The sequence below is a fragment of the Bradyrhizobium sp. S3.12.5 genome, assembly GCF_040548225.1.
GTDB classification, from domain to species: domain Bacteria; phylum Pseudomonadota; class Alphaproteobacteria; order Rhizobiales; family Xanthobacteraceae; genus Bradyrhizobium; species Bradyrhizobium cytisi.
On sequence record NZ_JBEPRF010000005.1, the window covers coordinates 1 to 217,417 of the forward strand.

224 protein-coding genes, 2 pseudogenes and 1 riboswitch (1 of these 227 cut by a window edge) are annotated in these 217,417 nt (G+C 64.4%); of the genes and pseudogenes, 129 read left to right on the top strand and 97 right to left on the bottom strand.

Annotated elements, in window-relative coordinates; translation table 11 throughout:
- Window positions 1-117: 117 nt before the first annotated feature.
- From ABIC09_RS07885 to ABIC09_RS07895, 3 genes are all read right to left on the bottom strand, one after another.
- Complete coding sequence (locus tag ABIC09_RS07885) at window positions 118-1,737, bottom strand: alkaline phosphatase family protein (RefSeq protein WP_354108937.1); 1,620 nt, start codon at window positions 1,735-1,737, stop codon at window positions 118-120.
- A gap of 222 nt (window positions 1,738-1,959) precedes the next feature.
- The gene (locus tag ABIC09_RS07890; protein ID WP_354037633.1) at window positions 1,960-3,912 is read right to left on the bottom strand and encodes an SGNH/GDSL hydrolase family protein; all 1,953 of its coding nucleotides are present in this window, start codon (window positions 3,910-3,912) and stop codon (window positions 1,960-1,962) included.
- Between the two features lie 113 nt (window positions 3,913-4,025).
- Window positions 4,026-5,108 (bottom strand): lysylphosphatidylglycerol synthase transmembrane domain-containing protein, encoded by a 1,083-nt coding sequence (locus tag ABIC09_RS07895; protein WP_354083963.1) that lies wholly within the window; start codon window positions 5,106-5,108, stop codon window positions 4,026-4,028.
- A 425-nt stretch (window positions 5,109-5,533) separates the two neighbouring features.
- Here ABIC09_RS07895 and ABIC09_RS07900 point away from each other — a divergent pair, with 425 nt between their 5' ends.
- The 3 genes from ABIC09_RS07900 to ABIC09_RS07910 all read left to right on the top strand — a co-directional run bounded on the left by ABIC09_RS07900 (window position 5,534) and on the right by ABIC09_RS07910 (window position 10,096).
- Window positions 5,534-6,040, top strand: a complete 507-nt coding sequence (locus ABIC09_RS07900; RefSeq protein WP_148751321.1) for a YciE/YciF ferroxidase family protein — start codon at window positions 5,534-5,536, stop codon at window positions 6,038-6,040.
- 135 nt (window positions 6,041-6,175) lie between these two features.
- Window positions 6,176-7,591 carry an MFS transporter gene (locus tag ABIC09_RS07905; RefSeq protein WP_354108938.1) on the top strand — a complete coding sequence of 472 codons (1,416 nt, stop codon included), beginning with the start codon at window positions 6,176-6,178 and terminating at the stop codon, window positions 7,589-7,591.
- A gap of 105 nt (window positions 7,592-7,696) precedes the next feature.
- On the top strand, window positions 7,697-10,096 hold the full coding sequence (locus tag ABIC09_RS07910; protein ID WP_354108939.1) for a bifunctional diguanylate cyclase/phosphodiesterase: 2,400 nt from the start codon (window positions 7,697-7,699) through the stop codon (window positions 10,094-10,096).
- A gap of 6 nt (window positions 10,097-10,102) precedes the next feature.
- Here the strand turns inward: ABIC09_RS07910 and ABIC09_RS07915 are convergent, their stop codons facing one another.
- Window positions 10,103-10,537, bottom strand: a complete 435-nt coding sequence (locus ABIC09_RS07915; protein ID WP_148751324.1) for a hypothetical protein — start codon at window positions 10,535-10,537, stop codon at window positions 10,103-10,105.
- Between the two features lie 60 nt (window positions 10,538-10,597).
- Here ABIC09_RS07915 and ABIC09_RS07920 point away from each other — a divergent pair, with 60 nt between their 5' ends.
- Window positions 10,598-11,185, top strand: coding sequence for a hypothetical protein (locus ABIC09_RS07920; RefSeq protein WP_354108940.1), 588 nt, complete (start codon window positions 10,598-10,600; stop codon window positions 11,183-11,185).
- A 65-nt stretch (window positions 11,186-11,250) separates the two neighbouring features.
- Entirely contained in the window at window positions 11,251-11,850 is a 600-nt protein-coding gene (locus tag ABIC09_RS07925) for a YdcF family protein (protein ID WP_354108941.1), read from the top strand.
- Window positions 11,851-11,861: 11 nt separating this feature from the next.
- Here ABIC09_RS07925 and ABIC09_RS07930 read toward each other — a convergent pair whose 3' ends face one another.
- Window positions 11,862-13,205, bottom strand: a complete 1,344-nt coding sequence (locus ABIC09_RS07930) for an aminotransferase-like domain-containing protein (protein WP_354108942.1) — start codon at window positions 13,203-13,205, stop codon at window positions 11,862-11,864.
- 184 nt (window positions 13,206-13,389) lie between these two features.
- Between ABIC09_RS07930 and ABIC09_RS07935 the strand changes: the two genes are divergently transcribed.
- Window positions 13,390-13,626: a DUF1127 domain-containing protein gene (locus ABIC09_RS07935; protein WP_148751328.1), complete on the top strand. Its 237-nt coding sequence runs from the start codon at window positions 13,390-13,392 to the stop codon at window positions 13,624-13,626.
- Between the two features lie 396 nt (window positions 13,627-14,022).
- On the opposite strand, the gene ABIC09_RS07940 is transcribed toward ABIC09_RS07935, so the two are convergent.
- From ABIC09_RS07940 to ABIC09_RS07950, 3 genes are all read right to left on the bottom strand, one after another.
- Complete coding sequence (locus ABIC09_RS07940) at window positions 14,023-14,481, bottom strand: hypothetical protein (protein ID WP_354108943.1); 459 nt, start codon at window positions 14,479-14,481, stop codon at window positions 14,023-14,025.
- 3 nt (window positions 14,482-14,484) lie between these two features.
- Window positions 14,485-14,910: a universal stress protein gene (locus ABIC09_RS07945; protein WP_148751331.1), complete on the bottom strand. Its 426-nt coding sequence runs from the start codon at window positions 14,908-14,910 to the stop codon at window positions 14,485-14,487.
- Window positions 14,911-14,984: 74 nt separating this feature from the next.
- Entirely contained in the window at window positions 14,985-15,521 is a 537-nt protein-coding gene (locus ABIC09_RS07950; RefSeq protein ID WP_354083956.1) for a SixA phosphatase family protein, read from the bottom strand.
- A gap of 124 nt (window positions 15,522-15,645) precedes the next feature.
- On the opposite strand from ABIC09_RS07950, the gene ABIC09_RS07955 reads away from it, so the two are divergent.
- From ABIC09_RS07955 to ABIC09_RS07995, 9 genes are all read left to right on the top strand, one after another.
- The gene (locus tag ABIC09_RS07955; protein ID WP_354083955.1) at window positions 15,646-17,106 is read left to right on the top strand and encodes an NAD(P)/FAD-dependent oxidoreductase; all 1,461 of its coding nucleotides are present in this window, start codon (window positions 15,646-15,648) and stop codon (window positions 17,104-17,106) included.
- A gap of 86 nt (window positions 17,107-17,192) precedes the next feature.
- Window positions 17,193-17,693, top strand: coding sequence for a peptide-methionine (R)-S-oxide reductase MsrB (gene msrB, locus ABIC09_RS07960; protein WP_354083954.1), 501 nt, complete (start codon window positions 17,193-17,195; stop codon window positions 17,691-17,693).
- Between the two features lie 190 nt (window positions 17,694-17,883).
- Window positions 17,884-19,710, top strand: a complete 1,827-nt coding sequence (locus tag ABIC09_RS07965; RefSeq protein WP_354083953.1) for a flagellar hook protein FlgE — start codon at window positions 17,884-17,886, stop codon at window positions 19,708-19,710.
- Between the two features lie 43 nt (window positions 19,711-19,753).
- Window positions 19,754-21,637, top strand: coding sequence for a flagellar hook-associated protein FlgK (gene flgK, locus ABIC09_RS07970; protein WP_354108944.1), 1,884 nt, complete (start codon window positions 19,754-19,756; stop codon window positions 21,635-21,637).
- A 31-nt stretch (window positions 21,638-21,668) separates the two neighbouring features.
- Window positions 21,669-23,552, top strand: coding sequence for a flagellar protein (locus ABIC09_RS07975; protein WP_354083952.1), 1,884 nt, complete (start codon window positions 21,669-21,671; stop codon window positions 23,550-23,552).
- Window positions 23,553-23,626: 74 nt separating this feature from the next.
- A complete protein-coding gene (locus ABIC09_RS07980) occupies window positions 23,627-23,755 on the top strand; it encodes a hypothetical protein (RefSeq protein WP_283812727.1) in 129 nt (42 codons plus the stop codon).
- A 10-nt stretch (window positions 23,756-23,765) separates the two neighbouring features.
- The gene (locus ABIC09_RS07985; RefSeq protein ID WP_354108945.1) at window positions 23,766-25,370 is read left to right on the top strand and encodes a hypothetical protein; all 1,605 of its coding nucleotides are present in this window, start codon (window positions 23,766-23,768) and stop codon (window positions 25,368-25,370) included.
- Window positions 25,371-25,386: 16 nt separating this feature from the next.
- The gene (locus ABIC09_RS07990) at window positions 25,387-26,622 is read left to right on the top strand and encodes an ATP-grasp domain-containing protein (protein ID WP_354108946.1); all 1,236 of its coding nucleotides are present in this window, start codon (window positions 25,387-25,389) and stop codon (window positions 26,620-26,622) included.
- The gene (locus ABIC09_RS07995; protein WP_354108947.1) at window positions 26,619-28,115 is read left to right on the top strand and encodes a pyridoxal phosphate-dependent decarboxylase family protein; all 1,497 of its coding nucleotides are present in this window, start codon (window positions 26,619-26,621) and stop codon (window positions 28,113-28,115) included. Before ABIC09_RS07990 ends, ABIC09_RS07995 begins: the two co-directional genes overlap by 4 nt.
- Before the next feature lie 92 nt (window positions 28,116-28,207).
- Here ABIC09_RS07995 and flbT (ABIC09_RS08000) read toward each other — a convergent pair whose 3' ends face one another.
- Entirely contained in the window at window positions 28,208-28,633 is a 426-nt protein-coding gene (gene flbT / locus ABIC09_RS08000) for a flagellar biosynthesis repressor FlbT (RefSeq protein WP_148751341.1), read from the bottom strand.
- 316 nt (window positions 28,634-28,949) lie between these two features.
- Here flbT (ABIC09_RS08000) and ABIC09_RS08005 point away from each other — a divergent pair, with 316 nt between their 5' ends.
- Window positions 28,950-30,200 (top strand): flagellin N-terminal helical domain-containing protein, encoded by a 1,251-nt coding sequence (locus ABIC09_RS08005; RefSeq protein ID WP_354108948.1) that lies wholly within the window; start codon window positions 28,950-28,952, stop codon window positions 30,198-30,200.
- A gap of 286 nt (window positions 30,201-30,486) precedes the next feature.
- Window positions 30,487-31,737, top strand: a complete 1,251-nt coding sequence (locus tag ABIC09_RS08010; protein WP_354108949.1) for a flagellin N-terminal helical domain-containing protein — start codon at window positions 30,487-30,489, stop codon at window positions 31,735-31,737.
- A gap of 261 nt (window positions 31,738-31,998) precedes the next feature.
- Here the strand turns inward: ABIC09_RS08010 and ABIC09_RS08015 are convergent, their stop codons facing one another.
- Complete coding sequence (locus ABIC09_RS08015) at window positions 31,999-33,255, bottom strand: flagellin N-terminal helical domain-containing protein (protein WP_354083947.1); 1,257 nt, start codon at window positions 33,253-33,255, stop codon at window positions 31,999-32,001.
- Between the two features lie 392 nt (window positions 33,256-33,647).
- On the opposite strand from ABIC09_RS08015, the gene flaF reads away from it, so the two are divergent.
- From flaF to flbT (ABIC09_RS08030), 3 genes are all read left to right on the top strand, one after another.
- Window positions 33,648-34,016, top strand: coding sequence for a flagellar biosynthesis regulator FlaF (gene flaF, locus ABIC09_RS08020; RefSeq protein WP_354083946.1), 369 nt, complete (start codon window positions 33,648-33,650; stop codon window positions 34,014-34,016).
- A 31-nt stretch (window positions 34,017-34,047) separates the two neighbouring features.
- The gene (locus ABIC09_RS08025) at window positions 34,048-34,413 is read left to right on the top strand and encodes a hypothetical protein (protein WP_148751345.1); all 366 of its coding nucleotides are present in this window, start codon (window positions 34,048-34,050) and stop codon (window positions 34,411-34,413) included.
- Between the two features lie 271 nt (window positions 34,414-34,684).
- Complete coding sequence (flbT, locus tag ABIC09_RS08030) at window positions 34,685-35,071, top strand: flagellar biosynthesis repressor FlbT (RefSeq protein WP_148751346.1); 387 nt, start codon at window positions 34,685-34,687, stop codon at window positions 35,069-35,071.
- A gap of 24 nt (window positions 35,072-35,095) precedes the next feature.
- Here the strand turns inward: flbT (ABIC09_RS08030) and ABIC09_RS08035 are convergent, their stop codons facing one another.
- The 4 genes from ABIC09_RS08035 to ABIC09_RS08050 form a co-directional block, all read right to left on the bottom strand.
- The gene (locus tag ABIC09_RS08035) at window positions 35,096-35,455 is read right to left on the bottom strand and encodes a hypothetical protein (protein WP_148751347.1); all 360 of its coding nucleotides are present in this window, start codon (window positions 35,453-35,455) and stop codon (window positions 35,096-35,098) included.
- 160 nt (window positions 35,456-35,615) lie between these two features.
- The gene (locus ABIC09_RS08040) at window positions 35,616-36,113 is read right to left on the bottom strand and encodes a hypothetical protein (protein WP_354108950.1); all 498 of its coding nucleotides are present in this window, start codon (window positions 36,111-36,113) and stop codon (window positions 35,616-35,618) included.
- Window positions 36,114-36,124: 11 nt separating this feature from the next.
- Window positions 36,125-36,508, bottom strand: coding sequence for a flagellar assembly peptidoglycan hydrolase FlgJ (gene flgJ / locus ABIC09_RS08045; RefSeq protein ID WP_187434851.1), 384 nt, complete (start codon window positions 36,506-36,508; stop codon window positions 36,125-36,127).
- Complete coding sequence (locus ABIC09_RS08050) at window positions 36,508-37,632, bottom strand: flagellar basal body P-ring protein FlgI (protein ID WP_148751350.1); 1,125 nt, start codon at window positions 37,630-37,632, stop codon at window positions 36,508-36,510. The genes flgJ and ABIC09_RS08050 overlap by 1 nt, the downstream gene beginning before the upstream one ends.
- Window positions 37,633-37,901: 269 nt before the next feature.
- On the opposite strand from ABIC09_RS08050, the gene ABIC09_RS08055 reads away from it, so the two are divergent.
- Window positions 37,902-38,315, top strand: a complete 414-nt coding sequence (locus ABIC09_RS08055) for a flagellar assembly protein FliX (RefSeq protein WP_354033224.1) — start codon at window positions 37,902-37,904, stop codon at window positions 38,313-38,315.
- Window positions 38,316-38,352: 37 nt separating this feature from the next.
- Here the strand turns inward: ABIC09_RS08055 and ABIC09_RS08060 are convergent, their stop codons facing one another.
- Complete coding sequence (locus ABIC09_RS08060; RefSeq protein ID WP_148751352.1) at window positions 38,353-38,724, bottom strand: winged helix-turn-helix transcriptional regulator; 372 nt, start codon at window positions 38,722-38,724, stop codon at window positions 38,353-38,355.
- Window positions 38,725-38,880: 156 nt separating this feature from the next.
- On the opposite strand from ABIC09_RS08060, the gene ABIC09_RS08065 reads away from it, so the two are divergent.
- From ABIC09_RS08065 to ABIC09_RS08075, 3 genes are all read left to right on the top strand, one after another.
- Window positions 38,881-39,492 carry an NAD(P)-dependent oxidoreductase gene (locus ABIC09_RS08065; protein ID WP_354108951.1) on the top strand — a complete coding sequence of 204 codons (612 nt, stop codon included), beginning with the start codon at window positions 38,881-38,883 and terminating at the stop codon, window positions 39,490-39,492.
- Between the two features lie 219 nt (window positions 39,493-39,711).
- Window positions 39,712-40,077: an RNA polymerase-binding protein DksA gene (dksA, locus tag ABIC09_RS08070; protein ID WP_008142458.1), complete on the top strand. Its 366-nt coding sequence runs from the start codon at window positions 39,712-39,714 to the stop codon at window positions 40,075-40,077.
- Between the two features lie 627 nt (window positions 40,078-40,704).
- Window positions 40,705-41,484, top strand: coding sequence for a 2-keto-4-pentenoate hydratase (locus ABIC09_RS08075; RefSeq protein WP_354033226.1), 780 nt, complete (start codon window positions 40,705-40,707; stop codon window positions 41,482-41,484).
- A 234-nt stretch (window positions 41,485-41,718) separates the two neighbouring features.
- Here the strand turns inward: ABIC09_RS08075 and flgH are convergent, their stop codons facing one another.
- Genes flgH through flgF form a run of 4 tightly spaced genes read right to left on the bottom strand, consistent with a single transcriptional unit; the run spans window position 41,719 to window position 45,221 of the window.
- The gene (gene flgH / locus ABIC09_RS08080) at window positions 41,719-42,486 is read right to left on the bottom strand and encodes a flagellar basal body L-ring protein FlgH (protein WP_148751392.1); all 768 of its coding nucleotides are present in this window, start codon (window positions 42,484-42,486) and stop codon (window positions 41,719-41,721) included.
- 3 nt (window positions 42,487-42,489) lie between these two features.
- Complete coding sequence (gene flgA, locus ABIC09_RS08085; RefSeq protein ID WP_354108952.1) at window positions 42,490-43,644, bottom strand: flagellar basal body P-ring formation chaperone FlgA; 1,155 nt, start codon at window positions 43,642-43,644, stop codon at window positions 42,490-42,492.
- Window positions 43,645-43,654: 10 nt separating this feature from the next.
- Window positions 43,655-44,443: a flagellar basal-body rod protein FlgG gene (gene flgG, locus ABIC09_RS08090; RefSeq protein WP_148751394.1), complete on the bottom strand. Its 789-nt coding sequence runs from the start codon at window positions 44,441-44,443 to the stop codon at window positions 43,655-43,657.
- Window positions 44,444-44,459: 16 nt separating this feature from the next.
- Window positions 44,460-45,221, bottom strand: a complete 762-nt coding sequence (flgF, locus tag ABIC09_RS08095; protein ID WP_148751395.1) for a flagellar basal-body rod protein FlgF — start codon at window positions 45,219-45,221, stop codon at window positions 44,460-44,462.
- A gap of 385 nt (window positions 45,222-45,606) precedes the next feature.
- Here flgF and fliL point away from each other — a divergent pair, with 385 nt between their 5' ends.
- From fliL to ABIC09_RS08125, 6 genes are all read left to right on the top strand, one after another.
- The gene (gene fliL / locus ABIC09_RS08100; RefSeq protein ID WP_148751396.1) at window positions 45,607-46,107 is read left to right on the top strand and encodes a flagellar basal body-associated protein FliL; all 501 of its coding nucleotides are present in this window, start codon (window positions 45,607-45,609) and stop codon (window positions 46,105-46,107) included.
- A gap of 30 nt (window positions 46,108-46,137) precedes the next feature.
- Entirely contained in the window at window positions 46,138-47,340 is a 1,203-nt protein-coding gene (gene fliM / locus ABIC09_RS08105; RefSeq protein WP_148751397.1) for a flagellar motor switch protein FliM, read from the top strand.
- Window positions 47,337-47,798: a DUF6468 domain-containing protein gene (locus ABIC09_RS08110; RefSeq protein WP_148751398.1), complete on the top strand. Its 462-nt coding sequence runs from the start codon at window positions 47,337-47,339 to the stop codon at window positions 47,796-47,798. The genes fliM and ABIC09_RS08110 overlap by 4 nt, the downstream gene beginning before the upstream one ends.
- A gap of 9 nt (window positions 47,799-47,807) precedes the next feature.
- The gene (locus tag ABIC09_RS08115) at window positions 47,808-48,566 is read left to right on the top strand and encodes a MotE family protein (RefSeq protein ID WP_148751399.1); all 759 of its coding nucleotides are present in this window, start codon (window positions 47,808-47,810) and stop codon (window positions 48,564-48,566) included.
- Between the two features lie 556 nt (window positions 48,567-49,122).
- Window positions 49,123-49,323 carry a hypothetical protein gene (locus tag ABIC09_RS08120; protein WP_354033229.1) on the top strand — a complete coding sequence of 67 codons (201 nt, stop codon included), beginning with the start codon at window positions 49,123-49,125 and terminating at the stop codon, window positions 49,321-49,323.
- Window positions 49,324-49,543: 220 nt separating this feature from the next.
- Window positions 49,544-53,323: a tetratricopeptide repeat protein gene (locus tag ABIC09_RS08125; protein WP_354108953.1), complete on the top strand. Its 3,780-nt coding sequence runs from the start codon at window positions 49,544-49,546 to the stop codon at window positions 53,321-53,323.
- A gap of 190 nt (window positions 53,324-53,513) precedes the next feature.
- Here ABIC09_RS08125 and fliP read toward each other — a convergent pair whose 3' ends face one another.
- Together fliP and ABIC09_RS08135 are read right to left on the bottom strand one after the other, a co-directional pair.
- Entirely contained in the window at window positions 53,514-54,290 is a 777-nt protein-coding gene (gene fliP, locus ABIC09_RS08130; RefSeq protein ID WP_354108954.1) for a flagellar type III secretion system pore protein FliP, read from the bottom strand.
- Window positions 54,287-55,264: a flagellar biosynthetic protein FliO gene (locus ABIC09_RS08135; RefSeq protein WP_354108955.1), complete on the bottom strand. Its 978-nt coding sequence runs from the start codon at window positions 55,262-55,264 to the stop codon at window positions 54,287-54,289. The genes fliP and ABIC09_RS08135 overlap by 4 nt, the downstream gene beginning before the upstream one ends.
- A gap of 351 nt (window positions 55,265-55,615) precedes the next feature.
- Between ABIC09_RS08135 and flgB the strand changes: the two genes are divergently transcribed.
- The 10 genes from flgB (at window position 55,616) to ABIC09_RS08185 (ending at window position 64,773) form a co-directional block, all read left to right on the top strand.
- The gene (gene flgB, locus ABIC09_RS08140) at window positions 55,616-56,020 is read left to right on the top strand and encodes a flagellar basal body rod protein FlgB (protein ID WP_148751404.1); all 405 of its coding nucleotides are present in this window, start codon (window positions 55,616-55,618) and stop codon (window positions 56,018-56,020) included.
- A gap of 18 nt (window positions 56,021-56,038) precedes the next feature.
- Entirely contained in the window at window positions 56,039-56,464 is a 426-nt protein-coding gene (flgC, locus tag ABIC09_RS08145) for a flagellar basal body rod protein FlgC (RefSeq protein ID WP_148751405.1), read from the top strand.
- A gap of 17 nt (window positions 56,465-56,481) precedes the next feature.
- Window positions 56,482-56,790: a flagellar hook-basal body complex protein FliE gene (fliE, locus tag ABIC09_RS08150; RefSeq protein WP_148751406.1), complete on the top strand. Its 309-nt coding sequence runs from the start codon at window positions 56,482-56,484 to the stop codon at window positions 56,788-56,790.
- A 156-nt stretch (window positions 56,791-56,946) separates the two neighbouring features.
- A complete protein-coding gene (gene fliQ / locus ABIC09_RS08155) occupies window positions 56,947-57,210 on the top strand; it encodes a flagellar biosynthesis protein FliQ (protein ID WP_027534765.1) in 264 nt (87 codons plus the stop codon).
- A gap of 17 nt (window positions 57,211-57,227) precedes the next feature.
- Window positions 57,228-57,998: a flagellar biosynthetic protein FliR gene (gene fliR / locus ABIC09_RS08160; protein WP_354108956.1), complete on the top strand. Its 771-nt coding sequence runs from the start codon at window positions 57,228-57,230 to the stop codon at window positions 57,996-57,998.
- A gap of 17 nt (window positions 57,999-58,015) precedes the next feature.
- Window positions 58,016-59,095: a flagellar biosynthesis protein FlhB gene (flhB, locus tag ABIC09_RS08165; protein WP_354108957.1), complete on the top strand. Its 1,080-nt coding sequence runs from the start codon at window positions 58,016-58,018 to the stop codon at window positions 59,093-59,095.
- Between the two features lie 153 nt (window positions 59,096-59,248).
- Window positions 59,249-61,822 carry a cell cycle histidine kinase CckA gene (cckA, locus tag ABIC09_RS08170; RefSeq protein WP_354108958.1) on the top strand — a complete coding sequence of 858 codons (2,574 nt, stop codon included), beginning with the start codon at window positions 59,249-59,251 and terminating at the stop codon, window positions 61,820-61,822.
- A gap of 213 nt (window positions 61,823-62,035) precedes the next feature.
- Window positions 62,036-63,040 (top strand): Tim44 domain-containing protein, encoded by a 1,005-nt coding sequence (locus ABIC09_RS08175; RefSeq protein ID WP_354083936.1) that lies wholly within the window; start codon window positions 62,036-62,038, stop codon window positions 63,038-63,040.
- Window positions 63,041-63,185: 145 nt separating this feature from the next.
- Window positions 63,186-63,863: a lectin gene (locus ABIC09_RS08180; protein WP_354108959.1), complete on the top strand. Its 678-nt coding sequence runs from the start codon at window positions 63,186-63,188 to the stop codon at window positions 63,861-63,863.
- A gap of 202 nt (window positions 63,864-64,065) precedes the next feature.
- Window positions 64,066-64,773, top strand: coding sequence for a glutathione S-transferase (locus ABIC09_RS08185; protein WP_354108960.1), 708 nt, complete (start codon window positions 64,066-64,068; stop codon window positions 64,771-64,773).
- Window position 64,774: 1 nt separating this feature from the next.
- On the opposite strand, the gene ABIC09_RS08190 is transcribed toward ABIC09_RS08185, so the two are convergent.
- From ABIC09_RS08190 to ABIC09_RS08200, 3 genes are all read right to left on the bottom strand, one after another.
- The gene (locus tag ABIC09_RS08190; protein WP_354108961.1) at window positions 64,775-65,449 is read right to left on the bottom strand and encodes a methyltransferase family protein; all 675 of its coding nucleotides are present in this window, start codon (window positions 65,447-65,449) and stop codon (window positions 64,775-64,777) included.
- A 211-nt stretch (window positions 65,450-65,660) separates the two neighbouring features.
- The gene (locus tag ABIC09_RS08195) at window positions 65,661-65,834 is read right to left on the bottom strand and encodes a hypothetical protein (protein WP_354108962.1); all 174 of its coding nucleotides are present in this window, start codon (window positions 65,832-65,834) and stop codon (window positions 65,661-65,663) included.
- A gap of 265 nt (window positions 65,835-66,099) precedes the next feature.
- Window positions 66,100-66,579, bottom strand: coding sequence for a hypothetical protein (locus ABIC09_RS08200; protein ID WP_354108963.1), 480 nt, complete (start codon window positions 66,577-66,579; stop codon window positions 66,100-66,102).
- A 247-nt stretch (window positions 66,580-66,826) separates the two neighbouring features.
- On the opposite strand from ABIC09_RS08200, the gene ABIC09_RS08205 reads away from it, so the two are divergent.
- Window positions 66,827-68,482, top strand: coding sequence for a fumarate hydratase (locus ABIC09_RS08205; protein ID WP_354108964.1), 1,656 nt, complete (start codon window positions 66,827-66,829; stop codon window positions 68,480-68,482).
- Window positions 68,483-68,613: 131 nt separating this feature from the next.
- Here the strand turns inward: ABIC09_RS08205 and ABIC09_RS08210 are convergent, their stop codons facing one another.
- From ABIC09_RS08210 to ABIC09_RS08230, 5 genes are all read right to left on the bottom strand, one after another.
- The gene (locus tag ABIC09_RS08210; RefSeq protein ID WP_148751416.1) at window positions 68,614-68,910 is read right to left on the bottom strand and encodes a hypothetical protein; all 297 of its coding nucleotides are present in this window, start codon (window positions 68,908-68,910) and stop codon (window positions 68,614-68,616) included.
- A gap of 119 nt (window positions 68,911-69,029) precedes the next feature.
- Window positions 69,030-69,584: an inner membrane-spanning protein YciB gene (locus tag ABIC09_RS08215; protein WP_354108965.1), complete on the bottom strand. Its 555-nt coding sequence runs from the start codon at window positions 69,582-69,584 to the stop codon at window positions 69,030-69,032.
- A 13-nt stretch (window positions 69,585-69,597) separates the two neighbouring features.
- On the bottom strand, window positions 69,598-70,173 hold the full coding sequence (locus tag ABIC09_RS08220; protein ID WP_354033241.1) for a hypothetical protein: 576 nt from the start codon (window positions 70,171-70,173) through the stop codon (window positions 69,598-69,600).
- Between the two features lie 75 nt (window positions 70,174-70,248).
- On the bottom strand, window positions 70,249-70,731 hold the full coding sequence (locus ABIC09_RS08225; RefSeq protein ID WP_354033242.1) for an MAPEG family protein: 483 nt from the start codon (window positions 70,729-70,731) through the stop codon (window positions 70,249-70,251).
- Between the two features lie 75 nt (window positions 70,732-70,806).
- Window positions 70,807-72,207, bottom strand: coding sequence for a carotenoid oxygenase family protein (locus ABIC09_RS08230; RefSeq protein WP_354108966.1), 1,401 nt, complete (start codon window positions 72,205-72,207; stop codon window positions 70,807-70,809).
- Window positions 72,208-72,313: 106 nt separating this feature from the next.
- On the opposite strand from ABIC09_RS08230, the gene ABIC09_RS08235 reads away from it, so the two are divergent.
- From ABIC09_RS08235 to ABIC09_RS08245, 3 genes are all read left to right on the top strand, one after another.
- On the top strand, window positions 72,314-73,051 hold the full coding sequence (locus ABIC09_RS08235) for a TetR/AcrR family transcriptional regulator (protein ID WP_148751421.1): 738 nt from the start codon (window positions 72,314-72,316) through the stop codon (window positions 73,049-73,051).
- A gap of 271 nt (window positions 73,052-73,322) precedes the next feature.
- The gene (locus ABIC09_RS08240; RefSeq protein ID WP_354108967.1) at window positions 73,323-73,889 is read left to right on the top strand and encodes an SET domain-containing protein; all 567 of its coding nucleotides are present in this window, start codon (window positions 73,323-73,325) and stop codon (window positions 73,887-73,889) included.
- A gap of 252 nt (window positions 73,890-74,141) precedes the next feature.
- A complete protein-coding gene (locus ABIC09_RS08245; RefSeq protein WP_148751423.1) occupies window positions 74,142-74,342 on the top strand; it encodes a hypothetical protein in 201 nt (66 codons plus the stop codon).
- 118 nt (window positions 74,343-74,460) lie between these two features.
- Here the strand turns inward: ABIC09_RS08245 and ABIC09_RS08250 are convergent, their stop codons facing one another.
- Together ABIC09_RS08250 and ABIC09_RS08255 are read right to left on the bottom strand one after the other, a co-directional pair.
- Window positions 74,461-74,862, bottom strand: a complete 402-nt coding sequence (locus tag ABIC09_RS08250; protein WP_354108968.1) for a hypothetical protein — start codon at window positions 74,860-74,862, stop codon at window positions 74,461-74,463.
- Between the two features lie 36 nt (window positions 74,863-74,898).
- Entirely contained in the window at window positions 74,899-75,129 is a 231-nt protein-coding gene (locus ABIC09_RS08255) for a hypothetical protein (protein WP_354033246.1), read from the bottom strand.
- 100 nt (window positions 75,130-75,229) lie between these two features.
- Here ABIC09_RS08255 and ABIC09_RS08260 point away from each other — a divergent pair, with 100 nt between their 5' ends.
- The gene (locus ABIC09_RS08260) at window positions 75,230-76,051 is read left to right on the top strand and encodes a helix-turn-helix domain-containing protein (RefSeq protein ID WP_354083925.1); all 822 of its coding nucleotides are present in this window, start codon (window positions 75,230-75,232) and stop codon (window positions 76,049-76,051) included.
- 66 nt (window positions 76,052-76,117) lie between these two features.
- Window positions 76,118-76,783 carry a DsbA family oxidoreductase gene (locus ABIC09_RS08265; protein WP_354108969.1) on the top strand — a complete coding sequence of 222 codons (666 nt, stop codon included), beginning with the start codon at window positions 76,118-76,120 and terminating at the stop codon, window positions 76,781-76,783.
- 7 nt (window positions 76,784-76,790) lie between these two features.
- On the opposite strand, the gene ABIC09_RS08270 is transcribed toward ABIC09_RS08265, so the two are convergent.
- Window positions 76,791-77,954 (bottom strand): GNAT family N-acetyltransferase, encoded by a 1,164-nt coding sequence (locus tag ABIC09_RS08270; RefSeq protein WP_354108970.1) that lies wholly within the window; start codon window positions 77,952-77,954, stop codon window positions 76,791-76,793.
- Window positions 77,955-78,126: 172 nt separating this feature from the next.
- Between ABIC09_RS08270 and ABIC09_RS08275 the strand changes: the two genes are divergently transcribed.
- Together ABIC09_RS08275 and ABIC09_RS08280 are read left to right on the top strand one after the other, a co-directional pair.
- A complete protein-coding gene (locus ABIC09_RS08275; protein WP_354108971.1) occupies window positions 78,127-78,555 on the top strand; it encodes a YeeE/YedE family protein in 429 nt (142 codons plus the stop codon).
- A gap of 5 nt (window positions 78,556-78,560) precedes the next feature.
- Complete coding sequence (locus ABIC09_RS08280; protein ID WP_354108972.1) at window positions 78,561-79,028, top strand: DUF6691 family protein; 468 nt, start codon at window positions 78,561-78,563, stop codon at window positions 79,026-79,028.
- Window positions 79,029-79,064: 36 nt separating this feature from the next.
- Here the strand turns inward: ABIC09_RS08280 and ABIC09_RS08285 are convergent, their stop codons facing one another.
- Window positions 79,065-79,469: a hypothetical protein gene (locus ABIC09_RS08285; RefSeq protein ID WP_148751431.1), complete on the bottom strand. Its 405-nt coding sequence runs from the start codon at window positions 79,467-79,469 to the stop codon at window positions 79,065-79,067.
- A 152-nt stretch (window positions 79,470-79,621) separates the two neighbouring features.
- On the opposite strand from ABIC09_RS08285, the gene ABIC09_RS08290 reads away from it, so the two are divergent.
- The 3 genes from ABIC09_RS08290 to ABIC09_RS08300 all read left to right on the top strand — a co-directional run bounded on the left by ABIC09_RS08290 (window position 79,622) and on the right by ABIC09_RS08300 (window position 80,694).
- Window positions 79,622-79,855, top strand: coding sequence for a hypothetical protein (locus ABIC09_RS08290; RefSeq protein ID WP_354108973.1), 234 nt, complete (start codon window positions 79,622-79,624; stop codon window positions 79,853-79,855).
- Between the two features lie 13 nt (window positions 79,856-79,868).
- Window positions 79,869-80,144 carry a hypothetical protein gene (locus ABIC09_RS08295; protein ID WP_354108974.1) on the top strand — a complete coding sequence of 92 codons (276 nt, stop codon included), beginning with the start codon at window positions 79,869-79,871 and terminating at the stop codon, window positions 80,142-80,144.
- Window positions 80,145-80,400: 256 nt separating this feature from the next.
- Window positions 80,401-80,694 carry an HdeA/HdeB family chaperone gene (locus tag ABIC09_RS08300; RefSeq protein ID WP_187434860.1) on the top strand — a complete coding sequence of 98 codons (294 nt, stop codon included), beginning with the start codon at window positions 80,401-80,403 and terminating at the stop codon, window positions 80,692-80,694.
- A gap of 122 nt (window positions 80,695-80,816) precedes the next feature.
- On the opposite strand, the gene ABIC09_RS08305 is transcribed toward ABIC09_RS08300, so the two are convergent.
- Entirely contained in the window at window positions 80,817-81,281 is a 465-nt protein-coding gene (locus ABIC09_RS08305; protein WP_354108975.1) for a PaaI family thioesterase, read from the bottom strand.
- A gap of 331 nt (window positions 81,282-81,612) precedes the next feature.
- On the opposite strand from ABIC09_RS08305, the gene ABIC09_RS08310 reads away from it, so the two are divergent.
- A complete protein-coding gene (locus ABIC09_RS08310; RefSeq protein ID WP_148751436.1) occupies window positions 81,613-81,909 on the top strand; it encodes a hypothetical protein in 297 nt (98 codons plus the stop codon).
- 99 nt (window positions 81,910-82,008) lie between these two features.
- A complete protein-coding gene (locus tag ABIC09_RS08315) occupies window positions 82,009-82,263 on the top strand; it encodes a hypothetical protein (protein WP_354033255.1) in 255 nt (84 codons plus the stop codon).
- A 42-nt stretch (window positions 82,264-82,305) separates the two neighbouring features.
- Here the strand turns inward: ABIC09_RS08315 and ABIC09_RS08320 are convergent, their stop codons facing one another.
- From ABIC09_RS08320 to ABIC09_RS08335, 4 genes are all read right to left on the bottom strand, one after another.
- A complete protein-coding gene (locus tag ABIC09_RS08320) occupies window positions 82,306-82,494 on the bottom strand; it encodes a hypothetical protein (protein ID WP_148751438.1) in 189 nt (62 codons plus the stop codon).
- Window positions 82,495-83,217: 723 nt separating this feature from the next.
- A complete protein-coding gene (locus ABIC09_RS08325; protein WP_354083919.1) occupies window positions 83,218-83,385 on the bottom strand; it encodes a hypothetical protein in 168 nt (55 codons plus the stop codon).
- Between the two features lie 400 nt (window positions 83,386-83,785).
- Entirely contained in the window at window positions 83,786-83,953 is a 168-nt protein-coding gene (locus tag ABIC09_RS08330; protein ID WP_187434861.1) for a hypothetical protein, read from the bottom strand.
- 14 nt (window positions 83,954-83,967) lie between these two features.
- Window positions 83,968-84,204, bottom strand: a complete 237-nt coding sequence (locus tag ABIC09_RS08335) for a hypothetical protein (RefSeq protein ID WP_246229880.1) — start codon at window positions 84,202-84,204, stop codon at window positions 83,968-83,970.
- A gap of 243 nt (window positions 84,205-84,447) precedes the next feature.
- Between ABIC09_RS08335 and recA the strand changes: the two genes are divergently transcribed.
- From recA to ABIC09_RS08360, 5 genes are all read left to right on the top strand, one after another.
- The gene (gene recA / locus ABIC09_RS08340) at window positions 84,448-85,536 is read left to right on the top strand and encodes a recombinase RecA (protein WP_026233157.1); all 1,089 of its coding nucleotides are present in this window, start codon (window positions 84,448-84,450) and stop codon (window positions 85,534-85,536) included.
- A gap of 146 nt (window positions 85,537-85,682) precedes the next feature.
- Entirely contained in the window at window positions 85,683-86,624 is a 942-nt protein-coding gene (locus ABIC09_RS08345; protein ID WP_354108976.1) for a hypothetical protein, read from the top strand.
- Window positions 86,625-86,633: 9 nt separating this feature from the next.
- The gene (locus ABIC09_RS08350; protein ID WP_354108977.1) at window positions 86,634-87,482 is read left to right on the top strand and encodes a hypothetical protein; all 849 of its coding nucleotides are present in this window, start codon (window positions 86,634-86,636) and stop codon (window positions 87,480-87,482) included.
- Complete coding sequence (locus tag ABIC09_RS08355) at window positions 87,479-87,628, top strand: hypothetical protein (RefSeq protein WP_354108978.1); 150 nt, start codon at window positions 87,479-87,481, stop codon at window positions 87,626-87,628. Before ABIC09_RS08350 ends, ABIC09_RS08355 begins: the two co-directional genes overlap by 4 nt.
- 55 nt (window positions 87,629-87,683) lie before the next feature.
- Entirely contained in the window at window positions 87,684-88,649 is a 966-nt protein-coding gene (locus ABIC09_RS08360; protein ID WP_354108979.1) for a hypothetical protein, read from the top strand.
- 131 nt (window positions 88,650-88,780) lie between these two features.
- Here the strand turns inward: ABIC09_RS08360 and gcvP are convergent, their stop codons facing one another.
- From gcvP to gcvT, 3 genes are all read right to left on the bottom strand, one after another.
- The gene (gcvP, locus tag ABIC09_RS08365) at window positions 88,781-91,660 is read right to left on the bottom strand and encodes an aminomethyl-transferring glycine dehydrogenase (RefSeq protein WP_354109124.1); all 2,880 of its coding nucleotides are present in this window, start codon (window positions 91,658-91,660) and stop codon (window positions 88,781-88,783) included.
- Window positions 91,661-91,824: 164 nt separating this feature from the next.
- Entirely contained in the window at window positions 91,825-92,193 is a 369-nt protein-coding gene (gene gcvH / locus ABIC09_RS08370) for a glycine cleavage system protein GcvH (RefSeq protein WP_148751443.1), read from the bottom strand.
- A gap of 13 nt (window positions 92,194-92,206) precedes the next feature.
- Window positions 92,207-93,355 carry a glycine cleavage system aminomethyltransferase GcvT gene (gcvT, locus tag ABIC09_RS08375; RefSeq protein WP_354108980.1) on the bottom strand — a complete coding sequence of 383 codons (1,149 nt, stop codon included), beginning with the start codon at window positions 93,353-93,355 and terminating at the stop codon, window positions 92,207-92,209.
- A 146-nt stretch (window positions 93,356-93,501) separates the two neighbouring features.
- Window positions 93,502-93,592, bottom strand: a riboswitch (glycine riboswitch).
- A gap of 244 nt (window positions 93,593-93,836) precedes the next feature.
- Between gcvT and alaS the strand changes: the two genes are divergently transcribed.
- Window positions 93,837-96,518 (top strand): alanine--tRNA ligase, encoded by a 2,682-nt coding sequence (gene alaS / locus ABIC09_RS08380; RefSeq protein ID WP_354108981.1) that lies wholly within the window; start codon window positions 93,837-93,839, stop codon window positions 96,516-96,518.
- Between the two features lie 20 nt (window positions 96,519-96,538).
- Here the strand turns inward: alaS and ABIC09_RS08385 are convergent, their stop codons facing one another.
- On the bottom strand, window positions 96,539-97,039 hold the full coding sequence (locus ABIC09_RS08385) for a DUF3455 domain-containing protein (RefSeq protein WP_354108982.1): 501 nt from the start codon (window positions 97,037-97,039) through the stop codon (window positions 96,539-96,541).
- Between the two features lie 156 nt (window positions 97,040-97,195).
- Complete coding sequence (locus ABIC09_RS08390; protein ID WP_354108983.1) at window positions 97,196-98,410, bottom strand: NADP-dependent isocitrate dehydrogenase; 1,215 nt, start codon at window positions 98,408-98,410, stop codon at window positions 97,196-97,198.
- A 342-nt stretch (window positions 98,411-98,752) separates the two neighbouring features.
- Here ABIC09_RS08390 and ABIC09_RS08395 point away from each other — a divergent pair, with 342 nt between their 5' ends.
- From ABIC09_RS08395 to ABIC09_RS37415, 3 genes are all read left to right on the top strand, one after another.
- Window positions 98,753-99,961, top strand: a complete 1,209-nt coding sequence (locus ABIC09_RS08395; RefSeq protein ID WP_354108984.1) for a TrmJ/YjtD family RNA methyltransferase — start codon at window positions 98,753-98,755, stop codon at window positions 99,959-99,961.
- A gap of 455 nt (window positions 99,962-100,416) precedes the next feature.
- Window positions 100,417-100,725 (top strand): 1-deoxy-D-xylulose-5-phosphate synthase, encoded by a 309-nt coding sequence (locus ABIC09_RS08400; protein ID WP_246229882.1) that lies wholly within the window; start codon window positions 100,417-100,419, stop codon window positions 100,723-100,725.
- Window positions 100,726-101,172, top strand: a complete 447-nt coding sequence (locus ABIC09_RS37415; RefSeq protein ID WP_502917655.1) for a DUF7684 family protein — start codon at window positions 100,726-100,728, stop codon at window positions 101,170-101,172.
- On the opposite strand, the gene ABIC09_RS08410 is transcribed toward ABIC09_RS37415, so the two are convergent.
- A complete protein-coding gene (locus ABIC09_RS08410) occupies window positions 101,099-101,761 on the bottom strand; it encodes a TetR/AcrR family transcriptional regulator (RefSeq protein ID WP_354108986.1) in 663 nt (220 codons plus the stop codon). The two genes, ABIC09_RS37415 and ABIC09_RS08410, sit on opposite strands and share 74 nt — an antisense overlap.
- Before the next feature lie 246 nt (window positions 101,762-102,007).
- Here ABIC09_RS08410 and ABIC09_RS08415 point away from each other — a divergent pair, with 246 nt between their 5' ends.
- Genes ABIC09_RS08415 through ABIC09_RS08425 form a run of 3 tightly spaced genes read left to right on the top strand, consistent with a single transcriptional unit; the run spans window position 102,008 to window position 104,649 of the window.
- Window positions 102,008-102,550 carry an OsmC family protein gene (locus tag ABIC09_RS08415; protein ID WP_354108987.1) on the top strand — a complete coding sequence of 181 codons (543 nt, stop codon included), beginning with the start codon at window positions 102,008-102,010 and terminating at the stop codon, window positions 102,548-102,550.
- 36 nt (window positions 102,551-102,586) lie between these two features.
- The gene (locus ABIC09_RS08420) at window positions 102,587-103,720 is read left to right on the top strand and encodes an acyl-CoA dehydrogenase family protein (RefSeq protein WP_187434863.1); all 1,134 of its coding nucleotides are present in this window, start codon (window positions 102,587-102,589) and stop codon (window positions 103,718-103,720) included.
- Window positions 103,721-103,770: 50 nt separating this feature from the next.
- Window positions 103,771-104,649, top strand: a complete 879-nt coding sequence (locus ABIC09_RS08425) for a sulfurtransferase (protein ID WP_148751454.1) — start codon at window positions 103,771-103,773, stop codon at window positions 104,647-104,649.
- Window positions 104,650-104,948: 299 nt separating this feature from the next.
- Here the strand turns inward: ABIC09_RS08425 and ABIC09_RS08430 are convergent, their stop codons facing one another.
- Complete coding sequence (locus tag ABIC09_RS08430) at window positions 104,949-106,883, bottom strand: sigma 54-interacting transcriptional regulator (protein WP_354108988.1); 1,935 nt, start codon at window positions 106,881-106,883, stop codon at window positions 104,949-104,951.
- Between the two features lie 159 nt (window positions 106,884-107,042).
- On the opposite strand from ABIC09_RS08430, the gene ABIC09_RS08435 reads away from it, so the two are divergent.
- The 4 genes from ABIC09_RS08435 to cynS all read left to right on the top strand — a co-directional run bounded on the left by ABIC09_RS08435 (window position 107,043) and on the right by cynS (window position 110,833).
- Complete coding sequence (locus tag ABIC09_RS08435) at window positions 107,043-108,425, top strand: CmpA/NrtA family ABC transporter substrate-binding protein (protein WP_354108989.1); 1,383 nt, start codon at window positions 107,043-107,045, stop codon at window positions 108,423-108,425.
- 142 nt (window positions 108,426-108,567) lie between these two features.
- A complete protein-coding gene (gene ntrB, locus ABIC09_RS08440; protein ID WP_354108990.1) occupies window positions 108,568-109,410 on the top strand; it encodes a nitrate ABC transporter permease in 843 nt (280 codons plus the stop codon).
- A gap of 4 nt (window positions 109,411-109,414) precedes the next feature.
- The gene (locus ABIC09_RS08445; protein WP_354108991.1) at window positions 109,415-110,335 is read left to right on the top strand and encodes an ABC transporter ATP-binding protein; all 921 of its coding nucleotides are present in this window, start codon (window positions 109,415-109,417) and stop codon (window positions 110,333-110,335) included.
- Between the two features lie 15 nt (window positions 110,336-110,350).
- Window positions 110,351-110,833 carry a cyanase gene (cynS, locus tag ABIC09_RS08450; protein WP_354083903.1) on the top strand — a complete coding sequence of 161 codons (483 nt, stop codon included), beginning with the start codon at window positions 110,351-110,353 and terminating at the stop codon, window positions 110,831-110,833.
- A 66-nt stretch (window positions 110,834-110,899) separates the two neighbouring features.
- Here cynS and purB read toward each other — a convergent pair whose 3' ends face one another.
- Both purB and ABIC09_RS08460 read right to left on the bottom strand, forming a co-directional pair.
- A complete protein-coding gene (gene purB, locus ABIC09_RS08455; RefSeq protein ID WP_502917656.1) occupies window positions 110,900-112,351 on the bottom strand; it encodes an adenylosuccinate lyase in 1,452 nt (483 codons plus the stop codon).
- Between the two features lie 99 nt (window positions 112,352-112,450).
- The gene (locus tag ABIC09_RS08460) at window positions 112,451-112,759 is read right to left on the bottom strand and encodes a DUF1476 domain-containing protein (RefSeq protein ID WP_354108992.1); all 309 of its coding nucleotides are present in this window, start codon (window positions 112,757-112,759) and stop codon (window positions 112,451-112,453) included.
- 320 nt (window positions 112,760-113,079) lie between these two features.
- On the opposite strand from ABIC09_RS08460, the gene purC reads away from it, so the two are divergent.
- Together purC and purS are read left to right on the top strand one after the other, a co-directional pair.
- Entirely contained in the window at window positions 113,080-113,847 is a 768-nt protein-coding gene (purC, locus tag ABIC09_RS08465; RefSeq protein WP_173015815.1) for a phosphoribosylaminoimidazolesuccinocarboxamide synthase, read from the top strand.
- A 12-nt stretch (window positions 113,848-113,859) separates the two neighbouring features.
- Window positions 113,860-114,099 carry a phosphoribosylformylglycinamidine synthase subunit PurS gene (gene purS, locus ABIC09_RS08470; protein ID WP_148773046.1) on the top strand — a complete coding sequence of 80 codons (240 nt, stop codon included), beginning with the start codon at window positions 113,860-113,862 and terminating at the stop codon, window positions 114,097-114,099.
- Window positions 114,100-114,121: 22 nt separating this feature from the next.
- Here the strand turns inward: purS and corA are convergent.
- Window positions 114,122-115,139: pseudogene (corA, locus tag ABIC09_RS08475) on the bottom strand (magnesium/cobalt transporter CorA).
- 167 nt (window positions 115,140-115,306) lie between these two features.
- Between corA and purQ the strand changes: the two are divergent.
- On the top strand, window positions 115,307-116,008 hold the full coding sequence (gene purQ / locus ABIC09_RS08480; RefSeq protein ID WP_354033267.1) for a phosphoribosylformylglycinamidine synthase subunit PurQ: 702 nt from the start codon (window positions 115,307-115,309) through the stop codon (window positions 116,006-116,008).
- Window positions 116,005-116,979, top strand: a complete 975-nt coding sequence (locus ABIC09_RS08485; protein ID WP_148751464.1) for a tripartite tricarboxylate transporter substrate binding protein BugD — start codon at window positions 116,005-116,007, stop codon at window positions 116,977-116,979. Before purQ ends, ABIC09_RS08485 begins: the two co-directional genes overlap by 4 nt.
- 38 nt (window positions 116,980-117,017) lie before the next feature.
- Here ABIC09_RS08485 and ABIC09_RS08490 read toward each other — a convergent pair whose 3' ends face one another.
- Window positions 117,018-117,497, bottom strand: coding sequence for a PaaI family thioesterase (locus tag ABIC09_RS08490; RefSeq protein ID WP_354108993.1), 480 nt, complete (start codon window positions 117,495-117,497; stop codon window positions 117,018-117,020).
- 184 nt (window positions 117,498-117,681) lie between these two features.
- Here ABIC09_RS08490 and purL point away from each other — a divergent pair, with 184 nt between their 5' ends.
- Complete coding sequence (gene purL, locus ABIC09_RS08495; RefSeq protein ID WP_354108994.1) at window positions 117,682-119,892, top strand: phosphoribosylformylglycinamidine synthase subunit PurL; 2,211 nt, start codon at window positions 117,682-117,684, stop codon at window positions 119,890-119,892.
- A 16-nt stretch (window positions 119,893-119,908) separates the two neighbouring features.
- Here purL and ABIC09_RS08500 read toward each other — a convergent pair whose 3' ends face one another.
- Window positions 119,909-121,099, bottom strand: a complete 1,191-nt coding sequence (locus tag ABIC09_RS08500; protein WP_354033270.1) for an acyltransferase family protein — start codon at window positions 121,097-121,099, stop codon at window positions 119,909-119,911.
- Window positions 121,100-121,283: 184 nt separating this feature from the next.
- On the opposite strand from ABIC09_RS08500, the gene ABIC09_RS08505 reads away from it, so the two are divergent.
- Window positions 121,284-121,457: a DUF1328 domain-containing protein gene (locus ABIC09_RS08505; protein ID WP_092228199.1), complete on the top strand. Its 174-nt coding sequence runs from the start codon at window positions 121,284-121,286 to the stop codon at window positions 121,455-121,457.
- Between the two features lie 127 nt (window positions 121,458-121,584).
- On the opposite strand, the gene ABIC09_RS08510 is transcribed toward ABIC09_RS08505, so the two are convergent.
- A complete protein-coding gene (locus tag ABIC09_RS08510; protein WP_148751468.1) occupies window positions 121,585-121,944 on the bottom strand; it encodes a DUF427 domain-containing protein in 360 nt (119 codons plus the stop codon).
- Window positions 121,945-122,154: 210 nt separating this feature from the next.
- Here ABIC09_RS08510 and ABIC09_RS08515 point away from each other — a divergent pair, with 210 nt between their 5' ends.
- Both ABIC09_RS08515 and ABIC09_RS08520 read left to right on the top strand, forming a co-directional pair.
- Window positions 122,155-122,391, top strand: a complete 237-nt coding sequence (locus ABIC09_RS08515) for a BolA/IbaG family iron-sulfur metabolism protein (protein ID WP_148751469.1) — start codon at window positions 122,155-122,157, stop codon at window positions 122,389-122,391.
- A gap of 39 nt (window positions 122,392-122,430) precedes the next feature.
- Entirely contained in the window at window positions 122,431-123,624 is a 1,194-nt protein-coding gene (locus ABIC09_RS08520; protein ID WP_354109126.1) for a low temperature requirement protein A, read from the top strand.
- Window positions 123,625-123,653: 29 nt separating this feature from the next.
- Here ABIC09_RS08520 and egtD read toward each other — a convergent pair whose 3' ends face one another.
- A complete protein-coding gene (gene egtD, locus ABIC09_RS08525) occupies window positions 123,654-124,625 on the bottom strand; it encodes an L-histidine N(alpha)-methyltransferase (RefSeq protein ID WP_354108995.1) in 972 nt (323 codons plus the stop codon).
- Between the two features lie 60 nt (window positions 124,626-124,685).
- Entirely contained in the window at window positions 124,686-125,984 is a 1,299-nt protein-coding gene (gene egtB / locus ABIC09_RS08530) for an ergothioneine biosynthesis protein EgtB (RefSeq protein ID WP_354108996.1), read from the bottom strand.
- Between the two features lie 239 nt (window positions 125,985-126,223).
- On the opposite strand from egtB, the gene grxD reads away from it, so the two are divergent.
- The 4 genes from grxD to ABIC09_RS08550 are packed head-to-tail and all read left to right on the top strand — an operon-like array spanning window position 126,224 to window position 129,702.
- On the top strand, window positions 126,224-126,550 hold the full coding sequence (gene grxD / locus ABIC09_RS08535; RefSeq protein WP_148751473.1) for a Grx4 family monothiol glutaredoxin: 327 nt from the start codon (window positions 126,224-126,226) through the stop codon (window positions 126,548-126,550).
- Between the two features lie 3 nt (window positions 126,551-126,553).
- The gene (locus tag ABIC09_RS08540; protein ID WP_354033273.1) at window positions 126,554-127,105 is read left to right on the top strand and encodes an O-acetyl-ADP-ribose deacetylase; all 552 of its coding nucleotides are present in this window, start codon (window positions 126,554-126,556) and stop codon (window positions 127,103-127,105) included.
- Between the two features lie 46 nt (window positions 127,106-127,151).
- The gene (locus ABIC09_RS08545; RefSeq protein WP_354108997.1) at window positions 127,152-128,438 is read left to right on the top strand and encodes a serine hydrolase domain-containing protein; all 1,287 of its coding nucleotides are present in this window, start codon (window positions 127,152-127,154) and stop codon (window positions 128,436-128,438) included.
- Between the two features lies 1 nt (window position 128,439).
- Entirely contained in the window at window positions 128,440-129,702 is a 1,263-nt protein-coding gene (locus ABIC09_RS08550) for a serine hydrolase domain-containing protein (protein ID WP_354108998.1), read from the top strand.
- Here ABIC09_RS08550 and ABIC09_RS08555 read toward each other — a convergent pair.
- The 7 genes and pseudogenes from ABIC09_RS08555 to murI all read right to left on the bottom strand — a co-directional run bounded on the left by ABIC09_RS08555 (window position 129,699) and on the right by murI (window position 134,549).
- Window positions 129,699-130,766 (bottom strand): threonine aldolase family protein, encoded by a 1,068-nt coding sequence (locus ABIC09_RS08555; RefSeq protein WP_354109127.1) that lies wholly within the window; start codon window positions 130,764-130,766, stop codon window positions 129,699-129,701. The two genes, ABIC09_RS08550 and ABIC09_RS08555, sit on opposite strands and share 4 nt — an antisense overlap.
- 33 nt (window positions 130,767-130,799) lie before the next feature.
- Entirely contained in the window at window positions 130,800-131,015 is a 216-nt protein-coding gene (locus tag ABIC09_RS08560; protein ID WP_148751476.1) for a hypothetical protein, read from the bottom strand.
- Window positions 131,016-131,084: 69 nt separating this feature from the next.
- Window positions 131,085-131,702, bottom strand: a complete 618-nt coding sequence (gene rpsD / locus ABIC09_RS08565) for a 30S ribosomal protein S4 (protein WP_148751477.1) — start codon at window positions 131,700-131,702, stop codon at window positions 131,085-131,087.
- Between the two features lie 198 nt (window positions 131,703-131,900).
- Window positions 131,901-132,668 (bottom strand): acyltransferase, encoded by a 768-nt coding sequence (locus ABIC09_RS08570; RefSeq protein ID WP_354083894.1) that lies wholly within the window; start codon window positions 132,666-132,668, stop codon window positions 131,901-131,903.
- 116 nt (window positions 132,669-132,784) lie between these two features.
- Window positions 132,785-132,880: pseudogene (locus tag ABIC09_RS08575) on the bottom strand (cupin domain-containing protein); the annotation flags it as partial.
- A gap of 38 nt (window positions 132,881-132,918) precedes the next feature.
- Window positions 132,919-133,692 (bottom strand): HpcH/HpaI aldolase family protein, encoded by a 774-nt coding sequence (locus ABIC09_RS08580; protein WP_354033276.1) that lies wholly within the window; start codon window positions 133,690-133,692, stop codon window positions 132,919-132,921.
- A gap of 59 nt (window positions 133,693-133,751) precedes the next feature.
- Window positions 133,752-134,549 carry a glutamate racemase gene (gene murI / locus ABIC09_RS08585; protein WP_354108999.1) on the bottom strand — a complete coding sequence of 266 codons (798 nt, stop codon included), beginning with the start codon at window positions 134,547-134,549 and terminating at the stop codon, window positions 133,752-133,754.
- Window positions 134,550-134,719: 170 nt separating this feature from the next.
- Between murI and ABIC09_RS08590 the strand changes: the two genes are divergently transcribed.
- Window positions 134,720-135,271, top strand: a complete 552-nt coding sequence (locus ABIC09_RS08590) for a cytochrome b (protein WP_354109000.1) — start codon at window positions 134,720-134,722, stop codon at window positions 135,269-135,271.
- A gap of 168 nt (window positions 135,272-135,439) precedes the next feature.
- Complete coding sequence (locus ABIC09_RS08595) at window positions 135,440-136,081, top strand: glutathione S-transferase family protein (protein ID WP_354109001.1); 642 nt, start codon at window positions 135,440-135,442, stop codon at window positions 136,079-136,081.
- Window positions 136,082-136,088: 7 nt separating this feature from the next.
- Here ABIC09_RS08595 and ABIC09_RS08600 read toward each other — a convergent pair whose 3' ends face one another.
- Both ABIC09_RS08600 and ABIC09_RS08605 read right to left on the bottom strand, forming a co-directional pair.
- Window positions 136,089-136,895 carry a Crp/Fnr family transcriptional regulator gene (locus tag ABIC09_RS08600; protein ID WP_187434868.1) on the bottom strand — a complete coding sequence of 269 codons (807 nt, stop codon included), beginning with the start codon at window positions 136,893-136,895 and terminating at the stop codon, window positions 136,089-136,091.
- A gap of 281 nt (window positions 136,896-137,176) precedes the next feature.
- Entirely contained in the window at window positions 137,177-138,271 is a 1,095-nt protein-coding gene (locus ABIC09_RS08605; RefSeq protein WP_354109002.1) for a SecDF P1 head subdomain-containing protein, read from the bottom strand.
- Window positions 138,272-138,518: 247 nt separating this feature from the next.
- On the opposite strand from ABIC09_RS08605, the gene ABIC09_RS08610 reads away from it, so the two are divergent.
- Window positions 138,519-140,426, top strand: a complete 1,908-nt coding sequence (locus ABIC09_RS08610; protein ID WP_354109003.1) for an acyl-CoA synthetase — start codon at window positions 138,519-138,521, stop codon at window positions 140,424-140,426.
- Between the two features lie 48 nt (window positions 140,427-140,474).
- Here ABIC09_RS08610 and ABIC09_RS08615 read toward each other — a convergent pair whose 3' ends face one another.
- Entirely contained in the window at window positions 140,475-141,818 is a 1,344-nt protein-coding gene (locus ABIC09_RS08615) for an ABC transporter substrate-binding protein (RefSeq protein ID WP_354033282.1), read from the bottom strand.
- A 228-nt stretch (window positions 141,819-142,046) separates the two neighbouring features.
- Here ABIC09_RS08615 and ABIC09_RS08620 point away from each other — a divergent pair, with 228 nt between their 5' ends.
- A complete protein-coding gene (locus ABIC09_RS08620; protein WP_502917658.1) occupies window positions 142,047-143,900 on the top strand; it encodes an ATP-binding protein in 1,854 nt (617 codons plus the stop codon).
- 145 nt (window positions 143,901-144,045) lie between these two features.
- Window positions 144,046-145,371 (top strand): LVIVD repeat-containing protein, encoded by a 1,326-nt coding sequence (locus ABIC09_RS08625; protein ID WP_354083887.1) that lies wholly within the window; start codon window positions 144,046-144,048, stop codon window positions 145,369-145,371.
- A 109-nt stretch (window positions 145,372-145,480) separates the two neighbouring features.
- Here the strand turns inward: ABIC09_RS08625 and ABIC09_RS08630 are convergent, their stop codons facing one another.
- Entirely contained in the window at window positions 145,481-146,653 is a 1,173-nt protein-coding gene (locus ABIC09_RS08630) for a M20 aminoacylase family protein (protein WP_354109005.1), read from the bottom strand.
- A gap of 610 nt (window positions 146,654-147,263) precedes the next feature.
- On the opposite strand from ABIC09_RS08630, the gene ABIC09_RS08635 reads away from it, so the two are divergent.
- Window positions 147,264-147,851 carry a TetR/AcrR family transcriptional regulator gene (locus ABIC09_RS08635; protein WP_354033286.1) on the top strand — a complete coding sequence of 196 codons (588 nt, stop codon included), beginning with the start codon at window positions 147,264-147,266 and terminating at the stop codon, window positions 147,849-147,851.
- Between the two features lie 11 nt (window positions 147,852-147,862).
- Here the strand turns inward: ABIC09_RS08635 and ABIC09_RS08640 are convergent, their stop codons facing one another.
- The 3 genes from ABIC09_RS08640 to ABIC09_RS08650 all read right to left on the bottom strand — a co-directional run bounded on the left by ABIC09_RS08640 (window position 147,863) and on the right by ABIC09_RS08650 (window position 150,297).
- Window positions 147,863-148,171, bottom strand: coding sequence for a hypothetical protein (locus ABIC09_RS08640; RefSeq protein WP_354109006.1), 309 nt, complete (start codon window positions 148,169-148,171; stop codon window positions 147,863-147,865).
- Between the two features lie 100 nt (window positions 148,172-148,271).
- Complete coding sequence (locus tag ABIC09_RS08645; protein WP_148751491.1) at window positions 148,272-148,922, bottom strand: response regulator; 651 nt, start codon at window positions 148,920-148,922, stop codon at window positions 148,272-148,274.
- Between the two features lie 7 nt (window positions 148,923-148,929).
- Window positions 148,930-150,297, bottom strand: a complete 1,368-nt coding sequence (locus ABIC09_RS08650) for a sensor histidine kinase (protein ID WP_354109007.1) — start codon at window positions 150,295-150,297, stop codon at window positions 148,930-148,932.
- A 213-nt stretch (window positions 150,298-150,510) separates the two neighbouring features.
- Between ABIC09_RS08650 and ABIC09_RS08655 the strand changes: the two genes are divergently transcribed.
- From ABIC09_RS08655 to ABIC09_RS08675, 5 genes are all read left to right on the top strand, one after another.
- Window positions 150,511-151,281: a MotA/TolQ/ExbB proton channel family protein gene (locus tag ABIC09_RS08655; RefSeq protein ID WP_148751493.1), complete on the top strand. Its 771-nt coding sequence runs from the start codon at window positions 150,511-150,513 to the stop codon at window positions 151,279-151,281.
- Window positions 151,278-151,949, top strand: a complete 672-nt coding sequence (locus ABIC09_RS08660) for a DUF2135 domain-containing protein (protein ID WP_027534510.1) — start codon at window positions 151,278-151,280, stop codon at window positions 151,947-151,949. The genes ABIC09_RS08655 and ABIC09_RS08660 overlap by 4 nt, the downstream gene beginning before the upstream one ends.
- Entirely contained in the window at window positions 151,942-152,547 is a 606-nt protein-coding gene (locus tag ABIC09_RS08665) for a hypothetical protein (RefSeq protein ID WP_354109008.1), read from the top strand. Before ABIC09_RS08660 ends, ABIC09_RS08665 begins: the two co-directional genes overlap by 8 nt.
- A 112-nt stretch (window positions 152,548-152,659) precedes the next feature.
- On the top strand, window positions 152,660-153,400 hold the full coding sequence (locus tag ABIC09_RS08670; RefSeq protein ID WP_354109009.1) for a metallophosphoesterase family protein: 741 nt from the start codon (window positions 152,660-152,662) through the stop codon (window positions 153,398-153,400).
- A gap of 6 nt (window positions 153,401-153,406) precedes the next feature.
- Window positions 153,407-154,840: a serine/threonine protein kinase gene (locus ABIC09_RS08675; RefSeq protein WP_354109010.1), complete on the top strand. Its 1,434-nt coding sequence runs from the start codon at window positions 153,407-153,409 to the stop codon at window positions 154,838-154,840.
- Between the two features lie 6 nt (window positions 154,841-154,846).
- On the opposite strand, the gene ABIC09_RS08680 is transcribed toward ABIC09_RS08675, so the two are convergent.
- The 4 genes from ABIC09_RS08680 to rpe all read right to left on the bottom strand — a co-directional run bounded on the left by ABIC09_RS08680 (window position 154,847) and on the right by rpe (window position 156,238).
- Window positions 154,847-155,038, bottom strand: a complete 192-nt coding sequence (locus ABIC09_RS08680) for a hypothetical protein (protein ID WP_148751497.1) — start codon at window positions 155,036-155,038, stop codon at window positions 154,847-154,849.
- Between the two features lie 22 nt (window positions 155,039-155,060).
- Window positions 155,061-155,240, bottom strand: a complete 180-nt coding sequence (locus tag ABIC09_RS08685) for a hypothetical protein (RefSeq protein ID WP_354109011.1) — start codon at window positions 155,238-155,240, stop codon at window positions 155,061-155,063.
- 4 nt (window positions 155,241-155,244) lie between these two features.
- Window positions 155,245-155,385 carry a hypothetical protein gene (locus ABIC09_RS08690; RefSeq protein ID WP_354109012.1) on the bottom strand — a complete coding sequence of 47 codons (141 nt, stop codon included), beginning with the start codon at window positions 155,383-155,385 and terminating at the stop codon, window positions 155,245-155,247.
- A gap of 151 nt (window positions 155,386-155,536) precedes the next feature.
- Complete coding sequence (gene rpe, locus ABIC09_RS08695; RefSeq protein WP_354109013.1) at window positions 155,537-156,238, bottom strand: ribulose-phosphate 3-epimerase; 702 nt, start codon at window positions 156,236-156,238, stop codon at window positions 155,537-155,539.
- Window positions 156,239-156,491: 253 nt separating this feature from the next.
- Here rpe and ABIC09_RS08700 point away from each other — a divergent pair, with 253 nt between their 5' ends.
- Window positions 156,492-157,313: an EF-hand domain-containing protein gene (locus ABIC09_RS08700; protein ID WP_354109014.1), complete on the top strand. Its 822-nt coding sequence runs from the start codon at window positions 156,492-156,494 to the stop codon at window positions 157,311-157,313.
- Window positions 157,314-157,328: 15 nt separating this feature from the next.
- On the opposite strand, the gene ABIC09_RS08705 is transcribed toward ABIC09_RS08700, so the two are convergent.
- Both ABIC09_RS08705 and ABIC09_RS08710 read right to left on the bottom strand, forming a co-directional pair.
- Window positions 157,329-158,324, bottom strand: coding sequence for a P1 family peptidase (locus ABIC09_RS08705; RefSeq protein WP_148751501.1), 996 nt, complete (start codon window positions 158,322-158,324; stop codon window positions 157,329-157,331).
- 52 nt (window positions 158,325-158,376) lie between these two features.
- Window positions 158,377-161,184, bottom strand: a complete 2,808-nt coding sequence (locus ABIC09_RS08710) for a PAS domain S-box protein (protein ID WP_354109015.1) — start codon at window positions 161,182-161,184, stop codon at window positions 158,377-158,379.
- A gap of 264 nt (window positions 161,185-161,448) precedes the next feature.
- On the opposite strand from ABIC09_RS08710, the gene ABIC09_RS08715 reads away from it, so the two are divergent.
- Complete coding sequence (locus ABIC09_RS08715) at window positions 161,449-161,835, top strand: response regulator (protein WP_148751503.1); 387 nt, start codon at window positions 161,449-161,451, stop codon at window positions 161,833-161,835.
- 74 nt (window positions 161,836-161,909) lie between these two features.
- Here the strand turns inward: ABIC09_RS08715 and ABIC09_RS08720 are convergent, their stop codons facing one another.
- The 5 genes from ABIC09_RS08720 to ABIC09_RS08740 form a co-directional block, all read right to left on the bottom strand.
- Window positions 161,910-163,028, bottom strand: a complete 1,119-nt coding sequence (locus ABIC09_RS08720) for a branched-chain amino acid ABC transporter substrate-binding protein (protein ID WP_148751504.1) — start codon at window positions 163,026-163,028, stop codon at window positions 161,910-161,912.
- Window positions 163,029-163,176: 148 nt separating this feature from the next.
- Window positions 163,177-163,920, bottom strand: coding sequence for an ABC transporter ATP-binding protein (locus ABIC09_RS08725; protein ID WP_354083873.1), 744 nt, complete (start codon window positions 163,918-163,920; stop codon window positions 163,177-163,179).
- Window positions 163,917-164,750 carry an ABC transporter ATP-binding protein gene (locus ABIC09_RS08730; RefSeq protein ID WP_148751506.1) on the bottom strand — a complete coding sequence of 278 codons (834 nt, stop codon included), beginning with the start codon at window positions 164,748-164,750 and terminating at the stop codon, window positions 163,917-163,919. Before ABIC09_RS08730 ends, ABIC09_RS08725 begins: the two co-directional genes overlap by 4 nt.
- Window positions 164,747-166,072, bottom strand: a complete 1,326-nt coding sequence (gene livM / locus ABIC09_RS08735; protein WP_148751507.1) for a high-affinity branched-chain amino acid ABC transporter permease LivM — start codon at window positions 166,070-166,072, stop codon at window positions 164,747-164,749. The genes ABIC09_RS08730 and livM overlap by 4 nt, the downstream gene beginning before the upstream one ends.
- A gap of 13 nt (window positions 166,073-166,085) precedes the next feature.
- On the bottom strand, window positions 166,086-167,003 hold the full coding sequence (locus tag ABIC09_RS08740) for an ABC transporter permease subunit (RefSeq protein WP_148751508.1): 918 nt from the start codon (window positions 167,001-167,003) through the stop codon (window positions 166,086-166,088).
- Between the two features lie 292 nt (window positions 167,004-167,295).
- Here ABIC09_RS08740 and ABIC09_RS08745 point away from each other — a divergent pair, with 292 nt between their 5' ends.
- Together ABIC09_RS08745 and ABIC09_RS08750 are read left to right on the top strand one after the other, a co-directional pair.
- On the top strand, window positions 167,296-167,484 hold the full coding sequence (locus tag ABIC09_RS08745; RefSeq protein WP_354109016.1) for a hypothetical protein: 189 nt from the start codon (window positions 167,296-167,298) through the stop codon (window positions 167,482-167,484).
- A gap of 208 nt (window positions 167,485-167,692) precedes the next feature.
- Entirely contained in the window at window positions 167,693-168,223 is a 531-nt protein-coding gene (locus ABIC09_RS08750) for a hypothetical protein (protein WP_354109017.1), read from the top strand.
- Here the strand turns inward: ABIC09_RS08750 and ABIC09_RS08755 are convergent.
- From ABIC09_RS08755 to ABIC09_RS08765, 3 genes are all read right to left on the bottom strand, one after another.
- Entirely contained in the window at window positions 168,185-168,577 is a 393-nt protein-coding gene (locus ABIC09_RS08755) for a carboxymuconolactone decarboxylase family protein (RefSeq protein ID WP_354109018.1), read from the bottom strand. The two genes, ABIC09_RS08750 and ABIC09_RS08755, sit on opposite strands and share 39 nt — an antisense overlap.
- Window positions 168,578-168,683: 106 nt before the next feature.
- Window positions 168,684-169,466 (bottom strand): 3-oxoadipate enol-lactonase, encoded by a 783-nt coding sequence (gene pcaD / locus ABIC09_RS08760; protein WP_354109019.1) that lies wholly within the window; start codon window positions 169,464-169,466, stop codon window positions 168,684-168,686.
- A 36-nt stretch (window positions 169,467-169,502) separates the two neighbouring features.
- Complete coding sequence (locus ABIC09_RS08765; RefSeq protein WP_354109020.1) at window positions 169,503-170,858, bottom strand: 3-carboxy-cis,cis-muconate cycloisomerase; 1,356 nt, start codon at window positions 170,856-170,858, stop codon at window positions 169,503-169,505.
- Window positions 170,859-171,043: 185 nt separating this feature from the next.
- Here ABIC09_RS08765 and ABIC09_RS08770 point away from each other — a divergent pair, with 185 nt between their 5' ends.
- From ABIC09_RS08770 to ABIC09_RS08810, 9 genes are all read left to right on the top strand, one after another.
- Window positions 171,044-171,490, top strand: a complete 447-nt coding sequence (locus ABIC09_RS08770; protein ID WP_148751513.1) for an SRPBCC family protein — start codon at window positions 171,044-171,046, stop codon at window positions 171,488-171,490.
- A gap of 135 nt (window positions 171,491-171,625) precedes the next feature.
- On the top strand, window positions 171,626-172,111 hold the full coding sequence (locus ABIC09_RS08775) for a (2Fe-2S)-binding protein (RefSeq protein WP_148751514.1): 486 nt from the start codon (window positions 171,626-171,628) through the stop codon (window positions 172,109-172,111).
- 30 nt (window positions 172,112-172,141) lie between these two features.
- Complete coding sequence (locus ABIC09_RS08780) at window positions 172,142-172,948, top strand: FAD binding domain-containing protein (RefSeq protein WP_354109021.1); 807 nt, start codon at window positions 172,142-172,144, stop codon at window positions 172,946-172,948.
- A gap of 63 nt (window positions 172,949-173,011) precedes the next feature.
- On the top strand, window positions 173,012-173,917 hold the full coding sequence (locus ABIC09_RS08785; RefSeq protein WP_148751516.1) for an AAA family ATPase: 906 nt from the start codon (window positions 173,012-173,014) through the stop codon (window positions 173,915-173,917).
- A gap of 125 nt (window positions 173,918-174,042) precedes the next feature.
- Window positions 174,043-175,245: a vWA domain-containing protein gene (locus tag ABIC09_RS08790; RefSeq protein WP_354109022.1), complete on the top strand. Its 1,203-nt coding sequence runs from the start codon at window positions 174,043-174,045 to the stop codon at window positions 175,243-175,245.
- 11 nt (window positions 175,246-175,256) lie between these two features.
- On the top strand, window positions 175,257-175,580 hold the full coding sequence (locus ABIC09_RS08795) for an XdhC family protein (RefSeq protein ID WP_354109023.1): 324 nt from the start codon (window positions 175,257-175,259) through the stop codon (window positions 175,578-175,580).
- Between the two features lie 2 nt (window positions 175,581-175,582).
- Entirely contained in the window at window positions 175,583-176,284 is a 702-nt protein-coding gene (locus ABIC09_RS08800) for an XdhC family protein (protein WP_354109024.1), read from the top strand.
- A complete protein-coding gene (locus ABIC09_RS08805; protein ID WP_354109025.1) occupies window positions 176,281-177,885 on the top strand; it encodes an NTP transferase domain-containing protein in 1,605 nt (534 codons plus the stop codon). Before ABIC09_RS08800 ends, ABIC09_RS08805 begins: the two co-directional genes overlap by 4 nt.
- A gap of 199 nt (window positions 177,886-178,084) precedes the next feature.
- The gene (locus ABIC09_RS08810) at window positions 178,085-178,474 is read left to right on the top strand and encodes a DUF4189 domain-containing protein (protein ID WP_354033309.1); all 390 of its coding nucleotides are present in this window, start codon (window positions 178,085-178,087) and stop codon (window positions 178,472-178,474) included.
- A gap of 27 nt (window positions 178,475-178,501) precedes the next feature.
- Here ABIC09_RS08810 and ABIC09_RS08815 read toward each other — a convergent pair whose 3' ends face one another.
- Complete coding sequence (locus tag ABIC09_RS08815) at window positions 178,502-180,334, bottom strand: CYTH and CHAD domain-containing protein (protein ID WP_354109026.1); 1,833 nt, start codon at window positions 180,332-180,334, stop codon at window positions 178,502-178,504.
- 200 nt (window positions 180,335-180,534) lie between these two features.
- Between ABIC09_RS08815 and ABIC09_RS08820 the strand changes: the two genes are divergently transcribed.
- Window positions 180,535-180,945 carry a DUF2000 family protein gene (locus ABIC09_RS08820; protein ID WP_354083864.1) on the top strand — a complete coding sequence of 137 codons (411 nt, stop codon included), beginning with the start codon at window positions 180,535-180,537 and terminating at the stop codon, window positions 180,943-180,945.
- Between the two features lie 64 nt (window positions 180,946-181,009).
- Here ABIC09_RS08820 and ABIC09_RS08825 read toward each other — a convergent pair whose 3' ends face one another.
- Genes ABIC09_RS08825 through ABIC09_RS08835 form a run of 3 tightly spaced genes read right to left on the bottom strand, consistent with a single transcriptional unit; the run spans window position 181,010 to window position 182,280 of the window.
- Window positions 181,010-181,423 (bottom strand): GFA family protein, encoded by a 414-nt coding sequence (locus ABIC09_RS08825; RefSeq protein WP_354033311.1) that lies wholly within the window; start codon window positions 181,421-181,423, stop codon window positions 181,010-181,012.
- Between the two features lie 24 nt (window positions 181,424-181,447).
- A complete protein-coding gene (locus ABIC09_RS08830; RefSeq protein ID WP_502916411.1) occupies window positions 181,448-181,948 on the bottom strand; it encodes an SRPBCC family protein in 501 nt (166 codons plus the stop codon).
- The gene (locus ABIC09_RS08835) at window positions 181,945-182,280 is read right to left on the bottom strand and encodes an ArsR/SmtB family transcription factor (RefSeq protein WP_354109027.1); all 336 of its coding nucleotides are present in this window, start codon (window positions 182,278-182,280) and stop codon (window positions 181,945-181,947) included. Before ABIC09_RS08835 ends, ABIC09_RS08830 begins: the two co-directional genes overlap by 4 nt.
- A gap of 106 nt (window positions 182,281-182,386) precedes the next feature.
- On the opposite strand from ABIC09_RS08835, the gene ABIC09_RS08840 reads away from it, so the two are divergent.
- The 10 genes from ABIC09_RS08840 (at window position 182,387) to ABIC09_RS08885 (ending at window position 191,680) form a co-directional block, all read left to right on the top strand.
- Window positions 182,387-183,055 (top strand): TetR/AcrR family transcriptional regulator, encoded by a 669-nt coding sequence (locus ABIC09_RS08840; RefSeq protein WP_148751524.1) that lies wholly within the window; start codon window positions 182,387-182,389, stop codon window positions 183,053-183,055.
- Complete coding sequence (locus tag ABIC09_RS08845) at window positions 183,052-183,840, top strand: HlyD family secretion protein (RefSeq protein WP_148751525.1); 789 nt, start codon at window positions 183,052-183,054, stop codon at window positions 183,838-183,840. The genes ABIC09_RS08840 and ABIC09_RS08845 overlap by 4 nt, the downstream gene beginning before the upstream one ends.
- A complete protein-coding gene (locus tag ABIC09_RS08850) occupies window positions 183,837-184,769 on the top strand; it encodes an ABC transporter ATP-binding protein (RefSeq protein ID WP_354109028.1) in 933 nt (310 codons plus the stop codon). Before ABIC09_RS08845 ends, ABIC09_RS08850 begins: the two co-directional genes overlap by 4 nt.
- Entirely contained in the window at window positions 184,766-185,929 is a 1,164-nt protein-coding gene (locus ABIC09_RS08855) for an ABC transporter permease (RefSeq protein ID WP_354033313.1), read from the top strand. Before ABIC09_RS08850 ends, ABIC09_RS08855 begins: the two co-directional genes overlap by 4 nt.
- 30 nt (window positions 185,930-185,959) lie before the next feature.
- Complete coding sequence (locus ABIC09_RS08860; protein WP_354109029.1) at window positions 185,960-187,267, top strand: adenylate/guanylate cyclase domain-containing protein; 1,308 nt, start codon at window positions 185,960-185,962, stop codon at window positions 187,265-187,267.
- Window positions 187,268-187,383: 116 nt separating this feature from the next.
- Window positions 187,384-187,584, top strand: coding sequence for a hypothetical protein (locus tag ABIC09_RS08865; RefSeq protein WP_148751529.1), 201 nt, complete (start codon window positions 187,384-187,386; stop codon window positions 187,582-187,584).
- A 122-nt stretch (window positions 187,585-187,706) separates the two neighbouring features.
- A complete protein-coding gene (locus ABIC09_RS08870; RefSeq protein ID WP_354109030.1) occupies window positions 187,707-188,438 on the top strand; it encodes a GntR family transcriptional regulator in 732 nt (243 codons plus the stop codon).
- Between the two features lie 47 nt (window positions 188,439-188,485).
- Window positions 188,486-189,730: an MFS transporter gene (locus ABIC09_RS08875; protein ID WP_354109031.1), complete on the top strand. Its 1,245-nt coding sequence runs from the start codon at window positions 188,486-188,488 to the stop codon at window positions 189,728-189,730.
- A gap of 21 nt (window positions 189,731-189,751) precedes the next feature.
- A complete protein-coding gene (locus ABIC09_RS08880; protein ID WP_354109032.1) occupies window positions 189,752-190,645 on the top strand; it encodes an amidohydrolase family protein in 894 nt (297 codons plus the stop codon).
- A gap of 120 nt (window positions 190,646-190,765) precedes the next feature.
- Window positions 190,766-191,680, top strand: coding sequence for a PhzF family phenazine biosynthesis protein (locus tag ABIC09_RS08885; RefSeq protein WP_354109033.1), 915 nt, complete (start codon window positions 190,766-190,768; stop codon window positions 191,678-191,680).
- 148 nt (window positions 191,681-191,828) lie between these two features.
- On the opposite strand, the gene ABIC09_RS08890 is transcribed toward ABIC09_RS08885, so the two are convergent.
- Both ABIC09_RS08890 and ABIC09_RS08895 read right to left on the bottom strand, forming a co-directional pair.
- Window positions 191,829-192,290, bottom strand: a complete 462-nt coding sequence (locus ABIC09_RS08890; RefSeq protein WP_354109034.1) for a DUF488 domain-containing protein — start codon at window positions 192,288-192,290, stop codon at window positions 191,829-191,831.
- Between the two features lie 9 nt (window positions 192,291-192,299).
- On the bottom strand, window positions 192,300-193,136 hold the full coding sequence (locus tag ABIC09_RS08895; protein WP_148751535.1) for a DUF72 domain-containing protein: 837 nt from the start codon (window positions 193,134-193,136) through the stop codon (window positions 192,300-192,302).
- Window positions 193,137-193,241: 105 nt separating this feature from the next.
- Here ABIC09_RS08895 and ABIC09_RS08900 point away from each other — a divergent pair, with 105 nt between their 5' ends.
- The 4 genes from ABIC09_RS08900 to ABIC09_RS08915 all read left to right on the top strand — a co-directional run bounded on the left by ABIC09_RS08900 (window position 193,242) and on the right by ABIC09_RS08915 (window position 196,884).
- On the top strand, window positions 193,242-193,622 hold the full coding sequence (locus ABIC09_RS08900) for a hypothetical protein (protein ID WP_354033320.1): 381 nt from the start codon (window positions 193,242-193,244) through the stop codon (window positions 193,620-193,622).
- 154 nt (window positions 193,623-193,776) lie between these two features.
- The gene (locus tag ABIC09_RS08905) at window positions 193,777-193,983 is read left to right on the top strand and encodes a hypothetical protein (protein ID WP_148751537.1); all 207 of its coding nucleotides are present in this window, start codon (window positions 193,777-193,779) and stop codon (window positions 193,981-193,983) included.
- 240 nt (window positions 193,984-194,223) lie between these two features.
- Complete coding sequence (locus tag ABIC09_RS08910; RefSeq protein WP_354033322.1) at window positions 194,224-195,351, top strand: glycosyltransferase; 1,128 nt, start codon at window positions 194,224-194,226, stop codon at window positions 195,349-195,351.
- 27 nt (window positions 195,352-195,378) lie between these two features.
- Window positions 195,379-196,884 (top strand): glycosyltransferase family 39 protein, encoded by a 1,506-nt coding sequence (locus ABIC09_RS08915; RefSeq protein ID WP_354109035.1) that lies wholly within the window; start codon window positions 195,379-195,381, stop codon window positions 196,882-196,884.
- Window positions 196,885-196,905: 21 nt separating this feature from the next.
- Here ABIC09_RS08915 and ABIC09_RS08920 read toward each other — a convergent pair whose 3' ends face one another.
- Entirely contained in the window at window positions 196,906-197,766 is an 861-nt protein-coding gene (locus ABIC09_RS08920; protein WP_148751540.1) for a glycosyltransferase family 25 protein, read from the bottom strand.
- 89 nt (window positions 197,767-197,855) lie between these two features.
- Here ABIC09_RS08920 and ABIC09_RS08925 point away from each other — a divergent pair, with 89 nt between their 5' ends.
- Window positions 197,856-199,856: a glycosyltransferase gene (locus ABIC09_RS08925; protein WP_354109036.1), complete on the top strand. Its 2,001-nt coding sequence runs from the start codon at window positions 197,856-197,858 to the stop codon at window positions 199,854-199,856.
- A gap of 18 nt (window positions 199,857-199,874) precedes the next feature.
- Here the strand turns inward: ABIC09_RS08925 and ABIC09_RS08930 are convergent, their stop codons facing one another.
- On the bottom strand, window positions 199,875-201,761 hold the full coding sequence (locus tag ABIC09_RS08930; RefSeq protein WP_354109037.1) for a CHASE2 domain-containing protein: 1,887 nt from the start codon (window positions 201,759-201,761) through the stop codon (window positions 199,875-199,877).
- Between the two features lie 48 nt (window positions 201,762-201,809).
- Window positions 201,810-202,352: a FecR domain-containing protein gene (locus ABIC09_RS08935; RefSeq protein ID WP_354109038.1), complete on the bottom strand. Its 543-nt coding sequence runs from the start codon at window positions 202,350-202,352 to the stop codon at window positions 201,810-201,812.
- A 610-nt stretch (window positions 202,353-202,962) separates the two neighbouring features.
- On the opposite strand from ABIC09_RS08935, the gene ABIC09_RS08940 reads away from it, so the two are divergent.
- Window positions 202,963-204,039: a DUF2778 domain-containing protein gene (locus ABIC09_RS08940; RefSeq protein WP_354109039.1), complete on the top strand. Its 1,077-nt coding sequence runs from the start codon at window positions 202,963-202,965 to the stop codon at window positions 204,037-204,039.
- A gap of 7 nt (window positions 204,040-204,046) precedes the next feature.
- Here ABIC09_RS08940 and ABIC09_RS08945 read toward each other — a convergent pair whose 3' ends face one another.
- Entirely contained in the window at window positions 204,047-204,676 is a 630-nt protein-coding gene (locus ABIC09_RS08945; RefSeq protein ID WP_354109040.1) for a glutathione binding-like protein, read from the bottom strand.
- A gap of 11 nt (window positions 204,677-204,687) precedes the next feature.
- Window positions 204,688-205,281, bottom strand: coding sequence for a cysteine hydrolase family protein (locus tag ABIC09_RS08950; protein WP_354083846.1), 594 nt, complete (start codon window positions 205,279-205,281; stop codon window positions 204,688-204,690).
- A 129-nt stretch (window positions 205,282-205,410) separates the two neighbouring features.
- On the opposite strand from ABIC09_RS08950, the gene ABIC09_RS08955 reads away from it, so the two are divergent.
- Both ABIC09_RS08955 and lepB read left to right on the top strand, forming a co-directional pair.
- On the top strand, window positions 205,411-206,244 hold the full coding sequence (locus ABIC09_RS08955) for a LysR family transcriptional regulator (protein ID WP_354083845.1): 834 nt from the start codon (window positions 205,411-205,413) through the stop codon (window positions 206,242-206,244).
- A gap of 125 nt (window positions 206,245-206,369) precedes the next feature.
- Window positions 206,370-207,116, top strand: a complete 747-nt coding sequence (gene lepB, locus ABIC09_RS08960; protein WP_354109041.1) for a signal peptidase I — start codon at window positions 206,370-206,372, stop codon at window positions 207,114-207,116.
- Window positions 207,117-207,227: 111 nt separating this feature from the next.
- On the opposite strand, the gene groL is transcribed toward lepB, so the two are convergent.
- A complete protein-coding gene (gene groL, locus ABIC09_RS08965; protein ID WP_148751550.1) occupies window positions 207,228-208,868 on the bottom strand; it encodes a chaperonin GroEL in 1,641 nt (546 codons plus the stop codon).
- A gap of 45 nt (window positions 208,869-208,913) precedes the next feature.
- Window positions 208,914-209,228, bottom strand: coding sequence for a co-chaperone GroES (locus tag ABIC09_RS08970; protein WP_027518760.1), 315 nt, complete (start codon window positions 209,226-209,228; stop codon window positions 208,914-208,916).
- A gap of 389 nt (window positions 209,229-209,617) precedes the next feature.
- On the opposite strand from ABIC09_RS08970, the gene ABIC09_RS08975 reads away from it, so the two are divergent.
- Complete coding sequence (locus tag ABIC09_RS08975; protein ID WP_148751551.1) at window positions 209,618-209,905, top strand: usg protein; 288 nt, start codon at window positions 209,618-209,620, stop codon at window positions 209,903-209,905.
- Between the two features lie 167 nt (window positions 209,906-210,072).
- On the top strand, window positions 210,073-210,648 hold the full coding sequence (locus ABIC09_RS08980; protein ID WP_354083843.1) for a cupin domain-containing protein: 576 nt from the start codon (window positions 210,073-210,075) through the stop codon (window positions 210,646-210,648).
- 115 nt (window positions 210,649-210,763) lie between these two features.
- On the opposite strand, the gene ABIC09_RS08985 is transcribed toward ABIC09_RS08980, so the two are convergent.
- Complete coding sequence (locus tag ABIC09_RS08985; protein ID WP_354109042.1) at window positions 210,764-211,684, bottom strand: LysR substrate-binding domain-containing protein; 921 nt, start codon at window positions 211,682-211,684, stop codon at window positions 210,764-210,766.
- A 153-nt stretch (window positions 211,685-211,837) separates the two neighbouring features.
- On the opposite strand from ABIC09_RS08985, the gene ABIC09_RS08990 reads away from it, so the two are divergent.
- Window positions 211,838-212,758, top strand: coding sequence for an amino acid ABC transporter substrate-binding protein (locus tag ABIC09_RS08990; RefSeq protein WP_354109043.1), 921 nt, complete (start codon window positions 211,838-211,840; stop codon window positions 212,756-212,758).
- 28 nt (window positions 212,759-212,786) lie between these two features.
- Window positions 212,787-213,854 (top strand): threonine aldolase family protein, encoded by a 1,068-nt coding sequence (locus ABIC09_RS08995; RefSeq protein WP_354109044.1) that lies wholly within the window; start codon window positions 212,787-212,789, stop codon window positions 213,852-213,854.
- Between the two features lie 139 nt (window positions 213,855-213,993).
- On the opposite strand, the gene ABIC09_RS09000 is transcribed toward ABIC09_RS08995, so the two are convergent.
- Window positions 213,994-215,244, bottom strand: coding sequence for a NupC/NupG family nucleoside CNT transporter (locus ABIC09_RS09000; RefSeq protein ID WP_354109045.1), 1,251 nt, complete (start codon window positions 215,242-215,244; stop codon window positions 213,994-213,996).
- A gap of 156 nt (window positions 215,245-215,400) precedes the next feature.
- Here ABIC09_RS09000 and ABIC09_RS09005 point away from each other — a divergent pair, with 156 nt between their 5' ends.
- On the top strand, window positions 215,401-216,639 hold the full coding sequence (locus tag ABIC09_RS09005; protein WP_354109046.1) for an MFS transporter: 1,239 nt from the start codon (window positions 215,401-215,403) through the stop codon (window positions 216,637-216,639).
- A 203-nt stretch (window positions 216,640-216,842) separates the two neighbouring features.
- Here ABIC09_RS09005 and ABIC09_RS09010 read toward each other — a convergent pair whose 3' ends face one another.
- Window positions 216,843-217,417, bottom strand: the 3' portion of a protein-coding gene (locus tag ABIC09_RS09010) for an SDR family oxidoreductase (RefSeq protein ID WP_148752841.1). Its footprint extends 184 nt past the window's final position; the window shows 575 of its 759 coding nt (coding positions 185-759); its start codon lies beyond the right edge, outside the window; its stop codon occupies window positions 216,843-216,845.

Below are 217,417 nucleotides of genomic sequence, written 5' to 3' on the forward strand. Positions count from 1 at the left end.
GATGCCCGAGTTCAAGTACTCGGAGTAATGCGCTTCTGACCTCCTAAACGAAGCGGGGGGGGGGGGGGGGGGGGGGGGGGGGGGGGGGGGGGCGGCCCCCCCCCCCCGCCTCGGGGATCAGTCGCGAAGGATCAGTCCTTCAGCCGTACGCCCCGGCAGCAGGCGGGTATGGTCCTCGCCGCGCACCGCCTCGAGCTCGTCCGGCTCCAGGCCGAGCGCCCTCAGGATGGTAGGCGCGACCTGCCTGTTCGCGACGCGCTCATCGACGACCGAGGGACCCAGTTTCGGATTGGAGACGACGAGCAGGACGTGCGTATCGTCCTCGGCGAAGCCGCCGTGCTCGGCGATCTTCTTCTTGCTCGCGCTATAGATCGTGCCGGCGATCGGCTGGATGATGATATCGGGCGTACGGCCGGCCGCGGGATCGCCGAACCGATCTACGAGCTCCTCGCCGGCATAGATCTTCTCGATGTGAGCCCGGTTGCTGGCCTTGCGGTCAGCCTCGAGGATCGCGGCGGCTTTAGCAGCGTCATTCTGGTCCTTGAGCCAGATCAGGGCAACGTCATCGGCGGTTTCCTGGGCCAGTGCAACGCCACCATTCGTCAGCAGGTCAGCCGGATCGGTTACGTCGGCGCGCGTGCCGCCGCCCAGCTTCGGGTTGGTGCTGCCGGTCAGCATGTGAAGCTTGTTCACGTCGATCGGCGACTGGCCATGCTTGGCGCCGACGATGATAAGCGTGTCACGGGCGAGGTGCTGGTCCGCCAGCGCATCCAGCATCTGGCCAAGCGAGGCCTCGACGAAGTCGAGCGACGCCTGTAGTTGCGCACTCGGCGTTGCCGCGGCGTCGAGATAGCCGTCGGAGGTCACCTTCTGGCCGACGCTGACGGCCTGAAAATTCATGCCAAAGATCGCGGGAACGCCGACCTTGGTTGTACCGGTGTGATCGAAGCCCTTGATCCAGTTGAGCACGGCCTTGACCTTGAGCTCGTCATAGGTGCGCGTGAAGCTCGGATCGGTGGTCCAGTCTGCGCCGGGCTGCCCCGGCACCGAGGTCGAGTTGATCTCGGGCGTATAGAGCTCATCGAGTCCCTTGCCGGACGGACCGCTGACGATTTCGTAGGCGGGGTGCTTGTCCGACCAGGCGGTGCGCCGACCCGCCTCGTGGATTACTTCCATAATGGTGTTGAGCCGCTGGAATTGATGCGGATAGACCGGCTCGCATTTGCCGGCCTTCAGGCGCATGGGCAGGTGCGTCGGATCGATATGGTTGGAGCCGGCGGGGCCGCCGCCGTCGAGCTTCGCCAGGTCATAGTCGATCGATTCATCGAAGAGCGTCTCGGTTCCGGGATTGCCCTGGCAGTTGCTGCCGGGTGCGAACAGTGTGCGGTCGTAGGAATCGTCATAGAACACGCCATGGGTTTTCGGCGAACCGCCGGTCATGAACGCAAGGAGGCCCGGGAAGGAGTCCGAGGGCCGGGAGGTATGTGCATCGGTGAAGTGGACCCCATGCGCGAGCAGCCTGGCGAAGCTCGACGCAGGATGGGAACCGACATAATGCTGAAGGTCGACCTCATGCATGCCGTCGACGCTGATCAGCAGGACGTGCTTGACGTTGCTCTTGTCCTTGTCCTTGCCCCTGTCGTCGGCGTGCGCGAATGATGGTGCCAAGAGCGAAAGACTCAGGGTCGAGGCAAAGGCAAGAGCGACGGCCGCATGAGGCCGCTTTTCGATCGTCATTGTTGGACTCCCCAGTGATGTCTGTTGTTGGTTGACGTGCAGTCGCACGAGACCGCGCAGCGGAGAGCCTGGCGCTCCCGTCGCGTGCGTCAATTTGTAGCGTTGGGAAAACTAGGTAGCGGTGATGAACGCTGGATGACACCGCGATTACGTGGGGCGCGAAAATTTGCCCGTGTGCGGCGGCGTCAGCTCCTCAAGTCGGATGAGCCAACGCGGAAACACCTATTGCTGCGCGCGCGGCAGGAGCGGGGCCAGCAGCCCGCGCGTGACGCCTGGCGGCACCGCATCCAGGCCGAGCACTGCGCTCGCAGCCGGCAGTGTGGCGTCCGCCATCGCGGCGTGGCCTTCGGCGCTCGGATGCACGGCGCCGCCATAGACGGCCGAGAGCACGCCCCAGGTCGCGTCGTGGATGTCGGTCGGTTGGCTCGCCGACGGCAACCCTTGCGGATAAGTCATCGCTGCAAAATAGCTGTCATTGGCATCGCGGATCCAGCGCGCGCGCGGCAGGTAGGCGCGATATTCCGAGGCGCCGCGGCCGCACAGCATCGGCTGGCTCGCCGCGCTGACGATATCCGGATTGAAGCTCTGGCCGTTCTCGGCGAAGCAGGTTCGATCGAATTCGGGATCATTGCCGGAATGAGCGCAAAAACCGTGATCGGCGAACGCAGCCTGATGCGTGTCGACGAAGGTCATGCGGTCAGCCTCGGGATCGCGGCACAGCGCGCCGTTCGTGCAGGTGGCGAGCCCCTTCAGTTGTGGCAGGAACTCGGTGTCGACGAAGGTCGAGACGCGGGCGAGACGTTGCGGATCGGCATTGAACGCGGGATGGATGTCGAAGCCGCCACGGCCACCGCGGCAGGGCACGCCGCCGTCGGCCAGCGCCGGATTGCCGTAGGAGACGTAGACCACGTGCGAGAGATCGTCGCCGACCAGCGGCTTCAGCGCCTCGCGCAGCTTGACGAAATTCTGCGGCAGCTCGCGCTGGAGCGCATCGCGGGACTCGTCGACGCTCGCCATCACGCCGGAGCGGCGGAACAGGGCACGCTCGGTTGCGGTATCGACGATGACGTCGGCGACGAGACCGGAGAAGTAGACGTCGTTGGCGCCGATCGAGAGCAGCACCAGATCGAGATTGCGATCCGGCTGGCGTTTCTTGGCCGCGGTGAGCGCCTCGCGCAACTCCGCGACCTGGGCATTCACGCTGGTGTTGCAGACGCCGCTCTTGCCGGGCGGGCATTCGCGGGCGCGCTGCGAGCCGAGCAGCCCGTCGCTGATGCTGGCGCCGGTGCAGGCGAGCGGCAGATAGGTGACGGCGATATGGGTGTAGCGCACCGCGAGCGCGAGCGCGGTGCGGGCCTGGTAGCTGTAGAGCGAGCGGTGGCAAGGTGAGTTGAACCAGAGGGCACCGTAGCGCTGCCAGTTGGCGAGCGTATCCGGCGCCTCGCAGGCGCGACCGCCCTTGAAGCCAGCGCGGCTCGGCCGGTAATACTGTCCGCCGGCGGTGCCGAGATAGGAGCGGAAGCAAAAGCCCTCGTCCGACAGCGCCAGCGGCCGGTCCGGATTGCCTTCGCCGGAGGCGATGCTGTCGCCAAGGCCGGCGATGAAGATGTCGCGGACCTGGATCTCGGTTTGGACGCGCTGGCTCGGATCGGAGCCGGAGGAGACGTCGACGCTCGCGACCGTCTGCTTGCCGTAGCGGACCCGCAGATTGACCGGCTCGGCGCAGTCGAAGGTCGAGGTCTGTGGTCCGTCGCCGTCGTCGAACGACCAGGCGCAGGTGGCGCCGACCGGCACCGCGCCGGTCAAGCGCACGGTAATGGGGTGGTCGATCGGGGTGATGTAGTTCTCTTTGACGTTGTCGCGGGTGCAGGGCTGGTTGACCCGGCCCTGGAGGTCGATGCAGAGCCGGTTGACCATGTTGCGGGCCCAGCCGCGGCCCTCGCTCTGCAGCTCCAGGGACTGTTCGGCGGCGAGGATGCTGCGGTTACGCGCATTCTCGACATGCAGCAGGAAGTCGCGCTCCTCGCGAAACAGGCGGAAGCGGTTGCGGACCTCCCAGTTGATCTGCATGGCGCCGGCATCCTGCGCGACTGCGCGCTGAAGCGGCAAAACGGTAAGGAGCCCGGCCAGCAGCAGGGCGCCCGAGAGAAAACGGCGAAGGGAAACAGGGATCATGGCCCGCGTCTTCAACGGCAAAGTTGAGGCGGAAATAAGAGAGCATAGCTCTCCGCCCCGCAACCTTTGTCTGCCGCCTTTTACGGGCTGCCGGCGTGACCGCTGGCTGGCCGTTATCGTTTGCTGGCCTGGCGCACCAGCCGCTCGCGCTCCATCGGCGCCACCTGCTTGGGCAGGTTGGCTTGCGCGCAGGCTTCCGCCAGCCGTCGCCGCTCCTGCCAGGGCCGGACGACGTTCATCCAGAGCTCGCGGGTGCCCATGATGGAGATGGCGAGGCCGAACGGGATCACGAAATAGAGGATGCGGAAGACGAGCAGGGTCGCCAGCAGCTGCTCGCGGCCGAATTCGGGCAGTGCCACCAGCATGGCGGCGTCGAACACGCCGATCGAGCCCGGCGCATGGCTGGCGAAGCCCAGCAGCGTCGCCAGGATGAACACCACGGCGAGCGACAGGAAGTCGATCGGCGGATTGGCCGGCATCAGCAGGTACATCGCAAGAGCGCAGAAGCCGAGATCGACCACCCCGATCAGGATCTGCACCAGCGTCAACGGCGCGGACGGCAGCACGACCTTCCAGCCCTTTTGGCCGAGCTCGCGGCGTTTGTCGCCCATGCAGAGCCAGACCAGATAGGCGGCAATCGAGGCGAGGCCGCCGAGCGCGATCAGCCGATTGATCGACGACGGCAGCTGATCCATGTAGGAGGCCGCATCCGGATGGATGGTCATGCCGATCGAGAGCACGAAGATGTTACCGAGCCAGAAGGTCAGGCCGGAGAGGAAACAGATCTTGGCGACGTCGATCGCATTCAGCCCGTAGTCCGAGTAAATCCGGAAACGGATCGCACCGCCCGTGAACACGGTGGCGCCGATGTTGTGGCCGATCGAATAGGACGTGAAGCTCGACAGCGCTGCGATGCGGTAGGGCACGTGCTTCTTGCCGATCGTTCGCAGTGCAAAAAAATCGTAGAAGGTCAGCGTACAGAACGCGAAGAACACGCAGATCGCGGCTAGGCCGATATGCCCGCGGGGAATATCGCTCAATGCGGTCAGGATGACGCCGGTATCGATGCCCTTGAGGGTCCGCAGCAGCGTGGTGACCGCGAAGGCGATGATCATCACGCTCGCGGCAATACCGAGCCGTCGCCAGCCGATCCATCTCTTGAGGCCGCGTTTCAGCGCGGGCAGCAGTCCGTGCATTCATCCTCCCGGCGGGGGGCAAAACCGACCGGGCCAGACATTGGCCGGTCGGTTGCGATCAGTGCCCGAAATGAGCGTCGATCGCTAGGCATGATGTAGCTCATTTAAGGCAAAAACAGAGGCTTGTGCAGCCCTTGACAACGATAGGTTCTGCGCCGCACCGGCTGTTTTGTCATAAGTGGTTCACATGGCGCGCGCGTTAAGCATATGAGTCGGGGACCGATTTGCATCATGCACCCCGGACGTTCAGATGGTTTCAAATCCTGCGGTCGCAAGCATTGTTCCAGCGCAACGCTGCGGGCTTTCTTTGGAACGACGGCGCCGTGGACAGGTTAGCGCCCCATCAGCGATCGAACACGGCGAAACAGCGGCTTTGCGTGCAAGCCGATGCCGTCGTGTTCCCGAAACCCAGGAGGATCGGAACGATGGGACTGTTCACAAAAGACATCAAGACCATGAACGACCTGTTCGTGCATCAGCTGCAGGACATCTATTACGCCGAGCAGCAGCTCACCAAGGCGCTGCCGAAAATGGCAAATAAGGCGACCGATCCGCAGCTGAAGCAGGGCTTTTTGACGCACCTTGAAGAAACCAAGCAGCACGTCACGCGGCTCGAGGAAGTGTTCAAGATGCATGGTGCGCAGGTGAAGGCGGTCGACTGTCCCGCAATCGACGGCATCATCGAGGAGGCCGCCGAGACCGCGGGCGAAGTCGCGGACAAGGCGGTGCTCGACGCGGCGCTGATCAACGCTGCGCAGGCCGCCGAGCATTATGAGATCGTCCGCTACGGCAGCCTGATTGCCTGGGCCAAGCAGCTCGGCCGCAGCGACTGCGCGTCCGTGCTCGCGAAAACGCTCGAGGAAGAGAAGGCGACGGACAAGAAGCTGACCTCGCTTGCCGAGAGCAAGGTGAACCTGCGGGCGGCGAGCTAAGGCTTAGCCGCAAGAGCGCCGCGCGGTCATCCGCGCGGCGCTCGCCTGTCGCGCATCCATCATTCGGTCATTGTCGAAACATGACGGCGGGCCGGTGGCGTATATGTCGCATGGGGCTGCAATCGAGGTGGCAGCATGCGAGCCAGCACCATCAAATATGAAACATTCGACGCAGATGGTGCCCCACGCACCGCATCGCACCTTGCAACCTCGCTCACGCTGGCTGCGATGAGTCTCGGCTATGGCGTGGTGCAGCTCGATGTCACCATCGTCAACACCGCGCTCGATGCCATGGGCAAGTCGCTCGGCGGCGGGGTCGCCGAGCTGCAATGGGTGGTCAGCGCCTATACCATTGCCTTTGCCGCCTTCATCCTGACGGCCGGCGCACTTGGTGACCGGATCGGCGCCAAACGCATCTTCATGGCCGGGTTCGCGATCTTCACAGCGGCCTCGCTGGCCTGCGCGCTATCTCCCAACGCCATCGTGCTGATCAGTGCACGGCTGGTTCAGGGGCTGGCGGCGGCGATCCTGGTGCCCAATTCGCTGGCGCTGCTCAATCATGCCTATACGGACGACCGCGCGCGCGGTCGTGCCGTCGCGGTCTGGGCCGCAGGCGCGAGCCTGGCGCTGACAGCCGGTCCCTTCGTCGGCGGCGCGCTGATCACGCTGGTCGGCTGGCGCGCGATCTTCCTCGTCAATCTGCCGATCGGCCTCGCTGGTCTGTGGCTGAGCTGGCGCTTTGCGAGCGAGACCACGCGGGCGCGCTCGCGCGAGATCGATCTGGCTGGCCAACTCGCGGCGATCGGCGCGCTCGGAGCCCTCGCGGGCGCGATCATCGAGGGCGGCGCGCTCGGCTGGCAGCATCCGCTCGTGCTTTCGGCTTTCGCTGCGGCCGCGGTCCTGGCCACGTTGTTTGTCTGGCGCGAGAGCCGCACGGCGCAGCCGATGCTGCCGCTGTCCTTGTTCGGTCACCGGCTGTTTACCCTGACCACGGTCGTCGGCCTCCTCGTCAACGTCGCGATCTACGGCCTGATCTTCGTGCTCAGCCTCTACTTCCAGCGGATCAACGGGCTCTCGGCCTGGTGGACCGGGCTTGCCTTTGTGCCGATGATGGGCGCGGTGTTGCCGGTCAATCTGCTGGCGCCGCGCTTGGCCGAGCGCATCGGCCCGTGCCCGACCATCGTCGTCGGCGCCTGCATCTCGGCGCTTGGTTGTCTTGGTCTGGTCTGGATCGAGGCGGGGACGAGCTATTGGGCAATCTTCGCGCAGATGATCGCGATCAGCGGTGGACTTGGCCTCCTGGTGCCGCCTCTGACCTCGACCTTGCTCGGCAGCGTCGAGAAGGCGCGCTCCGGTATTGCCGCGGGTGTGCTCAATGCGACGCGGCAGACCGGCAGCGTCCTTGGTGTTGCGTTGTTCGGTTCGCTGGTGGCGTCCGACAGCGCATTCATGATCGGCCTTCATCAGTCGCTAATCATATCGGCAGCCGTGCTGCTGCTGGCCGCCGGTGTGATCGGCCTCGGCGCAAAGGCGCACGGGCGAGCAATGTGAGCAGCCGCGCACATTCCCTGTTCACCATTCCGGCAACCGGTGCACAGCCGGTTACCGACTGTCCATCTCTGCCGGTTCTAGTGCCCGATGGAATAGGGGCCGGCAATGTATCAAGTTCTGTTTTGTCTCACGGACCAGCATGATTGGCGTCTGGTCGTCCTTGGCGGGGCGGTATGCCTGCTCGCCAGCGCGGCGGCAATCAGCCTGTTTCATCGCGCGCGTGCGGCGAGCGGGTCGGCTCGCCTGGTTTGGGTTGCGCTCGATGCCGTCGTCGCCGGTTGCGGTATCTGGGCAACCCATTTCATCGCGATGCAGGCCTACGGGCCGGGCGCCGGTGGGGCCTACAACATCCCCGTAACGGTCCTGTCGCTGCTCTTTGCGATCGCAGTCACCTTCATCGGTCTCAGCATCTCGGTTTCGACGACGCACAGGGGTCTGGTCGCGGTCGGCGGCGCCGTCGTTGGCACCGGCGTGGCCGCGATGCATTACACCGGCATGATGGCGTTCGAGATTCCTGCCCATGTCGGCTGGACCGCCGGGACCGTGACGGTGTCGATCTTGCTCGGCATCGTCTTTGGATCGTTCGCCCTGCACGTCGCGGGACGAGGCGATAGCCTGTCCAACGCGCTTGCCGCGACGATCCTGTTGACGGTTGCCATCGTCTCTCACCATTTCACCGCGATGGGCGCGCTGGAATTGACGCCCGATCCGACGCTTGTGATCAGCAGTCTTTCGATCCCGCCGACGTCGTTGTCGATCCTGACCGCCAGCGCGGCCGCTGCCATTCTCGTCATTGCGCTCACGGCGGCGGTGCTCGATCGTCGTGCCAAGGGCGAGATCGGACGCCAGCAGGTCGTGCTCGACACCGCGCTCGAGAACATGTCGCAGGGGCTGTGCATGTTCGATGCCGAAGGCAAGATCATCCTGTTCAACGAACGCTATGCGACGATGCTACGCCGCTCCGACATGCAACTTACCGGCCGCGTCCTGCTCGACGTGGTCCGCGAGGAGGCGGCGAAGGGGCAGTGGAATGGCGAGCCCGAGCAATTCTTCGCACGCCTTGTCGAGGACGCCCGGGAGGGACGTACGACGACGGACGTCGTTCGACGGTTCGACCGCTCGATCCGCGTCGTCAACCAGCCGATGCAGGGCGGCGGCTGGGTCGCCACCTTCGAGGACATCACCGAATGGCTGGAGGCGCAGGCCAAGATCTCGCACATGGCGCGCCATGACGCGCTGACCAATCTGCCGAACCGCGTGCTGTTCCACGAGCAGCTCGAACAGGGGCTGCGCCGGGCTGGTGTGAACGACCAGCTCGCGGTGCTCTGCCTCGACCTCGACCATTTCAAGGACATCAACGACTCGCTCGGCCATCCCATTGGCGACGCGCTGCTGAAGGAAGTCGGGCGCAGGCTGAAGGCCACCGTCGGCGAGCACGACACCGTGGCCCGCCTCGGCGGCGACGAGTTCGCCGTGGTCCAGATCGGTCGCTCGGAGGAAGCCGCGGCGAGGGCGCTCGCCGGCGGCCTCGTCGAGGTGATCTCCGCGCCTTACGAAATCGACGACCATCAGATCGTGATCGGCGTCTCGATCGGCATCTCGCTGTCGCCGCAGGACGGCAGCAATCCCGACGAGCTGCTGAAGAACGCCGACCTCGCGCTGTACCGCGCCAAGGCCGACGGCCGCGGCACCTATCGCTTCTTCGAGACCGGCATGGATGCGCGGGCGCAGGCGCGGCGCTTGCTGGAAATGGATATGCGGGCGGCACTCCAGCGCGACGAGTTCCAGCCGTACTACCAGCCGATCCGCGACGTCGCCAGCGATCGCGTGGTCGCCTTCGAGGCGCTGTTGCGCTGGAATCATCCGCATCGCGGCCTGATCTCGCCCATCAACTTCATTCCGCTTGCCGAGGAGACCGGCCTCATCATCCAGCTCGGTGAGCTCGTGTTGCACGCTGCCTGCGCGGATGCCGCGACCTGGCCCGACGATATCGGCGTCGCCGTGAATCTCTCGCCGGTGCAGTTCAAGAATCCGAACCTGATTGCATCCGTGACCGACGCACTGGAGAGATCGGGCCTCGCGGCGCGCCGGCTTGAGCTCGAGATCACCGAATCCGTGCTGCTCCAGAACAGCGAGGCGACACTGACCACGCTGCACGAGCTGCGCGCCATGGGCGTGCGCATCTCGCTCGACGATTTCGGCACCGGCTATTCCTCGCTGAGCTATCTGCGCAGCTTCCCGTTCGACAAGATCAAGATCGATCGTTCATTCGTGTCCGAGCTCGCCACCCGCGAGGATTCGGTGGCGATCATCCGCGCCGTGACGGGCCTTGGCCGCAGCCTCGGCATCGTCACCACGGCGGAGGGCGTCGAGAACGACGCGCAGCTCGAGCTGCTCCGGCGCGAAGGCTGCACCCAGGCGCAGGGCTATCTGTTCAGCATGCCCAGGCCCGCATCCGAAGTGGCTCTGATGCTGGAACGCCCGCGGCTGCTTGCTTCGGCCTGAAGAGGCTTAGCCGCGGCGCAGCGCGAAATGCGCGCCGCAGAACGCCATCACGGCGCCGAGACACAGCGCCGCGAGGCCCGCCAGCACGCCGGAAATGGTCGGGATCGGGCTCGGCGCCGAGGCCGCTTGCCCGGCGCCAGCGAGCAGGAGCACGCCGACCGCGATCAGGAATTGGCGCATCCGTTGCGGGATCTGGCCGGAGACGGCGCTTTGCATCAAGGACGCGGTGAAATAGCCGCCGGAGAATCCGACGGTCGCAATCAGCCACCAGGCCATCGCCGCGCCCGTCGGCATGAACTCATGCGTGTCCGAACGCCAGAGGCCGCCGAGGTCGAGCCCGTAGCGCGCGCCGAGCATATGCACCGCGAGCGCGAGCAGCACGCCCGAGATCATGGCGGCCCCGAGAATCAGGCGGCGCGGAAAATAGATCGTCTCAGCCATGCCCCGCTTGTAGGATGGGGGAGGGCGATCGCGCAAGCGGATCGCGGACGGGATTGACAGATGCAGGTTTCGGACGGGCAGGGCCGGTCGGTCACGAGCTATGCCTACAAGGCGTCGCTGATCGGCTCGGCGCATCGCTTCGAGCTGACCGATGAGGGATTGTCCTGGCACATCGCCGGCCGCTCGGGTGTCTGGCGCTATGATGAGATCAGTGCTGTCAGGCTGTCGTTCCGTCCGGTCTCGATGCAGCAGCACCGCTTTCGCGCCGATGTCAGCCGTACCAGTGGCGGCCGCATCGCGATCCTGTCGACGAGCTGGCAGACCGCGGCGCTGATGGCGCCGCAGGACAGAGGCTTTCGCGATTTTCTCCTCGAGCTGCACGCGCGGATGGCGAAGGCCGGCAGCCGCGCCACGCTGACCGCCGGCCTCGGTCGCAAGACCTATGCGGCGGTGCTGGCGTTCCTCGCTATGCTGGCCGTGGCGATGGCCGGGTTGTTGATCCGCGCGCTGATGATCGGGGAGTTCGCCGGCGTGCTGTTCATCCTCGGCTTCGCCGCGCTGTTCGCCTGGCAGGTCGGCGGCTTCGTCCGGCGCAACCAGCCGCGCAGCTACAGTTTTGATCGGCTGCCGCCCGGCTTGCTGCCCTAGCACTTGCAATCGGCCGCAATCAAAATTGACTTCGCAGCCGTGCGCCGGTCCCGCATCGTGCCGCGATGACAGTCATGGATCGCAGCACGCGCCTGCCGACGGCGGACGAGATCGCCGAGATCAATCGCACCCATCTGATCGATACGCCGCTCCAACCGGCCGATTTGCTGTTTCTGTTCGGCACCCGTGAGGACGTCGCGCTGCGCGCCGAAACCGCCGCGCGGCTATGGCGTCAGGGCCTTTTCCGCTGGTCGATTGTCAGCGGCGGCGTGACGCGCGGCTCGGAGCAATCCGAGTGCATGATCATCAAGGCGGCGATGGTCGATGCGGGCATTCCGGCGGATCGAATCCTCGAGGAGCATCGCGCGATGAACACCGAAGAGAACGTGATCTTCTCGCTGCCGATCATCGATGTGGCGCTGGGACTGCGCAACATTCGCAGCGTGATCTGCCTCGGCAACACCTGGACCGCGCGGCGCTATCCGATGACATTGCACCGGCACTGGCCCGAGGTGACGAAGCTGCTGCTCACCGTCGACAGTTTTGCGACGCCACGCACGCTCTGGCATACCGACGCCGAATTTCGCCGTCGTGTCCTGCACGAATGGGACAAGATCGAGCCGTACAGGGCGACGGGATTTATCGCGGAATGGCCGGAGCGCTGACCGGCGAGGGGCTACTCCGTCGAGTCGAAATCTTCCTCCTTGGTGCCGAGCAGCGAGACAATCGTGCGCAGGCCGGAATCGAGCTGCTCGAACGAGGGCGGGGCGAGCGCCAGCCGCACCGCATTCGGGGCATGGCCATGCGCGACCGCGAAGGTCGAGGACGGCGTCAGCGCGATGCCGCGCCGGGCCGCCGCGGCAACGAAAGTCTGCGAGCGCCAGTGCGATGGCAGCGTCAGCCAGAGATGATAGGAGCGCGCATCGGCGGCGATCTGGTAACCGGCGAGCAGTCGTGCCGCGGTCTGCTGGCGGCGTGCGGCGTCGATGCGCTTGAGCCGGGTCAGCTCGGCGACGGTGCCGTCGGCCATCAACCGCTGACCGGACGCGAGCGCGTGGCCCGAGGCGATCCAGCCGCCGGTGCGGACCGCGCTCATCACGCTCTCGCGCAAGTGAGGCGGCGCGACGAGGATGCCGAGCGCCAGACCCGGCGCGACTTTCTTTGAGAGGCTGTCGAGCACGATGCAGCGGTCGGGTCCCAGCGCGGCCAGCGGCGTGTCGTCGGCGAGGAAGCCGTAGACGGTGTCCTCGATGATGGTGAGGTCGAGCTTCTCGGCGATGCGCATGATGTCGGCGCGCCGCGTCGCGTTCATGGTGACGCCGAGCGGGTTTTGGATGATGGGCTGAAGATACAGCGCCGACAGATGCGCCTCGCGATGCGCCTTCTGGATCGCGTCAGGCCGCGCGCCAAATTCGTCCATCGGGATCGGCACCAGCGTGATGCCGAGCCGCGCGGCGATGCTCTTGACGTAAGGGTAGGTCAGCGCCTCGACGCCGCAGCGGCCGCCGGTCGGCACCAGTGCGGCGAGCGCGGCCGCGAGCGATTGCTTGCCATTGGCGGTGAACACGATCTGTTCGGCCTGCGGCGTGAAATCCTTGCGCGCGAGATAGGCGGCGGCCGCATTGCGCGCGCTCTTGGTGCCGGTGCTGGTCGAGGCGCGCAGCGCGGATTCGAGCGCGTCGACCCGTTCGAGCCCGGCGAGGCTCTTGGCGATCATCGCCCATTGCTGCGGCAGGAGCGGATAGTTGACCTCGAAATCGATACGCGCATCGCGCGGCTCGGTGATGATCTCGATCTCGCGCCTGATGTCGCCGGAGATGAAGGTGCCGCGGCCGACCTCGCCGACCACGAGCCCGCGGCGCAACAGCTCCGTGTAGACGCGGCTCGCGGTCGAGACCGCAATGCCACGGTCATAGGCAAAATTGCGCTGCGGCGGCAACCGGTCGCCGGCTCTTAACGTGCCGTTAGAGATATCCGCGGCAATGGCATCCGCAAGCTTCACGTACTCAAACTTGGACATATTGCACCGAGAGCAATGTTTTCCTTGCTCCGAGCAATGTACTGGAGCATTTAAGTTCCATCAAGGTCCGCGATTGAGCCGAGGAAAGCGAGAGCAATCCGACGGCAAATGAGGTGCAGGCGCTCAGGCGTTTGCGCCAACGGCATCCGCTTCGCCGCGCAGGACCAAAGGCCGGAGAAGAAACATGACCACGATCTCGCAAACTGCCGGGCGGAGCTTGCGCCCATCCTCGTCGAGCGGATTTTTTGGCACGCTCGCCACCGCTGCCTATGCGCTGTTCGACCGCCTGGAGCGCCGCTCCGCCGTCAAGACGCTGAACGAGCTCGACGACCGCGCCCTGCGCGACATCGGGATCAACCGCAGCCAGATCGAAGACGCCGTCTACGGGCAGTTCAAGGACGAGCTGACGCGGTATCTGTGAGGTTTCTCTGTCGGGACGTCCCGCAAGGCAGGGCGTCCCGATATGCGCAAATGTTTCCTCAGCGTCATTGCGAGCGCAGCGAAGCAATCCAGAGTCCCTCCGCAGATGCAGTCTGGATTGCTTCGTCGCAAGAGCTCCTCGCAATGACGGAGTGCGGGTGATACGGTCGCTCCACCAATCCGCATCGTCATCACAGACACACCTTCGCAGCCTCGCGGCTTAATTCACCCGAGCTTTGCTTCGTCGCCTCACCCTCAATTGAAAGAGGGCGCAGGGAAGACCGGGTGCCGGCTGGCACCCGCGGTCCACTGTGCGATGATTGCGCTATAAAAATCTGCACAGCGGCATACAGGTGAAGCCAAACATCCGGCCTTCCCTGCGCAGTGGGTTTACGGCTTATGTCGTGCTCTCCCCGGGGAGCGATGCACTATTGCCCCCGTCGCCTTGCGGATGATCGATACGCATGTCCGGTTGGACACAACGCATCACCGCAAGCCTTGACGCACAGGCTCCGGGCGCCAGGACCACACGATTTTGCCGTACGCGGATCACACCGGTCGTATGCGCGAGGCCTTCGCTCACGGTTGCCCGCCCTGCAAAACCCTTCGCGCCGATGTGACCCACGCCCACCGCGGCCCGGCCCGCGTTCGTGACGATCGCGATACGCCCCTCTTCCTTGGGCCGGAGTGGGACCACACATACGCCGTTTCCGAATTTCGGTAAAGTGGAATATTTTTTGTGATGCGGATTGACCGAGAGTTCGGGTGTTTTGCCCGTCAGGCAGCACAAGACCTTGTAGAAACTTTCCGCGATGGCAGTCTGGATTGCTTCGCTGCGCTCGCAATGACGGAGCAAGCGTCAGTGTCTCACCACCAGCACGGAGCACTTGGCATAACGCACCACATGCCCGGCATTGGAGCCGAGAAAATAAGTGCGCATCGCAGGCCGGTGCGAGGTCATGACGATCAGATCGGCCTTCATGTGCACGGCTTCCTCCAGGATCTCGTGATAGATGCCGCCCTGGCGCACCACGCTGGAGATGTGAGAGGCGTCGATGCCGGATTCGCGGGCGACGATGGCGAGTGCCTCTTCCGAGGTCTGGCGCTGCTGCTCGTCGAAATCGGCCGGGACGTATTCGGCCAGCATCACCGGCGTCATCGGCAGCACGTTGAGCAGCCGGATCGATCCGCCCCAGTTCTGCGACAGCGTTGCCGCGGTCGCGATCGCCGGTTTTGCGAGATCGGTATCGGCGAGGTCGATGGGTACGAGGATGGACTTGAACATCTGCGCCTCCAAATCTTCCAGTCAAGATCCTGGGACCAAGCTGGATCAACCGGTCGAGACGGTGCCCGCGCGTCTCATCCCAGTCGAAGCAACTTGGGGCTGACGAACAGCACCAGCTTGCCGCGGCGGTAGGCCACGTCACCCCAATCCTTGACGTCAAAGTCGAGGACCGCAAGCCCCGCGGTAGGAAGATTGTCGGCAAGCGCCTTGGCGCCGGCCGGATCGCCGCGACCCATCAGCATCAGGCCGGCCTCGTGCATGCCCGGATTGTGCCCAACCAGCAGCAATTGCCTGGGGTTGGCGGGAATCGTTGCAGTGCGAATGGTTTCGAGAATCTGCGCGGGATCAGCGCCGTAGAGCTCCGGCAGGATCTCGACCTGCGGCGCTGCGACGCGGTCCTTCATCGCCTGCCAGGCGATGTCCCAGGTCTGCCGGGCGCGGACGGCGTGCGACACCAGCACAGTCTCGGGCACGGCTGGGTGGGCGGCGATCCAGTCGCCCATCTCGGCGGCATCCCGCTGGCCGCGGTCGTCGAGCCGGCGGTCCTGGTCGCGGCCGCTCGGCGCGTGGGTCTCGGTCTTGGCGTGACGCAGCAGCATCAAACGGCGCATGGCATTCTCGAATCGTTCCACGTCCAGGATAATCTAAAAGGATAATCTACAGGTGTCGGTTGAGGACAAGGTGACAAGCGCCCGATTGGTCCTTTAAGAAGATTGCTCCGTTAACAAAAATGACATGAGCGAGACTTTCACAAGCGTGTCCCAGGAAGAAGCCGGCTTTCGTGAACGTGCGCGGCTGTCGTTCGATCTCGACGCCGACATTTGCGTGATCGGGGCAGGGCTTGCCGGCCTCTCCATTGCGCTGGAGGCGGCCCGGCTCGGGGCCAGCGTGGCGGTGCTCGAGGGCCGCCATATCGGCTGGAACGCCTCCGGCAACCAGCTCGGCGCCGTGACGCCGGGCTTCGCGCTGCCGCTCACCGAGCTGATCGAGCGCATCGGCTTTGAGGGCGCCAGCGAATTGTGGACGCTCTCGAAGCAGGGCGCCGAGTTCGTCCGGGCCAACGCCACCGAGGAGAACATGCCGGGCATCGGCCTCACAGACGGGGTGCTGGAGGTCTCCAACGTCGATGCCGGCGACCGGCTGATCAGCCGGCTCCAGATGCTGAACGAGGATTTCGACACCGAGGCCGAGGGCTGGCAGGTCGATCGCGTTCGCGCGGCGCTCAAGACCGATCGTTACTTCCACGGCGTCTACTACCCCAAAGCGTTCCAGGTCGACGGCCGCAAATATGTGCACGGCCTGGCCGCGCTGGCGCGGCGCGCCGGCGCCCGCATCTTCGAGGATACGCCGGTCGTCAGCATCGATCATTCCGGCATCCGCAAGCGCATCGTCACGCCGTCGGCGCGGCTGCGCGCGACGCACATCGTGCTCGCCGGCAACATCCATCTCGGCGCGCCGTTGCGGCGGCTGTCGGAGACACTGCTGCCGGTCTGGCGCTACGCCGGAATCACCGCACCGCTCGGCGAGCGGGTGCACGAGATCATCGGCTTCAAGGGATCGGTGATGGATTCCGACGGCGTCGATCATTTTCGTATCGTCGACGGCGACCGCCTGATGTGGGAGAGCCCGGAGACCACCTGGGCCGCGCGGCCGCAGCGCTTTGCAGGTAGCGTGAGGCGGCGGATTCGCACGATCTTCCCCCGGCTCGGCGATGTCGAGATCACCGAGACGTTCGGCGGCGTCATCGGCCAGACCGTGCATGGCATGCCGCAGATCGGCCAGCTGCGGAAAGGCCTGTGGGTGGCGAGCGGGTTCGGCCGCCAGGGCATGAACACGTCCGCGATGGCCGGGCAGCTGATCGCGCGCAGCATCCTGTGGGGCGACGAGCGCTGGAAGCTGTTCTCGCCGTTCGAGCTGGTCTGGGCCGGCGGCACCACCGGGCGGGTCGCGGGCCAATTGGTCGGCATCTGGGGCAGGGCGAGCTCCACGGCCGCGGGGTCGCTCGCCCGCTATCGCGAGCGGGCACGGGTCAAGGACAGGGAACGCGAGGCGCGGCTGGCCGAGGCCAACCGGGCCGCCGGCACCGGCCCGCGCCGTCCGCCGCCCGAGGTTCGGCCGCGCATGGCTCCGGCGCCGCAGCCGGCTGCCGCGGAGGAGGCGGAACCGGTTTCCCACGAGCAGGGCGTCTCGCAATAAGTTGAGAAAAATCCCGCCTGGAAGTGTAACGTCCGCCGTTAGAACCCGTATCTCAGGGCGTGAACTTCCTGCGCACGGAGAAAGACATGTTTGACCGCCGCATCTTGTTGACGACCGTCGCCGGCCTGTTCGGCCTTTCGACCTTCCGCTGGCTGAGAGCAACGCCGGCTCAAGCCGCCGAGAAGTTCGAGATCGAGAAGACCGACGCCGAGTGGCGGGCCCAGCTCACGCCGCAGCAATATGAGATCCTGCGCAAAGAGGGAACCGAACGGCCGGGCACCAGCCCGCTGCTCAAGGAGCATCGCAAAGGCGTCTTCGCCTGCGCCGGTTGCGATCTGCCGCTGTTCGCCTCGGAGACCAAGTTCGAGAGCGGCACGGGTTGGCCGAGCTTCTACCAGCCGATCGAGGGCAATGTCGGCAAGACCGAGGATCGCACCTTCGGCATGGTGCGCACCGAGGTGCATTGCCGGCGCTGCGGCGGCCATCTCGGCCACGTCTTCGATGACGGTCCGAAGCCGACCGGATTGCGCTATTGCATCGACGGTTTCGGGCTGGTCTTTCACCCGGCGTCGCCGTCGGCGACGTGAGCTTTGGGTGACGTTTAATCCCGGCAATTGTTGCCGGCCCGGCAATTGTGCCCCGGTCATGTGACCGGGGCCTTTCTATTCAAGTCATTGATTTCCTGAGAATACCTGCATTGGCATAGGCCTTGCGACGTCTCCTCCGAATGCGGCCATTGGTCTGCCGGCCGCCGAGATCGGATCTGGAGACAAAGTTATGGGTATCTTCGATGCAATGAACACCTCGGTGGGTGGCCTGCAGGCGCAGTCCTACGCGCTTCAGAACATTTCAGGCAACATCGCGAACTCATCCACCACCGCTTACAAGGGCATCGGGACCAGCTTCGAGGATCTCATTCCCGATTCCTCGGTGCCCAACAAGCAGGTCGCCGGCGGCGTCACCGCGCATGCGCAGGCAACGATCACCACGCAGGGCACGATCTCGGGCTCCAGTGTCGCCACCAACATGGCGATCACGGGCGATGGCTTCTTCTCGGTGCAGAAGGCGACCGGCGTCGTCGACAACGTGCCGGTGTTCGACGGCGTCTCCTATTACACCCGTCGCGGCGACTTCCAGGTCAACGCCAACGGCAATTTGATCAACGGCGCCGGCTACTATCTGATGGGTGTCACGGTCGACCCGAAGACGGGCAATCCGACCGGCAGCGTGCCGACGGTGCTGCAATTCCAGAACAACTTCGTCCCGGCGCAGGCGACCACCTCGATCCAGTATGCGGCGAACCTGCCGACAACGCCGAACACGGTGGCGAGCTCGACAGCGGCGAGCCACACGCTGCTGGCCAATGGTGGTCTCGATCCGACTGACTTCCTCCAGTCGAATCCCCTGCCGGTCGGCAGTCCGCCTCCGCGCACGGACGCCACCATCACGAGTGCGGGTGCCAACAACAGTGTGCCCGGTCCGATCACCGGTGCGACGAAATTGTCGGGCACCGCGCCGAGCGACTCGCTGACAACGAGCTTCGCGGCCGGTGACACCATCATCGTCGGTAGTTCCCCTGCGACGACAATCACGATTACTGCGGCGGGCACCGGCCTGCAGGACGCGACCCACGTTCGCGCCGACGACACCGTCGGCGACCTGCTCACGGCGATCGGCACCGCCACGGGCGTAGCGCCATCCATCAACGCCTCGAACGGCAAGATCACATTCCACACCGGCACGGCGCAGGACCTCAACATCACGAGCACGGCGCCCGCATTCTCCGCGCTCGGATTGACGAGCCCGGTGACCCAGGCACGTGGCACCGGCATGACCGCGACCGGTGTGGTGATGGGCAGCGACGTCGCCACCTTCACCAAGGAGTCGATCAGCGGCGGCGCGGTGACGGCCTACAATGCGGCCGGTACGCCCGTGAACCTGCAGTTGCGCTGGGCCAAGACCGACAGTTCCGCACTGGGCGGCACACACAGCGATACCTGGAACCTGTTCTACCAGACCGACCCCAGTGCTACCACCAGCGCGCAGCAGGCCTGGGTGAACACCGGCCAGACCTTCGCTTTCGCCAGTGACGGCTCGCTCACCTCGCCGAGCGGCTCGGGCATCACCATCAACAACGTCCAAGTCAGCGGCCAGTCGCTCGGCTCGGTCGCCTTCAACCTCTCCTCCGGCGGGCTGACGCAATTTGCGAGCACCAGCGGCGCGGTGACCATCAACACAATTACGCAGAACGGCTACGCCGCCGGCCAGCTCCGCTCGGTCGCCGTCAACAACAACGGCCTCGTTGTCGGCACCTTTTCCAACGGCCAGAACCTCGATCTCGCCTCGGTAACGCTGTCGCACTTCAACGGCACCAACTACCTGAAGGCATTGGACGGCGGCGCTTATGCCGTGACCGATCAGTCGGGCCCGGCGATCGCGGGCGCTTCGGGCACCATCAGCGGCTCGTCGCTGGAGGGATCCAACACCGACATCGCCGACGAGTTCACCAAGCTGATCGTGACGCAGCAGGCCTATTCGGCCAACACCAAGGTGATCACGACGGCGAATTCGATGGTGCAGGACCTCTTGAACGTGTTGCGCTGATCGGTCCGCCGGCGCGTAACGTAACCAAAGACGGCAGGTCAACATGGGTTTGAGTTCAGCCCTCGCCAGTGCGATGAGCGGTCTGCGTGCCAACCAGGCCGCGCTCTCGATCGTCTCGTCGAACGTCGCGAATTCGCAGACGCCGGGTTACGTCGCCCAGACGCCGAACCAGGTCGAGGTTACCACCGCGGACTTCGGATCGTCGGTGATGACGACCGGCGTCAGCCGGGAGCTCGACACCTTCGTGCAGAACCAGCTTCGCACCGAGACCGGCGGCAGCGGCTACGCCGACCAGATGGCCAACATCCTGAAGCAGCTTCAGAACGTCTATGGCAACCCCGGTGGCAGCGGCACGCTCGAAACGGCGCTGAACAACTTCACCAGCTCGCTCCAGGCATTGTCCACGAGCGCGGGCTCGTCGTCGGCGCAGACGGTCGCGGTCGGAGCGGCGCAAGCGCTGGCGACGCAGCTCAACGTCACCACCAAGGGCATCCAGTCGCTGCGCTCCAACGCTGAGCAGGATCTCGGCACCTCGGCACAGCAGGCCAACGCGGCGATGAACACGATCGCCGACATCAACACCAAGCTCCAGGGCCTGTCTTCGAGCGATCCGTCCGCCGCAACGCTGATGGATCAGCGCGACCAGGCCATCAACTCGCTGTCCAAATATGTCGACGTTCGCGTCACCACCGACGGATCGAACCAGGCCAACATCTACACCACCACGGGCATCCAACTCGTCGGCGCGGGGCTCGCCTCGCAATTCTCTTTCTCTTCAGTCGGCGCACTCTCGGCGACCTCGCTCTACAACACCAATCCGGCCAAGTCCGGTGTCGGCGCGTTCAACATCAAGCTTCCGAACGGGTCGCAGATCGACGTCGTCGCCAACAATGTGGTCTCCTCCGGCCAGATCGCGGCGGATCTGAAGCTGCGCGACCAGACGCTGGTGCAGGCGCAGACCCAGATCGACCAGCTCGCCGCGACGATGTCGAGCGCGCTGTCGGACAAGACCACGGCGGGCACGACGGTCTCGGGCCCACCGGCGGGCTTCGACGTCGATCTCGCTGGCGCCGCACCGGGCAACACGGTCAACCTGACCTACACCGATACGACGACCAACACGCAGCGCCAGATTACGCTGGTCAACGTGACCGACCCGGCGGCGTTGCCGCTCCAGAACGCGACGAATGCGAACCCGATGCAGGTCGGCGTGAATTTCTCCGGCGGCATGGGCGCGATCGACTCGGCGCTCAACACCGCGCTATCCGGCACGCACCTGTCATTCTCCGCGGCGCCGCTGCCCGCCACGGCCACGACGCTGCGGATGACCGATGACGGCACCGGCCTCGCCAAGATCAACTCGTCCTCGATCACCAAGACGATCTCCTCGCTGACCTCGGGCAGTCCGCAGCTGCCGCTGTTCACCGACGGCGGCCAGGCGCTCTACACCGGCGCGATCACGGCAGCGGGCTCGCAGATGACCGGCCTTGCCGGGCGCATCGCGGTGAACACGCAGCTCGCCACCGATCCGACCCGGCTGTCGGTCTATAGCACCTCGCCGGTGACACCGGCCGGCGACACCACGCGCTCGGACTATCTCTATTCGCAGCTCACCAATGCTGTGTTCTCCTATTCGCCGCAGACCGGTCTCGGTTCGGCGAGCCAGCCGTTCAGCGGCAGCGTCTCGAACTACCTTCAGCAATTCCTGAGCGTCCAGAGCAACGCATCGACCCAGGCGACCCAGCTCCAGCAGGGCCAGAGCGTCGTGGTCTCGACGCTCCAGGCGAAATTCAACTCGACCTCCAGCGTCAATCTCGACGCCGAGATGTCGAACCTGATCCAGCTCCAGAATGCCTACGCGGCCAATGCCCATCTCATGTCGGTGGTGCAAAGCATGATGAACACGCTGCTCCAGGCTCAAGGGTAACCGCGCGTATCAAGTGTAGGGGCGACGAAACATGTCGATCAGCAGCATCAACTACTCCTCGTCGGTCCTCGGCGCGCAGATCCGCAACATTAATCAGCAGCTCACGGATCTGTCGACGCAGCTCTCGACCGGCAAGCTGTCGCAGAACTATTCGGGGATGGGCACCAACGAGGGCTTCGCGATCGCCTCGCGCGCGCAGTTGTCCAACATCGACGCCTATACCGACACGATCACCAACGTCAACGTCAACATCAACCTCACCAACACGGCGTTGCAGGCGCTGACGACGATCCGCAGCACGGCGCAGACGGGCGCCGCGAATACGTCGCAGGATCTCAACGTCAACGGCCAGACGGTTGCGCAGAACACCGCGGCCGCCCAGTTCGGCTCGATGATCGGCGTCCTCAACACGCAGTCCGGCAACCGCTATCTGTTCTCCGGAACCGCGGTCAACACACCGTCGGTCACCGACGCCGGCGACATCATCAACGGCACCACGACGCAGGCGGGCTTCAAGACCGTGATGGCGGAGCGCCAGGCCGCAGATCTCGGTGCCAACGGAATGGGCCGGCTGGTGCAGACGCAGCCGACGCCGAGCTCGGTGAAGGTGTCGGAGGACGTCGCGGGATCGCCGTTCGGCTTGAAGATCGCCGCGGTCTCGTCGACGCTGACGGGCGCGACGGTCACCGGCCCAAGCGGCTCGCCGGTGTCGTTCTCCGTTGATCTCAACGGCGTTAACCCGAACAACGGCGACAAGCTCAGCGTTCAGTTCACGCTGCCGGACGGCTCGACCGAGCAGATCGACCTGACTGCGTCCAGCGCGACGCCGACGCCGGCGGGAAGCTTCGCGATCGATCCGACCATCCCCAACAACACCGCCGCGAACCTCAATACGGCGCTGAACACCGCGATCACGAAGCTCGCCAACACCTCGCTGGTGGCGGCATCCGCCGTGACCGCCGGCGACAACTTCTTCAATACCGCGAGCTCTGCGATCGGCACTGCCAAGAACAACCAGGCGGCCCCGCCCGCACCGATCAGCGGGGCGACCGCGCTGTCCGGCACGGCTCCCTCGAACTCGATCTCGCCGGGTTTTGCTGTCGGCGACACCATCACGGTCAACGGCACCACGCTGAGCTTCGTCGCGTCGGGCGCGGCCGGCAACCAGCTCAACGTCACCGACAGCATCCAGACCCTGATGAGCAAGATCGACCAGATCACGGGGACCTCGAAGCCGTCGACCGTCCATGGCGGTTCGATCACGATCAACACCGATGATGCGGCGAGCCTGAGCATATCGGGCTCGACCCCGGGCGCTGTGGCCGCGCTGGGTGCGCTCGGCTTCAGCACGTTGCCGATCACCGCCACGCAACCGCCGCTGCGCGTCGGCTCTTCGCCGGCGAGCTCGGCGACGACGCTGGTGAACGGCTCGGCCACGACAGTGAAATGGTACACCGGCAATGACGGGCCCGGCTCGCCGCGCTCGACCGCGGTGGCACGGGTCGACGATTCCATCACGATTCAATATGGCGCACAGGCCGATGAGGACGCGATCCGGCGGCAGTTGCAGGCGGTCGCTGTGTTCGGCACGTTCTCGACCTCGCCGGCCGGGACCTATTCCAGTGGACAGGTCTCGGCGCTGAGCCAGAGGGTGGCTCAGGCGCTTGCGCCGCAGCCTGGACAGCAGCGAATCGAGGACATCCAGACCGATATCGCGATGGCCCAGAACACCATGAAGGACGCCACCGCGCGGCAGACCCAGGCCAAGGCGCAGCTCCAGACCATGATCGACCAGGCCGAGTCGGCCCCGCCGGACCAGGTGGCGAGCGAAATCCTGTCACTTCAGAACGCGCTCCAGGCGTCCTACCAGACCACTTCAAAGCTCGCGCAGCTGTCGCTCGTCAAGTTCCTGTAGGAGCACGCGTTAAGGCTCCATTAACCATGCCTGTTTACCTCTTGGTGAGGGTTTGAGCGGGGGCGGAGCCATTGATGTGGGATCGGATGCAACTCGTGGCGGTCACGCCGTGCTTCGGCGGGCACGTCCTGCCGCGGGTGTTCCATGGCGACATCGCCTCGCAATTCGCGCCGGCCCCTGCGGCTGCGGCCGACGCGGCATGAGCCTGTCGGGATGAGCATCGGCGCATCCCGCCTGCCAGACATCGAGCGAGCGTCCGAGGGCGGCTCGCGCTATCGCCTGCGCGATCTCTTCACGCCGCTGGATACGCTGCTCGCCTCCGGCGGAGACCAGCGGCTGGCGCTCGATCCCGGAGATCGCGTCAACGCTTATGGCTGCGGACCGTCCCCAGAACCCGAGATCTGGAATTTCGCTTCATCTACGGCATCGCCGATCTCGCAGGCGGCCTATGACCGCGCCGCGCTGGCGCGCGAGGAGCTGGTCCACAAATCGCTGTTCGACGAGGTCGAGATCGCCTTCGACCGGCGCTGCGAGGATATGCGCGACGAATTGCGCGGTCACTTCCAGCTCCCGCCGCACGTCGATGTCGTGTTCTCGCCGTCGGGTACCGATTCCCAGCTCCATGCCTTGTTCCTGGCGCACGCGGTGCTCGGCGGGCCGCCGGTGTCCATCGTGGTCGGGGCCGACCAGACCGGCAGCGGCACGGCGCATACCGCACGCGGGCACCATTTCAGCGCGATGACGACGAGCGGCGTTGCGGTGCGCAAGGACGCTGCGATCGCGGGCCTCGCCGGCGACAGCATCGCGGTGCCGCTGCGCGACGCCAATTCGGGCCTCGCGATGCGCACCGACGCGGACGCCGAGGTGATGCGTGCAATCGAGGACAGCCTCGCGCAAGGCCGGCGCGTTTTGTTGCACATCATGGATTCGTCAAAGCTCGGCTGGCGCGCGCCGAGTGCCGCCTGCCTCGATGAGATCGCGCGGCGCTGGCCGCGCAAGGTTCAGGTCGTCGTCGATGCCTGCCAGGCGCGGCTCGGCCGCCGGCGGCTGCGCTCCTATCTCGATCGCGGTTACATGGTGCTGATAACAGGCTCGAAGTTCTTTGGCGGGCCTGCCTTCAGCGGTGCGCTGCTGGTGCCGAAGGGCCTGTCGCGCGCGCTCGACCGGATTGAAGGAATCGCGCCGGGCTTCTTCGATTATGTCGGCCGCTGCGACTGGCCGATGACGTGGACGGCGCTGCGCTCGCGCTTTGAACGGCGTCCGAATTTCGGCCAATGGTTGCGCTGGGAAGCGGCGCTGGTCGAGATCGGCAACTACTACGCTGTGCCCGGGGCGTTCCGCGCCAAGGCGCTGGCCGAGCTTGCGGCCGGCATCGACAGCATGATCGCGTTGTCGCCGTCGCTGCGCGCCGTACCCGCAGCCTTCGACAAGGCGGATGCGGACGATGAGGAGTTCGCGCAGCGTACGATCTTTCCATTCACGCTGCTACGTAACGGCAAGCCCGTGTCCATCGCCGACACCAGCGTCGTTCATCGCGCGCTGGCGCGCGACATGAACGACAACATCGTCGGGAGCGCGGCGGACCGGCAGGTTGCCGCGCAGCGCTGTCTCGTCGGCCAGCCGGTGCGGCTGGAGCAACCGGACGGCGTGCCGCAGGCTGCGCTGCGCGTGTGTATTGGCGCGCGGCTCGTCACCGACGCCTGGTCGGCCGACAGCGCGCAAGCGCAACGCAATGTGCAGCAGATCCTCGATCGCATCGCCCACGTCCTGGTGAAGACCGAGCTGCTGCTTGACCATACCGCCGCTGTGCCGGCGTAGCCCTCATAGGTGTGAGATGTTGCATCCGCTTGCCGCGCCGAACTTTGCCGACCGTATCGGCTTTGCGCATTTGACGCGCCAGGCCTTCGAGGGCGTCGATCTGCATCCGTTGCGCGAGCGGCTGCTGGCGCGGATCGCGGAGGGCACGGCGCAGGCGGGCGAGGGCCTCGATCTGTCGCTGATTGCCCAGCTGATGGGCGAGAAGGAAGCCGGGCTCGTGATCCAGTCCGAGGTGCTCTCCTTCCACCAACTGTTTCGTACGCCCGCCCCAGCGCCGAAGCCGGGCTTGCGCGTGCTTGCGCTGGCGGCCGACATCGACATGGGCGGCAACACGCCGATCGAATTTTTGCTCGAAGGCTCCGACATCGAGCTCCTGACGCTCTATGTGACCAAGACAACAGGCTTGCCGGAAACGCTGCCCGATCACGACGTTGCCATCGTGGTCGCATCCGATTCCGAGGAATGCCGCGAAGCGCTGGCGCTGATCGAAAAAGCCGCGCCGCGCTGGCCGCGTCCGTTGCTCAATCGCCCCGAGCTGATCGGCAATCTCGATCGCGACAAGCTCTATCGGTTGCTGGCTGATATCCCCGGTCTCGATATTCCCGTGACCGCCAACGCGACGCGTGCGCAATTGACGGCTCTCTCGGAAGGACGGATCGCCTGCACGGAGATCTCGGGCGAATTGCACTTTCCGATGATTGCACGGCCGCGCGGCACGCATGCCGGTGTCGGGCTTGCGAAGATCGACGATGCTTCCGCGCTCGCGGCCTATCTTGCCGAACGGGAGGAGCAGGATTTCTTCGTCGCGCGTTTCGTCAACTACGCTGGTCCCGACGGGCTCTTTCGCAAGATCCGGCTCACCATGGTCGACGGCAAGCCTTATGCCTGCCACATGGCGATCGCCGATCGCTGGGACATCTGGTATCTCAACGCCTACATGGCGTTCAGCGAAGAGAAGCGCGCCGAAGAAGCCATCTTCATGCAAGACTTCGATCGCGCCTTCGCAGCACGTCACAGGAATGCGCTCGACGAAATGAGCCGGCGCGTCGGCCTCGATTACTTCATCGTCGACTGTGCCGAGAACCAGAACGGCGAGCTTCTGGTGTTCGAGGCCGACAACACCGCCGTCGTGCACAACATGGATTCGCCGGTGGTGTTTCCGTACAAGCCGCCGCAGATGCGCAAGATATTTGCCGCGTTCACGGCGATGCTGTCGCGGCATGCAAAGACGAGCGTGGGGAGCGCAGCATGAACGAGATCATCCGCAACACCCACGCATCCGTCACGAACGGATCGCTCGATCCGCAGGACTGGAGCGAGTTTCGTGCACTCGCCCATCGCATGCTGGACGAGGCGATCGACGGCATCGCCAATGTCCGCGCGCGTCCGGTCTGGCAGCCGATCCCCGACGAGGTTCGCGCGGCAATCCGGACTGACGTGCCGCGCGAAGCGACTTCTCTCGCGGACGTGTATCGCGAATTCTCCGAGCACGTCGCGCCTTACGCGACCGGCAATGTTCATCCCGGCTTTATGGGCTGGGTGCACGGTGGCGGCACCGCCGTCGGCATGGTCGCGGAGATGCTCGCGGCCGGCCTCAATGCCAATCTCGGCGGCCGCGATCACATGCCGATCGAGGTCGAGCGCCAGATCGTCGAGTGGATGCGCGGCCTGTTCGGCTTTCCGCAAGGCGCGAGCGGCATTTTCGTCACCGGGACGTCGATGGCCAATCTAATGGCGGTGCTGGTTGCGCGCACGAGCGCGCTCGGCGCGCCGGCGCGGCAACACGGCATCGGCAATGACGGCGCGGTGCTCACGGCCTACGCGTCGAAGGCCGCGCATGGCTGCATCTCCCGCGCGATGGACATCGCCGGGTTCGGCACCGATGCGCTGCGGAAGATCGATATCGATGCCGATCATCGCATCGATGTCGCCGCGCTGCGCGCGCAGATTGCGATCGATCGCGAGGTTGGCTTCAAGCCGTTCCTGGTCACGGCATCGGCCGGCACCGTCGACATCGGCGCGATCGACGATCTCAGGGCGCTCGCGGATTTGTGCCGCGAAGAAGGTCTCTGGTTTCACGTCGATGGCGCGTTCGGTGCGCTCGCGATCCTCTCGCCCGAGCTTGCGCCGTTGCTCGATGGCATCGACCTCGCGGATTCGATCGCGCTCGACTTCCACAAATGGGGGCAGGTGCCCTATGACGCCGGCTTCCTGCTGGTGCGTGACGGCGAACGGCATCGGCAGGCCTTTGCACAGCCGGCGGCCTATCTGAGCCGCGAGGCGAGGGGGCTTGCGGCCGGCGCTGTCTGGCCGTGCGATCTCGGTCCGGACCTCTCGCGCGGTTTCCGCGCGCTGAAGACGTGGTTCACGCTGAAGACATTTGGCACGGACCGGCTGGGCGCGGTGATCGCGCGCAGCTGCGCACTCGCAAGATATCTCGAGACGCGCGTGCTGGCCGAGCCCCGGCTCGAACTGCTCGCGCCGGTCAATCTCAACATCGTCTGCTTCCGCTATCGCGCCGACGACGCGATCAATCGGGAGATCGTCGCCGATGTCCAGGTATCAGGCATTGCCGCACCGTCAGGCACGACGCTGGACGGCAAGTTCGCGATCCGGGCGGCGATCGTCAATCATCGCACCGCGGAGTCGGATATCGACGCGCTGGTGTCGGCCGTGATCAGGTTCGGCGCGCGGCGGACCGGCGGATTGATCGAGGTCGACGCGCCGCCGCTCGCGGCGCAGTAAAAGCGACTCGCTGAAACGACAACGGCCCCGGAGATGATCCGGGGCCGTTGTCGTTTGCGCGGGTCGTCTAGCTTAGGTCTTAAGACCTCGGATCAGGCGGCCGTGCTGACGTCGCTTTCGGGATGCGCTGCATTGTACTGGTCGCGCAGCTTCTCTTCATAGGCGATCAGCTTGCGGGCATCCTTCAGCGCCCGGTACAGATCGCCGCTCATGATATGGTTGTTGATGCCCTCGATGATCGGCCAGGCGCTCGGTACGGCGGTGACGATGTCGCGCACCAGGTTGAAATAGGTGCCGTGCTGTGACTGCGGATCCGGCGAGATGTACATCAGCTGGACCGCGAGATAGACGAGCTTGGCCGGCGTATCGGCGGTCTCGGGCGTGAGGATATCGCGCTCGCGCAGGATCGGCACATTCTCGCCGTTGATGAGAAGACGGGCGCGCTGATCGGTGTTGGTGATCACGCAGTTGCCAATGATGATGCGTTCGTGCGGTCTGAGCTCGACCTTGAGAGCCATGCTTGTTCTCCATCGATCTTTTGCAACTAGCGACCACGGCGCCACCGCTGAGATTGTAATCTGGCATGCGAGCCATTGCTTCTGCAACATGTTCGTTGCTCGTTAACCATGTGATCAGCGTGTGATCGGGCGGCCGCCGTGGATCGCATCATGTTTTGTGGAGAATCTTTATCCTTCCTAAAGCATGCGCTCCGAAGGGCGTCGGGATCAGGAATTCCTGCGGGACCGATTCAGTTTTCGTTGATCACTTGCTTCGTACGGTCCGGTCCTCGGCCAAGAAGGCCGATTGTTGCGTAACGCCAGAAAGGTTGTTTCCATGTCCCTCTCCACCGTCACCCTCTCCGCTGCAGTCCGCCAGAACCTGCTCTCGCTGCAGGGCACCGCTGACCTGCTCGCGACGACGCAGAGCCGTCTCGCCACCGGCAAGAAGGTCAACAGCGCGCTCGACAATCCGACCAACTTCTTCACCGCCGCCGGTCTCGACTCCCGCGCCAGCGACATCAGCAACCTGCTCGACAGCATCGGCAACGGCGTGCAGGTCCTGCAGGCCGCCAACACCGGCATCACCTCGCTGTCGAAGCTGGTCGATACCGCGAAGTCGATCGCCAACCAGGTGCTGCAGCAGCCGAGCGGCTACACTTCAAAGGCCACCTTCACCAGCGCCGTGCCGACCGGTGCCGGTCCGCTGGCTGTCGCGGGTACGGCAACCGATCTGACCGTCGGCGGCACGAACTCGCTGGGTGGCCAGGCCATCAAGTTCGATACGGCAGCGGGCACCACCACGATCACGCTCGGCACCGCCGCGAACCAGGTCAACACGATCACCGGCCTCAACAGCGCGCTTTCGGCGGCGGGTATTCAGCTGACCGCAAGCGTCAATACCAACGGCTCGCTGACCTTCACCTCGTCCAACGATGCCGCATCCCAGGTCATCACCAACGGTGCTGCCTATGTCGCCCCGCCCGCCACGGCGTCGAGCTCGGTAAACATCGACACCACCAGCGGTGCAGCATTCACCGCCGGAACGATTGTCGCCGCGGTTGCCGACCCGGTGTCGCAGGCCACGCGCTCGTCGCTGGTCACCCAGTACAACCAGATCATCACGCAGATCACCACCACGGCGCAGGACGCTTCGTTCAACGGCATCAACCTGCTGAATGGCGACTCGCTGAAGCTGGTGTTCGACGAAACCGGAAAATCGGCGACGACGATTACCGGCGTGACCTTCAATCCGAACGGTCTCGGCCTGAAGTCGCTCACCGCGGGCAGCGACTTCATCGACAACACTGCAACCAACACCGTTCTGACGGCGCTCAACACCGCCAGCGTCACCCTGCGGTCGCAGGCGTCGGCCTTCGGTGCCAACCTGTCGATCGTGCAGATCCGCCAGGACTTCAACAAGAGCCTGATCAACGTGCTTCAGACCGGTTCGTCCGCCCTGACGCTGGCCGACTCCAACGAGGAAGCGGCCAACAGCCAGGCGCTGTCGACCCGCCAGTCGATTGCGACGTCCGCGCTGTCGCTGGCCAACCAGTCGCAGCAGAGCGTTCTGCAACTGCTGCGCTGAGCCCGGCGCAATTCTCGATCTGGAAGAGCGGCGGGGCCTCGGCCCCGCCGTTTTTTTCTTGTGCGCTGCAGTTTGTGTTTTCCGGAATCGATCGAGGCCAGGCGCCGCGGAGGCTGCTTAACCGATCGACCGGTCTTGACCGTTTGTTAACCATAATTCTTCGAAAGCGCCTCGGCCGTTAACCAAGACCGGTCTGCTTTATCCTTTGTTGACCATAGCGTCCCTAGGGTTCCCCGATGCGCGGCCAAGGAAGGCCCGCTGAGTTACACCAGAAAGGTCGTTTCGCATGTCTCTGTCCAACATCACGCTCTCCGCGGCAGTCCGCCAGAACCTGCTCTCGCTGCAGGGCACCGCTGATCTGCTCGCGACCACGCAGGGCCGTCTCGCCACCGGCAAGAAGGTCAACAGCGCGCTCGACAATCCGACCAACTTCTTCACCGCCGCCGGTCTCGACGCCCGCGCCAGCGACATCAGCAACCTGCTCGACAGCATCGGCAACGGCGTGCAGGTCCTGCAGGCCGCCAACACCGGCATCACCTCGCTGTCGAAGCTGGTCGATACCGCGAAGTCGATCGCCAACCAGGTGCTGCAGCAGCCGAGCGGCTACACTTCAAAGGCCACCTTCACCAGCGCCGTGCCGACCGGTGCCGGTCCGCTGGCTGTCGCGGGTACGGCAACCGATCTGACCGTCGGCGGCACGAACTCGCTGGGCGGCCAGGCCATCAAGTTCGATACGGCAGCGGGCACCACCACGATCACGCTCGGCACCGCCGCGAACCAGGTCAACACGATCACCGGCCTCAACAGCGCGCTTTCGGCGGCGGGTATTCAGCTGATCGCAAGCGTCAATACCAACGGCTCGCTGACCTTCACCTCGTCCAACGATGCCGCATCCCAGGTCATCACCAACGGTGCTGCCTATGTCGCCCCGCCCGCCACGGCGTCGAGCTCGGTAAACATCGACACCACCAGCGGTGCAGCATTCACCGCCGGAACGATTGTCGCCGCGGTTGCCGACCCGGTGTCGCAGGCCACGCGCTCGTCGCTGGTCACCCAGTACAACCAGATCATCACGCAGATCACCACCACGGCGCAGGACGCTTCGTTCAACGGCATCAACCTGCTGAATGGCGACTCGCTGAAGCTGGTGTTCGACGAAACCGGAAAATCGACCGTGACGATTGCGGGCGTGACCTTCAATCCGAACGGTCTCGGCCTGAAGTCGCTCACCGCGGGCAGCGACTTCATCGACAACAGTGCAACCAACACCGTTCTGACGGCGCTCAACACCGCCAGCGTCACCCTGCGGTCGCAGGCGTCGGCCTTCGGTGCCAATCTGTCGATCGTGCAGATCCGCCAGGACTTCAACAAGAACATCATCAACGTGCTTCAGACCGGTTCGTCCGCCCTGACGCTGGCCGACTCCAACGAGGAAGCGGCCAACAGTCAGGCGCTGTCGACCCGCCAGTCGATTGCGACGTCCGCGCTGTCGCTCGCCAACACGTCGCAGCAGGGCGTTCTGCAGCTGCTGCGCTGAGTTCGACAAAAGTCTTGCTACGGAATTGCGGCGGGGCCTCGGCCCCGCCGTTTTGTTGGCTGCATGAGAGTCGTCTTGGAAACCGTGCGCCACTGCCTCGCGTCGGCCGCTGTACGAGTTTCTCGTTTAGCCTGTCAGGGCGGTCGAGTTGTCGTCGTGCCCACAGGTTTTTGCGACGAGAACGAGAACAAAAACAAGAAGCGGCGAAGCCAAGCCTCGCCGCCCCAATTTTATCGCCCGCAGAGAGGCCGGACTCAGCTGTCAACGCAAGAGCTGTAGCACACTCTGCTGCGACTGGTTGGCGAGCGAGAGCGCGGACACCCCGATCGACTGGCGAGTCGACAGCGCCTGGCTGTTGGCCGCTTCCTCGTTGGTGTCGGCGAGCGTCAGGGCGGACGAACCGGTCTGCAGCACGTTGATGATCTGCTTCGAGAAATCCTGGCGGATCTGCACGATCGACAGGTTGGCGCCGAAGGCGGAGGCCTGCGACCGCAGCGTGGTGCTGGCGGCATTGAGCGAGGTCAGAACCTTGCCGGTCAGGACGTTGTCCGTGAAATCCACGCCGGCGGTCAACTGGCTCAGGCCGAGACCGTTCGGATTGAATGTCACGCCCGCGATCGTCAGCGTCGACTTGCCAGTCTCGTCGAAGATCATTTTCAGAGAGTTGCCATCGAGCAGGTTGACGCCGTTGAAAGAGGCGTCCTGCGCTGTGGTGGTAATCTGCTGAAGGATCTGGTTGTACTGGCTGACGAGGGTCGCCCTGGCTTGCTGCGAGATCGGGTCGGGCACCGCCGCAACGACGGCACCACCTGCGCCACCGCCCGCGGCATTGCCGCTGATATTGATGGCGTCCAGCGTGACGGGAGCAGCGGGAGCGGCGGTACCCGTGATCACCTGTCCCGCACCGTCATTGGTCGACGTAAGAGTCAGACTGTCAGGGCCGGTGATTGAGCCCGCGAGGTTGACGCCCGCATCCGCCAGTGCCTGATTGAGCTGTGCCAGCGACTGGACCTGTGCGGTCTTGGTCACCGGATTGAAGCTTGACGGGGCAGTGCCGATGGTGATCGTGGCAGCAGTGCCGGCGGAATTGGTAAACGTGTAAACGCCGCCGTTGAGCTTACTTGTCGTGAGGTCCGCGGAAGTGGCTCCGCCCGTCCCGGTGGGAGCGCCCGTGCCGGTGAACTGGATGTTTGATTTGGTGCTGTAGCCCGTGGGCTGCTGCAGCACCTGGTTGGCGATCGACTTCGCGGTATCGACCAGCTTCGACAGCGAGGTGATGCCGGTGTTGGCAGCCTGTAGGACCTGCACGCCGTTGCCGATGCTGTCGAGCAAATTGCTGATGTCGCTGGCGCGGGCATCGAGACCGGCGGCGGTGAAGAAGTTGGTCGGATTGTCGAGCGCGCTGTTGACCTTCTTGCCGGTGGCGAGACGGCCCTGCGTGGTCGCGAGCAGATCAGCGGTGCCCTGCAGCGAGAGCAGGTTCTGGCGGACTGCCGCGGTAAGGACGACGTCGGACATTTGAATGACTTCCCTTGTGTGCACCGCCGGCGTCCTAGTCCGGGTCAATGCGCTTTGTGGTTTCAGCCTCCGCAAGGGTGAACAAAAGCTTTTAAAATATGATTAACCACTGCTTACGAAATGTGGTTAACGATACGTTCCGATCGGCGACGGCTGGGGCAGTGCTGGACAACGCCGCGGTTCTGGCCGGGGAAATCCTGCTTCGGCCGAAACAGACCGGTCAGCGATGATCTCGAAAGCCGCGCTTGGTTCGAGCCCGAAACTCCCCTGGGTCAAATCTGATGACGCGAATTCGGGCAGCGAGTAAGTTAATCTTAATTGGCCGCCTTTAGGGGTTACAACGAGGAAGTCCGGAAACTTGTCAGACGGAACAAGGTTTGCTGAGGTGACGAATGTCTAGTGCTGCCGCTCAAGCCTACGCGCGCGTCGCGAGTACCACCTCATCCCCGCGCGATATTGAAGCCCAGACATTGTTGAAAGCGGCGAACAAGCTGCAAGCCGTCGTATCCGACCCCGATGCGAGCTATGTGCAGATGTCCGAGGCGTTGATCTATAACCGCAAGCTCTGGACAATCTTTCTCAGCGAAGCTCAGCGCGATGGGAACCCGCAGCCAATGGATGTTCGGCAGAACATCGCCAACATCAGCATCTTCGTGCTGTCCCAGACAGCGGCGCTGCAGATCAGCCCCCAGCGGGAGCACTTCAAGTCGTTGATCGAGATAAACCGCAACATTGCAGCCGGATTGAGCGGGCGCGCCTGAGCGGACGTGCCGATTGAGGTGAATTCAAGCGATGGCGGACATCCTTAGCATTCTGAGCAACAGCTATAAGACAGCGCCAACGGCTTCGTCATCGAATGTGAAGTATGTTCCGGTCGATTCCACCCTTTATACCGGAACCTGGAAGGGGACGTATTCCACAGGCGAGAAGTTTTCGTTCTCAATCTCTGACGTTCAAGGATTTCGCGCCAAGGTCAAATACCAGAGCGGCACGGGCCCAGTTCAGTACCAGGACGTGCTGATCAAGGAAAATTCCTTCCGAATCGGCGACTCCAAGTTCCTGCTGAAGAAGATCGGTCACGCGCAGATCAAGACGGTCGTCACCAATCCTGCGACCGGAGCGAACGTGCTCAATACGGCGTACGCCGACCTGGTCTGATCGCGGCATCGCGAAGCGTCCTGGTCACCGATCCGCGTTGTCGCGCCGCGGTAGTTAATGTCTCGTTAACCAAACCCATTTACCGTTTGGCAACGGAAATCCGCGCTACGGCCGGCAAGCCGACCGTTCGAAAGTAGCTCAGCCGGCCCGTGCGCAGCCGGCGGTGGGGTTCCCTCCGATGAACCTGGTCAGCTCGCTGGAGCAGGAGTCTTTCATCTCTCGCATCGTCGCAGACGGCTTGTTTTTGGTATGAGCGCAGGAGGTAACAGCGATGGCGCTGAAAGTTGAACTGAAGCCCTTCGAGCGAATCATCATCGGCCAAAGCCTCATCACCAACTCAGATGCGCGAACCAGGCTATTGATCTCGGGAGAGGCGCCGATTATGCGGGAGAAGGATCTCCTGACCGCGGAGACCGCCGACACGCCGGTGAAGCGGCTCTATCTTTGCGTTCAGATGATGTACCTCGAGAACGACATCCCGAAATACCAGGAGCTCTATGTGAGCTTCGTCAAGGATCTGCTCGAGGCGGTGCCAAGCTTCAGAACGTCGATCGAGGCTGCAAGCAAGCTGATCCTGAGCGGCTCTCTGTACAATTCATTGAAGGAGATCCAGAAACTCGTCAAACGGGAGGACGAGTTGCTGAAGCAGAGCGTTTAGCTCTGCTGATCAGCCTCCACGACTTCAGGCGCTGCGGTCGGTCGACAGCGGGCGTTCTGCGTCGGCCTTGCTGAGGTCGAGCGCGTGAAAATAGGCGCGGCGGCGCAGCATCGCTTCGTCCGGAAATTGCTCCACGACCTGGTCGGTCTTCTCGTTGACGACCTGGAAAACGAAGGATGCGGCGGCCTGGTTGAACACGACCTGGCGCGAAACGTTCTGACTGTACAGATCATTGCGCGCGGCGGCGCCAGCGTCGCTCGCGCTGACGGTCTGGCTCGCGGGCAAATCGGTCCGCACGGCGTCGTTGGCCGCCGCGCTCGACGTCGCTATGGGTAGCGCGGCGACCGGTATCCCCACCGGCCTGATGCTGAAATCTGTACTCATGGCAGCCTCCTGGTTGCCTCGTGTGAGTCAAATCCCAACCCCTCTCAATACGCAACCATGGAACACCAGGATTGAACACCGGGTAAGCAAACGTGACTAACCGCGCGACGCTTTCGCCGCACGGTTTTTCGTAAAATTGGATGGAGTGCTTTGTCTGCGCTCAGAGCGTGCGGCTGACCGCGAGCGGCGTGATGTGACGCGGGCCAGGCGTGGCGCGGCGGCCCGCCGCCGTATAGGTGTTCGGCACGTTGCGCTTCTGGATCTCGGCATTGACGCCGCGCACGACGCTCTCGGAGACCGCATGGGCGGTCGCGAGCACGGTAAGATTGACCTGAAGCATGGCGCGGAAGGCGTCGTGGTGGCGGTGCAGCGTCGAGAGCAGCTCGGGCGCGGATTTCGAAAGCTGGGCCTGGTTCGCCTTCAACTGGCTGACGGCGCCGACGTAGCGCCGCGACAGTTCCTGCTTCTGGCTTTCCATCATCATCGCTTCGCGAACCTTGCCGGCACGGACGAGCTCGGTCTCGCGCTCGATCAGGCCGAGCAGGGCGCTCATCGCGTCCATCAGGTCCTCTGCGAGCTTGCGCGCAGCGGCGCTCTCGGGCGTATTGTTCGGGCGCTGCGCTGGCATCGGCCGACGTGACGCGTTGAAGTGGTTCATCTCGTTTGACCTTATGCCGTACGAAGAGTGGTTTTGGCCTGCTGCATGATCAGGGTACGGTAGACGTCGCGGGCGACACCGACGCCGCCGGCATTGGCGAAGTTCTTGGAATATTGCTCGGTCAGCATCGAGCGCCAGACGCCGGTGCCTGGCGTATCGCCGAACGGGCCTTCGCCCTTCAGCCCCGAAGTCATCTGCGCGAACATGCTGTTGAGGAACATGCCCTCGAAGTCAGTGGCGGTCTTCTGCGTCTTGGCCTGCTGCTGCGGCGAGACCTTTTGCAACGCTGCGGCGAGCTCGAAATCGGGACGGCCGTTGCGGCTTTCCACGGAGAACGCTGGGTTCGAGAGTGCGGCGGTGACGACGTGCGCGGTGTTGAGCATGCCGGTCTGCATCACATCACCTCTATGTCGGCTTCGATCGCACCCGCGGCCTTGATCGCCTGGAGGATGCTGATGAGGTCGCGCGGGCCGATGCCGAGGCCGTTGAGGCCGTCGACGAGCTGCTGCAGCGAGACGCCGTCCTTGACGACGGCGAACTTCTTGCCGTCCTCGGTGACGCCGACGCTGGAGCGCGGCGTGACCACGGTGCGACCCCGCGACAGCGGGTTGGGTTGGCTCACTTGCGGGCTCTCGGAGATCGTGACCGTGAGATTGCCCTGCGCGACCGCGACGGTGGCGACGCGGACGTCGCGGCCCATCACGATGATGCCCGAGCGCTCGTCGATGACGATCTTGGCGGCGAGATCCGGATCGACCTGAAGCTGCTCGATCTCCGTCAGGAAGGCGACCACGTTGCCCTTGAACTCCGGCGGGATCGTCAGCTGCACTGTCGAGGGATCGATCGGCTCGGCGCTCTTGACGCCGAGATAGTCGTTGATCGCCGCTGCAATGCGCTTGGCGGTGGTGAAATCGGCGTTGCGCAGCGCGAGCCGCACGTTCGGCAGCCGGTTCAGCGCGAACTCGATCTCGCGCTCGATGATGGCGCCGTTGGCGATGCGTCCTACGGTCGGAACGCCGCGTACGATTTTGGCCGCTTCACCCTCGGCCTGGAAGCCGGAGATCGCGAGCGAGCCCTGTGCCACTGCATAGACGTTGCCGTCGGCGCCGAGGAGCGGGGTGACGAGCAGGGTGCCGCCGCGCAAATCCTTGGCATCGCCGAGCGCGGAGACGGTGACGTCCATGCGGGTGCCTTGCGTCGCGAATGCCGGCAGATTGCCGGTCACCATGACGGCGGCGACGTTGCCGGTGCGGATGGTGGCGCCGCGGATGTTGACGCCCATGCGCTCGAGCATCGCTTGCAGCGACTGCTTGGTGAAGGGGATGTTGTTGAGGGTGTCGCCGGTGCCGTTGAGGCCGACGACGAGGCCGTAGCCGATGAGCTGGTTCTGCCGCACGCCTTCGATATTGGCGAGATCCTTGATGCGCGAGGTCGCACGCGCAGGCGCGACCGAGAGCGCCAGCGCTGACAGCGCGGCGCAGGCCACCCCAACAATCCTCACCCAACGAACGCCTGGCATCCTCTGCTCCCCGAGGCTCCTCACATCTCGGACCATCTGCGACACTCCCATGACGAGCTGGTCCGACGCTTTCCCTGCGAGCGCTGTGCCAACACGGGGCAGATGGGGTAGTCGATTGAATAGGTTGAATAAATCTCTTCGGATCGGTGCCAGCCGGCATTCGCCCTAAGGAGCGAAACTGCCGCCTGTCGGCAGATTTTGCCGGGCCGTTTACGCCCCGTTAACCATAAAGCGGCGAATGTGGCGCATCGATCACCCGGATTGCTCCGATGCGCATCTACGGACCGAATGGCACCACGCTTGGAACGCCGGCCAGCCAGGCCAGGCGAACGAGCTCCGGCACCTTCGTGCTGCCCGACACGAATTCGGCGCAGGAGACCCGCGCTGCGACCGCACCCAAGGCCTCCGCCAACATCGATGCGCTGCTCGCGCTGCAAGGCATCGAGGAAGATCCGGTCGAGCGCCGCAAGCGCTCGGTCGTCCGCGGCAAGACCGCGCTCGACGTGCTCGACGATCTCAAGATGGGACTCTTGTCCGGCAATCTCGATACATCGACCGTGATGCGGCTGCGCGATGCGGCTGCGAACCTGAAATCCTCCTCCGGCGATCCCGGTCTCGATTCCGTGCTGTCCGAGATCGAGCTGCGCGTCGAGGTCGAGCTGGCCAAGGCCGGGCAGGCGTAGTCGTCCAGCGGATCATCTGAGGCCTTACGGAACGGCTTTACGCCGCTTCGTCTTTCTGCTGCGAATCGTAGCGGCGCTGGGCGGCCAGCACGTCTTTCAGATTCTCTTCGGCCCAATCGCGCAACGGATCGACTGCGGCGGCGAGCGTCACACCGAGCTGCGTGATCGAATATTCAACCGTCACCGGCACGGTCGCGATGGCGCGGCGCTTGATCAAGCCGTCGCGCTCGAGCGACTTGAGAACCTGGCTCAGCATCTTCTGCGAGATGCCTTCAATCGTGCGGCGTAACTGATTGAAGCGCATCGGCTCCTCGCGCAGCAGCAACAGGATCAGCACGGCCCATTTGTCGCCGACGCGATCGAGGATCTGGCGCGTTGGGCAATCGGCTGCATAGACGTTGGGTTTCATCTCATTCCTCGCACTTGCCTCGTACTTGCCTCGCACTTGCTTTCGGCTTGCCGGTTACTCCAGCGTAATCAGGTAAGCACAAAGTGCTCTCTTAACACCAGCGTTCCTTACGATATCTAGTCACCATTGGTTACTACAGAAGCGAAGGAGCCTTCCATGAAAATCGCAGTTGCCGGCGCCTCGGGCCGGGCCGGTTCGGAGATCACCAAGGAACTGTCCGGCCGCGGCCACGGCGTCACCGCCATCGCACGGAACCCGGAGAAGATTGCAATCCTGCCGAACGTCACCCCGACCAAGGGCGACGTGCTCGACCAGGCCGGCCTGACCAAGCTCTGGGCCGGGCACGATGTGGCCATCAGTTCCGTCCACTTCCTGGCGAGCGACCCGCACAAGCTGATCGGCGCGGCCAAGGACTCCAAGGTCGGGCGCTATCTGGTCGTCGGCGGCGCCGGCAGCCTGGAGGTCGCTCCCGGCGTCAAACTGGTCACAACCCCCGGTTTTCCGGCCCAATACAAGGCTGAGGCGGAGGCGGGTGGGGCCTTTCTCGATCTGCTGCGCCAGGAAAAGGAGCTGAACTGGACCTTCATCTCGCCCTCGGCGCTGTTCATCGAGGGGGAGCGGACCACCAGGTTCCGGCTCGGGACCGACGAACTTCTCGCAGATGCGAACGGCAAGAGCTGGATCAGCTTCGCCGACTACGCCATCGCGCTCGCCGATGAGATCGAGAAGCCGGCCCATTTGAGGCAGCGTTTCACGGTCGGCTACTAGCTAGGCTTTTGGCCGCCCCCGGGCCCTCCCGGATAAACCTTCCTGTGCAAGGGCTTGGGGGCGCTAACTGCGCTATTAAGGAAATATTGTCTGTCACATGGGGTAGCTATATAAGCCCCGGCTCAACGGACCCCGTTCCGTTCATGAGTCGTTGCTTGAGAAGATAGGCCGCCCTTGGAAAAGTTGAAAAACTACCGACCGACCGAAAAAGAGCCTTTCATGAACGACCGGCAGAAGGAGTACTTCCGTATGAAGCTCCTCGCCTGGAAGGATGAGATCCTCAAAGAGTCCAAGCTCACGCTGCAGGCTCTGCAGGAGGAGAACGTGAACCACCCCGATCTCGCCGATCGGGCATCGTCCGAAACCGACCGCGCCATCGAACTCCGCGCCCGCGACCGCCAGCGCAAGTTGATCGCCAAGATCGACGCCGCGCTCCAGCGCATCGAGGACAACACCTACGGCTATTGCGAGGATACCGGCGAGCCGATCTCTTTGAAGCGGCTCGAGGCCCGGCCCATCGCAACGCTCTCGGTGGAAGCGCAGGAGCGCCACGAGAAACGCGAGAAGGTCTATCGCGACGAATAGAGTCCGGGCCGCAGCGATGCGGCTCTTTGTTTTTGGGTTCACGGCGCCGTTTCGCGCCGCAATCGATATTTTTGCCTGACGTTTGCCGCCGCGCGCTTCGACGCGCGAGCGCAATCGCGAAAAGTGAATCGCGATCAAGGAGGTAGAGTCGATTGCTGCAAGCTCACGTGAGTTCACATCAGAAACAGCCTTCACTTCAAGTGCGGGAGGTTTTGCGAGTCGCATCAACGAGATCGTCTCGGATGCTGAGACACTGATCCAGCGGCTTCACTGCAATCAGGCTTCATGCGACGCTGTAAGGCGTGCATCTCCATAAGGCTTGGACCAGCTCAATATTTCCTTAACCGGCGGCAGCAGGCCGCAAGCCGCATCCTGCGGCGGGAACTGGGACCGCGGGCGCGCCGGGTTCCGCGGCTCCAGGCCCGGACTGGCCGGTGCGGCGCGCCGCGAGCCGGGTTCCCCTGCAGGCGGTCGTGCCGATGCTCGGCCGCGTCAGGCATTCCAGCAGCGTCAAGGATCCGGCTCGGCCTGGTCAAGGCGTGATGCCACAAGCCGCCCGCGCTTGTCAGGCCCGGGCGGGGATGCTCCACTGCCGCCCTCGATTGGGTAGCGTGGGAGCCGGCGCCGATGGACAAAATTCTCGAAGCCGCAAAGGCGATCGCGCTGGCGCGCCGCAACCATGCGCCGCTCGCAGCGCTCGAGGTTCCGCCTGATGACGAGGCCGAGGGCTACCAGGTCCAGCGCGCGCTGCATGATCTGCTGCTGAAGAATGTCGGGCCGCTGGTCGGCTACAAGATCGGCTGCACCAGCCAGGTGATGCAGGACTATATCGGCATCCCGCACCCCTGCGGCGGCGGCGTGTTCCAGAAGGGCGTGCACGACAGCGGCGTCAAGCTCGCGGCCTCCGACTATGTCCATGTCGGCGTCGAGTGCGAGATCGCTGTGCGCCTGAAGCGCAACCTCGCCGCCGGCGAGGCGCCGTTCACCGCCGAATGGGTCGGCGAAGCCGTCGAGGCCTATCATCCCGCGATCGAGATCGTCGACGACCGCTACGTGAAATGGGAGACGATGGGCGCGCCGACGCTGATTGCGGATGATTTCTTTGCCGCCGGCTGCGTGCTGGGTGCCTCCGTTCCGCGCTCGGCGGTGCCGGACCTGAAGGCGGTCAAGGGCCGCGCTCTCGTCAATGGCGAGGAGGTCAGCCATGGCACCGGCGCCGACGTGCTCGGCCATCCCCACAACGCACTCGCCTGGCTCGCCAACCACCTCGCCGCCGAAGGCAAGGGCCTGCACGCGGGACAGCTCGTGCTGACCGGAAGCCTGGTGAAGACGCTGTGGCTGAAAGCCGGCGACAAGGTGCGGATGGAGCTGGACGGGCTGGGTGTGGTGGAGGCGGAGTTTACGTGAGGCGTTGCGACTCTCTCCGATGTCATTCCCCGCGAAGGCGGGAATCCAGTACACCGTGCTGTATCGGTTCAGCAACGAAGGTCTCGGAGTACTGGATCGTCCGCCTTCGCGGACGATGACAGCAACACCTCGCAAAATACATGCGGCCCTCGCCAGGGGAGCTGGCGAGGGCCGCGTCGTACATCGTCGTTCGCGCCTAGGTTCGCGAACACGATGTGGGAGCTCGGGAGAGGGCTAGAAGGGCAGCAGCACGTCCATGACTTGCTGGCCGTAGCGCGGCTGCTGCACGTCCGTGATCTGGCCGCGGCCGCCATAGGCGATGCGGGCCTGCGCGATCTTGCTGGAATCGATGGTGTTGTCGCTCTGGATGTCTTCGGGGCGGACGATGCCGGCGACCACGAGCTCGCGGATCTCGAAGTTGACCCGGATCTCCTGCTTGCCTTCGACCACGAGGTTGCCGTTCGGCAGCACCTGGGTCACGACCGCCGCGACGTTGGTCTGCAAGGCTTCCGTGCGCTGCACGCTGCCCTTGCCGTCGCTGGAGGCGGTGGAGTCGGCGGTGAGGATGCGGCCGGGCAGCACCTTCTGCGCCTGGACGCCGAGCGTCTTCGAACCGATGAAATCGGTGATGCCCGAATCTTCCGAATTGGTGCGGCTGCGCTGGGTCTCGTTGGAGAGATTGGCCTTGTCGGTGATATTGACCGTCACGGTCAGGAGGTCGCCGACATGGGTCGCGCGCTGATCCTTGAAGAAGGCGCGGCTGCCGTTCCGCCACAGCGAGTTCGGATTGTAGGAGGCGACTTCCGGCTTCGGCATCGGCATCTGCACCGGCTTGTAGCCGGGCTGCGTCGTCGGATTGTCGATTGCCGACAGCTTCGGTTGCTCGCCTATCTGCGAGAGACGGTCGATCGAGGAGCAGCCGCTCGCGAGCGCGCAAGTGGCGAGCAGCAGGGCAGAGATCGCGATACGACGAAGACGGGAAGCCGAACTGAACGAGGACATGACTTACTCTGACTTGGCTGGAGCTTGCTTGGCTGGAGCTTGCGAGATGCGAACTTGCGGGATCTGGGCTTGTGCGATCTGCGCTGGTGACGCGGGGGCCTGGACCAGGTTCCGGACGAGGGCTGCAGTGTCGACGGGAGCGGGCGCTTCGTCACGCCTAAGCGCGGAGATCTGCTCGACCGCAGTCTCCATCGGTGCGGACTGGCTGGCGCCCAGCACAGTCACCTGGCCGCGGCCGGTGACGACGCCGGTCAGCGTACGCTTGGTCTGCAAATTGAGGACGCTCACGGTGTCGCCCTCGGCGCCACTCTCGATCGCCTTGCCGCGGGTGGTGAGGTAGATTCCGGGGACCTGGTAGATGACGGTGACGCTCTGGTCGCGCGACACGAATTCGGGCTTGGCGATGTCGGCGGCGCGGATCGGCGTGCCCGCGCGCATCGGCCGGCGAAGCTGCATACCGACCGCGCGGTCGCGCAGCGCAGGTTCGCCCGTCACTTCGGCCTTTGGCCGTCGCTCCTGCGCGACGTCGGAAGATTTCAGCGTCTCGGTGCGTTCGATGTCGCGGGTCAGGACGGCGACTTCCACGGTCTCGATCGCGGTGCCGGTGAAGCGCAGCTTGGTCGGCGCCGGGTTGCTGTCGTTGTTGATCTCGAAGGCGATGTCGAAGCGGCCGCTGCGGGCATCGTAGCGCGTCGCAACCGGCTGCAGCGCGCCGGTGTTGGAGGCATCGAGCCGCATGTCGGAAATGCCGCGGTCGAAGGTCACGGTGATGTTGGCGGCGTCGCCAAGCCCGAAGCGGCGCTCGAGCGCGGAGCCGACCGCGTTTTCGAGATCCTTGTTGGCAAAGGTGCGGGCAAGCCGCGTGACCTGGACTTCCCTGATGTCGCCGGTCATCACGCCGATCACCTGCTTGGCGCGGAGCACGCTCACGACCTGGGCAACAGGCAATGCGCCGGTGGTGCCGAGATCGGGCGAGCGATAGACCGCAATCAGCGCGGCCGAGCCGGCGTTCTCGATGAGGTCGCCGACCCGCACCACGTCGGACGTGACGGTGATGCTGGCGCGCAGCGTCGGCGCGGCGATGCCGTCGTCGGCGGCCTGCGCCGGCAGCGCCAGCACGAGCAGGGCGGAGAGGGTGGCAAGCGTCGCGCGGATCATGATCATCACCTCAGCGGAACAGCGCCGTGGTCGATTGCATCATCTGGTCGGCGGCGCTGATCACCTTGGCGTTCATCTCGTAGGCGCGCTGCGCGGCGATCAGGTCGCTCATCTCCGAGACGACGTCGACATTGGCCTGTTCGAGGCTTCCTTGCGTGATCTTGCCGTAGCCCTCGGAGTTCGCGGTGCCGTCCTGCGGCGCGCCCGACGACGTCGTCTCGGTGAACTGGTTGCTGCCGACGGGCTGCAGGCCGGCCTTGTTGATGAAACGGGTCACGCCGATCTGGCCGAGGATGGTGTTGCTCGACGAGCCCGGCAGCGTCACCGACACCTGGCCCTGCTCGTTGACGGTGATGCCCGAGGCGTTGTTCGGGATCGTGATGGTCGGCTGCACCGGGTTGCCCTGCGCGGTGACGACGCGGCCCTGGTTGTCCATCTGGAACGTGCCGTCGCGGGTGTACTGGTAGGTGCCGTCAGGCATCAGGATCTTGAAAAAGCCTTCGCCCGACATCGCGAGATCGAGGTCGTTGCCGGTCTGCGACAGCGTGCCCTGCGTCATGCTGCGGGGGGTGCCGACGGTCTTGACGCCGCCGCCGATGTCAACGCCGACCGGCAGAATGGTGCCCTGGTCCGAGGCCTGCGCGCCGACGCGGCGGATGTGTTCGTAGATCAGGTCCTGGAACGCTGCGGTCTGCTTCTTGAAGCCGGTGGTGCGCAGGTTGGCGATGTTGTTGGAGATCACCTGAACGTTCAGTTCCTGTGCCGCCATTCCGGTCGCAGCGGTGTGGAGCGCTTGCATGTCAGTGGTCCCCTAATCAGGCCGGAACGTCGGCGAGCTTTTCGATCGCCGATTTGTGGAGGTCGCTCTGCTGCTGGAGCAGGTTGGCGATCGCGGTGTAGCTGCGCATGACCTCGACCATGCGGCTCATCTCGCCGACCGAATTCACGTTCGACTTCTCGATGTAGCCCTGCTGCAGGGTGGACTTGGCGTCGGTCTGCTGGTTGGCGGAGCCGGCGCCGTAGAGATTGGCGCCAAGCTTGGTCAGCTTGGCCGGATCGTCGAACGTCACCATGCGGATCTTGCCGCGGATCGAGTCGGTCTTGGCCGTGCCTTCGAGCACCGTGACGGTGCCGTCTGGGGAGACGTTGATGTCGTGGTCGGTCGGCTGGAAGACGATCGGGCCGCCGGTGCCGAGCACGAGATTGCCGTCGGAGGTCATAAGCTGGCCGGTGCTGCTGAGCGCGAACTTGCCGTCGCGGGTGTAACGCTCGGCGCCATTGGCCTGCACGGCGAAAAAGGCGTTGCCGCTGATCGCCATGTCGAGCGGGTTGTTGGTCGCCTCCATTGGCCCCTGGCCGACGTCGCGGTAGGTGCCGCGGTCCTGCACATAGGAGACGCGGCGGTCGGAGCCGACGAAATTGTCCTCATGCGCGTTCGAGTTGAGATACTCCTCGAACAGCGAATGGTCGGCCTTGAAGCCGTTGGTGTTGGCATTGGCGACGTTGTTGGCGATGACATCCATCTGCCGTTCCAACGTCATCTGCCGTGACAAGCCGATCAGAAGCGCATTCTGCATCGGTCAATCTCCCCTGCGTGAGATCCGCCATTTCGCTCTCCCAAGCGCCTTGGCCGATCCCGTGAACGAGACCGTCGGGTTCTCCCAAACCGTTCAGTCTCGCCCCTCTCTCAGCGAAAGCCGTGCCAACTTGAAATGAGATGCAATTACAATGAGTTGGCTATTTTTCGGCGGCGTGGGCGGGGGGCAGAAAGGTTCTGTTAGCCATGTTTGCCCGGCAGATTTTTCCTAGTTGAGGCCCGATCGAAAGGTTCCGTTAACCATTATTACCGTAGCGTTTGCAGGTAAGAGGAGCGCTTTGCGCTGGGGCATTTGTATCGCGTCACTGTCTGCCAGGAGGCTTCGCTCTTTCGGCCCTTTTTGAGATGAGCGAGCCCGGACGATCATGGCAGAGAATGGAGCGGAAGGCGGTGCAGTCGCCGAAGGCGCGGAAGCCGCTGCCCCCAAAAGCAAGTTCAAGCTGATCCTGATCGTCGTCGGCGCGCTGGTCGTGCTCGGCGGCGGTGCCGCGACCTGGTTCCTGTTCTTCCGCCATGGCGAAGACGAGCACCATGCCGAGGTCGCACCCCCGCCGAAGCCGCCGGTATTCGTCGAGGTGCCCGACATGATGGTCAACCTCGCCGGCGCGCCCGGCGAACGCGTGCAATATCTGAAGCTCAAGATCGTGCTCGAGCTGAAGGAAGAGAAGCAGGTCGAGGCGATCAAGCCGACGATGCCGCGCGTCACCGACATCTTCCAGACCTATGTGCGCGAGCTGCGCTCCTCCGACCTCAACGGCTCCGCCGGCATCTTCCGTCTCAAGGAAGAGCTGACCAAACGCGTCAACGCCGCGGTCGCGCCGGTGCAGGTCAGCGCGGTGCTGTTCAAGGAAGTCGTGCTCCAGTGAGGATGCTGCGGAAGGGTACGGGCTAGCGTCATGGCCGGCAACGAGCAGATGGACCAGGATGCGATTGCCGCCCAATGGGAGGCGTCGCTCGATTCCGAGGATCCCGCGGAGGCCGCGAAGGCTGCTGCCGAAAACGAGCTGTCTGAGACCATGGCCCTGCAATGGGCGGCCATGGTCGAGGACGGCAGTCGCGATCTCGGCACCGGCAAGAACTCCGGCGAGCGGGTGCTGTCGCAGGAGGAGATCGACAATCTCCTCGGCTTCACCGTCGGCGACGTCACGCTCGACGACCATTCCGGCATCCGCGCCATCATCGATTCGGCGATGGTCTCCTACGAGCGTCTGCCGATGCTCGAAATCGTCTTCGACCGCCTGGTGCGGTTGCTGACGACATCCTTGCGCAATTTCACATCCGATAACGTCGAAGTCTCGCTCGACCGCATCACCTCGGTGCGGTTCGGCGATTACATGAACTCGATCCCGCTGCCTGCCGTGCTCTCGGTCTTCAAGGCCGAGGAGTGGGACAATTTCGGCATGGCGACGGTCGATTCCAACCTGATCTACTCGATGATCGACGTGCTGCTCGGCGGCCGCCGCGGCTCGAGCCAACTCCGCATCGAGGGCCGGCCCTACACCACGATCGAGACCGAGCTGGTCAAGCGGCTGGTCGAGGTGGTGCTGACCGATGCCGAGCAGGCGTTCCGGCCGCTGTCGCCGGTGACCTTCACGATCGACCGGCTCGAGACCAATCCGCGCTTCGCCGCGATCAGCCGTCCCGCCAACGCCGCGATCCTGGTGCGCCTGCGCATCGACATGGAAGATCGCGGCGGCAACATCGAACTGCTGCTGCCTTACGCGACCATCGAACCGATCCGGGCCGTTTTGCTCCAGATGTTCATGGGCGAAAAGTTCGGCCGCGACCAGATCTGGGAGGGTCATTTCGCCACCGAGATCGTCCAGGCCGAGATTTCCGTCGACGCCGTGCTCTACGAGGCCGACATTCCGCTCAAGCAGCTGATGCGGCTGAAGGTCGGAGACACGCTGCCGCTGGACATGCGCGCCGATGCCAACGTCACCGTGCGGTGCGGCGATGTCACGATCACCGAAGGACGCATGGGCCGGGTCGGAGAGCGCGTTGCGATTCGCGTGACGAAACCCTTGCGCAAGCCAAGTACGACACTTGCGATGTTCGAGAAGGTGGACGAGCAGAACAAGCTGATGGAGGCCCCATGAACCACTCCCTAGGAATGGCGATCGAGACGCTGGTGGCCATCCTGCTGATGCTCACGATCGGCTACTGTATCCTGCTCAACAAGCGGCTGACGCGGCTGAAGGCGGACGAGCATTCGCTGAAGGCTGTCATCGGCGAGCTGATCACCGCGACCGAGATCGCCGAGCGCGCGATCGGCGGGCTCAAGCTCGCGGTGCGCGACGTCAACGAGAATCTCGGCAGCCAGCTTGCCGCCGCCACGCAGATGTCCGGCCAGTTGCACAAACAGCTCGGCGAAGCCGACAACGTGGTGCGCCGCCTCTCCAAGATCGCGATCGCGGCGCGCCCCGTCACGAATCCGGAAGCCGCAGCCGCCCCCGTCGCCAAGCCGTCGGCGGCGAAAGCGGTGGCCGCTGCCGCCGAAGCCTTCTCGGAGCGACGCAGGTCCAACGGCCTTGGGTCCAACGGTCTTGCCGCATAAAGTCAGGGTATGAAGTCCTTTCGTAACATCCGCGTCATTCCGGTCGTCCTGGTTGCGGTCGCAGGTCTCGCCACGCTGAAGGTGGCGGGCCTCGTGATCAATGGCGGCTATGTCTTCGACTACCAGCCGAACCATGTGAAGAAGTCCTGGGCGCAGGAGAATTTGAATTTTCCCGGGGGCGAAGACCCTGACATCACCGGCTCGACGCACGGAGCGCCGAAGGAAGCTCCGAAGCCGGCCGCCCCCGAGACCAAGCTCGAGGGCACCCCGGTCAAGATGGACGAGGCCCAGTCGCAGGTCTCGGCCTCGGAGCGCGCGATCCTTGAGCGGTTGCAGGCGCGCCGCCAGGAGATCGAGTCCCGCCAGCGCGAGATCGATATTCGCGAGAGCCTCTTGAAGTCGGCCGAGAAGCGCATCGAGAACAAGGTCGAGGAGATGAAGGCGGTGGAGTCCCGCATCACCGCGACCCAGGCCGAGCAGAAAGCCGCGGAGGCCCAGCGCTTGAAGGGCCTCGTGACCATGTATGAGGGCATGAAGCCCAAGGACGCCGCGCGGGTGTTCGACCGGCTGGAAATGGGCGTGCTGATCGAGATCGCCTCGGCGATCGCCCCGCGAAAGATGTCCGATATCCTGGGCCTGATGTCGTCGGAAGCCGCCGAGCGGCTGACGGTCGAGATGGCCCGCCGCGCCAATGGAGGCGGGGATCAGGCTGCCTCCGCCGGCGATCTCCCCAAGATCGACGGCAAGCCGACGCAAAAGCCGAATTGAGGGCTCAAGAGGCGCGGCGCGCGGCGGCAACCTGCGTGCACGCGGCGGACGCGTTGCGTGTCTAATTCGCGACCCGCTGTTGACCCTTGCGACCAGTCGAGCTCAGCGGATTCTCGACAGGAAGGAGGGACTCGCAGTGTTGCTTGATCAGCGCTGCGTTCTCAACGCGAGTCACGAGATGCAGGGTGCTGTGGCAGCAGGGGCATTCATATACCTTTAGGGCATAGCCCCGCGCGATTGGAAAGACGGCTACGACCGCTCTGGCCCTGCTACACACAATGCAGTTGGCTTCTCCGCTCATTGATTGCCCCCCAAGCTGACCAATCGAATTCGAATCGCCGTGATCACATCTGATTCAGAGTCGTTGATGGACCGCAACGTCTCGGGGGTTGTACGTGCGCAGCACGTCTACTCGCGTTTCGGCTGCAGCGAGAACAAGCGGCATCTTCTGAGGCTGCGATGAGTTGACGCGCACAAATGTGAAGTGGAGTACAGTGGGGCTGAAGAGTTCGTCCTAGGCTTCGGCCATTCGCAATCGGCAGCGCGGGAGGAAGCCATGAACTACTCGTCCGCAGCAGAACGCGCAATCGAAGCCGCCAATCGGCTGCTCATCGCGGCGATGACGTTTGCCTGGACGTCCGCGCTGAGCCACCAGCATATATTGCCGCCGCAAGAGGAAGATGGCGACACCGACGATGATGCTTGTCTCGAGCGGGAGAGCTCCTCTGCGCCGGATGGCGCGGAAAAGCAACATTGAAGCTGCGGTCGGCTTGCAGGCGTCAACTCCTCCTTAACCACTTGCTCGCCAGATTCTGGGCGCGAACGTCTCGGTCCACGAACAAGGCGTCGCGACACATTGTGCCGGATCAAGTCGTCATTACAGCATTAACAAGTCCTTAATTGGCAAAACCTACAGTCGACGGCACGGGCCGGCGCCAGTGCCGGCATGGACCGCCGAACCGGAAGAAGTGCCGCCAATGGCGCGAGAGGCTGCCGCTGGATTGATGTCGCGAGCCCGCGCTTTGGCGCTGGGGCTGTCGCGTCATGTCCGCAAGGCTGTCTTGTTGGCGGCCTGTCTGCTGATCGGCCTTGATAATGGTGCCCGAGCTGCCGATGCGGTCCGGGGCGAGGCGAGCTTTTCAGCTGGCGGCGGCTTCGCCCGTCTCGTGATCAAGCTCGGCGAGGACGTTCCCTCCGAGGTCACGACCGCCGGCTCCATCCTCATCATCCGCTTTGACCGTCCCGTCGACGTTCCCGTCGACCGCGTGCCGGAAGGCGCACCCGATTACGTCAACTCCGCCCGCCGAGACCCCGACGGCAGCGCGATCCGGCTGTCGCTGGCGCGGCGCGTCACCGTCAACACCATGAATGCCGGCGAGCGTACTTTTATCGATCTGATGCCGGAAGGCTGGAAGGGGCCGCCACCGAGCCTGCCCCAGGAGGTGGTCAAGGAACTCGCCGAACGCGCGCGCGCTGCCGAGCGCGCGCTGCGCGCCCAGCGCGCTGCGGCCGAGAGCAAGAAGCGGCCACCGATCCGCGTGCGCGCCTCGGTGCAGCCGACCTTCGTGCGCTTCGTGTTCGAGATGCCCGACGGCGTCGGCGTCTCCTCCGTGCTCAACGAGCAGAAGCTGACGCTCGCCTTCAACGCCAATCTCAGCTTCGACCTCGCCGATGCCGTCGTCGCCGCGCCGCCGAATGTCGCGTCGATCAAACAGAAGTCCGACATCGACCAGACCAGCGTCGAGATCGCGCTGATCGGCGATTCCGACGTGCACTCCTTCCGCGACGACAAGAACTACGTCGTCGACATCGCGTTCCAGCCCGACAAGGGCAAGGCGGCGGCGACGCCTGAAGCCACGATCGCAAAGGCCGAATCCGGCGGTCACGGACCGGCGCCGACCGCTGAAAAGCCGGCGGTCGCAAAGCCGAAGGACGCCCATGGCGAGATCAAGCCGCCGACCTCGGAGGCGATCGCGCGCGAAGCCAGGATTGAGGTGAAGCCCGAGGTGAAATCGGAGGCGAAGCCGGAAGCATCCGCTGCGATGCCGTCCGCCGAGGCGCCAAAGCCGGCACCGGCAATAACCTCGACCGAAGCTCCGCACGTCACGGAAGCGCCCAAGACCGCGCCGCCCGCAATGGAAGCCGCCGCGCCTGCTGCTCCTGCCAAGCCGGTAGTAACCGAAGCGCCCAACGAGGTGGTGAAGGAAGCTGCGAAGGAGCCGGTCAAGGAAGAGCCTAAGGAAGCGATCAAGGAAGCTCCGAAGGAAGGGCCCAAGCCTGCGCCCGCTGAGGCTCAGGCCGCGCCGCCGCCTCCTATTGCCAGCGTCGATGCGCGCCGCGACAGCGATGGCCTGCGCGTGACATTCCCGATTCCTGTCGCAACGCCGGCGGCCGCGTTCCGCCGCGGCGACACGGTATGGCTGGTGTTCGATTCGCCAAAGCCGATCGACATCGAGGCGATCCGCAGCCGGGGTGGTGCGATGATCGGCGAGGTCAGTCGCATGCCGCTCGAGAAGGGGCAGGCGGTACGCATCCGTCTCACCCGGCCGCTGGTCTATTCGCTGACCAGCGAGGAGGTCGGCAAGGAGACCAACTGGCTGCTGACGCTCGCCGACAAGATCCAGGCAACGCCGCTGCCGCTGCTGATCTCGCGCAACATCACCGATCCCGCGCTCGCCAACATCGCCATCCCCTTTGCCAATCCGGGCCTGCTGCACAAGCTCACCGACCCTGATGCCGGCGACATGCTCTACGTCGTCACCGCGCAACGGCCGGTCCGCGGCTTCATCAAGCGGCAGGATCTCGTCGATCTCTCGCTGCTGGAATCCGCGCATGGCATCGCGATCCGGCCGAACTCCGACGAAGTCGGCATCGAGGTCGGATCGGACAAGGTCATCCTCGGCAAGAAGGGCGGCCTGACGCTGTCGCCGGTCGACGTTTCGGCCGAGCGGGCACCGACTGCGGTGCGGCCGATCTTCAATCCCGAGGGCTGGCGCAAGGGCCAGGCGGAAGATTTCTGGACCCGCCAAAGCGATCTGATCACGGCGATCTCGGCCGTCGAGCCGGCGCAGCGTTCGCTGCCGCGGCTCGATCTCGCCCAGTTCTACATGTCGCGCGCGATGTATCACGAAGCCAAGTCCGTGACCGAATTGATGCTGAGCGATCCTCTCAACAAGGAGGAGAGCAGCGCGCTGATCATGCATGCGATCGCCAGCATTCTGATCGGCCGGCCGGCGCTGGGCCTGAAGGATCTCGCCAATCCAGTGATCGGCAACAGCCACGATTCCCAGCTCTGGAAGGCGCTCGCCTATGCGCGCCAGGGCAAATGGGCGGACGCCCGCGAAAAATTCAAGAATGTCGAATTCGCCATCGCCTCGCTGCCGCTCGACATCCAGCGCATCGTGACGATGGATGCGATGCGCGCCTCGCTCGAGGTGAAGGACTATGCCGGCGCCTCGAAGCGCCGCGGCGAGATGGAGGTTGTCGGCGTCTCGCCGGAGGCTGGGCCCGGCTTTGCCGTGCTGCGCGGCCGGCTCGCCGAGGCGCTCGGCCACGACAGGGATGCGCTCGACGATTACAAATTCGCGGTCGCATCGAATGACCGGCCGGCCGCCGCCGAAGCCAAGCAGCTCGAAATCGCGCTGCGGCAGAAGCGTGACGAGATCAGCAAGGAAGACGCGCTGAAAGAGCTAGAGACGCTGTCGATGACCTGGCGCGGCGACGCGATCGAGGTCAAGACGCTGCAGATGCTGTCGCAGCTTTATTCCGAGAACGGACGCTATCGCGATGCGCTCACCGCGGCGCGTACCGCGACCAAGCTGCAGCCGAACGCGGAAGCCTCGCGCCAGGCGCAGGATCTGGCGTCGGATCTGTTTACGCAGATCTTCCTGGGGCCGAAGGGCGACGAACTGCCGCCGGTCGAGGCGCTCGGGATGTTCTACGAGTTCCGCGAGCTGACGCCGATCGGCCGCCGCGGTGACGAGCTGATCCGCCGCCTGGCCGATCGTCTCGCCTCGATCGATCTGCTCGACCAGGCCGCCGAGCTCTTGCAATACCAGGTCGACCACCGTCTCGAAGGCGCCGCGCGCGCGCAGGTCGCCGCGCGCCTTGCGATGATCTATCTCGCCAACCGCAAGCCCGACATGGCGATCACCGCGCTGCGCGCCAGCCGCATCAGCGATCTCTCCGGCGAGTTGCGGCAGCAGCGCCTGCTCTTGGAAGCGCGCGCGCAGAGCGACGTCGGCCGCCATGATCTCGCGCTCGACATCGTCTCCAACGTCAGTGGGCGTGAGGTGCTGCGGCTGCGGTCCGACATCTTCTGGGCGGGGCGACGCTGGCGCGAGTCCGCCGAGCAGATCGAGCTCTATTACGGCGACCGCTTCCGCGACTTCAAGCCGCTCAATGCGGTGGAGAAGAGTGACATCATCCGTGCCGCGGTCGGCTATGCGCTCGCCGACGACTCGATCGGGCTGTCGCGCTTCCGCGAGAAATATGCCCCCCTGATGAGCGAGAGCGCCGACCGGCTCGCCTTCGACATCGCCAGCAAGCCGGCGGGCGCCTCCAGCGCCGAATTCGCCGACATTGCAAAGCTCGCTGCAAGCGTCGACACGCTCGACGGCTTCCTCCGCGAAATGAAGCAGCGTTTCCCCGACGCCACCGCGCGCGCCCCCGCCGCCCCGCAGGCCAAGGACGAGACCGATCATACCGGCTCGCTGCCGACGATCCCCGTCGTGCGGCAGATCAAGATGACGCGGTAGGACCCCTGCTTCCGCGCGAAGCGCGGCCGGGACAGCGCCGCATCCTCCGTCATTGCGAGCGCAGCGAAGCAATCCAGAATCTTTCCGCGGTGGGATTCTGGATTGCTTCGTCGCAAGGGCTCCTCGCAATGACGGGGAGAGGGCGGAGGCTATCTATCGTCGGGGCAGAGGGGATGCGCCGCTGGCGTCATCACCCCCCGTAACTCTGCACCAGGCTTCCCGCCACCAGCGACCAGCCGTCGACCAGCACGAAGAAGATCAGTTTGAACGGCAGCGAGATCGTCGCGGGCGGCAGCATCATCATGCCCATCGACATCAGCACCGAGGCGACGACGAGATCGATGATCAGGAACGGTAGGAACAGCAGGAAACCGATCTCGAAGGCGCGCTTCAGCTCGGAGATCATGAAGGCAGGGACGAGGATGCGCAGGGCGAGCTCGTCGGGCGTCGCCGGCGGTGGCTCGCCGGAGAGATCGAGAAACAGCTTCAGGTCCTTCTCGCGCACGTTCTTCTGCATGAAGCCGCGCAAGGGGACGGAGGCGCGCTGGAGCGCGTCCTCGACGCCGATCTGGTTGGCGACGAGCGGACGGATGCCGTCGTCGTAGGATTTTTGCAGCACCGGCCCCATCACGAAGAAGGTGAGGAACATCGCCAGCGCCAGGATCACCGAGTTGGGCGGCGCGGTCGCCGTGCCCATCGCTGTGCGCAGCAGCGACAGCACGACCACGATGCGCGTGAACGACGTCATCATGATCAGGATCGACGGCGCGATCGACAGCACCGTGAGCAGCGCGATCAGCTGGATCGCGCGCTCGGTGACCCCGCCGCCGCCAGCACCGCCGCCGCCGAGATTGATGCTGATGTCCTGCGCATGCGCAGGGGAGGCAAGCAAACCCGTGGCGAGCAAGGCCGCGGCGATCAGGACAGAGGGGACAAGAACTCTACGCGGGAAGGACGTCAGCCTCACGAAGACGGCTTCGGACGGCCGAGCAGCGAGGCCATCTCGTCTTCGAGATTTTCAAAGCTGGTCTTTTCCGGAGCCGGCCTGGCCGGCGGCGCCGGAGGGGCCGGCGGATCGACCCGTGCGGCGCGCGGCGGCGCGGCGGGCGGATCCGGCGCAACCGGTGGGGCGATGGTCTCGCCGGCCGGACGACGGAGCGCCGCCTCGAGGCGCTGGGCCATCTCGGCGAGATTTTGCTCGGCACTCGACGGCGCGGCAGCAGCGGCCGGCGGCGGGACGGGCGGTGCCTGCGGCACGGGCGGAGGAGGAGGCGGCGGCGCGGCTGCGCGCTCGGCGCGCACCGGCGGCACCTTCGCCGGCTCGTTCTGGCGCGGCGGGCGCGGCATCAGCGGCGGTTCGCTACGCGCAACGCGCGGCGGCATCGGCTCGGGGCGGGGCTCACGCTCGAGACGCGGCGGCATCGGTTCGGGCGAAAAGCCGCCGAGCGCCGGTTCGCCACGGCGTTCGGCCAGAGCGGGCGCCGGCCGGCGGACTTCGTCGGCAAAGGACGGACGTGCGGGCCGCGGCGGCGGCTCGGGCATTTGCGGCTCGGGATGGTCGAGCACCTCGGGTCGCGGCGCTTCGTCGGCCCAGCTGCCGGCATCGGGCATCGGGGCGAGGCGCGGCGGCTCGGCCGCGCTGGGACGCTGCGGAATCTGGTCGCGGCCGGCTGCGGCGCGCACGATATTCGGTTCGACGACGATGTCGGTCGGGCCGCCGATCATCAGGAGATGTTCGACATTGTCACGGCGCACCAGCACGAGGCGCCGGCGGCCATCGACCGCGGCCGCGTCGATCACCGCAAGCCGTGGCATCCTGCCGCGCTGGGTGTTGGCGCCGAGCCGGGTGGTCGCGAATCGGCGGACCAGCCACGCCGCGACGCCGATCAACGCCAGAACGACGATGAACGCGACGATGAAGGTGATAGGGCTACCGTTCATACCTGTCCCCGGTAAATGGCGCTTCTCTCGTGCCTATGGTCGGATGCGCCGACCACCGGCGTGCGATGCCCCAAAACTGTGATCTCTTAACGTCCCACGGCAAGCTTTGCCGTCCCCAAGTCTTAATAACCTATGAATCGCCCGATCCAAAACGACTTCTTGGCCTGCGCAGGGCCGCCAGGCGGTTGGGTTAATGCGGCTTTTGGAATGGGTAGAATCACGGGGGACCGTTGCATGTCTCAATCAGAAACATGCATCCGCCACGCCTTAACCACCTGTTAACCATACACGCGGCAAATTCTGCCTAGCTTCGGACCTCAGGGTCTGCAAGAGGCGCAAGGAGCCGCAACGATGTCCATCAACGATCTTCCGGTGCTGTCGGCGCTTCGCACCAAGATGCAGTGGCACCAGGAACGCCAGCGCGTCCTGTCCGAGAACGTCTCCAATTCCGATACCCCCAATTTCCGGCCGCGCGAGCTGGTCGAGCCGAAATTCGACAAGACCGGCGCCCCGGCGGGCTCGATCGGGCCGCTCGCCATGGCCGTCACCAGCGCCTCGCACATGACGTCATCGGGCTCGGCCTCGAGCTTCGACCAGAACAAGAATGCGGGCTTCGAGACCCGTCCTGCGGGCAATGCCGTCAATCTCGAAGAGGAGATGATGAAGTCCGCCAACAACCAGATGGATTATGCGGCGGTCACCTCGCTCTATTCGAAGAGCCTGCATCTTCTGAAGACCGCGATCGGCAAGGGCTAGAGCTAGGAGAGGCGCAACATGGCGAATGACAGCAGCGACTTTGCCCGCTCGATGGCGATCGCGACCTCCGGGTTGCGGGCGCAGGCCGGGCGAATGCGGGTGATCTCGGAAAACATCGCGAATGCGGACTCGACCGCGCCGACCGCAGGCGGCGATCCCTATCGGCGCAAGGTGCCGACATTCTCCGCGGCGCTCGACCGCACGCTCGACGCGCAGGTCGTCACGCTCGGCAAGATCAAGCCCGACCAGTCCAACTTCCGCGTCAAATACGAGCCGAGCAATCCGGCGGCGGATGCCACCGGCAACGTCAAATATCCCAACGTGAATTCGGTGGTCGAGATGACCGACATGCGCGATGCGCAGCGGTCCTACGAGGCCAATGTCAACATCATCAGTGCAACGCGCCGGATGATCCAGCGCACGCTCGACATCCTCAAGAGCTGAACAGGAAACCCCAGGCCATGGCAACACCGACAATCGCGGCCAATGCTTATGCCAACCTTGCCCGCGTGCTGGAAAACAGCGGCGCCGGCAAGGGCAGCGAGGCGAGCGGGCAGTCCTTTGCCTCGCTGCTGAAAGACGCCGTTGGCAGCGTCATGGAATCCGGCCGCAAATCGGACGCGCAGACCGTGGCGATGGCCTCCGGCAAGGCCAACGTGATGGACGTGGTGACGGCGGTCGCCGACACGGACGTTGCGGTGTCCACGCTGGTCTCGGTCCGCGACCGCGTGATCGCGGCGTATGAAGACATCATGAAGATGCCGATCTGATTTCGGCCTCCGCCGTCATTGCGAGCGAAGCGAAGCAATCCAGAATCTTTCCGCAGGCACCAGTCTGGATTGCTTCGCTGCGCTCGCAATGACGGGGAGGGGTGTGTGGTTCTCGTCGGTGCGGCGGGGATGAAGCTTGAATAAGGGAATTCTGCAATGACCGGACCCGAGACCCTCGACGTCGCCCGCGATGCGATCTGGACCATCGTCATCGTGTCCTCGCCGCTGATGGTGGTCGGGCTCGTGGTCGGCGTGATCGTGTCGCTGTTCCAGGCGCTGACGCAGATTCAGGAGCAGACGCTGGTCTACGTGCCGAAGATCCTGGCCATCTTTGCCACGATGCTGCTGGCGCTACCGTTCATGGCCGACGCGCTTCATTCCCACATGCTGCGGATCTCGTCGCGAATCATCGGCGGCTGAGGCACTATGCGCCCACCATGCGCATCGACGTCTCGTTGCTGCCGGCGCTTGCCGCGGCCTTCATGCTCGCCTTCGCCCGGGTCGGCGCGATGGTGATGCTGCTGCCGGGGCTCGGCGAGACCAACATCCCGATGCGGGTGAAGCTGTCGATCGCGCTTCTGCTGACGCTGATCATCCTGCCGCTGCATCGCAATGCCTATCAGGTCGACATGGGCTCGCTCGCGCCGATGCTGGTGCTGATGCTGCATGAGATCGTGATCGGCATCGTGCTCGGCGCAACCGCGCGCGTGACGCTGTCGGCGCTGCAGGTCGCAGGCGCCGTGATCGCGCAGCAGATGGGACTTGGCTTCGTCACCTCGGTCGATCCGACGCAAGGGCAGCAGGGCGTTCTGGTCGGCAATTTCCTCACCATGCTGGGTGTCACGCTGCTGTTCGCCACCGACAGCCATCACCTGGTGATCGCGGCGCTGAACGACAGCTACGCGATCTTCGCGCCGGGCGAGACCGTATCGAGCGGCGACGTCGCTTCGCTCGCCACGCGGGCCTTCTCCGCCGCATTCCTGCTCGGCCTGCAGCTTTCCGGCCCGTTCCTGGTGTTCGGCCTCGTCTTCAATATCGGGCTCGGCGTGCTGGCGCGGCTGATGCCGCAGATGCAGGTCTATTTCGTCGGCGTGCCGCTATCGATCTTCGCGGGCTTCATGGTGCTCGCCGTGGTGCTCACGGCGATGATGGGCACCTATCTCGACTACTTCATCGGTGTCATGCACCAGATGATGCCGCTCAAGTAACTGGTAACGGGTGATCGATGGCGGAAGACAACGATCCAGAGAGCCAAACAGAAGACCCGACCCAAAAACGTCTCGAAGAGGCGCTCGAACGCGGCGACGTCGCCAAAAGCCAGGAGATCAACACCTGGTTCATGATCGCGGGCGGCACGCTCGTGGTCTCGACCTTCTCCGGCTCGGTCGGCAGCGGGCTGCTGACGCCGATGCGCAATCTGCTCGCCAATTCCTGGATGATCAAAACCGACCCCGGGAACCTGCTCGTGCTGATGCAGCAGGTCGAAGTCGCGGTGTTCGCGGCGGTCGGCGTGCCCCTGCTGATGCTGGTGCTGGCTGCGATTGCCGGCAATATGCTCCAGCACCGGCTGGTGTGGTCGGCCGAATCTCTCACGCCGAAATTCAGCAAGCTCTCACCCGCTGCCGGCTTCAAGCGCATCTTCGGCAAGCAGGCGGGAGCCAATTTTCTCAAGGGCATCGGCAAGCTCGTCGTGCTCGGCGTGGTCATGACCACGATCCTGTGGCCGGAACGGCACCGCATGGAGGCGATGGTCAAGCTCGATCCGATGGCCATGCTGGGCGCCACCACCGGCCTGACCGTCCATCTGCTCGGCGCAGTGGTCGCCGCGCTCGCGATCATCGCCATTGGCGACTATTTCTTCCAGTATCGCAGCTGGTTCCAGCGGCAGAAGATGTCGCTCCAGGAGATCAAGGAGGAGTTCAAGCAGTCCGAAGGCGACCCGCATATCAAGGGCAAGCTCAGGCAATTGCGCCAGCAGCGCTCCAAGAAGCGCATGATGGCGGCGGTTCCCAAGGCCTCCGTGATCATCACCAACCCGACCCACTATTCGGTGGCGCTGTCCTACGAGCGCGGCATGTCGGCGCCGATCTGCGTCGCCAAGGGCGTCGACAACCTCGCTTTCAAGATCCGGGAGATCGCGCGCGAGCACGACATCCCGATCGTCGAGAACGTGCCGCTGGCCCGCGCGCTGTACGCCACCGCCGAAATCGACAAGGAAATTCCTGTCGAGCACTACCATGCGGTCGCCGAAGTCATCGGCTACGTCATCCGGCTGAAGCGCGGTTTCAGTGCCGCGCGGCAATAAAACCCCGAAAAGTACCGGAAATGGCTGTAAACTGGGAATCAGCGTACGTTTCGCCGCTGCCGCCCTTGCGTCCGCGGGTCCGATTCAGGCAGGGAGGACCCCACGTGCCCCGTGGCGCGTTGATTCTCTGTCGACAGGCCATGCCAGCGTGAAATGACTGCCGAGACCGACCACGACCTGTCACGCGAGCCCGTTGCGGCGCATGAGCCGTCGCCGCGCTCGGGCAGCATTGCGCTGGTGCTCCTGGTGGCCACCGGCCTCGTCGCGGTCGCCATCGGGCTGATGACGCTCGGGCGCGCGCAGGCGCAGCCCTATATCCTCGGGATCCTCGCCGTGCTGGCGATGATCGGCCTGTTCAATCTGTTCGCCTTCGCCGCCGGCATCATCCGCTTCGTCGACCGCAATCTCGACGATCCCGTGATGGGGCGTATCGCCGATCACGCCTTCGACGGCCTCGCGGTGACCGATCCGCGTGGCCACGTGGTCTATTCCAACGCGGCCTATCTGACGCTGACCGGCGCCTCCGGTCCGCAGGATGTGCGCCCCGTGGAGCGCGTCTTCATCGGCAACCCGGACGTTTCGGAAGCCGTGTTCCGCCTGCTCAAGGCCGCGCGCGAAGGCAAGCGTCAGCAGGAAGAGGTGCGCATCTCCGGCCACGACGGTAGCCAGGGCCGCTGGCTGCGCATGCGGGTGCGCCCGCTCGGCACGGGCAAGCGCGAAGCCAAATATGCGGTGTGGTCGATCGCCGACATCACCCGCGACCGCGAGCGCCAGGAGGACGTGTTCCAGGAGCTCCAGCACGCGATCGAATATCTCGATCACGCGCCGTGCGGCTTCTTCTCGGTCAATCCCGCCAGCGAGCTCGCTTACGTCAATGCGACGCTGGCGAACTGGCTCGACTATGATCTCGCCGAGATCGGCTCCGGCGGGCTGAAGCTCGCCGACATCGTCTCCGGCGACGGCGCTTCGCTGCTGAGCTCGATCGTGGCGGTGCCGGGCGAGGTGAAGACCGAAGTCTTCGACATCGATCTGCGGATGCGCACCGGCAAGACCATGCCGGTGCGGCTCTACCACAAGCTCGCGTTCGGCGCCGACGGCGCGCCGGGGCCCTCGCGCACGCTCGTCATCAGCCGTGCCCGCGACGAGCGCAGCGATCCGGACCGCGCCGCCGAAGTGCGCTTCATGCGCTTCTTCGATCACACGCCGATGGCGATCGCCACCGTGGACCGCGGCGGCAACGTGGTGCGGGCCAATGCGCGCTACGCCAAGCTCGCGCAGGCCCTCGGGCTCGACAGCGCCAGCAAGTCGATCTTCCGCGCGATCAATGCGCGCGATCGCCACCTTTTGATTGCAGCCATCAACCAGGCCGCCGAAAACCAGGCCGACATCGCGCCAGTCGAGGTGGCGCTGGAAGGGACCAAGGAGCGCTGGGGCCAGTTCTTCGTCACGCCGGTCGATGCGGCCGAGAACGACGCCGAAGCCGCGATCGTGCACATGCTCGAGACCACCGAGCGGCGCGCGCTGGAGAACCAGATCAACCAGTCGCAGAAGATGGAGACGGTCGGCCAGCTCGCCGGTGGCATCGCGCACGACTTCAACAACGTGCTCTCCGCCATCATGATGGCGAACGACTTCCTGCTGAACGCGCACAAGCCGACCGATCCGTCGTTCCAGGACATCATGCAGATCAAGCAGAACGCCACGCGTGCTGCGACGCTGGTGCGGCAGCTGCTCGCGTTCTCGCGGCGGCAGACGCTGCGGCCGCAGGTGCTCGATCTCGGCGATGCGTTGTCCGATCTCACCATGCTGCTGCGCCGGCTGATCGGCGAGAAGGTCAAGCTCGACCTGATCCACGGCCGCGATCTCTGGCCGGTCAAGGTCGATGTCTCCCAGTTCGAGCAGGTCATCGTCAATCTCGCGGTGAATGCGCGCGACGCCATGCCCGACGGCGGCAAGCTGATCATCCGCACCGCCAATGTCGCGACCGATGAGGCGGGCAAGCTCGCCTACAAGGGCATGCCGGCGGCGGACTACGTACGGATCGAGGTCGCCGACACCGGCACCGGCATCCCCGCCGACATCCGCGACAAGATTTTTGAGCCGTTCTTCTCGACCAAGGAAGTCGGCAAGGGCACCGGCCTCGGGTTGTCCACCGTCTACGGTATCGTCAAGCAGACCGGCGGCTTCATCTACGTCGATTCCCAGCCGGGGCAGGGCACTTCGTTCCACATCTTCCTGCCGCGCCATCATGCCGAGCCGGACGTGCAGGTCGAGCAGCCGCCGGCGGCGAATGGTGTTGCGAAGGACGCCGCGCCTGCAGCGACGGAGGCGAAGCCGCGCACCGATCTCACCGGGCAGGGCACCATCCTGCTGGTCGAGGACGAAGAGGGCCTGCGCGCATTGAACGCCCGCGGCCTGCGCTCGCGCGGCTACACCGTGGTCGAGGCCGAGAACGGCGTCGAGGCGATGGAGATGCTGGAGGAGCAGAGCGGCGGCATCGATCTCGTCGTCTCCGACGTCGTGATGCCGGAGATGGACGGGCCGACGCTGCTCAAGGCGATGCGGGAGAAGAACCCCGATATCCGCTTCATCTTCGTCTCCGGCTATGCCGAGGATGCCTTCGAGAAGAGCCTGCCCGAGGGACAGCAGTTCGACTTCCTGCCAAAACCGTTCACGCTCAGCCAGCTCGTGGCGGCGGTGAAGGAGACGATGACGAAGCAGGGGTGAGCGCGGCACGGCGCGCCAGTCCGCATTTCTTGCTTCGCTGTGCTTGCCTCGCGAAACCGCCGGTACCCGGCGACCACAGTTCCCGTCCGCGTCAGGCCAAACCCCCGTCAAATATGGGCTTTTGCCACATCCCCGCGACTGAGGGCCGCAGCCGGGGGTTCCGAAACCGGCTTCCCTTTTGCTAAAGGGTGCCCATCTTACTGGCACGTCCCCATGCCGGGGATTTGGGAAACGAACATGAATTTCTCGCAATGGTCCCGCACTCTCGTGAAGACGATTGCCGTCGTTCTGGCGCTCGCGCTGCCGACGGCGCTTGCGATCTCCTCCGCTGACGCCCGCGTCGGCGGTGGCGTCTCGTCGGGCTCGCGCGGTTCGCGGACCTTCTCCGCCCCGCCGTCGACCACGACCGCGCCGGGCTCCACCTCACAGTTCAACCGCACCTACAGCCAGCCCGGCGCCGGCATGAACACGGCTGCGCCCGCGCGCGGCGGCCTGTTCGGCCGCGGCGGTGGCTTCCTGGGTGGTCTTGCGGCCGGCTTCCTCGGCGCAGGCCTTCTGGGCATGCTGTTCGGCGGCGGCCTGTTCGGCGGCCTCGGCGGGCTGTCATCGATTCTTGGCCTGATCATCCAGATCGTGCTCGTCGTGTTCGTGGTGCGGCTGGCGATGTCCTGGTGGCAGCGCCGCAACGCGCCGCAGGCAGCCTATGCCGGCGCTGACACCGGCCCGGGACCGCAGACGAGCTATCGCAGCGGTCTTGGCGGCGGTCTTGGTTCGGGTCTCGGCGGCGGCTTCGGCTTCGGCGCCAACAATGCGCCGCTCGAGATCAAGCCGGACGATTACGAAGCATTTGAGCGTCTGCTCGGCGACGTCCAGGCCGCCTGGTCGAACGAGGACGTTGCAAAACTGCATACGCTGGCGACGCCGGAGATGGTCTCCTATTTCGAGCGGGATCTCGCCGAGAACCGCGCGCGCAACGCCGTGAACAAGGTGACCAACGTCAAGCTGCTGCAGGGCGACCTCGCGGAAGCCTGGCGCGAAGGCGAGACCGAGTACGCGACCGTGGCGTTGCGCTTTGCGCTCACCGACAAGACGGTCGACCGCAACACCGGCGCGCTCGTCGCCGGCAGCGAGCAGCCGGGCGAAGTCACCGAAGTCTGGACCTTTGCTCGCCGCCCTGGCAGCGCCTGGGAATTGTCGGCGATCCAGCAGACCAACTGATCGCGCGCAACATCGGAAACCAGGGCGTCGTGCTTCTTGCACGGCGCCTTTTTCTTTGGACGTCTCGCATCGCGGTAGCGGAATAAGCGGGCGCGCGTCGGGTTGACATCAGGCGGCCAAATACAAACACAACCGGGAGGACAGGATGATTCGCACCGCAAGATCCGTGACAATGTCAGGCCTCGCGCTCGCTGCAGCCTTGCTTGCGGCGCCATCGGTACAAGCGCAGTCGCCCGACATGACGTTCTTCGTGACCTCCATCGGTCCCGGCAAGGGCGCCGATCTGGGCGGCCTTGATGGCGCAGATGCGCAGTGCCAGAAGCTGGCGCAGGTTGGCGGTGCCGCTGCAAAAACTTGGCGCGCCTATCTCTCGACACAAGCCGCCGACGGCAAGCCGGCTGTCAATGCCAAAGACCGCATCGGCAAGGGACCGTGGCAGAACGCCAAGGGCGTGGTGATTGCCAAGGACGTGGCCGACCTCCACAGCGCGGCCAACAATCTCACCAAGCAGACCGCGCTCAGCGAGAAGGGCGAGGTCATCAACGGCCGCGGCGACACGCCGAACCGGCATGACATCCTCACGGGATCGCAAGCCGACGGCACCGCCTTTGCCGCGGGCGACGACAAGACTTGCAAGAACTGGACGTCGAGCACGCAAGGCGCGGCGATCGTTGGTCATGCCGATCGCCAAGGCCTGCGCGACGACGAGCCGTCAAAGTCCTGGAATAGCTCTCACCTCTCGCGTGGCCCCGATGGAGGCTGCTCGCAGGCCGATCTGAAGAGCACCGGCGATGGCCTGCTGTATTGTTTCGCGGCGAATTGAGGCCTCCGTCATTGTGAGGAGCTCGCGACAAAATTGCGAAGCAATTTTGCGCTGATGCGACGAAGCAATCCAGCGTCCCTCCGCGATGATTGTCTGGATTTGCTTTGCGGATGTGTGGTGCGAGCGTCTCGTCCCTCTCTGACGGAACCTTCGGCTGCGTGTTACATTGGTTCCGTCGCTTCCACGCTCACGGACCCTTCTCATGAAGTACGAGCTCTACTACTGGCCCGAGATCCAGGGCCGCGGTGAATATGTGCGGCTGGCGCTGGAGGAAGCGGGCGCGGCTTACGACGACGTCGCACGCGGCCCGCGCGGCAGCGGCGCAATGATGAAGATGATGGAGGCCCACAAGGGCACGCCGCCCTTTGCGCCGCCGTTCCTGAAAGCGGGCAAGCTCGTCATCGGGCAGACCGCCAACATCCTGCTCTATCTCGGCGCCCGTCACGCCCTCGCGCCGAAGACCGATGCCGGAAAACTCTGGGTGCACCAGCTTCAATTGACCATCACCGATCTCGTGGTCGAAATCCACGACACCCATCATCCGCTCGGGCCCTCGATGTACTACGAAGACCAGAAGCCGCCGGCGAAGAAGCGCACCGCCGAGTTCTGGGACGAGCGCGTGCCGAAGTATCTCGGTTATTTCGCGCAGCTGCTCGACGACAATGGTGGCGCCTATGTCACCGGTCGGCGCCTGACTTACGTCGATCTCTCGCTGTTCCAGATCGTCGATGGCCTGCGCTATGCCTTCCCGAAGCGGATGAAGGCGTTCGAGAAAGACATTCCTGGCCTCGTCGGCCTGCACGACCGTGTCGCGGCGCGGCCGAACATCAAGGCCTATCTTGCAAGCGAGCGCCGCATTCCCTTCAACGAGCAGGGCATCTTCCGCCGTTACAAGGAGCTGGATGCGTGAATCACCACAGTCCGGGCAGCAGGCGGTAGCGCACCCGTGCCGCATAGTCGGCATAGCCGGGCAGGCCCGCGATGAGCGTGCGCTCCTCGATGCGGATGCGGACCGCAAGCAGCATCAGGAAGAGCGGCGCAATCGCCAATCCCCACCACGAGCCGAGGATCAGCGGCACGCTGGCGAAGAACAGGATCATGCCGCTGTACATGGGATGGCGGACATGGGCGTAGGGCCCGGTCGAGATCACGCGCTGCGCGCGCTCGGCCTGCAGCTTCACCACGGGTGCTGCGAACGAATTCTCGCGAAATACCCACAGCGTGAACAGTGTCGAGGCGAGGAACAGCATGAAGCCGAGTGCCTGCCATGCAATGGTCATGTGGGACGCAAGATGACGCCGGTCGAGTCCCATCGCGACGAGCCAGCCCAGCATCGCCACGACGAACACGACCATGAAGATCTTGTCCGCGGCCGGCTGATCTCTCTGCAAAACAGGCCGCAGTCGTTCGGCCAGAAGCGCCGGGTCGATCCGGTAGAGCCACCAGCCGCAGAGCGGGCCGAGCAGGACGGAGGTGAGGAGAAACACCCACGCGCCAGGCCAATGCAGCGTGCCGGCGGCGGCAAACAGCAGCGCGCCCATTCCGGCGGTGAGAACGGTGTTCTGCAACAGCAGGCGTGCGATCATGTTCGATCTGGCTCCCTCACGCGACCGAGCCATTGATAGCATTGTTTCGGCCAGCATGCGGCCGGCAGCAATCGCATGATGCAATAGGAGGCGTGCGATCAAGCGCGGTTCCCCGCCGTCCCCGCACGAATCTGGCCGCGCTATCCCGCAAGCCCGGACGCGCGAAAAGCCCGGTCAACCGGACCGGGCGATCCATCGCAGGCAAGCCGGATCAGGCGAGCTGATCGATCCGCGTGCCCTGGCCCGGCGGCAGCGGCGCAGGCGGCGTCGGCTGATAGGTCGGGTCGTTGTCCTTGGCCTTGGTCTGGTCGTCCGACTGCTTGGTCGTGTCGTAGCTCGGGACCACGACCGTCACAGGCGGCGGCGCAACGCTGGAAACGCTCATCCACAAATCCTCACAGATTGAAACAATTGATCCTGCCCCGGAGCGGACGAAAGCTCCGTCAAGCCAATCGTTAAAATGCGAAGGAAAGACGCACTGTTTTCGTGCCTGACATTGTCCTGTGTCAGGGAGAGCTCCGATCTCTCCTCGTCATTGCGAGCGCAGCGAAGCAATCCAGAATCCCTCCGAGGAAAGACTCTGGATTGCTTCGCTGCGCTCGCAATGACGGAGTGTGTGGCGGCAGCTCGACCTACTCGACCTACCCGACCTACTCGTCCTTCGGCCGCGTGATCGCGATCGCGGCATCCGTCTTGGTGCGCGTGCATTCCATGTTGAGGCGCTTGTAGCGCATCGTCACCTTGTCGCCGCGCAACAGGCCCATGCGCTTGAGGCATCGCGTCGCACCGGTCGTCGTGTCGTCCTTCGTCACAGTGAAGATAATCGCGGCCGCGGAAGCGACCAGATCATAGAACTGGGGTGTCGGCTTGCGGTCGCCCTTGGCGTAGAGCTCGTTGGAATAGGTCTGTCCCTGGGCACGGCAGCCGAGCGACAGCTCCTTCGCCGCCGGATGGGTAAGGTAGACGATGTTGGCGGCTTTGAAGTTCACCTTCAGCCCGTCGACGCCGCCGGCGAGCTGCTTGGCGATGTCGTCGCACTGGTCCGCGCGCGCAGGCACAGCGAGGGTCACCAGGCCAATGATTGCGGCGGCGAGGACAATCGCGCCGCGGAGGTGCAGTTTGAAAATCATGATGAAAAGCCCCTTGAGGGCGCGCATTCAACCGTCGCCGCGCGCGAAGTGCAAGGGGTGCAACCCGGCCTGATGGGTACAACCGTGACCACCCACTGATCGAACGAGGGGATCGCAAAATGGCCGCCATGGCACCGAATCGGGATGCCCCGGCCGCGCCAGAACGCCTTCCCTTTGCGGCAAAAAAGCTTAGAACGCTTCTATGCTGAGAGGCCCGCAAGGGCTCCAAAACCCCGAGATCGCCCCCATGAACGCTCCCACCGCCTTCCCCGACGCCTCAAAACCCGTCCCGCCCTACAAGCACACCCCGCTGTTCCCGCTGGGCAAGGACGAGACGCCCTACAAGAAGATCACGTCAGAGGGTGTCCGGGTCGAGAAGGTCTTGGGGAAGGACATGCTGGTGGTGTCGCGCGAGGCGCTGCGGGCGCTGTCGGAGGCGGCTTTCGGCGACATCAACCATTACCTGCGCCCCGGCCATCTGAAGCAGCTCCGCGCGATCCTGGAGGATGGCGAGGCGAGCCCGAACGACAAGTTCGTGGCGCTGGATTTCCTCAAGAACGCCAACATCGCGGCCGGCGGCGTGCTGCCGATGTGCCAGGACACCGGCACCGCGATCATCATGGGCAAGAAGGGCTGCAACGTCATCACCGATGGTGACGACGAGGCCGCGCTGTCGGAAGGCGCGCGCGATGCCTACCTGCGCCGCAATCTGCGCTACTCGCAGGTGGCGCCGCTCTCGATGTACGAGGAGAAGAACACCGCCAACAACATGCCCGCGCAGTGCGAGATCTACGCCGAAGGTGATGACGCCTACAAGTTCATGTTCATGGCCAAAGGCGGCGGCTCCGCCAACAAGAGCTTTCTGTTCCAGGCCACGCCTTCGGTGCTGACCAAGGACCGGCTGCTTGCCTTCCTGAAAGAGAAGATCCTCACTCTCGGCACCGCGGCGTGCCCGCCTTATCACCTTGCGATCGTGATCGGCGGCACCTCGGCCGAGCTCTGCATGAAGACGGTGAAGCTGGCGTCGGCCCGCTATCTCGATGCGCTGCCGGCCCACGGCTCGCCTGACGGCAACGCCTTCCGCGACGTCGAGATGGAGAAGGAAATCCACAAGATGACGCAAAGCCTGGGCGTGGGTGCGCAGTTCGGCGGAAAATATTTCTGCCACGACGTCCGCGTGATCCGCATGCCGCGCCATGGCGCCTCGCTGCCGATCGGGCTTGGCGTGTCCTGTTCAGCCGACCGCCAGGTGCTCGGCAAGATTACCAAGGACGGCGTCTATATCGAGGAGCTCGAGCACAACCCGGCGCAGTATCTGCCGCAGGTGGAGGAGTCGCTCGGCGGCGAGGTCGTCAAGATCGACCTCAACCAGCCGATGAAGGACATTTTGGCGACGTTCTCGAAGAACCCGATCAAGACGCGGGTCTCGATGACCGGCACCATGATCGTCGCGCGCGATAGCGCGCATGCCAAGCTGCGCGAGCGGCTGGAGAAGGGCGAGCCGCTGCCGGATTATTTCAAGAACCATCCGGTTTATTACGCGGGACCTGCCAAGACGCCCGAAGGCTACGCTTCCGGTGCATTCGGTCCGACCACTGCGGGCCGCATGGACTCCTTCGTCGACCAGTTCCAGGCCGCCGGCGGCTCGATGGTGATGGTGGCGAAAGGCAATCGCGCGCCAGCGGTGCGCGAGGCTTGCAAGAAATATGGCGGCTTCTATCTCGGCTCGATCGGCGGCGCGGCTGCGAACCTTGCCGAGCACTGCATCAAGAAGGTCGAGGTGCTCGAATATCCCGAGCTCGGCATGGAAGCGATCTGGCGCATCGAAGTCGTCGACTTCCCGGCCTTCATCATCATCGATGACAAGGGGAATGATTTCTTCAAGGAATTGAATCTGGGCTAGCTCCACTTTCCCCGGATGCTGCGCAGCGCGAAGCGGTGCGCTGCTGATCCGGGGTCCATGTGGCGCATGGGTCCCGGCTCTGCGGAGCAGCGTTACACGCTGCACCGCGCCCGGGACACGAGAGGATAAGCTTACGCCTTCGCGCCAGTGAACGGAAAACTGCCCATCGGGCCGATGCCCATTTCGCCGCTCATGCTGTCGCCGGAGACCGTTCCGATGAACTCGAGCGTTAATGGCATCGGGTTGGTGATGGAGACCTTCCAGTTGACGGCGTCACCGCTGACGGTGCCGTCGAAAATCTCGGCAGTATTGCCTTCCGCACCTTGCGTGCCCGTGAGCGTGCCGCCCGCTTCCTTCAGGCTCAGCGTCGCCTGGCGTTCGCCCATCGGCGTCGTCATGGTCAGATTCCAGTTTCCGTCCACGGCCATTCGCGTCTCCCGAACAATGTCCCGGCAGGCTGCGATGATCCGCAACCCGTCCTGGGCCGAGCCTATAGCGCAACTTGAAGCCGCCGCCTAACGCCTGCCTAATGCCGCTTGGGCGGCATTCAGGCGCGGGCGGCGGCGCGCCGGCGGCTGGTGACGACGAGCCTGAACGCCACGTATTGCACGGCAAAGGCGAGGGCCTTGGCGCCGCCCGCGACCGCAGAGATATAGAACGCCCACAGCTTCAGATCGCCGGTGGATGCGACCGCGATCGTGCCGGCGCCGAGGACGAACATCAGCGCGGCCCAGGCATAGCCCGCAGCGGTGACATATTCCGGCGCGGTCCCGACAACGATCGGCGGCATGTAGCGCAGCATCCAGCCGCGCTTGAGCATGATCGCGCCGATCGCGAAATGCGCGATCGCAGGCTTGGCCAGCATGAAGCGGGGATCGTTGGTCAGCAGCGTGACCGTGCCAAGCACGATGACGAGTGCGACGCTGGCATAGGTCATGTAGCCGAGCTCACGCCCCTTGACGCGCGCATAGATCACCTGCGCGATCGCGCCGGCAATCGCCACCGACGTCGCCAGGATGACGTTGTCGGTGACGAGATAGATCACCAGGAAGACGATGGCCGACAGGAAATCGGAGGCGAGGCGGGCGAATACGTCCTTCATTGTCGGTCCTGTCTCACTGGGCTTCGGGCAACGCGCCGGCGGGCGCACCATACTTGATCTGGCGATATTCGGGATACCACTTGGTGAAATAGATCGCGCTGTTGCGGGCTGCGAAGGCAACCGCGAGACCGAGCCACACCGGCAAGCCCGGGAAGTAGAGCAGCACGATGTTGGCGGCCATCATCAAGAGCGCGGCCGCGGTCCATGCGGCGGTGATGACGTAGTTGGCGGTGAGGAAGCCGGGCATCGCCGCGGTCTCGGCCGGCACGGATTCAACCGCGTATTGCAGTGTGAAGGGCCGGCGCGCCAGCATCGAGCCGAGCGAGATGACAAAGATGCCGATATCGACCGAAAGCCTGACGCCGAGCGTGCTGAGCGAGGGGGCGCGCAGCGCGAGGGTGAGGCCGATGCCTGCGAACAGGATCGCCGAGCCCGCGGCCAAAATCTTCACCGAGCGGCCGCAGGCCACGTCGATGGCGATGGTGGCGAGGCAGATCGCGGAGGCCACGAACACGCTGGTCGTGGCCGACGTCACCATCATCAGGACGGTGTAGACGCCATAGGGAGCAAGGATCAGGAAGATCGTCATGGTCGCCTCGGTCGAACCAATCTTTACGATGTCAAGATTGATAGTTCAGGCCCGACGTCGGGTCAAGCGAAATCTTTACAGTGTCAAAATGACGTGAACAACATGTAAAAACTCAATTGTTGCAATGGCTTGATCCGATATCTCGTCGGCGACGGCCGCCCAGGGCAGGCGCGACAGAATGGTCAGTGCACAAGAGACCAGCAGACCGATGGTCAGGAAGATGCTGCCGCTGCGGCAGATCATGAATTTGGGCGAGCCCGGCGTCGCGGACATGCCGAGCGGATGCAAGAGCCGCGACAGCACGAGCGCCCCCATCAGCAGGTGAATGCGCAAGGGCGATGCGCCGGACATTTCGAGAAACGCCACCATCAGCGCGATGATCGGAACGTATTCCATGAAATTGCCATGGGCGCGGATCGCGCTGCGCAAGCCTTCATTGCCGCCGTCGTTGAACGGGGCAGCGTTGCTCCGCCGCAGCCGGATGACCTGCAGCGCGAGCGCGGCGTAGATCAGCGCGAGGATCGCGAGATAGTTCGCCGTGATGGCGGGGACGTGCATGCGAAGTCTCCTCGATCCGTCATTCCGGGCTCGCGCCACGCAAGTGGCGCAAGCCGGAATGACAGGGGGAGGGAGCTACTGCGCTCCCACCCAATTGCCGTGAAAGCCGTCGGGCACGCGATGGCCGAGTTGCACCAGCGCGGCTGGACCGGCCTCGATGTCGGTGGCGTTGAACACCGCGAGGTCGCTGCGGTTCTCCCGCGCGCGCCAGACCACAGCGAGCAGCCAGCCGTCGCCTTCCGCAGCATCTTTCGACCGCTCGACGAAAACAGGCTCCGAGATGGTGTCGCCGGCCGGCAGCAGATAATGGCCGAGCCGCTTTCCATTGCCGTCGACATGGACGATGCCGGACAGTGCACCGAACATCGGCAGCCGAAGATTGGCGCAGGCGTACCAGCCGTGACGGCTTTTCAAGCCGGCGCGGCGATCGTCGATGCGCGGGAATTCGCCGGTGAGGTCGTCGAGATAGGTCTGCTGGAAGCGGTCTGTATTGCCCGCGAGATCGAAGGTCCAGCGGCAATGGCGCGCGAAGGATTTCTCGGGATTCGTCGGCCGGCCGTCGGGATGCGGAAACAGCGGCGCCTCCTCGAACTGCATGACGTCGGCGACGATGCAGTCACCGTCCTCCCACGCGTTCATGACGTGGAAGACGTAGCAGGCTTCCGCGCGGAACCAGACGATGTCCTTGCTCGCCCCCTTGCGTTTCATCACGCCGACATAGGCGCCTTTCTCCGGCTCCCAGGCGTAAGGCGGCCGGCCCGCCATCGCGCGCTCCACGCTGCCGGTGAGCGGCAGGATCGGAAACAGCAAATGGTTCTCGGTGACGATGAAGTCGTGCACCATGCTGGCATAGGGCGCCTCGAACCGCTCGAAGCGCGTCGCTTTGCCTGATGCATCGATCGATCCAAATGAGAGCGCGGGCGTGAGTGGCCCCGCTGCGTTGTAGCCGAAGAACACCAGTTCGCCGGTGACAGGATCGATCTTCGGATGCGCCGTGAACGTACCGGCGACGCGGCCTTGGTAGTTGCAATAGCCGCGCGTCTGAAGCGTGCCCGGCTCGATCTCGGTTGGCAGATGCGCCTCTTCCAGCGCGAGCAGCTTGCCGGCGTGGAAGATGATGTTGGTGTTGGCGACGCCGCCGTCAGTCACATGGGCAGGTGCGTCCGGCAATTTGCGGCCGAAGCCGTTGCCGAAGAACGCGCGGCCGGCATCGTGCTCGGCAAGCCATTTCGGCGTGCGGACCCAGCGGTTGCGGTAACTGGCGCGGCCGTTTTCCAGGTGGAAAGCATGCAGCATGCCGTCACCGACGAACCAGTGCGCGCCGGGCGTGTCGAACTGCGGATTGGGGCCGTTGCGGTAGAGCGTGCCGTTCAACTCGCGCGGCAATTCGCCGACGATCCTGAGGAAAGGCGCGTCCGCCTCGAACGGAATCGGCGCGATATTGTTACGGCGCTCAGGTGTGGCGTCCTGCTGCACGGCGTATCCCTCCCTATCTTTACATCGTAAAGATGGAATAGGACCAAGCGCGGCGTCCGTCAAGCGAAATCTTTACACTGTCAATATTGCGTCATATAGCTTGTAAATGGCCAAGAGCAGCACCACCGCCGACACCAAGAGCGAAACGGCGCACCTCGCGCGCGCCCCGAAAAAGACATCGCCGGCATCTCGGCCGGCGCGCCGCCGGGCGAGCGCGAAGGCCGAGACGCCCTATCATCATGGCGCCTTGCGCGAGGCGCTGCTGCAGGCGGCCGAACGGGTGCTGGAGCGCGACGGGCTCGGCGGCCTGACGCTGCGCGCGGTGGCGCGCGAGGCGGGGGTCTCGCATGCCGCGCCGACGCATCATTTCGGCGATCTCACCGGCCTCGTCAGCGAGCTCGCCGCAATCGGCTTCCGCCAGTTCAATGCGGCGATGGCGTCTGCCTGCGACGCGGCCACCTCGCCGCTGGAACGGGCGCTGGCGCGGCCCAAAGCCTACGTCGCCTATGCCCAGGCCCATCCCGGCATGTACGGTCTGATGTTCCGCACCGAGCGGCTCGACTATTCCAGGCCTTCGCTGCACGAGGCCGCGGAATCCTCGTTTGCCGGACTTGCCAATGCGATCGGCGCGATGCGGCAGGAGCCGATCAGCGGCGACAAGTTGACCATCGAGCAGGGCGCCGCGATCGCGCGGGCCTGGTCGATGGTGCACGGCTTCACCATGCTGCTGCTCGACGGTCGGCTCGAGGACATTTTGGAGCGGCTGCCCGATGGCACGACGGCCGAGCAGCTTCTGGAAGCGATCCTGAAGTCGACGGTGGCGGGAAAGCTGCCAAGCACCTGATCGAACGGAACGTCGGCAATTCCTGTCATGCATGCTCGCGCGACCGCGCGAGCCGTCGCGCCCAGGGATCGAGCAGAAAGCATTGGGCATTGGCGGAAGATCGAGGCCGGCGCAGGCGAGCGATGATGCGGAACTCGCGGCTCCCGACACTTTCACTGTGGGCAAGGTCAATCGCGCTTCCGATAGTCCTGACAGGGGCGCGGAATCGTTCTAGAAGAGCGGCTTCGCTTGGGCTCATGCAGCCTCGTTCGCGTCCTCTTTACACTTGATCATGCCAGCCATCTCGTCGAACAAACCTTATCGCGTCGGCCGCTCCAAGACGGGGCTTGGCCTCTTCGCCACCAAACCGATCAGGAAGGGCACCCGGATCATCCGTTATTTCGGGCCGATTCTGGACTGCCGAATCCCTGCGCAGGACGACATCGAGAACAAATATTTGTTCGAGCTCAACGGCCGCTGGACCATCGACGGCTCGGTGCGCAAGAACGTCGCCCGCTACATCAACCATTCCTGCCGGCCCAACGCCGAGTCGGACGTCCGTCCGCGCGAGCGCAAGGTGTTCATCCGCGCCATCAAGAACATCGAGCCGGGCGACGAGATCAACTACGACTACGGCACCGACTATTTCAAAGCCTATCTGAAGCCGATCGGCTGCAAGTGTCCTTCCTGCGAAGCCAAGCGCAAGAAGCAGCGTGCCGAGGAGCGGGCCGAACGCGCCAAGATGAAGGCGCGCGCCGAGCGAAAGGCGCAGAAGGCGGGCGCGAAAACCACCATGGCGAGAAAGAAGAAGCTGAACGGCAAGCACTTCGCCGGCAAGGTCGGCCGCGCGAAGGCGTAGCTTCCGTCAGCCGCGCGACGTCGTCCTGTGCTTCGCCTCGATTGCAGCGCGGTTTCCGAAGTAGTTCGCTTCTCATAGTCGCCCCACGCTGCCGGTGCGGTCCGTCCTCAACGAAGGTGCGCCTTCGTAGGTACATTGGTGCGGCGCCCTGAATTTTGATGTTCACTTTGGAACAGAACCCGCGCCTTCTGCATATTAATTTCGCTGGAACTCAAACCCCAACGGTTAGGACCCGTCAGACGAGGTTGTACCATGCAGCGCCGACGCCGCTTCAAACAGACCGTTCCCCTTGAAGAACGACTTGCCGAAGAGGCGCAACGCCTCCGGGACAAAGCCAAATCCCTTCCCCCCGGTCCTCAACGCGAGGATGCACTTCGTAGAGCCAGACAGGCCGAGACAGGCTCGCACATGAGCGAGTGGCTGCGAACGCCCGGGCTTCAGCCACCCGAGTAGACCTTAGTGGCGTGCGTGCGCTGCTGAGCCGGGGCCTCCGAGAGCAATCCGTGCCGCGTGGGTCCCGGCTCCGCGCCGCAACGCCAAAAGCGTTGCGGCGCGTCCGCGACTCGAGATCTTACGCCGCCGCCACCACACTCCCGCTCCTCCGCAGCCCCAGATATTGCAGCTCGGCGAACACGCCGGTCGCGATCGCCTGCGTCGCGACCATGAGCTCGCCGGCGAGGTTCGGCGACACCGCGCCCGAGAACAGCAGCGCGATGCTGCCGACCGTCCAGGCCGCGTTGCCGATCACGACCAGCAGCACGATCGCCTTCGGCACCACTGCGCGGGAGGCGAGCCATCCGACCAGTGCGGTATAGGCGACCAGGAACAGGCCGGTTTCGCGCAACAGCACCTCGGGCAGATTGAACAGCGTGGCGAACGCGCCAGCGCCAAAAATGAAGCCGAGCGCGGCGACACCGCTGAACACGGCGTCGGCGAGCAGGGCGCGGCGCAGGAAGGTGGATGCGTCAATCATCAGAGGTCTCCATGGTTGGGTTGGCTTGGGGTGAACTCAATTCAATCCGCGCCACCAGGTGCGGAGCAGGCGAGCGAGGCGGAACGGGCAGAGGCTTCTGCCGACGCTGTGCTCGAAGGCTGTGATGTGCGCGACGACGTAGTCGCCGGTGGAATGCACCAGCGGCTCGGGCATGTTGAGGCTGCGTGCCAGCATCCGGGTCGCGAACGCCATGGCCCAGGGAAGAAGGTTGTCTGCAAGGGTGCGGTAGAGCAGCAGCGCGATCATGGTCATCTCCCGTGCTCAGGAAGATGCGCCGCGGAGCAACCCAATTCGATTACCTCAGGGGTAATGGAAGGGCTGAAATCTGCGTGGTAGGTTTTCGACCATGAACGCACATGCATCCACGGCCCGCGCCGAACCCAGCCAGCCGGTCCATATCGGCGACCATTTGCGCGAATGGCGGCAGCGCCGCCGCATGAGCCAGCTCGATCTCGCGGGCGAAGCGGAGATTTCCGCGCGGCATCTGAGCTTCGTCGAGACCGGCCGCGCCGCGCCCTCGCGCGACATGGTGCTGCGGCTCGCCGAGCGTCTCGACGTGCCCTTGCGCGAACGCAACGTGCTGCTGGTTGCCGCCGGCTACGCGCCGGCGTTTCCGCAGCGCCCACTGGAGGATCCCGCCTTGAAATCAGCCCGGCAGGCGATCGACCTCGTGCTCAGGGCGCACGAGCCCAATCCGGCGCTGGCCTATGACCGGCACTGGAATCTGGTCACCGCCAATCGCATGGTGGCGCCGCTGCTCGAGGGCGTTCCGGAGCGGCTGCTCGGCCAGCCCTTCAACGTGCTGCGGCTCGCCTTCCATCCGGAGGGGCTGGCGCCGCGTACCGTCAATCTCGCGGAATGGTGCGCGCATCTGCTCGAGCGCTTGCACCGGCAATGCGAGGCGACGGCCGATCCGGAGCTGATCAAGCTCTATCATGACCTCAAGAGCTATCCGATCCCGGCGCGCTCCGGCCCGCTGTCGAGCGACAATGTCGCAATCCCGTTCAAGCTGCGCCATGACGGCGGGATACTAAGTTTCTTCTCCACCACCATGGTGTTCGGCACGCCGGTCGACATCACCCTGTCGGAGCTGGCGCTGGAGACGTTCTTTCCGGCCGACGAACGCACCGCCGCTTGGCTGAAACAGACGGCCGCAAATCTGACCTAGCGCCCTTGCCCCGGGCGGCGTTCGGCTTATCTTCCGACAAAACCACACTGCCCGAAGGAGGCGCTCATGAGCACGCTGAAACCGCTCCAGATCGATGTCGTCTCCGACGTGGTGTGCCCGTGGTGCTATATCGGCAAGCATCGGATCGAGAGCGCGCTGGCGCTCGTGCCCGACGTTCCCGTCAAGCTGAATTTCCGGCCCTTCTTCCTCAATCCCTGGGTGCCGCGCGACGGCATCAGCCGCGAGGATTATCTCACCACCAAGTTTGGCTCGGTCGAGGCCTATAAGGGCATTGCCGGCCGCGTGGTCGCGGCTGCCAGCGAAGAGGGCCTCCTCTACAAGCCCGAGCTGGTTGCGCGCCAGCCCAACACGACCGACTGTCACCGCCTGATCCTCTGGGCCGAGGCGATCGGCAAGGCGCCCGAGATGAAGCAGCGGCTGATGGAGCTGTATTTCCGCGACGGCGGCGATCTCACTGACGTCAACGTGCTGGTGCAGGCGGCCGCCGATGTCGGCCTCGATGCCGAGGACGTGCGCAGGCGCCTTGCCAGCGACGAGGATGTCGCGCGCGTGTCGGCCGACGCGCAGGAGGCTGCCGAGAAGGGCATCTCCGGCGTGCCGACCTACGTGTTCGCGCAGAAATACGCCGTCTCCGGTGCGCAGGATCCGAACTTGCTCGCCCGCGCCATCCGCCAGGTCTCGGCGGAGATCAACGCGCAGGCGGCGGAGTAGGGACGGCTTATTTGCGGAGCAGGCGGATCGCGCGGCGCGCTGTCTCGCGTGCGAAGCCACGCGCAATCAGCGCCGCGTGAATCAGCGCCACCATCGGATCGTTGCGTCGCAGCGGGATCAGCACGTCGCCGATCGCAAAACGGCCGCGCCAGATCGGGTTGATCATGGGATGGTCCGCGCTCGCGGTGGAATCCGCGCTCGCGATGGACCGATCGGCGCAGAGATGGCGCGTCAGGTCGAGCGTGAGCTGCACGCCCGGCGAATATTTTGCAAAACGCTCGTCGATGCCGAGCTTGAAGAAGAAGGCGCGGTCCTGGTGGCGCAGCACGATGCCGGCGGCAACCGGCGTCGCGCCGGCGCGCAGGGTGACGATCTCGCATTGCGCGGTCTCGGCAAGTGCGGGGACGGCGCGGCGAATGAAGGTCGCATCGCCCGCGTCCTGAATCAATGCAGTGCGGCGCTCGCCCTTCCAGCCGCTGGCTTCGAGCTGCAGGAAGGTTTCGAGCGCGGGCCTGATCTCGTCGGGCTTGCGCGCGACGTCAAAGCTGATCGCGCCGTGCGCCTCAAGGCGATGGCGCTGTCGTCGCAACTCCTTGAGCTTTTTGGCGCCAAGAGCCTCGTACAGCAGCGCCTCGCCACCCTGTGTCGCATCGAGGCTGGCGCGAACATAGGAGCCGAGCACGCGTGGCTTCAGGCCGACCCGGCCGAGCGCTTCCTTGAGCGATGCCATCGCAGCGCCGTCCAGCGCGACGTCGCGCAGGATCAGCGCATGCGCGCCGGCCTCGCGGGCCCGTTGCAGCAGGCGCGTCGCGGCGTCGATCGGCGCGTCACGGTCAATCAGCGGGCTGCACAGCGTGCCGTAGGGATGCGCGCTTACCAGCGCGGGCAGGGGAATCTTCCAGGCTCGCCAAAGCGAGACCACCGGCATCAACCCGATCAGCCGCGTCGAGGAACCGCCGTATACGGACAAGGCCGAGGCGCCGATACGGCCGCGCGCGGTTGCGCTGACGGCGAGCTCCCAGGCAGGCAAATAATAGCCGTTCGGCTCGACCGCCCGCTGCGACAGTGCGCGCCATTGACCGGGCTCGATCGCCGTGAGCGAGACGAGCGCGGGCGTTGCATCCTTCGCCGATGCCGGATTGATCGCAGCCTGGTGCGCGATGTCGACCACGTGTCGTCGTTCCCCGTTCACGCGGGCTTGAGCCGGCGTTACGCGGTCATGCTTAGCGCAAAGATTGGAAAATCCCGTTGGGACGCCGCTTCAATTCGAGTGGTATTGTTAACGTCTCATTGAGCATCCGGCCGGCCCACTGGCGGATGCTGTCTCGATCCGGAGGATCAAAATGGTCGCTACGCCTTTCACGCCGATTGCCTCGCTGCTCGGGGGCGTGCTGATCGGCCTGTCCGCCGTGCTGCTGATGTGGGCGACGGGACGGATCGCCGGCATCAGCGGCATCGCGGCACGGTTGTTTCCGCCTTACGAGGACCGCGAATTTGCCGGCCGGCTCGCCTTCGTCGCCGGCCTCATCGCCGCACCCGTGCTGGTGAGGCTCGTGACCGGAAGCCTGCCGGCGCAGACGATCGCGGCGGGAGCGCCGGTGCTGATTGTCGCAGGGGTGCTCACCGGCTTCGGCACGGCGTGGGGCAGCGGCTGCACGTCAGGCCATGGCGTCTGCGGTCTGTCGCGATTATCGGTACGCTCGCTGGTCGCGACCATCACCTTCATGGCGACGGGCATCGCCACCGTCTTCGTGATCCGGCACTGGAGCTGAGGGCAATGACCATTCTCGTTCAATTTGCGATCGGCTTGCTGTTCGGCCTCGGGCTCATTGTCTCCGGGATGTCAAATCCGGCAAAGGTGCTGAACTTCCTCGACCTCGGCGGCATCCCGGCGGGGACATGGGACGCGAGCCTCGCCTTCGTGATGGCCGGCGCGGTCGCCGTGACCTTCGTCGGCTTCAGGCATGTCCTGAAGCTTGCACATCCCCTGTTCGCCGAACGCTTCTCCGTGCCGACGCGCAACGACATCGATCCGAAGATCGTCGTTGGGCCCGCGATCTTCGGCGTCGGTTGGGGCTTGGCCGGCTTCTGTCCAGGACCGGCACTGACTGCGCTTGGCTTTGGCTCGACCTCAGCCGTCATCTTCGTCGCCGCGATGTGCGCCGGCATGGTGCTTGCCCGCTTCATCGCGAAGCTGCAATCATCGACACGGATCGCGGCGCCGGTTCATCCGCTCGAGTCCTGACGCAGACAGGACCGGACGAGCCGGTGCGATCGATTGCTAGATCGGCTCGTAAGCTTCCGACCCGCAGATGTCATCAGCTTCCGCGCGCCGCCTGTCGACGACCTTTCCGCCATTGATCGTCACGATGTAGGTCTGGGTGCCTAGCGCCGAGCCGGTGGCCGAGGTGAGTTGTGCGCGGACGCAGGCCGTCCAGCCCGGTCCGTGGACCTCGTGATGGGGCAGGGCGACTTGCACCTCGCGCGGATAGGAGGTGTTGAGGAAGACCACTTCGATCTGCTCGCGGACCACGCGCTTGATGTCAGGCGGCGGTTCGGGCGGCGGCTGGTCGGCTTCCTTGAGGCGCATGAAATCGGGCACGGGCGCGCGGCTGTCGGCAAAGCCACACGCGCCGAGCGCGAGCGCGCCGGCGAGCAGCGCCACATGAGCAACAATCCGCAACATTCGTGAAGGTCCCCTGCGGGCCAACAGATAGGCGCGAATTCGACCGGACGAAGTCCCGGCCGATCAACATTTGCTGAAGGGGTGGAAACCACCAGATTTGCTATTAGAGGATTGCGGGCTAGTTTGTACCCCGGATGAGGGGGATTGCAGCAATGAGAATTTTGGTCATAGCGGCTGCGGTGCTCGCACTGACGGTTGCGTCCGCGCAGGCGCAGATGGGCGGCGGCCGGCGCCAGCAGCAGGATAGCGGCCAGAAGGCGGACAACAAGCCCAAGGCCGACGAGAAGGCCTACAAGGCCGCGCTCGAGCGCATTCCGGAGTCCAAGGAAAAGTATGACCCGTGGGGCGGGGCGCGTCCGAGCGAGCCCGCCAAGAAGCCGAAATAGCGCGAGGCGCGCGGTGGCGGGCCGGCTGCGATATCTGGTTGGCCTCGCCGTTCTGCTCGTTGCGCGGCCGTGCGTCGCCTGGGAGAGCTGGGGCGGCGATCCCGGCGGTTCACGCTTCTCGCCATTGCGCCAGATCACGTCCGACAATGTCGGCCAGCTTGTCCGCGCTTTCGAATTTCACACCGGCGGGCGATTCTTCGCGGCGTCGTCGGCGATCGCGCTCACGATTGTCGCGCTGGTCATCGCGGGGCTGCGCTGGCGTCGCCGACGTCGTATCAGGTCGACATGATGTTTGCGTGCATGCGATGCGAACGGTCATTCACATCGTACGCGCTGTTGCACGAAGGCAAGGCCGATGCGCTTGTCGTTGCGCCACACCGTACGGCAATTCCGCACGAAATTGTCGCGTGAAATCCACAACAATACTGGCGCTACTTGCACAGCGCTTCAGACTTCGTTTACGACGTTGAAGCGGCGAGTCACTTCCCGCCGAGTTTACCCCGCAAGCCTTTCTTTTATGGCGTTACACGCCGATGGAGATTTCGATGAAGACCACGCTTTCGCTTCTGTTCGCCGCAGCGCTCTCGCTGTCGTCCATGCCCGCCCATGCCACCAAGCTCGATCTTGCCACGATGAGCTGCAAGCAGTTCCTCGAGAGCGGCGACGACACCATCAAGATGGTGCTGACCTGGATGGACGGCTGGTACAAGGGCGACGAGGACAACGCGATCATCGACACCGACGTGTTCGTCGACAACGCCAAGAAGTTCGGCACCTATTGCGGCACCAATCCGAACGTCAGCATCGTCACTGCCGCCGACGAAGTGCTCGGCAAGTAATTTTGGAAGCGTCGCGGCGGGAGCGTGATTGCATCGTGCTTGCGTCCCTTGCGTCGTTATGATCGCCATCGAGAGCCGCGGTGCGTTTGCGTTCACGCGGCTCTCTTCGTTTCGGATCAGGCTCAGCCGGGCAGCATCGCGAACGCGCCCGACACCATCGCCACCTGCTTGTTGTCGGTGGCGGACAGCAGGGTGACGCGGCCAAAGCTCATGGTGCGCCCGAGCCGCACCACGCGCGCATCCGCCAGCACGTCGGACGAGGAGACCGCGCGCATGAAATGCGTGGTCTGGTCCACCGTGGTCATTGGACGATAACCGCGATTGGCGGCGAGGTTCGCGATCACTATCGCGGTGTCGGCAAGCGCCATCAGCGCCTGGCCGCAGACCACGCCGCCGTTGCGGCACAGCCGCTCCGAGAACGGCATGCGGAGCAGTGCGCCCGGCTGCCAGTCCGGCGCGTCTGCGGGTGGGGTGTGCTCGATGCGCTCGACGGAGAGGTTGAGATCCTGGACCCAGGGGGCAAAGACCTCGGCGAGGATGCGTCTGGCCTCAGTGATGCCGAACTCGGCGTCTGGCTGCGGTGGCATGGCTGTCGTTCCCTCCTGTGTTGCCGGATGTTTCGCTCATTCTGCCCACTCGGGCGCGGCAAAGTCACCGGGCCGCCGGCTTGAAAATGCCCGACTTCGCCCGGTATGATGCCACGCTTGGGAGCGTGGTGGACGATGTTGCGTCGATGTGTCCTTGTCATTTGCCTGGCCGCGCTTGGTCTGGCGCTGAACGGTTGCACCAGGTGCGGCCCGATCTGGGACGACTGGCTCCACGGGCCGAAATCGTGCAAATCGGATCGGCTTTAGCGGAGCCGTGAAGAAGGTCAGGGTGCGGCATCCGTCCCCTCTATCGATGATCAAGGAGTGAGTGATGAAGCTTTTCCGTATGGCGGCGGTGTTGGCGCTGGTGGCTGGACCGGCCTTCGCGCAGGAGTCGCCCCATATCAATCTGATGGCGGACGGCCCCTCCAAGACCGAGGACGAGAAGGCCGCAGATGCCGCGCGCGACAAGGCCTATAAGGAGACGTTGAAGAAGATTCCGGACGCCAAGGCGTCCAGCGATCCCTGGGGCGGAATGCGCGCCGACCAGCCGAAGCAGCCCGCGCCGAAGGCCTCGGCCGCCACCAGCGCGCCCAAGAAGACCAAGGCCGGTACTGCCGCCAATTGACCAAGGCCTCCGGAGGCGGGCGACGCCTCCTTTCGGGACTCCCCTTGGCCTGGCCCTGATCCTACATTCCCTCGTAGTGTTGCGTTGAGGAGGCAGGAGATGGCGGATCGCCCGCGGGACCTCGCCGAGCGGATGGCGCGCCGGCACAAGCCGGCTGCTGGATCGGGCGACAAGGCCGGTGACGGCTATCTGCGCGAGAGTTTTACTCTGCCGCGTGCGGCCGCACGGGCAAGGGCGCAGGCCTTCTTCGCGCGCTATCCCAAGGCCGGCTACATGAGCGAAGTCGAGAGCTGGCGCGAGCTGCCCGGCGGGGACATCGAATTCACCATGCGGCGGCTGCCCAGCGCCGACTAGCCCTGGTCCAGCCTCTCAACCCGCCGGTTCAGGCCGTCTCGTTCAGGCCGTCTTGCGGCCGATCGCCTTCAGCTCCCGATCGATGCGCAGCTGCACGCGACGGATCGCCAGCAGGTCGATCTTCGTCTCGGTCTTGCCTGTCTTGGTCTCGTCGCCGATCCGGAACTGCCATTGCCAGACGCCCGGGATCGCCGTCTTTGCAACCGTGAACTCAACGCCCCTGTGATTCATGGTCACCTCCACGATTCACCTCGCCATGTCGGGTAACAATGTTGGCCGTCGCAATATTCCAGCGACAAGCAAAATTTGCCGCCAAGTCGCAGGTGGCTCATCGGAATTCAGCAAGCGCGCGCCGTTCGAAACAAGCGAAATCGGATTCCGAAAATGGAACCGATGGATGCTTTTTCACGCGCGCGGCCACCCGGCCAGGAACTCCGTTCATGGTCGGAGAACCACGGAGGCATACGCGGAGCACGCGCGATGGATCCGTGCTCGCGCAAGAAAAAACCCCGCCAGGGGAGAGCCGGGCGGGGTAGAAGGTTATTGGAGGCTGAGGTGCTGGGCTGCAACACCATAGCCGGACGACCCTAGCCCGTTCAGCTTACGACAGCCTGACAGACCGGGGCTTGCGGCCACGTCGAGAGCCGCTCTCACGTCCCAATTCAGACATCCCCCCGCACAACTTCAGACACATCCGTTGGCGACACTTTGCGGGCACGGCGAAGCCATGGGGGAAACGTGGCGCGCTGCTAGCGGGGTGGCATCATGGACAAGGTAGAGCGGTCATTTGCCGCCGCGACGGCGGCTGGCTTCGTGGTATTGGTCATCGGCATCGTGCTGCTGGCGTTGATGTAGCGGCGGCCTCGGCGGCACGTGCCGCCAAAAGCTGCGAAAACAACCCCATGCACAGTAGGCAACGGCCTGTTTCGGCTGGCGTTTCCTAATGCACCTTTCCTAATGCACCTTGATCTCGTCCAGCGGCAGGCGGAGGTCGGCGGCACGCTCCGCGCGGTCCTTTTTGCGGAACTCGATTTCCTTGCGCTCGAACTTCGCCATCTCCTCGAGCGCCGCCTCGAGCAGAGAATTGCGCCTGACAGCATGGTGCTGCGTGTCTTCCGTCATGATCCAATCCCCCATGGGTGGCGGCCCCCTTTTCAAGTCGGCAGCCACGGAAAGGTTCGGTGCCACAAGATTGCGGAATGATGACGGCGCGTGCGGCTCCGGAAAAATAAAACGCCGCCCGCTTAAATGAGACGCAGGCGGCGGCTTTCCAGCCCCGGGAGGGGAAATGTAAAATCCCGATACCGGTGTGTCTGTCGTGCCGTGCCAAGGTTCATCGTGGTTCATCGTGCCCGGACGGAACGCCCGCAGGCCGGCCGCGCGCCACCTCCGCCGCATCCCATGCCCCTGTCGTGAATGAGGCGGCCCTATTGCATCAGCACGTAAACGCAACCGATTGCCACAATGGCTAACCACACCAACGAAGCGCTGAAAATTAGGATTTCCCGGTTCATCGCCAGCGCTAGTGTTTGATAGGGGAGACAGTCTCACTCTTGAGGCCGTCCGCATCTCGAACAGTCACCATCCGGCCTGTTTTCAACGCAGTGACCTTCGCGACGCGCAAAACTTCGGCCTCATCATCCAAATCCGGAACCACAATCGATGGGCAGCCTTTGGCGGGTTCGCTCATTGCCACTGCCTGCCTCAGTTGTCTTGCTGCACATCTGTTTTGGGAATCTGTAGAGCGGGTGAGGTCAGCCACGCATTCATGTGCGAAGCCGTCTCGGCTTGGCGGGCCCTGCGCAAGAACAGTTCGCGAGCGGTGCTGCCTGGAGCCTCTTTTTCGGCCGCCTGTTTGAACCGTCTGGCTTCTTGTGCCAATCGTTCTTCAAAGGACGTCGTGTGCTTGATCCGCCTACGCTGCATGGCGCGGTCCTCCATTTTCCGGCCCCACGAATCTAAAATCGGCCATAGAGCTCCGTCTGTTCGGTGTCCGACAAAAGCCAAATCAAGCCACTGTGATTTTCAAGCTAGGCCAGTGGGGATGGAAACAGGCCAGTACCAAATTCCGCAAAAGAACATATTGCGAACCTAGAACAAATGGGGTACATTACTTTTATCGACGACCCGCCGCGCCAATCGTTTGTCCCGCACCCGAATCCTCGCCATAAGGAGCACGACCCGATGTCCACCACTGCCCTGCGTATCGTCGAAGGATCCTCCATGGACAAGAGTAAAGCTCTCGCTGCCGCGCTCTCCCAGATCGAGCGCCAGTTCGGCAAGGGCTCGGTGATGAAGCTCGGCAAGAACGACCGCTCGATGGATGTCGAGGCGGTGTCCTCCGGCTCCCTCGGGCTCGACATTGCGCTCGGGATCGGCGGCCTGCCCAAGGGGCGCGTCGTCGAGATTTACGGGCCGGAATCCTCGGGCAAGACCACGCTGGCGCTGCACACGGTGGCGGAAGGGCAGAAGAAGGGCGGTATTTGCGCCTTCATCGACGCTGAGCACGCGCTCGACCCGGTCTATGCGCGCAAGCTGGGCGTCAATATCGACGAACTTCTGATCTCCCAGCCGGACACTGGCGAGCAGGCGCTGGAAATCTGCGACACGCTGGTGCGCTCGGGCGCGGTGGACGTGCTGGTGATCGATTCGGTTGCGGCGCTGGTGCCGAAGGCCGAGCTCGAGGGCGAGATGGGCGACGCGCTGCCGGGACTTCAGGCGCGGTTGATGAGCCAGGCGCTGCGCAAGCTCACGGCCTCGATCAACAAGTCCAACACCATGGTGATCTTCATCAACCAGATCCGTATGAAAATCGGTGTGATGTACGGCTCGCCGGAAACCACCACCGGGGGCAACGCGCTGAAATTCTACGCCTCCGTCCGCCTGGACATTCGCCGCATCGGTGCGATCAAGGAGCGCGACGAAGTGGTCGGCAACACCACCCGCGTCAAGGTGGTGAAGAACAAGCTGGCGCCGCCGTTCAAGCAGGTCGAATTCGACATCATGTACGGCGAAGGCGTCTCCAAGATGGGCGAGATCCTCGATCTCGGCGTCAAGGCCGGCATCGTCGAAAAGTCCGGCGCCTGGTTCTCCTATGACAGCCAGCGCCTCGGCCAGGGCCGCGAGAACTCGAAAGCGTTCCTGAAGGCCAACCCCGACATCACCGCCAAGATCGAGACCTCGATCCGCCAGAACTCCGGCCTGATCGCCGAGCAGATTCTGGCCGGCAGCCCCGAGCGCGACGCCGACGGCGAAGAGCCCGCGGACGAGTAAGCTTACCGCGAAGAACTTTTCGCGAGGAGCGGGCGCTGAGGACGTTGAGTTGCCGACGTCATCAGTGCCCGTTTCTTTTTGCGTTTCGTTGATCAGGTGGTGTGATGAGGCGTGTGATTTTGACGGGTTCATCCGGGAGCGATCTCATGCGCTCGGGCCTCGCCGAGGCCGTCATTCCGTTCATGTTCCGTCTTGTTGATGGGCCTTTGCCTCTCGACGAACTCGCAGTCTATGTCGCCGCCCGTTCGGAGACAGCAAAGCCGGGCAGGCACTGGTCGGACTACGTCGGACGAAAGCCTCAAGCTGTCAAAGAGACTGGACATCTCTCTCTGGTCGCGTTCTGCCAGCCCTGCGACGTTGTGGAATTGTGGTTTGATCGGAATCCTAATGATCAGCTCCAGCTGATCTGGCTTCTCGATTACCTCCGCTCCCACCCAGAGATTCTGGCTAAGGCAAGACTACGCCTGATTGCCTTCGATCTCATCACAGAGGACGCAAATTCTATCGCCAAGTCGCTGCCCCATATCCCCACCATCGGCGTGACCGCAGATGAACTTGAAACAGCAAGTATGGCTTGGCAGGCCTACGCTGCGCCGACGCCCGAGACTTGCGCCGAGCTCGTTCATAGGGATCTGAATGCGCTGCTGATGCTGAGGCCGGCCTTGATCGACCTCTTGGCTGAGCTTCCTTCAATTTCGACGGGTCTCGGTGCAACAGAGATCCGATTCCTTGAGCTCATCGCACGTGGTTATGAGGGGACGAATGCACTCTTCCATCTCCGCTCGCTTCGCCGCACGCGCGTCTTTAATGAATGGGAGCTTGGCTGGTTGCTCCAGGGGCTCGCACTCGGCCCGAGACCTGCCGTGGCAGGACTTGACGACGAACTCCGGACGATTGACCGGGAGAATCTGAGAGACCGCCATACGGCTTATTTGCGCAGCAGACTATCGCTGACCGAGTTTGGTAAAGCGGTGCTGGCGGGTAGTGAAGATTTCACCCGTTACAATCCTATCGATCGCTGGTGGGGCGGCACGCACCTGACCAACGATTGCCTCTGGCGCTATGGCCCTGTTCTAACGAAATCCTGAGGCCACGGCATGACGCGGCTCATTGTCACGACGGACTCGTCCATTGCCGGCGCCCTTCAACAGGCAGGCCTGGCCGACCTCGTGATTGCGATCGAGCGCCGGCTGGTCTGGGAGCCGTTGCCGTCCAACGCAGAGCTCGATGCGTTCTTCGCGCCGCGCACGACGCAGCCTCGAGGGCTTCATTGGCTGGATGATACGCCGCCCTGGCGCCTCGAGGACTCGGGCGCGGAAGACCGAGGACTGATTGAATTGTTCGCGGAATACGACTCAGTCGAGTTTTGGCGAGGGCCGGAGCCAAATGCGCAATTGATCCTGCTCTGGCTGCTCGATCATTGGCACCGCAAATGCAATGCAAATCCCGACTTTGTCGTGCGCGCTCTGTTTTTGGGGGCCAGGGATGTCGACCCGCCGCGAGGGGAACTCTACCCGCCGGTTGTCGGGATCACACCTCGTCAACTCAAATCGGCCAGCCGTGTGTGGCGGGCCTATTGCGCGCCGAACCCGCAAAGTTGGCGCGGTCTCTTCAAGACGGATTTGCACTGGCTGCCGCAGCTCGGCCCTCACGTAAGGGCTCTCCTGGCGGAACTTCCGCGCCCGCCTCGGGGCTTGGAGCCACCGAAGCCCGGATCCTCCGGCTCATCTCGCGAGGTGGCACGCAGCCTTTCGATGTCTTTCCGGGCCATCAGAAGAGCTACGAGCTGCATGTATGCGGATATTGGGAAGCCGGAGCACTGCTTGACGGCCTCGCGCGATGCGAGAGGCCGGCCGTGTCAGGACTGGATGAAGGTCCGTTTTCGCTGGAAATGCACAATGATTCAACCCGCTTTGACCGGTACAAGCGGTCGCGATTGTCGTTGACCGAGTTCGGCAAGGCGGTGCTGGGAGGCGATGAGAATTTTCGGCGCTACAACCGGATCGATCGCTGGTGGGGCGGCACCCACCTGACCAACGAACGGCTCTGGCGGTGGGACCCTGAGACCCGCGAACTGATTGCGCCTGTCTGATGTGAGAGAGCCGCTGCTAGCACCCCTGAGTTTCATGTTGTCTTGAGAGGCGACCGTGTCACATTTGATACTGGATCGCGCGGCAGATACGCTCCGCCAGCCCCGTGTTGCGAATGTCGCGATCGGCTTTGGCCTGCGCTTCGTCAGGGGGAAATTGGCTTCCGGAGAGCAGCTCCTGATGGGCCTCGAGCGGCGATCGGCGAAGCATTGCAATCCCGGCGATCACTGGCTGGACGACGCGGGTTGCGGTGCGCTGGACGGTTTCGGCACGCGCGATGTTGGTTTATTCGAGCTATGTGCGAAGTTCGACTCGATCGAAATATGGGTTGATCCTTTGCCGAACGATCAGCTCGTGCTTGTCTGGCTGCTCGACCTGCTTCGCCCTTACAAGGAGATCACGACGAAGTTGAACCTGGTGTATGCGGACGACTCTGTTGCGGATTATGCTGCGGAGGCGGTCGCAAAATGGAAGTTGCCGACCTTCAAGGTGGCCGACAATCATTTTGTGATGGCAAGCCGCGCATGGCGCGCCTATCGGGCTGAAACGCCGGAATCCTGTTTCGATCTGCTGATGACGGATCTGATGATCTTTCCGAGACTTCGATCGGCGCTCATTGCGCTGCTTGAGGAGCTTCCGGACAAGGTTACGGGACTAGGTGCCAGCGAAATGGATATGCTGGGCTGTGTGAATGAAGGGCACACCGACCCAAAATACATCTCCGAAGCGAGATGGTATCGCGATGTGTTCGACGGACGCGACGCACAAGATGCCTTGATCGAACTGGCGGAGTATTCGGGCCCGCCCGTTCTGTTGGGCGATCCGTCGTTCAACAATGATGACCGCTACTTCGGCAGGAGCGAGTGGAAGGTCACGCTCACTGAACTCGGACGTTCCCTTGTCGCCCGAGAAGACGATATGTGGCGTCACAACCCGATCAAACGCTGGTGGGGCGGCACTGAATTGACCAACGAGCGGCTCTGGCGATGGGACCGCGAAAGCCGATCGTTGGTCGCGCCGTAGATGCGCATTCGGGAACGCGGTGCCGTAGGGTGGGCAAAGGCGCGCAAGCGCCGTGCCCACCATATTTCAACGCACACAAAGGTGGTGGGCACGCCTCCGCTTTGCCCACCCTACGAAACCTCCGTCGAGCCTTACTCCGCGGCTTCGGCGTAATCGCCGACCGGCGGGCACGAGCACACCAGATTGCGGTCGCCATAGACGTTGTCGACGCGGCCCACGGGGCACCAGTATTTGTCGGTGCGCGAGGAGCCCGCGGGGAAGCAGCCCTCGGCGCGGGTGTAGGCGCGCTTCCAGTCGTCATCGGCGATGTCGTGCACGGTGTGCGGCGCGTGACGCAAGGGCGACGCCTCGATCTTGAAGCGGCCGGCCTCGACCTCGGCGATCTCCTTGCGGATCGCGATCATCGCGTCGCAAAAGCGATCCAGCTCCGCCTTGGATTCCGACTCGGTCGGCTCGATCATCAGCGTGCCCGGTACCGGGAAGCTCATGGTGGGCGCATGGAAGCCGTAGTCGATCAGGCGTTTTGCGATGTCGTCGACGGTGACGCCGGACGTCGTCTTGAGCGGACGCGGATCGACGATGCACTCATGCGCGACGCGGCCCTTCTCGTTCTTGTAGAGTACCGGGAAGTGCGCATCGAGGCGCGCGGCGATGTAGTTGGCGTTGAGGATCGCGATCTCGGTGGCGCGCTTCAATCCTTCGCCACCCATCATCAGGATGTAGATGTAGGAGATGGTGAGGATCGAGGCCGAGCCGAACGGCGCGGCCGAGACCGGGCCGACCGGAGCATCCCCGTTCGTCGCGGGATGGCGATTTTCAGGATGACCTGGCAGGAACGGTGCGAGATGCGCCTTGACGCCGATCGGGCCCATGCCCGGGCCGCCGCCGCCATGCGGGATGCAGAAGGTCTTGTGCAGATTGAGATGGCTGACATCGGCGCCGTAATCGCCGGGCCTGCTCAGGCCGACCTGCGCGTTGAGGTTGGCGCCGTCGAGATAGACCTGGCCGCCGTGGCCATGCACGATGTCGCAGATCTCGCGAATGTGCTGCTCGAACACGCCGTGGGTCGAGGGATAGGTGATCATGACCGCGGCAAGGTCGTTCGAATGCTTCTCCGCCTTGGCGCGGAGATCTTTGACGTCGACGTCGCCATTGGCCTCGCAGGCGACCACCACCACGTCCATGCCGACCATCGCGGCCGAGGCCGGGTTGGTGCCGTGGGCGGAGGAGGGGATCAGGCAGATCTTGCGATGCGCCTCGCCGCGCGCCGCATGATAGCCGCGGATCGCGAGCAGGCCGGCATATTCGCCTTGCGCGCCGGAGTTCGGCTGCAGCGAGATCGCGTCATAGCCGGTGATGTCGCACAGCCACTGCTCCAGCCGCGCGAACAGCGCGTGATAGCCCTTGGCCTGCTCGCGCGGGGCGAACGGGTGCAAGGATGCGAATTCCGGCCAGGTCAGCGGCATCATCTCGGTGGTCGCGTTCAGCTTCATCGTGCACGATCCCAGCGGAATCATCGCGCGGTCGAGCGCGAGGTCGCGATCGCTGAGCTTGCGCATGTAGCGCAGCATCTCGGTCTCCGAGCGATGGGCGTGGAATACGGGATGGGTGAGGAAGGCGGTGGTGCGCTTCAGCGCCTCCGGCAGCGCCTCGCGCGTGGTCGCGTCGATCTCGGCGTAGGAAAGCTGGCCGCCGAACGCGCGCCAGACCGCTTCGACGGTGGCGGGCGTGGTGGTCTCGTCGAGTGCGATGCGGAGCGCGCTTTCACCGACGCCGAGATTGATCTTCTCCGCGGTCGCGCGCGCGATGACCTCGGCGCGCTTGGCGCCGGCATCGACGCTGAGCGTGTCGAAGAAGGCTTCGCTGGTCAGAGCAAAGCCGAGCTTGCGCAGGCCGGCCGCGAGCACGGCGGCGCGGCGATGCACATTGCGCGCGATCTGCGCGAGGCCCTCGGGGCCGTGATAGACCGCATACATCGCGGCGATCACGGCGAGCAGCACCTGCGCGGTGCAGATGTTGGAGGTCGCCTTCTCGCGGCGAATGTGCTGCTCGCGGGTCTGCAGCGCGAGCCGATAGGCAGGCATCCCGCGCGAGTCGACGCTGAGGCCGACGATGCGGCCGGGCAGCGAGCGCTTCAGCGCATCGCGCACCGCCATATAGGCGGCGTGCGGGCCGCCATAGCCCATCGGCACGCCAAAGCGCTGCGCCGAGCCGATCGCGATGTCGGCGCCGAGCTCGCCGGGCGAGGCAAGCAGCGTTAGCGCCAGCAGATCGGCGGCAACGATTGCGAGCGCGCCCTTGGCCTTCAGCGCCGCGATCGCGGGCCTGAGGTCGCGCACCGCGCCGGATGATCCCGGATATTGCAGCAGCGCACCGAGCACGTCACACTTCGCGAGATCGGTGAGGGGATCGCCGACCACCAGCGACCAGCCGAGCGGCTCGGCGCGGGTGCGCATCACCGCGAGTGTCTGCGGATGCACATCCTTGTCGACGAAGAAGGCTTTCGCCTCGACCCGCGAATGCCGTTCCGCAAGCGCCATGGCTTCGGCCGCAGCGGTGGCCTCATCGAGCAGCGAGGCGTTGGCGACGTCGAGCCCGGTGAGGTCGCAGATCATGGTCTGGAAGTTGAACAGCGCTTCCAACCGGCCCTGGCTGATCTCGGGCTGATAGGGCGTGTACGCCGTGTACCAGGCGGGGCTTTCGAGGATGTTGCGCTGGATCACCGCGGGCAGGATCGTGCCGGAATAGCCCTGGCCGATCAGCGAGGTGAAGACCTGGTTCTGACGCGCGAGCTCGGCCATGTGCGCGATCGCCTCGGTCTCGCTCAAGGGCTTGCCGAGATCGAGCGGGGCGGCCTGCCGGATCGAGGCCGGCAGCGTCTCCGCCATCAGTGCGTCGACGCCCTTTGCGCTGACGGTCTCGAGCATTGCGCTGACATCGCGCGCCGACGGGCCGATGTGGCGGCGAACGAAACTGGCGGTGTCGCCATTGGATTTGCGGTGCGCGGTCATCATGGGTCCTCGCTTTAGATTATCTGTCGTCGGCGTCATGCCCCGCGAAGGCGGGGCATCCAGTACACGCAGGCGTCACGGCTTGAGCAGAGGAGCCGCGGCGTGCTGGATCGTCCGCCTCCGCGGACGATGACACCGAATATGAGGTCAAAGTTCTCGTCATCTCACGCCGTGTGTGCCTTGTAGGCGGCTTCATCCATGAGGCCGCCGAGCTCGCTCTTGTCGGCAATCCTGATCTTGAAGAACCAGGCTTTGCCTTGCGCATCCGAATTGACCAGCGCCGGCTCGCTCGCGAGATCGGGGTTGGTCTCCAGCACCTCGCCGGTCACAGGCGCGTAGACGTCGGAGGCGGCCTTCACCGATTCCACGACGGCTGCGGCTTCGGCCTTCTTGAGGACGCGGCCGAGCTTGGGCAGCTCGACGAACACGACGTCGCCGAGCTGCGACTGCGCGTAATCGGTGATGCCGACAGTGGCGACATCGCCCTCGATCGCGAGCCATTCGTGGTCGGTGGTGTACAGTGTCGTGGTCATTTTCTTAAAGTCCTCAGCGTTTGTAGGTGTTTTTCACGAAGGGCATGGCGGCGACGGTGAGCGGCAGACGTTGCGCGCGCACCTCGGCAAAGAGTTTTGTGCCGAGCGCGCTCAGGCTTGTGGGCACATAGCCCATCGCGACCGGCGCATTCAGGCTCGGGCCGAAACCGCCCGAGGTGACCTTTCCGATCGGCTCGCCGCCAGCGCTATCGGCAAACAGCAGCGCGCCTTCGCGCACCGGCGCGCGGCCCTCAGTGCGCAGGCCGACGCGGCGGCGGGATGCGCCGTGATCGAAATGAGCGAGGATCTTTTCGGCTCCGGGAAAACCGCCGGCGCGGGCGCCGCCGCTGCGGCGGCTTTTCTGCACCGACCATTCCAGCGCGGCCTCGACCGGCGTGGTCGCAGTGTCGATGTCGTGGCCGTAGAGGCAGAGGCCGGCTTCCAGCCGCAGGCTGTCGCGGGCCCCTAAGCCGATCGGCATCACGTCAGGATTTTCCAGCAGCGTCCTGGCCAGGCGCTCGGCATCCGCAGCGGGCACCGAAATTTCAAAACCGTCCTCGCCGGTGTAGCCGGAACGCGAGACAAAGCAGGCAAGCCCGGCGACCTGATGCGGGCCGGCGTCCATGAACTTCATGGCGGGCGCCTCTGCACACAATTTCGCCAGTGCAGCCTCGGCCTTCGGGCCCTGTAAGGCGATCAGCGCGCGATCGGCGAGCGAATCGATGACGCAGGCGTCGGAGAGATTGGCGCGCAGATGCGCCTCGTCCTCGGCCTTGCAGGCGGCGTTGACGACCAGGAACAAATGATCGCCGAAATTGGCGACCATCAGGTCGTCGAGAATGCCGCCATCCGCATTGGTGAACTGGGCGTAGCGCTGCCGCCCCTGTGCAACCGCGACGATATCCTGCGGCACCAGCCGCTCCAGCGCGCGGGCGGCGTCCTCGACCTTGCCCGACTTCGGCCGAAGCGCGATCTGGCCCATGTGGGAGACGTCGAACAGGCCGGCCTGGTTACGGGTCTGGAGGTGCTCTTTCAGGACGCCCGCGGGGTACTGCACGGGCATGTCATAGCCCGCGAACGGCACCATCTTGCCGCCGAGCGACACATGGAGGTCGTAGAGGGGGGTACGTCTCAGGGAGTCTCGGTCGTCGCGCACTGACATCACAGGGGCCCTCGGCGGTTCCCCGGGGACGATTCCCCTGAGGACACCAATCGAAGCCCCATCTGTCGCTGTGCCTGAGAGTATTATCCCGTCGGCGGACGCAGTCCGGGCCTTAAGCCCGTCGGCGCCTCTTTCCAGATGTCGTCAAAGCCACGCGGTCCTTTTGCCTGAGAGTTTCCGGGGCGGTTGCTCCTTCGGCGCCGGCTACCCAAAGCCGGTCTCTCCCGACGTGGCCGTACGATACAGATGGGTACAGACCACAGCCCGGCCAAGCCTGTCAACGCGCCCTTTGCGGCTTTCCAACGGGATTGCAACGGGATCGCAACGGGATTGCGCGACTGCGGCAACCCTCTGATCTCTCTGCACAGTTTCTGGACAGCGAAGCTGGCCTTGTCTAAAAGCGCTTTGGCCCGCAGATATCAGCCGAATCCCAGGTTTGGACGGCAAGGAAGCGGGTCCAAGCACACCCGATTGGATGAACATGAGCGGCGTCAACGAGATCAGGTCGACCTTTCTGAACTTCTTTGCCGAGAACGGCCACGAGATCGTGTCGTCCTCGCCATTGGTGCCGCGCAACGACCCGACGTTGATGTTCACCAATGCCGGCATGGTGCAGTTCAAGAACGTTTTTACAGGTGTCGAGAAGCGGCCGTATCAGCGCGCCACCACTTCGCAGAAATGCGTGCGCGCCGGCGGCAAGCACAACGACCTCGACAATGTCGGCTACACCGCGCGCCATCTCACCTTCTTCGAGATGCTCGGCAACTTCTCGTTCGGCGACTACTTCAAGGAGCGCGCGATCGAGCTGGCCTGGAAGCTCATCACGAAGGAGTTTGGGCTGAACAAGGACAAGCTGCTCGTCACCGTCTACCACACCGACGACGAGGCGCACGGGCTCTGGAAGAAGATCGCCGGCTTCTCCGACGACCGTATCATCCGCATCCCGACCTCGGACAATTTCTGGGCAATGGGCGACACCGGCCCGTGCGGCCCGTGCTCGGAGATCTTCATCGACCGCGGCGATCACATCTGGGGCGGCCCTCCGGGCTCGCCGGAAGAGGACGGCGATCGCTTCCTCGAATTCTGGAATCTCGTCTTCATGCAATACGAGCAGGTGACGAAGGAGGAGCGCGTGGATCTGCCGCGTCCCTCGATCGACACCGGCATGGGCCTGGAGCGCATGGCCAGCATCATGCAGGGCGTCGACAGCGTGTTCGAGACCGACCTGTTCCGCCACCTGATCGATGCGACGTCGTCCGCGCTGGGCCACGGGCCGAACGAGCAGACGGTGGCCTCGTTCCGCGTCATCGCCGACCATTTGCGCTCTTCCGCCTTCCTGGTCGCGGATGGCGTGCTGCCCTCCAACGAGGGCCGCGGTTACGTGCTGCGCCGGATCATGCGCCGCGCGATGCGCCATGCGCAGCTGCTCGGCGCGAAAGAGCCGCTGATGCATCGCCTGGTCTGGGCGCTGGTCCGCGAGATGGGCCAGGCCTATCCCGACCTGATGCGCGCCGAGAATCTGATCGAGGAAACGCTGCGGCTGGAAGAGACCCGCTTCCGCAAGACGCTGGTGCGCGGTCTCGCCATTCTCGACGAGAAGAGCGCGTCCTTGAAGAACGGCGACATGTTCGACGGCGACGTCGCCTTCACGCTCTACGACACCTACGGCTTCCCGCTGGACCTGACCCAGGACGCGCTGAAGTCGCGCGGCATCGGCGTCGACCAGTCCGCCTTCACCGACGCGATGGAGCGTCAAAAGGCCAAGGCGCGCGAGTCCTGGAAGGGATCCGGCGAGGCGGCCTCCGAGACGATCTGGTTCCCGCTGCGCGAGAAGTTGGGTGCTACCGAATTTCTGGGCTACGAGACCGAGAGCGCCGAAGGCGTGGTGTCGGCGCTGGTGAAGGACGGCCGGGAAGTCGCGAGCCTCAAGGCCGGCGACACCGGCGCGCTGCTGCTCAACCAGACGCCGTTCTATGCGGAGTCCGGCGGCCAGGTCGGCGACACCGGCGTGCTGACGGGTGAGGGCGGCATCAAGTTCCGCGTCACCGACACGCAGAAGAAGCTCGGCGATTTCTTCGTTCACGTTGGCACGTTGGAGAGCGGCGAGCTGAAGGTCGGCACCGCGCTGCAGCTCGAGGTCGATCACGGCAGGCGCTCGTCGATCCGTGCGCATCACTCGGCGACGCATCTAATCCACGAGGCGCTGCGCCAGGTGCTCGGCGATCACATCGCCCAGCGTGGCTCGATGGTCGCGCCGGATCGTTTGCGTTTCGACTTCGTGCATCCGAAGCCGATCACGGCGGAGGAGCTTGCCCGCGTCGAGGACATCGCCAACGACGTGGTGCTGGAGAACGACGAGGTCACGACGCGCGTGATGGGCGTCGATGAAGCGCGCGAGGCCGGCGCGCGCGCGCTGTTCGGCGAGAAATATGGCGACGAGGTTCGTGTCGTCTCGATGGGCCGGACCGCGCGCGAGCGCGGTGTCAATGCGCTCGGCTGGTCGGTCGAGCTCTGCGGCGGCACGCATGTGCGGCGCACCGGCGATATCGGACTGATCACGCTGACCGGCGAGAGCGCGGTGGCCTCGGGCGTGCGCCGCATCGAGGCATTGACCGGCAACTACGCGCGAAAACACGCCAACGAGACCATGGCGCTGGCGAAGGCTGCGGCCAACGAGCTGCGCACCTCGATCGACGACGTCCCCGCGCGGATCACCGCGCTGATGGAGGAGCGCAAGAAGCTCGAGCGCGAGCTCTCCGACGCCCGCAAGAAGCTTGCGATGGGCGGCGGCGCCTCCGCCGGCGGCAATGGCGCAGCCAGCGGCGTGCGCGAGGTCGGCAACGTCAAGCTGATGGCGCGTGCGGTCGAGGGCATCGAGATGAAGGATCTCAAGAGCCTGGCGGACGACGGCAAGAAGCAGATCGGCTCCGGCGTGGTCGCCATCATCGGCGTCACCGAGGACGGCAAGGCGGGCGTCGTGGTCGGTGTCACCGCCGACCTGACCGAACGCTTCAACGCCGTGAACCTTGTGCGCGTTGCGTCCGAGGCGCTCGGCGGCAAGGGCGGTGGCGGCCGCCCCGACATGGCGCAGGCCGGCGGTCCCGACGGCGCCAAGGCGTCTGACGCGCTGGCGGCGATCGAAAAAGCGATGGCGGACGCTTAAAGCCCCGTGCGCCTCGTTCCTCAGCCCTTCTTCAGGAAGACGTACTCGGCCGAATAGGGCGCGGTTCTGAACTCGCCGGCCTTGTCGCATGCGCCGTCGAGCTTGCCGCCATGGGTGTTGATGCGCTGGACCGTGGTGGCCGGCGTCAGCACGCCGCTGCCGCGGCGGGCGGTGACCTCCAGCCTCAGCCAGGGGATATCGGCAGCCGTGGCACCCGGCGCATTGCCGGTGGCCTTGCCTCCGACGGCGCTGCTGTCGGCAAGCTCCCAGTTCGGGCCGGCATAGTGGCGTCCGATGGTCTTGCCGTCGGCGAAGAGCGTCGCGATCGGCTCGCGGAAAGCCCAGGCGAGCTTGCCGTCGGTGCCGGCCTTGCACTCATAGACCTGCGCCCCTTCGGCGTGGACGCTCAGCACGACGCTCTCGCCGGGTGCGGCAATGGCGCCGGGGAGGGCATCGGCGGCGAACGCGGACGCGCTGGTCAGCGCGAGGATCGCAAGCACAACGCTCTTGAATGTCGGCATGATGTTTCCGCAGGCAAAAGTCTCGTCATTGCGAGGAGCCCTTGCGACAAAATTGCGAAGCAATTTTGCGCTGGTGCGACGAAGCAATCCAGTCTGCCTCCATGGAAGGATTCTGGATTGCTTCGCTGCGCTCGCAATGACGCGGTGAGAGGCAGCTTACGCCGCCAGCGCCTTCCCGAGGTTCTCCGCGACCTTGTCGAGGAAGCCGGTGGTCGAGAGCCAGCGCTGGTCGGCGCCGACCAGGAGCGCGAGGTCCTTGGTCATGTAGCCTTCCTCGACGGTGTCGACGCAGACCTTCTCCAAGGTGTTCGCGAACTTGGCGAGCTCGGCATTGTTGTCGAGCTTGGCGCGGTGCGACAGGCCGCGGGTCCAGGCGAAGATCGACGCGATCGAGTTGGTCGAGGTCTCCTTGCCCTTCTGGTGCTCGCGGTAATGGCGGGTCACCGTGCCGTGGGCGGCTTCGGCTTCGACCGTCTTGCCGTCCGGGGTGAGCAGCACCGAGGTCATCAGGCCGAGCGAGCCGTAGCCCTGCGCGACCGTGTCGGACTGCACGTCGCCGTCGTAGTTCTTGCAGGCCCAGACGTAGCCGCCGGACCATTTCAGCGCCGAGGCGACCATGTCGTCGATCAGGCGGTGCTCGTAGGTCAGGCCCTTGGCCTCGAATTCGGTCTTGAACTCGCGGTCGTAGATGTCCTGGAAGATGTCCTTGAAGCGGCCGTCATAGACCTTGAGAATGGTGTTCTTGGTCGAGAGGTAGACCGGGTAGTTGCGCAGCAGGCCGTAGTTCAGCGAGGCGCGGGCGAAGTCGATGATGGAATCGTCGAGATTGTACATCTCCATGGCGACGCCGGCGCCCGGAGCCTTGAACACTTCCTTCTCGATCACGGTGCCGTCCTCGCCGACGAACTTCATCGACAGGGTGCCCTTGCCCGGGAACTTGATGTCGGTGGCGCGGTACTGGTCGCCATAGGCGTGGCGGCCGATGATGATCGGCTTGGTCCAGCCCGGGACGAGGCGCGGCACGTTCTTGCAGATGATCGGCTCGCGGAAGATCACGCCGCCGAGAATGTTGCGGATGGTGCCGTTCGGCGACTTCCACATCTGCTTGAGGTTGAACTCCTTCACCCGGGCCTCGTCCGGGGTGATGGTGGCGCACTTGACGCCGACGCCGACCTTCTTGATGGCTTCGGCAGCGTCGATGGTCACCTGATCGTTGGTGTGGTCGCGGTACTCCATGCCCAGGTCGAAATACTGCAGCTCGACATCCAGGAACGGGGTGATCAGCTTGTCCTTGATGTACTGCCAGATGATCCGGGTCATCTCGTCGCCATCGAGCTCGACGACGGGATTGGATACCTTGATTTTTGCCATGATCGGGGAAGCCCTCTTGGGAACGGCGCCGCTGGCGCCGACGTGAATATCCGCCGCCTCTTAGCACCGGACCGCGGCGGGCGAAAGCCAAGTGATTATGCAGTTTTAGCTCATCCAGTTTCCACGGATGGGGGGCGAGCCGCCCGCCGCCGGCCGCGGGCGAGCTGAAGTTTCGGGCGAGATTCAAAAGTCGAATCCAACCCGTTATTTCCCCTTGAGAATTCTGTCAGGACAGGCAAACGACAGGCGGACGAGGCCGTGCCGGTCGGCGGCCGGCCTTGAATCTATTCCTGAAGAACGTCTCTCCAAGGCCTTGGAGAGACAATGTGAAAGCGAAACGAGATGTCGGGCACTGACAAGACCAAGGCGGGCCTCGCCCTCGACGGTCCCATCGTGATCCTGGTCGAGCCGCAGCTTGGCGAAAACATCGGCATGGCCGCGCGCGCCATGGGCAATTTTGCGCTGAGCGCTTTACGTATCGTCAACCCCCGCGACGGCTGGCCCAACATCGCGGCCCAGCGGGCCGCCGCCGGCGCCGACTACATTCTGGAAAAGGTCGAATTGTTCGAGACCGTCGGCGAGGCCGTCGCCGATCTCGACCTGCTGTTCGCCACGAGCGCGCGTCCCCATGACCAGGCCAAGCCGGTGGTGGGGCCGGAAGCCGCAGCTAGCGAGATCTCGGGGCACGTCGCCACCGGGGGCAAGGCCGGCATCCTGTTCGGCCGGGAGCGCTGGGGCCTGACCAACGAGGAGGTCGGGCTCGCCAACCGCATCATCACCTTCCCGGTCAATCCGGGCTTCGCCTCGCTCAACCTCGCCCAGGCCGTGCTGCTGGTAGGCTACGAATGGTTCAAGCGGGCGACATCCGGCGAGCTGCCGCACGCCATGCCGGAGCGCTCCGAGCGCGCCTCGCAGCACCAGATGCAGGCCTTCTTCGACAACCTCATCCGCGAGCTCGACCGGGTCGAATTTTTACGCCCGGCGGAGAAGCGCGACACCATGCTGGTCAATCTGCGCAACATCTTCACCCGCATGGAGCCGACCAAGCAGGACATGCACACCCTGCACGGTGTGGTGATGGCGATTGCGGAGGGGCGCAAGGGCCCTGCCAAGGGCGGCGTGCTCGACGGCGAGCAGGCCACGCGCCTGCGCGCGCTGCTGGCCGAGCATGGGCAGGGCGCCGGCGTGCCCGACAGCGGCTCGACGGTGCGCGGTCTCGCGCGCCTGCTCCGTCGCAATCCGACCGATGCCGAACGCCTGCTCTGGCAGGCGCTGACCCGCGATCGGCGTTTCGCAGGAGGGTTCAAGCGCCAGACTCCGGTCGGCCGCCACATCCCGGACTTCGTCTCGTTCCCGCACCGGATCGCGATCGAGCTGGTCAACCCGGGCGAGGGCGAGACCATCGCGGCGGATCGCGCCTCGCGGCGGGCGTGGCTGGAGGCGCGCGATTATCGCGTGCTGGAGATCCGGGCCGCTGATGTGGAGCGGGATCTCGAGGCGGAGCTGGTGCGGCTCGAGAGCATGATCGCTGAAGGATCGAGCGCCTCGTAGGTGGTAGCCTAGGCTTTGTCCGCTCTACCCCCCTCGGGAGGCAGGGCTATCGCATATGAAGAAAAACGTGGCTGGAAACTCGCCTGCGGCCATCCTTCGAGATGCCCGCCTGCGGCGGGCCCTCAGGATGAGGTCGCGTTTTGCGGCGCGATATCTGACCCTCATGGTGAGGAGCCCGCCAAAGCGGGCGTCTCGAACCATGCAGGCCGAGCTCGTGCGGCAGCCTCCCGCTGTCATATGCGATAGCTTTGCCTCGGAAGGGGAGAGGGACGACTTGCATTGCAGGGCCTGCGAGAGATCAACAACTGACATGAATGCGGTTACGGTTGCTTAACTGACAAAGCTCTTCGAGTTGTATTCGCGCTCGACAATTATTATTGATTGTCCGTTGGGCAGCTGATTTGTCTCTCGTATGCCTCCGCACGCTAGGTCCAAGGATGCCGAAAACACGCATCATGTACATCGAGGATAAATCTAGTTCGCTGAATGGACTGGCACGGATCGGCCGCGTCACATTCTCGAAGACGGGCAAGTCTATCAGCTATGGAGGACGCACTTTCCAAAGCCTGAAAGGTAGCGGCTTCAAGGCAAACTACTTTGACGTTGAAACCGGAGAGAGGTTTTGGATTTCAGGTCCGCGAAAAGACGGCAAGGATCGCCTCGATCCTGAAAGCTCCGCGCCAATCGAAATCGACCCCGACGTTGCCGAAGAATACTGGCGCCAAATCAGGGGAGAGCGATTTCACCACGCCGCCGAGAATTAGATGAGCTATGCGTCAAGGGTCATTCTCCAACTGCCAATATCGAACGAAGACCTATTGGATGCCTTCGTCGAGCAGTGCCTTTGCGACAACGTCGCTCTTATCGCAGTCGCTGGAGAAGGCGCGGCGCGGATAGAGAACATCATCGATGAACTCGTGGTAGGCGACGGGTCGGATGACACGCGCTTTGTTACGACCACCTCTCACGCGAATGAGACGGTGGAAGAGGTTTTGGAGTTCGCCGGTTGCTGGCCTGAATCGCAGCGTAACCGCGAGATTCTTGCCCAGTCTCGAAGCGTGCCCACCAATCCTCGACCGATCAACCGAGGCAGAAATGGTGGGCACGGCGCTTTGCGCCTTTGCCCACCCTACGAGATCACACCGCCTCCAACTGATCCGCCGCGCGCTTCTTCTTCGGCCTGGACTGGCCGAGCAGGGGACCTGCCGTGAGCGCTGCCGTATCCGCGACGCCCGGATCGCGCGAGATCATGGCCGCGACGATGGCGCCGTCGATCAAGAGCCCGAGCTGATGCGCCAGCACGGCTGGCTCGCTCGAGCCGAGCTCGCCGGCGAGCTTCTCGATATGGCCGAGCACGATCTTCTTGTGCTTCATCGCGATGTTGCGGAATTGCTTGGCGTCCTTGTCGTGCTCGCCGACGGCGTTGATGAAGGGGCAGCCGTAGAAGCGCTCTTCCGCGAACCAGCTCTTCAGCGCCGGGAAGATGCGCGTCAGTTTCGCCCGCGCGTCGCCACCGCCTTCTTCCATGGCGCCGATGAACCATTCGCGCCACTGCTTGCCTTCGCTCTCCAGCACCGCGTTGACGAGATTGGTTTTCGAGCCGAACAGCTTGTAGAGCGTGGTCTTCGCCGTGCCAGCTTCCTCGATGATCGCATCGATGCCGGTGGCGTTGATTCCGTTCTTGCAGAACAGATGCGTCGCGGCGCTGAGCAGCCGCCCGCGCGCTGATTCGTCTTCGCCCGCGCCGGCGTGAGGCGAGGTCTTCTTCGAGGACGTCTTGTTGAGTAAGGACTTGGCCATGAGTCCAAACTTACCTGCAGCGACGCCGCGTCAGCAAGGCGCATCTGTTCCGCGCTGAAAAGATTCGCACGGGAAAGCTCATCTGCATCGCCTTTAAGCAAAGGGCGGCTGATCAATCCACGGGCAGCGTCGGCTAAGCGGCTCCAATGCTTCGCGTTTCGGTTTGGCCCAGCTGTGGCACGCTCCATGCAAGGAAACAGACCGTTCGGTATCCTGCCGATTTCCACTTCTGCCAGGGAGAAGATGATGACTGCCGTCGTTCAGAAGACAGTGCTGACGGGGTGCCTCGCGCCCATCGACAAGAATGGCCTCGAGCAATTGATTGCGAGCGGCAAGGCCAATCCAAAGGTCGTCAAGACCTTGAAGTGCAAGACGGTCGCGGAAGGAAAATTCCGCCACGCCAACTATATCCGCAATCTGCCGCCCTATATCGTCGACGAGCCGCCGGGCCTTTTGGGTGACGACACCGCGCCCAATCCGTCGGAAGCCTCGCTCGCCGCGCTCGGCTCCTGCCTCGCTGTCGGCCTGCACGCCAATGCCGTGCATCGTGGCTGGATCGTCAACAAGCTCGAGCTCGAGCTCGAGGGCGACCTCAATATCACCGCAGTGTGGGGCACCGGCGATGTCTCCGACAAGCCAGTCGGCTTCACTGATGTCCGCGTCAAGGTCGACATGGCGTGCGAGGGCATCGCGCAGGAGGAGATCAACGCCCTGGTGGCCCATGTGAAGAAATGGTCGCCGGTCGCCAACACCTTCACCCGCCCGGTCAATCTCGAGGTCGGTCTTTAGCCGACGGCAACAGGACATCAGGTGCGGGAGACGATCATGGGTTCACTGGCACTATCGCGGGTCGAAGCTTCGGATCAGCCCGCACCTTCCATTGCAGGCGAGGTGGCGCGGATTGCGCGCGAGCAGCTCGCCCCGCTCGCCATGGGTATCGACGACGGTTCGGTCTATCCGGCCGACGTGATGCGCAAATTCGGCGAGGTCGGCGCATGGGGCAGTCACATGCCCCCCGAGGGACCTGCGGACTTGCGCTGCGCGATCCAGGCGATGGCGGCGATCGGCGAGGTCTGCGGTGCCACGGCGTTCATGGCCTGGTGCCAGAACACGCTGGTCTGGTACGCCGGCAACTCGACCAATCTGAAGCTGGCAAAACGTTTTGGCGACGGCTTCTCCACCGGCCGCGTGCTCGGCGGCACCGGGCTCTCCAATCCGATGAAGAGCTTTTTCGGCATCGAGAGATTGAAGCTGAAAGGGCGCAAGGTCGATGGCGGCTATATCGTGCGCGGCGCGCTGCCTTGGGTCTCCAATCTCGGCCCCGATCATTATTTCGGGACCATCTTCGAGCGCGAGGGCGAGCCGGGCATCGCAAGTGGCGAGCCGGGCCAGGTGATGTTTTTGGCGGACTGCTCCGATCCTGCGATCACGCTGACGCCGTGCAAGCCGTTTCTCGCGATGGACGGCACCGGCACCTATGGCGTGCAGTTCCGCGACGTCTTCGTGCCGGACGAGCTGATCCTCGCCGATCCCGCCGCGCCTTTCGTGAAGAAGATCCGCGCCGGCTTCATTTTGCTCCAGGCCGGCATGGCGCTCGGCCTCATCAGGGACTGCATCAAGATCATGGACGAGGTCGGTGGCCCGCTCGGCCACATCAACCGCTATCTGCCGCAGCAGCCGGTGCAGTTCGGCGAGCTCGCCGCCGAGCTCGAGGCGGAGACCATGGCGCTGGCGCGCGATCCCTACAACGAGGAGGAGACCTACTGGCGCAAGGTGATCGCGCTGCGCTTGCGCGCGGGCGACGCCAGTGTCGCGGCTGCGCATGCCGCGATGCTGCATTGTGGCGCGCGCGGCTACCTCAAGAGCCACCGCGCGCAGCGGCGCCTGCGCGAGGCCTATTTCGTCGCGATCGTCACGCCTGCCACCAAGCAGCTGCGCAAGATGCTCGCCGATTCCTGAGTCTCACGAGTCCACCCCCACGTCCACTGAACCTCAACGGAGAGGCTACCATGACTGACGTTCTGATGAGTGCCGTCGAACTTGCCGATCTCTTGAAGCTAGAGCCGTGTGTCATCGTCGACACGCGCAATCCCGACGCCTATGCCGCCGGGCATCTTCCCAACGCCGTCAATGTACATGAGATCTTCACGTTTCTTGCGACCTCGACCCCTGAAGGCATGGCCGAGCTGAAGACGAAATTCGCCGACGCCTTCGGAGCTGCCGGTTTGTCCGGCAAAGAGACGGCGGTCATCTACGAGCAGTCGATGAACTCCGGCTTCGGCCAGTCCTGTCGCGGCTATTATCTTCTCACCATGCTCGGCTATCCCAAAGTGAAGGTGCTGCATGGCGGCTTCGACGCGTGGTCGGCCGCGGGCTTCCCGGTGACGAAGGATGTGCCGACGCCGGCGAAAGCCTCGTTCTCGATCGTACCGGAAGCTGGCGAGATCCTGATCGACGCGAAGACCATGCTTGGCGCCGTCGGGAAGCCCGGCATCGCCATCCTGGACGTGCGTGACGTCGACGAGTGGATCGGCGACAGCTCCTCGCCCTACGGCAAGGATTTCTGCCCGCGCAAGGGCCGCATTCCCGGCGCTGTCTGGCTGGAATGGTACCGCATGATGAAGCCGACCGCCGAGGGACCGCGCTTCAAGTCCAAGGACGAGATTCTGGCGGAATGCGCCACCGTCGGCATCGCGCAGACGACGCCGGTCTATCTCTATTGCTTCAAGGGCGCCCGCGCCTCGAACACGTTCCTGGCGCTCAAGAACGCCGGCGTGAAGGACGTACGGATGTATTTCGGCTCCTGGAACGAATGGTCGCGCGATCCGTCGCTGCCGATCGAGCAGGGCCTGCCGATTGCAGCGGAGGTCACGACCAAGGCGGCGTGAGCGTGTGCCTGCCGCGCGCTCGGTCCCCTTCTCCGCTTGTGGGAGAAGGTGGCGCGGAGCGCCGGATGAGGGGTCTCTTTCCGCGATTCCGATTGGCGTCGGACTCGCGGAGACAGACCCCTCACCCAAGTGAGCCTGGGTCTACCAGCGTCGCTGCCTCTCCCACAAGGGGCGAGGGCGCATCAACGTGCATCTCGCTCAATCCGACGCACTCCAGCTATCTAGCCACACTCAGTACCGTTTCTCCCATAAGGAGAGGTGAACCTCGACGCATCGTCCGGCTCCAGTCTCACCATTCTCTAGCCGTTCAAGCCCGCACGCGGACGAGGCGCGATCCCCAGCGCCTTGATCCGCGAGGCCAGCGTGGTCGGCTTGAGGTCGAGCAGCTCGGCCGCGCCGCCGGAGCCGAAGACTTTTCCGGCGCAGGCTTCGAGCGCGGCGAGGATATTGGTGCGCTCGTGGTCGCGCATCTCCGAGGAGGTCATGACCGCCGGCCGGGCATCGGTCTTCTGGCGCGCCGCACCGGGCGTGGGCGGTGCGCCGGAAGGATCGGGCAGGTCGATGCGCAGGCGTCCGTTCTGCGACAGGATCGCGGCGCGCTCGATCACGTTCTGCAATTCGCGGACGTTGCCGGGCCAGTCGTAGCGGGTCAGGCGCCTTGCATCGCCCTCCGACAAGCGCAAATTGGATTTCAGCGCCTTGCTCTCGCGCGTCAGGAAGTGCTGGGCGAGCAGGGGAATGTCCTCGCGCCGCTCGCGCAGCGGCACGGTCTCGATCGGGAATACGTTGAGGCGGAAATAGAGGTCCTCGCGGAAACGGCCGCGTTGCACCTCCTGCTTCAAGTCACGATTGGTCGCGGCGATCACGCGGACGTCCACGGTGCGCGTGCGTTCCTGGCCGACGCGCTCGAAATTGCCTTCCTGCAACACTCGCAGCAGCTTGCCTTGCAATTCGAGCGGGATCTCGCCGACCTCGTCGAGAAACAGCGTACCGCCATCGGCAAGCTCGAAGCGGCCGATGCGGTCGCGGGTTGCGCCGGTGAAGGCGCCGCGGACGTGGCCGAAAAACTCGCTCTCGAACAATTCGCGCGGGATCGCGGCGCAGTTGACGCGGATCAGCGGCCGGTCGCTGCGGGTGGAATCCTCATGGATGGCGCGCGCGATCAGCTCCTTGCCGGTGCCGGATTCGCCGGTGATCATCACGGCAGCCGTGGTCGGCGCCACCAGCTTGACCTGGCGCAGCGTCTGCTGGACCACCTCGCTTCGACCGATGATGCCGCGGGGATTGGTCTCGATGCGGATTTCCTCCTGAAGATAGGCATTTTCCAGCTCGAGCCGCTCGCGCAGGCGATCGACCTCGGTGAGCGCGGCGTGCAGCTTCTCGTCGGCTTCGCGCCGCTGGCTGACGTCGCGAAATACCACGACAGCGCCGACCACCACGCCGCGGTCCCGGATCGGGGTCGAGGTGTATTCGACCCAGGCCGGCGAGCCGTCCTTGCGCCAGAACACCTCGCCGTCCACCTGGTGCACGGCGCCATCGCGGAACGCCGCGTAGATCGGGCAGTCATGGTTGTGATAGTGCCGGCCATCGTGGTGGGTATGGTGCACGATCGGGTGGATCTCCTTGCCGACCAGCTCGTCGGCGGTCCAGCCGAGCATCCGCTCGGCCGCCGGGTTGACGAAGGTGGTCTTGCCTTCGGCATTGACGCCATAGATGCCTTCGCCGGCGGCGCGCAGGATCAGCTGGTTCTCGCGCTCGATGTCCTGGAAGACGCGCTCGACCCGCTGCCAGCTCGCAATGCCGCTGCGCATGTGGTCTTCGGCGGCGGCGTCCACGTTGCGCCGCCGGCGCGCTTCGAGATCGTTGAGGGTGAACAGCAGCAGGATACGGTCATCATGGCTGACGAGGCAGCCGGAATATTCCAGCCGGAGCTCCTGACCCGTGGCGTGACGCGGGGTCAGTGCGGTGGTCCAGTACGCGCCCTTGTGCAGCACCGCCTGGGTGAACACGGTCAGCGCCGGAAGCTGGCCCGCATGTAGCGTGCTGGCCCGGGTTTGCCGCAGCAAAGCGCGGTCGTAGCCGAGCAGGGCGCAGGCGGCCGGATTGGCATCGATGATCTGGTCGCCATAGGGATCGACCAGCAGCGTTGCCTCGACGGACGATTCGAAGGCTGCGGCACGCAGATCGAGGTTTTGGGCCGCTTCGTCGCGGCCATGCGCTGGCGTCGTTGCCATTACGAAATCTCGTTATTTGATTACGAGTTTTCGTATATCACGAGTTTTCGTAGCGACCAACCGCGAGCGAAATCCCTGTGTCATCAAGGCGGTGGCCCGAGCGACAGCGGTGGCACGCGCCTTGCGTAATTGATCCTGCAATGACGCGCAGGAGGTCCGATGTCCACTTTCGACAATCCGTTTGATCCCGATCGCAACCTCCGGGCCGGCTGTGCCTGTGGCCAGCACGGTTCGGCCGCCGAGCATGATCAGGCCTCGCTGGCGCTGCGCTGCGAGCCGACGGAGAGCGAGGAGAGACGTTACGAAGGCGTCGTCGCCTCCGCCGTGATGCGCGCGATGTTTCCGCAGGATGTGGCGCGGCGCGCCTTCCTGAAATCGGTCGGGGCCTCGACCGCACTTGCCGCGTTGTCGCAATTCTTCCCGCTGAAGACGGCGACCGAGGTCTTTGCGCAGGCCGGCACGCCCGAGAAGAAGGACCTCAAGGTCGGCTTCATCCCGATCACCTGTGCTACGCCGATCATCATGGCTGCTCCCCTTGGCTTCTATGCCAAGCACGGCCTCAACGTCGATGTGGTCAAGACCGCCGGCTGGGCGGTGATCCGCGACAAGACCATCAACAAGGAATACGACGCCGCCCACATGCTGGCACCGATGCCGATCGCGATCTCGCTGGGCTTGGGTGCCAACGCAATTCCCTTCGCCGTCCCCGCGATCGAGAACATCAACGGGCAGGGCATCGTGCTGGCGACCAAGCACAAGGACAAGCGCGACCCGAAGGACTGGAAGGGCATGAAGTTCGCCATCCCCTTCGACTACTCCATGCACAATTACCTGCTGCGCTACTATCTCGCCGAGCATGGCCTCGATCCCGATACCGACGTGCAACTGCGCTCGGTGCCGCCGCCGGAAATGGTGGCGAACCTGCGCGCGGACAACATCGACGGGTTCCTTGCGCCCGACAACGTCTGCCAGCGCGCGATCTATGACGGCGTCGGCTTCATGCACCTGCTGTCGAAGGAGATCTGGGACGGCCATCCCTGCTGCAGCTTCGCCGCCAGCCGCGAGTTCATCACGACGGCGCCGAACAGCTTTGCCGCGCTGACCCGCGCCATCGTCGATGCCACCGCCTACGCGTCGAAGGCGGAGAACCGCAAGCAGATCGCCGAAGCCATCGCGCCCGCCAACTACATCAACGCGCCGGTCACGGTGCTGGAGCAGGTCCTGACCGGCACCTATGCCGACGGCCTCGGTGGCGTGAAGACCGATGCCAAGCGCGTCGATTTCGATCCGTTCCCGTGGCAGTCATTTGCGGTGTGGATGCTGACGCAGATGAAGCGCTGGGGCCAGATCAAGGGCGATGTCGACTACAAGGCGGTCGCCGAGCAGGTGTATCTGGCCACCGACACCAAGAAGCTGATGATCGAGATGGGCCTCACGCCGCCCGCCGGCAGCTACAAATCGTTTGCGGTGATGGGCAAGACGTTCGATCCGGCGAAGCCGGAGGATTATGTCGCTAGCTTCAAGATCAGGAAGGCGTCGTGAGGGGCGTCGCTCTCGTGTCCCGGACGCGATGCAGCACACAGTGGTGCATCGCTGAGCCGGGACCCAGTGAAGCCGCATGGGTCCCGGTTCTGCGGCGCGTCACTTCGCGCCGCACCGCGCCCGGGGCACGGCGGAGTGCGAGATGACCACATCCTCCCTTCGCCTGCGCGCCGGCGTTGTCTCAATCGTGCTGCTCGCTGCGTTCCTCGGCATCTGGCATCTCGCCACGCGCTCGACCGGCACCACCGCAGCGATGAACCCGGAATACGCCAAGCTGATGGGCCTCATGGCGACACAGGGCAAATCCGCGATGCCCGGGCCAGTCGACGTTGGCGCCCAGCTCTGGGAGCATCTGAAGCGGCCGTTCTACGACAACGGGCCGAACGACAAGGGGCTCGGTATCCAGCTCGGCTATTCGATCGCGCGCGTCGGCACCGGCTATCTCCTGGCCGTGCTCGTCGCCATTCCGCTCGGCTTCCTGATCGGCATGTCGCCGCTGCTCAGCAAGGCGCTCGATCCCTTCATCCAGGTGTTGAAGCCGATCTCGCCGCTGGCCTGGATGCCGCTCGCGCTCTACACCATCAAGGATTCCTCGATCTCCGCGATCTTCGTGATCTTCATCTGCTCGATCTGGCCGATGCTGCTCAACACCGTGTTCGGCGTTGCGGGTGTGCGCAAGGAGTGGATCAACGTCGCGCGCACGTTGGAAGTCGGCACCTTCAGGCGCGCCTTCACCGTGATCCTGCCGGCGGCGGCACCGACGATCCTGACCGGCATGCGGATCTCGATCGGCATCGCCTGGCTCGTGATCGTCGCCGCCGAAATGCTGGTCGGCGGCACCGGCATCGGCTACTTCGTCTGGAACGAGTGGAACAACCTCTCGATCACCAACGTCATCATCGCGATCCTGCTGATCGGGATCATCGGCATGCTGCTCGACCAGATCCTCGCGCGCTTCACGCGCATGGTCACGTTTCCGGAGTAGGGCCATGACCGACAAGTTCATCTCCATCGAAGGCATCGCCAAGCGCTATCCGGGCGCGGGTGGGGCTACGACCACCGTGTTCGAGAACCTCTGGCTGTCGATGCCGCGCGGCGAGTTCGCTTGCGTGATCGGCCATTCCGGCTGCGGCAAGACCACAGTGCTCAACGTCCTCGCCGGCCTCGATGCGCCGAGCGAAGGCGCCGTCATCGTCGACGGCCAGGCGATTTCGGGCACCAGCCTCGACCGCGCCGTGATCTTCCAGAGCCATGCGCTGCTGCCCTGGCGCACGGTGCTCGGCAACGTCGCCTATGCCGTGAGCTCGAAATGGCGGCGCTGGGATCGCGCCAGGGTCAAGGCGCATGCGCAGACCTTCATCGATCTCGTCGGCCTGACCGGTTCCGAGCACAAGCGCCCGTCGGAGCTGTCAGGCGGCATGAAGCAGCGCGTCGGCATCGCGCGTGCGCTGTCGATCACGCCGAAGATGATGCTGATGGACGAGCCGTTCTCGGCGCTCGACGCGCTGACGCGCGGAACGCTCCAGGACGAGGTGCGGCGGATTTGCCTGGAGACCGGGCAGACCGCGTTCATGATCACCCATGACGTCGACGAGGCGATCTATCTCGCCGACAAGATCTTCCTGATGACCAACGGTCCGGGCGCGGTGCTGGCGGAAGTGGTCGAAAACCCCTTGCCGAAGGATCGCGGCCGCACCGACCTCCACCGCCATCCGCTCTACTATGCGCTGCGCAACCACATCATCGACTTCCTGGTGACGCGCAGCAGGACCTTTACGACCGAGAAGCCCGATCACGATCCGCGCAACGTGCCGGTGGTGCAGATCGGCAAGCCCGGACTGACGATCGCGGCGAGCGATGAGCAACAACAGACACGGACCCCCGGGACCAGTCCCGGACTGACTGCCTAAGAAGGAGACCCTGACATGAAACGCGAAGACCTCACCGAAAAGCTGCTCGACATCAAGCGCGAGAAGGGCTGGAGCTGGAAATACATCTGCGAGAAGATCGGCGGCTATTCCGAGGTGCTGATAACAGGCGCGATCCTCGGCCAGATGAAATTGACAAAGCCGCAAGCCGCGAACGCCGCTGAACTGTTCGGCCTGTCGAAGTCCGAGACCACCATGCTCAACGAGACGCCGATGCGCGGCATGCCGATGCCGCCGACCGATCCCTTGATCTATCGTTTCTACGAACTGGTCATGGTGAACGGGCCGGCGTGGAAGGCGCTGATCGAGGAGGAGTACGGCGACGGCATCATGTCGGCGATCGACTTCGACATGGTGATGGAGCGCGTGGCGAACCCGAAGGGCGACCGCGTCAAGATCACGATGTCGGGCAAGTTCCTGCCGTACAAATACTACGGCGCCAGCGGCAATGTGCCGGAATATGGCTTCAAGGAGGAATAGAGGGCGAATGGCGAATTGCGAGTAGCGAATGGAATCTTCCACTCGCTATTCGCCACTCACCATTCGCTACAGGATCGCGCCCGGCGTGTACTTGGCCGCTTCAGGCTTTGCCTTCGCCAGCGCGTCAACCTGCTCGGCGAAGTAGTCGACCTGGGCGCCGGCATCGCCGGAATTGGCGCGGCCGTGATCGAGCACGCGCTGCAGCTCGGCTTCGCTCAAGCCGAGGCGCTGATCGGCGGCAAGGCGCTGCAGCAGGTCGTTCTGCACGATCGTGCCGGTGCGCAGGTCGCGGATGGCCGCAACCGCGTGCTCCTTGATCGCCTCGTGTGCGCCTTCGCGGCCGGCCCCCTTCTTCACCGCTTCCATCATGACCGTGGTGGTCAGCAGGAAGGGCAGATAGCGGTTGAGCTCGGTCGCGACGACGGCGTCGAACACTTCCATCTGGTCGAGCACGGAGAGCAGGGTCTCGAGCAGGCCATCCATGGCGAGGAAGGCGTCGGGCAGCATGACGCGGCGGACGACCGAGCAGGAGACGTCGCCCTCGTTCCATTGATCGCCGGCGAGGCCGGCGGCCATGGCGAGATAGCCCTTCAGCACGACATGCAGGCCGTTGATGCGCTCGCAGGAGCGGCTGTTCATCTTGTGCGGCATCGCGGACGAGCCGACCTGGCCTTTGGCAAAACCTTCGCTGGCGAGCTCGTGGCCCGCCATGAGGCGAATGGTCTTCGCGAAATTGCCGGGACCGCTGGCGAGCTCGACGAGCACGCTGACCGCGCGAAAGTCGAGGCTGCGCGGATAGACCTGGCCGACCGCATCAAAACTCCTGGGCAGGCCGAGGTGGACGAGAATGCGCTGCTCGAGCGCGCGGGCCTTGCCGGCATCGCCGTTGAATAGCGTGATCTGGTCGAGCCGGGTGCCGACCGCGCCCTTCAGGCCGCGTGCGGGATAGGTGTCGAGCACGTTGACCAGGCTCTGATGCCCAATCAGCATCTCCTCGCCGAACATCGCGATGCGCTTGCCGAGCGTCGTGACCTGCGCGGCCACGTTGTGCGTGCGCGCCGTGAACGGCATGTCGCGCAATTGCTTGGCATGCCCGGCAAAGCGAATGAGCGCGGCGATGCTCTTGGTCTCGATGAGCTGCAGCCCGCGGTAGACCTGCAGCTGCTCCACGTTCTCGGTGAGGTCGCGGCTGGTCATGCCCTTGTGCAGGTGCTCATGACCGGCCAGTTCGCAGAACTCCTCGATCCGCGCCTTCACGTCGTGGCGGGTGATGCGCTCGCGCCGCATGATAGAGGCCAGGTCGACCTGGTCCTTGACGCGCTCGTAAGCCTCGATCACGCCATCGGGCACGGGAATGCCGAGATCGCGCTGGCCTTTCAGCACGGCGATCCAGTAGTCGCGTTCGAGGCGAACCTTGCCTTCGCCGCTCCAGATGGCGCGCATCGCGGGCGAGGCATAGCGTTGGGCGAGGACGTTGGAGATGTGATCTTGGGCGTGATCCTGGGACATGCCGCTCATTTGGCATTGCCCGGGGCTCGCCGCAAGCTGTTATGGAGCGAGCGGCCAACGGGGTTTACCTCGCCATTCGCCGCTCCCAGCGGGCCTATTTTCCAGCCTTCACTCGGTGGCCGCGACCGCAATCAGCTCACTCATCTTGGCGCGAATCGCCTGCTCGGTGACGGCGACGTTCCCGGCGGCGAAATCGGCCATGACCTTGCGCAGGACGTCGCCGTCGCCGGCCTCCTCGAAATCGGCCGCGACCACCTCCTTGGCATACGCGGCAGCGGCTTCGCCTGATATTCCGAGCTTTTCGGCCGCCCACAGCCCCAGCAGCCGGTTACGGCGGGCTTCCGCCCTGAATTTCTGCTCCTCGTCGAGGGCAAACTTCTTCTCAAAGCCTTCCTCGCGCTTGTTGAATTCGCTCATGCGTCTTCCAATTCCTTAAGCTCGCCGGACGAGGCGCCCTCGTTGCGAGGGGCCCTGCGCATGCCTACATAGGGGGCAGGAATCGGTGAAACAACGAGCCGTAAAGCCGCAGGCAAGGTGGTATAAGTCAGCGTCGGACGGGCCGGATCGATTGTGCTGGGACAGCCAATCGGATAGGTTGCCTAAAGGCTTGGTTCCCGTTCTGTTTCCAAGGATTCGGATGGGGTTCCAGGCCGTTCACGGCAGCTCCGCTGTGGGTCGTAACCTGGTAACCGGAGCACACCAAACACATGGATTTCAACAAAACACGGTACATCCCAATGAGCCGTCGGCGTCGCATTTATGAAGGCAAGGCAAAGGTTCTCTATGAAGGTCCGGAGCCTGGTACCCTGATCCAGCACTTCAAGGATGACGCCACCGCGTTCAATGCGAAGAAGCATCAGGTGATCGAGGGCAAGGGTGTCCTCAACAACCGGATCTCGGAGTACCTGTTTCAGCACCTCAACGACATCGGGGTGCCGACCCACTTCATCCGCCGCCTCAACATGCGCGAGCAGTTGATTCGCGAGGTCGAGATCGTGCCGCTCGAGGTGGTGGTGCGGAACGTTGCCGCCGGCTCGCTGTCGCAGCGCCTCGGCATCGAGGAGGGCACCCAGCTGCCCCGTTCGATCATCGAATTCTATTACAAGAACGACCAGCTCAACGACCCCATGGTGTCGGAAGAGCACATCACTGCCTTCGGCTGGGCCACGCCGCAGGAGATCGACGACATCATGGCGCTCGCCATCCGCGTCAACGACTTCCTCACCGGCCTCTTCCTCGGCATCGGCATCCGCCTCGTCGACTTCAAGATGGAATGCGGCCGGTTGTTCGAGAACGAGATGATGCGCATCATCGTCGCCGACGAGATCTCGCCGGATAGCTGCCGTCTGTGGGACATCAAGTCGAACGAGAAGCTCGACAAGGACCGTTTCCGCAGGGATCTCGGCGGCCTGCTCGAGGCCTATACCGAAGTCGCCAAGCGCCTCGGCATCCTCATGGAGAACGAGCGTCCGCAGGGCTCAGGCCCGGTGCTGGTGAAGAGCTAAGGGGTTTTCGACGTGAAGGCACGTGTCACCGTTACCTTGAAGACGGGTATCCTCGATCCGCAGGGCAAGGCCATCGAAGGGGCGCTGAAATCGCTCGGCGTCGATGGCGTCGCCAGCGTGCGGCAGGGCAAGGTGTTCGACATCGAGCTCGCCGGCGCCGACAAGGCCAAGGCGGAAGCCGCGCTGAAGGACGCTGCCGACAAGCTACTCGCCAACACCGTGATCGAGAACTATCGGGTCGAGATCGTCTGACGTCGGCGCGCAGGCGCTGGCGTCAGAGCCAGCCGGCGCGGTGGAAGCGCCAGTACAATCCGAGGCAGGCGAGCGCCATCAATCCCAACACGATGAAGTAGCCGTATTCCAGCTGTAGCTCCGGGATGTACTTGAAGTTCATCCCATAGATGCCGGCGACTGCGGTCGGGACGGCCAGGATCGCAAGCCAGGAGGCGAGCTTCTTCGACACCGCCGTCTCCTGCGCCTGGCCGACCAGCAGGCTCGCCTCAAAAGCGAAGGCCAGCACCTCGCGCATGGAATCGATGCGCTCCTGGATGTTGCGGACGTGGTCGGTGACGTCGCGGAACAGGGTCTGCATCGCCGGGCGCACCATCGACAGCTCGTCATGCTCCAGCCGGCGGCAGACTTCGACCAGGGGCCCGACGGCATTGCGCAGCCGCAACAGGTCGCGGCGCAGCATGTACAGCCGTTCGATCTGCGCCTTGGTGATCGCGTTCGAGAGCACGTAGTCCTCGATCTCCTCGACCTCCTCGTGAATGCTCTCGAGCACAGGGGAGTAGTTGTCGACGATGAAATCGAGGATCGCATAGAGGATATAGTCCTCGCCTCGCGCCAGCGCCCGCGGACAGCTCTCGCAGCGTTCGCGCACCGCCGTGTAGGAGGTCGAGGCGCCGTGACGGACCGTCACGAGATAACCGTCGCCGATGAAGATGTGGGTCTCGCCGAAGGCGATCCGGCCCTCGATCAATTGCGCCGTGCGCGCGACGATGAACAGGGCCTCGCCATATTGCTCGATCTTGGGCCGCTGATGGGCGTTGTTGGCGTCCTCGATGGCGAGCTCGTGCAGGTCGAATTGGCTTCTGCACCGCGCCGAGCAGCGCCATGTCGGGCTCGTGCAGCCCGATCCAGACCACATGGCCGGGCTTGGCCCGCCAGCTCGACGCCTCGCTGATGGCGATGTTGGCGACGCGCCGGCCATCGACATAGGCGCCGGCGGCGACGACGCCCTCTGCGGAGACCGGTTCGGACTCGGATGTGGGCAGTGACGGGACATTCATGGCTTCAATCCCGGGCAAAATACTTGGGCAGACGCGCCGTGGTCATGGCCTGTGCACAAGGCCGTCCGGCGAGGCTAGCACTGGTAAAATCCCCGTCAAATGGCTATGTCTCTTCACGATTTGGCCCGCGGGCCAACCCGATTCCCACCCTCGTTGGAACCTGAATCATGAAAGCCGCCATCCTCGTCTTTCCCGGAATCAACCGCGAGCGCGACATGGCGCGCGCGCTGAGGCTGATCTCGGGCCACGAGCCTGCGATGGTGTGGCACGCCGAGACGTCGCTGCCTGATGGCACCGATCTCGTGGTCGTGCCCGGCGGCTTCTCCTACGGCGATTATCTGCGCTGTGGTGCGATTGCGGCGCGGGCGCCGGTGATGGATGCGGTGCGCGACTATGCGGCCAAGGGCGGGCTCGTGCTCGGCGTCTGCAACGGTTTCCAGATCCTCTGCGAATCCGGCCTGCTGCCGGGCGTGCTGATGCGCAATGCTCGGCTGAAATTCATCTGCAAGGACGTGCATCTGCGCGTCGAGCGCTCAGATACGCCGTTCACCCGCGGCTACAATGCCGGCCAGGTTATCCGCGTGCCGGTCGCGCACGGCGAGGGCAATTACGAGGCGGACGAAGAGACCGTCAAGCGCATCGAGGGCGAGGGGCGGGTGCTCTATCGCTACTGCTCGGCCGACGGTGCGGTCGACGAGAACCACAACATCAACGGCGCGGCGCATTCCATCGCCGGCCTCGTCAACGACAAGGGCAACGTGCTCGGCATGATGCCGCACCCGGAAAACCACGTCGAAGACATCATGGGCTGCACCGATGGCCGCGGCCTGTTCGCAGGTCTCACTGCGCATCTGGAAAAGGCCGCGTGATTTCCTTCGTGGTGAAGCGTGCACTCGCCGCGTTCGCGGTGCTCTTGTTCGCGACGGCTGCGTTCGCGCAGGATTTTCCAAAACATCCGATCACCATGATCGTGCCGTTCGCGGCCGGCGGCACCTCGGACGTGATCGCGCGCACGGTGGCCGAACAGATGGGCGTGGCGCTCGGCCAGTCCATCGTGATCGAGAACGTTGCGGGGGCCGGCGGCTCGACCGCGCTGGCACGCGCTTCGCGTGCCGAGCCTGATGGTTACACCATCGCGATCGGCAATGCCGGCACCAATGCCGCGACCTACACGATCTATCCCAAGCTGCCGTTCACGCCGGAGTCTTTTGCGCCGATCGGCATGGTGGCCAAGACCTTCGGCATCATCGCGCTACGCAAGGATTTTCCGGCGAAAGATCTGAAGGAGTTCATCGCCTACGCCAAGGCCAACCCGGGCAAGATCAATCTCGGCCATGCCGGCGTCGGCTCGTCGAACTACCTCATCTGCAAGAGTTTCGTGACGGCCGCCGGGATCGACGCGACGCTGGTCGGCTATCGCGGCGCGTCGCCCGCGCTGACCGATGCGATCGGCAGCCAGATCGACGGCGTCTGTGACGCAGCGGCCTCGGTCTCGCAGTCGATCAACGAAAAGCTGGTGAAAGGGCTCGTGGTCGGCTCGACGGTGCGGCTCGCGACGCTGCCCGATCTGCCGACATCAGCCGAAGCCGGCCTGCCCGAATTCGAGGCGCAGGGCTGGAACGGCCTGTTCGCGCCCAAGGGCACGCCGCCGACCATCATCGCCAGGCTGAACGCGGCTGCGCGCGCGGCCGTGGAAACCGACGCGGTGAAGAAGCGTTTTGCCGAGCTGTCGACCGTCGCGCCCGATCCCGACGAGCACACGCCCGAGGTGCTGCAAAAGCTCGTGACGCGCGACGTAGAGAAATACCGGAAGATGCTGGCCGACGAGGGCAAGCAGTAGAGGTTCGCGCTAGCGGTGCGAAAATGAAAAGTGCGGCGCTATGCGTTTGCCTGCAGTGCCGGCTTCCGCTTCACGCGTTTGATCGTGCCGGAGAACGTGAACAGCGGCCGGTCGGCTGAGCTCAGCTTGCCGCGCAGGAAGATCAGGGAGCCGCCGGCCCGGGACACTTCGCCTGTGCATTCGACCAGCTCGCCCTCGCGCGCCGCGTCGAGGAAATCGCAGGCGAAATTGGTGGTCACGGCCGGGCCATCCAGCTCGTGGGTGGCGATTGCGAACAGGCAATAGTCCGCGAAGGCCATGAAGCAGCCGCCGTGGACATTTCCGGAGCCGTTGAGGTGCTTTTTCTCGACCCGGAAGGCGCAGCGAATGCTGCCGTCGTCGTCGATCTTGTGCCAGAACGGCCCGATATGGCTCTCAAAACTGTCGCGAATCCAGGTCCGCCACCCTCTGAACTCGCCCTCGATCGCGACGTGCAGGTCGGGACGGCGGGACGGGGTCACTTTGGTCAATTCGTGCAAGGAAATGGGCCTTCAATTGCGGGTCTTTAGCCCTTAAATCCGATCCGTCAGCGCCTTGCAATTCCCGTTCCCGCCGACCCTCCTTGCAAAACGTGGGACAGCGGGAAAATGCGTCATAAAGGGCTTTTCGTGAGGCCCCGATGTTCCTAAGAACGGCCAAACGCCCGCCGAAAGCCCAAAATCCATGAAGAACGAACCCAAGATCACCCCCGAACTGGTCGCGGCCCACGGGCTCAAGCCCGACGAGTATGAGCGCATCCTGAAGCTGATCGGGCGGGAGCCGACCTTCACCGAGCTCGGCATTTTCTCGGCAATGTGGAACGAGCACTGCTCGTACAAATCCTCGCGCATCCATCTGAAGGGCCTGCCGACCAAGGCGCCCTGGGTGATTCAGGGGCCCGGCGAGAACGCCGGCGTGATCGACATCGGCGATGGCCAGGCCGTGGTCTTCAAGATGGAGAGCCACAACCACCCGAGCTACATCGAGCCCTATCAAGGCGCGACCACCGGCGTCGGCGGCATTTTGCGCGACGTCTTCACCATGGGCGCGCGCCCGATCGCCTGCCTCAACGCGCTAAGCTTCGGCGCGCCCGAGCACGCCAAGACCCGGCATCTCGTGTCCGGCGTCGTTGCCGGTGTCGGCGGCTACGGCAATTCCTTCGGCGTGCCCACGGTCGGCGGCCAGGTGCGTTTCCACACGCGTTATGATGGCAACATCCTCGTCAACGCGATGGCGGTCGGTCTCGCCGATGCCGACAAGATCTTCTATGCGGCCGCCTCCGGCGTGAACATGCCGATCGTGTATCTCGGCTCCAAAACGGGCCGCGACGGCATCCACGGCGCCTCGATGGCGTCGGCCGAGTTCGACGACAAGTCCGAGGAGAAGCGCCCGACGGTGCAGGTCGGCGATCCCTTCGCCGAGAAACTTCTGCTCGAGGCCTGCCTCGAGATCATGGAGAAGGGCTGCGTCATCGCGATCCAGGACATGGGTGCGGCGGGCCTGACCTGCTCGGCGGTCGAGATGGGTGCCAAGGGCGACCTCGGCGTCGACCTCGATCTCGACGCCGTGCCGACCCGCGAGACCGGCATGAGCGCCTACGAGATGATGCTCTCGGAGAGCCAGGAGCGCATGCTCATGGTGCTCAAGCCCGAGAAGGAACAGGAAGCCGAGGCGATCTTCAGGAAATGGGGCCTCGACTTTGCCGTCGTCGGCTACACCACGCCGAGCAAGCGCTTCGTGGTCAAGCATGGCGGCGACGTCATGGCCGATCTGCCGATCAAGGAGCTCGGCGACGAGGCGCCGCTCTACGACCGTCCGCATGTTCCCTCCGCCGCGCTGCCGATCGTGCATGCGCGCGAAGTGCCGGCGCCGATGGCGCTCGGTGCGGCGCTGGAGAAGCTGATCGGCACGCCCGACATGTGCAGCAAGCGCTGGGTCTGGGAGCAGTACGACCACGTCATCCTCGGTAACACCATGCAGCGCCCCGGCGGCGACGCCGCGGTCGTGCGCGTGCAGGACGGGCCGAAGGGCCTGGCGCTTACCGTCGACGTCACGCCGCGCTATTGCGAAGCCGATCCTTACCAGGGCGGCATGCAGGCGGTGGCGGAGGCCTGGCGCAACATCACGGCCGTCGGCGGCAAGCCGCTCGCGATCACCGACAATCTCAATTTCGGCAATCCCGAGCGCCCTGAGATCATGGGCCAGCTCGTCGGTTGCCTGAAGGGCATCTCGGAAGCCTGCCGCACGCTCGACTTCCCGGTCGTCTCCGGCAACGTCTCGCTCTACAACGAGACCAACGGCCGCGCGATCCTGCCGACGCCCTCGATCGGCGGCGTCGGCCTGCTCGACGATTTCACCAAGTCTTCGTCGCTCGCCTTCAAGGCGGAGGGCGAGGCGATCCTCCTGATCGGCGACACCCATGGCTGGCTCGGCCAGTCCGTTTATCTGCGCGACATCTGCGGTCGCGAGGAGGGCGCGCCGCCGCCGGTCGACCTTGCTGCCGAGAAGCGCAACGGCGACTGCGTGCGCGGCATGATCCATGCGGGCACTGCAACCGCCGTGCACGATCTTTCCGACGGTGGCCTGCTGATCGCGCTCGCCGAAATGGCGATGGCGGGTGGCATCGGCGCGAAGCTGCTGGCAGCACCGGCGGCGCTCGTGCCGCAGGCCTACTGGTTCGGCGAGGACCAGGCGCGCTATCTCGTCACCGTGCCGGAAACCGAAGCCGGCCGCGTACTCGCCAAGATGCGCGGCTGTGAGGTGCCCTGCGTGCGGATCGGCACCACAGGTGGCGATGCGGTAGCGATCGCGGGCGAGGCGCCGGTTGCGATCGACACGCTGCGGACGTCGCACGAGCGCTGGTTGCCGGATTATATGGCCGGGAAGGCGGCGTAAGCCGCCCTCCCCAAACTCACAGCACCTTCGTTGCCCCGGGGATTTGGCGCAAGGCGCGCGTCAGCGCCCAACTGAACGCGACCGTCAGCACGAATCCCATCGTCGCCTTGACGATCGCTGGCAGGTCATAGTCGAACAGCCAGTATTGCAGCCAAAGCGCGATCGGGTAGTGCACCAAAAATATGCCAAAGGCGTCCGCCTGCATCGGATCGAGTAGTCTGGCCGAACCCGATTGCTTGAACCTCTGGAAGAAGGCCAGGATGAGAAACATGATGGCCACGCTGAAGACAGCGAAGCAGATAGCATAGAGCCCCTCATACCAGTTCGGCAGCGGTGACGGATTTCCCAGTATTTCGCGCTTGATGAAGATCAGTACCCAGAGCAGGCAATACGGAACGATCGCCAAGACCATCCAGTCCCAACTGACCTTCGCCATCCGGCCGTCAGCCGCGAGCAGTCCGCGGTCCATATTCGCGACGCCGATGCCGGCACCGAAAAAGAAGTAGCTCGCATAGAGCATCACGCGCCCGTGCTGCACCGAGAAGGGCCCGAACTCGAACCAGCTGCTTGGCCCAAAATACATCAGCCCGGGAACATAGAACGCTGCGGTGACGGCAAGCATGACCGCGAAGAACACCGCCGGCCGGCGGCGGCCGTGCAGCGACAGGCGATTGATCGGATCGAGCAGGTTGGGTGACAGTCGATGCAGGATGCAGGCAACCACGTCGAAGGCGAACAGGACCCAGAGGAACCAGATCGGCCCGCTCGGCCACGGGCCCTTCGTGACCATATTCCACCAGTACTCCGAGAAGCCGATCTCGGGATTGTGCCTGAGCGAGATCGCGTAGTAGGCGAGCGGAATGATCGTGAATGCGCAAATCACGAACGGCAGCCCAAGCCGCAGCAGGCGATCTGCCAAATAGCTCGGCGCCCCCTTGCGGGCGATGCCTGACCACGCAAACAAGCCCGACAGAAAAAAGAACATCGCCATGAAGAAGCTATCGGTAGCGAGCACGATCATGTCGAAGCCGAAGAAGGACTTCGGGTCGGTATGACCGAAATAGGTATAGGGGATGACAGCGTGATGCAGCAGCACCACCAGCGTCAGGAAGGTGCGGGCGCGGTCGAGCGACAGGTTGCGCGTCTTGCTTTTTGGCGCAGCATGCGCTTCGGCGCCAATCGTCGCTGACTGTGAGATCGTGCTCATGGTTGCCCCGGTTGTGCCTCTGTCCCTACACGACTCTGCCGCCGGGAACCCGATTCAGCAAGGGCAGTTTGTGCCGCGACAACCTTCCGTCGTGCGTCTAGGAACCAGCTCCGCGCAACGCGGTTAGCGTTTCCGAAACCGGCGAAGGCCGCCGATTGCAGTGGCCACTGTCGCGGAGCTGGCGATGACGATCTTGAAATGGGCGCTGATCTTCCTGCTGATCTCGATCGTGGCAGGTGTGCTCGGCTTCACCGGCATCTCGGCCGCCTCCGCCGACGTCGCCCGCTTCCTGTTCTATGTCTTCGTCGTGATCTTCCTGGTGCTGCTGATACTCGGGCTCACGATCTTCAGGGCGTAGCGGCGCTGCTCCCACACGCCCAGTCGTCGTGCCCGGGCTTGTCCCGGGCATCCACGTCTTCGTTCCGACTGCCAAGAACCTGGATGGCCGGGACAAGCCCGGCCATGACGACGGCACAGAACGTGGACTACCCCACTTCCTCGATCTTCACCTTGTCCGGATAGAAGGCGAGATGGCCAGTGATCTCGGTCATCGCGGGGAAGGGCGTCTCATAGGTCCAGATGGCGTTATCGAGCGTCTTGCCGTCGGCCTTGATGCTGTAATAGCTGGCGTCCCCCTTGTAGGGGCAGTGGGTGGTGCGCTCGGTGCGCTCCAGCAGCGCCATGTTGGCATCCTCGCGCGGCACATATTGCACCGCCGGATATTTGGCCTCTTTCAGCGTCAGCGCCTTGGCGCTCTCGGCAATCACGACATCACCCGCCGTGACGCGGACGCGCCGGGGGTTTTGGGTGATGGTGATGGGGTGGTCGGGGCCTGGAAGCTTCATGATTTCACGCCTTTTCGATCAATCTGCCACGCGCGGCACTTTGTCGTGCCTTTATCCTGTTGGGATCAGGGATATAGTGCCTGAAGGCGTGACGTAGAAGGCCGTTCACGCTAAGTTTGGCCCTGCCGGCAAGTTTGGCTCTGCAGGGCCGGACCCCGGCAAGGCGATTCGACGCCGAGGCTGTAGGCCGACACAAGGAGCAAGACCCGAATGCCCATGGACGCCCACGATATCGAGGCGATGATCAAGGCCGCAATCCCCGATGCCGAGGTGACCATCCGTGACCTCGCCGGCGATGGCGACCATTATGCCGCGACCGTGATCTCGGAATCCTTCCGCGGCAAATCCCGCGTCCAGCAGCACCAGATCGTCTATCGGTCCCTGCAGGGTCAGATGGGCGGCGTGCTGCATGCGCTGGCGCTGCAAACCGGCGTACCAAGTACTTGAATAATTTGGACCTGACCTGATCGCGCGACGGGGACGATGATGGCGGCCGACAACCCGCGCGGCGCGATGTTTCGCGTGGTCGTGCCGAACCAGCCGAGCCGCGTCACCAATGCCGAGCTGTTCTTCGACCTCGTCTTCGTCTTCGCCGTCACCCAGATCTCGCACACGCTGCTGCACCACTTCACGCCGCTCGGGGCGGTCGAGGTCACGCTGCTGTTCCTGGCGGTGTGGTGGGTGTGGGTCTACACCGCCTGGGTCACCAACTGGCTCAACCCCGAGCTGACGCCGGTCCGCATCCTGATCTTCCTGATGATGCTGGGCGGGCTCGTGCTGTCGACGACCGTCCCGGGCGCGTTCGAAGGGCGCGGGCTGTGGTTTGCGATCGCCTATGCGGTCATGCAGGTTGGACGCACTGCCTTCTGGCTGTTTGCGACCCCGCGCCATCGCACCGCCGTGCGGCACAATGCGATCCGCATCCTGGTCTGGCTCTCCTGCTCCGCCGTGTTCTGGATCCTCGGCGGTCTGGCCCATGCCGAGCAGAGGCTGTGGTTCTGGATCGTGGCGCTGACGATCGAATACGTCTCGCCCGCGGTGCGCTTCTGGGTGCCGAAGCTGGGCTTCTCGTCGGTCGAGGCCTGGGCGGTCGAGGGCAACCACATGGCCGAGCGCTGCGCCGGTTTCATCATTATCGCCCTCGGTGAAGCCGTCGTCGTCAACGGCGCGACCTTTGCCGAGCTGGACTGGACCGCAGACAACATCCTGGCCTTCCTCTCGTGCCTGGTCGGCAGCATCGCGATGTGGTGGGTCTATTTCCACAAGGGCGCCGAGGCCGGCTCCGAGCGGATCTCGAAGAGCGCGGAATCCGGCCGGCTGGCGCGGCTCGCCTACACCTATCTGCACATGCCGATCGTCGCCGGCATCATCCTGACCGCAGTTTCGGACGAGCTGGTGCTGAAGCACCCGACCGGACATTCCGACGTCCGCACCATCGTGAGCACGATCGGTGGCCCCTTGGTGTTTCTGGTCGGCACCATCCTGTTCAAGCACACGATCCGCGGGTTTCTCCAGCTCTCGCACGGCATCGGCATCATCTTGCTGATGGCGCTGTGGTGGTTCGCCGCCGATCTCTCGCCCTTATGGCTGTCGGTTGCGACCAGCGCGATCATGATCGTCGTCGCGGTGTGGGAGTCGGTGTCGCTGGGATCGAAGCCGGAAGAAGCCGCGGAGCGTTAAGCTGGCGGCCGCCGGTAGCTCCGGAACGTTTACTCCGCCGCCTCCAGCGCGTGCACCGAGAACATCTTCGCGGCATCCGTCCAGCTCTCGCGCACTCGCCAGCCGGCGCTCTGCGCCAGCGCGGCGAAACGCTCAAGGCTGTATTTGTAGCTGTTCTCGGTGTGAATGCTCTCGCCGGGCTTGAACGAGAAGCTGGTCCCGAGCAGGCGCACCGTCTGGCTCTTCCGGCTGATCAGGTGCATCTCGATGCGGTGCCGCTCGTGATTGTAGATCGCGCCATGGCTGAAGGCGGAGAGGTCGAAATTGCCGCCGAGCTCGCGGTTGATCCGCACCAGCACATTGAGGTTGAAACGCGCGGTGACGCCGGCCGCGTCGTTATAGGCAGCGTGGAGCACGCGCTCCTCTTTCTCCAGGTCGGCGCCGATGATCATCTGCGCGCCCTTCCCCAGGATCTGACGGGCACTCTTCAGGAAGGCCTGCGCCTCATGCGGCTCGAAATTGCCGATGGTCGAGCCGGGGAAGAAGCCGACCTTGGGCATGGACGCGACCGCCTTGGGCAGCTCGAACGGCGTGGTGAAGTCGGCGGCCACCGGATAGATGCTGAGCGAGGGGAAATCCCGCTTCAGCCCGTTGGCCTGTGCCTTCAGGAAATCGCCGGAGATATCGACGGGCACATAGGCCGCGAACCTGCAATGGTTGAGCAGCAAACGGACTTTCGTGGTCGCGCCTGCTCCGAACTCGACCAGCGCGGCATGTTCGGGAATGATCTTAGCGATCTCGCTGCCGCGCTCCTTCAGGATCGCAAGCTCGGTGCGCGTCGGATAATATTCCGGCAGGCGCGTGATCGCCTCGAACAGCTCCGATCCGGTCGCGTCATAAAAATATTTCGGCGACAGTTTTTTCGGCTGCTGCGAGAGGTCCCCGATGGCCTCGCGGGCGAAAGCAGTCGTCTGCTCGTCGGGGAGATGGGCTTCGGCCAAAGCGCTGGCATGCACATTCATGATACTCTCCTGAACGCGCTGTCCGGCGCGCATTTGTCGTCGGATGAGACTTCAAAGACTTCAGACGTAATCGGCGAGCCGCAACCCCGTGAACTGCCAGCGGTGGTGCGGATAGAAGAAGTTGCGGTATGTGACACGGCTGTGACCGTCCGGCGTCGCGAGCGAGGAGCCGCGCAGCACCAGCTGGTTGACCATGAACTTGCCGTTGTACTCGCCGAGTGCGCCCTCAATGGCGCGGTAGCCGGGGTAGGGTGAATAAGAAGAACGCGTCCACTGCCAGACGATGCCGAAGGCGTCGTTGAGCTGGCCGGCGCGCGCGGCAACCTCCCACTCCATCTCGGTCGGCAGGTGTTTTCCGGCCCAGCGCGCAAACGCATCGGCCTCGTAATAGCTGATGTGGCAGACCGGCGCGTCGGGATCGACCGGCGTGACGCCGGCGAGCGTCATCAGCTGCCATGCGCCGTCGACCTCGCGCCAATGGCCCGGAGCCGGCCAGTCTTCCTTGCTTGCCGCGGCGAAGCCGTCCATCAGCCACAGCGTTGCGGTCCGGTAGCCGCCGTCGCGCATGAAGGCGAGCCATTCGCCATTGGTGACGAGATTGCGGGCGATCTTGACCGGGCCGACAAGAGCGCGGTGCGCCGGCTTCTCGTTATCGAAATGGAAGCTGTCCTCGACATGGCCGACGGTGTGGATGCCTTCGTTGAGCGTCAGCCAATCGTCGCCGGTGCGCGTCGCGGCTGGAAAGCGCCAGTCCTTGTCATAGGACGGATAGACCGGATTCTGCGCGAAGGCGTGCAGGATGTCGGTGAACATCAATTCCTGATGCTGCTGCTCGTGGTTCAGCCCGACCTCGACCAGTGGCGCCAGAGCGCGGAGCTCGTCTTCGCCAGCTTCGCGGAAGAATTTGACGACCGCCGCATCGACATAACGGCGATAGGCGCCGACCTCGTCGGCACTGGGACGGGTGATGTCGCCGCGATGATTGCGGGCGTGACGGGGACCGGCGCTGACATAATAGGAATTGAACAGGAAGGCGAAGTCGGGGTGGAAGGGACGGTAGCCGGCGGCATGCTCGCCGAGCAAGAACTGCTCCCAGAACCAGGTCGTATGCGCCCGGTGCCATTTGATGGGGCTCGCGTCCGCCATGGACTGGATCTGCTGGTCCTCGGGCGAGAGCGGCGCGGCTCGGCGCTCCGTCTCGTTGCGGACGGCAAGAAACGCGGTCTCCAGCCCCTGCGCGAGGCCGTCCGGGGCGGCCGACCGTGACGAAAGCGGTGAGGTGGCCGTGGCGGAGGCTTGTTTCGTCACGTTTTTCTCCAGACAGGACAAGAGAACGTTGTTGGCGGGACCCGGTTCCAAAACCGAGGTTCGTCCTAGATAGGGGCTCTGTTACGGTATGAAAGTCCTCCCCGCTGATGATATTCGTGCCGTCATGCAATGGGGCCGGGGCCGTCAGGCCTGGCCCCGGGGGGCCGTTCGCCGCCATTTTACTTTGGATGCACAACGGTTTGGGCTACATATATAGCCAGGTATCGGGTTAGATCGGCTGAGCCGGCCCGGATTGATAGGTGAGGGCTCTGCCCCAGAAGGACACGGATATGAGCATCGCGGAATTCATCGACAACGAAGTGAAGTCGAACGACGTGGTTCTGTTCATGAAGGGTACGCCGCAATTTCCGCAGTGCGGTTTCTCCGGCCAGGTCGTCCAGATCCTCGACCATATCGGCGTCGGCTATAAGGGCCTCAACGTCCTCGAATCGGCCGAACTGCGCAACGGCATCAAGGACTACTCGAACTGGCCGACGATCCCGCAGCTCTACGTGAAGGGCGAGTTCGTCGGCGGTTGCGACATCGTCCGCGAGATGTTCCAGGCCGGCGAATTGCAGCAGCTCTTGTCCGAGAAGGGCGTTGCGGTCGCGGCCTGATCCGTGACGGTGCTGACGCGCCGGATCGGCGCCGTCCAGCTCGACATCATCGTGGCTGACATCACGACTCTCGGCGTTGACGCCATCGTCAACGCCGCCAACACGTCGCTCCTTGGCGGGGGCGGCGTGGACGGCGCGATCCATCGGGCGGCCGGACCCGAGCTCGTCGCCGAATGCCGCACGCTCCATGGCTGCAACACCGGCGATGCCAGGATCACCAAGGGATATCGGCTCAAGGCCGCGCATGTGATCCACACCGTCGGACCGGTCTGGACCGGCGGCACAAGCGGCGAGGACGATCTGCTCGCCTCCTGCTATCGCCGCGCGATGGAGCTGTGCGGAAAGCACAAGCTGACCTCGGTGGCGTTCCCCGCGATTTCGACCGGCATTTATCGTTTTCCAGCTGACCGGGCGGCCGAGATCGCTGTCCGCACGATTGTCGAAATGCTGCCCGGCGCGCCATCCGTTGGTCGGGTCGTGTTCTGCTGCTTCTCCGAGCCAAGCGCCAAACTCCATGCCGAGGCGCTCGCGCGACACGGCAGCCCTTGTGCCTGATGACGCCGTCAGTACACTCCGCCCGGCCATGTTCCGGGGAGGGGATATGATTTTACGTTTTGGGCTACGCGCGTTCGTTTGCGGCGCGCTCGTCTCGTTTGGCACGATGTCGCTCGCGCGCGCGGAGGGCACTTACGAAATTCCAGCCGGCGCGCATTTCAATCAGGACAAGCTCGCCAAGGTCACCGAGTTCTTCAAGAACGAGGTCGCGACCGGCAAGATTGCGGGTGCAACCGTGCTGATCAAGCAGCACGGCAAGCCGGTCTACCACGAAGCCTTCGGCGTGCAGGACGTGGTCAGCAAGGCGCCGATCACCGACAAGACGATCTTCCGACTGTTCTCGATGAGCAAGGCCATCACCGCGGTGGCCGCGATGAAAATGCTCGAGGACGGCAAGATCAAGCTCGACGATCCGGTCTCGAAATACATCCCGTCTTTCGCGAATGTGAAGGTCGGCGTCGAGAAGAAGGCCGAGGACGGCACCAAGTCGCTCGAGCTGGTGCCGCCGAACCGGCCGATGACGGTGAAGGATCTGATGACGCACACCTCGGGCGTCACCTACGGCTTTTATGGCGACAGCCTGGTCCGCAAGGCCTATCGCGAAGCCAATATCTATGCCGGCGATTTCGACCTCGCCGAGTTCGCCGAGCGCATCGCAAAGCTGCCGCTGCATAACCAGCCGGGCGCGCTCTGGCAATACGGCCATTCCACCGACATTCTTGCGCGCGTGATGGAAGTCGCGGCGGGCAAGCCGCTGCTCGATATCGAGCGGGAGACGCTGCTCGGTCCGCTCGGCATGGTCGACACCGGCTTCCTCGTCACGGATCCCGAGAAGCAGAAGCTGCTGGCGCAGCCGGTGCTGAATGACAGCGATTTCCGGGTCGGCCGGATCAACGATCCGACGGTCGTCAAGAAGATCCAGTTCGCCAGCGGCGGCATGGTGACGACCATGGCGGACTATGAGCGCTTTGCGCAGATGCTGCTCAACGGCGGCAGCCTCGACGGCAAGACCATCCTCAAGCCCGAGACGTTCAAGCAGATGGTGAGCGATCAGGTCGGCCCGAATTCCGGCGTCGGTCGTGACTATTTCTACTTTCCCGGCGACGGTTTCGGCTTCGGACTCGGTCTTGCCGTCCGCACCGATCCCGGCAACGCAAAACCGCCGCCGCCCGGCGATCTCGGGGAATTGAAGTGGGACGGCGCCTCCGGCTGCTATTTCGTGATCGACCCCAAGCAGGACATGTTTTTTGTGCTGCTTGAACAGACCCCGACTGAGCGCCAGCGTATCCAACGGACATTGAAGCAACTCGTCTATGAATCCATGGAGAACTGACATGCACGGGCGCCGCGGGCTGATGGCGGCGCTCGTCGTTTTATTCGGCCTTGTCAGTGCGCAAGCGGGCTCCGAAGGCCGCGCGCACAAGCTCACGCCCGAGGGGCTCTCAAAAGTCTCTGACTACATCAGGAACGAGATCGCGACCGGCAAGTTTCCGGGCGCGATCCTGCTGCTCCAGCAGCACGGCAAGCCGGTCTATTACGAGAATTTCGGCGTCCGCGACGTCGCAACCGAGATCTCGATGAGCGCGGACACGATCTTCCGGCTCTATTCGATGTCGAAGCCGATCACCTCTGTCCTTGCGATGATGCTGGTCGAGGAGGGCAGGCTCGCGATCAACGATCCCGTCTCGAAATACATTCCGGCCTTTGCCGGCATGAAGGTCGGCGTCGAGAAGAAGGCCGAGGACGACAAGATCTCGCTGGAGCTGGAGCCGCTCAATCGTCCGGTGACGATCGAGGATTTGATGCGCCACACCGCCGGGATTCCATACGGCTATTATGGCGGGGGCCTGGTGAACAAGCTGTATGCCGATGCCGGTCTGTTCGCCAACAAGGATTCGACCAATGCCGAACTCGTCGCGAAGATCACCACACTGCCGCTCGCCGAACAGCCCGGCACGATCTGGGATTACGGCCACTCCACCGACGTGCTCGGCCGCATCATCGAGGTGATATCCGGGAAATCGCTGTTTCAGTTCGCAAGGGAGCGGCTGCTTGATCCTCTCGGAATGAAGGACACCGCGTTCTATGTCGCCGATCCCGCCAAGTGGCCGCGTATCGCCGAGCCGATGCCGGAGGATCGCGCGATCAGTCCGATGACGCAGGTCCGCGATATCAGGAAACCACTGAGATGGGAGTCGGGCGGCGGCGGCCTCGTCGGCACCGTCGGCGACTATGCGCGCTTCTCGCAGATGCTGCTCAATGGCGGCAGCTATGAAGGCCGGCGCTATCTCAAGCCTGATACCATCGCCTTGATGGCGTCGGATCACGTCGGTCCCGAAACCCGCGTCGAACGCGACAGGAACTATTACCCGGGGGAGAGCTCCGGCTATGGTCTCGGCGTCGCCGTGCGCACCTCGGTGCCGCCGGGCACCGCGTGGCCGCTCGGCGAATATCGCTGGGATGGCGTCGGCGGCACCTTCTTCTTCATCGATCCCGAAGACGACCTGTTCGGGATTTTCATGGTGCAGACCCCGTCGCAGCGCGGCCGGATTCAGCTCGCGCTGAAGACGCTGATCTATCAGGCGATGGGGCGCTAGCTCCCGCGCAAGATCTCTCTCACGTATCCGATCGTTTCCTCGATCTGGCCCGCATCGACGTCGAGATGGGTGCAGGCGCGGATGCGGCCGTCCATCATCGCGAGCGTCACGCCGCGCTGGCGCAGTGCGGCGACCATCTTGTCGCCGGGCACGCCGGCGCCATCGGGCTTGAAGAACACGAGATTGGTTTCTGGCTCCTGAACCTCGACGCCCGATATCTGCGACAGGCCGCGGGCCAGAGCTCGTGCATTGGCGTGATCGTCGGCGAGGCGCTCGACGTGATGGTCGAGTGCGTAGATGCAGGCCGCGGCGCAGACGCCGGCCTGCCGCATCGAGCCGCCGAGGCGCTGCTTCCACTGCCACACTGCGTCGATGAAGGCGCGGGAGCCAGCGAGCACGCCACCGATCGGCGCCCCCAGGCCCTTGGAGAAATCGATCCAGGCCGAATCCCAACCCGCGGTCATGTCACGCGGCGAGATACCGCTCGCCACTGTCGCGTTGAGCAGGCGCGCACCGTCCATGTGGGTGACGAGGCCGTGTTGCCTGGCGATCGCGACGATCTCGTCGAGCGCGGCCTTCTTCCAGATCGTGCCGCCACCGATATTGGCGGTCTGCTCGACGCTGACGACCGTCTGGGTTGGCTGGTAGCGCGTGCGCGGATGCAGGGCCTTGCGGAACGTCTCCGGCGTGAACTGGCCGTCGGCGCCCTTGAGCTGCGTCACCTGGAAGCCGCCGATCGCGGCATGCGCGCCGCCTTCGCGGGCGATGATGTGCGCGGTCTCGTGCGCAAGGATCTCGTCGCCGGGACGGCAATGCACCAGCGTCGCGGTGACGTTGCACATCGTGCCCGAGGGCATGTAGACGGCCGCCTCCTTGCCCATCAGCTCGGCCACGCGCTCGCACAGGACATTCACGGTCGGGTCGTCGCCGACCTGCTCGTCGCCGACCTCGGCCCGGGCCATCGCCTCGCGCATCGCAGCCGTCGGCCTGGTCTGCGTGTCCGAGAGCAGATTGATGCGCACCGGCGGCGCCTTGGGATCGATGGGGGGAGGAGTGTAGAGCATAGCGAGTCTCATTCTCTAATCGAACAACGATAGTCAGCCATGACCGCGCTGGGCAACGCGTTGCCGCGCGGTGGCGAGGATGTCGTCTGGAGTTTCTGAAGTGAAGTTGTTGCAGTTGGGCTGTGCGAACAGCTTTTGATATCGGCGGACCTGCTCGTCACGTGACAACGTGGCCCATACCTCGCGCTCCGCTTCGGTCGGAATTGCCGACGGTCCAATGTTGGCGAGTTGGTCAGTGATCTGAGACATTCAGATTGCCCATACCACAACAAAAAGGCCCCGGAAACCGGGGCCTTTGAGCGATGAATTGTTGGTCTATCAGCGCGAATAGAATTCGACGACCAGATGGGGCTCCATCTGCACCGGGAACGGCACGTCGGAAAGATGGGGGATGCGCACGTACTTTGCGGTCATCTTGCCGTGGTCGACTTCGAGATAGTCGGGGGTGTCGCGCTCAGGGAGCTGGCTCGCTTCGAGAACGTGGGCGAGCTGCTTGGAGGCTTCCTTGACCTCGATCACGTCGCCGACCTTGACCTGGTAGCTCGAGATGTTGACCTTGCGGCCGTTCACTCTGATGTGGCCGTGGTTGATGAACTGGCGCGCGGCGAAGATCGTCGAGACGAACTTGGCGCGGTAGACCACCGCGTCGAGACGACGCTCGAGCAGGCCGATCAGGTTCTCACCGGTGTCGCCCTTGAGGCGGCTCGCCTCGACATAGACGCCGTGGAACTGACGCTCGCTGATGTTGGCGTAGTAGCCCTTCAGCTTCTGCTTGGCGCGCAGCTGCACGCCGAAATCGGAGAGCTTGCCCTTGCGGCGCTGGCCGTGCTGGCCAGGGCCGTATTCCCTGCGGTTGACGGGGCTCTTTGGGCGGCCCCAGATGTTCTGGCCCATACGGCGATCGAGTTTGTACTTCGCCTCACTGCGCTTAGTCATCGCGTCCTCTTCAGGTACTTGGTTTGAGGAAACGCGCCCTCCTGGGTGACGGGCTAGCCCGGCACTGACAGGTCCGATCCCCAAAGCTTAAGGGAGAGGACCACGGGTCGCGAAACGCTTCGCGGGCCGAAATCGGCCCGCGAGCAGGGGGCTTTTAGGAGAGTTTGGGCCGCTTTGTCAATGCGAATGGCCCTGGAATCAGGTTCCGACAGCCCGGATTGGTTTGGAGCCGGCCGCCCGCAATTCGGCAGCGATTTCAGTGTTCAGCACCTGTTCCAGCCGGGTCAGGACCCGGGCAATCGGGGCGGCGTCGGTGACCCGGTGATCCCAGCGGATCACGACATCGATGGTCTGGTCGGGCTCGACCAGGCCATAGCTGACGATGAACGGGCCAGGCGTCACAGGATGGAGCTCGCCGCCGCCATAGGCGGCCACCGAGCTCACCGCGAAACTGCCGAACCAATTGCCCCGCTGCCGGCCGAAATTTAAGCCCACCGCCCAGGACAGCCGCCGCAGCGGCAGCGGCAGGCGGGTCGCCCGCATGATCTTGCGGAACATCGGGACGTCGTCGATCGGCGCGGTCTTGGCGCGCCGGATCTCGGCGTCGACTGCGGCCAGCGCCATGGCCTCCGGGGCCGCGATCCGCTGCGGCATCACGCATTCCTCGCCGTTCTCGACCCGGGCGACGGCCACCAGCGCCACGCTCTTCGGCAGCTCGTAGAGCGATGGCCAGGGCCATTTGGCATAGACGGTGCGCAGCACCGGCTCGTCCTTGGCGACCAGGGCGAAGGCCTTGACGAACATCGCGGCCCAGCCGACCGGCGCCACCGCGCTCGCGCGGGCCTCCAGCAGGGGTCGAATATTGAGCGAGCGGGACAATGAGACGAACGGCACGCCCATCGAGGCGCGCATGAGGTCGATAATCAGGCGGCGCGGCAGTGAAATGTTCTTGGGTTGACCGCGCATCGTTCTCCGGTTCCCGCGGACTGACAGGGGATTGACTTGGGGGCGGCGAGGGGGCGCCCGTTCGCCGCTTGCTCTAGCACGAACCAACCCGCTTTGGGCAGATCGGTTCGGCCCGATCAAGGCGCTGGCGAGGCCAGCGGCCTGGTCTTGTCGACGACGTAAACTCCAAGCACTTTCAATGATTTGTCGCCTTTGGCTGGGGTGTCATACACACGACACCTGGCCATCGATAGCGCGACCTTCGGCCTGTTCAGCGCTTGATCCCGTCGAACGCCGCCATGATGCCGCGCTGGAACAGCGACCAGTCGAAGCCGAGCGCGATCGCGCGGTAGCCGCGATCGACCAGGGCGTTGGCCTGGTCTGCGGTGCGCGCCACGCCGCCGATCGGCACGCCGCTTCTGAGGATGCCGGCTTCCGCGCGGGCGACCAGCTCGAGCAGCTCGGGATCGTCCATCTGTCCGCGCTTGTTGATGGAGGTCGCGAGATCGCCGGGGCCGATGACGGCGACGTCGATGCCCGGCGTCGCCATGATCTCGTCGATGCGGTTGACGGCGTCGACATGCTCGATGGTGATCATGCAGAGCATTTCGTCGTCGGCTGACGCCATGTAGTCCGGCATCGTCTGGCCCCAGCGGAACGGCGCGTGGAACGGACCCCAGAGCCGGTCGCCGCGCGGCGGGTAGCGCACGCTGCGCACCGCCTTCTCCGCCTCGCTGCGGTTCGTGATCATCGGGAAATTGATGCCGAAGGCGCCGATGTCCATCGGCGCTTTCGCAAGCCACGGCTCGTTCGCCGCGATCCGCACCAGCGGCGTGCACGGCGTGCCCGTCGTCGCGGCAATCATCGCATGCGCTTCGGTCAATCCAATCGGGCCGTGCTCGAGATCGACGATGATCCAGTCGAGCGAGCGCGCCATGATCTGCACCGTCTGCACGCTCGGGATCGTTGCGATCGCGCCGAAGGCGGGGCGGCCTTCGCTCCACAATTGGCGGAGGCGATTGAGCGGCGTGGCGGGGACCGGCATGTGATGACCTTGCGCGATGACAACGGCGAAGCCTAGCAGCGCGCCGTGTCCGCGAAAAGTCAGGCCAGAGCGCGGCCGCCGAAGAATGGCGTCAGGGTCGCCCCGAGCCCATGGGCGCGGTTCGACGTAAAGATCATCGCGGCGCCGGATTGCACGATGTCCCCACCTTGCGGGCCGAGCAGATCCGAGACGCGGCGGGCGATGGCAGGTGCAGGATCGATCCATTCGACCGGCCAGGGCGCCAGCCGCTCCAGCCGGTCGAGCAGCAGCGGATAATGCGTGCAGGCGAGGACAATTGTGTCGGTGCGTGCACCCGCGTCTGCCGCGTCGCCGACGAAGCAGGGGGTGAGCTCGGCGAGGATATCGCCGTCGCTGATCGCCTGCCCCCTGAGCTCGCGCTCGGCAAGCGAGGCCAACTCGGGCGAGCCGACCAGCGTCACCTCGCAGCCTAGCGCGAAATCGCGGATCAGCGCCTTGGTGTATTCGCGCTTCACGGTGCCCTTGGTGCCGAGCACCGAGACGCGGCGGGTCTTCGACCGGGCGCAGGCCGGCTTGATCGCCGGCACCGTGCCGACGAACGGTACGGAATAAGCGGCCCGCAGATGCGATAGGACCAGGGTGGAGGCGGTGTTGCAGGCGATGACGACGAGGTCAGGATCATGGGTGCCGATCAGCTCCCCCATCAGCGGCACCACGCGGGCGATGATCTCGTCCTCGCTGTGATGGCCATAGGGGAAGAAGGCGTCGTCGGCGACATAGACGTAATGCGCCTCGGGGCGCACGGCCACGACCTCGCGCAGCACGGTGAGGCCGCCAAGGCCGGAATCGAATACCAGGATCGTCGGAGAATTGGTCACGTCACCACCCTAGCCCGTCATGGTTACCATTGGGTTTTTGGGCGGTTTTGCGGCGGGGGGCGGCTGGCGTCCGGTTTGGAACGATTCAATTTCACCTTTGCCGCACGTTCCCGCTATTTGCAGCCGTGCTGCGCTGCGGTTGGGACATCCGCAAATTTTCGGGAATCGACATGATCAGAAACACGAGGACCGGCTGGGGGAGCGTTGCCCGGTGGCTTCACTGGGGCTTGGCGCTGGCGATCCTCGGCATGATCGGCTTCGGCTGGTGGATGAACCACATTCCGGCGCGCGCCGATAAGTTCTTCTATCGCTCGATCCATGCCGACATCGGCTATGTGATCCTGCTGCTCACGGTGCTGCGGATCGTCTGGCGCGCCCTCAACCCGACGCCGGCGCTGCCGGCCGAGACCTGGCGCTGGCAGAAGATCGCGGCCCGTGTCAGCCATGGCGCACTCTATCTCGTCGTCATCCTGGTCGCGATGCTGGGCTGGGCACACTCGGGCGCGCGCACGCCCAATTATTCGGACTTCTTCGGCCTGTTCAACGTGCCGCAATTCACCTCTCCGGACAAAGCGGCGGCGGGCGCCTATGAGGACCGCCACATCTTTTTTGCCTATGTGTTGCTGGCCCTGATCGCGATCCACGTGATCGCAGCCCTCTGGCACCACTTCGTCCGCCGCGACCGCGTCGTGGCGCGCATGGTGACCGACGAGGCGGGGTAGGGGACGGTCTCTCCATATCGTCATTGCGAGCGCAGCGAAGCAATCCAGAATCTTTTCCGCGGTGGCAGTCTGGATTGCTTCGCTGCGCTCGCAATGACGGAGTATGATGCAACGTCACGACAAACACTCGCGGCGCAATCGCCGGAGTCATCTGCACAGGAAATGCCCATGCTCACCGTTCACCATCTCGGCAAATCGCAGTCCGAACGCATCGTCTGGCTCTGCGAGGAGCTCGAGATCCCCTATGAGCTGAAGCGCTATGCGCGCGATTCCGTCACCATGCTGGCGCCGCCCGACTACAAGGCGCTGCATCCGATCGGGGCGGCGCCCGTCATCGTCGACGGTGATCTCGTGCTCGCCGAATCCGGCGCCATCGTCGACTACATCATGGTCAAATACGGCAAGGGCCGCCTCGTGCTTGGCCCGGACGCGCCCGACTTCGCGCAATTCCTGTACTGGTTTCACTTCGCCAATGGCACGCTGCAAGCCGGCATGGGCCGCCTGATGCTGCTGAACCGGCTCAAGCTCGCAGAGGACAATCCGATGCTGGTCGCGACCAAAGCGCGGGTCGATCGCGCATTCGACCTGGTCGATACGCGCGTGCGCGATGCGGAATATCTGGCGGGCAGCAGCTTCACCACGGCCGACATCATGATGGGTTTCTCGCTCACCACGATGCGCTATTTCCAGCCCTACGATCTCGCGCGCTGCCCGAACCTGGTCAAATATCTCGGCCGCATCGGCGCGCGTCCGGCGTACCGGCGCGCGATGGAGAAGGGCGATCCCGGCATGGCGCTGCTGCTGAGCTGAGCGGTGATCAGGCGATCCTGTTCGTGGTCGCCGCCTGTGCTGCGGCCAGCTGCTTCTGCAGGCGATCGATGTTTTGCAGCAGGCGCTGGCTGGTCAGCACCAGGAAGTAGTAGCCGAATTGCGGATCCTGAAAGTAGATCTCGAGCAGGCGGTCATAGGTGATCGTCAGCACCTGGCCGTCTTCGGTGCATTCGATCGTTCCGGTGCGCCGGTTGTCCGGCGTGAGGAAGCCGAGCTCACCCATCAGCGCGCCGGGCCCGATCTCGACATTGATCTCCTTGACCAGGAACTTGCCGGTGACCGTGAGGAGCATCTCCTTGGCCGGATCGCCCAGCTTGAAGAGCGTGTCGCCGTGGCGATATTTGCGCTCGGTCATGAACGGCTTGAGCCACTCGATCGACATGTCGCCTTCGGCCGCATGGCGCGCCTTCTTGACCAGCTTGAGCATCTGCCGCAGGCGCAAGGCGTTGATCGGAAGCAGCAGCAGATACAGCAGGAACGTCGAGACATTGGCCGAGAGCGCGCCGAAGATGGCGAAGAAGGCGCAGCCGACCATGTTGGCGACGCGGAGCGGCACCATCGTCCGCATCAGCAGGGTGGCGACGAAGAAGCCGGCGCCGACTGCGGCGAACATGTTGGCCAGCGTGATGTTGTGGACGAAGATCTCGAGCAGCCGGTTGAAGATTGCGTCGTAGGTGACGTTGTTGGGATCGAGGCCCATCTGGACCAGGATCTTCGCGATCCTCAGATTGTCCGTGGCCGCGTCGAGAATGCGGTCGAGGATCGAGGAAATGTCTGCACTGCCGGACGGCATGGTACTATCCCTGCGTAAGGCTTTCTGTCCTGCTTGGTATTCGTATAGCCGAAATCGAATGACGACGGATTGAATGAAGCCTTCGGCCGTCATGCTGCAAGAGGCAAATTTTAGCCTGAACGGGCATTTCGGCAATTGCCCGTTGGTTGCGCGTATGACCTCGGTGCGGCCCGTGATTCGGTGCCACCGGGGCGCGGGCTTGGGGTGTCGTGAACGGACTTTGGACGGACTTTGGACGGACTTGGGCGCCCTGGCGGCGGGGGCGCGGGGCTATCTCCGCCTCAGGGCTTGGCGGTCGGCTGGATGACCTGCTGCTCGACGAGCGTGAGGTGCCCGGGCAGCGCGCCGGCGCGGAGCAGCATGGCGACGCTGTTGGCCTCCTCGAGGGTGAAATTACCGGAGATCTGGACCGAGCCGCCGGTGATGGGCTCGCGGATCACGGGGGCGGAGATCACCTTGTCGTCGAGCACGATGGCGAAGGATCTGCCGACGTCCTCTTCCGTTACGTGGGCGAGGCGCCGCGTGCCGCGTCCGTTGAAGCGGAACGAGGCGACCGGGTCCTTGGTGCCGGCTGCAAAGCCGGGCGCCGCGTAGTTGATGTCCTCGCCGTCGAGCACACTGTCCTTGGCGACCAGATAGGGCTGCTTGTCCTTGAAGCCGAGCAGGACTTCCGAGCCTTCGGGCGGCGTGCCGGATTGCGCCTGCTCCGGTGACATCGAGGCATCGATCAGGCGGAAGCTGACCTTGACCTTCCGGGCGAAGATCGCGGTGATGTGCTCGGGTTCGGTCACGCCAGGCAGAAAGATGCGGATGCGGTCGGTCCCGTCAGGGGCGACACTGGCAAGCTTGACGCCGGAATCCTTGAGGCGCTGCTCGATCATGGCGATGGACTCTTCGACGAGTTCATTCAGCCGTGCAACGGATGCGGCATCGGTCGGCGCGAGCCTGACCGCTCCGTTGCCGCCGTCAGTCACGGCGAGCGCATGCGAGGGCAGTCCGTCCGCGGCTGCGGCGAGCTTGCGCGCGAGCTGATCGCGGCCTTTGGCGTCCGCGATCTTGACGTCGACGCCGCCGTCGCGGATCGCAAGATTGGAGAAGGCGATATGGCCGTCGTGCAGGTTCTTGTAGACGTCGTCGCGCAGATCCGTGACGACGCTCTCGCGCAGGGCGGAGCTGTCCACCCTGTAGATGATGCGCGACCCGCCCTGCTTTTCCATCTTGTCGCCGACGAAGGCCGTGATCTTGGCGCGCATCTTGTCGAACTGGTCATCGGCGAGCGCGGCGCGAGGCAGGACGATCGCCGCTGCGATGATCGCCGACGTCATGGCGAGTGCGACGATCGGCCGTGCGGCGCGGCCCCGCGGTGGCGTGGTCATGATCACCTCAAGTCTTGCGGCAGGACGCTGGCAGGCGAATCCGACCCATGTTCTTGGTCCCCGGATCGGGCACGGAGGTTCAAACGCCGCGCACCCCAGTGCTACGACAGTAGCCGTTAGGTCATGGACGAACGCCAAATCATCCATCATGCTGTCGGCGCTCGGCCGGCCAATCGGTCGAGGCCTTGCCAAACCAAATGTCAAAAGACAGGGGCGAGGAGATGCATCTGAGGGAGGACGGAATTCCATGGCGGGCATCCACGCGCTCGATCGGCTCATCGGCAACGACTATCCGGAGCTTTTGACGGACGAGGAGGTCCGGGCCTTCGAGCAGGTCCCTTACGCGGACCGTGTCGCGGCCGAGAGCACCTATGATGCGATCAAGCTCGGGGCTGCGCGCAACCCCGACGGGGCGGCGATCCAGTTTCTGCAAAATTCCGATCCGGCCGATACGCCGCTCGTGGTCACCTTCCGCGATTTCATCGCGCGCGCGACGCAAGCCGCCAACATGTTTCACGCGCTCGGCGCGGAAAAGGGCGACGTTATCAGTTTCATGTTGCCGCTGCTGCCCGATGCCTTCGTGACGCTGTTCGGTGCGGAGGCTGCCGGCATCGCCAATCCCGTCAACCCGCTGCTCGAGCCGCACCAGATCGCGGAGATTCTGGAAGCGGCCAACACGAAAATCCTGGTGGCACTCGGGCCGATGCCGGGCACCGACATCTGGCAGAAGGTCGAGCAGATCCGCCCGCAGCTCAAGCACCTCAAGGCGATCGTGCAGGTGGCCGGCGGCGGCGATCCCACCAACGGAATTTTTGCGTTCAACGACCTGATCAAGCAGCAGCCGTCCGACCGGCTTGTCAGCGGGCGCAAGATCGCGGGCCGCGACATCGCGGCGTATTTCCACACCGGCGGCACCACCGGCACGCCGAAGCTGGTGCGGCACACCCATGCCAATCAGGTCTATCAAGCCTGGGCGCTCAATCTGCTGCTGAAGCCGAAGCCGGGCTCCAACCTCCTGTTCGGCATGCCGCTGTTCCATGTCGGCGGATCGTTGACGCAAGTCTTGTTGACGCTGTCGAGCGGCGGCTCGCTGGTCGTGCTGTCGCCGAGCGGCTGGCGCAATCCGAACGCGGTGAAGAACATCTGGGGCCTGGTTGAGCGCTTCAAGCCGGAGGCGCTGTCGAGCGTGCCGACGGTGCTCGCCGCTACGCTCGCGGTGCCGCCCGGCAATGCCGACATCTCCAGCCTGAAATATGCAGCCGGCGGCGGCTCGGCTATCCCGGTTGCGGTCGGCTCGGCAATCCAGGAAAAGCTCAAGCTGCCGGTGGTCGAGGTCTACGGCATGACCGAGACCTCGAGCGTGCACACGCTCGCCTATCCGTCACGGCCGATCCGGCTCGGCTCGGTCGGCCTGCCCATGCCTTATTCGCGGGTGCGCATCGTGCAGCTCGACGCCGATGGCCGCCTGATCCGCGACTGCAAGCCGCACGAGATCGGCGTCGTCATCATGGCCGGGCCCGGCGTGTTCGGCGGCTATCTCAACGACGCCCACAACAAGGGGGCTTTTGTCGACGAGGTCTGGGTCAATTCCGGCGATCTCGGCCGGCTCGATGCCGATGGCTATCTCTGGATCACAGGCCGCGCCAAGGACCTCGTGATCCGCGGCGGTCACAACATCGATCCGGCGCCGATCGAGGAGATCATGTTCCGACATCCCGCCGTCGGCTTTGCCGCGGTGGTCGGCCAGCCCGACGCTTATGCCGGCGAACTGCCTGTGGGCTATGTGCAGTTGAAGCCCGGCGCGTCCGTCGAGCCCGGCGAGCTCGAGTCGTGGGTGCGCGAGCGCACGCCGGAGCGCGCCGCCGTTCCGGTGCAGGTCATCCCGATCGACCCGATGCCGGTGACCGGCGTCGGCAAGGTGTTCAAGCCGCAACTGCGCTGGGATGCGGCGCAGCGCGTGTTCACCAAGGTGCTGGCGCCGCTGATCGCGCGCGGCATCGACTGCAAGGTGAAGGTCGGCGCCCATGGCAGCCACGGCTCGATCGCAACCGTCACGCTTGCGGGGCTTCCGGCGGACCAGCGCGAAATCGTTGCCGGCGAGGTGCACACGCTGCTTGCACCATTCGTGATGCGGCACGAGGTGGTATTCGGCTAAGTGCGGCCGTGCATGCCCCAACACTTCCGATTGGACAATGCCTCGCCACTAGCCGCGGATCGCCGCGTTGGCCCTTTCGGCCGCGCCCGTCATCGCATCCTTCGCCGGTTTTGCCCCGTTGACCACTTCATTCACGCCGATCATGAAGGCGTCCAGGATCGGTCGCGATTGCGCATGGAAAAGGATCGCCTTGGCACGGTCGACATCGGCATTCTGCAGATTGGTCAACGCCGCCTCGGCGGCTTGCGAGCCGAACGCCTTCTTGAAGCCCTCGCTCGACCAGGCCGACACGCGCGTCGTCGCCAGTCCCGCTGCAGCAGTCCGCAGCGAGGTCGCCTTGCTCGTCGCCCAGAGCAGGAACAGGAAAGCCGCGCGCTTGTTTCGGGATTTGGAATTGATGCACGCCTGCCAGTGCGACATGAAGGGAACGGGTTCGCGACCGGCGAGATGCGGAAAGCTTGCAAAGCCGGCCTGCTTAGCGACACGGCTTTTCGCAGGATTGGAGATGTCGGTCGCAAAGTTGCTGCTGTCGATGGCCATGGCCGTCCGTCCCTGGAGGAAGTCATCCAGCACGTTGTACCACTCATAGCTGCCAACGCCGGCAGGCCCGGCCTGACTGAGCAGCTGACCGTACATCTCGACGGCCGCGATCGCCTCCGGGCTCGCGAAGGCGACCCTGTTGTGCTCGACCATGGCCCCACCGTAGGAGAACACGAAGCCCATGGCCGGCGGGGAGGAATTGCCGCCGGCCTGGGCCCGCATGGCGATCCCCGAGATCCCGTTGGCCTTGACCGTCTTGGCGGTGGCAAGCAGCTCTTCGAAAGTCTGGGGAACAGGCAGATCCTTCGCTGCCATCGCATCTCGGTTGATGAACAGGGTCATCGCCTCTGAGGTAATCGGAACGGCGTACCGTTCGCCGTCCGACCACAGCGGGAAGGCTCGGGCCGTCTTGAGCAGGTCGCTCTCGTCGTACCAGGCGGGATCGGTCAGCGACTTCTGGGAATAATAGCCGTTCAGCGGCTCCAGCCATCCATTCGAGATGCCCTGGCCATAGGTCGTGAACATGAAGACGTCAGGCGTGCTGCTGCCGCGGGCGAGCCTGATCGGCAGCGCGCCGAGATACGTGGTTTCCAGTTGGAAATCGATGGTGACATTGATGCCGGTGAGTATGGTGAACTCCGGCAACAGCGGCGTGATCGCATTCGACCACGGATGGATCGCGCCCGAAAGCGCGACCGTCTGTCCCGCAAATTGCTTCCAGTCGATCGCGGCGCCGGCATCGGCCGGGGGGGCATCCTCCGCCAGGCCCCGCCCTGGCAACAGCCCGACTGCCGGTAAGACGGCTCCCGCCGCGCCCAATCCCTTGACGAAGCTCCGACGGCTGGTTGGCACCCCACCGCTCCCTGAGTTTCCGGCTGGCACCATGTTGGCGCTCCTAATTGCGGGCAGTCAATTACAACAAGGGAGACGTCACCCGTGACATTGTGCTCCGCCAACTGGCGGATTTCGGCGCCAGTGGAGCATGCGTCGCGAATGGCTGGTTCCCCTCACCTGCGCGGACCGCCCATGCTATCGTTCCAGCAACGCTCCGGTCCGACGCGCGTCGAAGATCCACGGCCAATGTCAGTCCTTGCTCCGGGCTATTATCTGCGGTGGTTTGCTCGTCCGCTGATCCTTGCGGTCGCAGTGCTTTTGACCCTGTTTGTCGCGACCGGCTTCCTTGGCCTGCAATATTGGCAGGAGCGGCAAGCAGCTCATCACTTCACCGAGCATAGCCGCCAGGTACTCGAAACGCTCGATCGGCTGCGGGCGATCGTCGCGGAGCTCGAGACCGAAAGGCGCGGGTATCTCATGACCCTCGACCCCGCCTATCTCAAGGCCTACGGCGTCTCTGACGAAAGTGTACGACGGGAAGCTCAGGCGCTGCAGACGCTGGTCGCGGACGATCCGTTGCAGGGCCTTCGGGCCGGACATCTGGCACTGACAGTTGCAGCCACGCTGCGCGAGATCGACGAGCTGCTGAAGACGGCCGGCACGTCCGGGCAGGCCGCGTTGGCAATGATCCGCAGCATGGACGAGATCCGCTCGCAAATCGACCAGATGGTGGATCACGAGCGCTTTCGGCTCGCCAACCGGGAGGCGCGTGCCGAAGCATTCGAGCGACGCTGGACCTGGCTGATCGCCGGCGCCGTTGTCCTCGTCGTCGCGCTGGCCGGAGCGGCGCTGGCGCTCGCGCGGCTCGAAGCGAAGCGGCGGAGAAAGGCGACCGAGGAGAACATCCAGCTCCAGAGTGATCTTGCAGCACGAGATATCAAGATCAGGCGCCTGTTCGATGCCAACATCATCGGCATCATCATCTGGGAAGTCCAGGGGCGCATTCTCGAGGCGAATGATGCGTTCCTGCGCATCGTGGGATACGACCGGGAGGATCTCGCCTCAGGACGCTTGCATCGGACCGATCTCACACCGCCGGAATGGCGCGACCGCGACTTGCAGACCGTGGCGGAATTGAAGCGGGTCGGGACGGCCCACCCATTCGAGAAGGAGTATGTGCGGAAGGACGGAAGCCGTGTGCCGGTGCTGATCGGCGGGACCATGTTTGGAGAAGGTACGGATAATGGCGTCGGCTTTGTCCTCGATCTGACGGCTCTCAAGCGGGCTGAAGCCGAAGGCCGCGAACACGAGCGGCGCTACCGTGAAGCCTTGATGGAGCTCGCGCACGCCAATCGCGTCACTACGATGGGGCAACTCACCGCTTCGATCGCCCATGAAGTCAACCAGCCGATCGCCGCGATCGTGGCGAACGCCGAGGCCGGGTTGAACTGGTTGGAGACTCAACCGCCAAATACGGAGCGGGTGCGACAGACGCTCGACTGGATCACCAATGACGGCATGCGAGCCGGCGACATCATCGGTCGGATCCGGGCGCTCATCAGGAATGCTCCCCCGCAAAAGGAGAATCTGGAGATCAACCAGGCGGTGCTTGAGGTCATCGCGCTGACACGCAGTGAAGCGTTCAAGAACGGCGTCTCGGTGCGAACGCAATTTGACGAGGGCTTGCCACCCATTCAGGCAGATCGGGTTCAACTTCAGCAAGTGGTGCTCAACCTGATCGTCAACGCGATCGAGGCGATGGCCGCGGTCGGCGAGGGAGGACGCGAGTTGCTGATCAGCACCGGCAGAGATGGATCGGACGGCGTGCACGTCACCTTGCGGGATTCCGGTCCGGGGCTGGATCCGCAGAACATGGAGCGCCTGTTCGACGCCTTCTACACCACCAAGCCCACAGGTATGGGGATGGGCCTGGCCATCTGCCGCTCGATCATCGAGGCGCATGGCGGGCGGATGTGGGCCGGCCCAAACGAGCCTCGGGGCGCCGTCTTCCAGTTCACCCTGCCTCTCGCGTCAGACCAGACCGCATCTCGCGCGATGAGCGCGGGTGAGCCGATGGGCCTACGCTCGGTGGTCCGATGATGGGCTCCGCGGTGCGCGTGTTCAAGGTGCACACGCTGCTCGCGCCGTTAGTGATGCACGAGGTCGTGCAGGCGTAGGAGCGCGCAAGGCTTGCATGCCTCGCCACGAGCGCGCATCATCCCCAAAAAAACACTGGGGGAAACCGATGTGCCAAGTCTCTCGCCGCCGCCACCTTCAACAATTGTCGGGCGTGTTCGGAGCCGCTGCGCTCTCCGGGTGGTCGAGCCAGGCGCGGGCTGCAGAGCCGGATATTCCCCCTGAAGGCATCGGTAAGGGCATCCAGCACATCTCCTACAGCGACATCGGCGGACGGCCCGACAGCGTCCAGGTGATGTTAAACCGGCAGCACATCTATGTCGGGCACATGTTCAGCGACGGCGTGACGATTTTGGACGCCTCCGATCCGCGTGCGCTGAAGCCGGTCAATTTCTTCACGGCGGGACAATACACCCGCACCCACCATCTCCAGGTGGCCGAAGACATGCTGCTGCTTGCAAACGGCGCCAATATCGTCGCGATGCAGTCCTACGACAATATGCGCGGCTATTTCGAGAACACGCTGGTCGACAGCATCACCAAGGCGAAGAAATTCCGCTCGGGCCTCTCCATTCACGACATCTCCAAACCCGGCAAGATGCGCGAGATCGCATTCCTCGAAATACCCGGCTTTGGCATCAACCGTCTCTGGTGGCCGGGCGGCCGCTATGCCTATGTGTCGGCGCATTTCGATGGATTCACCGACCACATCCTCTGCGTGGTCGACCTCAAGACCATCACCAAGCCGGAGATCGTCGCAAAATGGTGGCTGCCGGGCATGAACCGCGCGGCCGGCGAGCCGGCGACGCCGAAGGGCAAGCGCTTCGCGCTCCATCACATGATCACGGCGGGTGATCGCGGCTATGCCGCCTGGCGCGATGGTGGCTTCACCATCCACGACATCAGCGATCCCACAAATCCAAAACTGCTGTCCCACATCAACTGGTCGCCGCCCTTTGCCGGCGGCACGCACACGCCGCTGCCGCTGCCGAAGCGTCAGCTTGCGATCGTCGCGGATGAAGCGAACGCGGATCAATGCGCCAAGGGCCTGTTCCATACATTCGTGCTCGACGTCCGCGCGCCGGAAAACCCGGTGCCGATCGCAACCCTGCCGACGCCGCGCGACCGCGATTTCTGCACGAACGGTACCTTCGGCCCGCATAATCTGCACGAGAACCGTCCGGGCTCATTCCAGAGCGAGGAGACGATTTTCGCGACCTATAACAATGCCGGCGTGAGAGTGTTCGATGTCAGGGATGCCTTTGCGCCGAAGGAGATCGCGTACTGGGTGCCGCCGACGCCGAACAAGCTCGTCGACCCTCGCCCGAACGTCGCGCTCGCGGCGAAGACCTGTGACGCCTATGTCCGGCCCGACGGCATGATGTTCGTCAGCGACTGGAACGCCGGCATGCACGTGCTGCAATATCAGGGGTGAGAAGCAGGTAGTCGTAGGGTGGGCAAAGGCGCGAAGCGCCGTGCCCACCATTCGCAGCGGAGCACAGTGGTGGGCACGCTTGCGCTTTGCCCACCCTACGAGACCGACGCTACCCCACCGGCATCGCGGTTTCGATCAGGCGCACCCAGAACGATGCGCCGTGGCCGAGGATGTTGTCGTTGAAGACGTAGGCCGGGTGGTGGCACGCCGGGCTGTCACCCATGCCGACCAGCACCATTGCGCCGGGCCGCTCTTCGAGCATGAACGAGAAATCCTCCGCGCCCATCATCGGAATGATTTTGTCGTTGACGCGGTCGGCACCGACGATGTCGCGGGCGACGTCGGCGGCGACGCCGGCTTCGCGCGCATGATTGAAGGTCACCGGATACATCCGCGTATATTTCGTTTCCGCCGAGCCGCCATAGGCGCGCGCGACGCTTTCGGCGACTTCGCCGATCCGGCGCTCGACGAGATCACGTACGTCGGGATCGAGCGTGCGCACGGTGCCGCTGAGCTCGGCGGTCTCGGGGATGATGTTGAAGGCGGTGCCGGCGTGGAATTGCGTGACCGAGATCACCGCCGATTTCAGCGGATCGACGTTGCGCGCGACGATCGATTGCAGCGCGTTGACGATCTGCGAGCCGATCAGGACGCTGTCGATCGCCTGGTGCGGGGTGGCGCCGGCATGGCCGCCCTTGCCGTGCACGGTGATGCGGATGTTGTCGGAAGAGGCGAGCAGCGGACCGGGCGTGGTCGCGAAATGCCCCTCGGCGAGGCCCGGCATGTTGTGCATGCCGTAGACTTGGTCGATGTTCCAGCGCGTCATCAGCCCGTCCTCGACCATGGCCTTGCCGCCGCCGCCACCTTCCTCGGCGGGCTGGAAGATCACGACCGCCGTGCCGTCGAAATTGCGCGTCTCGGCGAGGTACTTTGCGGCGCCCAGCAGCATCGCGGTGTGGCCGTCATGGCCGCAGGCGTGCATCTTGCCCGGGATCTTCGAGGCGTAGGGCACATCGGCGGTTTCCACGATCGGCAGCGCGTCCATGTCGGCGCGCAGGCCGATAGCCTTCCCGGAGCCGGACTTGCGGCCGCGGATCACGCCGACCACGCCGGTGCGGCCGATCCCCGTGACCACCTCGTCGCAGCCGAACTCGCGAAGCTTGTCGGCGACGATGCCGGCGGTGCGGTGGACTTCGTAGAGCAGCTCCGGATTCTCGTGGAAGTCATGGCGCCAGGCGGCCATTTCGTCGGAGAGGGCGGCGATGCGGTTGACGATGGGCATGGGGAGGATCCGTTTCTTCTTCGTAGGGCGGGTGAGCGCAGGGTAACCCGCCGGGGAGGTGGGCGGCGACTTTAGGGGGTGGCGCCGGTCAAAATGCTTTTTACGCCGTGATTTGGCAGAGGGGGAGGGCCAAACAAACGGTACGGCAAGGTGGCGGGGGATGATGGATGTTTTCGGCCTCCGACGCGGCCGGCGGCCCGGGCTGGGTCGGCTGGCAGGGCGACCCGCAAATATTAACTGTCAATCACGGATCATTGACTGACAGATATTGAAATCTGTCAGAGAGAGATGTATATCCGTTCTCGGACGCTCCGATTGGGCGTCTGGCGGCATCCCGGAAGCCCAGAGTCCCAACAAATGAGGATCGAGGGTCGAAATTGAATAATGGGGATCGCCAATGATTGGAGACTTGCGACAATGACGACCGAAATCATCAATCTCACCGGGACGATTGGGCATTGGCTCAATTTACTGGTAGCGCGCCAGATCGCGGCGCAGGCTGCAAAACTGCCTCATTAAAGCGAGAGCTTTCCGAACCGACCGGTGTGGGCGCTTCGGTAAGCATCCATCGCCGGGTAACTGGACCCTGAACGGGGAATATGGTGCTGGCATGAACGAAGCCGTTATCTTGACGCCGGAGCGAATCCTCGAAGTCACCGAGGACGTCTTGCGGCGCTACGGACTTGCCAAGGCCACAGTGGTCGACGTTGCCCGTGCGCTCGATGTGAGCCACGGCAGCGTCTATCGCCATTTCCCGAGCAAGGCCTCGCTGCGTGAGGCCGTAGCCAAGCGCTGGCTCGACCGTATTGACGCGCCGCTCCTGGCCATCGCCGAGGAGCAGGGCCCTGCGCCGGCGCGGCTCGACCGCTGGCTTCGCACGCTGTTCGCGGCCAAGCGTTCACGCGTGCTCGAGGACCCCGAGATGTTCGAGACCTATCTGACGCTGGCCCGCGAGGCCTGCGCGGCGGTCAAGTGTCACAAGGACACCATGATCGACCAGATCGCAGCGATCCTGTCCGATGGCGTGAAGCAGGGCGTGTTCGAAGTGACCGACGTCAAGACCACCGCACGTGCCCTGTTCGATGCGACCTGCCGCTTCCACCATCCGGCCCATGCCGACGAATGGAAGGATGCCGAGCTGCCCGCGCGCGTCGATGCGACGCTCGCCCTGTTGCTGCGTGGGCTGAAGGCGGCCTAGAAGCGCTCCTCCTAGCTTACCCTCTTGGCTTGAAGCGCTCCGCCGTTGCGGGGCGCGGACGAGGATGTGGCGTGCCTTCGCGGGTGGAATGTGCCGTCGGACGACGGGACGACCGGCGGGCTCTCCGGATATGCACTGACCGCGATCTCGACGACGTCCTTCGACTGCTTTCGGAGGCGGTAGAATGTCAGCTCCTGATCGAGCATAGGACAGCGGAACTGGACAACAGCCGTGTCCGGCAAGCGGCAAAGCTGGTCGATCAGCTCGCCTACGGTGATGACGGTGGGATGGTCAACTGCCTTGTGATGAACTTTACTCATGGCGTGTTACTCCTCCGCTCCGCTACTAACCGGGGTTGGATGGCCTGCGTTCCATTGCGTTCAGCAGATTGAAGGACCCGGAAATCCGGCAGTCCCGCTGCTAGATCTTCGTCAGCCCGCAAGCTGCCGCCAGCCGGACGAGCTGCGCATCCGTGCGTGTGCCAGTCTTGGTCTTGATCAAGTAGTGATAATTCTGGACCGTCTTGACGCTGAGATTGAGATGCGTCGCGATCTCTTCGGTGGTGGCGCCGCCGGCGAACTGGCGCAAAATCTCGATCTCGCGCTCGCCCAGCTGATCCAGCGCCGAGCCTGTCGACAGGCTGTCCTCGGCCAGCACATGCGCGATGTCGTCGCTCATGGCCCGCTCGCCGCGGGCGACGCTGCGGATGGCGTTGACGACGGCGGAGGGGGCGCTGCTCTTGGTGACGAAGCCGGAAGCGCCGGCACTGAACGCGGCTTTCACCAGCACGGCCTCGTTGTGCATGGTGAAGACGAGGATCCGCGCCCGCGGATTGCGCGCGCGGATGTTGCGGATCGCCTCGAGGCCGCTGGCACCGGGCATCGAGATGTCCATCACGACGACGTCGGGATCATGCGTCTTGAAGGCGCCATAGGCATCCGCGGCGTTGTCGGCTTCCGCCACGACGTGGAGATCGCCCTGGCTCTCCAGCACGCGCCGATAGCCTTGGCGGACGATCGGATGGTCGTCGACCAGCAGCACCGATATGCCTGTTGCTGCGACCTCGCTCATGGCCGTCTCATGCAGCCAGCGGGATCGTCGCGGCGACGCTGAGGCCGTGCCTCGCGGGCAGGATCGACAGCGAACCGCCGGCTGCTGTCACGCGCTCGCGGACGCCCGTGAGGCCGAAGCCGGTCGACCGCGCCACGCATGCCGCATCGCCGCCGCCGTCGTCCTCGACGCGGATCAGAAGCGCATCGTCCTCGCCCGCGCACCGCTCGACGTGTAACGAGATCTCGCGGGCCGCACCGTGGCGCAGCGCATTGGTCAGGCATTCCTGGGCGACGCGATAGGCGGTTGTGGCGGCCGGACCGCTGATGTCGGTGAGGTCGCCCTTGAGGTCGAGCTGGATCGTCGGCTGCGTCGCGCTCTGCGAGCGCCAGCTGTCGACGAGGTTGACGAGGCTCGCTTCCAGCCCGAGCTCCTCGGGCAGGGGATTGCGCAGGCGTTTCAGCGCATCGCGCAGCGAGGCCATCAGATGGTGCGTGGCCTGCGAGATCATGCGCGCGTCCTGCGCGATGCCATGATCCTTGTCTCTCGTACTCGCGGTCTCGATCGTGTTGGCGAAAGCCAGGATGGCAGAAAGATTTTGTCCGAACTCGTCGTGCAGCTCGCGGGCGAGCGCGCGACGTTCGTCGTCGCGGATCTCGATCAGGCGCCGCGTCAGCGCCGCGCGTTGTTCGACGGATTCTTCCAGCCGGCTGCCGAGTTTCTCGACGGCGCCGCCGATCATCCCAAGCTCCATGGAGCGGAAGCGCGGCAGCTTGGTGCGGTACTGGCCGCGCGCCATGCGTTGCAGGGCCGTCACGATGGCGCGCGCCGGAGCCAGCGTGTGTGCGATCGCAAGCGAAGCGAGCAGCGCGATCGCCGCCGCCATCAGCAGCGCGACGTCGATCACGTTGAGGATGTACTCCCAGGCGAGCAAGATTGCGGCTGCTTCGTCCGGCGTCGCGACGACCGTTCCGGCGGCAGCGGCGCGCGGGCTGACCGGCCGCACCACCTCGGCGTGGCTGCCGAGGAAGGTCGGCACGATCGACGCGAACCAGCGCGGCGGCGCCCTGCCGATGCCCTGGCTCTGGCCGCACAGTGGCTTTTCGAATGCGGTCGCCGGCTGGAACTCGACGCAGACGCCGGGCGAGATCAGCTTCATCGTCTCCAGCGTCCGCCACTCCGGAACCGGCACGAGATGCTCGCGCATTCTGCTGCTGCGCAGCAAGAGCTCATGCCAGTACAGTGCCTGAAGCGCCTGCGCGACCCGCTGCGCGGAGGCCGCAGTCGCCCGGTCGATGCTGCGATAGGCATCGAACGTGGCCCATATGGTCGCGGCGCCCAGGCAGAGCGCAACGATGAGGAGCAGGCGGGCGACAAGCTGAAGCACGAGGCGCATGCGATCACCCCAAAGTTTGGTAAGCTCAGCCTAACAACGTCGCCGCGCCTTGCCAATTGCAGGGTTTGGGCCGGAGCGCGGCTCGGGCAAATTTCCCAAGCCGGATTGGGCATGGGTCTTTGGACCTGGTGCGGCGGCTTTGATCTAATCGGCAAGGATTCTTTACAAGCCAATCGTCGCAGGCCAATCCCTGCAGGTCAGGAGCAGTGCAGCATGAGTTCGATGACGATTGGACCGATCGCGAACACCGCGACTGACCCATCCGAGCGCAGCGCGCTGCTGTTCTGGATGATCTTCACAGGGCTGTCGATCTTTGCCGTCGTGCTGCTGTGGCGGTTCGGCCTGATCCATCTGATGCTGACCTCGGACCGGACCTACATTTCGAGCGTGATCGCGGTGCTCTATATCCTGACCTGCGGTCATTGCTTCCTGCGCACACGGGCAATTGCCCGTGAGGGGGCGGCGGCACGGCGCTGCCGCGCGGTGTTGGCGGCGCCAGATGGCAGCAAGGTGCTCGATGCGAGCGCGTCTGCGCTGCCGCGCGGGCTGGTGCGGGATCACATCGAGAGCCTCGTGACCAAGGCCGCCGCGCAGGACTACCGCCCGGTCGACCAGACGCTGCTGTTGCGGACGCTTGCCGACCGCCTGCGCGGCTCCAACGGGTTCGGTGCCTTCGTCTCCGATACGCTGATGAAGCTCGGCCTGCTCGGCACCATCATCGGCTTCATCATCATGCTGGCGCCGATTGCCGGACTGGATGCCGCGGACAAGGTCGCGATGCGCTCCTCGATGGGGCTGATGAGCGACGGCATGGCGGTTGCGATGTACACGACTCTCGCCGGCCTCGTCGGCTCGATCCTGGTCCGCATCCAGTACTACATGCTCGATTCCGCGACCCAGCGGGTGTTCTCGGATGCCGTGGTGCTGACGGAGACCTATGTGACGCCTGTCCTGGAGCGCAAAGGCGCTGGAACGCCGTCATGATGGATGATTTCGGCCTCTATCCGCGCGAGGAGCCGTTCGATCCGCTGGGCGTGATGCTGTTCAAGGCGCTCCAGGTGGTCGCCTTCCTGTTCTTCCTCGCGCTGCTCGCGGTCTCGCCCGATGCCAAGGAGGGCAAGATCGACTCCAAGGCCGAGTTCATGATCACGCTGGACTGGCCGGACAATCACCCTGACGATCTCGACCTGTTCGTGCAGGACCCCGCCGGCAACATCGCCTGGTATCGCCACCGCGAGGCCGGCTTCCTCACGCTCGATCGCGACGATCGCGGTGGGGCCAACGACTTCATCATGGTCAACGGCAAGAAGATCGCCTCGCCCATCCGCGAGGAGATCGTGACGGTGCGCGGCATCGTCGCCGGCGAATACACCGTCAACGTCTCGCATTTCGTCGCCACGACCGGCGAGCCTGTTACGGCCAATGTGAAGGTGCAGAAGCTCAATCCGACCGCGCAGGTGGTCTTCGACAACAAGTTCACGCTCGACCACACCGGTGACGAGAAGACCGCGGTGCGGTTCCGGCTCGATGCCGAAGGCAAGGTGGTCAATGTGGACCAGCGGCCGAAATCGCTGCTGGAAACCTTCCGCAGCACCTGGCGCAACGGCGCTGACGTCGACCCCAAGACCGGTGTGAGGATACGCCGTGATTAATTTGCCGACGGTCATTCTCACGCTGTCGGTCGCCTATGCCGTGATCGGCGCGTTGTTGCTGGTCGTGCTGGTCTATGCGCGGCTGCACTGGTCGCTGAAGGCGGTCGCGGTGGTCGTGACCAGCGCCTTCTATGTCGTCAGCTTCTCGGAAATGCGCGGGCTGCTCGGCTGGGCCAGCACGGACAGGCTGCCCACCGCGTTCAAGCTGCTCAAGGCGCGGATCGTCGAGCCGCATTCGCTGGAGGGCGATCCCGGCTCGATCTATCTGTGGGTCGAGGAGCTCGACGAGGATCACCGTCCGAGCGGAATTCCGCGCGCCTTCCGTGTCCCCTACAACGACACTCTGGCCGACAAGACCCATGCAGCCGAGAACGAGATCGCTGCGGGCCACCCGCAAGGCGGGCGCGCGGCCGACTTTGGCGGCGGCGAGGGCAGCCTGATCGACATGGTCCGGGAATATGTGACGCCCAAGGTCATTCTCGAGACCAGCGGCGGCGATTCCTCCACCGGCGAGTTCAATGCCCCGCCGGCCGGCGCGCAAGGAGCGGTGTTCACGCCGCTGCCGCCACCCCGGATGCCGCCCAAGGACGAGCAATAGCCTCTTCACCATTGCGCAGCGCGGCACTGGTAAACCGCCCGGCGCTGGCGCATCTTGTTGACCTCCCTCAAATCGGCTTTATCGGCCTCAAGAATTTGAGGGTGGAGGGTGCGTGCTTCTCGCTGTCTTCTCGGATATCCACGGCAACCGGCAGGCGTTCGAGGCGTGCCTGAAGGTGGCCCGCGCGAAGGGCGCAGAGCGGTTTGTCATGCTCGGCGATTTCGTCGGCTATGGTGCCGATCCGGAATGGGTCGTGGATACCGCGATGGAGCTGGTCGCCCAGGGCGCCGTCGCCGTTCGCGGCAATCACGACCAGGCCGTGAACTCCTCGTCCGAGACCATGAACAATGAGGCGCAGATCGCGATCGAATGGACGCGCGGGCGGCTCGACATCGCGCAGCGCCGGTTTCTTGCCGAACTGCCGATGCTCGTCGAGGACGGCGACCGTCTGTTCGTGCACTCGGAAGCCTCTCATCCCCAGCGCTGGCATTACATTCGCTCGACGGCGGACGCTGCCAGGAGCCTGATATCGACCCCCGCCCACGTGACTTTCTGCGGCCACATTCACCGTCCCGCGCTCTATTCGATGTCGGTGACGGCGAAGATGACGGGCCTCGTGCCCAAGACCGATGTTTCCATGCCGCTCCTGCGCGGGCGGCAATGGCTCGCCGTGCTTGGTGCGGTCGGTCAGCCGCGCGACGGTGATCCATCGGCGGCGTTCGTGCTGTTCGATACGACCTCATGCCAGATCACGTATTGCCGCGCCCCCTACGACGTGGCGAGCGCGGCGAACCGGATTCGGGAGAACGGCCTGCCGCACTGGCTCGCAGACCGGCTATCGGAGGGGCGCTAAAGGCCGATGCCGAAACCCATGGTCAAACCCGGCGCCGTGATCGACGGCTACACGATTGGCGAATGCGTTCATGCCGGCGGCATGGCGACGCTCTGGACCGTCACCCATGCCGGCATTGACGCCCGGCTGCTGATGAAGATCCCAAGGGCGTCCGAGGGCGAGGACCCAGCGGCGATCGTCTCCTTCGAGATGGAGATGATGATCCTGCCCCGGCTGACAGGGCCGCATGTGCCGCACTGCTACGGCACCGGCGATTTCGCGCATCAGGCCTACGCCGTGATCGAGCGAATTTCGGGGACAACGCTCTACAAGCGGTTGCCCGACCTGCCGCTGCCTTACGATGACGTTCGGCTGCTCGTCGCCAAGATCGCGACCGCGCTCGCTGATTTGCACCGGCAGAACGTGATCCATCACGACATCAAGCCGAGCAGCATCATGTTCCGCGATAATGGTGAGGCCGTGCTGATCGACTTTGGCCTGTCGCATCATAATCATCTGCCCGATCTGATGCAGGCGGAGTTCCGCCTGCCTTACGGCACCGCGCCCTATATGGCGCCGGAACGGCTGTTGGGGGTGCGCGACGATCCCCGCAGCGATCTGTTTTCGCTCGGCGTGCTGCTCTATTTCTTCACCACCGGCGAACGTCCATTCGGCGAGGGTGAGACGCTGCGCGCGATGCGGCGCCGGCTGTGGCGCGATCCTTATCCGCCGCGTGCGCTACGCAGCGACTATCCGCCCTGGCTCCAGGAGGTGGTGCTGCGGTGTCTCGAGATCGAGCCGGACTGGCGCTATCCGACAGCGGCCCAGCTCGCCTTCGATCTGACCCATCCGGACCAGGTCAAGCTCACCGCGCGCGCGGAGCGGATGAAGCGCGACCCCCTCAGTGTCGCCTGGCGGCGCCGTTTCAATCCCGACGTCAAGCCGTCGGGTGCGAGATCGGATCTTGCGACGCAAATTGCGATGAGCCCGATCGTTACGGTCGCGCTCGACACGGCGGAGGGTGCGCCGGAATTGAACGAGTCGCTGCGAGTCACCACAGAGCGCATCCTGGCGACGCTGCCGTCAGCCCGGCTCGCCTGTGTCAATGTGTTGAAGCTCAATCGCATTGCCGTCGACAAGACGCTGGACGAACAGGGCTCCAACAAGCACATCGACCGCCTTGTCGCGCTCCGGCACTGGGCGACACCCTTGAAGCTGGACGAGAGCCGGCTGTCGGTTCATGTGCTGGAGGCCGTCGATCCCGCGGCTGCATTGCTGGAGTTCGCCGAGGTCAACCAGGTCGACCATGTCATCATCGGCGCGCGACAGGGCTCGTTTCGGCGCACGTTGCTCGGCAGCGTCTCGGCAAAGGTGGCTGCGGAGGCGACCTGCACTGTCACTGTGGTGCGGCCGCCGCGGATGGCTGCCGCGAAACCGGACGCCGGCGTGGTGTGGGGCTAGGAAAGATCAGGCCGCGTGGGCTATGTGGACCGAGCGCTTGCGGCGGATCGGCCAGGTGAAGTGCGGGCCGGCCTCGCCGTGATCCGCGCTGCCGCCGAAGTACTGAATGATCTCGCGGCAGGGTTCGCAGTTGAAGAGGTTACGCGACGCTGACGCCTTGGTCATTTCCTTCAGGCAGTTCGGGCAGTGCGGTTTCATCGATCTGGTCCAGAGCAAGATTTCAATGCTGGCGCGATGACCGGAACGGGTGGTCCGGGTCCGCCGTCTCGACGCGGGGATCGTCGATCATCGCGCCTTCGGTGCGTTCAAGCCGCCCGAAGAAATAGTCGAGGCTCGGATGCGGGCGGCGCGGGATGCGGCATCTGCGTTTCGGCTGACGCTTGACGAGGGCGATCTGCATGGCATCAGGCCCGGTAGCGGTCGCGGCCGATGATGCGGGTCGAACGCGCCGGGGCCCTTACCGGTCCGGCCGACGGGCCGAACACAACGAACGCGCAAAAACCAATCCACAACGCCACGCCAGTCCAAACCAGGGTCGTCGTCATGATGTGCTCCTGTCCAATCAGGCAGGAACCACTAACGGTGATTTGCACGAATCAGGGAAGCCCGGAGGAGTACGGGGCGTGGTTGCAATTTTAGGTATTGCGCGTCGCAACAGCCGCAAGGACCGCAGGTTTGCGGGTGCGTAGCGCTGCTTCAGATCGCTTCGCCGCGGGCGCCGAGCGCCGCGTTGCGGATCGCTGCGATGTTGGTCTTGTAGGCGTCCTGCGTGCCGCCTTTGAAGACGGAGGTGCCGGCGACGAAGGCATTGGCGCCGGCAGCCGCGAGCACGCCGGCGTTGTCGGGGCCGACTCCGCCGTCGACCTCGATGTCGATCGGACGGCCGGCCATCATCGCGCGGATGTCGCTGATCTTGCCGATCGCCGAATGGATGAAGGCCTGGCCGCCGAAGCCCGGATTGACCGACATCACCAGCACGAGGTCGACCAGGTCGAGCACATATTCGAGCACGCTGATCGGCGTGCCAGGATTGAGCGAGACGCCGGCCTTCTTGCCGAGCGCGCGGATCGCTTGGAGCGAGCGGTGCAAGTGCGGGCCCGCCTCGGCATGCACGGTGATGTGGTCGCAGCCGGCCTTGGCAAAGGCCTCGAGATAGGGATCACAGGGCGAGATCATCAGATGCGCGTCGAACACCTTCTTGGTGTGCGGGCGCATCGCCTTGATGACGTCGGGGCCGTAGGAGATGTTGGGCACGAAGTGGCCGTCCATCACGTCGAGATGGATCCAGTCGGCGCCTGCGGCATCGACCGCGCGAACCTCCTCGCCGAGCTTCGAGAAATCCGAGGCCAGGATCGAGGGCGCGATAGCCAGGGGGCGGCGGGCGAAGGCTTGGGTCATGGCGCGGTTTCCCGTGGCGGCCGAAGGGCGAATGGCCTCGCCTAACATGGGCCCCTCGGCGCGGCAATGCAGGGGGATGGGCTTCCTGTGGGCGGGAAAATTCTGCCCTCGGCGGCATGAATTGCCGATGTTCCCCGATCCCGGAGAGTGCGGCGGATACGGATTTCATTGAGCTTTTCGCGCTGGCACGACGCTTGCTGACCTGACGGCCAGAACATTGGCCGCGGCATGCCGCATGGGTTGGAGTTGTGCAATGTTGTTTGCGCTTGGCGCCGTCTCGAGTGCGCTCGATGCCATTCAATCGCTGACGAGCTCGAAGTCCTCGTCGTCGACCCAGAAGACCGGATCGTCGCGAGCTGCGACCGATCCATTCGCAATCGACACCAGCAGCAACAGCACGAGCAGTGGCGCGACGTCATCGGTCAATTCCGGCAATTGCGCGCAGATCTCGCCGGAGACGATGAGCGCGCTGATTGCCGCGCAAAGCCAGTCGTCGGACGGCACGAGCAGCTCGACCGGTTCCACATCGGCGAGCTCGACGTCCTCGACATCGACGAGCCGGGATGATGCGTTGAAGGATCTGTTCTCGCAGATCGACGCCAATGGCGACGGCCAGATCAGCAAGTCCGAATTCGAGACCGCGCTGGGCGCCGGCGGCACCAACCTGGCACAGGCCGACGACGTGTTCTCCAAGCTCGATGGCAATTCCGACGGCAGCGCCAGCCTCGACGAGATGTCGAAGGCGCTGAAGGGCAGCGGACATCATGGCGGCCACCACCATGCGCAGGCCGCGAGCGGCTCGGGCGATGCGTCCGGCAGCAACTCCGATTCCTCGTCGTCATCGTCGAGCGGCGGGTCGACCTCGACCACGTCGACCGGCGCCGACGGCTCGACCACCACCACCGTCACCTATGCCGATGGCTTCAAGATGACGACGACGGTGCCGGGCACCTCCAGCTCTTCAAGCGCGTCGGGCGGCGGCAATTCGCCCTATGACTGGTTCGGCCAGATGATGCAGCGCCAGGCGCAGACCGCAGCGGGATCCGCGGCTTCATCGATGTCGATGAGCGTGTAAGCGCGCTCTGAAGCCCTAGCCAAACCGATCCTTCCACGCCGGTTGCGCGCCGGGGAACGGCAACGCGGTCGCGCTGTAGACGCCGCGGGCGATCGCGCGCGCAACCACGTTGGCTGCGACCATGCCGAGCTCGGTGAGGCCTGCGACCGGATCGATCGGCTTCGCACATGTCGCGGCGGCAAACAGCACGTCACCGTCCGTCGGGGCATGCACCGGATAGATCGCGCGCGCAAAGCCGGTATGCGCGATCATCGCCAGCCGCTTGGCCTGCGGCTTGGTCAGCGCCGCTTCGGTGACGACGATGCCGATCGTCGTGTTCTCGCGCTCGGTTGCGGCGGGGCCGCCCTTGATGCGCATCTTGAGCATGTCGTCGGTAAATTTGTCAGGCAGCCCGCGGCCGCCGAACTCGCCGTCGACCTCGAACGGCGCCGCCCAGAACCACGGTCCGTCGCCGACGGTGGCGCTGCCGACCGCATTGACGGCGATGAGCGCCGCGACCATCACGCCATTGCTGGTGACGGCGGAGGCCGAGCCGAGTCCGCCCTTGAATGTCGCGGTGGTGGCACCAAAGCCGGCGCCGACGCTGCCGAGCGCAAAATCCATCCCGGCGGCAACTGCTGCGGCATAGCCGAGATCGCGATAGGGCGCGAAGCGGCCCCACGCCTTATCGCCGCCGTTGAGCAGATCGAACAGGATCGCGCCCGGCACGATCGGGATCAGCGCCTCGCGCACGCGGAAGCCGCGGCCCTGCTCGGCAAGCCAGGCCTGGATGCCGCCGCCGGCCTCGATCCCGAAGGCGGAACCGCCGGACAGTGCGATCGCGTCAACGCGTTCGACCGTGCCGGCAGGATCGAGCAACGCGGCCTCGCGTGTCCCGGGTCCGCCGCCACGGATGTCGATCGCTGCCACCGCCGGCTGGTCGAACACGATCGCCGTCGCGCCTGAAGCGAGTCTTGCATCATGGGCGTGGCCGACGCGGACGCCGGCGATATCGGTGAGGAGGTTTTTCAAGGATGGCACTCCGCTGCGTCGCCTTCAGCGATAGCGCAGGCGAGCGGCCCGCTCAACTCGCCAGCGCCGTCCTGAGCATCTTGGCAAGCTCCGATTTGCGGTAGGGCTTTGCCAGCAGCAGCACGCCGGAATCGAGCCGGCCGTGATGGACGATGGCGTTTTCCGTATAGCCTGAGGTGAACAGCGTCTTCAGGTCGGGGCGCCGCCGTGCAGCCTCGTCGGCGAGCTGGCGGCCATTCATGTTGCCCGGCATGATGATGTCGGTGAAGAGCAGGTCGATGTCCTTGTCGGCATCGATGATGGCGAGGGCTTCGGCGGCGTTCGCCGCCTCGAGCGCGGTATAGCCGAGGCTCTTGACCTGGGTCATGACATACTGCCGCACCAGCGCGTCGTCCTCGACGACGAGGATTCTCTCGTTGCCGCCGGTGACGGGCACGTTCTGGAGCGACTCGTACTCGGTCTCCTGCACGCCGGTGGAACGCGGCAGGTAGATCTTCACGCTCGTGCCGTGGCCTTCCTCGCTGTAGATCTTGATGTGGCCGCCGGATTGCTTGACGAAGCCGAACACCATGCTCAGGCCGAGGCCGGTACCCTTGCCGACTTCCTTGGTGGTGAAGAAGGGGTCGAACACCCGCTCGATCAGATCCGCCGGTATGCCCGAGCCGGTGTCGCTCACCGCGATCATCACGTAATTGCCGGCGACGACGTCGGGGTTCATGCTGGCATAGCCGTCGTCGAGGAAGATGTTGCGGGTCTCCAGCACCAGCGTGCCGCCGTCGGGCATCGCATCGCGCGCGTTCAGCGCCAGATTGAGGATCGCGGTGGAGAGCTGGCCCGGATCGACCAGAGCGGGCCAGGCATCCTCGGTGAGCTGCGGCAGGATGGTGATCTGCTCGCCCAGTGTCGGGTGCAGCAGCTTGGCGGCCTCGAGCGTCAGCGCGTTGACGTCGATCTCGCGCGGCTGAAGCGGCTGCTTGCGGGCGAAGGCGAGCAGATGCTTGGTCAGTTGCGCGCCGCGCTCGGCGGCATCGTCGATCAGCTTGGTGATGGCGGCGAGCTCGGGTCGATCGGCCACCGCGTCCGCCAGGATACCGATCGTGCCGGTGATGACAGTGAGCACGTTGTTGAAATCGTGGGCGACGCCGCCGGTCAGCTGGCCGATCGAATCCATCTTCTGCACTTGCCGGAACTGGGCTTCCGCAGCCTGCTTCTCGGTCAGGTCGCGACCGATGAAGAAATGGCGCTTCACAGGCTCCGACCAGGTTCCCATCCAGTTCAGTGAGACCTCGTGACCGTCATAGTGGTAGTAGCGCGCCTCGAAGCTGCGCTTGGTCTGGCCGCGGCGCGCCGCGCGCATCTCGGCCCGCGTCTTCTCGAGGTCGTCGGGATGGATGAAGTCGGTCGCGCTATGGCCGATCATGTCCTCCGGGCTCAAGCCGAGAATGTCCTTCACGCTCGGGCTGACCTGGATGAAATTGCCAAAACCGTCGGTGACAAGGATCAGGTCGCGCGAGGTTTCGAAGATGCGCTCACGCTCCTCGATCTCGCGCCGCAGCTTCTCGCGCGATTGCTTTTCCTCGGTGATGTCATGGGCAATCTTGGATGCACCGATGATTTGCCCGCTGTCCGATCGCAGCGGCGAGACATTCAGGACGACGTGAAGGAGACGGCCGTCCTTGCGGAGGCGGACCGTCTCGTGCTGGGCGATCGACTCGTTGCTGCTGATGCGGTTGAGAATTCCCCTGGCTTCGGCCCTGCGGTCCTCGGGCACCATGAGGTCGATCGACTGGCCGACGGCCTCGGCGGCAGAATAGCCGAACAGGTGCTCGGCAGCCTTGTTCCAACCGGTGATGATGCCGTCGAGCGACTCGGTGATGATCGCATCGTTGGAGGACTCGACGACGGCGCCATACAGCGCGAGGCGTTTGCCGTAGAAGTCGCGATCCGACGCCGACTGTTCGCGCAACCGGCCGACGAGGCCCACCGTGTGGGCCTGAAGGCGGACATTCTCGATCAGTAGCACCGCGAGCACAAAGATTGCGGCGCAGAGCCCGTAGAGGCGGCCCGCGTAGAAACCGAGATCGTAGCGGGCGCTGTTGAATATCCCCGATAGGGCAATATCAAATAGCCAGGCGCACATCACCGCCATGAGCCAGACGTCGATCACCGCATGCGGCCGCTTGAACCACAGACCGATCAGGGCAGCAAAGCTCAAAGACCACACGAACGAGATCACGCCTACCTGCACGGTCGTGAAGCCGCCGCCTGCCTTCAACAGCGGCGGAAGCAGACCGTGCCCGGCGGTCACGATCCAGGTGAGGGCCGCCACTGCTGCGCCGACACCGAGCAAGCTGCCGATGATCGCGTTTCGCGTCGAACCGGAGATTTCGACTCCGCCGTTCACCCCCTTGCACCAGACATAAGCCAGCACGAACCCTGGAAAGCCGCCGTGCCAGATCATGTAGAGCCAGGCGGTTGTCTGCGGCCCGGCGCCAAACAGCCCATTCGGAGCGAAAAGGCCGGGAAAGCTGAGCGCGTGGACCAGGGCGGCTGTTGCCGTGAACAGATAGCCGCTTGAAAGCCACAACAGGGCGCGGGTCCGCAACACCGCAAATTGCGAGAACAACAGCACTGCAGTGATGATGTCGCAGACAGCGAGAGCGGATTGATAGCTCCCGATGAAGGCCGGCACCTGTATCAGCGGCGTAGGCGCGAATGGGACGGCCAGCGCGAACAGGATCGCGGAGATGCCGACGATCGCCAATGCTGCAGTACGATCGCTCTGCGTGGCCGGCAAGGTCGAAAGGAATGTGCTTCGGTCGTTCTTTGCGTGCACGTTGACCTCTCGCTGGGTCGGCATGGTAGTCCGCATGACTTCGTTGGCAGGCTGCCTTGGTCTTCTGTCTTGATTCTTCTGTCTTGGCCCCCATGGTAGCCCGCTCAGGGCACGTGTCCCGACGGAACCCGCCCGCGACTCAACCGAAGGTTACAGCTTACTTAACTTGAACAGAGAATCGGAATAGGGAATCGGTAAGGTTGGCTTTACTCGATCGACCCATACTGCCTTGGCGCACGTTGCCGTTGAATTGAACCAATTCATGGTACGAATCCGGGAGTTGTTCCCATGCCCTGTGTCCTTGTTGTCGACGACCAGAAGGACGTCCGCGCCATGGTCTCGATCGTGCTTCGGGTCAATCGTTATGACGTTGTTGAAGCGGAGAGCGGCGCGGGCGGCCTGAAGGCCTTCGACGAGAACGTTTTCGACGCAGCGATTGTCGACATTTTCCTGACCGATACCAGTGGTATCGAGGTCATGGCCGCTATTCGCGAGCGGGTTCCCGGATTTCCGATCGTGGCGGTATCAGGCATGACGGCGCTGGACTTCATCGGCGAGGCGCCCGGCCTTGACGGCGTGGTCTGCCTGCAAAAGCCGTTTCGGCCGAACGACCTGCTGCAAGCGCTCCGGAAGGCGCAAGGAGATGCGGGCGGCGAATTGTCCGCAGCCGTCTGACCGGACTTCAAAAGAAAACGCCCCGGCGAACCGGGGCGTCGACGTCGTCTGGCTATAAGGTCAGGCGTCCTGTCTCAGGTGCCATTGCCCTTGATCTGGGCGTAGCCGCCCTTCGCGTCCCACTTGTAGACAACGTAGTCGAGCTGCTTGATGTCGCCCTTGGCGTCATACTCGATCGGGCCGATCACGGTGTCCCACTTGCCGGCCTTCATCGCTTCCATGACCTTCTTGGCGTCGGTGGTGCCGGCCTTCTTGGCCGCCTGCGACCAGACCTGCATCGCCGCGTAGGTGTAGAGCGTGTAGCCTTCGGGATCGATGTTCTTGGCCTTGAAGGCGTCGACGATCTTCTTTGCGGTCGGCTTGTCGCGCGGATCGGGACCGAAGGTGAACAGCGTGCCTTCGCCGGCAGGGCCGGTGATGGAGGCGTATTCCTTGTCGGCAAGCGCGTCGCCGGCCATCAGGATCGTCTTGAGGCCCTGGTCACGCATCTGACGCAGGATCAAGCCGCTTTCCTGGTGGTAGCCACCGACATAAACGAGATCGATGTTGTCGCGCTTCAGGCGCGAGACGATCGCGTTGAAGTCCTTGTCGCCCTTGTTATAGGACTCGTACATCTTCTCGGTGACGCCGGCCTTGTTGAGCGCCTTCTTGGTTTCGTCCGCAAGACCCTTGCCGTAGGTGGTCTTGTCGTTGAGGATCGCGATGTTCTTGCCCTTGAAGTTCTTGGCGATGTACTGCGCCGCGATCAGGCCCTGCTGATCGTCACGGCCGCAGACGCGCGCCACGTTCCAGAGCTTGCGCTCGGTGAAGAGCGGGTTGGTCGAGGCCGGCGTGATCTCAAGCACGTTGCCGTCGGCATAGGCTTCGGAGGCGGGGATTGACGACGACGAGCAGTAATGCCCGGTGACGAACGGAATCTTGGCGCCGGCGATCTTTTCCGCGATCGAGCGCGCCTGCTTGGGATCGCAGGCATCGTCCTCGACGTTGAGCGCGAGCTTCTTGCCGTTGACGCCGCCGGCGGCGTTGATATCAGCCACGGCCATCTCGGCGCCGTTCTTCATCTGGCGGCCGAATGCGGACTCCGTGCCTGTCATCGGGCCTGCGACTGCGATGGTGACATCCTGCGCGAATGCCGCGCTCGACAGCGCGATCGAAGCGCCGAATGCCAGACCGATGAGCTTCAGTGATTTCATGAGATACCTCGTGGGTGATCGTCTGTGGAAGTTGCCGGGTTGGCCCGGTTCAAACCGGCGCCATTCTTGAATGAATCCCGGGAGAAGTCACCGGCAAAATACGCGCACTGCGGCAAAATTCGCAACATTCGACCGCACTCCGGCCCAATCAGCCGTGCCGGCCGCCCTCCAGATAGGCGGCGCGAATCTCGGGGCGCTGCAGCAACTCGGCGCCTGTTCCGGCAAGCGTGATCAGGCCATTGACCATGACGTAGCCGCGATGGGCAAGCTTGAGCGCATGGTTGGCGTTCTGCTCGACGATCAGGACGGTCAGGCCGTCCTGCCGGTTCAGGGTCCGGATCGCGTCAAAAATCTGCCGGGCGATCAGCGGTGCAAGCCCGAGCGAGGGTTCGTCGAGCAGGAGCAGGCGCGGACGGCTCATCAGGGCGCGCCCGATCGCCAGCATCTGCTGCTCGCCGCCGGACAGCGTGCCGCCGCGCTGGACGTAGCGCTCCTTCAGCCGCGGAAACAGCGTGAACACCCGATCCAGCGTCGCCTCGCGCTCCGCATCGGTGCATTCGGTGGCGTCCGCGCCCATCTGGAGGTTTTCCGCCACACTCATGCGCGGAAAGATGCGGCGGCCTTCCGGCGACTGCGCGATGCGCAGATGCGCGATCTCGTGGGTGGCGACGTCGGTGATGTCGCGGCCTTCGTACAGGATCTGTCCGGCGCGGGCGCGCGGCTTGCCGAAGATCGTCATCATCAGTGTCGATTTGCCGGCGCCGTTGGCGCCGATCAGCGCCACGATCTCGCCTGCATCGATCTGGACGTCGACGCCCTTCAGGGCCTCGATCTTACCGTAGGCGGCGTGCAAGCCGCGGATCGCGAGCAGGGGAGTGGGGGCGGACGTCACGACCCGCTCTCCATCACGGCTACAGCCTCTTCCTCGTCGGTGCCGAGATAGGCGGCGATCACCTTGGGGTCGTCCCGGACCTCTCGCGGCGTGCCCTGGGCGATCTTCACGCCATGGTCCATCACCACGATGTGGTCGGAGATCTCCATGACCACAGACATGTCGTGCTCGATCAAGAGGATCGAGGTGCCGAGCTCGTTGCGGATCGACAGCAAGAGCTCGCTGAGCGCGGCGCTCTCGCGCGCATTGAGGCCCGCGGCCGGCTCGTCCAGGCAGAGGAGCGCAGGCTCGGTGCACATCGCGCGCGCGATTTCGAGCCGGCGCTGGTCGCCATAAGCGAGGTTGCCGGCGGCGTCATCGGCGCGGTCGAACAGTTTGATCCGCTTGAGCCAGTCGGTGGCGAGCGCGATCGCCCGCTTCTCGGCGGCGCGATAGGTGGGGACGCCGATCAGGCCGAGCAACGTAAAGCCGGAGGCGAGCATCAAGGCATTGTGCTGCGCCACCATCAGGTTCTCGAGCGCCGTCATGCCGGGAAACAGCCGGATGTTCTGGAAGGTGCGGGCAACCTTGGCCTGCTTGGCGATGCGAAAATCGTTGAGCCGTTCCAGCGCGATTTGCCGGCCGTCGTCATGGGTGAGGCGAATGGCGCCGTCGCTCGGCTTGTAGAAACCGGTGATGCAGTTGAAAACGGTGGTCTTGCCGGCGCCGTTCGGCCCGATCAACGCGGTGATCTTTTTCCGTTCGGCTTCGAACGACAGCTCCTGCACCGCGACGATGCCGCCGAAACGCATGGTGAGCCGGTCGACGCTGAGAATTGGCTCGCCGCTCATCCATGCCCCTCCTTGACGAGGTCGGAGGAGATGACTTGCGCCTTGGTGAGATACACGGTCGGCGCGCGATGGCCGATGATGCCGCGCGGCCGCCAGATCATGATCAGCACCATCGCCATGCCGAACACCAGCATGCGGTAGTTCTCGAGGCTGCGGAACAGCTCGAAGCCGCCGATCATTGTGAGCGCCGCGAGCGCGACGCCGAGCTGCGAGCCCATGCCACCGAGCACGACGATGGCGAGCACCAGCGCCGATTCCTGGAAGGTGAAGGATTCCGGGCTGATGAAGCCCTGGCGGGTCGCGAAGAACGCGCCGGCAAAGCCGCCGAACATGGCGCCGGTCGCGAACGCCGTGAGCTTGGTGGTCGTGGTGTTGATGCCGAGCGCGCGGCAAGCGACCTCGTCCTCGCGCAGCGCCTCCCAGGCGCGGCCGATCGGCAGGCGGCGCAGCCGGATCGTAACCCAATTGGTCAGCAGCGCCAGCGCCAGGATCAAATAGAACAGGAAGACGATGCGATGGGTCGGCGAGTATTCGATGCCGAGTTTTGCCGCCAGCCCGTCGTCGCTGTTGTCGAGCGGAATGCCGAAGAAGGATGGGCGGGGAATGCCGGAGACGCCGTTCGGACCACCGGTCAGACTCTGCCAGTTGATGATGACGAGACGGATGATCTCGCCGAAGGCGAGCGTCACGATCGCAAGATAGTCGCCGCGCAGGCGCAACACGGGAAAGCCGAGCAGCACGCCCCAGAACGCGGCAAGGATGCCGGCGAGCGGCAGGCAGATCCAGAACGACCAGCCGAAACTGGTGGCGAGCAGCCCGTAGGAATAGGCGCCGACCGCGTAGAAGGCGACGTAGCCGAGATCGAGCAGGCCGGCGAGCCCGACCACGACGTTGAGGCCCCAGCCCAGCATCACATAGGTCAGCACGAGGATCGCGAGGTCGAGGATGTAGCGCTGGTTGTAGAAGATCACGGGCACCAGCAGCGTGAAGATCAGGAGTGCCGGTGCAAGGTAGCGGCCAATGAACGACATCCCGCTCTGCACGCTAGGTGGCACCAGCTTCTCGGCGCCGGTCGGGCCAATCCATTGCCTGAGCAGCTCGATCACGATCGAGCCGCCGAACACCGCACCGACGAGCGCGGCGACGTCGCCGAAGCGCGCCCAATAGGTGAGCTGGCCGTCGGAGCCCGCTTCGGTACGGATGCCGACCATCAGCGAGAACAACACCAGCGCGATCAGCGCGTTGATGAAGGCGGTCTTCAGAAGGAAGGGGATGCCGGCGGTGCGACTTGCTTTGGTGGTCTCGTGCGGGGTGGCTGTCACGCGGGGCGGTCCGTCAGACTTTTTCGACTTCGGGACGGCCAAGCAGGCCGGTCGGCATGAAAATCAGCACGACGATCAGGATCGAGAACGCGGCGACGTCCTTGTACTCGACCGAGAAATAGGCCGACCAGAACGTCTCGATCAGGCCGATCGCGAGTCCGCCGAGCATGGCGCCGGGCAGTGAGCCGATACCCCCGAGCACAGCGGCGGTGAAGGCCTTGATGCCGGCGACGAAGCCCATGAAGAAATCGACCAGGCCATAATAGAGCAGGTACATCAGGCCGGCGACCGCGGCGAGCGCAGCGCCGATCACGAAGGTCATGGAGATGGTGCGGTCGACGTCGACGCCGAGCAGCGCAGCCATGGTCTGGTCCTGCTCGCAGGCGCGCATGTCGCGCCCGAGCCGTGTGCGCGAGACCAGCCAGGTGAAGATTCCAAGCAGCACGATGGTGGTGATGACCACCATGATCTGGATGTTGGAGAGCTGGATCACGAAGCCGTCGGCGCTCTCATGCAGCGTGTAGCCGCCGGTGATGAAGGGCGGGATCGGCTTGACGCGCGCGCCCTGCGCTATCTGCGAGTAGTTGGTCAGCACGAAGGACATGCCGATCGCCGACAGCATCGGCGCGAGGCGGAAGGAATGGCGCAGCGGCCGGTAGGCGATGCGCTCGATGGTCCAGCCATAGAGTGCCGTGATCGCCATCGAGACCAGCAGCACGACCAGCAGGATCACCGGGATCGCGGTCAGGCCGAGCGAGATCAGGATCAGGAAGGTGATTAGCGCAATGAAGCCGCCGATCATGAAGATGTCGCCATGGGCGAAATTGATCATGCCGACGATGCCGTAGACCATCGTGTAGCCGATCGCGATCAGGCCGTAGATGGAGCCGAGCACGAGGCCGTTGATGAGCTGCTGGGCGAAATAATCCATAGGCTGCCGTTACCCAAACCTGACGCGACTCAAAGGGAGGTCTTCGAGAGAGTGCTTAAGTTTCTTCTCGGGCCCCGGCAGCCCTTGAGCGTTCTTCCCGTTTTGTAACAGCAGGGAACTGGTGGCTGCAACTGGCCATTGCCTCGGCATAAAGGCTTGTACAGAGATCATTTCGGCTACGGCTGGTCATATCCCGGTTCCCCGCACTGCAAGGAACCAGGTTCCGCGCGGCAACTAAATCGGCTGCCGCTTGTTGTCACGCACTGACGTCCAACAAGGGAGTTTCCCCCCAATGACGAAGCAGCAGAACCAGAATCCGGGCCAGCAGAACCAGAGCCCCGGCCAGCAGCGCCCAAGCCAGCAACCAGGGCAGCAGCAAGGCGGTGGGCAGAAACCCGGACAGCAGCAGCAGAACGACCCGATGCGCCAGGGCGACAAGCCCGGCCACCAGCAGGGTGGCCAGCACGGTCAGGACAATTAGGGAGCCGAGAGCCAAGGCTAACGAAGCGAACAAGGCTAATGAAGTGAAGCGGGCCCCGCCGAAAGGCGGGGCCTTCTTTGAATGAACCGGCCAGCCGGGCGATTAAGGTAAACAAAGGGTTTAAATTGCCGCCACAGTCCGATGCGAGTTAGCTCCCCCGGCAAAGCCTTCCGTCCGAAGGCGCGGTGCAGGCGAAGCGGGAAGCGGCATGTTCAGGAATTGGCGGATCGGCTCGGTCAACGGCGCGCTGCTGGCGGCTTATTTCATTCCGGCCTGGACGATGGTCGCCTTCAACATCGTGGTGGCGCCGGTGCACGGCCTCTACGAGCGGCCGAGCGTTGCCGTGGCGCTGTTCCTCAGCGACCAGCTTCAGATGTCCGGCCTGAGCACGGTGCGCGCCGCCTGGCTGCTGGCGCTCGGGCGCCTGACCGTGGTGGCGTTCCTCGCGATCTATCTTGCGCTGCTCGCCATTCCGCGCACCCGCAAGAGCGGAGCCAGCGACGAGGCGCTTGGCATTGCGCTAGCCATCGGCAGCCTGATCTCGTTTGTGAGCATGGTGATGGCCTCGAAGGTCGGCGAGATGGCCGCGCTTCGGCTGCACGCCACCGAGCTTCTTCTGCTGCTCGGTGCGGCGGTCGTGCTGGTGATCGAGCGGCCGGCTGCTGCGCCGAAGACCGTCGACGTCGCGGACACCGCGCAGCTAGGTCTCGAGCAGGCCGAGCTCCTGCACAATCGCTGAGGCTTCCTTGACGGCGTGGTTCGCCGCCGGAACGCCGCAATAGATCGCCTGCTGCAGCAAAATTTCCTTGACGTCGTCGGGGGTGAAGCCACCCTCGGCGAGCGCCGCGCGCACGTGCAGGCGGAATTCGTCCCATTGCCCAAGCGCGACCATGGTGCCGATCACCAGAACCCGCCGCGTGCGCTCATCGAAATGCGGCCGCGTCCAGATCTCGCCCCAGGCGTAGCGGGTGATCATGTCCTGGAAGTCGGTGTTGAAGGCGTTGCGGTTGGCGATCGACTTGTCGACCCAGGCATTGCCCAGCACTTTTCGGCGCACGTTCATGCCGGCATCGCGGCGCTTCTGGTCGTCCATGTTGTTTCCTCCTTCGTCATTGCGAGCGTAGCGAAGCAATCCAGTCTGCCGCTGCGGAGGGATTTCTGGATTGCTTCGCTGCGCTCGCAATGACGGCGTTGTGAGATCAGCGTTGCGTCAAGAAGCCCACGACCGCGTCGGTGAACGCGTGTGGCTGCTCGACGTTGGAAATGTGAGCGGCGTCGATGATGGTCATGCTCGCGCCGGGAATGTTCGAGCGGATCAGCTCGCCCGCAGAAATCGGGGTTGCCTGATCGTGGCGGCCGGCGATCACCAGCGTCGGGTTCTTGATGGCAGGCAGCAGCGCGCGCTGGTCGAGGGTCGATAGCGCCTCGCAGCAGGCGAGATAGCCCTCGACCGGGGTCGCGAGCAGCATCGCCTTCATCCTGGCGGCGATGTCAGGTTCGCGCTCGCGGAAATCCTGGGTGAGCCAGCCGGCGATCACGCCGTCGGCGACCGCGGCGATGCCGCCCTTCTTCACGGCGTCGATACGCTCCAGCCATTTGGTCGGCTCGGCGTAATAGCAGGAGGTATTGGCGAGGATGAGCTTGCCGAAGCGCTCCGGCGCGTTGGCGCCCAGCCATTGCCCGACCATTCCGCCCATCGACAGGCCGCACCAATGCACCTTTTCGATGTTGAGATCGTCGAGGATCGCAAGCACGTCGCGGCCGAAACGCTCCATCGAATAGGGAGCGGGCGGCACCTTGGACTTGCCGTGGCCGCGGCGGTCGTAGCGGATGACGCGGAACACCTGCGTCAGCGCCTTCATCTGCGGCTCCCACATCTGCAGCGTACAGCCGAGCGAGTTGGAGAGCATCAAGGTCGGCCCGCCGTCGCGGCCCTCGACGGAGACGTTGATCAGGCAACCGTCGGCATCGATCATGGGCATGCGGCGTCTCCGTTTTTATTTCCGCTCAGGGCTGCTCTATTCGCGGTCGAGGCTGTCGAGCAGCCGGTCGATCAAGACCTGCGACATCCCTTGATAGGCCATCGGCTCAAACAATGCCGTTATTTTCTCGGGCGTCAGATGCGCAGCGACCTGCGAATCGGCGGCGAGAATTTCGCGCAGATGTTTGTTCTCGGCAACCGCGCGCTTGCTCGCGGCCTCGATCAGATGATGCGCGTCGCTCTTGCCGATCTTGTCGGCGAGCGCAAAGGTGACGGCTTCCGCCATGATCAGCCCGTGCGTCGCGTCGAGATTGCTGCGCATGCGCGCGGCATCGACATCCAGCCCCTCGGCGATGTCGACGATGGCCGCAAGCGCGCCCGAGGTGACCAGCATCAATTGCGGCAGCGTCGGCCATTCCGCATGCCAGGGCCCGGCGCTGCGCTCGTGGTCCTGCACCTGGGCTGCAAAGATCGTCGCGGCGAGCTGCGGGGCCATGGTCGCGCAGCCGAGCGCGCTTGCGGCTGCGACCGGGTTGCGCTTGTGCGGCATGGTCGAGGACCCTCCGCGGCCCTCGCCGGCGGGCTCGAACGCTTCGCCGACGTCGGTCTGCATCATCAGCGAGACGTCGCGCGCGATCTTGCCGCAGCTTCCGGCGAGAATCGCGAAGCTTGAAGCGGCCTCCGCGATGCGGTCGCGATGGGTGTGCCAGGGCGCTTCCGGCAGCGGCAGGTTCAGCTCCCGCGCCAGCCGTTCGGCCACCGCGAGCCCGTTATCGCCGAGGGCTGCGAGCGTGCCGGCGGCGCCGCCGAATTGCAGCGCAAGGCCCTCGCGGCGGAGCCGCCGCAGCCGGCAGCGGGCGCGGGCGAGGCTCGATGCGTATTCGGCGGCCTTCAGCCCGAACGGCATCGGCAGCGCGTGCTGAAGCCAGGTCCGTGCCACCATCGCGGTGTTGCGATGGGCGCGGGCAAGTGTCGCAAAGCCCTTGATGGCGCGGTTGAGATCAGCGTCCAACGCATCGATGGCAGCGCGCAAGCCGAGCATGGTTGCGGTATCGATGACGTCCTGGCTGGTGGCACCCCAATGCACGTAGCGCGCAGCCTCGCCGTCGGCCTTGCCGACATTGGCGGTCAGCGCCTTGACCAGGGGGATTGCGAGATTGCCCGACCGGGTCGCGGCCTCGGCCAGCGCAGCCATGTCGAAGGCGTCAGCCTTGCAGGCGGCTTCGATCGGGCTTACCGAGCATACGGGAATCACACCCGCGGCGGCCTCGGCCCGGGCCAGGGCTGCCTCGAAATCGAGCATGTTCTGGAGCGTGGACCGGTCGTCGCAGACGACGCGCATGGCTGCGCTCGACAGCATCGGCGCAAGCAGGGGGGAAAGGGCTGTGCTCATGTTGCGCCGGACCTAATCACCATGCTTCGGCTCTGCCAATCCCTGACCGACCGCACAAGGCATTTTGCAGGTGCGAATATGCATTGCACGTGACCGGGGGCTGCCCTTTCCTTTGCGGCCTCCGTGCGTTACTTGAGCAATATTATTCAGATGCGATCCAGCTTCGATATCCCCGGAGACGCCCCATGGCCATGACAATGAACGGCGAAGTCCAGCTTGCGGCGCCGCGCGAGGCCGTGTGGGAGAAGCTCAACGACCCCTCGGTGCTCAAGGCCTGCATCCCCGGCTGCGAGGAGCTGGAGAAGACCGACGACGGCGGCTTTCGCGCAACGGCGAAGATGAAGGTCGGTCCGGTCTCGGCGCGCTTCAAGGGCAAGGTCACGCTGAGCGATCTCGACCCGCCGAACGGCTACAAGATCTCAGGCGAAGGCGAGGGCGGGGTGGCCGGCTTTGCCAAGGGCGGCGCGGTGGTCAAGCTCGCGGAGAAGGACGGCGGCACGCTGCTGTCTTACGACGTTGAGGCGCAGATCGGCGGCAAGTTGGCGCAGCTCGGGCAGCGCCTGATCAACGGCACCGCCAAGAAGCTGGCCGACGAGTTTTTCGCGAATTTCGCCAAGGCGGTACAAGGCTGAAGGCTATCGTCTTTCGGCATGGCGCCTTGCGTCCGGGGTGATGTTGCCCCAGGGCATAATGGCCCATATGATGGGTTGGAATAATTATAAGAACCGCTTCGACGGGACCCGTCGGGGCGCTGATAGAGAGTGCTTATGGCAAAAATCTCCCTCATCGTGAATGGCAATCCTGTTACCGGCAATGTCGACCCGCGTACGCTTCTGGTGCAGTTCCTGCGCGAGAATCTGCGGCTGACGGGTACCCATGTCGGCTGCGACACCTCGCAGTGCGGCGCCTGTGTGGTGCATCTCGACGGCAAGGCCGTGAAGTCCTGCACCACGCTGGCCGTGATGGCCGACGGCCACGAGGTCAAGACCATCGAGGGCCTGGCGGCCGATGGCGCGCCGCTGCATCCGATGCAGGAAGCCTTCCGCGAGCATCATGGCCTGCAGTGCGGCTTCTGCACACCGGGCATGATCATGACCGCGATCGATATCGTGCATCGCAAGGGCCACGAGGTCGACGATCACACCATCCGCGAGGAGCTGGAAGGCAATCTCTGCCGCTGCACCGGCTACCAGAACATCGTCGCCTCGATCGCCGCCGGCGCGAAGGCGATGGCGAAATCCGATCTCGCGTAACCGCGCGCCCTCCGCGATCAGGACACCCTCATGTACGAATTCAAATACCATCGCCCCGGGACCGTGCGGCAGGCTGCCAACCTCCTGGTGAAGAACGAAGACGCCAAGGTGATCGCCGGCGGTCACACGCTGATTCCGGTCATGAAGCAGCGGCTCGCAAGCCCCCCGCATCTGGTCGACCTCTCCCACATCGAGGGGCTGAACACGATCGAGATGAAGGGCCGTTCGCTGGTGATCGGCGCCACCGCCAGGCACGCCGAGGTCGCGACCTCCGCCATCGTCGGCGAGGCGATCCCGGCACTGGCCGATCTCGCCAGCCAGATCGGCGATCCCGCCGTGCGCCACAAGGGCACGATCGGCGGCTCGCTCGCCAACAACGATCCGACCGCGGATTATCCGGCCGCCGTGCTCGCACTCGGCGCGACTATCGTCACCAACAAGCGCCGCCTCAAGGCCGAGGAGTATTTCCAGGGTCTGTTCACGACCGCGCTGGAAGCCGACGAGATCATCACCAAGGTGATGTTCCCGCTGCCGAAGAAGGCGGCCTATATCAAGTTCCGCAACCAGGCCTCGCGCTATGCGCTGGTCGGCGTGTTCGTGGCACGGCGGCCCTCGGACGTGCGAGTCGCCGTGACCGGCGCCGGCTCGGACGGCGTATTCCGCGTCGAGGCCTACGAGGACGCGCTGAAGAAGCGGTTCTCGTCGAAGGTGCTGGATGGCATCGAGGTGCCGGCGGAAGGGCTGAACAGCGACATCCACGGCAGCGCCGAATACCGCGCCCATCTCATCGGCGTGCTGACGCGGCGCGCCCTCGACGCCGCCAACGCCAAGGAATGAGTGGGCCTCACGATCTGGCCCAATACTTGCCCCTTGTAAGGGCGTAGCGAGACTGGCTCTTTCATGACTTCAGCGACCTTGCCGGCATCGGTCGATGCGATGCTCGAACTTTTGACCTCGCGCGGCTATCTCGCCGAGCGGTCGCTGGCGACGGTGACGTATCTCTCGCTGCGCATGGGGCGGCCGCTGTTTCTCGAAGGCGAGGCCGGTGTCGGCAAGACCGAGATCGCAAAGGTGCTGTCGGCGGCGCTGGGGCGGAAGCTGATTCGCCTGCAGTGCTACGAAGGCCTCGACGTCTCCTCGGCGGTCTATGAGTGGAACAGCGCCGCGCAGATGATCGCGATCCGGATGGCGGAAGCCGCTGGCGATACCGATCGCGATCAGCTCTCGAGCGATATTTTTGCCGACCGCTACATGATCAAGCGGCCGCTGCTGCAGGCGCTGGAGCCCGACGTCGCCGGTCCGCCGGTGCTGCTGATCGACGAGCTCGACCGTGCCGACGAAGCATTCGAAGCCTATCTCCTGGAAATCCTCAGCGACTTCCAGGTGACGATCCCCGAATTCGGCACCGTGAAGGCGCCGCATCCGCCGATCGTCATCATCACCTCCAACCGCACCCGCGAGATTCACGACGCGCTGAAGCGGCGCTGTCTCTATCACTGGGTCGATTATCCCGCCGCCGATCGCGAGCTCGCGATCGTCAAGTCGCGCGTGCCGGGCATCTCGGCAAAGCTGTCGCAGCAGGTCGTGCGCTTTGTGCAGGCGCTGCGCAACCAGGACTTCTACAAGTCGCCTGGTGTCGCCGAGACCATCGACTGGGCCACCGCGCTGTCCGAGCTCGACGCCCGCTCGCTGACCCCGCAAGTGGTCGGAGACACGTTGGGCGCGCTGCTCAAATACCAGGACGACATCACGCGGATGCAGGGCGACACCCTGCAGAAGGTGCTGAAGGAAGCGACGAGCGACTAGCTCGTCATTCCGGGGCGCGCGTGGCGCGAACCCGGAATCCATGGTGCAGCGGTGACGGCGGATGAATGGATTCCGGGTTCGATGCTGCGCATCGCCCCGGAATGACGGCAGGGACACAGCAGACCATGGCCATCAACCACCTCGCGCCTGAGCAGACCGAGCAGTTCGCCGACAATATCGTCGGCTTTGCGCGTGCGCTGCGGGCGACCGGCATGCCGGTTGGTCCGGGCGCGGTGATCGATGCCATGAACGCGCTGCAGGTGATCGACATCGGCAGCCGCGCCGACGTCTTCACCACGCTGGAGGCGATCTTCGTCAAGCGCCACGAGCATGCGCTGATCTTCAAGCAGGCCTTCAACCTGTTCTTCCGCGCCTCCGAAGAGTGGAAGCACTTGCTGGATTCGGTGCCGCTGCCGGATGGCGCCAAGAAGAAGCCGCCGGCCGCCTCGCGCCGCGTCCAGGAGGCGATGTCGCAGCCGCGGATGACGGAGACGCAGCAACACCAGGAGCAGGATCTGCGCCTGTCGGTCTCCGACAAGGAGATCCTTCAGAAGAAGGATTTTGCGCAGATGAGCGCAGCCGAGATCGTCGAGGCGCTCCGTGCCATCGAGATGATGCGGCTGCCGCAGGCGGAGCTGTTGACGCGCCGGCACCAGCCCGATCCGCGCGGCCTGCGGCTCGACATGCGCCGGACGCTGCGCGCGTCGTTACGCACCGGCGGCGATATCATCGACCTCCATCGCCTCGGGCGGATCGAGAAGCCGGCCCCGATCGTGGCGCTGCTCGATATCTCGGGATCGATGAGCGAGTATACCCGCCTGTTCCTGCATTTCCTGCATGCCGTCGGCGACGCGCGCAAGCGCGTCTCGGTGTTCCTGTTCGGGACGCGGCTCACCAATGTGACACGCGCGTTACGCCAGCGCGATCCCGACGAGGCGCTGGCAAGCTGCTCGGCGGCAGTCGAGGACTGGGCCGGCGGCACGCGGATCTCGGCCTCGCTGCACAACTTCAACAAATTGTGGGCGCGGCGGGTGCTGAGCCAGGGCGCCATCGTGCTCTTGATCTCTGATGGGCTGGAGCGGGAGGCCGATTCCAGGCTGGCCTTCGAGATGGACCGGCTGCACCGGTCCTGCCGGCGGCTGATCTGGCTGAACCCGCTGCTGCGGTTCGGCGGCTTCGAGGCCAAGGCCCAGGGCATCAAAATGATGCTCCCGCACGTTGACGAATTTCGTCCCGTGCATAATTTGAGCTCTATCCAGGAGCTGATCACCACGCTGTCCCGGCCGCTGCCGCCGCATCACCGCAGCCTGATCCGCCCCGCAGCCTGAGAGGCAAAGCCATGCTCGATCGCGACGAGGATATTCTGAAGGCGGCGGAGGACTGGCAGAAGGCCGGCCGTGGCGTCGCGCTGGCAACCGTGGTCGAGACCTGGGGCTCGGCCCCGCGCCCGGCGGGCTCGAGCCTCGTCATCAACGACCAAGGCACGTTTCTCGGCTCGGTCTCCGGCGGCTGCGTCGAAGGCGCCGTGGTCACCGAAGCCATGGACGTGATCGAGAGCGGCAAGCCCAGGATGCTCGAGTTCGGCGTCGCCGACGAGACCGCCTGGAATGTCGGTCTGTCCTGCGGCGGCACTATTCGCGTCTTCGTCGAGAAGGTCGGCTAGCCGTGAAGCTCGCAATCCTGCACGAACTCAATGCCGAGCGCGCCGCGCGCCGGCCGGTGATTTTGGTGACCGACACCGAAAGCGGCGAGCAGCGCCTGGTGAAATCAGCGGATTTCGCCAAGGATCCGCTGCGCGCCGAGCTGGACAAGCAGCTTCGCATGGGCAAAAGCGCCAACGTCGAGGCCGGCGGCAAGAAGCTGTTCCTCAACGTCTACGCGCCGACCGCAAAGCTCGTCATCGTCGGCGCGGTCCATATCAGCCAGGCGCTGGCGCCGCTGGCGCGCTCGCTCGGCTACGACGTCACCGTGGTCGATCCGCGCACCGCCTTTGCGAGCCCCGAGCGCTTCCCCGATATTCCCCTGGTCGCGGAGTGGCCGGATACGGCGCTGCCGCCGCTCAACGTCGATGCCTACACCGCCTTCGTCGCGGTGACGCACGATCCGAAGATCGACGACCCAGCACTGCTGCACGCGTTCGAGCGCAACTGCTTCTATATCGGCGCGCTCGGCTCGCGGAAGACGCACGCCAAGCGCGGCGACCGGCTGCGGGCGCAGGGCGCCAGGGACACCGACATCGCGCGCATCCACGCGCCCATTGGGCTTGCGATCGGCGCGGTCTCGCCGTCCGAGATCGCGGTGTCGATCATGGCCGAGATCACCGCGGTGCTCCGGCTGCCGCCAAAAGAAAAAGAAGAAGCGGCATGAAGTTCGGTCCGGCGAGCCCCAGGGAAGCGATCGGCGGGGTGACCGTTCACACCCTGCGCCAGGGTCCGCTGGTGCTGAAGAAGGGCACGACGATCGGGCCCGCCGAGGTTGAGGCGCTGACGCGCGCCGGCATCAAGGACGTCGTGGTGGTCCGGATGGAGGAGGGCGACGTCACCGAGGACGTCGCGGCCGCCAGCATTGCGCTCGCGATCGGCGGCGAGGGCATTCATGTCGAGCGCGCCTTCACCGGCCGCGCCAATTTGTTCGCCGCGCGCCCGGGTCTGCTGGTGATCGACCGCGCCGCAGTCGACCGCATCAACAATATCGACGAGGCCATCACCTTCGCCACGCTCGCTGCCTACAAGCCGGTGGTCGAAGGCGAGATGGTCGGCACCGTCAAGATCATCCCGTTCGGCGTTGAAGGAGACTTGCGCGATGCCGCGGTGAAGGCCGCCGGCAAGGACGTGCTGAAAATCGCGCCCTACGTCATCAAGCGCGTTGGCGTGGTCTCGACTCTGTTGCCGGGCTTGTCCTCCAAAGTGGTCGACAAGACGCTGCGCGTCACCGCCGAGCGCCTCGCGCCGGCCGGCGCCGGCATCATTGCCGAGCGTCGCGTGCAGCATGACGAGCGCGCGCTGTCGGCGGCAATCAAGGAATTGCTCGCCCTCGGCGCCGAGCTCGTGATCGTGTTCGGCGCGTCGGCGATCGCCGACCGCCGCGACGTGATCCCGGCCGCGGTCACCGAGATCGGCGGCGAGATCGAGCATTTCGGCATGCCGGTCGATCCCGGCAATCTGCTTCTGATCGCGCGCGCCGGCAGCGTGCCGGTGCTGGGAGCGCCGGGCTGCGCACGTTCGCCGGTCGAGAACGGTTTTGACTGGGTGCTGATGCGACTGCTCGCCGGCATCAAGGTGACGCGCTCCGAGCTGATGGGCATGGGCGTCGGCGGCCTCCTGATGGAGATCGTGACTCGGCCGCAGCCGCGCGCCAAGCCGGAGATCGAGCGCAACAGCCGGGTCGCCGCCATCATGCTCGCCGCCGGGCGCTCGACCCGCATGGGCGGGCCGAACAAGCTGCTGGCCGAGCTCGACGGCAAGAAGGTGGTGCGGATCGCAACCGAGCAGGCGCTGGCCTCGAGAGCATCCGAGGTGATCGTCGTCACCGGCCATCAGACCGAGCTGGTCGAGCAGGCGCTCGAGGGCCTGAAGGTGCGTTTCGCCAGGAATCCGGATTTCGCCGGTGGCATTGCGAGCTCGGTCAAGGCCGGTATCGCGGCCGTGTCTGACGCGAGCGACGGCGCCGTGGTCTGCCTCGGCGACATGCCACTGATCGACGCCGGCCTGATCGACCGTCTCATCGACGGCTTTGCGCCGGACCGCGGCAATCTCATCGTCGTGCCCGTCAGCGACGGCCGCCGCGGCAATCCCGTGCTGTGGTCGCGCCGCTTCTTTGGGGAGCTGATGACGCTCGACGGCGACGTCGGCGCGCGGCATTTGATTGCCAAGCACTCCGAAGCAGTGACCGAGGTGCCCGTCGACGGCGAGGGCGCCTTCCTCGACATCGACACGCCGCAGGCGCTGGAGGCAGCAAGACGGGGATGACGGTGCAGTAGGGTGGGCAAAGGCGCGCCGCGCCGTGCCCACCATCCCTCCGCGCTGAGCCGTTGAATTGGTGGGCACACTACGCTTTGCCCACCCTACGGCACCTCGCAATCGTCCCGTTTCGACCACTCGTTCACCATCTGGAAACGGTCCGCCGCTTAGAGTCCTCCGCACCTGCCTTGGGGGGAGGGGCTTTTCCATGGTTTCGAACGTCGTCGCGCGCCGCTGCGCGATGTTTTTCTTTGCGCTGTCGGTTTGTGTCGCCGGTGCCCGTCATATCACCGAAGCCCATGCCGCCGGCGCGTTTGCCGTCGGCAAGTGCGGCGCCTTTGGCCAGGCCTATGATTATGGTGTCGAGCACGAGGCGCGTGCCGCGGCACAAAAGCAGTGCAAGGGCGACTGCACGACGGTGACGATGAAGCGCGCCTGTGCGGCGATGTCGGTCGACATGGCCAATCCCTGCGGCGCCTATGGCTACGCCGTGAAGCCGAAGATCTCAGCCACGCTCAATGCCGCCACGCGCGAATGCTACAAATATGGCGGCAAGGAATGCGTGATCCGCGCCTGGGCCTGCGACGCCAAGGGTTGAGCACGGGCTAAGCGCAGCCATCAAGGGCTAGCGCAGCCAGCCCGCGTTGGTTTGCACCGGTTTTGCCGATTGCTCCTGCGCATCCACCGACCAGGGCACCTTGGCCCGCGTGAATTCCGACCAGGCCTTGAGCAGGCGCGCTTCGATGCCGACCATGGCATGGGCCTGCCAGCCGGCGATCGCCGCCGCCGCCATGCCGATGCCGGTCGAGCCCGCGTCGACGTCCGCAAGCAGCGATGTCGTCGTCGCCATGTCGTTGTAGACCCCGAGCTCCTGTTGGAGGTCGGCGAGCCTGCGCGCGAAGCGCCGCGCGGATTTGCGTTGCCCGCAAAGCGGGAGCAGAAAATCGGCGATGTAGCGTAACTTCTTCGCGGCGAGACGGACCCGGTGCCGTTCCTCCATCGGCAGCGACTTGAAGCGACGGCCGCGCTTCAGCACCTTCGCATGCTGTGCCGACAGGATGTTTCGTGCAAAATTGATCGCCGGCTCCGCCAGTTGCGCCAGACCTTCGGGAGCAACCTCGATGCGCCAGCCACGTGCTTCGATCCAGGCGCCGAGCCTAATGACGAAATACTGACATCGCCGGTCGGCGAGGGCGAGGCGGGCCTTGTCGTAACAGGCCGCGCGACGCTCGTCGGCGAGCTCACCCAGCATGTCGAAGCCGGCGACCGACGGACAGCCATCCGCGACGGTCCGCAACGTGTCCTGCCGAAACACGTCCCAATCGCGTGCGCCGGAGAGACTCCCCGCAAGCCACTTCGCCTCGGCGCGCAGCAGGTCGAGCTTGTTCAACGACACCACCGACCGCATCAGGTCGAGCGCCGATCGCAGGCGCCGTAGCGCGACGCGAAGCTGATGCATTCCCTCGGGATCGCGCCCGTCCTCGGCGGCGGGCAACGACTGCAGCAGATGCAAAAGACAGGACCGCAGAATCTCGGAAAATGCCTCATCGAGCGATGTCGATGGATCGAGACGAAGCTTCGGCGGCTTCGGTGCCCGCGGCGGTGTATCGGCCGCGAGGTCAAAGCCCCGCGCCGATTTGGTCCGGATCGAAGGTTTCACGGAACCATGCTCGGCGAGCCGCAGCGCCAACTCCCAGATGGCGGACGGGCTACCGCTCTTGAGCTCCAGCTCGATCTCGCTCACCGGCAGCGAGCGATCGCCGGATGTCAGATAGCCCTGATCGAAGGCGACCTCGATGGTGCCGGACGGCAAGTCGACGAGGCGCTGATGCCGGTGAACGTCGCTGCTGAAGACGGCCTCGACCGGGTGACGTTCGAGATCGGCTCGCAGCTTGTCTGAAACCAGCGGCATGGCCAGCGCGATGTCCGGCGCCATCGACGGGACGGCTGCCTCCCACTCGCCACGGCGCAGCGGATCGTTGCCGAATTCGGCTTTCACCGTCTGCGTGAATCGCGCGCCGCTCTGGCGAACCCTGAAGCTGAACCCGTCGCGCCGGAGCGCGCGCTTGGGCGTGTCATAATACACGGCCTTGAGATGCTTGCGCGTCCCCTTGTTGCGCGTATTCGTCGCGATGATCGGCGCATCGTTGAAACCCGCGAGGCGATCGGGAGCCACGATCAGCTTGAGTTCGATTTCGGTGGTGGGTGGCCCGGCGTCGCGGGAAGGCGGGGGTTCCGATGCAGGCGTCTTCGCTCGAGCTTCATCACCGGAGAGGCCAGCCAGCAAAGACTCGGTGTGCGAAGATGCGTTGTCAGGAAGCACGGAACCGGGCGCCTTACCAATGGCGGGAACAACGAAGCTGGATTTCTTCCCTTCCTCGGCGATCGGATGACCGCTGCCTTTCGCAAGCCGTTGTACTGGTTCGAGGGCTCGCTTGATTGCGCCAGTTTCGGACATGCACGCTTTATGACAGTTCGGTGACAGGGCGCCGACATATACCCGAGTTGACGCGCGGGGAGAAGCGCAGCCGTCGCATCTCCATTGAAATTTCCGAGCTGTGATCGATGGGTCAATCCGGGTTACGTTCATGTCCGCCGCCGGGCGCACGAGGAATCTTCTTTTCTTTCCCGGCGCTTGGTTGTGTGTTGGGAGAATTCATGCAGTTCGACACCAAGATTGCCGTTGTCATTCGCAACGACCTCCAGACCTGGCAGAAGCTCAATGTCGCATCGTTCCTGACGAGCGGCGTTGCGGCCGCCTTTCCGGAGTGCATCGGCGATGCCTATGAGGACGCCTCGGCGACGAAATATCTTGCGCTAATCGGCCAGCCGATCCTGATCTATGGTGCCGATGGTCCGGCGTTGTCGCGTGCACTCGATCGTGCACTCACGCGCAACGTTACGCCGGCGGTCTATACCGACGAGATGTTCAAGACCGCGCATGATGCCGCCAATCGCGAGGCGGTGAAGGCGGTTGCGCGTGCCGATCTCAATCTCGTCGGCATCGCGATGCGCGCCGATCGCAAGGTGATCGACAAGATCGTCGATGGATTGAAGTTTCATAGTTGAGATAGAAGCTGCTAGCCGCAAACCTCTCCCGCAAGCAAGCGGGAGAGGGAGCGCACCAAACGTCTTAACCGGGGGGCATCGTCTCGAACTTCGTCAACCCCGCATCGAGATGATCCCAGGCATACGCGCGCGCAGCGTAAGTAACCGCTTGCGGCTGGTAGCGGGCGGGCTCGTCGAGGCTCGCGGCGCGGATCGTGAAAATGTCGGGCATCGCTGCGAAGGTCATGTAAACGGCCAGGCCGCATGTGGGGCAGAAGCCGCGCGTCTTCACATTGCCGCTGTCGCCGACCATGTCCCATCTCCTGGCCTCGCCTGTCACGGTGACACCGGCGCGCGCGAACGTGGCGTACGAGCCGTGGCCGCTGCCGCTTTCACGCTGGCAGTCCCGGCACTGGCAATGGTTCGCGAACAGGGGCTCGCCGGCGATCGAATAGCGGATCGCGCCGCAGGCGCAGCCGCCGGTATAGGGCTTGTCCATCGTGATCACTCCTCAGCTGTCCTGTTACTTGCCTTCGCCGCTGATCTCGTCGAGCTGCCGGACGACCTTCTTCCAGCCGCCGCTCATGACGGTGTAGGCATTCTCGTTCCTTGGCATCACGAAGCCCGAGTGAATCAGCTGGATTCGCGTGCCGGCTTCGACCGGGGTGAGGGACCACGTCACGACCGTGTCGAGCGGGGCGCCGTAGCCGGTATTGCGCTCATCGCCGCCCTTCCAGGCGTAGACGAGGCGTCTGTGAGCCACGACCTCCAGGACGCGGCAATGGATGACGCCGTCCCAATTGCCGCCCGGCGTGGTCTGGAACGTGAAGGCCTTGCCTTCGACGGCTTCAAAGCCGGTCGGCTTCATCAGCCAGCGCGCGATCAGTTGCGCACTGGTCAGCACCTTCCAGACCGTCTCCGGCGCATGAGGGAGTACCTCATCGATGACGATGTCCCGGATGTTTTCTTGGATGTTTTCTTGAATGTTTTCTTGGGTCTCGGCTTTCAGCTCGGCTGCACTCACGAGTCGATCTCCTTCAAGAGGTCACGCAGATTCTGGAAGCGCTCGCGCCAGAAGACGCCGTAATGATCCATCCAGGTCACCAGCGGCTCGAGGCCTTGCGGAGCGGCGCGGTAATAGACGTTGCGGCCCTCGGCGCGCTCGGCGACGAGGCCCGCCTGCTTCAACGATTTCAGGTGCTGCGAGATCGCGCCCTGCGTCACGCCGCTGCCGCGCGTCAGCTCGGCGACGCTGATCTCCTTGCTGTCGAACACGCGCTCGAGCACGGCGCGGCGGGTCGGATCGGCGAGGGCACGCATCACGGCGGTGACAGGATTTGGGGCGGCTTCGATCATATCAATCAATTAGCAATTACTAATGCATTAGTCAATGCTAATTCGTTTTCCATCCCGGATCCAAAACTCGATTGACTATGACTGACTAGTCAGTCATATATGGAGGATGACGAATAGGTCTACCAAAGCAGCAAGTCGCAAACCCGAAGCTGACGGGGAAGCCCCTCCGGCATCGAACCGCGCCACACGCGCGGCGGAGCGGCGCGCGGCCATCGTCGAGGCGGCGATGGAGGAGTTCATCGTACGCGGGTTTGCCGCGACGCGGCTCGACGATATTGCCAAGCGCGCAGGCGTCGCGAAGGGCACGATTTACCTGCACTTCAAAGACAAGGAATCGATGTTCGAGGAGCTCGTGCGCACCGTGATCGTGCCAGTGGTGGCGCGGCTCAACGCACTGCCGCCGCCGACGGGCTCGGTGCGCGATCTGATCGAAACCTTTGCCGGCAACTTCCTCAAAGAGGTGATCGGTACACGGCGCGGCGATCTCGTCCGCCTGATCGTGGCCGAAGGGCCGCGCTTCCCTGCGGTGGCCGACTTCTACTACCGCGAGGTCGTCTCGCGCGGGATGGCCGGCATGCGGGCGCTGATCGAGCTTGGCATTGCCCGCGGCGAGATCCGCGAAAGAGACCTCGCACACTATCCGCAGATCCTGGTCGCGCCGGCGATGATCGCAGTGATCTGGCAGAGCCTGTTTGCACGGCACGCGCCGCTCGATGCGCAGGACATGCTGCGCGTTCATCTCGATTTGATTTTTGGCGAACGGAGGACGACATGAGGTCGTCGCAAAGAATTTTCAGATTTGCATTGGTCGCCGCGCTCGCCATCGGGCTTGCCGGCTGCAACGAGAAACGCGACCCCGGCTTTCAGGGCTGGGTCGAGGCCGACATGATCTTCGTCAGCCCCGACGAAGCGGGGCGGGTGACGAAGCTCGACGTCCGCGAGGGCGACGCGGTGAAGGTCGGCGACGCCCTTTATGACGTCGACGACGATCTCCAGCTTGCCGATCTCAACCAGACCAAGGCGACGCTGGCCAATGCACAGCAGGTGTTTGATCGCGCGGATTCCCTGCGCAAGACCGGCTCCGGCACGCAAGCCGCGCTCGATTCCGCCGTCTCGGATCTGCGGGTCGCACAGGCGCGGGTAGTGACCTCGCAGACGCGGCTGGCGCGGCGCAAGGGCTTTGCGCCGGTCGCCGGCACCATCCAGCAGATCTACTTTCGCGAGGGCGAGATGGTGGCGGCGCAGCGGCCGGTGCTGTCGATCATGCCGCCCGGCAATATGAAGCTGCGCTTCTTCGTGCCGGAGGCGGAATTGCCGAAGCTGTCGATCGGTGACGAGGTGCGCGTCGCCTGCGACAATTGCGCCGCCGATCTCACCGCAAAGATCTATTTCATCGCGACCTCGGCCGAATACACCCCGCCGGTGATCTATAGCCTCGATGAGCGCAACAAGCTCGTCTATCTGATCCAGGCGCGGCCCTCGCGGCCGGATGCGTTGCGCGTCGGACAACCGATCAACGTCTATCTCAATCCCAAAACGCCGGTGGCGGAAAAGCGATGAACGCCAGCAACGACATCGCGATCGACGTCAAGGGCCTGACCAAATCGTTCGGCGGCCGCGAGGTCGTGCACGATCTGTCGATGCAGGTGAAGCGCGGCTCGATCTACGGCTTTCTCGGGCCGAACGGTTCGGGCAAGACCACGACCATCCGCATCCTCTGCGGCCTGCTCACGCCCGACAGCGGCGAGGGTACCTGTCTCGGCTACGACATCTTGCGCGACGCCGAAAAGATCAAGCGCCAGGTCGGCTACATGACCCAGCGCTTCAGCCTGTACCAGGACCTGTCCGTGCGCGAGAATCTCGAATTCGTCGCGCGGCTCTATGGCCTCGCCGACGCACGCGGTGCGGCACGTGACATGATCAAGCGGCTCGGGCTCTCGGGCCGGGAGGAGCAACTGGCCGGCGAGCTCTCCGGCGGCTGGAAGCAGCGGCTGGCGTTGGGCGCCTGCACGCTGCCCAGCCCAAAGCTGTTGCTGCTGGACGAGCCGACGGCCGGCGTCGATCCCAAGGCGCGGCGCGATTTCTGGAACGAGATCCACGCGCTCGCAGCCGATGGGCTCACCGTGCTGGTTTCGACCCATTACATGGACGAGGCCGAGCGCTGCCACGAGATCGCCTACATCGCCTACGGCCATTTGCTGACCCACGGCACGGTGGAGGAGGTGATCGCGGGATCTGCGCTGACGACCTACACCGTAACAGGCGAGGATTTGAACGGCCTCACGGCCGCGCTCACCGGCAAGCCCGGGGTAGACATGGTGGCACCGTTCGGCACGTCGCTGCATGTTTCGGGGCGCGACGTTGCCGCGCTCGAAGCCAGCATCGCGCCGTGGCGCGACAAGAGCGGTCTGCGCTGGCACAAATCGGCGCCGTCACTGGAAGACGTGTTCATCGAGCTAATGGGCCGCTCCAAGGACAATTTCCAATGAGCACCATCGATCATCCGACCCCCGCGCACGAGATCCGCGAGCGCTTCGGCTTCTGGAAGCGCTCCTATGCGATGCTGGTCAAGGAGTTCATCCAGCTCAGGCGCGACCGCGTCTCGTTCGCGATGATCGTGATGCTGCCGGTGATGCAGCTTCTGCTGTTCGGCTATGCCATCAACACCACGCCTCACAATCTGCCGAGCGCGGTGCTGCTCCAGGAGGATTCCGATCTTGCCCGCTCGGTCCTGAAGGCGCTGGAGAATACCGCCTATTACCGCTTCATCTACGAGGTGCACGACGTCGACGAGTTCGACAACCTCCTGAAGTCAGGCAAGGTGCTGTTCGGCGTGGAGATCCCGCGCGGTTTCGAGCGCGCGGTGCGGCGCGGCGACAAGCCGGCGCTGCTGGTTGCTGCCGATGCCACCGATCCCGTTGCGGCGAGCGCCGCACTCGGCTCGCTCGGCATGATCGTGCAGACCGCGCTGGCGCACGATCTCTATATCGGCAATCCCCCGGAAATGCCGTTCGAGATCCGCGCGCACGCCCGCTACAATCCGGCTGCGAACTCCAGCCTCAACATCGTGCCGGGCCTGGTCGGCACCATCCTCACCATGACCATGCTGATTTTCACCGCGCTCTCGGTGACGCGAGAGGTCGAGCGCGGCACCATGGAGAGCCTCTTGTCGATGCCGATCAAGCCGGTCGAGGTGATGTTCGGCAAGATCATCCCTTACGTGCTGGTCGGTTTCGTCCAGGCCTTCCTGATCATCGGCATCGGCGTGTTCCTGTTCGGCGTGCCCGTGCTCGGCAATCTGTTCCTGCTGGCGCTGCTGTCGACGCTGTTCATCACCACCAATCTGTCGATCGGCTACACGATCTCGACGCTGGTGCAGAACCAGCTCCAGGCCATGCAGATGTCGATGATGTTCTTCCTGCCGAGCATCCTGCTGTCCGGCTTCATGTTCCCGTTCGCGGGCATGCCGAATTGGGCGCAATATGTCGGCGAATGCCTGCCGCTGACGCATTACTTGCGTATCGTTCGCGCCATCATGCTGAAGGGCGCGTCTATGCCAAATCTGCGCTTCGATGCGGCCGCGCTCGTCATCCTGATGCTGGTTGCCATGACTATCGCCGTGACGCGCTTCCGCCGCACGCTGGATTGAGGCAGACTGTCCCGGAATCGAGGGGGTGGAATGGTCAGCTTGGTCAGCGGGGAAGCCCGGCAGAAAGCCGTCTTGTCGGAGGCGTTCGAGCGCGAGCTGACGCGCGAGGTGCTGCGCACCGAGCTGTTGCGGGTGAAGGCGCTGATCGCCACCGGCTTGGCCATGATGGTCTTGCTCACGGCAACTTTCGTGATCGACCCTGCCATCGTGAACCGGATCTGGCGCGGGACGGAGGGCATATTCCGCGAATACGTGCTTTTGGTGGGCTTTCTGCTGTTCGAGGTCTGGGTCCACGGCCAGATCAGGCGAAATCTCAAGCTCGATCGCGACCTGCCGGTGATCAGGCGCTATATCGGTGCAACAATCGAAACGTCGCTGCCGACGCTCATCCTGATCCTCCAGATCCGCAGCATGGGTGCAAGCCAGGCACTCGGCTTCGTGTTGCCGTTGGCCTATTTCATCTTCGTCATTCTTTCGACGCTGCGGCTCGATTTCTGGCTGTCCACCTTCACGGGATTTGTCGCCGCAGCCGGGCTGCTGGCCGTCGCGCTGTATTACAATTCAGCCAGCGACGCCGGCGAACCGCTGATCTATTTCCACGCCGTGCGTAGCCTTGTGATCCTGGTCTGCGGCGTGCTGGCGGGCTCAGTCGGCGCACAGTTGCGGCGGCAGTTTGCCGCGAGCATCGCGGCGGCCACCGCGCGCGACCGGGTCACCAATCTGTTCGGCCAGCACGTCTCGCCGCAGGTGGTCGAGCGGCTGATGGCGGAAGGCACCAGCGCTGCGGGCGATCTTCGCCGTGTCGCCGTGATGTTCGTCGATTTCCGCGGCTTTACCGCCGGCGCGCAGTCGCGCACGCCGCAGGAGGTCGTCGACCGGCTCGACGGCGCTTTCGCGGTGCTGGTCGATGTTCTCGACCGCCACGGCGGCATCGTGAACAAGTTTCTCGGCGACGGCTTTCTCGCTCTGTTCGGCGCGCCGCTGGAGGCGTCCGATGCAGCGCATCGTGCGGTCGCCGCAGGCCGCGAGATGCTGACCGCGATGGACCACATCAATGCGCAGACGAGCTGGCTGCTGCGTATCGGCATCGGCATCCATTTCGGCGAGGTCGTCGCCGGCAATATCGGCTCGCCCCGGCGCAAGGAATACACTGTGATCGGCGACACCGTAAACTTCGCCTCGCGGCTGGAGGCGCTCAACAAGGAGTTCGGCTCGCAGCTCCTAATCTCGGCGTCCGTGCGCGAGGCGCTGGGCGACGACGGCGAGGATGCGGTCGCGCTCGGCGAGGTCACGGTGCGCGGTTACGAGCAGCCGGTCGCGGTGTTTCAACTGGGATGAGGGACGCTGCTCGCGTTTCTTTGAACGCGCGGCTGAAATATTTCACGTGACATTCCGCTCTTGCACTCAGGACGTCGAAAACCTGTCGATGTCCGTTTGTCACGCGGAGGAAATCCATGACTCGACTGACCTTCGTCTCAGCCGCCCTGATCGCCGCTTCGGTCTATCAAACCCAGGCCGCAGCCGCCCGCGATGTCGCGCCCGTGCGGCGTGCGTCAACCCACGCAACGGCGGATTGCGTCAGGGCTCCCGCAGTGGGCGCCTATGCCACGGCGCCCTACAAGGAGCCGCCCTGCATGCCCAAGACCACGAACTGACGATCGACACAGGCGAGGCCGGGTTGGCGAAGTCCGCAACCCGGCCTCGCGCTCGTTCCGCGAGGACTCCGGCCTCAAGGTAGCGCTTGACTCCACTTTCATCTAGTCATCTATATGACTATATGAATTCAGCCCCGCGCGACGACCGCCTGCCACGCTACCAGCGCCTGCGCGACGACCTCGCGGCGCGGATCAACCGCAATGAATGGCGGCCGGGCGAGCCGATTCCGTCGGAGGCCGAGCTTGGCGCCCATTACGGCGTCGCCATCGGCACCGTGCGCAAGGCGATCGACCAGCTTGTTGCCGATGCGGTGCTGGAGCGGCAGCAGGGCCGCGGCACCTTCGTGCGCCGCGCGCGTTTCAACTCCTCGCTGTTCCGTTTCTTCCGCTTCCAGTCCGAAAGCGGCGAGCGGCGCGTGCCGAAGAGCCGCATCATCCGGCGCAAAAGCGTAGCGGCGACATCGGCCGTGGCATCGGCTTTGCGTATTCCGGTCGGCGAAGCCGTGATCAGCCTGTCGCGCCTACGGCTGATCGACGACGTGCCGCTGCTCGCCGAAGAAATCTGGCTCCAGCAATCGCGCTTCGCAAAAATCCTCGAGATCGACACGGCCGAGTTCGGTGACTTGCTGTATCCGCTCTACGAGGAGCGCTGCGGCGAGGTCGTGGTCTCCGCCGAGGAAATCCTGACGGTCGAGGCCGCCAACGAGATGCAGGCGCGATTGTTGCGGCTCGAGGCCCACGCGCCGCTGATCGTGATCGAGCGCCTCGCGCTCGATCTGGAGCGGCGGCCGATCGAATGGCGCCGCTCGCGCGGGCCCGCGGATCGCTTCCGCTACCACGCCGAGATCCGGTGACCGCGACTTTCAACGACACCAAGCAATAAACGATTACAGGGGAAACAATGTCAAACTGGTACAGCGAATGCTCGCCGCTCGAGAAGCGGACCTTTTGGGCAAGCTTTGGCGGCTGGGCGCTGGATGCGCTCGACGTCCAGATGTTCGGCCTTGCCATCCCCGCGCTGATCGCGGCCTTCGGCATCAGCAAGGCCGATGCCGGCCTGCTCGGCTCGGTCACGCTGTTCTTCGGCGCATTCGGCGGCTGGCTCGGTGGCGCGCTCGGCGATCGCTACGGCCGCGTCAAGGCGCTCCAGATCACGGTCGCGACTTTCGCGCTCGCGACCTTCGCCTGCGCATTCGCGATGAGCTACACCCAGCTTCTGATCCTCAAGGCCGTCCAGGGCCTCGGCTTCGGCGCCGAATGGGCCGTCGGCGCGGTGTTGATGGCCGAAATCATTCGTCCCGAGCATCGTGGCAAGGCGCTCGGCTCGGTGCAGAGCGCCTGGGCGATCGGATGGGGCGCGGCGGTGCTGTTGTCGGCGCTGGTCTTCACCTACGCGCCGGCGGACATCGCCTGGCGCATCCTGTTTGCGATCGGTTTGTTGCCGGCGCTCCTCATCATCTTCATCCGCCGCGGGCTGAAGGAGCCGCCGCGCGCTGTTGCAAGGGACGCAGAAACACGGTTCCTCGCCACGCTCGCCGGCATCTTCCACCGCGACGTGCTGCGCTCGACCCTGGTCGGCGGCCTGTTCGGTATCGGCGCCCATGGTGGCTATGCCGCGCTGACGACGTTCCTGCCAACTTACCTGCGCGAGGTGCGCCACCTGTCGGTGCTCGGCTCCAGCTTCTATCTCGCCGTCATCATCGTCGCCTTCTTCTGCGGCTGCGTCGCCAGCGGGATCATCAGCGACCGGATCGGCCGCAGGGCCAATGTCGCGTTCTTTGCCAGCGCCTGCATCGCCACCGTGCTGGTCTACATCTTTGCGCCCCTGACCAATGGCGAGATGCTGGTGCTCGGCTTTCCGCTCGGCTTCTTCTCGGCCGGTATTCCCGCCAGCATGGCGGCGCTGTTCAGCGAGCTCTATCCGGCCGGCGTGCGCGGCACCGGCGTCGGCTTCTGCTACAATTTCGGCCGCGTCGTCTCCGCCGCGTTTCCTTTCCTGGTCGGCTTCCTCAGTGATCGCATCGGTCTCGGGCCCGCGATCGGCATCGACGCGGCGTTTGCCTATGCGTTGGTGCTGATCGCGGTGCTGCTCCTGCCCGAGACCCGCGGCAAGGTGTTCGAGCAAACCGCGCCGGCGCGCGTCTGACGGGAATGGGGAGGAACGACCATGACATTGCCCCAACACGGCCTGACGCGCCGCCAGTTTGGTGCGGGCCTCGCATCGCTTGCCACCGCGGTCGCGACCACAGCCAGGAGTGAGGCGGCCTTGCCTGTTATCGACACCCACGCCCATGTCTTTCATCGCGAGCTCAAGCTCGCGCCGGGCCGGCGTTATGCGCCGGACTACAACGCGCCGTTGTCGCTCTATCTCGAGCAGCTTGACCATAACGGCATCACCAATGGCGTGCTGGTGCAGCCGAGCTTTCTCGGCACCGACAATTCCTATCTCGTCGACTGCCTGAAGCAGGCCAACGGCCGCCTGCGCGGCATTGCCGTCGTCGATCCCAAGGTCTCTGCAGACGAGCTGAGCGAGCTCGATCGCGCCGGCATCGTCGGCATTCGCCTCAATCTCGTCGGTCAGCCCTTGCCCGATCTCGCCGCGGGCGAATGGAAGGGATTGCTGGCGAAGGTGAAATCGATGGGCTGGCAGGTCGAGATCCAGCGCAATGCCTCCGATCTCGCCGTGCTCGCGCCGCAGTTGCTCGATCGCGGCGTCACCGTCGTGCTCGATCACTACGCGCTGCCTGATCCAAAACTCGGCGTCACCGATCCCGGCTTTCAATCCGTGCTGAAGTTAGGGGCGACGAAGAACATCTGGGTCAAGATCTCAGCGCCTTATCGCAACGGTGCTGCGGGCGAGAGTTTTGCGAAGGAAGCCTATCCTCTGCTGCGCGGTGCCTACGGCCTCGATCGCCTGCTGTGGGGCAGCGACTGGCCGCACACGCAGTTCGAGGCGACGCAGAGCTACGCGAAGAACCGGCAATTCCTCGACACACTGATCGTCGACAAGAGCGAGCGCGCGCAAGTTCTGGCATCACCGCGACCTCTCTTTCGCTTCTGATCTCTCATCCGCGATTGCTCCGATTGCACCGAATTTTGGGGCATGACGGGTGATGTTGAGGGCTTGTAGAGTGCTGCGCGAGGCGGCCGGAGGCGGCCGCCATTTGCGTGAGGATTTTGCATGCAGCGCCGCTACATCACCGTCGACGTGTTCACCGACCGCGCCTTCGGCGGCAACCAGCTTGCCGTGGTGCTCGACGCCGCTGGGCTTTCCACGCAGCAGATGCAGGCGATTGCCACCGAGTTCAACTATTCCGAGACCACCTTCGTGCTGCCGCCGCGCGACAAGGCCAACGATGCCGAGGTGCGCATCTTCACGCCGGTAAGGGAGATGCCGTTCGCCGGCCATCCGAATGTCGGCACCTCCTTCGTGCTGGCGAGCCTCGCGAAAGATCCGAAGCCGCGATTGCTGTTCGAGGAGATAGCCGGGTTGGTCCCGGTTGATATCGTGCGGGAGCAAGGAAGGGTGGTCAGCACCGAGCTCACCGCGCCGCAGCCGCTGTCGCGACTGGCGGAGGTTTCCGCCGCCGACGTTGCAGCCTGCATCTCCTTGACTGCCGATGACATCAGGACCGATCACCATGCGCCGCAAGTCGTCGGCGTCGGAACGCCGTTCCTGGTGGCGGAGCTGCATTCGCGCGATGCGCTCAAGCGAGCGAGGCCCGACGCGGCCGCGTTCGGCGGGGTCTTGCCGCGCGACGAGGCCCGCTCGGTGTGGTTCTACACGCGCGACGTGCCCGCGACGGAGGCGCCGTGCGAGCGCCAGGCGCGCATGTTCATGCGCGGCGCCAGCGGTCTCACCGAGGATCCCGCCACCGGCAGTGCGACGGTCGCGGCCGCCGCCCTGTTCGCCGATCTCGATTCCACGCGCGACGGTGAATTGAAGCTCACGGTCGGCCAGGGCTTTGACATGGGCCGGCCCAGCATCCTCCAAACGCGCGTGCGCAAGCAGGACGGCAAGATCGTCTCCGCCCATGTCGGCGGCAGCTGCGTGCAGATGATGGAGGGGACGTTCAAGCTGGCGGGGGAGGGGTAAGTCGTCATTTCGGGGCGCGCGCGAGCTGTCTCCGCTCGTCATTCCGGGGCGCGACGAAGTCGTGAGCCCGGAATCCATTCATCCACCAACTCTGAGGCTCGATGGATTCCGGGCTCGTGCTGCGCACGCCCCGGAATGACGAGAGTAGCTACACCTGCCGCCCCGCCAGATTCTTCACCGCCACCCCATCGCGCTCCTCGATGATCTCCGCGATCATCTGGCGGTGGCAGTGGGTGTGGTCGCGCTCGTAGCAGAGCAGGCAGACGGGACCGGCCTTCTTCACCAGCGCCGAGAGCTCGTCCATCGCTTCTCTCGCCTCAGGCGCCTTCAAGTGCTGTGAGTAGATCTTCTCCAGCGCATCGTATTGCCCGCTGCGCGCGGCGAGGCGGCCTTCCCTGGGTGTGCCCAGCGCTGCAAGATGGACATAGGCGATGCCGCGTTCGTCCAAGCCTGCGGCAAGCTGCTTCTTGGAAAAGCCCGGCCGCCGCGACGATGTTACCGCGCGCACGTCGACCACGAGCTTGACGCCGGCCTGCTCAAGCTCATCGAGCACGGCCTTGGGCGGCGTCTGCTCATAGCCGATGGTGAAGAGCTTCTTCGCTCTGGCCATGAATGATCCTCAGCTCACCCGCGCGATCAGCTCCATGGCGCCGTGCGGCGCGCGCACCTTGCCCTCGTGAATGACATAGGCGAACACGTCGCGCGGCTCCTTGTTCGGCTTCGCCTTGTCGACCTTCGGCAAATCATCGGGTTCACCTCCCGCGGCCCAGGCCTGAAAGCGCTCGGCCCAGGCATCGAGTTGCTTCGGCGGATAACACGTCTTGATCTCGTCATTGCCCTTCTGCAGCCGGGCATAGACGAAATCGCCGGCGACGTCGGCGATGGCAGGATATTTGCCGTGCTCGGCGAACACCACGGGCGTCCCGAATTCGCGGATCAGCGCGATGAAATCAGGTGTGCAGAAACTGTCGTGGCGCACCTCCACCACGTGGCGCAGCGCGCGGCCCTCGAGCTTGCGCGGCAACAGCTCCAGAAACTTGCCGAAATCGGCGCCGTCGAATTTCTTGGTCGGCGCGAACTGCCACAGCACGGGCCCGAGATGGTCGCCGAGCTCCAGCACGCCGGAATCATAGAACCGCTTGACGGAATCGCCGGCCTCGGCGAGCACGCGGCGGTTGGTGGCAAAGCGGGGCCCCTTCACCGAGAACACAAAACCATCCGGCACGTCGGCTGCCCATTTGCGAAAGCTCTCCGGCTTCTGCGAGCCGTAATAGGTGCCGTTGATCTCGATCGAGGTCAGCTTCGAGGCCGCATAGGATAGCTCCTTCGCCTGCGTCAGCTTCTCCGGATAGAACACGCCGCGCCAGGGCTCGAAGGTCCAGCCGCCGATGCCGATGAAGATGTTGCCGGATTTTTTGGTCGCGGTTTTTGCTTTGGCCACGGAGGGATCTCGCATCGACGGGGAGGGGAGGTCTGCATCCTAGTCAAACCAGAAGTGATTGGCCAGTTGTCGTGTCCCGTCTAAGCTCGCGAAGAAATCTGCGCAAAAAGGAGAAACAAGATGCGGACGCTGATGCTGGGAGCGGCACTCGTCATGATGACATCTGCTGCCATGACATCTGCGGCTTTGGCTGACGATGACGATGCGAAGGGCGCGCAGAAGCTCGCTATGCAGGGCCGCGACGATTACTGGCATTGCCTGGCGCGGGAATATTCGCGCGACAGCAATCAGGGACTGTCGGAACAGGATTTCGGCCGGTCGGTTGCGGGAGCCTGTCCGTCGGAGCGGCAATATTACCGGGTGGCGCTGCTCGACTATCTCACCTCCCAATATCCGAACATCGAATCCGGCGCCCATCTCGCGACCGCAAACAGAGCGGTGGAGGCGGCGCAAAAGGACATCGTGACCGCCTTCGTCAAGCACCGGCCGCCGCAGAAATGAGGGGGTGGCGAATGGCGAATGGCGAGTAGGGACGAAAGACGGGCCTGCCCTATTCGCTACTCGCCATTCACCATTCGCTCCCTTCGCCAAGCCCTTCCGGCCGCGTGTTCATCCGTGGTATGACTGGCTGCATCTGGAACGGGGACGGGCTGGCATGTCGTCTGAGTCGGTAGGTGGCATCTGTGGCGTGATCGTCGCGGCGATTGTGCTTGCGGCCGCCATCGTCTTCGGGCCGATCGGGCAGTACGGCAAGCCGCCGAAGCCGGCCAAGGTCGAGCCGGCCCCTTCCGCCATGGCGCCCGCAGCCCCTGCGGCGCCGGCGCCGCGGGGCCCCGTGATCCGGGAAGTCCCGAACCAGTAGCGGCCCGAAAAAGAGCGCTTCAGCCCCTTGCGAAGCGGCCGTGTCGTCCCCATTTAGTTGATAACGGCAACGTTGAGTGACATTCTCCGTTGCTGGGACGACCTTGGAATAGCTTGGGCTCGCGCCGGATGTACGCGCGGTCCGCCGTTCCGGGGTCGTTGGCATTTTAGGGCCCCTTTGGGCCGTTCCCCCAGACCCCCGGCTTGGCATCACACGACGCTGCGGTTATACGCTGCCGTCATGAACGAAGCGATCAGACCGGGCGTCGACAGCCAGGCTCAAGAGGGGCCCGAACTGTCGGTCATCGTCCCGACCTTCAACGAGCGCGATAACGTCACGGTGCTGTACCGGCGGCTGGAGGCGACGCTCGTCAACGTCGCCTGGGAGGTTGTGTTCGTCGACGACAATTCGCCCGACGGCACCTCGGATGTGGTGCGGGCGCTGGCGCTGCAGGACAGCCGCGTGCGCTGCATCCGCCGTATCGGCCGCCGCGGCCTGTCGGGCGCCTGCATCGAGGGCATCCTGGCCTCCAGCGCGCCTTACGCCGCCGTGATCGACGCCGACCTCCAGCACGACGAGACGCAGCTGCCGAAGATGCTGTTGCTGCTTGCAAGCGATCAGGCCGACCTCGTCGTCGGCAGCCGCTACATCGAGGGCTACAAGAGCGAAGGTTTCAACAAGCAGCGCGCCGGCGCCAGTGCGCTGGCGACCGAGGTCGCGAGGAAGATGCTCCGGGTCGAGATCGCGGATCCCATGAGCGGCTTCTTCATGGTTCGCCGCGACCGTTTCGAGCAATTGGCGCCAAAACTGTCGGTGCACGGCTTCAAGATCCTGCTCGATCTCGTCGCAAGCGCGCAGGGCAATTTGCGCGCGGTCGAGATTCCCTACACCTTCGGCGCCCGCCAGCATGGCGAGAGCAAGCTCGATTCCATGGTGGCGCTCGACTTCCTTGGCCTGGTGCTGGCGAAGCTGACCAACGATATCGTCTCGCTGCGTTTCATCCTGTTCGCGATGGTGGGTGGCATCGGCCTCGTGGTGCATCTCACCACGCTGTTCATCGCGCTCCAGCTGATCAAGGTGCCGTTCGCGGAGGCGCAGGCCGCCGGCGCCATCGTCGCCATGACCACCAACTTCGTCCTCAACAACTTCCTCACCTATCGCGACCAGCGGCTGAAGGGCTTTGCGATCCTGCGCGGCCTGATCATGTTCTATATCGTCTGCAGCGTCGGCCTGCTCGCCAATGTCGGCGTTGCTTTCTCGGTCTACGACCAGGAGCCGATCTGGTGGCTGGCGGGCCTCGCCGGCGCGCTGATGGGCGTAGTGTGGAATTACGCGATGTCCGGACTGTTCGTCTGGCGCAAGAAATAGCGCGTCAAGGCTTGCAAGGAAGCTTGTATGGGCGGGGCTGACGCGCGGATCGTCCGCAATACGGCGCTGGTGATTCTTGCGCTGGTCGCACTGCGGCTGGTCGCGGCCGCCTTCACCCCGATCACCTTCGACGAAGCCTATTACTGGATGTGGTCGAAGAACCTGGCGGGCGGATACTACGACCATCCGCCGATGGTGGCTTACGTCATCCGCGCCGGCACCATGATCGCCGGCGACACCGAGCTCGGTGTTCGTCTGGTCTCGATCCTGCTCGCGCTGCCGATGAGCTATGCGATCTATCGTTCGGCCGCGATCCTGTTCGGCGGTGCCCGCGTGGCGGCGACCAGCGCGATCCTGCTCAACGTGACGATGATGGCCTCGGTCGGCACGCTGATCGTGACGCCGGATGCGCCGCTGCTGGTCGCCTCCAGCTTCGTGCTGTTCTTCCTCGCAAAAGTGCTGGAGACCGGTCGCGGTATCTGGTGGCTTGCGGTCGGCGCCGCAATCGGCGCGGCGCTGCTGTCAAAGTACACTGCGATGTTCTTTGGTGCCGCGATCCTGATCTGGCTCGCCTCCGTGCCGAAACTGCGGCGCTGGTTCCTCTCGCCCTGGCCCTATCTCGGCGGCCTCGTCGCGCTCGCGCTGTTCTCACCGGTGATCCTCTGGAATGCGGATCATCAATGGGTCTCGTTCGTCAAGCAGCTCGGGCGCGCCAGGATCGAGGATTTTCGCCCGGTCTTCATTGCCGAGCTGATCCCGACCCAGATTGCATTTGCGACCCCGCTGGTCTTCATCCTTGGCGCGATGGGGCTCCATGCGCTGACCTGGCGCCGGGCAGGCGCGCTCGCCTCGCGCGTGCTGATCGAGACGATGTTCTGGACCATCGTCGCCTATTTCGTCTGGCACTCGCTGCACGCCCGCGTCGAGGCCAACTGGTTTGCGCCGGTCTATCCGCCGTTCGTCGTTGCCGCCGCTGCCGCAGCCAACCTCGTACAGTGGAAACCGCGTGCGCGACGCCTGGTGGATTTTTGCCTGCGCTGGGCCGCGCCCACCGGCATCGTGATGTTTGCCGCACTGATCCTGCAGGCCAATACGGGGCTGCTGTCCGGCTATCGCCGCGATGCGACCGTGCGCAGCGTCGGCGTCGGCTGGCGCGAGCTCGCAGCTAACGTCGAAGCGGCGCGTGTCCGCAGCGGTGCGCCTTGCGTGCTCACGCCGGATTACGGCACCACTGGCTGGCTCGCCTTCTATCTGCCGCGCGGCACCTGCGTGGTGCAGCAGAACCAGCGCATCCGCTGGGTCAACATGCCCGAGCCCGATCCAAAGCTGCTCGCGGGCAAGCTGATCTATGTCGACGAGCTGCGCCCCGGCGGCCATCCGTTCCTGAACGACCTCTTCACGCAGGTGACGCGTGTCGCCGAGCTGCAGCGCAAGCGCGGCCCGCTCATGGTCGAGACCTACGGCGTCGATCTGCTTGAGGGCGCCAAGGGCGATGTGCTGGACCGCTCGCCGCCGCCCGAACTTCTGCCCTGAACCGGGCGCACCTCGCGGCACTCACCAGCGGGGAATTTCACCGGTCGGAACGGTTGTCGAGACGGCGTTGTTGTTTTTGGGAATGACAAGCGGGCTGAGGCAGGCGAAGGCCTCGATCGAATTGTAGATGAAGTTCATCATGCCATCGACCCCCATGACCGGGATCGTGCGACCAAGCGCTGCAACCCGAAGAAACCGGTTTTCCATCGGAAAGCAGAGCTCCAGAAGTCTCTTCGCGCCTCGGGGCGAAACCGCATAACCTGCCGTGCCGAAGCAATTGACGAGCCGAAACGCGGCGACCTCTGCGCTTGACCTCCGAAAAACCGCCGCGCTTTCGTCGCTTGGCTGCTTGGGCGTGAACACCATCTCGGACTTGAAGCCGGGCGTCAGCTCAAGTTCGAGAACGGAGTCCGTATTGTAGCCGAGCGCGACGTAATCCCAGTCTTTGAGACGGCGAAGGAAATCCAGACGCTCGGTGATGTCATCGCGGACAATCGCATCGTCCTCGAACACGAGCGCCGGCACTTCGGATTGAGCCGTCTGTTGCCAGATCCGGAGATGTGAGGCCGCGCAGCCGACGGCACCGGGCGTGAACTGTGCTCCGGGCACAACCAGGTTCATCCCAAGCGCATCCTGCGATGAGAACGATGCGCCATCGGACGCCTCAAATCGTTCGAAGGCGATCTTCGACCCGGCATTCAGTCTCAAGAAGCTTTCGTACTTCTCCGGCTGACGGTTGAGGTTGACGACAAAGTTCTTCATGCAAGGGCCAGCTTCAAAGATCGGATAAAGCGCCGATCGCTGGTTGAGGCATATCAACCGCTCCCTTGATTCGCCACGCGCCGGCGTGCCGAGGCGAAGGCGGCGCCCAGCTTCGAGCAAGCTCCAGGGAATAATTGAGAATCGGCAACCTTCCTGCAGGCTCGGGAATCGGGTTGCTGCCCGCTCTCCCTTGATCCGGAAGGTCCCCGATGAATTATCACGACGGCACTCTCGCAAGAGCAAACGAGATCTCGACAGAGCCGTCTTCGCCGACGCGGGATGAATACTACAAGATCTGCCTTCAACACTTGAAAACGGGTGAGCTTGAGCAAGCCGAAGCCCGTTGCCGGGAAGGGCTGGCCTCAGACGCGAACCATGCCGGCTTGCTTCATCTGATGGCTGGCGTGTCCCTGCTCAACGGGAATTACGACGCCGCCGTGGAATGGGCTTGCCGCGCTCTCACGAACGAGATGAAGGCGACCTATCTCGCAACGCTCGGGACCGCTCTGCAAGGGAAGGGACTTCAAGAACAGGCGTTCGAGGCGTTTCAGCGGGCGGTCGCGCTTGATCCGGTTGACCCGACTGTCTGGGAAAATTTTGGCAACGCCTTGAACAGGGCGGGGCACGTCAACCAGGCGAGCCTTTGCTTTCTGATCGCTCGCGCTTATCAAAAATTGCCATTCCTTGCGGAGTGCCGTTCTGTCCCTCGCAACGGGTGGAATGCGCTCACAAGGCAATTCAATCCGCATCTTCAAAGCCGCCCGGGGTCGGGAGAAGCCCGCGACCCCATTCACTGCTTCTGGTCGAATGCGCCGCTGAGCGAGATGTCGCGTCTCTCGCTTCAATCGATGGTCCGGCAGGGCCATCCGGTGAAGCTGTACACTTACGACAATGTTGGCGCCATGCAGGCACGTGTGCCGCCCGGCGTCATGGTGGTCGACGCCGGAGATCTCGTGCCGGGTGCGATCTACCAGCATGCCGTCCTGAACAGCGAGATCCGCTACTTCAGCGACATTTTCCGCTATGCCGTCCTTCATGAATTCGGGGGCTGGTGGCTCGATACGGACATCGTGCTCGTGAAGCCCCTGGATTTTGGCAGGGAACACGTGTTTTCTGCGCAATGGTCGGGAGTCGAGAACGGGCATGTGTGCGTCGGCGACGTGATGCGCGCGCCCAAGGGCTCGCCTCACATGGCCAATCTGTATGCGCTGTCCCTGCAGCGGCTGTTCAGCGAAAAGCGCGTCGAATACGGCGCGGTGGGGCCGCTGTTGCTGAGCGAATATCTGCTCGTGGCAGGCGATGAGGAACTCCAGTCGTCGATTCTCCCGCCGACGACCTTCAACGCGATCGACTGGCGCGAAGTGGATCTGTTTGCCGCCGAAGGCCGGGCCGGCTTCGATCTCTTGAGCGATCCCCGTGTAACGGGTGTCCATCTCTGGGGAAAAATGTGGGCCGAGAGAGGGCTGCGCTTCGATGCGGTCCCCGAGCAGAGCGTGGCGGGCTATCTCAAGAAGCTGGTGCTCGAGCCGAACTGGTTGACGCAGCTTGCGGCGAAATACGATTCCGACAAGGGCGCGGTCTACAAGGGCCAGCTCGCCCATCACTATACGCGAATCTATCACGAGCTGTTCCGATCGAAGGCCCTTGAACCCATTCGCATCCTGGAAATCGGTCTGTGCCGGGGGCGGGTCGAAGGCTGGACTCAGGATGAGGTGCCGTCGCTGCAGATGTGGCTGGACTACTTCCCGAATGCCGAGGTCATCGGCGCCGACATCGAGGATTTCAGCTGGTTCTCCCATCCGCGGGTCAGGATCCATCGCGTCGATCAGGGCGATCGCAGCATGCTGGAGCAGCTGGCGGCCAAGGAAAAGCCGCTGGACATCGTCATCGACGACGGCTCTCACGCCTCGGTGCACCAGCACCTGACGCTCGGCGTGCTGTTTCCCTCGCTGAAGCCGGGCGGCTTGTTCGTGATCGAGGATCTCGATTGGCAGCCGCCGGAGATCCCGTCCAACGGCGCGCCCCTGGTCAAGGATGTGCTCAACGCCATGAAGGTGAGCGGCTCGTTCACGTCCATCGTCATGACCGAGGCCGAAGCGAAGTTGATCTCGGACGAGGTCGACGAGATCCTCCTCAACGACAGTTTCCGCGAGTTGATGTCGCGCGGCAAGCTGGGCGGCCTGGGCGTGCTGAGGCGCAAGGGGCAATAGGCGGACGCGCCAGCCGCCTCAGTCGATCATCTCGACCTTGGCCGCGGCCTGGCTCGGCCTGTCCTGGTCGCGCCAGAACCAGACGGTCACGACGCCGGAGCGGCCACGGATCTGCGTGTGCAGGGGGCCCGACAGGACACCGTCGGGGGCCCCGTGAAAGTCGGCCGCATCGAGCAGCGCGTCGGTCAATGCGAGCCGCGCATGGTTTTGCGCGGCGACCTCCATCAGCCGGCTCGCGAGATTGACGGTGTCGCCGTTTGCCGTGATGTGCTGGTGGCTCTCGCCGAGACGGGAGGCGACGATCGGGCCGAAATGCGCTCCGATCTTGAACCCGAGCCGGCCGCCGATCGCTGACGGCAGCGACGCCAACCAGCACTCGACGCCGCGATGCAGGTCGATCGCACATTTCAGCGCACGCGCCGCGTCATCCGGCATCGCGCTCGGCAGGCCGAACAGGATCATGGCGCCGTCACCGAGAAAGCTGGTGATCATGCCGCCGCAATCGACCGCGGCCCGGTCGATCAGCGCGTGGAACGCTTGCAGGATGTCCTGGAGTTCGTCCGGATCGATCTGCTGGCTCAGTGCGGTGAAATCGGAGAGATCGATGAAGACGATGGCCGCATCCTGCCGGACCGGCTTCGCCAGGAAATTGGGATCGCGTGCGAGCCACGCTTGCACGGCCGGTGCCTGGAATTGCGCCAGCGACCGGCTCTTGGCGGCGAGATATTGCGTGCGGCGGCCTCCTGCCCACAATTGTACGCCAACGAACAGTGCGACCGGTGGCACCGCAGCCGCGAGCGTGGTCGCGGCATCGAGCCAGACGCCGCGCGTGAACGCGAACAGATTGAGCCCGGCCCAGGCGACCATCACCGCGGCTGCCACGATGAAGCCGACCGCGCTCCGGCGCCAGGCAAGCAGGCCCACCAGCAGCATCGGCAGCAGGATCGCGGTGAGCGCGTCGACGATGTGAACCCTGCGGTCGCGCACGATGCCGTCGCCGGCGACGAGATGCGTGATCGCGGTCGAGATCACCTCGACGCCGGGCATCAGGGAATCGAACGGCGTCGGGAAGAAGTCGCCGCCGCCGGCAACGGCGGCGCCGATCACGACGATCCGGTTCTCGATCGCCTTGCGGTCGAGCGTGCCGTCGAAAATGCTCTGTGCGCTCACGGTGCGGATGGTGCGGCGCGGCCCGTAATAGGTGATCGGCAGCGCAAAGCCGGTGTCGGTCGGCACTGTGCGATCGCCGAGCATGAGATGATCGGGCGCGATCGTCAGTGGCTTGTCGAGTGCGCGGCTTGCGACCCGCAGCGGAAACGACAGCTCGACCTTGTCGCCTGTCCGGAACAGCATCGGCACCGAGAGCGGCGAGCCCGATTGCCCAGTCGCGACGTTGACGATTCCGACCTCGGCGTGATCGGCGAACGCCGGCAAAGGCAGCAGGAAGCGCTCGGCCTGGGGCAGGCCGGCGAGCGGGCCTGCGCTTCCGGACGCCACGGTCTCGCTCGCGCTCGGGAAGATCGCGGCGGCTGCGAGCACCACGGGACCGGTGGCAAGCGTGTGAGCCAGCGTGGCGTCGCCGATCGCGGCGCTGCGGTCGATCAGCAGCAGGTCGATCGCGACGACCTTCGGCTTGAACTGCACGATGGTGTCGACGACGCGGGCGAGGTCGGCGCGCGGCAGCGGATAGCTGCCGCCGCGTTTCACCACGGTATCGTCGACGGCGACGATGGTGACGAGGTCGGGCGGAGCTTGCACGCCGCGGACCTGTGTTCGCCAATCCGTCAGCGTCGCCTCGAGCCGATCGAGAAAGCGCAGATGACCGTTGGCGTGACCCGCATAGATGCCCGCGCCCCACAGCGCAGTGAGGACAAGTGCCACCAGAATTTGAACGCGTCGCTTCATGCCGTCGTACTGCAATCTTCTTTACTATCCCGGCCTGACCGGGCAGGCCTATTGGCCGAGTCTTGCCATCAGCGCGTCGACGCGCGGCTGGCCCCATGTCTTGACGGTCAGCGTCTTGACGGTCAGCGGACCCGCCGCTTCCACGTCGACGCCTTGGCCGGGGCCCAGCACCACGCCGCGTCCACGCGCCGCCCTGCGGGCCACGCCGACACGGCCGTTGGCGACGAACACGGAGGTCTTGGCCTCGGCGACATCGACCGCCCATTTGGTGCCGCGGACGGCGGCGATCGCCTGCGGCGTCAGCACCTTGAAGGGATTGCCGCCGGGCTTCTTGGGCACCTCGACCAGCAGCGCCTTGCTGCTCAACTCCACGGAGTCAATATGTCCGTCGCGGTTGGCGTCGTTCAGTTCAAATCTGGCGCCACTTTCTGCGACGATCGTGATGCCGTTGTTGCAGCGCCAGGTCTGCGTCCCCGCGGCCGATGGTGTTGCCGTGCAGCCCGCATTGGCGGCCTGCTGTGCAATTGCAGATCCGATCAACACAAATGACCACGCCAGGGCGCATAACCCGCCGCGCGAAATCCCTCTCATGCCAGCCTCCCTCTGCGTAGCTATTTTGTCGCTGCGTCCATTTCCAGCCCGGCGCGATCAACTTTCAGTCAAGGCGCGCCGTGCCGCGAGCGATCGTCGCGCGATGTGTGACGTGCGTGATCTGCTGCCGCCGTTGTGCTGACATCTGCAGTTGAACGCACCAGCCTCGCGCAACGTATCCCCGCTATCTTCCGGATATTGATGACCACGAAAACGACTTGGTTGGTGCGTCCAAAGATGCGGACGGAGACGTCCGCCGACCGTGCCGAACCGGCCGAGAAGTATGGTTAACAGCTTCGCCTAAGTCCGTAGTTCTGCGGGCTTTTTTCTCGAAATGGCACAGCGTTAACGACCTGCCCTACATACGCCCGAACTTAATCCGCATTTAACTAAAAGTCGCCTTAATGACGCTCCGACCCTCTGCGAGATGCTGTTCCCGGAACGTGACCAGCGGCACTTCGAAGGGGGACTGAGTGACACCGTCCTGGACGCAAGGCGAATGAGTACGAGTATCGCTGCGCAAAGTTACGCGGCACGGAAGCCCAAGAATCCGAACAGGAATCCGAACAAGAATCCGAATAAGCATTCTCATCGGAAGTCTTCCCGGAAAATGACCACCCAAAACGTGCTCGGCGCGGCCGTGATTGGCTGCGTCGTGCTTGCCGGCTGGACCGTCTACAACAACATCTTCGCCGCCAGCGTCTATCCGACCGTCGGCAGCTCCGGCTACGACGAGCCCGTGGTCAAGCGTGCGCCCAAGGTCGCGCTGCGCGAGGCGGGCGAGGCCATCCGGGACACCTTTGCGCTGCTGCCCGACCGGCTGCAGGTGGCTGCACCGATTTCACGCGAGATGTTCAACGAGCGCTTTGCCGCCGCAGCGACGCAGGGCATCGAGTCCAACGCGGCGAGCGCTGCGCCTGCGGCGAAGGTCGCCGACGCCAAGGAAGCGGCGAAGCCGACCGTCGTCGCCAGGGTCGCAGACGTGCTGAAGAGCCCGGCCAAGGCCGTCGAGAAGATCGCGGACGCCGCGAAGACCAAGCGCGCTGACGCGCCGGTGCAGCTCGCGTCGGCCGATCCGGCCGAGATCGTGCCGGCGCCCGAAGCGAAGCCAAAGTCGTTTGCCGATCGCGCCAAGGCCGCGGTGATGTCGATCACCGGTCCGCGCCAGTCGATGGTGGAGAAGCTCTGGGGCAAGCGCGAGCCGTCCGGCGGCTTGCTTGCTTATGCCTCCGCCGATGCCAGCGTGACCGCTTCGATCGCGCCGAAGGAGCAGAACCCGATGCTGGGCGGCTCGCCGCCCTATGACCGCTCGACCGCGGTCTACGACATCACGGCGAAGACTGTGTATCTGCCCGATGGCACCAGGCTCGAGGCCCATTCCGGCCTGGGCTCCAACCTCGATGATCCCCGTTCCTCGCGCGTGCGCATGCGCGGCGTGACCCCGCCGCACATCTACGAGCTGAAGCCGCGCGAAGCGCTGTTCCACGGCGTGCCGGCGCTGCGGCTGACCCCGGTCGGCGGCGAGAACGCGATCTACGGCCGCGACGGTCTGCTCGCGCACACCTTCATGCTCGGGCCGAACGGCGATTCCAACGGCTGCGTGTCGTTCAAGGACTATTACGCGTTCCTCGACGCCTATCGCAACAAGGGCATCCGCAGGCTCGCAGTGCTGGCGCGGGTCGACTGAGGCGCGCTCAAGCCGCCATGGCCTTGCGCAGCGCCGTCTCGGTGGCGATCGCTTCCCGCACCATGGGCCGCGCCCGCATGCGTTCGAGATAGGTCGACAATGACGGCCATTGCGCGATGTCGACGCCTGCGGCACGGAGCAGCAGCAAAGCCCAGGTGAGATGTGCATCGGCAACGGTGAAGCTGTCGCCGACGAGGAATTCACGATCGGCAAGATGTGCTGCCGGCACCGACAAGGTCTGAGCGATCCTCGCGCGCGGCTTGGCGAGCGAGCCCTCGTCCTTGTACCAGAAGGTCGGAAACAGGAACGCCTTGTGGATCTCGGCGCCGGTGAAGCTCAGCCATTCCTGCAGGCGGTAGCGATCCGCTTCGCCCGGCCGCGGAGCAAGGCCGCGCTCAGGGTTGAGGTCGGCGATGTATTGCAGCACCGCCGCGCATTCCGTCAGCCGCTCGCCGTTCTCCAGCACCAGGACCGGCACCGCGCCCTTCGGCGAGATGCCGCGAAAATCGCTGTCGTCGTCCGCGACTGTCTTGGTCGCGAGATGCACCAGGTGATAGCGCGCATCGAGGCCGGCTTCCATCAGCGCGATGCGGCTCGCAAGCGAGCAGGCCATCGGCGAGAAATAGAGTTGCAGCATTGCTTGCTCCGTTAGGTCAGCGCATCGCCGCGCGCGATAATCGCGAAGCGGTCGGATAGCTCGGCGAGTGCAACCTCGTGGACGGTCCGGGCGTCCAGCGTGCCGCCGCGCCCGTCAGGCAGATCGCGCGTGGCGCAGGCGTCGGCGTCGATCGTGGTGCGAAAGCCGAGGTCGAGCGCGGCGCGCGCGGTAGAGCTGACGCACATATGCGTCATGAAGCCGGCCAGCACGATGTTCTTCCTGTCGGTTGCGGCAAGGCGCGCCTGCAAATCGGTGCCGGCAAACGCATTCGGCAACTCCTTCTCGATCACCAGCTCGCCGGCACGGGGGCTGAGCTCGACGACGATGGCGCCGCGGTCGGCGCCGCGATCGAACAGGCTGCCGGCCTTGCCGCGATGGGCGATATGGATGATCGCGGCTCCGCTCTCGCGGGCCCGTGCCAGAAGTGCAGCCGCCCGCGCGATCGCGGGCCGGGCGTCGGGCAAGGCGAGCGGGCCTGCGAGATATTCGTTCTGGATATCGATCAGCACCAGCGCGGCGTCGCCGAGACGCGGCGGGTTGAGATCGGCACCGGCGAGCTGCAGCAGGGTCTTTGCGGTCGTCATGGTCTTTGACATCTCCGGGGGGAAGAGGCGCTGCAAACATAGCTCCGGGAATGCCTGCCGATATGCAGGGAAATTGCAGCGGGTGGCTGCGATATTGCAGGCTGCTTCCGGCCGGTATAGCCTCGGTCGATGAACTGGGACGATCTGCGCATCATCGCTGCGGTCAGGGACGAGGGCACCTATGCGGGCGCCAGCGCGCGGCTGCGCATCGACGAGACCACGGTCGGGCGCAGGCTGTCGCGCATCGAGCGTGCGCTCGGTTTGCGTCTGTTCGAGGCCGCCGACGGCGTCCGAAGGCCGACGCGGCAATGCGAGGCGGTGCTGGCCCATGTCGAGGCGATGGCCGCACATGCCACCGAGATCGGTCGCCTCAGTGAGAGCCTGGCAGGTCCGGTGGGACGCCTGCGCATCGCCTCCACCAACACGGTCGCCGAGGAGGTGCTGGCGCCGCGCGCGAGCGACTTCCTGCGCGCCAATCCCGGCCTGACGCTGCAATTCCTCACCTCGAGCGAGAACGTCAACTTCTCGCGCTGGGAAGCCGATCTCGCCATCCGGCTGCGCAAGCCCGACAAAGGTGACTTCGCGATCTCCAGGCTCGGCGATATCAGCATCTATTATTTCGAGCCTGTTACGACCGAGGGTGAGCCGGTGCTGTGCGCCTATCCGGACGAGCTCGGTGACATTCCCGAGATGCAATTCCTGCGCACGAGGCAAGCCCGCGCGCGCTGCGTCACCGACAACGTCCGGGTCATCCGTAACCTGATCCGCTCGTATCAGGTCGCCGGCGTGTTGCCGGAGTATGTTTGCGCAGATCTGCTCGGTGATCGCCGCCTGCGCGCGACGCTGCTGCCGAAGCGCCGCGACGTCTGGCTGCTCGTGCAGAACCACCTCAAGCGCGATGCCGCAACGCGGGTGACGATCGACTGGGTGAGAACGTGTTTCCAGGACATGTCGCGCAGTTGATCGCCAGCAGGCGGCCCTTTGAACGCAGCTTGGCAAATTGACGACCAACTCAAGCAGGCCTGGGATTGCGCGCGCCCATAGGTTGCGCAATCCTGTGGCGACGACAATCCCGGGCAGGGCAGGCGATGACCACTCTTGAGAGTACCAACCGGCCGCGCGCCAGATCCAGCGAATGGAAGGCGATCGTCATCCTGATCCTGCTCGTCCCCGTGCTGTGGTCGCCACCGTTCCTGCTTCGAATTTTCCTGTATCAGCCGTTCAACATCCCGTCCGGCTCGATGACGCCCACGCTGGTGGTCGGCGACTACGTCTTCGCCGCCAAATATGCCTACGGCTACGGCCGCTACTCGTTTCCCTTAGCGCCGTCATGGATCTCCGGCCGTTTCCGCGCCGCCGATCCCGCCTACGGCGATATCGTCGTATTCGGGTCGCCGAAAGATACGTCGGTCGATTATGTGAAGCGCGTGGTCGGGCTGCCCGGCGATCGCATCCAGATGCGGCAGGGGCAGCTCTTCCTCAACGACCAGCCGGTGACGCGCGTTGCGCTCAAGGACGTGTCCGCCGGCTCCGCCTGCGGCGGCGAGGTCGGTGCAAAGGTGAAGCGCTGGCGCGAGACGATGCCGAACGGCGCGAGCTACGTCACGTATGACTGTGTTGACAGTGGTTTTGTCGACAACACCGAAGTCTACACCGTGCCTCCAGGCCATTTCTTCGCGCTCGGCGACAACCGCGACAATTCGACCGACAGCCGCTTCAAGTCGGCGATGGGTTTTATTCCGATGGACAATCTCGTCGGCAAGGTGACGCGGGTATTCTGGTCGCTCGATTCCAGAGGCGAGCTGCGCCCGGAACGGATGGGGAAGGTGGGGTAAGGGGCCGTCATTCCGGGCTCGCGCCCAAGCGGGCGCGCTCCGGAATGACGGGCCCAAAACAAAAACCCCGGCATCGCTGCCGGGGTTTCGTAGTCCTCGAGGTCGTTGGACTTAGAAGTCCATGCCGCCCATGCCGCCGCCCGGGGGCATCGCCGGACCGGCGCCGCCCTTCTTGGGCAGCTCGGCGACCATGGCTTCCGTGGTGATCAGCAGCGCAGCAACCGAGGCTGCGTTCTGGATCGCGGTGCGGACCACCTTGGTCGGGTCGATGATGCCCTTGGTGACCAGGTTGACGTACTCGCCGGTCTGGGAGTCGAAGCCGTAAGCGTAGGTCTTGTTCTCCAGGATCTTGCCGACGATCACCGAGCCGTCTTCACCGGCGTTGATCGCGATCTGGCGAGCGGGCGCGGAGAGCGCCTTGCGCACGATCTCGACGCCGGTCTTCTGGTCGTCGTTCTTGGTGCGCAGGCCCTTGAGCTGCTCGGAAGCACGGAGCAGGGCGACGCCGCCGCCCGGGACGATGCCTTCCTCGACAGCCGCGCGGGTCGCATGCATCGCGTCATCAACGCGATCCTTGCGCTCCTTCACCTCGACCTCGGTCGCGCCGCCGACGCGGATCACCGCGACGCCGCCTGCGAGCTTGGCGAGACGCTCCTGGAGCTTCTCACGGTCGTAGTCCGAGGTGGTTTCCTCGATCTGCGCCTTGATCTGGGCCACGCGCGCCTCGATGTCGGCCTTCTTGCCGGCGCCGTTGACGATCGTGGTGTTCTCCTTGTCGATCATCACCTTCTTGGCGCGACCGAGCATGTTGAGCGTGACGTTCTCGAGCTTGATGCCGAGATCTTCCGAGATCGCCTGGCCGCCGGTCAGGATCGCGATGTCCTGCAGCATGGCCTTGCGGCGATCGCCGAAGCCCGGAGCCTTGACGGCCGCGACCTTCAGGCCGCCGCGCAGACGGTTCACGACCAGGGTCGCGAGCGCTTCGCCTTCGACGTCCTCGGCGACGATGATCAGCGGCTTGCCGGTCTGCACCACGGCCTCGAGCAGCGGCAGCAGCTCGTTCAGCGAGGAGAGCTTCTTCTCGTTGATGAGGATGTAGGCGTCGTCCATCTCAACGCGCATCTTGTCGGCGTTGGTGACGAAGTAGGGCGAGATGTAGCCGCGGTCGAACTGCATGCCCTCGACGACGTCGAGTTCGGTCTCGAGCGACTTGGCTTCCTCGACGGTGATGACGCCCTCGTTGCCGACCTTCTTCATGGCGTCGGAGAGGAACTTGCCGATCTCCGCGTCACCGTTGGCCGAGATGGTGCCGACCTGGGCGATCTCGTCGTTCGAGGTGACCTTCTTGGAGTTCTTGACGAGGTCGGCGACCACGGCTTCCACGGCCAGGTCGATACCACGCTTCAGGTCCATCGGGTTCATGCCGGCGGCAACCGACTTGGCGCCTTCGCGAACGATCGCAGCCGCGAGAACGGTTGCGGTGGTGGTGCCGTCGCCGGCCGCATCGGCGGACTTGGAGGCGACTTCGCGCACCATCTGCGCGCCCATGTTCTCGAACTTGTCGTCGAGCTCGATCTCCTTGGCGACGGTGACGCCGTCCTTGGTGATGCGGGGAGCGCCGAACGACTTGTCGAGGACGACGTTGCGACCCTTGGGACCGAGCGTGACCTTCACCGCGTTGGCGAGGATGTCGACGCCGCGCAGCATCTTGTCGCGCGCATCTACGCCGAATTTGACTTCTTTAGCTGACATCTGGATTTTTCCTTGAGGGGTTTAGCTGGGGGAGAGAGGGGGCTGTTAGGCCGCCTTCTTCTTGGAAGCGGGGACGTCGAGGACGCCCATGATGTCGCTTTCCTTCATGATCAGCAGGTCGACGTTGTCGATCTTGACCTCGGTGCCGGACCACTTGCCGAACAGCACGCGGTCGCCGACCTTCAGGTCGATCGGGATCAGCTTGCCGGCTTCGTCGCGGCCACCAGGGCCGACGGCGACGATTTCGCCCTGCGAGGGCTTTTCCTTGGCAGTGTCGGGAATGATGATGCCGCCGGCGGTCTTCTCTTCTGCGTCGATGCGCTTGACCACGACGCGGTCGTGAAGCGGACGGAATTTCATGCAGTCCTCCTAAGTAGTTGCACGGTATGGGAATTTTTAGGCGTTAGCAGTCTGTGCCCACGAGTGCTAGCACAGGCGGGGCTGAAATAGGACAGGAATTTTGCGGGGGCAAGGGCTTCTAGCAGAAAAATCGGCACTCAGAAGGCCTGTCTGCCAGAATCCCTTTACCATCGTTAACCGGTCTTGGAGGGCCCTTGGGGCCGTATTAGCACGGAGCCGCGTCTGCTGCTAACGCATTGAATTTCAACAGCTTGTTAAACTTTTGGGCTTGAGATGGATTGTCAGTTTGCGTCACATTTCTCTCATGTGAGCGCATCTCCACCGGGTGGCTCGTCAGCAGCGTACCGGCAAGCCATCCCTGAATATGCGCTCCTGCAAAGGAGGTTGGCATGGGCTTGCGGGCGGGCGCCGTTTCCGACGATTTCCGGAAACAGCTATTGGGTTACGGGCTGACGACGGCACAGATTCTCTATCGGATGCCGGATCATCCTTCGCTGCTTCAGACCTATGTCTGGCAGAACTACGACATGTTTCCGAAATTCCCGGCGCTGAAGGATTTCCTGGCGTTCTGGGAAGAGAAGCTCGACGGCCCGCTTCACTCGGTGACGGTCGCGCATTCCAAGCTGATCAAGCCCGCCGAGCTGCGCGCCGTGGATGGCGTGTTCCGGCTGAATTGAGGGCTTGGGCGGTGCGGTAGGGTGGGCAAAGGCGCGCACTTCGCGCGCCGTGCCCACCATCTCTTCGCGCTTCCATTTGCAATGGTGGGCACGCTTCCCGCTTTGCCCACCCTACGAGATATGTTTCCGTGCTAGCCTTTCCCGATAACACCAGGGGAGGCCGGCCCATGGCCAAGAAGACAAGCAAGAAAACAAGCAAGAAAACAAAATCGCGCAGCGCAGCCCAGACTGCGGTGAAGAAGCGGAGCGGCGCCAAATCCGCCGCGCGATCCTCCGCGCGCAAAGCCGTGAAAGCGAAGGCGCGCACGACGCCCGCCAAGACAACAACCAAGGCCGCAACGAAGAAACCCGCGCGCCCGAAGCAGCGCATCGCTATCAGCCACCATCGCGAGGAAGATTTCAAAGCCGACGGTCTGCGCGCCTACGCAAAATACCGCGACCTCGGCATCGCCGCTGCAAGCCATGGCCTCGCGCAAGCCCATGTGATCCGCCTGCAAGGCCCCTGCGATCCGGCCGAGGTCTCAAAACTGCACTTCCACGACGTCGACTTCCAGATGGTCTACGTGCTCAAGGGCTGGGTGAAGACCTACATGGACGGGCAGGGCGAGACCTTGATGAAGGAAGGCAGCGCCTGGACCCAGCCGCCGAAGATCAAGCACATGATCTTGGATTATTCTGACGACGTGGAGTTACTGGAGGTGATTTTGCCTGCGGAGTTCAAGACGGTGGAGTTGAAGGCGTAGCGGCCCGACTCGCTCCGTCGTCATTGCGAGGAGCCCTTGCGACGAAGCAATCCAGACCGCCGCCGCGGAAAGATTCTGGATTGCTTCGCTGCGCTCGCAATGACGGGCCCCCCGACTACCGCTCGAGATAGCCCAGCTCCTCGCTCATGATCCTGCGCGCATATTCGCCGAAGACATCGATCAACCGGCCGCGCGCGGCATAGGGCGGATAGAGCAGCGCAATCGTGACGGGGACAGCAGGGTTGAAGGGGCGCGCAATCAGGGCCGCGCCAGAGCTCTCGTCATGCGCGGCAATCGGGTTGATGATGCTGATGCCGAGACCCGCCGCGACCAGGGCGCAGACAGATGCGCCCAGATCGGTCTCGGCAACGACGCGGCGCGTGACGCCGGCCTGCGCAAAGATCATATCGATGCGATCGTGGAGCGGGCTCCCCGTGGCGAAGGAGATGAAGGCCTCATTGGCGAAATCGGCAGGGCGCAGCGTCTTCTTCTGCGCAAGACGATGCGCCTTCGGCATGATCGCGACGCAACGGGTCTTGAGCACCGGCTCGACATGCACCCCCGCAACCTCGCCGTAAAGCATTGCGAGCCCGGTGTCGCAAAGCCCGGAACTGACCCAGTCGTGCACGGCGCTCGCCGAGCCGGATCGGATCGAGATCATCACATGCGGATAGTCGACCTTGAAGCGCGTCGCGATGCGCGTCAGCAGGCCGCCGGCCAGGCGCGGCATCGCCGCAACGCTTAGCCGACCCATGCCGAACGAGCGGATGCTGGCTGCGCTGGTCTCCAGTCCCGCCAGGCCGATGAAAGTCTTCTCGACCTCCTGGAAAAAGCGCGATCCGTCCACGGTCGGACGGAGGCGGCCGCCGCTGCGGTCAAACAGCGGGAATTGCGTGATCGCCTCCAACTGTCCGATCAGGCGGCTGATCTGGGGTTGCGAGGTATGCATGCGCTGAGCCGCCTGCGTCATCGATCCCGTCACGAAGACCGCCCGAAAAGCCTCCACATGCTTCAAGCCCATGCGTCTGGTGGCCATATCAAATCCGTATAAGGGAGTGTGAAACTGGAATTTCATCAGATCGGGCTTTTGGACGATAGTCCAGAGCGTGACGCCGTTCGCACGGAGCCGTCCTGTCGTTGCTCACCGAGCGCGGACGGCGGCACGGACATTTGCCAAGAGAGGGACGACATGAAAGCGACAACGATCAAGGCACTCGCCGCGGCGACCGTCGCTGCAGGTCTTCTTTCCGGCGAGGCCATCGCTCAGGGTGCGGGCAGGCTGGACAAGATCCGTGAGAGCGGCTCGATCACATTGGGGTATCCCGAGACCTCGGTGCCTTTCGCCTATCTCGACGGTAACCAGAAGCCGATCGGCTATACCGTGGAGATCTGCGAACACGTGGTGCAGGCGATGAAGACGGCCCTCAAGCTCCCCAAGCTCGAGATTCGCTATAACCCCATCACCTCGGCGACACGCATTCAGCTGCTCGCCAACGGGACGATCGATCTCGAATGCGGCAACACGACCAATAATGTCGAGCGGCATAAACTTGCCGCCTTTGCTCCCACCACCTTCGTTGCGCAGGTCGTCCTCGTCGCGCGCAGGGATGGTGGGGTCGATGTCAACGACCCCACTTCGTTTCGCGGCAAGGCCATCTCCGCCCAAGCCGGCGGCCAGACTTTCAAGGTGATTACGCTGATCAACGCCAGGAACAATCTCGGCATCACGGTCGTGCCAGCCAAGGACACCGCCGAGACCTTCTTGTTGGTGTCGACGGGCCGGGTGGCCGGCTCAGCCAACGATGACGGTCTCGCTTATGCCACGGTCGCCTCGTCCAGGACGCCGGATGACTACCTGATCGGTAGCAAGGGTCTCGAGATGGCGCCTTACGGTATCGTCGAACCCAAGGACGATCCTGCTTTCAAGAAGGTGGTCGACGACGCCGTGATCGACCTGATGAAGAGCGGACAGGTTGCGGCGCTGTACGACAAATATTTCAATTCACCAATCCCGCCGCATGGCCTCAACCTGAAATTTCCGATGAGCGCCGCCCTCAAGCGGGTGCTGGCTAACCCGACCGATTCCGGCGATCCGGCAGCCTACGAATGACGCGCCAAGCGCTTTAGAGGTTATCGCAATGGCACAACACGACACGAGTCTGGCGGGCGCTGGGTCGCCACCGATCGACCTGCGCAGCGATACGGTCACCAAGCCGACCGATGCGATGTATGCCCGCATGGCCTCGGCGCCGCTCGGTGATGACGGGCTGGATGGCGACCCCACGGTGCAGGAGCTGGAGGCCGTCGCAGCTGCGGCGTTGGGCAAGGACACCGGCCTGTTCGTGCCGAGCTGCACCATGGCCAATCTGTTGGCGACGCTGGCGCAGTCGCAGCGCAGCGAACAGATCGTGCTGGAGGCGAATGCCCATATGTACAGCTCCGAACGAGGGGCGGCGACGTTTACTGGGCAGTTCTACCTCGCCATTGCCGGTAGCGACGGCGCGATGGACCTGAATTTGCTGGAAGACGCCTTGCAGGGCGAAGGGCTCAAGCTCAGGACCGCCCTTGTCGCGATGGAAACCTCGCACAACAACGCAAGCGGCGCCGTGCTGCCGCTGGAGCATATGCAGGCCGTGCACGCCATGGCCTCGGCTCGCGGCGTCCCGGTGCATCTCGACGGCGCGCGGCTCTTCAACGCCGCGGTCGCCCTTGAAACGGTGCCGGCCGAGGTTGCGAGGCATAGCGACACGGTCTCGCTGTGTCTGTCGAAGGGCCTGAGTGCGCCGGCCGGCGCTGTGCTCGCCGGGCCGCGCGCCGTGATCGACCGGAGCCGCAGGTTTCGCCGTATGCTGGGAGGCACGCAGCGCCAGATCGGCATCCTGGCTGCCGCCGGCCTGGAGGCGGTTCAGGTCATGGGTGCGCGTCTGGGCGAGGACCACCGGCGTGCGCGAACCCTGAGTGATGCGCTGAACGCGATCGGTCCAAAGCTCAGCGCGACAATCCCACAGACGAATATCGTGCAGGTCGATGTCTCTCTCTCCGGGCGCGACAGCGCCGCGTGGTCAGGGGCGCTCGAGAAGGCGGGGCTGAAGGCGAGGCCCTGGGGGCGGCATCGCCTGCGCTGTGTGACCCATCGCCATATCGACGACGCCGATATTGATCGCGCGGTCGCGGCATTTCGTACCGTGGCTGCAGTTTTGGCTTAGACTCTCTCCGCCGTCATTGCGAGGAGCCCGCGACAAAATCGCGAAGCGATTTTGCGCTGGTGCGACGAAGCAATCCAGACTATCTCCAAGGATGCATTTCTGGATTGCTTCGCTTCGCTCGCAATGACGGCGGAGAGACCTACGTCAACACCCCCACGATCGCGCCCATCAGACACGTCGTCAGCGTGCCTGACACGATCGACTTCAGTCCGAGCGCATTGATTTCGTCGCGCCGCTCCGGTGCCATGACGCCGAGCCCTCCGATCATGATGCCGAGGCTGGCGAAATTGGCGAAGCCGCACATCGCGTAGAGCATGATCAGGCGCGAGCGCGGATCGAGCGTGCCCGGCGGCAGCTTCGAGAAGTCGACATAGGCGATCAGTTCGTTGAGCACGGTCTTGGTGCCCATCAGGCTGCCGGCGGTGACGGCCTGATCCCAGGGCAGCCCCATCAGCCAGCACACTGGCGCCATCACGAGGCCGAGCAGGCGCTGCAACGAGATTGCGGCGCCGCCGATGTTTGGCAGCAGGCCGAGGATGGCGTTGACGAGGTAGACCAGCGCCACCAGCACCAGCAGCATCGCGACGATGTTGATCAGCAGCTCGATCCCCGCGCCCGTGCCCTTCACGATCGCATCCATCGTGCTGGAGACTTCCATCTCGGGATCTTCCAGCGCGCCGCCGGTGCGCTTGCCGGATGTCTCCGGCACCATGATCAGGCTGACGAGGATCGCGGCCGGTGCGCCCAGCACGGAGGCAATGACGAAATGCGCGGCCGCGTCGGGGATCAGCGGCGCCAGCAGCGTCGCATAGAGCACCAGCACGGTGCCGGCGATGCCCGCCATGCCGCCGGTCATCACCAGGAACAATTCGCTCCGGCTCATCTGTGCCAGGTACGGCCGCACGAACAGCGGCGCCTCGACCATGCCGAGGAAGATGTTGGCGGCGGTCGAGAGCCCGACCGCGCCGCCGACGCCGAGCGTGCGCTCGAGCAGCCAGGCCATGCCGCGCACGATGGGGGGCAGCACGCGCCAATAGAACAGCAGCGTGGTCAGCACGCTCATCACCAGCACGATCGGCAGCGCCTGGAACGCCAGGATGAAATCGGCGCCGGGTGCCTTGAGGTCGAAGGGCAGGGGACCGCCGCCGACATAGCCGAACACGAATGAGGAGCCGGCGCGCGAGGCCGCGGAGATGGCGCCGACCGCGTCATTGATGGCGCCGAAGGCATGCGCCACGACGGGCACCTTCAACAGCACGATCGCGGTGGCGAAGGTCACGACAAGGCCGATCAGCGCCTGGCGCACGGAGACCGCGCGGCGATTCTCCGCCAGTGCGAACGCGATCAGCAGCAATGCGAAAACGCCGAGTGTCGATTGCAGCCGCAGCATGATGTCCCCAAACCCCGATGATTATGGCCGCGCCTGCGTTGCAAACGCAATGCCGGATGGCCCAGGTGCCGCCCGCTGTTGACAAGCAGGCCGGCGTCAGCCACGCGGGGCACCTCGATACCAGGGGCGGACCAGCCGAGCGTGACCGAAGGGGCGATGCCAGAACAGCCAGTTTCAGCCAGTCCGGCGGTCAGCGCCGGTGAGCTCCTCCGCCACCGGGCCTTCCTGTTCTTCCTGCTCTCGCGCAGCCTGTCACGCTTTTCCAGCCAGATCGCCGCCGTCGCAATCGGCTGGCAGATTTACGACCTCACCGGCTCGGCCTTCGACCTCGGCATGGTCGGCCTCGTGCAATTTGCGCCCACCGCGCTGCTCGTCTTTGTCGCCGGCCACGCCGCCGACCGTTTTGAGCGCAAGCGCGTGGTCCAGCTCTGCCAGCTCGTGGAAGCCGCGACCGCGCTTTATCTCGCAGGGATCACCTATCTCGGTGCGGTCAGCGAGGTGCAGATTTTCGTCGCGACCTTCGTGCTTGGCATCGCCGGCGCCTTCGAGAGCCCGACCACGGCGGCGCTCTTGCCGCTGATCGCGCCGCAGGGATCGCTCCAGCGCGCAACGGCAGTCGCAAGTGGCGCAGGGCAGGTCGCGACCATCACGGGGCCGGCGCTCGGCGGCTTTGCCTATGCGATCGCACCGCATCTGGCCTATGCGGTGATGCTGCTGTTCTGGATCCTCGGGATGATTTTGACCGGCTTCATCCAGCCGCGCCCGCAGGCGGTCGCCAAGGAGGGGACGAGCTCGGACAATATCTTTGCCGGCGTCCGCTTCATCCGCAGCAATCCGGCGATCCTCGGCACCATCTCGCTCGACCTGTTCGCCGTGCTGTTCGGCGGCGTCACCGCGCTGCTGCCGATCTACGCCCGCGACATTCTCCAGACCGGCCCGATGGGACTCGGCGTGTTGCGGGCGGCGCCAGCCGTCGGCGCACTGCTGATGACCATGGTGCTGGCGCGCCATGCCATCACGCGGCATGTGGGCCTGCGCATGTTCCAGGCGGTGATCGTGTTCGGGGTCGCCACGATCGTGTTCGCGCTGTCGTCCTGGATGTGGCTGTCGGTGCTGTCGCTCGCGATCCTGGGTGCGGCCGACACCATCAGCGTCGTGATCCGCTTCTCGCTGGTGCAGCTCGCCACCCCCGACGAGATGCGAGGCCGTGTCGGCGCGGTGAATTTCCTCTTCATCAACGCGTCAAACCAGCTCGGCCAGTTCGAGAGCGGCATCACCGCGGCCCTGTTCGGTGCCATGCCCGCGGCGGTGCTCGGCGGCGTCTGCACCGTCGCGGTGGCGCTGCTCTGGATGAAGCTGTTCCCCACCCTGCGGCAGGTGGAAACGCTGGAATAGCGGGCTCGCTCTCTCCCCCGTCATTGCGAGCGCAGCGAAGCAATCCAGAATCTCGCCGCGACGACGGACTGGATTGCTTCGCTGCGCTCGCAATGACGATTGTGGAGACAGCGCGCGGACTTACGCCGCGTCACCCCTGCAGCCGAGCAGCAGTAAGCGTCCTTGGCGCCTACTGTGCATGGGGTTGTTTTCGCGTTTTGAGTTCAGCCACGTCCCACGAACGGCATCTTGGTCGCCATCACCGTCATGGTCAGCACGTTGGCGTCGAGCGGCAGGCCGGCCATGTAGGCGACGGCATCGCCGACCGCTTTCGCATCCATGCGCGGCTCGTGCTTGGTGGTGCCGTCCGGCTGCAGCACGCCCGGGCCGTTGACCATGCGGTCGGTCATGGGCGTGGCGGCATTGCCGATGTCGACCTGGCCGACCGCGATGTCATACATGCGGCCGTCGAGGTTGGAGGCCTTGGTGAGGCCGGTGATGGCGTGCTTGGTCGAGGTGTAGGCCGCCGAGAACGGCCGCGGCGCATGCGCCGAGATCGAGCCGTTGTTGATGATGCGCCCGCCGCGCGGGCTCTGGTCCTTCATGATGCGGAAGGCGTGCTGGGTGCACAGGAACGGGCCGGTGAGGTTGGTGTTCACCACCGCCTGCCACTGCTCGAGGCTGAGGTCCTCGAAGTTGACGGCGGGTGCGCCCATGCCGGCGTTGTTGAACAGCACGTCGAGGCGGCCGCAGGTCGCCTTCACCTTGTCGAACAGCGCGGCGATCGAGTCCGGCTTGG

What these genes read in the sequence shown, in the direction of transcription:
- ABIC09_RS08795 (WP_354109023.1), top strand. Translation starts at nt 175,257, where the DNA reads ATGCTCGATCGCGACGAGGATATTCTGAAGGCGGCGGAGGACTGGCAG.
- ABIC09_RS08625 (WP_354083887.1), top strand. Translation starts at nt 144,046, where the DNA reads ATGTGCCAAGTCTCTCGCCGCCGCCACCTTCAACAATTGTCGGGCGTG.
- ABIC09_RS08910 (WP_354033322.1), top strand. Translation starts at nt 194,224, where the DNA reads ATGAACGAAGCGATCAGACCGGGCGTCGACAGCCAGGCTCAAGAGGGG.
- ABIC09_RS08685 (WP_354109011.1), bottom strand. Translation starts at nt 155,240, where the DNA reads ATGCAGATCGCCCTCGTCAAGCGTCAGCCGAAACGCAGATGCCGCATC.
- ABIC09_RS08445 (WP_354108991.1), top strand. Translation starts at nt 109,415, where the DNA reads ATGACCGACAAGTTCATCTCCATCGAAGGCATCGCCAAGCGCTATCCG.
- ABIC09_RS08750 (WP_354109017.1), top strand. Translation starts at nt 167,693, where the DNA reads ATGTTCAGGAATTGGCGGATCGGCTCGGTCAACGGCGCGCTGCTGGCG.
- ABIC09_RS08885 (WP_354109033.1), top strand. Translation starts at nt 190,766, where the DNA reads ATGCAGCGCCGCTACATCACCGTCGACGTGTTCACCGACCGCGCCTTC.
- ABIC09_RS08915 (WP_354109035.1), top strand. Translation starts at nt 195,379, where the DNA reads ATGGGCGGGGCTGACGCGCGGATCGTCCGCAATACGGCGCTGGTGATT.
- ABIC09_RS07925 (WP_354108941.1), top strand. Translation starts at nt 11,251, where the DNA reads ATGACAGTCATGGATCGCAGCACGCGCCTGCCGACGGCGGACGAGATC.
- ABIC09_RS08835 (WP_354109027.1), bottom strand. Translation starts at nt 182,280, where the DNA reads ATGATCGAAGCCGCCCCAAATCCTGTCACCGCCGTGATGCGTGCCCTC.
- ABIC09_RS08430 (WP_354108988.1), bottom strand. Translation starts at nt 106,883, where the DNA reads ATGGCAACGACGCCAGCGCATGGCCGCGACGAAGCGGCCCAAAACCTC.
- flgH (WP_148751392.1), bottom strand. Translation starts at nt 42,486, where the DNA reads ATGTCCTCGTTCAGTTCGGCTTCCCGTCTTCGTCGTATCGCGATCTCT.
- cynS (WP_354083903.1), top strand. Translation starts at nt 110,351, where the DNA reads ATGAAACGCGAAGACCTCACCGAAAAGCTGCTCGACATCAAGCGCGAG.
- ABIC09_RS08650 (WP_354109007.1), bottom strand. Translation starts at nt 150,297, where the DNA reads ATGCGCCTCGTGCTTCAGCTTGTCGCCCGCCTGCTCCTCATCGTTGCG.
- ABIC09_RS08785 (WP_148751516.1), top strand. Translation starts at nt 173,012, where the DNA reads ATGACTTCAGCGACCTTGCCGGCATCGGTCGATGCGATGCTCGAACTT.
- ABIC09_RS08035 (WP_148751347.1), bottom strand. Translation starts at nt 35,455, where the DNA reads ATGAGTACAGATTTCAGCATCAGGCCGGTGGGGATACCGGTCGCCGCG.
- ABIC09_RS08630 (WP_354109005.1), bottom strand. Translation starts at nt 146,653, where the DNA reads ATGCCCATCGTCAACCGCATCGCCGCCCTCTCCGACGAAATGGCCGCC.
- ABIC09_RS08280 (WP_354108972.1), top strand. Translation starts at nt 78,561, where the DNA reads ATGACCATTCTCGTTCAATTTGCGATCGGCTTGCTGTTCGGCCTCGGG.
- ABIC09_RS08715 (WP_148751503.1), top strand. Translation starts at nt 161,449, where the DNA reads ATGCCCTGTGTCCTTGTTGTCGACGACCAGAAGGACGTCCGCGCCATG.
- ABIC09_RS08335 (WP_246229880.1), bottom strand. Translation starts at nt 84,204, where the DNA reads ATGGAGGACCGCGCCATGCAGCGTAGGCGGATCAAGCACACGACGTCC.
- gcvP (WP_354109124.1), bottom strand. Translation starts at nt 91,660, where the DNA reads ATGACCGCGCACCGCAAATCCAATGGCGACACCGCCAGTTTCGTTCGC.
- ABIC09_RS08520 (WP_354109126.1), top strand. Translation starts at nt 122,431, where the DNA reads ATGGCGGCCGACAACCCGCGCGGCGCGATGTTTCGCGTGGTCGTGCCG.
- ABIC09_RS08780 (WP_354109021.1), top strand. Translation starts at nt 172,142, where the DNA reads ATGTACGAATTCAAATACCATCGCCCCGGGACCGTGCGGCAGGCTGCC.
- ABIC09_RS08600 (WP_187434868.1), bottom strand. Translation starts at nt 136,895, where the DNA reads ATGCCGTCCGGCAGTGCAGACATTTCCTCGATCCTCGACCGCATTCTC.
- flbT (WP_148751346.1), top strand. Translation starts at nt 34,685, where the DNA reads ATGGCGCTGAAAGTTGAACTGAAGCCCTTCGAGCGAATCATCATCGGC.
- ABIC09_RS07955 (WP_354083955.1), top strand. Translation starts at nt 15,646, where the DNA reads ATGAGCGAGACTTTCACAAGCGTGTCCCAGGAAGAAGCCGGCTTTCGT.
- pcaD (WP_354109019.1), bottom strand. Translation starts at nt 169,466, where the DNA reads ATGCCCATGATCGATGCCGACGGTTGCCTGATCAACGTCTCCGTCGAG.
- ABIC09_RS08260 (WP_354083925.1), top strand. Translation starts at nt 75,230, where the DNA reads ATGAACGCACATGCATCCACGGCCCGCGCCGAACCCAGCCAGCCGGTC.
- ABIC09_RS08820 (WP_354083864.1), top strand. Translation starts at nt 180,535, where the DNA reads ATGCAGTTCGACACCAAGATTGCCGTTGTCATTCGCAACGACCTCCAG.
- ABIC09_RS08135 (WP_354108955.1), bottom strand. Translation starts at nt 55,264, where the DNA reads ATGAACGGTAGCCCTATCACCTTCATCGTCGCGTTCATCGTCGTTCTG.
- ABIC09_RS37415 (WP_502917655.1), top strand. Translation starts at nt 100,726, where the DNA reads ATGAGCTATGCGTCAAGGGTCATTCTCCAACTGCCAATATCGAACGAA.
- ABIC09_RS08900 (WP_354033320.1), top strand. Translation starts at nt 193,242, where the DNA reads ATGCGGACGCTGATGCTGGGAGCGGCACTCGTCATGATGACATCTGCT.
- rpsD (WP_148751477.1), bottom strand. Translation starts at nt 131,702, where the DNA reads ATGACTAAGCGCAGTGAGGCGAAGTACAAACTCGATCGCCGTATGGGC.
- ABIC09_RS08640 (WP_354109006.1), bottom strand. Translation starts at nt 148,171, where the DNA reads ATGAGTAAAGTTCATCACAAGGCAGTTGACCATCCCACCGTCATCACC.
- ABIC09_RS08300 (WP_187434860.1), top strand. Translation starts at nt 80,401, where the DNA reads ATGAAGACCACGCTTTCGCTTCTGTTCGCCGCAGCGCTCTCGCTGTCG.
- ABIC09_RS08290 (WP_354108973.1), top strand. Translation starts at nt 79,622, where the DNA reads ATGAGAATTTTGGTCATAGCGGCTGCGGTGCTCGCACTGACGGTTGCG.
- ABIC09_RS08185 (WP_354108960.1), top strand. Translation starts at nt 64,066, where the DNA reads ATGAAGTACGAGCTCTACTACTGGCCCGAGATCCAGGGCCGCGGTGAA.
- ABIC09_RS08995 (WP_354109044.1), top strand. Translation starts at nt 212,787, where the DNA reads ATGGCACAACACGACACGAGTCTGGCGGGCGCTGGGTCGCCACCGATC.
- ABIC09_RS08225 (WP_354033242.1), bottom strand. Translation starts at nt 70,731, where the DNA reads ATGCACGTCCCCGCCATCACGGCGAACTATCTCGCGATCCTCGCGCTG.
- ABIC09_RS08285 (WP_148751431.1), bottom strand. Translation starts at nt 79,469, where the DNA reads ATGTTGCGGATTGTTGCTCATGTGGCGCTGCTCGCCGGCGCGCTCGCG.
- ABIC09_RS08115 (WP_148751399.1), top strand. Translation starts at nt 47,808, where the DNA reads ATGAAGTCCTTTCGTAACATCCGCGTCATTCCGGTCGTCCTGGTTGCG.
- ABIC09_RS08385 (WP_354108982.1), bottom strand. Translation starts at nt 97,039, where the DNA reads ATGCCGACATTCAAGAGCGTTGTGCTTGCGATCCTCGCGCTGACCAGC.
- ABIC09_RS08610 (WP_354109003.1), top strand. Translation starts at nt 138,519, where the DNA reads ATGGCGGGCATCCACGCGCTCGATCGGCTCATCGGCAACGACTATCCG.
- ABIC09_RS08905 (WP_148751537.1), top strand. Translation starts at nt 193,777, where the DNA reads ATGTCGTCTGAGTCGGTAGGTGGCATCTGTGGCGTGATCGTCGCGGCG.
- ABIC09_RS08890 (WP_354109034.1), bottom strand. Translation starts at nt 192,290, where the DNA reads ATGGCCAGAGCGAAGAAGCTCTTCACCATCGGCTATGAGCAGACGCCG.
- ABIC09_RS08210 (WP_148751416.1), bottom strand. Translation starts at nt 68,910, where the DNA reads ATGGCCGTGGACGGAAACTGGAATCTGACCATGACGACGCCGATGGGC.
- ABIC09_RS08125 (WP_354108953.1), top strand. Translation starts at nt 49,544, where the DNA reads ATGGCGCGAGAGGCTGCCGCTGGATTGATGTCGCGAGCCCGCGCTTTG.
- ABIC09_RS08265 (WP_354108969.1), top strand. Translation starts at nt 76,118, where the DNA reads ATGAGCACGCTGAAACCGCTCCAGATCGATGTCGTCTCCGACGTGGTG.
- ABIC09_RS08050 (WP_148751350.1), bottom strand. Translation starts at nt 37,632, where the DNA reads ATGCCAGGCGTTCGTTGGGTGAGGATTGTTGGGGTGGCCTGCGCCGCG.
- ABIC09_RS08025 (WP_148751345.1), top strand. Translation starts at nt 34,048, where the DNA reads ATGGCGGACATCCTTAGCATTCTGAGCAACAGCTATAAGACAGCGCCA.
- purQ (WP_354033267.1), top strand. Translation starts at nt 115,307, where the DNA reads ATGAAAGCCGCCATCCTCGTCTTTCCCGGAATCAACCGCGAGCGCGAC.
- ABIC09_RS08765 (WP_354109020.1), bottom strand. Translation starts at nt 170,858, where the DNA reads ATGAGCACAGCCCTTTCCCCCCTGCTTGCGCCGATGCTGTCGAGCGCA.
- ABIC09_RS08040 (WP_354108950.1), bottom strand. Translation starts at nt 36,113, where the DNA reads ATGAACCACTTCAACGCGTCACGTCGGCCGATGCCAGCGCAGCGCCCG.
- ABIC09_RS08810 (WP_354033309.1), top strand. Translation starts at nt 178,085, where the DNA reads ATGGTTTCGAACGTCGTCGCGCGCCGCTGCGCGATGTTTTTCTTTGCG.
- ABIC09_RS08190 (WP_354108961.1), bottom strand. Translation starts at nt 65,449, where the DNA reads ATGATCGCACGCCTGCTGTTGCAGAACACCGTTCTCACCGCCGGAATG.
- fliL (WP_148751396.1), top strand. Translation starts at nt 45,607, where the DNA reads ATGGCAGAGAATGGAGCGGAAGGCGGTGCAGTCGCCGAAGGCGCGGAA.
- ABIC09_RS08240 (WP_354108967.1), top strand. Translation starts at nt 73,323, where the DNA reads ATGCCAGCCATCTCGTCGAACAAACCTTATCGCGTCGGCCGCTCCAAG.
- fliE (WP_148751406.1), top strand. Translation starts at nt 56,482, where the DNA reads ATGGCAACACCGACAATCGCGGCCAATGCTTATGCCAACCTTGCCCGC.
- ABIC09_RS08235 (WP_148751421.1), top strand. Translation starts at nt 72,314, where the DNA reads ATGGCCAAGAGCAGCACCACCGCCGACACCAAGAGCGAAACGGCGCAC.
- flaF (WP_354083946.1), top strand. Translation starts at nt 33,648, where the DNA reads ATGTCTAGTGCTGCCGCTCAAGCCTACGCGCGCGTCGCGAGTACCACC.
- ABIC09_RS07990 (WP_354108946.1), top strand. Translation starts at nt 25,387, where the DNA reads ATGTTGCATCCGCTTGCCGCGCCGAACTTTGCCGACCGTATCGGCTTT.
- ABIC09_RS08500 (WP_354033270.1), bottom strand. Translation starts at nt 121,099, where the DNA reads ATGAGCACGATCTCACAGTCAGCGACGATTGGCGCCGAAGCGCATGCT.
- ABIC09_RS08865 (WP_148751529.1), top strand. Translation starts at nt 187,384, where the DNA reads ATGACTCGACTGACCTTCGTCTCAGCCGCCCTGATCGCCGCTTCGGTC.
- ABIC09_RS08845 (WP_148751525.1), top strand. Translation starts at nt 183,052, where the DNA reads ATGAGGTCGTCGCAAAGAATTTTCAGATTTGCATTGGTCGCCGCGCTC.
- ABIC09_RS07935 (WP_148751328.1), top strand. Translation starts at nt 13,390, where the DNA reads ATGACCACGATCTCGCAAACTGCCGGGCGGAGCTTGCGCCCATCCTCG.
- ABIC09_RS08875 (WP_354109031.1), top strand. Translation starts at nt 188,486, where the DNA reads ATGTCAAACTGGTACAGCGAATGCTCGCCGCTCGAGAAGCGGACCTTT.
- ABIC09_RS07945 (WP_148751331.1), bottom strand. Translation starts at nt 14,910, where the DNA reads ATGTTCAAGTCCATCCTCGTACCCATCGACCTCGCCGATACCGATCTC.
- ABIC09_RS08200 (WP_354108963.1), bottom strand. Translation starts at nt 66,579, where the DNA reads ATGATTTTCAAACTGCACCTCCGCGGCGCGATTGTCCTCGCCGCCGCA.
- flgB (WP_148751404.1), top strand. Translation starts at nt 55,616, where the DNA reads ATGTCCATCAACGATCTTCCGGTGCTGTCGGCGCTTCGCACCAAGATG.
- ABIC09_RS08880 (WP_354109032.1), top strand. Translation starts at nt 189,752, where the DNA reads ATGACATTGCCCCAACACGGCCTGACGCGCCGCCAGTTTGGTGCGGGC.
- ABIC09_RS08930 (WP_354109037.1), bottom strand. Translation starts at nt 201,761, where the DNA reads ATGAAGCGACGCGTTCAAATTCTGGTGGCACTTGTCCTCACTGCGCTG.
- ABIC09_RS07975 (WP_354083952.1), top strand. Translation starts at nt 21,669, where the DNA reads ATGTCGATCAGCAGCATCAACTACTCCTCGTCGGTCCTCGGCGCGCAG.
- ABIC09_RS08510 (WP_148751468.1), bottom strand. Translation starts at nt 121,944, where the DNA reads ATGAAGCTTCCAGGCCCCGACCACCCCATCACCATCACCCAAAACCCC.
- purB (WP_502917656.1), bottom strand. Translation starts at nt 112,351, where the DNA reads ATGAGCGGCATGTCCCAGGATCACGCCCAAGATCACATCTCCAACGTC.
- ABIC09_RS08275 (WP_354108971.1), top strand. Translation starts at nt 78,127, where the DNA reads ATGGTCGCTACGCCTTTCACGCCGATTGCCTCGCTGCTCGGGGGCGTG.
- ABIC09_RS08570 (WP_354083894.1), bottom strand. Translation starts at nt 132,668, where the DNA reads ATGCGCGGTCAACCCAAGAACATTTCACTGCCGCGCCGCCTGATTATC.
- ABIC09_RS07900 (WP_148751321.1), top strand. Translation starts at nt 5,534, where the DNA reads ATGGGACTGTTCACAAAAGACATCAAGACCATGAACGACCTGTTCGTG.
- flbT (WP_148751341.1), bottom strand. Translation starts at nt 28,633, where the DNA reads ATGGCTCTCAAGGTCGAGCTCAGACCGCACGAACGCATCATCATTGGC.
- ABIC09_RS08975 (WP_148751551.1), top strand. Translation starts at nt 209,618, where the DNA reads ATGGGCTTGCGGGCGGGCGCCGTTTCCGACGATTTCCGGAAACAGCTA.
- ABIC09_RS08595 (WP_354109001.1), top strand. Translation starts at nt 135,440, where the DNA reads ATGCTCACCGTTCACCATCTCGGCAAATCGCAGTCCGAACGCATCGTC.
- ABIC09_RS08980 (WP_354083843.1), top strand. Translation starts at nt 210,073, where the DNA reads ATGGCCAAGAAGACAAGCAAGAAAACAAGCAAGAAAACAAAATCGCGC.
- ABIC09_RS08755 (WP_354109018.1), bottom strand. Translation starts at nt 168,577, where the DNA reads ATGGACGACCAGAAGCGCCGCGATGCCGGCATGAACGTGCGCCGAAAA.
- ABIC09_RS08655 (WP_148751493.1), top strand. Translation starts at nt 150,511, where the DNA reads ATGAGTTCGATGACGATTGGACCGATCGCGAACACCGCGACTGACCCA.
- grxD (WP_148751473.1), top strand. Translation starts at nt 126,224, where the DNA reads ATGAGCATCGCGGAATTCATCGACAACGAAGTGAAGTCGAACGACGTG.
- ABIC09_RS08805 (WP_354109025.1), top strand. Translation starts at nt 176,281, where the DNA reads ATGAAGTTCGGTCCGGCGAGCCCCAGGGAAGCGATCGGCGGGGTGACC.
- ABIC09_RS08680 (WP_148751497.1), bottom strand. Translation starts at nt 155,038, where the DNA reads ATGAAACCGCACTGCCCGAACTGCCTGAAGGAAATGACCAAGGCGTCA.
- ABIC09_RS08075 (WP_354033226.1), top strand. Translation starts at nt 40,705, where the DNA reads ATGGACAAAATTCTCGAAGCCGCAAAGGCGATCGCGCTGGCGCGCCGC.
- ABIC09_RS08925 (WP_354109036.1), top strand. Translation starts at nt 197,856, where the DNA reads ATGAATTATCACGACGGCACTCTCGCAAGAGCAAACGAGATCTCGACA.
- ABIC09_RS08860 (WP_354109029.1), top strand. Translation starts at nt 185,960, where the DNA reads ATGGTCAGCTTGGTCAGCGGGGAAGCCCGGCAGAAAGCCGTCTTGTCG.
- ABIC09_RS08770 (WP_148751513.1), top strand. Translation starts at nt 171,044, where the DNA reads ATGGCCATGACAATGAACGGCGAAGTCCAGCTTGCGGCGCCGCGCGAG.
- ABIC09_RS08720 (WP_148751504.1), bottom strand. Translation starts at nt 163,028, where the DNA reads ATGAAATCACTGAAGCTCATCGGTCTGGCATTCGGCGCTTCGATCGCG.
- ABIC09_RS08660 (WP_027534510.1), top strand. Translation starts at nt 151,278, where the DNA reads ATGATGGATGATTTCGGCCTCTATCCGCGCGAGGAGCCGTTCGATCCG.
- ABIC09_RS07920 (WP_354108940.1), top strand. Translation starts at nt 10,598, where the DNA reads ATGCAGGTTTCGGACGGGCAGGGCCGGTCGGTCACGAGCTATGCCTAC.
- lepB (WP_354109041.1), top strand. Translation starts at nt 206,370, where the DNA reads ATGACCACTCTTGAGAGTACCAACCGGCCGCGCGCCAGATCCAGCGAA.
- ABIC09_RS08590 (WP_354109000.1), top strand. Translation starts at nt 134,720, where the DNA reads ATGATCAGAAACACGAGGACCGGCTGGGGGAGCGTTGCCCGGTGGCTT.
- ntrB (WP_354108990.1), top strand. Translation starts at nt 108,568, where the DNA reads ATGACCACATCCTCCCTTCGCCTGCGCGCCGGCGTTGTCTCAATCGTG.
- ABIC09_RS08790 (WP_354109022.1), top strand. Translation starts at nt 174,043, where the DNA reads ATGGCCATCAACCACCTCGCGCCTGAGCAGACCGAGCAGTTCGCCGAC.
- cckA (WP_354108958.1), top strand. Translation starts at nt 59,249, where the DNA reads ATGACTGCCGAGACCGACCACGACCTGTCACGCGAGCCCGTTGCGGCG.
- ABIC09_RS08945 (WP_354109040.1), bottom strand. Translation starts at nt 204,676, where the DNA reads ATGCTGCAACTCTATTTCTCGCCGATGGCCTGCTCGCTTGCGAGCCGC.
- ABIC09_RS09005 (WP_354109046.1), top strand. Translation starts at nt 215,401, where the DNA reads ATGCCAGAACAGCCAGTTTCAGCCAGTCCGGCGGTCAGCGCCGGTGAG.
- msrB (WP_354083954.1), top strand. Translation starts at nt 17,193, where the DNA reads ATGTTTGACCGCCGCATCTTGTTGACGACCGTCGCCGGCCTGTTCGGC.
- ABIC09_RS07895 (WP_354083963.1), bottom strand. Translation starts at nt 5,108, where the DNA reads ATGCACGGACTGCTGCCCGCGCTGAAACGCGGCCTCAAGAGATGGATC.
- ABIC09_RS08010 (WP_354108949.1), top strand. Translation starts at nt 30,487, where the DNA reads ATGTCTCTGTCCAACATCACGCTCTCCGCGGCAGTCCGCCAGAACCTG.
- ABIC09_RS08195 (WP_354108962.1), bottom strand. Translation starts at nt 65,834, where the DNA reads ATGAGCGTTTCCAGCGTTGCGCCGCCGCCTGTGACGGTCGTGGTCCCG.
- ABIC09_RS08825 (WP_354033311.1), bottom strand. Translation starts at nt 181,423, where the DNA reads ATGGACAAGCCCTATACCGGCGGCTGCGCCTGCGGCGCGATCCGCTAT.
- ABIC09_RS08505 (WP_092228199.1), top strand. Translation starts at nt 121,284, where the DNA reads ATGACGATCTTGAAATGGGCGCTGATCTTCCTGCTGATCTCGATCGTG.
- ABIC09_RS08410 (WP_354108986.1), bottom strand. Translation starts at nt 101,761, where the DNA reads ATGGCCAAGTCCTTACTCAACAAGACGTCCTCGAAGAAGACCTCGCCT.
- fliR (WP_354108956.1), top strand. Translation starts at nt 57,228, where the DNA reads ATGCGCATCGACGTCTCGTTGCTGCCGGCGCTTGCCGCGGCCTTCATG.
- alaS (WP_354108981.1), top strand. Translation starts at nt 93,837, where the DNA reads ATGAGCGGCGTCAACGAGATCAGGTCGACCTTTCTGAACTTCTTTGCC.
- ABIC09_RS08415 (WP_354108987.1), top strand. Translation starts at nt 102,008, where the DNA reads ATGACTGCCGTCGTTCAGAAGACAGTGCTGACGGGGTGCCTCGCGCCC.
- ABIC09_RS08870 (WP_354109030.1), top strand. Translation starts at nt 187,707, where the DNA reads ATGAATTCAGCCCCGCGCGACGACCGCCTGCCACGCTACCAGCGCCTG.
- ABIC09_RS08065 (WP_354108951.1), top strand. Translation starts at nt 38,881, where the DNA reads ATGAAAATCGCAGTTGCCGGCGCCTCGGGCCGGGCCGGTTCGGAGATC.
- ABIC09_RS08970 (WP_027518760.1), bottom strand. Translation starts at nt 209,228, where the DNA reads ATGAAATTCCGTCCGCTTCACGACCGCGTCGTGGTCAAGCGCATCGAC.
- ABIC09_RS08390 (WP_354108983.1), bottom strand. Translation starts at nt 98,410, where the DNA reads ATGGCAAAAATCAAGGTATCCAATCCCGTCGTCGAGCTCGATGGCGAC.
- ABIC09_RS08255 (WP_354033246.1), bottom strand. Translation starts at nt 75,129, where the DNA reads ATGATCGCGCTGCTGCTCTACCGCACCCTTGCAGACAACCTTCTTCCC.
- ABIC09_RS07985 (WP_354108945.1), top strand. Translation starts at nt 23,766, where the DNA reads ATGAGCATCGGCGCATCCCGCCTGCCAGACATCGAGCGAGCGTCCGAG.
- ABIC09_RS08205 (WP_354108964.1), top strand. Translation starts at nt 66,827, where the DNA reads ATGAACGCTCCCACCGCCTTCCCCGACGCCTCAAAACCCGTCCCGCCC.
- ABIC09_RS08840 (WP_148751524.1), top strand. Translation starts at nt 182,387, where the DNA reads ATGACGAATAGGTCTACCAAAGCAGCAAGTCGCAAACCCGAAGCTGAC.
- flhB (WP_354108957.1), top strand. Translation starts at nt 58,016, where the DNA reads ATGGCGGAAGACAACGATCCAGAGAGCCAAACAGAAGACCCGACCCAA.
- ABIC09_RS08605 (WP_354109002.1), bottom strand. Translation starts at nt 138,271, where the DNA reads ATGACCACGCCACCGCGGGGCCGCGCCGCACGGCCGATCGTCGCACTC.
- ABIC09_RS08560 (WP_148751476.1), bottom strand. Translation starts at nt 131,015, where the DNA reads ATGTCTCAGATCACTGACCAACTCGCCAACATTGGACCGTCGGCAATT.
- ABIC09_RS08950 (WP_354083846.1), bottom strand. Translation starts at nt 205,281, where the DNA reads ATGACGACCGCAAAGACCCTGCTGCAGCTCGCCGGTGCCGATCTCAAC.
- egtD (WP_354108995.1), bottom strand. Translation starts at nt 124,625, where the DNA reads ATGAATGTGCATGCCAGCGCTTTGGCCGAAGCCCATCTCCCCGACGAG.
- ABIC09_RS08555 (WP_354109127.1), bottom strand. Translation starts at nt 130,766, where the DNA reads ATGCTCTACACTCCTCCCCCCATCGATCCCAAGGCGCCGCCGGTGCGC.
- ABIC09_RS08425 (WP_148751454.1), top strand. Translation starts at nt 103,771, where the DNA reads ATGACTGACGTTCTGATGAGTGCCGTCGAACTTGCCGATCTCTTGAAG.
- ABIC09_RS07905 (WP_354108938.1), top strand. Translation starts at nt 6,176, where the DNA reads ATGCGAGCCAGCACCATCAAATATGAAACATTCGACGCAGATGGTGCC.
- fliM (WP_148751397.1), top strand. Translation starts at nt 46,138, where the DNA reads ATGGCCGGCAACGAGCAGATGGACCAGGATGCGATTGCCGCCCAATGG.
- flgJ (WP_187434851.1), bottom strand. Translation starts at nt 36,508, where the DNA reads ATGCAGACCGGCATGCTCAACACCGCGCACGTCGTCACCGCCGCACTC.
- ABIC09_RS08180 (WP_354108959.1), top strand. Translation starts at nt 63,186, where the DNA reads ATGATTCGCACCGCAAGATCCGTGACAATGTCAGGCCTCGCGCTCGCT.
- rpe (WP_354109013.1), bottom strand. Translation starts at nt 156,238, where the DNA reads ATGACCCAAGCCTTCGCCCGCCGCCCCCTGGCTATCGCGCCCTCGATC.
- ABIC09_RS08435 (WP_354108989.1), top strand. Translation starts at nt 107,043, where the DNA reads ATGTCCACTTTCGACAATCCGTTTGATCCCGATCGCAACCTCCGGGCC.
- ABIC09_RS08940 (WP_354109039.1), top strand. Translation starts at nt 202,963, where the DNA reads ATGACCACCCAAAACGTGCTCGGCGCGGCCGTGATTGGCTGCGTCGTG.
- flgC (WP_148751405.1), top strand. Translation starts at nt 56,039, where the DNA reads ATGGCGAATGACAGCAGCGACTTTGCCCGCTCGATGGCGATCGCGACC.
- ABIC09_RS08955 (WP_354083845.1), top strand. Translation starts at nt 205,411, where the DNA reads ATGAACTGGGACGATCTGCGCATCATCGCTGCGGTCAGGGACGAGGGC.
- ABIC09_RS07980 (WP_283812727.1), top strand. Translation starts at nt 23,627, where the DNA reads ATGTGGGATCGGATGCAACTCGTGGCGGTCACGCCGTGCTTCGGCGGG.
- ABIC09_RS08895 (WP_148751535.1), bottom strand. Translation starts at nt 193,136, where the DNA reads ATGCGAGATCCCTCCGTGGCCAAAGCAAAAACCGCGACCAAAAAATCC.
- ABIC09_RS08545 (WP_354108997.1), top strand. Translation starts at nt 127,152, where the DNA reads ATGATTTTACGTTTTGGGCTACGCGCGTTCGTTTGCGGCGCGCTCGTC.
- ABIC09_RS07950 (WP_354083956.1), bottom strand. Translation starts at nt 15,521, where the DNA reads ATGCGCCGTTTGATGCTGCTGCGTCACGCCAAGACCGAGACCCACGCG.
- ABIC09_RS08985 (WP_354109042.1), bottom strand. Translation starts at nt 211,684, where the DNA reads ATGGCCACCAGACGCATGGGCTTGAAGCATGTGGAGGCTTTTCGGGCG.
- ABIC09_RS08690 (WP_354109012.1), bottom strand. Translation starts at nt 155,385, where the DNA reads ATGACGACGACCCTGGTTTGGACTGGCGTGGCGTTGTGGATTGGTTTT.
- fliQ (WP_027534765.1), top strand. Translation starts at nt 56,947, where the DNA reads ATGACCGGACCCGAGACCCTCGACGTCGCCCGCGATGCGATCTGGACC.
- ABIC09_RS07930 (WP_354108942.1), bottom strand. Translation starts at nt 13,205, where the DNA reads ATGTCCAAGTTTGAGTACGTGAAGCTTGCGGATGCCATTGCCGCGGAT.
- ABIC09_RS08420 (WP_187434863.1), top strand. Translation starts at nt 102,587, where the DNA reads ATGGGTTCACTGGCACTATCGCGGGTCGAAGCTTCGGATCAGCCCGCA.
- ABIC09_RS08730 (WP_148751506.1), bottom strand. Translation starts at nt 164,750, where the DNA reads ATGAGCGGCGAGCCAATTCTCAGCGTCGACCGGCTCACCATGCGTTTC.
- ABIC09_RS07915 (WP_148751324.1), bottom strand. Translation starts at nt 10,537, where the DNA reads ATGGCTGAGACGATCTATTTTCCGCGCCGCCTGATTCTCGGGGCCGCC.
- ABIC09_RS08305 (WP_354108975.1), bottom strand. Translation starts at nt 81,281, where the DNA reads ATGCCACCGCAGCCAGACGCCGAGTTCGGCATCACTGAGGCCAGACGC.
- ABIC09_RS07910 (WP_354108939.1), top strand. Translation starts at nt 7,697, where the DNA reads ATGTATCAAGTTCTGTTTTGTCTCACGGACCAGCATGATTGGCGTCTG.
- flgF (WP_148751395.1), bottom strand. Translation starts at nt 45,221, where the DNA reads ATGCAGAATGCGCTTCTGATCGGCTTGTCACGGCAGATGACGTTGGAA.
- groL (WP_148751550.1), bottom strand. Translation starts at nt 208,868, where the DNA reads ATGTCAGCTAAAGAAGTCAAATTCGGCGTAGATGCGCGCGACAAGATG.
- ABIC09_RS08740 (WP_148751508.1), bottom strand. Translation starts at nt 167,003, where the DNA reads ATGGATTATTTCGCCCAGCAGCTCATCAACGGCCTCGTGCTCGGCTCC.
- recA (WP_026233157.1), top strand. Translation starts at nt 84,448, where the DNA reads ATGTCCACCACTGCCCTGCGTATCGTCGAAGGATCCTCCATGGACAAG.
- ABIC09_RS08400 (WP_246229882.1), top strand. Translation starts at nt 100,417, where the DNA reads ATGTACATCGAGGATAAATCTAGTTCGCTGAATGGACTGGCACGGATC.
- ABIC09_RS08550 (WP_354108998.1), top strand. Translation starts at nt 128,440, where the DNA reads ATGCACGGGCGCCGCGGGCTGATGGCGGCGCTCGTCGTTTTATTCGGC.
- ABIC09_RS08395 (WP_354108984.1), top strand. Translation starts at nt 98,753, where the DNA reads ATGTCGGGCACTGACAAGACCAAGGCGGGCCTCGCCCTCGACGGTCCC.
- ABIC09_RS08055 (WP_354033224.1), top strand. Translation starts at nt 37,902, where the DNA reads ATGCGCATCTACGGACCGAATGGCACCACGCTTGGAACGCCGGCCAGC.
- ABIC09_RS08635 (WP_354033286.1), top strand. Translation starts at nt 147,264, where the DNA reads ATGAACGAAGCCGTTATCTTGACGCCGGAGCGAATCCTCGAAGTCACC.
- ABIC09_RS08515 (WP_148751469.1), top strand. Translation starts at nt 122,155, where the DNA reads ATGCCCATGGACGCCCACGATATCGAGGCGATGATCAAGGCCGCAATC.
- ABIC09_RS08120 (WP_354033229.1), top strand. Translation starts at nt 49,123, where the DNA reads ATGAACTACTCGTCCGCAGCAGAACGCGCAATCGAAGCCGCCAATCGG.
- ABIC09_RS08245 (WP_148751423.1), top strand. Translation starts at nt 74,142, where the DNA reads ATGCAGCGCCGACGCCGCTTCAAACAGACCGTTCCCCTTGAAGAACGA.
- ABIC09_RS08320 (WP_148751438.1), bottom strand. Translation starts at nt 82,494, where the DNA reads ATGAATCACAGGGGCGTTGAGTTCACGGTTGCAAAGACGGCGATCCCG.
- purC (WP_173015815.1), top strand. Translation starts at nt 113,080, where the DNA reads ATGAGCCGTCGGCGTCGCATTTATGAAGGCAAGGCAAAGGTTCTCTAT.
- ABIC09_RS08315 (WP_354033255.1), top strand. Translation starts at nt 82,009, where the DNA reads ATGGCGGATCGCCCGCGGGACCTCGCCGAGCGGATGGCGCGCCGGCAC.
- ABIC09_RS08250 (WP_354108968.1), bottom strand. Translation starts at nt 74,862, where the DNA reads ATGATTGACGCATCCACCTTCCTGCGCCGCGCCCTGCTCGCCGACGCC.
- flgG (WP_148751394.1), bottom strand. Translation starts at nt 44,443, where the DNA reads ATGCAAGCGCTCCACACCGCTGCGACCGGAATGGCGGCACAGGAACTG.
- ABIC09_RS08710 (WP_354109015.1), bottom strand. Translation starts at nt 161,184, where the DNA reads ATGCCGACCCAGCGAGAGGTCAACGTGCACGCAAAGAACGACCGAAGC.
- ABIC09_RS08675 (WP_354109010.1), top strand. Translation starts at nt 153,407, where the DNA reads ATGCCGAAACCCATGGTCAAACCCGGCGCCGTGATCGACGGCTACACG.
- ABIC09_RS07965 (WP_354083953.1), top strand. Translation starts at nt 17,884, where the DNA reads ATGGGTATCTTCGATGCAATGAACACCTCGGTGGGTGGCCTGCAGGCG.
- ABIC09_RS08330 (WP_187434861.1), bottom strand. Translation starts at nt 83,953, where the DNA reads ATGAGCGAACCCGCCAAAGGCTGCCCATCGATTGTGGTTCCGGATTTG.
- ABIC09_RS09000 (WP_354109045.1), bottom strand. Translation starts at nt 215,244, where the DNA reads ATGCTGCGGCTGCAATCGACACTCGGCGTTTTCGCATTGCTGCTGATC.
- ABIC09_RS07890 (WP_354037633.1), bottom strand. Translation starts at nt 3,912, where the DNA reads ATGATCCCTGTTTCCCTTCGCCGTTTTCTCTCGGGCGCCCTGCTGCTG.
- ABIC09_RS08855 (WP_354033313.1), top strand. Translation starts at nt 184,766, where the DNA reads ATGAGCACCATCGATCATCCGACCCCCGCGCACGAGATCCGCGAGCGC.
- ABIC09_RS08815 (WP_354109026.1), bottom strand. Translation starts at nt 180,334, where the DNA reads ATGTCCGAAACTGGCGCAATCAAGCGAGCCCTCGAACCAGTACAACGG.
- ABIC09_RS08700 (WP_354109014.1), top strand. Translation starts at nt 156,492, where the DNA reads ATGTTGTTTGCGCTTGGCGCCGTCTCGAGTGCGCTCGATGCCATTCAA.
- purL (WP_354108994.1), top strand. Translation starts at nt 117,682, where the DNA reads ATGAAGAACGAACCCAAGATCACCCCCGAACTGGTCGCGGCCCACGGG.
- ABIC09_RS08460 (WP_354108992.1), bottom strand. Translation starts at nt 112,759, where the DNA reads ATGAGCGAATTCAACAAGCGCGAGGAAGGCTTTGAGAAGAAGTTTGCC.
- ABIC09_RS07885 (WP_354108937.1), bottom strand. Translation starts at nt 1,737, where the DNA reads ATGACGATCGAAAAGCGGCCTCATGCGGCCGTCGCTCTTGCCTTTGCC.
- ABIC09_RS08990 (WP_354109043.1), top strand. Translation starts at nt 211,838, where the DNA reads ATGAAAGCGACAACGATCAAGGCACTCGCCGCGGCGACCGTCGCTGCA.
- gcvH (WP_148751443.1), bottom strand. Translation starts at nt 92,193, where the DNA reads ATGACCACGACACTGTACACCACCGACCACGAATGGCTCGCGATCGAG.
- ABIC09_RS08850 (WP_354109028.1), top strand. Translation starts at nt 183,837, where the DNA reads ATGAACGCCAGCAACGACATCGCGATCGACGTCAAGGGCCTGACCAAA.
- ABIC09_RS08935 (WP_354109038.1), bottom strand. Translation starts at nt 202,352, where the DNA reads ATGAGAGGGATTTCGCGCGGCGGGTTATGCGCCCTGGCGTGGTCATTT.
- ABIC09_RS08775 (WP_148751514.1), top strand. Translation starts at nt 171,626, where the DNA reads ATGGCAAAAATCTCCCTCATCGTGAATGGCAATCCTGTTACCGGCAAT.
- ABIC09_RS08015 (WP_354083947.1), bottom strand. Translation starts at nt 33,255, where the DNA reads ATGTCCGACGTCGTCCTTACCGCGGCAGTCCGCCAGAACCTGCTCTCG.
- ABIC09_RS08345 (WP_354108976.1), top strand. Translation starts at nt 85,683, where the DNA reads ATGCGCTCGGGCCTCGCCGAGGCCGTCATTCCGTTCATGTTCCGTCTT.
- ABIC09_RS08350 (WP_354108977.1), top strand. Translation starts at nt 86,634, where the DNA reads ATGACGCGGCTCATTGTCACGACGGACTCGTCCATTGCCGGCGCCCTT.
- ABIC09_RS08745 (WP_354109016.1), top strand. Translation starts at nt 167,296, where the DNA reads ATGACGAAGCAGCAGAACCAGAATCCGGGCCAGCAGAACCAGAGCCCC.
- ABIC09_RS08220 (WP_354033241.1), bottom strand. Translation starts at nt 70,173, where the DNA reads ATGACGATCTTCCTGATCCTTGCTCCCTATGGCGTCTACACCGTCCTG.
- flgK (WP_354108944.1), top strand. Translation starts at nt 19,754, where the DNA reads ATGGGTTTGAGTTCAGCCCTCGCCAGTGCGATGAGCGGTCTGCGTGCC.
- ABIC09_RS08620 (WP_502917658.1), top strand. Translation starts at nt 142,047, where the DNA reads ATGTCAGTCCTTGCTCCGGGCTATTATCTGCGGTGGTTTGCTCGTCCG.
- ABIC09_RS08310 (WP_148751436.1), top strand. Translation starts at nt 81,613, where the DNA reads ATGAAGCTTTTCCGTATGGCGGCGGTGTTGGCGCTGGTGGCTGGACCG.
- ABIC09_RS08110 (WP_148751398.1), top strand. Translation starts at nt 47,337, where the DNA reads ATGAACCACTCCCTAGGAATGGCGATCGAGACGCTGGTGGCCATCCTG.
- ABIC09_RS07995 (WP_354108947.1), top strand. Translation starts at nt 26,619, where the DNA reads ATGAACGAGATCATCCGCAACACCCACGCATCCGTCACGAACGGATCG.
- dksA (WP_008142458.1), top strand. Translation starts at nt 39,712, where the DNA reads ATGAACGACCGGCAGAAGGAGTACTTCCGTATGAAGCTCCTCGCCTGG.
- ABIC09_RS08060 (WP_148751352.1), bottom strand. Translation starts at nt 38,724, where the DNA reads ATGAAACCCAACGTCTATGCAGCCGATTGCCCAACGCGCCAGATCCTC.
- ABIC09_RS08005 (WP_354108948.1), top strand. Translation starts at nt 28,950, where the DNA reads ATGTCCCTCTCCACCGTCACCCTCTCCGCTGCAGTCCGCCAGAACCTG.
- ABIC09_RS08215 (WP_354108965.1), bottom strand. Translation starts at nt 69,584, where the DNA reads ATGAAGGACGTATTCGCCCGCCTCGCCTCCGATTTCCTGTCGGCCATC.
- gcvT (WP_354108980.1), bottom strand. Translation starts at nt 93,355, where the DNA reads ATGTCAGTGCGCGACGACCGAGACTCCCTGAGACGTACCCCCCTCTAC.
- ABIC09_RS08175 (WP_354083936.1), top strand. Translation starts at nt 62,036, where the DNA reads ATGCCGGGGATTTGGGAAACGAACATGAATTTCTCGCAATGGTCCCGC.
- ABIC09_RS08325 (WP_354083919.1), bottom strand. Translation starts at nt 83,385, where the DNA reads ATGACGGAAGACACGCAGCACCATGCTGTCAGGCGCAATTCTCTGCTC.
- ABIC09_RS08645 (WP_148751491.1), bottom strand. Translation starts at nt 148,922, where the DNA reads ATGAGCGAGGTCGCAGCAACAGGCATATCGGTGCTGCTGGTCGACGAC.
- ABIC09_RS08580 (WP_354033276.1), bottom strand. Translation starts at nt 133,692, where the DNA reads ATGCCGGTCCCCGCCACGCCGCTCAATCGCCTCCGCCAATTGTGGAGC.
- flgA (WP_354108952.1), bottom strand. Translation starts at nt 43,644, where the DNA reads ATGATCCGCGCGACGCTTGCCACCCTCTCCGCCCTGCTCGTGCTGGCG.